At 60.5% G+C, this 227,769-nt stretch carries 206 protein-coding genes, 2 tRNA genes and 20 pseudogenes; 96 read left to right on the top strand and 132 right to left on the bottom strand.

Annotation, left to right across the window (positions count from 1 at the left end):
- The first annotated feature begins 431 nt into the window (after positions 1-431).
- The gene (locus BSK43_RS03875) at positions 432-2,372 is read left to right on the top strand and encodes a M23 family metallopeptidase (RefSeq protein WP_077471711.1); all 1,941 of its coding nucleotides are present in this window, start codon (positions 432-434) and stop codon (positions 2,370-2,372) included.
- Between the two features lie 35 nt (positions 2,373-2,407).
- On the opposite strand, the gene BSK43_RS03880 is transcribed toward BSK43_RS03875, so the two are convergent.
- The 8 genes from BSK43_RS03880 to BSK43_RS03915 all read right to left on the bottom strand — a co-directional run bounded on the left by BSK43_RS03880 (position 2,408) and on the right by BSK43_RS03915 (position 13,551).
- Positions 2,408-2,920 carry an AAA family ATPase gene (locus BSK43_RS03880; RefSeq protein WP_077471712.1) on the bottom strand — a complete coding sequence of 171 codons (513 nt, stop codon included), beginning with the start codon at positions 2,918-2,920 and terminating at the stop codon, positions 2,408-2,410.
- 136 nt (positions 2,921-3,056) lie between these two features.
- Complete coding sequence (clpB, locus tag BSK43_RS03885) at positions 3,057-5,657, bottom strand: ATP-dependent chaperone ClpB (protein ID WP_136686720.1); 2,601 nt, start codon at positions 5,655-5,657, stop codon at positions 3,057-3,059.
- Between the two features lie 363 nt (positions 5,658-6,020).
- Positions 6,021-6,719, bottom strand: coding sequence for a DUF4167 domain-containing protein (locus tag BSK43_RS03890; RefSeq protein ID WP_136686722.1), 699 nt, complete (start codon positions 6,717-6,719; stop codon positions 6,021-6,023).
- A 349-nt stretch (positions 6,720-7,068) separates the two neighbouring features.
- Complete coding sequence (gene prmC / locus BSK43_RS03895; RefSeq protein WP_077471714.1) at positions 7,069-7,944, bottom strand: peptide chain release factor N(5)-glutamine methyltransferase; 876 nt, start codon at positions 7,942-7,944, stop codon at positions 7,069-7,071.
- Positions 7,941-9,020 carry a peptide chain release factor 1 gene (gene prfA / locus BSK43_RS03900; protein WP_068396546.1) on the bottom strand — a complete coding sequence of 360 codons (1,080 nt, stop codon included), beginning with the start codon at positions 9,018-9,020 and terminating at the stop codon, positions 7,941-7,943. Before prfA ends, prmC begins: the two co-directional genes overlap by 4 nt.
- Positions 9,021-9,110: 90 nt before the next feature.
- The gene (gene ptsP / locus BSK43_RS03905) at positions 9,111-11,378 is read right to left on the bottom strand and encodes a phosphoenolpyruvate--protein phosphotransferase (RefSeq protein ID WP_077471715.1); all 2,268 of its coding nucleotides are present in this window, start codon (positions 11,376-11,378) and stop codon (positions 9,111-9,113) included.
- A 100-nt stretch (positions 11,379-11,478) separates the two neighbouring features.
- Positions 11,479-12,753, bottom strand: a complete 1,275-nt coding sequence (locus tag BSK43_RS03910) for an aspartate kinase (RefSeq protein WP_068396552.1) — start codon at positions 12,751-12,753, stop codon at positions 11,479-11,481.
- Between the two features lie 171 nt (positions 12,754-12,924).
- Complete coding sequence (locus BSK43_RS03915) at positions 12,925-13,551, bottom strand: hypothetical protein (protein ID WP_077471809.1); 627 nt, start codon at positions 13,549-13,551, stop codon at positions 12,925-12,927.
- Positions 13,552-13,812: 261 nt separating this feature from the next.
- Here BSK43_RS03915 and ubiG point away from each other — a divergent pair, with 261 nt between their 5' ends.
- Complete coding sequence (gene ubiG, locus BSK43_RS03920; RefSeq protein ID WP_077471716.1) at positions 13,813-14,559, top strand: bifunctional 2-polyprenyl-6-hydroxyphenol methylase/3-demethylubiquinol 3-O-methyltransferase UbiG; 747 nt, start codon at positions 13,813-13,815, stop codon at positions 14,557-14,559.
- 23 nt (positions 14,560-14,582) lie between these two features.
- Here the strand turns inward: ubiG and BSK43_RS03925 are convergent, their stop codons facing one another.
- From BSK43_RS03925 to BSK43_RS03945, 5 genes are read right to left on the bottom strand one after another with little or no spacing between them, the layout of a single operon-like run.
- Positions 14,583-15,170 carry a DUF3291 domain-containing protein gene (locus tag BSK43_RS03925; protein WP_077471717.1) on the bottom strand — a complete coding sequence of 196 codons (588 nt, stop codon included), beginning with the start codon at positions 15,168-15,170 and terminating at the stop codon, positions 14,583-14,585.
- Positions 15,170-15,598 carry a DUF1178 family protein gene (locus BSK43_RS03930; protein ID WP_077471718.1) on the bottom strand — a complete coding sequence of 143 codons (429 nt, stop codon included), beginning with the start codon at positions 15,596-15,598 and terminating at the stop codon, positions 15,170-15,172. The genes BSK43_RS03925 and BSK43_RS03930 overlap by 1 nt, the downstream gene beginning before the upstream one ends.
- On the bottom strand, positions 15,595-16,452 hold the full coding sequence (locus BSK43_RS03935) for a carbon-nitrogen hydrolase family protein (protein WP_077471719.1): 858 nt from the start codon (positions 16,450-16,452) through the stop codon (positions 15,595-15,597). The genes BSK43_RS03930 and BSK43_RS03935 overlap by 4 nt, the downstream gene beginning before the upstream one ends.
- A 24-nt stretch (positions 16,453-16,476) precedes the next feature.
- A complete protein-coding gene (gene grxC / locus BSK43_RS03940; protein WP_077471720.1) occupies positions 16,477-16,734 on the bottom strand; it encodes a glutaredoxin 3 in 258 nt (85 codons plus the stop codon).
- Positions 16,735-16,763: 29 nt separating this feature from the next.
- The gene (locus BSK43_RS03945; RefSeq protein WP_077471721.1) at positions 16,764-17,540 is read right to left on the bottom strand and encodes a ComF family protein; all 777 of its coding nucleotides are present in this window, start codon (positions 17,538-17,540) and stop codon (positions 16,764-16,766) included.
- Between the two features lie 94 nt (positions 17,541-17,634).
- Between BSK43_RS03945 and BSK43_RS03950 the strand changes: the two genes are divergently transcribed.
- Positions 17,635-18,519 (top strand): methyltransferase domain-containing protein, encoded by an 885-nt coding sequence (locus tag BSK43_RS03950; RefSeq protein WP_077471722.1) that lies wholly within the window; start codon positions 17,635-17,637, stop codon positions 18,517-18,519.
- A gap of 35 nt (positions 18,520-18,554) precedes the next feature.
- Here BSK43_RS03950 and BSK43_RS03955 read toward each other — a convergent pair whose 3' ends face one another.
- Both BSK43_RS03955 and BSK43_RS03960 read right to left on the bottom strand, forming a co-directional pair.
- Complete coding sequence (locus BSK43_RS03955; protein ID WP_077471723.1) at positions 18,555-18,737, bottom strand: Flp family type IVb pilin; 183 nt, start codon at positions 18,735-18,737, stop codon at positions 18,555-18,557.
- An 80-nt stretch (positions 18,738-18,817) separates the two neighbouring features.
- A complete protein-coding gene (locus tag BSK43_RS03960; protein ID WP_034481918.1) occupies positions 18,818-19,135 on the bottom strand; it encodes a hypothetical protein in 318 nt (105 codons plus the stop codon).
- Between the two features lie 384 nt (positions 19,136-19,519).
- Here BSK43_RS03960 and BSK43_RS03965 point away from each other — a divergent pair, with 384 nt between their 5' ends.
- On the top strand, positions 19,520-19,846 hold the full coding sequence (locus BSK43_RS03965; RefSeq protein ID WP_077471724.1) for a hypothetical protein: 327 nt from the start codon (positions 19,520-19,522) through the stop codon (positions 19,844-19,846).
- On the opposite strand, the gene mutT is transcribed toward BSK43_RS03965, so the two are convergent.
- From mutT to BSK43_RS03985, 4 genes are all read right to left on the bottom strand, one after another.
- The gene (gene mutT, locus BSK43_RS03970; RefSeq protein WP_077471725.1) at positions 19,843-20,256 is read right to left on the bottom strand and encodes an 8-oxo-dGTP diphosphatase MutT; all 414 of its coding nucleotides are present in this window, start codon (positions 20,254-20,256) and stop codon (positions 19,843-19,845) included. The two genes, BSK43_RS03965 and mutT, sit on opposite strands and share 4 nt — an antisense overlap.
- Complete coding sequence (locus BSK43_RS03975; protein ID WP_077471726.1) at positions 20,253-21,032, bottom strand: GNAT family N-acetyltransferase; 780 nt, start codon at positions 21,030-21,032, stop codon at positions 20,253-20,255. The genes mutT and BSK43_RS03975 overlap by 4 nt, the downstream gene beginning before the upstream one ends.
- Before the next feature lie 10 nt (positions 21,033-21,042).
- Entirely contained in the window at positions 21,043-22,284 is a 1,242-nt protein-coding gene (argJ, locus tag BSK43_RS03980) for a bifunctional glutamate N-acetyltransferase/amino-acid acetyltransferase ArgJ (RefSeq protein WP_077471810.1), read from the bottom strand.
- A gap of 174 nt (positions 22,285-22,458) precedes the next feature.
- Positions 22,459-23,382 (bottom strand): peptidylprolyl isomerase, encoded by a 924-nt coding sequence (locus BSK43_RS03985; RefSeq protein ID WP_077471727.1) that lies wholly within the window; start codon positions 23,380-23,382, stop codon positions 22,459-22,461.
- Between the two features lie 245 nt (positions 23,383-23,627).
- On the opposite strand from BSK43_RS03985, the gene secA reads away from it, so the two are divergent.
- From secA to BSK43_RS04000, 3 genes and pseudogenes are all read left to right on the top strand, one after another.
- A complete protein-coding gene (gene secA / locus BSK43_RS03990) occupies positions 23,628-26,348 on the top strand; it encodes a preprotein translocase subunit SecA (protein WP_077471728.1) in 2,721 nt (906 codons plus the stop codon).
- Positions 26,349-26,522: 174 nt separating this feature from the next.
- A pseudogene (locus tag BSK43_RS03995) lies at positions 26,523-27,940 on the top strand (lipopolysaccharide biosynthesis protein).
- Positions 27,941-27,943: 3 nt separating this feature from the next.
- Complete coding sequence (locus BSK43_RS04000) at positions 27,944-29,215, top strand: GNAT family N-acetyltransferase (RefSeq protein ID WP_077471729.1); 1,272 nt, start codon at positions 27,944-27,946, stop codon at positions 29,213-29,215.
- Here BSK43_RS04000 and BSK43_RS04005 read toward each other — a convergent pair.
- Positions 29,202-30,843: pseudogene (locus BSK43_RS04005) on the bottom strand (AMP-binding protein). The gene BSK43_RS04000 and the pseudogene BSK43_RS04005 overlap by 14 nt on opposite strands.
- A gap of 257 nt (positions 30,844-31,100) precedes the next feature.
- Here BSK43_RS04005 and BSK43_RS04010 point away from each other — a divergent pair.
- Together BSK43_RS04010 and BSK43_RS04015 are read left to right on the top strand one after the other, a co-directional pair.
- The gene (locus BSK43_RS04010) at positions 31,101-32,081 is read left to right on the top strand and encodes an aldo/keto reductase (protein WP_077471731.1); all 981 of its coding nucleotides are present in this window, start codon (positions 31,101-31,103) and stop codon (positions 32,079-32,081) included.
- 178 nt (positions 32,082-32,259) lie between these two features.
- Positions 32,260-33,054, top strand: coding sequence for a methyltransferase domain-containing protein (locus BSK43_RS04015; RefSeq protein WP_077471732.1), 795 nt, complete (start codon positions 32,260-32,262; stop codon positions 33,052-33,054).
- Between the two features lie 10 nt (positions 33,055-33,064).
- Here the strand turns inward: BSK43_RS04015 and BSK43_RS04020 are convergent, their stop codons facing one another.
- Entirely contained in the window at positions 33,065-33,652 is a 588-nt protein-coding gene (locus BSK43_RS04020) for a TetR/AcrR family transcriptional regulator (protein ID WP_077471733.1), read from the bottom strand.
- A gap of 235 nt (positions 33,653-33,887) precedes the next feature.
- Here BSK43_RS04020 and BSK43_RS04025 point away from each other — a divergent pair, with 235 nt between their 5' ends.
- Together BSK43_RS04025 and BSK43_RS04030 are read left to right on the top strand one after the other, a co-directional pair.
- The gene (locus BSK43_RS04025; protein WP_077471734.1) at positions 33,888-35,186 is read left to right on the top strand and encodes an MFS transporter; all 1,299 of its coding nucleotides are present in this window, start codon (positions 33,888-33,890) and stop codon (positions 35,184-35,186) included.
- A gap of 140 nt (positions 35,187-35,326) precedes the next feature.
- Positions 35,327-35,411 (top strand) — tRNA-Leu (locus BSK43_RS04030).
- 335 nt (positions 35,412-35,746) lie between these two features.
- Here the strand turns inward: BSK43_RS04030 and BSK43_RS35010 are convergent.
- Positions 35,747-36,184, bottom strand: coding sequence for a hypothetical protein (locus tag BSK43_RS35010; protein WP_169055363.1), 438 nt, complete (start codon positions 36,182-36,184; stop codon positions 35,747-35,749).
- Positions 36,185-36,358: 174 nt separating this feature from the next.
- Here BSK43_RS35010 and BSK43_RS04040 point away from each other — a divergent pair, with 174 nt between their 5' ends.
- From BSK43_RS04040 to BSK43_RS04050, 4 genes are all read left to right on the top strand, one after another.
- Positions 36,359-37,354, top strand: a complete 996-nt coding sequence (locus tag BSK43_RS04040; protein WP_077471735.1) for an OmpA family protein — start codon at positions 36,359-36,361, stop codon at positions 37,352-37,354.
- Between the two features lie 385 nt (positions 37,355-37,739).
- Entirely contained in the window at positions 37,740-37,907 is a 168-nt protein-coding gene (locus BSK43_RS35015) for a hypothetical protein (RefSeq protein WP_169055364.1), read from the top strand.
- 227 nt (positions 37,908-38,134) lie between these two features.
- The gene (locus tag BSK43_RS04045; protein ID WP_077471736.1) at positions 38,135-38,728 is read left to right on the top strand and encodes a YqaA family protein; all 594 of its coding nucleotides are present in this window, start codon (positions 38,135-38,137) and stop codon (positions 38,726-38,728) included.
- 17 nt (positions 38,729-38,745) lie between these two features.
- Entirely contained in the window at positions 38,746-39,258 is a 513-nt protein-coding gene (locus BSK43_RS04050; protein ID WP_077471737.1) for a disulfide bond formation protein B, read from the top strand.
- A 269-nt stretch (positions 39,259-39,527) separates the two neighbouring features.
- Here the strand turns inward: BSK43_RS04050 and BSK43_RS04055 are convergent, their stop codons facing one another.
- Both BSK43_RS04055 and BSK43_RS04060 read right to left on the bottom strand, forming a co-directional pair.
- Positions 39,528-40,085 (bottom strand): HNH endonuclease, encoded by a 558-nt coding sequence (locus BSK43_RS04055; protein WP_068389162.1) that lies wholly within the window; start codon positions 40,083-40,085, stop codon positions 39,528-39,530.
- Between the two features lie 111 nt (positions 40,086-40,196).
- Positions 40,197-40,841 carry a DNA-3-methyladenine glycosylase gene (locus BSK43_RS04060; protein WP_077471738.1) on the bottom strand — a complete coding sequence of 215 codons (645 nt, stop codon included), beginning with the start codon at positions 40,839-40,841 and terminating at the stop codon, positions 40,197-40,199.
- 43 nt (positions 40,842-40,884) lie between these two features.
- Between BSK43_RS04060 and gluQRS the strand changes: the two genes are divergently transcribed.
- Positions 40,885-41,766: a tRNA glutamyl-Q(34) synthetase GluQRS gene (gene gluQRS / locus BSK43_RS04065; protein ID WP_077471812.1), complete on the top strand. Its 882-nt coding sequence runs from the start codon at positions 40,885-40,887 to the stop codon at positions 41,764-41,766.
- On the opposite strand, the gene BSK43_RS04070 is transcribed toward gluQRS, so the two are convergent.
- Positions 41,731-42,669, bottom strand: a complete 939-nt coding sequence (locus BSK43_RS04070; RefSeq protein WP_077471739.1) for a YihY/virulence factor BrkB family protein — start codon at positions 42,667-42,669, stop codon at positions 41,731-41,733. The genes gluQRS and BSK43_RS04070 overlap by 36 nt on opposite strands.
- Before the next feature lie 97 nt (positions 42,670-42,766).
- Between BSK43_RS04070 and BSK43_RS04075 the strand changes: the two genes are divergently transcribed.
- The 7 genes and pseudogenes from BSK43_RS04075 to BSK43_RS04105 all read left to right on the top strand — a co-directional run bounded on the left by BSK43_RS04075 (position 42,767) and on the right by BSK43_RS04105 (position 48,480).
- Positions 42,767-43,600, top strand: a complete 834-nt coding sequence (locus BSK43_RS04075; RefSeq protein ID WP_077471740.1) for an SDR family oxidoreductase — start codon at positions 42,767-42,769, stop codon at positions 43,598-43,600.
- Positions 43,601-43,720: 120 nt separating this feature from the next.
- Entirely contained in the window at positions 43,721-43,924 is a 204-nt protein-coding gene (locus BSK43_RS04080) for a twin transmembrane helix small protein (RefSeq protein WP_047630776.1), read from the top strand.
- A 20-nt stretch (positions 43,925-43,944) separates the two neighbouring features.
- A pseudogene (locus BSK43_RS04085) lies at positions 43,945-44,522 on the top strand (cob(I)yrinic acid a,c-diamide adenosyltransferase).
- 195 nt (positions 44,523-44,717) lie between these two features.
- Entirely contained in the window at positions 44,718-45,467 is a 750-nt protein-coding gene (locus tag BSK43_RS04090; RefSeq protein WP_077471741.1) for an electron transfer flavoprotein subunit beta/FixA family protein, read from the top strand.
- 24 nt (positions 45,468-45,491) lie between these two features.
- Positions 45,492-46,421 (top strand): electron transfer flavoprotein subunit alpha/FixB family protein, encoded by a 930-nt coding sequence (locus tag BSK43_RS04095; RefSeq protein ID WP_077471742.1) that lies wholly within the window; start codon positions 45,492-45,494, stop codon positions 46,419-46,421.
- Between the two features lie 148 nt (positions 46,422-46,569).
- Positions 46,570-47,448, top strand: a complete 879-nt coding sequence (locus BSK43_RS04100; protein ID WP_077471743.1) for a 3-hydroxybutyryl-CoA dehydrogenase — start codon at positions 46,570-46,572, stop codon at positions 47,446-47,448.
- 117 nt (positions 47,449-47,565) lie between these two features.
- Complete coding sequence (locus BSK43_RS04105; protein WP_077471744.1) at positions 47,566-48,480, top strand: hypothetical protein; 915 nt, start codon at positions 47,566-47,568, stop codon at positions 48,478-48,480.
- 84 nt (positions 48,481-48,564) lie between these two features.
- On the opposite strand, the gene BSK43_RS04110 is transcribed toward BSK43_RS04105, so the two are convergent.
- Positions 48,565-49,230 carry a TlpA disulfide reductase family protein gene (locus BSK43_RS04110; RefSeq protein ID WP_077471745.1) on the bottom strand — a complete coding sequence of 222 codons (666 nt, stop codon included), beginning with the start codon at positions 49,228-49,230 and terminating at the stop codon, positions 48,565-48,567.
- A gap of 23 nt (positions 49,231-49,253) precedes the next feature.
- On the opposite strand from BSK43_RS04110, the pseudogene argH reads away from it, so the two are divergent.
- From argH to BSK43_RS04130, 4 genes and pseudogenes are all read left to right on the top strand, one after another.
- Positions 49,254-50,653: pseudogene (gene argH, locus BSK43_RS04115) on the top strand (argininosuccinate lyase).
- Positions 50,654-50,863: 210 nt separating this feature from the next.
- On the top strand, positions 50,864-51,058 hold the full coding sequence (locus BSK43_RS04120; RefSeq protein ID WP_077471746.1) for a lipoprotein: 195 nt from the start codon (positions 50,864-50,866) through the stop codon (positions 51,056-51,058).
- A 13-nt stretch (positions 51,059-51,071) separates the two neighbouring features.
- Positions 51,072-52,343: a diaminopimelate decarboxylase gene (gene lysA, locus BSK43_RS04125; protein ID WP_077471747.1), complete on the top strand. Its 1,272-nt coding sequence runs from the start codon at positions 51,072-51,074 to the stop codon at positions 52,341-52,343.
- Between the two features lie 247 nt (positions 52,344-52,590).
- Positions 52,591-55,308 (top strand): TIGR02302 family protein, encoded by a 2,718-nt coding sequence (locus BSK43_RS04130; protein ID WP_077471748.1) that lies wholly within the window; start codon positions 52,591-52,593, stop codon positions 55,306-55,308.
- Between the two features lie 15 nt (positions 55,309-55,323).
- Here the strand turns inward: BSK43_RS04130 and BSK43_RS04135 are convergent, their stop codons facing one another.
- The 3 genes from BSK43_RS04135 to BSK43_RS04145 all read right to left on the bottom strand — a co-directional run bounded on the left by BSK43_RS04135 (position 55,324) and on the right by BSK43_RS04145 (position 57,352).
- The gene (locus BSK43_RS04135; protein ID WP_068389128.1) at positions 55,324-55,683 is read right to left on the bottom strand and encodes a response regulator; all 360 of its coding nucleotides are present in this window, start codon (positions 55,681-55,683) and stop codon (positions 55,324-55,326) included.
- 262 nt (positions 55,684-55,945) lie between these two features.
- Complete coding sequence (gene hpt, locus BSK43_RS04140) at positions 55,946-56,491, bottom strand: hypoxanthine phosphoribosyltransferase (protein ID WP_068389122.1); 546 nt, start codon at positions 56,489-56,491, stop codon at positions 55,946-55,948.
- 201 nt (positions 56,492-56,692) lie between these two features.
- Positions 56,693-57,352, bottom strand: a complete 660-nt coding sequence (locus tag BSK43_RS04145) for an FxLYD domain-containing protein (RefSeq protein WP_077471749.1) — start codon at positions 57,350-57,352, stop codon at positions 56,693-56,695.
- 208 nt (positions 57,353-57,560) lie between these two features.
- Between BSK43_RS04145 and ftsE the strand changes: the two genes are divergently transcribed.
- The 4 genes from ftsE to BSK43_RS04165 all read left to right on the top strand — a co-directional run bounded on the left by ftsE (position 57,561) and on the right by BSK43_RS04165 (position 60,950).
- Positions 57,561-58,220, top strand: coding sequence for a cell division ATP-binding protein FtsE (gene ftsE, locus BSK43_RS04150; protein ID WP_068389118.1), 660 nt, complete (start codon positions 57,561-57,563; stop codon positions 58,218-58,220).
- A gap of 91 nt (positions 58,221-58,311) precedes the next feature.
- Entirely contained in the window at positions 58,312-59,259 is a 948-nt protein-coding gene (locus tag BSK43_RS04155; protein ID WP_136686751.1) for an ABC transporter permease, read from the top strand.
- Positions 59,260-59,328: 69 nt separating this feature from the next.
- Positions 59,329-60,051 carry a YdcF family protein gene (locus BSK43_RS04160; RefSeq protein WP_136686724.1) on the top strand — a complete coding sequence of 241 codons (723 nt, stop codon included), beginning with the start codon at positions 59,329-59,331 and terminating at the stop codon, positions 60,049-60,051.
- Between the two features lie 98 nt (positions 60,052-60,149).
- Positions 60,150-60,950 carry a 1-acyl-sn-glycerol-3-phosphate acyltransferase gene (locus BSK43_RS04165; RefSeq protein WP_077471751.1) on the top strand — a complete coding sequence of 267 codons (801 nt, stop codon included), beginning with the start codon at positions 60,150-60,152 and terminating at the stop codon, positions 60,948-60,950.
- A gap of 33 nt (positions 60,951-60,983) precedes the next feature.
- Here BSK43_RS04165 and BSK43_RS04170 read toward each other — a convergent pair whose 3' ends face one another.
- Positions 60,984-61,517, bottom strand: a complete 534-nt coding sequence (locus BSK43_RS04170) for a gamma-glutamylcyclotransferase (protein WP_077471752.1) — start codon at positions 61,515-61,517, stop codon at positions 60,984-60,986.
- 52 nt (positions 61,518-61,569) lie between these two features.
- Between BSK43_RS04170 and BSK43_RS04175 the strand changes: the two genes are divergently transcribed.
- Positions 61,570-62,583 carry a DUF2125 domain-containing protein gene (locus tag BSK43_RS04175; protein WP_077471753.1) on the top strand — a complete coding sequence of 338 codons (1,014 nt, stop codon included), beginning with the start codon at positions 61,570-61,572 and terminating at the stop codon, positions 62,581-62,583.
- 4 nt (positions 62,584-62,587) lie between these two features.
- On the opposite strand, the gene BSK43_RS04180 is transcribed toward BSK43_RS04175, so the two are convergent.
- The 4 genes and pseudogenes from BSK43_RS04180 to BSK43_RS04195 all read right to left on the bottom strand — a co-directional run bounded on the left by BSK43_RS04180 (position 62,588) and on the right by BSK43_RS04195 (position 65,926).
- The gene (locus BSK43_RS04180) at positions 62,588-63,016 is read right to left on the bottom strand and encodes a GNAT family N-acetyltransferase (protein WP_077471754.1); all 429 of its coding nucleotides are present in this window, start codon (positions 63,014-63,016) and stop codon (positions 62,588-62,590) included.
- 27 nt (positions 63,017-63,043) lie between these two features.
- The gene (locus BSK43_RS04185) at positions 63,044-63,973 is read right to left on the bottom strand and encodes a prephenate/arogenate dehydrogenase family protein (protein ID WP_077471755.1); all 930 of its coding nucleotides are present in this window, start codon (positions 63,971-63,973) and stop codon (positions 63,044-63,046) included.
- The gene (gene hisC, locus BSK43_RS04190) at positions 63,970-65,079 is read right to left on the bottom strand and encodes a histidinol-phosphate transaminase (protein WP_077471756.1); all 1,110 of its coding nucleotides are present in this window, start codon (positions 65,077-65,079) and stop codon (positions 63,970-63,972) included. The genes BSK43_RS04185 and hisC overlap by 4 nt, the downstream gene beginning before the upstream one ends.
- 102 nt (positions 65,080-65,181) lie before the next feature.
- Positions 65,182-65,926 (bottom strand): annotated as a pseudogene (locus tag BSK43_RS04195) (class I SAM-dependent methyltransferase).
- A gap of 89 nt (positions 65,927-66,015) precedes the next feature.
- Here BSK43_RS04195 and gloB point away from each other — a divergent pair.
- From gloB to BSK43_RS04210, 3 genes are all read left to right on the top strand, one after another.
- Complete coding sequence (gloB, locus tag BSK43_RS04200) at positions 66,016-66,786, top strand: hydroxyacylglutathione hydrolase (RefSeq protein WP_077471757.1); 771 nt, start codon at positions 66,016-66,018, stop codon at positions 66,784-66,786.
- Positions 66,786-67,211 (top strand): cupin domain-containing protein, encoded by a 426-nt coding sequence (locus BSK43_RS04205; RefSeq protein ID WP_077471758.1) that lies wholly within the window; start codon positions 66,786-66,788, stop codon positions 67,209-67,211. The genes gloB and BSK43_RS04205 overlap by 1 nt, the downstream gene beginning before the upstream one ends.
- 134 nt (positions 67,212-67,345) lie before the next feature.
- The gene (locus BSK43_RS04210; RefSeq protein ID WP_077471759.1) at positions 67,346-68,503 is read left to right on the top strand and encodes an alpha/beta hydrolase-fold protein; all 1,158 of its coding nucleotides are present in this window, start codon (positions 67,346-67,348) and stop codon (positions 68,501-68,503) included.
- A gap of 20 nt (positions 68,504-68,523) precedes the next feature.
- Here the strand turns inward: BSK43_RS04210 and BSK43_RS04215 are convergent, their stop codons facing one another.
- Both BSK43_RS04215 and BSK43_RS04220 read right to left on the bottom strand, forming a co-directional pair.
- The gene (locus BSK43_RS04215) at positions 68,524-69,423 is read right to left on the bottom strand and encodes an EamA family transporter (protein ID WP_077471814.1); all 900 of its coding nucleotides are present in this window, start codon (positions 69,421-69,423) and stop codon (positions 68,524-68,526) included.
- 140 nt (positions 69,424-69,563) lie between these two features.
- On the bottom strand, positions 69,564-70,340 hold the full coding sequence (locus BSK43_RS04220; RefSeq protein ID WP_077471760.1) for a DUF3108 domain-containing protein: 777 nt from the start codon (positions 70,338-70,340) through the stop codon (positions 69,564-69,566).
- 237 nt (positions 70,341-70,577) lie between these two features.
- Here BSK43_RS04220 and rpmB point away from each other — a divergent pair, with 237 nt between their 5' ends.
- Together rpmB and BSK43_RS04230 are read left to right on the top strand one after the other, a co-directional pair.
- Positions 70,578-70,880: a 50S ribosomal protein L28 gene (rpmB, locus tag BSK43_RS04225; RefSeq protein WP_077471761.1), complete on the top strand. Its 303-nt coding sequence runs from the start codon at positions 70,578-70,580 to the stop codon at positions 70,878-70,880.
- A gap of 117 nt (positions 70,881-70,997) precedes the next feature.
- Positions 70,998-71,633: a queuosine precursor transporter gene (locus tag BSK43_RS04230; protein WP_077471762.1), complete on the top strand. Its 636-nt coding sequence runs from the start codon at positions 70,998-71,000 to the stop codon at positions 71,631-71,633.
- A 132-nt stretch (positions 71,634-71,765) separates the two neighbouring features.
- On the opposite strand, the gene BSK43_RS04235 is transcribed toward BSK43_RS04230, so the two are convergent.
- The 4 genes from BSK43_RS04235 to BSK43_RS04250 form a co-directional block, all read right to left on the bottom strand.
- Positions 71,766-72,830, bottom strand: a complete 1,065-nt coding sequence (locus BSK43_RS04235; protein ID WP_077471763.1) for an esterase-like activity of phytase family protein — start codon at positions 72,828-72,830, stop codon at positions 71,766-71,768.
- A 38-nt stretch (positions 72,831-72,868) separates the two neighbouring features.
- Positions 72,869-74,770: a cobaltochelatase subunit CobT gene (cobT, locus tag BSK43_RS04240; protein WP_136686726.1), complete on the bottom strand. Its 1,902-nt coding sequence runs from the start codon at positions 74,768-74,770 to the stop codon at positions 72,869-72,871.
- 17 nt (positions 74,771-74,787) lie between these two features.
- Complete coding sequence (cobS, locus tag BSK43_RS04245) at positions 74,788-75,777, bottom strand: cobaltochelatase subunit CobS (RefSeq protein WP_068389242.1); 990 nt, start codon at positions 75,775-75,777, stop codon at positions 74,788-74,790.
- 308 nt (positions 75,778-76,085) lie between these two features.
- Entirely contained in the window at positions 76,086-76,706 is a 621-nt protein-coding gene (locus tag BSK43_RS04250; RefSeq protein WP_068389070.1) for a J domain-containing protein, read from the bottom strand.
- A gap of 106 nt (positions 76,707-76,812) precedes the next feature.
- On the opposite strand from BSK43_RS04250, the gene BSK43_RS04255 reads away from it, so the two are divergent.
- The gene (locus tag BSK43_RS04255; protein ID WP_068389069.1) at positions 76,813-77,100 is read left to right on the top strand and encodes a BolA family protein; all 288 of its coding nucleotides are present in this window, start codon (positions 76,813-76,815) and stop codon (positions 77,098-77,100) included.
- A 52-nt stretch (positions 77,101-77,152) separates the two neighbouring features.
- Here BSK43_RS04255 and BSK43_RS04260 read toward each other — a convergent pair whose 3' ends face one another.
- The 5 genes from BSK43_RS04260 to BSK43_RS04280 form a co-directional block, all read right to left on the bottom strand.
- Complete coding sequence (locus tag BSK43_RS04260; RefSeq protein WP_077471766.1) at positions 77,153-77,737, bottom strand: mobile mystery protein B; 585 nt, start codon at positions 77,735-77,737, stop codon at positions 77,153-77,155.
- Positions 77,737-78,198: a mobile mystery protein A gene (locus tag BSK43_RS04265; protein WP_077471767.1), complete on the bottom strand. Its 462-nt coding sequence runs from the start codon at positions 78,196-78,198 to the stop codon at positions 77,737-77,739. Before BSK43_RS04265 ends, BSK43_RS04260 begins: the two co-directional genes overlap by 1 nt.
- A 185-nt stretch (positions 78,199-78,383) precedes the next feature.
- Positions 78,384-79,694, bottom strand: a complete 1,311-nt coding sequence (locus BSK43_RS04270) for an HlyC/CorC family transporter (protein WP_077471768.1) — start codon at positions 79,692-79,694, stop codon at positions 78,384-78,386.
- Entirely contained in the window at positions 79,694-80,824 is a 1,131-nt protein-coding gene (aroB, locus tag BSK43_RS04275) for a 3-dehydroquinate synthase (RefSeq protein WP_077471769.1), read from the bottom strand. The genes BSK43_RS04270 and aroB overlap by 1 nt, the downstream gene beginning before the upstream one ends.
- On the bottom strand, positions 80,821-81,414 hold the full coding sequence (locus tag BSK43_RS04280) for a shikimate kinase (RefSeq protein ID WP_077471770.1): 594 nt from the start codon (positions 81,412-81,414) through the stop codon (positions 80,821-80,823). The genes aroB and BSK43_RS04280 overlap by 4 nt, the downstream gene beginning before the upstream one ends.
- 158 nt (positions 81,415-81,572) lie before the next feature.
- Here BSK43_RS04280 and BSK43_RS35020 point away from each other — a divergent pair, with 158 nt between their 5' ends.
- The 5 genes from BSK43_RS35020 to BSK43_RS04300 all read left to right on the top strand — a co-directional run bounded on the left by BSK43_RS35020 (position 81,573) and on the right by BSK43_RS04300 (position 85,480).
- Positions 81,573-81,740 carry a hypothetical protein gene (locus BSK43_RS35020; protein WP_034481806.1) on the top strand — a complete coding sequence of 56 codons (168 nt, stop codon included), beginning with the start codon at positions 81,573-81,575 and terminating at the stop codon, positions 81,738-81,740.
- 14 nt (positions 81,741-81,754) lie between these two features.
- Positions 81,755-82,711: a site-specific tyrosine recombinase XerD gene (xerD, locus tag BSK43_RS04285; RefSeq protein ID WP_077471815.1), complete on the top strand. Its 957-nt coding sequence runs from the start codon at positions 81,755-81,757 to the stop codon at positions 82,709-82,711.
- A gap of 63 nt (positions 82,712-82,774) precedes the next feature.
- Entirely contained in the window at positions 82,775-83,728 is a 954-nt protein-coding gene (locus BSK43_RS04290; protein ID WP_077471771.1) for an acetyl-CoA carboxylase carboxyltransferase subunit alpha, read from the top strand.
- A gap of 230 nt (positions 83,729-83,958) precedes the next feature.
- Positions 83,959-85,254: a L,D-transpeptidase family protein gene (locus BSK43_RS04295; protein WP_077471816.1), complete on the top strand. Its 1,296-nt coding sequence runs from the start codon at positions 83,959-83,961 to the stop codon at positions 85,252-85,254.
- Positions 85,247-85,480 carry a sulfurtransferase TusA family protein gene (locus tag BSK43_RS04300; protein ID WP_077471772.1) on the top strand — a complete coding sequence of 78 codons (234 nt, stop codon included), beginning with the start codon at positions 85,247-85,249 and terminating at the stop codon, positions 85,478-85,480. Before BSK43_RS04295 ends, BSK43_RS04300 begins: the two co-directional genes overlap by 8 nt.
- A gap of 355 nt (positions 85,481-85,835) precedes the next feature.
- On the opposite strand, the gene BSK43_RS04305 is transcribed toward BSK43_RS04300, so the two are convergent.
- Together BSK43_RS04305 and BSK43_RS04310 are read right to left on the bottom strand one after the other, a co-directional pair.
- Complete coding sequence (locus tag BSK43_RS04305) at positions 85,836-87,011, bottom strand: GTP-binding protein (protein ID WP_077471773.1); 1,176 nt, start codon at positions 87,009-87,011, stop codon at positions 85,836-85,838.
- Between the two features lie 15 nt (positions 87,012-87,026).
- Complete coding sequence (locus BSK43_RS04310) at positions 87,027-88,193, bottom strand: D-alanyl-D-alanine carboxypeptidase family protein (protein ID WP_077471774.1); 1,167 nt, start codon at positions 88,191-88,193, stop codon at positions 87,027-87,029.
- 194 nt (positions 88,194-88,387) lie between these two features.
- On the opposite strand from BSK43_RS04310, the gene BSK43_RS04315 reads away from it, so the two are divergent.
- Positions 88,388-89,548: a M20 aminoacylase family protein gene (locus BSK43_RS04315; RefSeq protein WP_077471775.1), complete on the top strand. Its 1,161-nt coding sequence runs from the start codon at positions 88,388-88,390 to the stop codon at positions 89,546-89,548.
- Between the two features lie 119 nt (positions 89,549-89,667).
- A tRNA-Arg gene (locus tag BSK43_RS04320) sits at positions 89,668-89,744 on the top strand.
- A gap of 497 nt (positions 89,745-90,241) precedes the next feature.
- Here the strand turns inward: BSK43_RS04320 and BSK43_RS04325 are convergent.
- The gene (locus BSK43_RS04325; RefSeq protein ID WP_077471776.1) at positions 90,242-90,703 is read right to left on the bottom strand and encodes an Ivy family c-type lysozyme inhibitor; all 462 of its coding nucleotides are present in this window, start codon (positions 90,701-90,703) and stop codon (positions 90,242-90,244) included.
- 72 nt (positions 90,704-90,775) lie between these two features.
- Positions 90,776-91,042 (bottom strand): BON domain-containing protein, encoded by a 267-nt coding sequence (locus BSK43_RS04330; protein WP_077471777.1) that lies wholly within the window; start codon positions 91,040-91,042, stop codon positions 90,776-90,778.
- 199 nt (positions 91,043-91,241) lie between these two features.
- Between BSK43_RS04330 and dxr the strand changes: the two genes are divergently transcribed.
- The 3 genes from dxr (at position 91,242) to BSK43_RS04345 (ending at position 94,165) form a co-directional block, all read left to right on the top strand.
- Positions 91,242-92,435 carry a 1-deoxy-D-xylulose-5-phosphate reductoisomerase gene (gene dxr / locus BSK43_RS04335; RefSeq protein ID WP_077471778.1) on the top strand — a complete coding sequence of 398 codons (1,194 nt, stop codon included), beginning with the start codon at positions 91,242-91,244 and terminating at the stop codon, positions 92,433-92,435.
- Positions 92,436-92,473: 38 nt separating this feature from the next.
- Positions 92,474-93,388, top strand: a complete 915-nt coding sequence (locus BSK43_RS04340) for a pyridoxal-phosphate dependent enzyme (RefSeq protein WP_077471779.1) — start codon at positions 92,474-92,476, stop codon at positions 93,386-93,388.
- Positions 93,389-93,532: 144 nt separating this feature from the next.
- Positions 93,533-94,165 (top strand): LysE family translocator, encoded by a 633-nt coding sequence (locus tag BSK43_RS04345; protein ID WP_077471780.1) that lies wholly within the window; start codon positions 93,533-93,535, stop codon positions 94,163-94,165.
- Between the two features lie 66 nt (positions 94,166-94,231).
- Here BSK43_RS04345 and hemA read toward each other — a convergent pair whose 3' ends face one another.
- The gene (gene hemA, locus BSK43_RS04350) at positions 94,232-95,443 is read right to left on the bottom strand and encodes a 5-aminolevulinate synthase (RefSeq protein ID WP_077471781.1); all 1,212 of its coding nucleotides are present in this window, start codon (positions 95,441-95,443) and stop codon (positions 94,232-94,234) included.
- 480 nt (positions 95,444-95,923) lie between these two features.
- On the opposite strand from hemA, the pseudogene BSK43_RS04355 reads away from it, so the two are divergent.
- The 3 genes and pseudogenes from BSK43_RS04355 to BSK43_RS04365 all read left to right on the top strand — a co-directional run.
- Positions 95,924-96,166, top strand: a pseudogene (locus BSK43_RS04355) (glycine zipper domain-containing protein); the annotation flags it as partial.
- Between the two features lie 374 nt (positions 96,167-96,540).
- Complete coding sequence (locus tag BSK43_RS04360) at positions 96,541-98,466, top strand: autotransporter assembly complex family protein (protein ID WP_077471782.1); 1,926 nt, start codon at positions 96,541-96,543, stop codon at positions 98,464-98,466.
- A gap of 65 nt (positions 98,467-98,531) precedes the next feature.
- Complete coding sequence (locus BSK43_RS04365; RefSeq protein ID WP_077471783.1) at positions 98,532-102,719, top strand: translocation/assembly module TamB domain-containing protein; 4,188 nt, start codon at positions 98,532-98,534, stop codon at positions 102,717-102,719.
- Between the two features lie 3 nt (positions 102,720-102,722).
- Here BSK43_RS04365 and BSK43_RS04370 read toward each other — a convergent pair whose 3' ends face one another.
- On the bottom strand, positions 102,723-103,151 hold the full coding sequence (locus BSK43_RS04370) for an Lrp/AsnC family transcriptional regulator (RefSeq protein WP_077471784.1): 429 nt from the start codon (positions 103,149-103,151) through the stop codon (positions 102,723-102,725).
- 136 nt (positions 103,152-103,287) lie between these two features.
- Here BSK43_RS04370 and rocF point away from each other — a divergent pair, with 136 nt between their 5' ends.
- The 4 genes and pseudogenes from rocF (at position 103,288) to BSK43_RS04390 (ending at position 107,994) form a co-directional block, all read left to right on the top strand.
- Positions 103,288-104,223 (top strand): arginase, encoded by a 936-nt coding sequence (rocF, locus tag BSK43_RS04375; RefSeq protein ID WP_068389011.1) that lies wholly within the window; start codon positions 103,288-103,290, stop codon positions 104,221-104,223.
- 280 nt (positions 104,224-104,503) lie between these two features.
- Positions 104,504-104,980 carry a chemotaxis protein CheW gene (locus BSK43_RS04380; protein ID WP_068389008.1) on the top strand — a complete coding sequence of 159 codons (477 nt, stop codon included), beginning with the start codon at positions 104,504-104,506 and terminating at the stop codon, positions 104,978-104,980.
- Positions 104,981-105,280: 300 nt separating this feature from the next.
- Positions 105,281-106,955 (top strand): annotated as a pseudogene (locus BSK43_RS04385) (PAS domain-containing methyl-accepting chemotaxis protein).
- A 159-nt stretch (positions 106,956-107,114) separates the two neighbouring features.
- A pseudogene (locus BSK43_RS04390) lies at positions 107,115-107,994 on the top strand (alanine--tRNA ligase-related protein).
- Between the two features lie 114 nt (positions 107,995-108,108).
- Here the strand turns inward: BSK43_RS04390 and BSK43_RS04395 are convergent.
- The 8 genes from BSK43_RS04395 to BSK43_RS04430 form a co-directional block, all read right to left on the bottom strand.
- Complete coding sequence (locus tag BSK43_RS04395) at positions 108,109-109,767, bottom strand: OFA family MFS transporter (protein ID WP_077471785.1); 1,659 nt, start codon at positions 109,765-109,767, stop codon at positions 108,109-108,111.
- A 109-nt stretch (positions 109,768-109,876) separates the two neighbouring features.
- Complete coding sequence (locus tag BSK43_RS04400; RefSeq protein WP_077471786.1) at positions 109,877-110,143, bottom strand: formate dehydrogenase subunit delta; 267 nt, start codon at positions 110,141-110,143, stop codon at positions 109,877-109,879.
- Entirely contained in the window at positions 110,133-110,960 is an 828-nt protein-coding gene (fdhD, locus tag BSK43_RS04405) for a formate dehydrogenase accessory sulfurtransferase FdhD (RefSeq protein WP_077471787.1), read from the bottom strand. Before fdhD ends, BSK43_RS04400 begins: the two co-directional genes overlap by 11 nt.
- A 228-nt stretch (positions 110,961-111,188) precedes the next feature.
- Positions 111,189-114,068, bottom strand: coding sequence for a formate dehydrogenase subunit alpha (gene fdhF, locus BSK43_RS04410; protein ID WP_077471788.1), 2,880 nt, complete (start codon positions 114,066-114,068; stop codon positions 111,189-111,191).
- A gap of 5 nt (positions 114,069-114,073) precedes the next feature.
- Complete coding sequence (locus tag BSK43_RS04415) at positions 114,074-115,630, bottom strand: NADH-quinone oxidoreductase subunit NuoF (protein ID WP_077471789.1); 1,557 nt, start codon at positions 115,628-115,630, stop codon at positions 114,074-114,076.
- Positions 115,627-116,106, bottom strand: a complete 480-nt coding sequence (locus BSK43_RS04420) for a formate dehydrogenase subunit gamma (RefSeq protein WP_077471790.1) — start codon at positions 116,104-116,106, stop codon at positions 115,627-115,629. Before BSK43_RS04420 ends, BSK43_RS04415 begins: the two co-directional genes overlap by 4 nt.
- A 162-nt stretch (positions 116,107-116,268) precedes the next feature.
- On the bottom strand, positions 116,269-117,162 hold the full coding sequence (locus tag BSK43_RS04425; RefSeq protein ID WP_077471791.1) for a LysR family transcriptional regulator: 894 nt from the start codon (positions 117,160-117,162) through the stop codon (positions 116,269-116,271).
- 99 nt (positions 117,163-117,261) lie between these two features.
- Positions 117,262-118,227: a zinc-binding alcohol dehydrogenase family protein gene (locus BSK43_RS04430; RefSeq protein WP_077471792.1), complete on the bottom strand. Its 966-nt coding sequence runs from the start codon at positions 118,225-118,227 to the stop codon at positions 117,262-117,264.
- 63 nt (positions 118,228-118,290) lie between these two features.
- Here BSK43_RS04430 and BSK43_RS04435 point away from each other — a divergent pair, with 63 nt between their 5' ends.
- Positions 118,291-118,776 carry a MarR family winged helix-turn-helix transcriptional regulator gene (locus BSK43_RS04435; RefSeq protein WP_077471793.1) on the top strand — a complete coding sequence of 162 codons (486 nt, stop codon included), beginning with the start codon at positions 118,291-118,293 and terminating at the stop codon, positions 118,774-118,776.
- 120 nt (positions 118,777-118,896) lie between these two features.
- Here the strand turns inward: BSK43_RS04435 and BSK43_RS04440 are convergent, their stop codons facing one another.
- The 3 genes from BSK43_RS04440 to BSK43_RS04450 all read right to left on the bottom strand — a co-directional run bounded on the left by BSK43_RS04440 (position 118,897) and on the right by BSK43_RS04450 (position 120,432).
- Positions 118,897-119,112, bottom strand: coding sequence for a hypothetical protein (locus BSK43_RS04440; RefSeq protein WP_077471794.1), 216 nt, complete (start codon positions 119,110-119,112; stop codon positions 118,897-118,899).
- A 108-nt stretch (positions 119,113-119,220) separates the two neighbouring features.
- Entirely contained in the window at positions 119,221-119,559 is a 339-nt protein-coding gene (locus tag BSK43_RS04445; protein ID WP_068388969.1) for a metalloregulator ArsR/SmtB family transcription factor, read from the bottom strand.
- Positions 119,560-119,661: 102 nt separating this feature from the next.
- Positions 119,662-120,432: an SDR family oxidoreductase gene (locus BSK43_RS04450; protein WP_077471795.1), complete on the bottom strand. Its 771-nt coding sequence runs from the start codon at positions 120,430-120,432 to the stop codon at positions 119,662-119,664.
- A gap of 96 nt (positions 120,433-120,528) precedes the next feature.
- Here BSK43_RS04450 and BSK43_RS04455 point away from each other — a divergent pair, with 96 nt between their 5' ends.
- Positions 120,529-121,302 carry a DeoR/GlpR family DNA-binding transcription regulator gene (locus BSK43_RS04455; RefSeq protein ID WP_077471796.1) on the top strand — a complete coding sequence of 258 codons (774 nt, stop codon included), beginning with the start codon at positions 120,529-120,531 and terminating at the stop codon, positions 121,300-121,302.
- A 115-nt stretch (positions 121,303-121,417) separates the two neighbouring features.
- Positions 121,418-122,929, top strand: coding sequence for a glycerol-3-phosphate dehydrogenase (glpD, locus tag BSK43_RS04460; protein WP_077471797.1), 1,512 nt, complete (start codon positions 121,418-121,420; stop codon positions 122,927-122,929).
- Between the two features lie 110 nt (positions 122,930-123,039).
- Here glpD and soxR read toward each other — a convergent pair whose 3' ends face one another.
- On the bottom strand, positions 123,040-123,504 hold the full coding sequence (gene soxR / locus BSK43_RS04465) for a redox-sensitive transcriptional activator SoxR (RefSeq protein ID WP_077471798.1): 465 nt from the start codon (positions 123,502-123,504) through the stop codon (positions 123,040-123,042).
- Between the two features lie 74 nt (positions 123,505-123,578).
- Between soxR and BSK43_RS04470 the strand changes: the two genes are divergently transcribed.
- Complete coding sequence (locus BSK43_RS04470) at positions 123,579-124,154, top strand: NAD(P)H-dependent oxidoreductase (RefSeq protein ID WP_077471799.1); 576 nt, start codon at positions 123,579-123,581, stop codon at positions 124,152-124,154.
- A 182-nt stretch (positions 124,155-124,336) separates the two neighbouring features.
- A complete protein-coding gene (locus BSK43_RS04475) occupies positions 124,337-125,548 on the top strand; it encodes an acyltransferase (RefSeq protein WP_077471800.1) in 1,212 nt (403 codons plus the stop codon).
- 40 nt (positions 125,549-125,588) lie between these two features.
- On the opposite strand, the gene BSK43_RS04480 is transcribed toward BSK43_RS04475, so the two are convergent.
- The 3 genes from BSK43_RS04480 to BSK43_RS04490 form a co-directional block, all read right to left on the bottom strand.
- The gene (locus tag BSK43_RS04480; RefSeq protein ID WP_077471801.1) at positions 125,589-126,710 is read right to left on the bottom strand and encodes a mandelate racemase/muconate lactonizing enzyme family protein; all 1,122 of its coding nucleotides are present in this window, start codon (positions 126,708-126,710) and stop codon (positions 125,589-125,591) included.
- A gap of 73 nt (positions 126,711-126,783) precedes the next feature.
- On the bottom strand, positions 126,784-128,283 hold the full coding sequence (locus tag BSK43_RS04485) for an aldehyde dehydrogenase (protein ID WP_077471802.1): 1,500 nt from the start codon (positions 128,281-128,283) through the stop codon (positions 126,784-126,786).
- A 1-nt stretch (position 128,284) separates the two neighbouring features.
- Positions 128,285-129,430, bottom strand: coding sequence for an iron-containing alcohol dehydrogenase (locus BSK43_RS04490; protein WP_077471817.1), 1,146 nt, complete (start codon positions 129,428-129,430; stop codon positions 128,285-128,287).
- A gap of 116 nt (positions 129,431-129,546) precedes the next feature.
- On the opposite strand from BSK43_RS04490, the gene BSK43_RS04495 reads away from it, so the two are divergent.
- A complete protein-coding gene (locus tag BSK43_RS04495; RefSeq protein WP_077471803.1) occupies positions 129,547-130,446 on the top strand; it encodes a LysR substrate-binding domain-containing protein in 900 nt (299 codons plus the stop codon).
- A gap of 354 nt (positions 130,447-130,800) precedes the next feature.
- Here the strand turns inward: BSK43_RS04495 and BSK43_RS04500 are convergent, their stop codons facing one another.
- From BSK43_RS04500 to BSK43_RS04530, 7 genes and pseudogenes are all read right to left on the bottom strand, one after another.
- Entirely contained in the window at positions 130,801-131,208 is a 408-nt protein-coding gene (locus BSK43_RS04500; protein WP_068388942.1) for a F0F1 ATP synthase subunit epsilon, read from the bottom strand.
- A 77-nt stretch (positions 131,209-131,285) separates the two neighbouring features.
- Positions 131,286-132,716, bottom strand: a complete 1,431-nt coding sequence (gene atpD, locus BSK43_RS04505) for a F0F1 ATP synthase subunit beta (protein WP_077471804.1) — start codon at positions 132,714-132,716, stop codon at positions 131,286-131,288.
- A gap of 23 nt (positions 132,717-132,739) precedes the next feature.
- On the bottom strand, positions 132,740-133,624 hold the full coding sequence (locus BSK43_RS04510; protein ID WP_077471805.1) for a F0F1 ATP synthase subunit gamma: 885 nt from the start codon (positions 133,622-133,624) through the stop codon (positions 132,740-132,742).
- 29 nt (positions 133,625-133,653) lie between these two features.
- Positions 133,654-135,183, bottom strand: coding sequence for a F0F1 ATP synthase subunit alpha (atpA, locus tag BSK43_RS04515; protein ID WP_077471806.1), 1,530 nt, complete (start codon positions 135,181-135,183; stop codon positions 133,654-133,656).
- Entirely contained in the window at positions 135,183-135,749 is a 567-nt protein-coding gene (locus BSK43_RS04520; protein ID WP_077471807.1) for a F0F1 ATP synthase subunit delta, read from the bottom strand. Before BSK43_RS04520 ends, atpA begins: the two co-directional genes overlap by 1 nt.
- A gap of 262 nt (positions 135,750-136,011) precedes the next feature.
- A complete protein-coding gene (locus BSK43_RS04525; RefSeq protein ID WP_077471808.1) occupies positions 136,012-136,395 on the bottom strand; it encodes a DUF4345 domain-containing protein in 384 nt (127 codons plus the stop codon).
- A 112-nt stretch (positions 136,396-136,507) separates the two neighbouring features.
- Positions 136,508-138,738 (bottom strand): annotated as a pseudogene (locus tag BSK43_RS04530) (primosomal protein N').
- 286 nt (positions 138,739-139,024) lie between these two features.
- Between BSK43_RS04530 and BSK43_RS04535 the strand changes: the two are divergent.
- Both BSK43_RS04535 and BSK43_RS04540 read left to right on the top strand, forming a co-directional pair.
- On the top strand, positions 139,025-139,489 hold the full coding sequence (locus BSK43_RS04535) for an Imm26 family immunity protein (protein ID WP_077472952.1): 465 nt from the start codon (positions 139,025-139,027) through the stop codon (positions 139,487-139,489).
- Positions 139,490-139,645: 156 nt separating this feature from the next.
- Positions 139,646-140,002: a hypothetical protein gene (locus BSK43_RS04540; RefSeq protein WP_077472953.1), complete on the top strand. Its 357-nt coding sequence runs from the start codon at positions 139,646-139,648 to the stop codon at positions 140,000-140,002.
- Positions 140,003-140,085: 83 nt separating this feature from the next.
- Here the strand turns inward: BSK43_RS04540 and BSK43_RS04545 are convergent, their stop codons facing one another.
- The 5 genes from BSK43_RS04545 to BSK43_RS04565 form a co-directional block, all read right to left on the bottom strand.
- Positions 140,086-140,583, bottom strand: a complete 498-nt coding sequence (locus BSK43_RS04545) for a hypothetical protein (RefSeq protein WP_246662492.1) — start codon at positions 140,581-140,583, stop codon at positions 140,086-140,088.
- Positions 140,580-140,885 (bottom strand): hypothetical protein, encoded by a 306-nt coding sequence (locus BSK43_RS04550; protein WP_136686728.1) that lies wholly within the window; start codon positions 140,883-140,885, stop codon positions 140,580-140,582. The genes BSK43_RS04545 and BSK43_RS04550 overlap by 4 nt, the downstream gene beginning before the upstream one ends.
- A gap of 133 nt (positions 140,886-141,018) precedes the next feature.
- Positions 141,019-141,717 (bottom strand): uridylate kinase, encoded by a 699-nt coding sequence (locus BSK43_RS04555; protein WP_077472955.1) that lies wholly within the window; start codon positions 141,715-141,717, stop codon positions 141,019-141,021.
- A gap of 26 nt (positions 141,718-141,743) precedes the next feature.
- On the bottom strand, positions 141,744-142,880 hold the full coding sequence (locus BSK43_RS04560) for an AAA family ATPase (protein WP_077472956.1): 1,137 nt from the start codon (positions 142,878-142,880) through the stop codon (positions 141,744-141,746).
- 25 nt (positions 142,881-142,905) lie between these two features.
- Entirely contained in the window at positions 142,906-143,850 is a 945-nt protein-coding gene (locus BSK43_RS04565; protein ID WP_068388907.1) for a 1-acyl-sn-glycerol-3-phosphate acyltransferase, read from the bottom strand.
- A gap of 244 nt (positions 143,851-144,094) precedes the next feature.
- On the opposite strand from BSK43_RS04565, the pseudogene BSK43_RS35950 reads away from it, so the two are divergent.
- From BSK43_RS35950 to BSK43_RS04580, 3 genes and pseudogenes are all read left to right on the top strand, one after another.
- Positions 144,095-145,032 (top strand): annotated as a pseudogene (locus BSK43_RS35950) (tyrosine recombinase XerC).
- Between the two features lie 130 nt (positions 145,033-145,162).
- Complete coding sequence (locus tag BSK43_RS04575) at positions 145,163-146,254, top strand: TraB/GumN family protein (protein ID WP_077472957.1); 1,092 nt, start codon at positions 145,163-145,165, stop codon at positions 146,252-146,254.
- A 94-nt stretch (positions 146,255-146,348) separates the two neighbouring features.
- Positions 146,349-147,392, top strand: a complete 1,044-nt coding sequence (locus BSK43_RS04580) for a TraB/GumN family protein (protein ID WP_077472958.1) — start codon at positions 146,349-146,351, stop codon at positions 147,390-147,392.
- On the opposite strand, the gene BSK43_RS04585 is transcribed toward BSK43_RS04580, so the two are convergent.
- From BSK43_RS04585 to sdhC, 21 genes and pseudogenes are all read right to left on the bottom strand, one after another.
- Entirely contained in the window at positions 147,370-147,882 is a 513-nt protein-coding gene (locus BSK43_RS04585; RefSeq protein ID WP_077472959.1) for a DUF2867 domain-containing protein, read from the bottom strand. The genes BSK43_RS04580 and BSK43_RS04585 overlap by 23 nt on opposite strands.
- Before the next feature lie 99 nt (positions 147,883-147,981).
- Positions 147,982-150,843 carry an insulinase family protein gene (locus BSK43_RS04590; protein ID WP_077472965.1) on the bottom strand — a complete coding sequence of 954 codons (2,862 nt, stop codon included), beginning with the start codon at positions 150,841-150,843 and terminating at the stop codon, positions 147,982-147,984.
- 114 nt (positions 150,844-150,957) lie between these two features.
- Positions 150,958-152,364, bottom strand: a complete 1,407-nt coding sequence (gene lpdA / locus BSK43_RS04595; RefSeq protein ID WP_068388895.1) for a dihydrolipoyl dehydrogenase — start codon at positions 152,362-152,364, stop codon at positions 150,958-150,960.
- A gap of 28 nt (positions 152,365-152,392) precedes the next feature.
- A pseudogene (locus BSK43_RS04600) lies at positions 152,393-153,030 on the bottom strand (LysE family transporter).
- Between the two features lie 18 nt (positions 153,031-153,048).
- Complete coding sequence (locus tag BSK43_RS04605; protein ID WP_077472960.1) at positions 153,049-153,804, bottom strand: SDR family oxidoreductase; 756 nt, start codon at positions 153,802-153,804, stop codon at positions 153,049-153,051.
- A complete protein-coding gene (locus BSK43_RS04610) occupies positions 153,801-154,271 on the bottom strand; it encodes a hypothetical protein (RefSeq protein WP_205910591.1) in 471 nt (156 codons plus the stop codon). The genes BSK43_RS04605 and BSK43_RS04610 overlap by 4 nt, the downstream gene beginning before the upstream one ends.
- A 53-nt stretch (positions 154,272-154,324) precedes the next feature.
- Positions 154,325-155,074: a DUF4241 domain-containing protein gene (locus BSK43_RS04615; protein WP_077472961.1), complete on the bottom strand. Its 750-nt coding sequence runs from the start codon at positions 155,072-155,074 to the stop codon at positions 154,325-154,327.
- An 11-nt stretch (positions 155,075-155,085) separates the two neighbouring features.
- A pseudogene (odhB, locus tag BSK43_RS04620) lies at positions 155,086-156,314 on the bottom strand (2-oxoglutarate dehydrogenase complex dihydrolipoyllysine-residue succinyltransferase).
- Complete coding sequence (locus BSK43_RS04625) at positions 156,304-156,477, bottom strand: hypothetical protein (protein WP_246662495.1); 174 nt, start codon at positions 156,475-156,477, stop codon at positions 156,304-156,306. Before BSK43_RS04625 ends, odhB begins: the two are co-directional and overlap by 11 nt.
- Positions 156,478-156,557: 80 nt before the next feature.
- Complete coding sequence (locus tag BSK43_RS04630; RefSeq protein ID WP_077471928.1) at positions 156,558-159,542, bottom strand: 2-oxoglutarate dehydrogenase E1 component; 2,985 nt, start codon at positions 159,540-159,542, stop codon at positions 156,558-156,560.
- Between the two features lie 176 nt (positions 159,543-159,718).
- On the bottom strand, positions 159,719-160,621 hold the full coding sequence (gene sucD / locus BSK43_RS04635) for a succinate--CoA ligase subunit alpha (RefSeq protein ID WP_077471929.1): 903 nt from the start codon (positions 160,619-160,621) through the stop codon (positions 159,719-159,721).
- A 12-nt stretch (positions 160,622-160,633) separates the two neighbouring features.
- A complete protein-coding gene (locus BSK43_RS04640) occupies positions 160,634-161,125 on the bottom strand; it encodes a DUF1579 family protein (protein WP_077471930.1) in 492 nt (163 codons plus the stop codon).
- A 5-nt stretch (positions 161,126-161,130) separates the two neighbouring features.
- A complete protein-coding gene (sucC, locus tag BSK43_RS04645; protein WP_077471931.1) occupies positions 161,131-162,324 on the bottom strand; it encodes an ADP-forming succinate--CoA ligase subunit beta in 1,194 nt (397 codons plus the stop codon).
- 27 nt (positions 162,325-162,351) lie between these two features.
- Positions 162,352-163,313: pseudogene (gene mdh, locus BSK43_RS04650) on the bottom strand (malate dehydrogenase).
- Positions 163,314-163,493: 180 nt separating this feature from the next.
- Positions 163,494-164,657: a cell division protein ZapE gene (gene zapE / locus BSK43_RS04655; protein ID WP_077471932.1), complete on the bottom strand. Its 1,164-nt coding sequence runs from the start codon at positions 164,655-164,657 to the stop codon at positions 163,494-163,496.
- A 61-nt stretch (positions 164,658-164,718) separates the two neighbouring features.
- Entirely contained in the window at positions 164,719-165,240 is a 522-nt protein-coding gene (locus BSK43_RS04660; RefSeq protein WP_077471933.1) for a protease inhibitor Inh/omp19 family protein, read from the bottom strand.
- 145 nt (positions 165,241-165,385) lie between these two features.
- A complete protein-coding gene (locus tag BSK43_RS04665; protein WP_077471934.1) occupies positions 165,386-166,192 on the bottom strand; it encodes a nucleotidyltransferase domain-containing protein in 807 nt (268 codons plus the stop codon).
- Positions 166,193-166,239: 47 nt separating this feature from the next.
- Entirely contained in the window at positions 166,240-167,019 is a 780-nt protein-coding gene (locus BSK43_RS04670; RefSeq protein ID WP_068388856.1) for a succinate dehydrogenase iron-sulfur subunit, read from the bottom strand.
- 17 nt (positions 167,020-167,036) lie between these two features.
- The gene (sdhA, locus tag BSK43_RS04675) at positions 167,037-168,878 is read right to left on the bottom strand and encodes a succinate dehydrogenase flavoprotein subunit (RefSeq protein ID WP_068388853.1); all 1,842 of its coding nucleotides are present in this window, start codon (positions 168,876-168,878) and stop codon (positions 167,037-167,039) included.
- Positions 168,879-168,885: 7 nt separating this feature from the next.
- A complete protein-coding gene (gene sdhD, locus BSK43_RS04680; RefSeq protein WP_077471935.1) occupies positions 168,886-169,266 on the bottom strand; it encodes a succinate dehydrogenase, hydrophobic membrane anchor protein in 381 nt (126 codons plus the stop codon).
- Positions 169,267-169,331: 65 nt separating this feature from the next.
- Positions 169,332-169,729, bottom strand: a pseudogene (gene sdhC, locus BSK43_RS04685) (succinate dehydrogenase, cytochrome b556 subunit).
- Between the two features lie 303 nt (positions 169,730-170,032).
- On the opposite strand from sdhC, the gene BSK43_RS04690 reads away from it, so the two are divergent.
- A complete protein-coding gene (locus BSK43_RS04690) occupies positions 170,033-170,434 on the top strand; it encodes a hypothetical protein (RefSeq protein WP_077471936.1) in 402 nt (133 codons plus the stop codon).
- Positions 170,435-170,443: 9 nt separating this feature from the next.
- On the opposite strand, the gene BSK43_RS04695 is transcribed toward BSK43_RS04690, so the two are convergent.
- The 5 genes from BSK43_RS04695 to tsaD are packed head-to-tail and all read right to left on the bottom strand — an operon-like array spanning position 170,444 to position 173,983.
- A complete protein-coding gene (locus tag BSK43_RS04695) occupies positions 170,444-171,094 on the bottom strand; it encodes a methyltransferase (RefSeq protein ID WP_077471937.1) in 651 nt (216 codons plus the stop codon).
- 48 nt (positions 171,095-171,142) lie between these two features.
- Entirely contained in the window at positions 171,143-171,574 is a 432-nt protein-coding gene (locus tag BSK43_RS04700) for an EVE domain-containing protein (RefSeq protein ID WP_077471938.1), read from the bottom strand.
- 3 nt (positions 171,575-171,577) lie between these two features.
- Positions 171,578-171,871, bottom strand: a complete 294-nt coding sequence (locus tag BSK43_RS04705; protein ID WP_077471939.1) for a YciI-like protein — start codon at positions 171,869-171,871, stop codon at positions 171,578-171,580.
- A gap of 28 nt (positions 171,872-171,899) precedes the next feature.
- Entirely contained in the window at positions 171,900-172,889 is a 990-nt protein-coding gene (locus BSK43_RS04710) for an NAD(P)H-dependent glycerol-3-phosphate dehydrogenase (protein ID WP_077471940.1), read from the bottom strand.
- A complete protein-coding gene (tsaD, locus tag BSK43_RS04715) occupies positions 172,886-173,983 on the bottom strand; it encodes a tRNA (adenosine(37)-N6)-threonylcarbamoyltransferase complex transferase subunit TsaD (RefSeq protein ID WP_077471941.1) in 1,098 nt (365 codons plus the stop codon). The genes BSK43_RS04710 and tsaD overlap by 4 nt, the downstream gene beginning before the upstream one ends.
- An 84-nt stretch (positions 173,984-174,067) precedes the next feature.
- On the opposite strand from tsaD, the gene hemC reads away from it, so the two are divergent.
- From hemC to BSK43_RS04745, 6 genes and pseudogenes are all read left to right on the top strand, one after another.
- Positions 174,068-174,997 (top strand): hydroxymethylbilane synthase, encoded by a 930-nt coding sequence (gene hemC / locus BSK43_RS04720; protein WP_077471942.1) that lies wholly within the window; start codon positions 174,068-174,070, stop codon positions 174,995-174,997.
- Positions 174,998-175,003: 6 nt separating this feature from the next.
- Positions 175,004-175,732, top strand: a complete 729-nt coding sequence (locus BSK43_RS04725; protein WP_077471943.1) for a uroporphyrinogen-III synthase — start codon at positions 175,004-175,006, stop codon at positions 175,730-175,732.
- Positions 175,733-175,812: 80 nt separating this feature from the next.
- A complete protein-coding gene (locus BSK43_RS04730; RefSeq protein WP_077471944.1) occupies positions 175,813-177,075 on the top strand; it encodes a mitofilin family membrane protein in 1,263 nt (420 codons plus the stop codon).
- A gap of 17 nt (positions 177,076-177,092) precedes the next feature.
- Positions 177,093-178,699 (top strand): annotated as a pseudogene (locus tag BSK43_RS04735) (heme biosynthesis protein HemY).
- 111 nt (positions 178,700-178,810) lie between these two features.
- The gene (locus BSK43_RS04740) at positions 178,811-179,296 is read left to right on the top strand and encodes a TerB family tellurite resistance protein (RefSeq protein ID WP_077471945.1); all 486 of its coding nucleotides are present in this window, start codon (positions 178,811-178,813) and stop codon (positions 179,294-179,296) included.
- Positions 179,289-180,014, top strand: coding sequence for a glutamine amidotransferase (locus BSK43_RS04745; protein WP_077472038.1), 726 nt, complete (start codon positions 179,289-179,291; stop codon positions 180,012-180,014). The genes BSK43_RS04740 and BSK43_RS04745 overlap by 8 nt, the downstream gene beginning before the upstream one ends.
- A 13-nt stretch (positions 180,015-180,027) precedes the next feature.
- Here the strand turns inward: BSK43_RS04745 and BSK43_RS04750 are convergent, their stop codons facing one another.
- Together BSK43_RS04750 and BSK43_RS04755 are read right to left on the bottom strand one after the other, a co-directional pair.
- A complete protein-coding gene (locus BSK43_RS04750) occupies positions 180,028-180,648 on the bottom strand; it encodes a poly-gamma-glutamate hydrolase family protein (protein WP_136686732.1) in 621 nt (206 codons plus the stop codon).
- Between the two features lie 9 nt (positions 180,649-180,657).
- Positions 180,658-181,914, bottom strand: a complete 1,257-nt coding sequence (locus tag BSK43_RS04755) for an MFS transporter (protein WP_077471946.1) — start codon at positions 181,912-181,914, stop codon at positions 180,658-180,660.
- A gap of 115 nt (positions 181,915-182,029) precedes the next feature.
- Here BSK43_RS04755 and BSK43_RS04760 point away from each other — a divergent pair, with 115 nt between their 5' ends.
- Together BSK43_RS04760 and BSK43_RS04765 are read left to right on the top strand one after the other, a co-directional pair.
- The gene (locus tag BSK43_RS04760) at positions 182,030-182,353 is read left to right on the top strand and encodes a YggT family protein (RefSeq protein ID WP_136686753.1); all 324 of its coding nucleotides are present in this window, start codon (positions 182,030-182,032) and stop codon (positions 182,351-182,353) included.
- Positions 182,350-182,664 carry a DUF167 domain-containing protein gene (locus tag BSK43_RS04765; RefSeq protein ID WP_077471948.1) on the top strand — a complete coding sequence of 105 codons (315 nt, stop codon included), beginning with the start codon at positions 182,350-182,352 and terminating at the stop codon, positions 182,662-182,664. Before BSK43_RS04760 ends, BSK43_RS04765 begins: the two co-directional genes overlap by 4 nt.
- Here BSK43_RS04765 and ppa read toward each other — a convergent pair whose 3' ends face one another.
- The 4 genes from ppa to BSK43_RS04785 form a co-directional block, all read right to left on the bottom strand.
- Complete coding sequence (gene ppa / locus BSK43_RS04770) at positions 182,665-183,201, bottom strand: inorganic diphosphatase (protein ID WP_077471949.1); 537 nt, start codon at positions 183,199-183,201, stop codon at positions 182,665-182,667.
- 96 nt (positions 183,202-183,297) lie between these two features.
- The gene (locus tag BSK43_RS04775; protein WP_077471950.1) at positions 183,298-183,804 is read right to left on the bottom strand and encodes a GNAT family N-acetyltransferase; all 507 of its coding nucleotides are present in this window, start codon (positions 183,802-183,804) and stop codon (positions 183,298-183,300) included.
- A 205-nt stretch (positions 183,805-184,009) separates the two neighbouring features.
- Entirely contained in the window at positions 184,010-185,836 is a 1,827-nt protein-coding gene (typA, locus tag BSK43_RS04780; protein ID WP_077471951.1) for a translational GTPase TypA, read from the bottom strand.
- Positions 185,837-186,073: 237 nt separating this feature from the next.
- Positions 186,074-186,757: a glutathione S-transferase family protein gene (locus BSK43_RS04785; RefSeq protein WP_077471952.1), complete on the bottom strand. Its 684-nt coding sequence runs from the start codon at positions 186,755-186,757 to the stop codon at positions 186,074-186,076.
- A 90-nt stretch (positions 186,758-186,847) separates the two neighbouring features.
- Between BSK43_RS04785 and BSK43_RS04790 the strand changes: the two are divergent.
- Positions 186,848-187,311 (top strand): annotated as a pseudogene (locus tag BSK43_RS04790) (MarR family winged helix-turn-helix transcriptional regulator).
- A gap of 109 nt (positions 187,312-187,420) precedes the next feature.
- Entirely contained in the window at positions 187,421-188,650 is a 1,230-nt protein-coding gene (gene chrA, locus BSK43_RS04795) for a chromate efflux transporter (protein WP_077471953.1), read from the top strand.
- A gap of 105 nt (positions 188,651-188,755) precedes the next feature.
- Here the strand turns inward: chrA and BSK43_RS04800 are convergent, their stop codons facing one another.
- Positions 188,756-190,819 carry a M3 family metallopeptidase gene (locus tag BSK43_RS04800; protein ID WP_077471954.1) on the bottom strand — a complete coding sequence of 688 codons (2,064 nt, stop codon included), beginning with the start codon at positions 190,817-190,819 and terminating at the stop codon, positions 188,756-188,758.
- A gap of 95 nt (positions 190,820-190,914) precedes the next feature.
- Positions 190,915-191,556, bottom strand: a complete 642-nt coding sequence (locus BSK43_RS04805; RefSeq protein WP_077471955.1) for a LysE family translocator — start codon at positions 191,554-191,556, stop codon at positions 190,915-190,917.
- 161 nt (positions 191,557-191,717) lie between these two features.
- Between BSK43_RS04805 and BSK43_RS04810 the strand changes: the two genes are divergently transcribed.
- Positions 191,718-192,200, top strand: coding sequence for a MarR family winged helix-turn-helix transcriptional regulator (locus tag BSK43_RS04810; protein ID WP_077471956.1), 483 nt, complete (start codon positions 191,718-191,720; stop codon positions 192,198-192,200).
- A 78-nt stretch (positions 192,201-192,278) separates the two neighbouring features.
- Here BSK43_RS04810 and BSK43_RS04815 read toward each other — a convergent pair whose 3' ends face one another.
- The gene (locus BSK43_RS04815) at positions 192,279-193,502 is read right to left on the bottom strand and encodes an argininosuccinate synthase (protein ID WP_077471957.1); all 1,224 of its coding nucleotides are present in this window, start codon (positions 193,500-193,502) and stop codon (positions 192,279-192,281) included.
- A 193-nt stretch (positions 193,503-193,695) separates the two neighbouring features.
- On the opposite strand from BSK43_RS04815, the gene BSK43_RS04820 reads away from it, so the two are divergent.
- Together BSK43_RS04820 and BSK43_RS04825 are read left to right on the top strand one after the other, a co-directional pair.
- Positions 193,696-194,550, top strand: a complete 855-nt coding sequence (locus BSK43_RS04820) for an SDR family NAD(P)-dependent oxidoreductase (protein ID WP_077471958.1) — start codon at positions 193,696-193,698, stop codon at positions 194,548-194,550.
- 62 nt (positions 194,551-194,612) lie between these two features.
- Positions 194,613-195,254: a LysE family translocator gene (locus BSK43_RS04825; protein ID WP_068388766.1), complete on the top strand. Its 642-nt coding sequence runs from the start codon at positions 194,613-194,615 to the stop codon at positions 195,252-195,254.
- On the opposite strand, the gene BSK43_RS04830 is transcribed toward BSK43_RS04825, so the two are convergent.
- The 5 genes from BSK43_RS04830 to BSK43_RS04850 all read right to left on the bottom strand — a co-directional run bounded on the left by BSK43_RS04830 (position 195,238) and on the right by BSK43_RS04850 (position 198,846).
- Positions 195,238-195,666 (bottom strand): hypothetical protein, encoded by a 429-nt coding sequence (locus BSK43_RS04830; RefSeq protein WP_077471959.1) that lies wholly within the window; start codon positions 195,664-195,666, stop codon positions 195,238-195,240. The genes BSK43_RS04825 and BSK43_RS04830 overlap by 17 nt on opposite strands.
- A 5-nt stretch (positions 195,667-195,671) precedes the next feature.
- The gene (gene rlmN, locus BSK43_RS04835) at positions 195,672-196,907 is read right to left on the bottom strand and encodes a 23S rRNA (adenine(2503)-C(2))-methyltransferase RlmN (RefSeq protein ID WP_077471960.1); all 1,236 of its coding nucleotides are present in this window, start codon (positions 196,905-196,907) and stop codon (positions 195,672-195,674) included.
- 285 nt (positions 196,908-197,192) lie between these two features.
- Positions 197,193-197,750: an invasion associated locus B family protein gene (locus BSK43_RS04840; protein WP_077471961.1), complete on the bottom strand. Its 558-nt coding sequence runs from the start codon at positions 197,748-197,750 to the stop codon at positions 197,193-197,195.
- A 332-nt stretch (positions 197,751-198,082) separates the two neighbouring features.
- Positions 198,083-198,472, bottom strand: a complete 390-nt coding sequence (locus BSK43_RS04845) for a YkvA family protein (RefSeq protein ID WP_068388759.1) — start codon at positions 198,470-198,472, stop codon at positions 198,083-198,085.
- 68 nt (positions 198,473-198,540) lie between these two features.
- Positions 198,541-198,846, bottom strand: a complete 306-nt coding sequence (locus tag BSK43_RS04850; RefSeq protein WP_077471962.1) for a 4a-hydroxytetrahydrobiopterin dehydratase — start codon at positions 198,844-198,846, stop codon at positions 198,541-198,543.
- A 36-nt stretch (positions 198,847-198,882) separates the two neighbouring features.
- On the opposite strand from BSK43_RS04850, the gene BSK43_RS04855 reads away from it, so the two are divergent.
- Positions 198,883-199,365 carry a low molecular weight protein-tyrosine-phosphatase gene (locus tag BSK43_RS04855; RefSeq protein ID WP_077471963.1) on the top strand — a complete coding sequence of 161 codons (483 nt, stop codon included), beginning with the start codon at positions 198,883-198,885 and terminating at the stop codon, positions 199,363-199,365.
- Here BSK43_RS04855 and thpR read toward each other — a convergent pair.
- Together thpR and BSK43_RS04865 are read right to left on the bottom strand one after the other, a co-directional pair.
- Positions 199,296-199,892, bottom strand: a complete 597-nt coding sequence (thpR, locus tag BSK43_RS04860; protein WP_077471964.1) for an RNA 2',3'-cyclic phosphodiesterase — start codon at positions 199,890-199,892, stop codon at positions 199,296-199,298. The genes BSK43_RS04855 and thpR overlap by 70 nt on opposite strands.
- A 68-nt stretch (positions 199,893-199,960) precedes the next feature.
- Entirely contained in the window at positions 199,961-200,611 is a 651-nt protein-coding gene (locus BSK43_RS04865) for an arylesterase (protein ID WP_077471965.1), read from the bottom strand.
- An 82-nt stretch (positions 200,612-200,693) separates the two neighbouring features.
- Between BSK43_RS04865 and BSK43_RS04870 the strand changes: the two are divergent.
- The 4 genes and pseudogenes from BSK43_RS04870 to BSK43_RS04885 all read left to right on the top strand — a co-directional run bounded on the left by BSK43_RS04870 (position 200,694) and on the right by BSK43_RS04885 (position 205,559).
- A pseudogene (locus BSK43_RS04870) lies at positions 200,694-201,403 on the top strand (ABC transporter ATP-binding protein).
- Positions 201,400-203,947, top strand: a pseudogene (locus BSK43_RS04875) (ABC transporter permease). The pseudogenes BSK43_RS04870 and BSK43_RS04875 overlap by 4 nt, the downstream one beginning before the upstream one ends.
- A 194-nt stretch (positions 203,948-204,141) precedes the next feature.
- Positions 204,142-204,882 carry a Bax inhibitor-1/YccA family protein gene (locus tag BSK43_RS04880; protein WP_077471966.1) on the top strand — a complete coding sequence of 247 codons (741 nt, stop codon included), beginning with the start codon at positions 204,142-204,144 and terminating at the stop codon, positions 204,880-204,882.
- A gap of 119 nt (positions 204,883-205,001) precedes the next feature.
- Entirely contained in the window at positions 205,002-205,559 is a 558-nt protein-coding gene (locus BSK43_RS04885; RefSeq protein ID WP_077471967.1) for a GNAT family N-acetyltransferase, read from the top strand.
- A 259-nt stretch (positions 205,560-205,818) separates the two neighbouring features.
- Here BSK43_RS04885 and BSK43_RS04890 read toward each other — a convergent pair whose 3' ends face one another.
- The 3 genes from BSK43_RS04890 to acnA all read right to left on the bottom strand — a co-directional run bounded on the left by BSK43_RS04890 (position 205,819) and on the right by acnA (position 210,253).
- Positions 205,819-206,223: a DUF2794 domain-containing protein gene (locus BSK43_RS04890; RefSeq protein ID WP_068388734.1), complete on the bottom strand. Its 405-nt coding sequence runs from the start codon at positions 206,221-206,223 to the stop codon at positions 205,819-205,821.
- Between the two features lie 333 nt (positions 206,224-206,556).
- Complete coding sequence (locus BSK43_RS04895; RefSeq protein WP_068388731.1) at positions 206,557-207,300, bottom strand: thioredoxin family protein; 744 nt, start codon at positions 207,298-207,300, stop codon at positions 206,557-206,559.
- 262 nt (positions 207,301-207,562) lie between these two features.
- Positions 207,563-210,253 (bottom strand): aconitate hydratase AcnA, encoded by a 2,691-nt coding sequence (gene acnA, locus BSK43_RS04900; RefSeq protein ID WP_077471968.1) that lies wholly within the window; start codon positions 210,251-210,253, stop codon positions 207,563-207,565.
- Positions 210,254-210,515: 262 nt separating this feature from the next.
- Between acnA and ccmA the strand changes: the two genes are divergently transcribed.
- The 5 genes from ccmA to BSK43_RS04925 all read left to right on the top strand — a co-directional run bounded on the left by ccmA (position 210,516) and on the right by BSK43_RS04925 (position 213,780).
- Positions 210,516-211,163, top strand: a complete 648-nt coding sequence (gene ccmA, locus BSK43_RS04905) for a heme ABC exporter ATP-binding protein CcmA (RefSeq protein WP_077471970.1) — start codon at positions 210,516-210,518, stop codon at positions 211,161-211,163.
- A gap of 330 nt (positions 211,164-211,493) precedes the next feature.
- The gene (gene ccmB / locus BSK43_RS04910; protein WP_077471971.1) at positions 211,494-212,153 is read left to right on the top strand and encodes a heme exporter protein CcmB; all 660 of its coding nucleotides are present in this window, start codon (positions 211,494-211,496) and stop codon (positions 212,151-212,153) included.
- A gap of 79 nt (positions 212,154-212,232) precedes the next feature.
- Positions 212,233-212,994, top strand: a complete 762-nt coding sequence (locus tag BSK43_RS04915; protein ID WP_077471972.1) for a heme ABC transporter permease — start codon at positions 212,233-212,235, stop codon at positions 212,992-212,994.
- A gap of 1 nt (position 212,995) precedes the next feature.
- Positions 212,996-213,169, top strand: a complete 174-nt coding sequence (gene ccmD, locus BSK43_RS04920; protein WP_077471973.1) for a heme exporter protein CcmD — start codon at positions 212,996-212,998, stop codon at positions 213,167-213,169.
- Positions 213,166-213,780, top strand: coding sequence for a DsbE family thiol:disulfide interchange protein (locus BSK43_RS04925; protein WP_077471974.1), 615 nt, complete (start codon positions 213,166-213,168; stop codon positions 213,778-213,780). Before ccmD ends, BSK43_RS04925 begins: the two co-directional genes overlap by 4 nt.
- Positions 213,781-213,820: 40 nt before the next feature.
- Here BSK43_RS04925 and BSK43_RS04930 read toward each other — a convergent pair whose 3' ends face one another.
- The 6 genes and pseudogenes from BSK43_RS04930 to dapF all read right to left on the bottom strand — a co-directional run bounded on the left by BSK43_RS04930 (position 213,821) and on the right by dapF (position 219,344).
- The gene (locus tag BSK43_RS04930) at positions 213,821-214,216 is read right to left on the bottom strand and encodes a hypothetical protein (protein ID WP_136686734.1); all 396 of its coding nucleotides are present in this window, start codon (positions 214,214-214,216) and stop codon (positions 213,821-213,823) included.
- Between the two features lie 125 nt (positions 214,217-214,341).
- Positions 214,342-214,932: a DUF2585 domain-containing protein gene (locus tag BSK43_RS04935; protein ID WP_077471976.1), complete on the bottom strand. Its 591-nt coding sequence runs from the start codon at positions 214,930-214,932 to the stop codon at positions 214,342-214,344.
- Complete coding sequence (locus tag BSK43_RS04940) at positions 214,929-215,648, bottom strand: septation protein A (protein ID WP_077471977.1); 720 nt, start codon at positions 215,646-215,648, stop codon at positions 214,929-214,931. The genes BSK43_RS04935 and BSK43_RS04940 overlap by 4 nt, the downstream gene beginning before the upstream one ends.
- Positions 215,645-217,149, bottom strand: a pseudogene (gene ftsY, locus BSK43_RS04945) (signal recognition particle-docking protein FtsY). Before ftsY ends, BSK43_RS04940 begins: the two are co-directional and overlap by 4 nt.
- 18 nt (positions 217,150-217,167) lie before the next feature.
- Positions 217,168-218,442 carry a tRNA (N(6)-L-threonylcarbamoyladenosine(37)-C(2))-methylthiotransferase MtaB gene (gene mtaB / locus BSK43_RS04950; protein ID WP_077471979.1) on the bottom strand — a complete coding sequence of 425 codons (1,275 nt, stop codon included), beginning with the start codon at positions 218,440-218,442 and terminating at the stop codon, positions 217,168-217,170.
- Complete coding sequence (gene dapF / locus BSK43_RS04955; protein WP_077471980.1) at positions 218,439-219,344, bottom strand: diaminopimelate epimerase; 906 nt, start codon at positions 219,342-219,344, stop codon at positions 218,439-218,441. Before dapF ends, mtaB begins: the two co-directional genes overlap by 4 nt.
- Positions 219,345-219,620: 276 nt before the next feature.
- Here dapF and BSK43_RS04960 point away from each other — a divergent pair, with 276 nt between their 5' ends.
- Positions 219,621-220,064: an SRPBCC family protein gene (locus BSK43_RS04960; protein ID WP_077471981.1), complete on the top strand. Its 444-nt coding sequence runs from the start codon at positions 219,621-219,623 to the stop codon at positions 220,062-220,064.
- Between the two features lie 82 nt (positions 220,065-220,146).
- Here the strand turns inward: BSK43_RS04960 and BSK43_RS04965 are convergent, their stop codons facing one another.
- Both BSK43_RS04965 and BSK43_RS04970 read right to left on the bottom strand, forming a co-directional pair.
- The gene (locus BSK43_RS04965; RefSeq protein ID WP_077471982.1) at positions 220,147-221,166 is read right to left on the bottom strand and encodes an MBL fold metallo-hydrolase; all 1,020 of its coding nucleotides are present in this window, start codon (positions 221,164-221,166) and stop codon (positions 220,147-220,149) included.
- Positions 221,163-222,155 carry a hypothetical protein gene (locus BSK43_RS04970; RefSeq protein ID WP_077471983.1) on the bottom strand — a complete coding sequence of 331 codons (993 nt, stop codon included), beginning with the start codon at positions 222,153-222,155 and terminating at the stop codon, positions 221,163-221,165. The genes BSK43_RS04965 and BSK43_RS04970 overlap by 4 nt, the downstream gene beginning before the upstream one ends.
- 375 nt (positions 222,156-222,530) lie before the next feature.
- Between BSK43_RS04970 and ffh the strand changes: the two genes are divergently transcribed.
- The 5 genes and pseudogenes from ffh to trmD all read left to right on the top strand — a co-directional run bounded on the left by ffh (position 222,531) and on the right by trmD (position 226,346).
- Positions 222,531-224,099 (top strand): signal recognition particle protein, encoded by a 1,569-nt coding sequence (ffh, locus tag BSK43_RS04975; RefSeq protein ID WP_077471984.1) that lies wholly within the window; start codon positions 222,531-222,533, stop codon positions 224,097-224,099.
- Between the two features lie 17 nt (positions 224,100-224,116).
- Complete coding sequence (locus tag BSK43_RS04980; protein ID WP_068394432.1) at positions 224,117-224,419, top strand: chorismate mutase; 303 nt, start codon at positions 224,117-224,119, stop codon at positions 224,417-224,419.
- Between the two features lie 109 nt (positions 224,420-224,528).
- Entirely contained in the window at positions 224,529-224,885 is a 357-nt protein-coding gene (gene rpsP / locus BSK43_RS04985; RefSeq protein WP_068394434.1) for a 30S ribosomal protein S16, read from the top strand.
- Between the two features lie 184 nt (positions 224,886-225,069).
- Entirely contained in the window at positions 225,070-225,642 is a 573-nt protein-coding gene (rimM, locus tag BSK43_RS04990) for a ribosome maturation factor RimM (protein ID WP_077472039.1), read from the top strand.
- Between the two features lie 24 nt (positions 225,643-225,666).
- Positions 225,667-226,346, top strand: a pseudogene (trmD, locus tag BSK43_RS04995) (tRNA (guanosine(37)-N1)-methyltransferase TrmD).
- A gap of 38 nt (positions 226,347-226,384) precedes the next feature.
- On the opposite strand, the gene BSK43_RS05000 reads toward trmD, so the two are convergent.
- On the bottom strand, positions 226,385-227,572 hold the full coding sequence (locus BSK43_RS05000; protein ID WP_077471985.1) for a GAF domain-containing sensor histidine kinase: 1,188 nt from the start codon (positions 227,570-227,572) through the stop codon (positions 226,385-226,387).
- Positions 227,573-227,769: the final 197 nt, after the last annotated feature.

The raw sequence follows: 227,769 nt of genomic DNA on the forward strand, positions 1-227,769 counted from the left end.
GGAAACACTAGAGCGAAGGACTTCGTCGCCAGCAGCGCCGCCGCCCTCGTTCAGTGATCGGGCTTATAGACCCTACCGATCGAAGTAGTCAACAGGCCTATTTTGAAAAAAATCAAAAAACATATAACTGATTGATTCTCATGATGAAATTATGAACACTCTTCATATCTGTGGGAGCGATAGGCCAGAACGGCATTATATAGCGCCTGCCGCGGCCCCGGGTTGACCCGAATGGCCGCGCCTGAAGGTGAAAAGATGTGCTGTTAGCGGCCAGACCCCACAAACCACGCATCCCGCGGCTACAGATTTCATGGGAAACAAGCCTGCGGAGGGCCTGAAGCCGACCGCTTCATTTGACACCCTTGTCATAAATATGCACATCTTCGCCCCCAGCCTGCGGCTCGCATATAAGGAAGCGGATCTCGATTGGCATGATAACGGACAAAATGATGCTCCGATCGCTCGGCAACGAGCCGCCAATCCTGGCCGATGGCAGGCGAGCTCCGGACCGGCGCGAGGTTTCCTTGCGATGGCTTTCCGGTACGTTCCTCACCGGCCTTACCTCAAGCATATTGATGGGCGTCGCCCTGTTTGCCGCACTTGACGGGCGGCAGCAGCTCGCCATTCCAGCCGAAGCCTATGCGACAACAGACAGCCACGACGCCTCCGACGACCAGGTGACGCGCGGCGGCCGGCTGATCTCCACGGCGATCGCTTCCAAACCATCCGACCGCAACATTCTCGAAGTATCGACCGTGGTGCGGGACGGCGACAAGGAAGTGGTGCGCCGCCAGCCCTTCGCCCATGTGAAGATCGCGCTCGCCACCAACCGCGTCGCCGGCGAAAGCTATCCGCCCTTCGATCCGCTGGCGATCTTTTCCGCAGACGAGAACATACCGCCGCCCGCCAACCGGACCGGGGCGATCTATGGCTCCGATGTGGAATCCGAAGTCAGCCTCAAGACCATATCCTTTCCGAGCAAGGACATCCCCTTCCCGCTCGCCGGTTCCATGTCGCTGGACGAAGTCGAGGAGAATGTGCGCTCCAACGGCTCGATCCTCGCCGACAGCAACACCCAGCTTTCAGCGCTTTACTATGTCGACCCGCGCCGCTTCGCCAACGATGACGCCGATGTCGATCTGACGGCGGGCCTTGCCGCTCGCATCGTCGAGGAGAACATGTCGGTCTCCGCCTCCGAAGCCGTGACCGCGCAGACGGAAGAATTTGCCGACGATATCATTCCCATTCGGGAAAACATGCCGATCGCCACGGCACTCACCAATGCCGGCTATCTCAAGGCCGATGCAGACGACATCACCTCAAAGATTCAGCCTGTCTTCGGCTCATCCGATGTTTCCACGGGCGATGTGCTTCGCATCGGCATCCTGCAGAAGGGCGAGCAGGCCAAGATCATCCGTGCCAGCATCTATCGTGGCACCAAGCACCTGCTGACCATCGCGCAGAACGACCATGGCGACTTCATCGCCGGCAGCGCGCCGCCGATGCTCGATGCCATCGCCACCGCCTTCGACAATGATGCTCCCGTCGTTGCCGCCGGCCGCGATCTGCCGAGCGTCTATGACGGCATCTATCGCGCGGCGCTCTCCTACGGCATGAGCAAGGAAATGGTGGCGCAGATCGTCAAGCTGCTCGCCAGCAACGTCGATTTCCAGGCGCAGCTGAAACCGACGGATTCGCTGGAAGCCTTCTTCTCGGTCGCCGACGACAAGGGCCAGGCGACAGCCGATTCCGAGCTGCTCTACGTCAACGCCAAGTTCGGCGACACGGTCACCCGCTTCTATCGCTTTGAAGACCCGACTGATCATTCGATCGATTATTTCGATGAGGCCGGCAAGAGCATCCGCCAGTTCCTGCTGCGCAACCCCGTTCCGACAGGCATTTTCAAATCGGGCTTCGGCATGCGCCGCCACCCGATCCTCGGCTTTGCCCGCATGCATACCGGCGTCGACTGGGCCGCGCCACGCGGCACGCCGATCATTTCGGCCGGCAACGGCATCGTCGAAAAGGCTGGCTGGGATTCCGGCGGTTTCGGCAACCAGACGCTGATCCGCCATGCAAATGGTTATGTCTCCTCCTACAATCACCAGAGCGCCATCGCCAAGGGCGTCGTCCCCGGCGCAAAGGTGGTTCAGGGGCAGGTCATCGGCTTTATCGGCTCGACGGGTCTCGCAACCGGACCGCATCTGCACTACGAGCTGATCGTCAACGGTACCAAGGTCGATCCGCTGCGCATCCGCCTCCCCGGCGGCAAATCGCTCGAGGGCGATGCGCTGGCCAAGTTCCAGGATGAGCGCAAGCGCATCGATACGTTGCTGAGCGACGAAAAGTCGAAACAGGTCGCGAGCAAGTAGCAATCGAGATCGAGCGGATCCCGATTATCAGGCCGCTATCTAGGCTCGGTAGCTCTCAGCCGATCGACGAGTTCGGTGACGATATCATCTACGGCCTTCAGGGCTGTATCGACGACGACCGGTCCCGGACCCCAATTGTCGTAGCTTAGGGTGACGACCTCGTTCCACGTCGGGTTCACATGACCTTCGATGTCAGTCTGGCGTGTTTCCACGCGCCGGCGGTGCTCCACTTTGTCGGAACAGATGACCTCCACTTGGATTGCGGATACGGCCGCGCGCTGCGCAACCTGGCTCCAGGCCTCGCGCGTTATCGAAATCGGATTGACGCAATCGGCAATAACAGTGTTTCCCAGTTTGAGATTATCTCCGGCGATCCCATAGGCAACCATGTAACCGGCGGGCCCGACCTCGTCTCTCAACACGCCGGAATTCCGCAGCGCCTGCTCGATCGTGTCGAGCCGGACATAAGTGGCTCCCAGCCTTTTGGCCAGTGCCCGTGCAATCGTGGTTTTGCCGCTGCCCGGCAGGCCGCCAAAGATGACAAGCATATTTCCCCCGATCCTCTGAACCCGTGCAAGCGTCACAGGCCCGGTGCAACTCCACAAGATATTTTCCGAGCGAGCCTCCGAAAGCAAAATGGCGACCCGAAGGTCGCCATCCGCTGATATCACAACATTACCGACCTTAGGCCGCTTCGTTGACGGCCTGACGCGGGCGGAACAGCAGCCTGTCCGATCCGCTGGTCACCTTGACCACAGAACCATCCGGAACCTGCCCGGAAAGGATCTGTTCGGCGAGCGGATCCTGAACAAATTTCTGGATCACCCGCTTCAGCGGTCTCGCACCATAGACGGGGTCATACCCCTTATTGGCAAGCCAGTTGCGGGCATCCTCGTCGAGTTCGAGCTTGATCTTGCGCTCCGACAGCAGCTTCAGCAGCCGCTCCAGCTGGATATCGACGATCGCGCCCATCTCATCGCGCTTCAGGCGATGGAACAGGATGATCTCGTCGATACGGTTCAGGAATTCCGGCCGGAAATGCGACCGGACGACATCCATCACCTGCTCGCGCACCACATCGCTATCATCGCCATCCTTCAGCTGGGTCAGATATTCCGCGCCCAGATTCGACGTCATGATGATCATCGTGTTGCGGAAGTCGACTGTGCGGCCCTGACCATCCGTCAGGCGCCCGTCGTCCAGAACCTGGAGCAGGACGTTGAAGACATCGGGATGCGCCTTCTCGATCTCATCGAACAGCACGACCTGATAGGGCCTGCGGCGAACGGCTTCCGTGAGCGCGCCGCCCTCTTCATAGCCGACATAGCCGGGAGGAGCACCGATCAGCCGGGCCACGGAATGCTTCTCCATGTACTCGGACATATCGATGCGCACCATGGCCGTGTCGTCGTCGAAGAGGAAGCGGGCAAGCGCCTTGGTCAACTCCGTCTTGCCGACGCCGGTCGGGCCGAGGAAGATGAACGAGCCGATCGGCCGGTTCGGATCCTGAAGCCCGGCGCGCGAACGGCGAACGGCGCGCGAGACCGCCTGAACGGCATCGCCCTGGCCGACAACCCACTTTGCCAGTTCGTCTTCCATCCGCAGCAGCTTGTCGCGTTCGCCTTCCAGCATCTTGTCGACCGGAATCCCGGTCCAGCGCGAGACGATCTGGGCGATGTTGTCGGCGGTGACCACTTCCTGCACCATGGAATCGCGGGCATTATCCTGCTCTTCCGCGGCGTGGAGTTCTGTCTCCAGCTTCGGGATCACGCCATAGGCAAGTTCGCCGGCGCGCTGGAATTCACCCTTGCGCTGGGAGATCGCCAGCTCGTTGCGGGCGTCGTCCAGCTGCTTTTTCAAATCGGCGGCCAGACCCAGCTTCTGCTTTTCAGCCTGCCAGCGCGCGGTCAGCGCATCGGCCTCCTCTTCGAGAGAGGTAAGCTCGGTCTCCAGTCGAACCAGCCGGTCAGCCGAGGCCTGGTCGGTTTCCTTCTTCAGCGCTTCGCGCTCGATCTTCAGCTGGATGATGCGGCGATCGAGTTCGTCGAGTTCTTCCGGCTTTGAATCCACCTGCATGCGCAGACGGGCCGCGGCTTCGTCCATCAGGTCGATGGCCTTGTCCGGCAGGAAGCGATCGGTGATGTAGCGGTTCGACAGGGTTGCGGCGGCGACCAAGGCGGCATCGGCGATGCGGACCTTGTGGTGCTGCTCGTACTTTTCCTTCAGGCCGCGCAGGATCGAAATCGTATCCTCGACCGTCGGCTCTTCGACCATGACCGGCTGGAAACGGCGCGCAAGGGCCGGATCCTTCTCGACATGCTTGCGATATTCATCGAGCGTGGTCGCGCCGACGCAATGCAGCTCGCCGCGGGCGAGCGCCGGCTTCAGCAGATTGGATGCATCCATGGCGCCATCGGCCTTGCCAGCCCCGACCAGCGTGTGCATTTCGTCGATGAACAGGATGATCTCGCCATTTTCCGCCTGGACTTCGTTGAGCACGGCCTTCAGCCGCTCTTCGAACTCGCCGCGGAATTTCGCACCGGCAATCAGAGCGCCCAGGTCGAGCGCCATCAGCTTCTTGTCCTTCAGCGATTCCGGAACGTCACCATTGACGATACGCAAGGCCAGGCCTTCGACGATTGCCGTCTTGCCGACGCCGGGCTCGCCGATCAGCACGGGATTGTTCTTCGTGCGGCGGGAAAGGACCTGAATGGTGCGGCGGATCTCGTCGTCGCGGCCAATGACCGGGTCGAGCTTGCCTTCGCGAGCCTCGGCGGTGAGGTCGCGAGCATATTTCTTCAGGGAATCGAACCCCTGCTCCGCATTGGCGGAATCAGCGGTGCGGCCCTTGCGGATATCATTGATGACCTGATTGAGCCCGACTGGCGTAACGCCGGCCTTCTTCAGCGTCGCTGATGTCGAGGCGGACGACTCCATCGCCAGCGCCTGCAAAAGACGCTCGACAGTCACAAAGCTGTCGCCGGCCTTCTTTGCAGCCTCTTCGGCCGTGGCGAACACCTTGGCGAGCGGCTGTGCAAGATAGACCTGACCATCACCACCGGAAACCTTCGGCAGTTTGGCAAGTGCGGCGTCATTGGCAAGACGGGCAGCCTTGGCGTCGCCGCCGGCACGTTCGATCAACGATGCAGCCATGCCCTGGTCGTCGTCCAGCAGCACTTTCAGAACATGTTCGGGGGTGAATTGCTGGTTACCCTGCGCAAGCGCATAGGTTTGGGCGGATTGCAGGAAACCGCGCACCCGCTCGGAGTATTTTTCAATATTCATAATGGACCTCCATGGATCAACCTGCCCTGAGCGGCGCAGATCGATGATTGAGATTGGGCCCCCTCAAGAGGCAGACCCCGCTCTGTCGCCGTTGAGATTTGCGGCAAAGCAACTGAGCAGAATATGGGAGGATCTTCGCGGAGTTTAAAGGGCGGAAAACCCGAAAAAATGAATGATTTTATGAGGTCGGCGGAGCGCCGCCTTCAGGCCGAAGGACCACCCCATGGCTGGGAGTCCAACGGAATTTTTGCCCCGCCCGAACCATGCCTCATGGGCAGGACCTCACAAAACAAAAACGGCAGCGCCGTCAGCACTGCCGTTTTTATTTGAATATTCGATCGTTCCCTCACGGGAGAGAGCGCATTATTCCGAAGCAGCGTCCGCCAAAGCCGGAGCTTCGCCCGACCCAGCTTCGCCCTCGCCTTCCGCATCAGCGCTGCGGCGTGGCTGGCGACGCGGTCGGCTGCCGCCGGCGTTACGGCGCGCGGCTGACGCTCCGTCGCCTGCGTCGGCAGGGGTCTCTTCCTCGATCGCAACTTCGGCCGGAATGCCTTCGATCACCGGCTGCGGGCCGGTGCCATCGATGACTTCCGGTTCGGCAGCGGGAGCTGCGGCAACAACCGGAGCAGGCCTCTGATGGCGCACCTGGGGTGGAGCCAGCTGCGGCTGGTCGTCCATCTCCTGCGCATCCATATCGTCGCCGTCGCGGTCGCCGCCGTCGCGCTCATTGTAATTGTGCTGATCGTCGCGCTGGAAGCGTTCCTGCATCTGAGCCTGGGCGCTGGCAATGATGCGATAGTAGTGCTCGGCGTGCTGAAGATAGTTTTCAGCCATGACCCGATCGCCGGAACTTTGAGCGTCACGCGCCAGAGTCGCGTATTTTTCGGCGATATGCTGTGCCGTTCCGCGAATTTTCACATCGGGACCGGAGCTGTCGTAAGTCCTGGTCAGCGGGTTAGAGCCTTTGCGGTTGAAATTGTTATTGTTGTTATTTCCACCACCGCCGCCGCCGTTGTTGTTACCACGCCCCCGACCGCGCTTATTCTGCTGTCCTGGCCTCATAGATCCTTCACCTGAATTCTCTTCGTTGGGATAAAATTCATACACGACACCTGCCGCCGAGGTTCGGACCCTTCCGAACCAAGGCCTGCGTGCCGCAAGCAAACTGCGCTTTAAGCGCCGGTCTGCCGCTCGACTACGTCAGATTAACTGATCACGCATTGGGTTATCTTCAACCTTTGACACTCTTACCAAAGAGCGGATCCCCGAGGCTGTCCAAGACAGGCGAATCGTCTCGCCTATTCCCAGCCGCCCAACGCGTGAGCGCAACCTATATCGCTTCCTCAGGAAATCCAAGCTTTTTCTTCGCGATAACAACAGAGATCCCACAAATCCGCAGCAAAATGTCGCGTTAATGATGCAATCTAAACACAAGCACCCGGTCGTTCTGGCCGTAGTCACGAACCGCTTTGACAAGGAGAAATCCTGCTCCTTCAAAGACAGAAGTCACCGTTTCACGCTGATCGTAACCGATCTCCACTCCCACCATGCCATTCGGGTGCAGAAACCGCGCCGCATCCTTTGCGATCGCTCTATATGCATCCAGCCCATCAAGGCCCCCGTCAAGGGCCGCGGGAGGATCGAAATCCTTTACTTCTGGAGCGAGAGTGGAAATGACACTGGAGGCAATATAGGGCGGATTTGAGACAATCACATGAAATCGTTCGTGGATGGCATCAAACCAGCTTCCTTGCACAGTATCGAACCGTGCCGCCAGGCCATTCCGCTCCGCATTGCCGCGTGCGGTCTCCAGCGCCTCGCCGGAGATGTCGGAACCAACGCCCGTCGCTTGCGGACATTCATGAAGCAGAGCCAGACAAATGGCCCCGGTTCCCGTTCCCAGATCAAGTAAGTGGACATTCCCGAGCTCAGATTCAAGGCGCCGCACGTGCGGAAGCATCGTATCGACCAGTATTTCCGTGTCGGGCCGAGGCTCCAGCGTTGCCGGCGATAGCCGCAAGGGCAAGCCATAGAATTCGCGTTCGCCAAGAATACGGTGGACCGGCTCATGGTTGAGACGGCGATCGATCGCCGCCCGCGCCGTGCCGACATCATCGGGCGATACCGCTTCCAAGCCCCGCGTCACAAGCTCGGTGGAAGAGAGATGGAGGAGCCCGCCGACAAGGATACGTGCCTCGGTGGCGGGGTCATCAAGATCGGCGTCGGCAAAACGGGCACGCACCTCTTGGAGGAGCCCGGCTACGGTCGACCCCTGCCCGCTGCTCACGCCTGTTCGCCAAGCTGGGCGAGCTGGCTCGCCTGGTAATCCGCCAGAAGCGCATCGACCACCTCGTCGATCTCGCCGATCATCATCCGGTCGAGCTTGTAGAGCGTCAGGTTGATGCGATGATCGGTGACGCGTCCCTGCGGGAAGTTATAGGTGCGGATACGTTCGGACCGGTCGCCGGAGCCGACTTGGCTCTTGCGGTCCGCCGAGCGTTCATTGTCCGCGCGCTGGCGCTCCATGTCGAACAAACGCGAGCGCAGCACCTGCATCGCCTTGGCGCGGTTCTGGTGCTGTGACTTCTCCGAACTCGTCACCACGATCCCCGAAGGAATATGGGTAATGCGCACAGCCGAGTCCGTGGTGTTGACGTGCTGGCCGCCGGCGCCCGAAGAGCGCATGGTGTCGATGCGGATATCCTCAGGGCGGATCTCGATATCGATCTCCTCGGCCTCCGGAAGTACGGCAACGGTTGCCGCCGAGGTATGGATGCGGCCGCCCGCTTCGGTTTCCGGTACGCGCTGCACGCGGTGCACGCCGGATTCGAACTTCAGGCGCGAGAACACACCCTTGCCGGTGATGGTGGCGATAATTTCCTTGTAGCCGCCAGCTTCGCCGTCGCTTGAGGACAGGATCTCGACCTTCCAGCCGTTATTGGCAGCGAAGCGCTCATACATGCGGAAGAGGTCGCCACCAAAAAGCGCTGCTTCCGAGCCGCCTGTGCCGGCGCGGATTTCAAGGATGGCGCTCTTCTCGTCGGCGGCATCCTTCGGCAGCAGCAGAACCTGGATTTCCTTCTCGAGGACTTCGATCCGCTCCTTGACCTCAGGCAACTCCATTTCGGCGAGATCGCGCATCTCGCGATCGACGGACTTGTCGGCGAGCATGGTGTCGAGATCGGCCGCCTCAGCAAGGACGCGCTCATAGTCGCGGATCTTGGCGACGACCGGCTGCAATTCGGAATACTCGGAAGCAAGCTTCACATAGACATCCGCGGCCGGGCCAGCGGACATGCGCGCCTCGATCTCGCCGAAGCGGCGCTCCAGTTCGCGCATTTTTTCAACGGGAAGCTTGGCCACCCTTTACTCCAATTCTTCTTATTATCTCTGCTGTGACGTGATGCGCATGATCCTGCCCGGAAACCATTTATCGTTTTCGTGGATCGCGCGCTAAAGCGGAATATTGTGGCTCTCGGCAAAGCGAACAAGGATATCACGCATCGAGGAGGTCGCGCGCGTGTCGTTCAACGCCTCCTCCATGACATCCGACAGGGCCTTGAGATCGAGCCCCAGAAGCATGGCCTTGACCGGGCCGATCGACGCCGGAGACATCGAAACCGAGCGGAAGCCAAGGCCGAGCAGCGCCATGGCCGAGATGGTCTTGCCGGCGAGTTCGCCGCAGAGCGTCACCGGTGTCTTGTTGCGCTCGCCGGCCCGCACAATATCCCGAAGGATGCGCAGGAACGGCCGCTCGAGCGGATCGAAACGATCCGACACGCGGGCATTGCCGCGATCGACAGCCATCGAGAACTGGAACAGGTCGTTCGAGCCGACCGAAACGAAATCGACCGCCGCCATCAGCTCGTCCAGCTGCCAGAGCAGCGCCGGCACTTCCAGCATGGCGCCGAATTGCAGCTTGCGCGGCAGACCATGACCGAAGCGGGACAGATGCTGAACTTCCTTCTGCAACAGCTCGCGCACCGCCTTGATCTCGGAGACTTCCGTGACCATCGGCACCATCATCTTCAGCTCGCCATCGGCGGCCGCCTTCAGCATGGCCCTCAGCTGCGTGCGCAGCAGGCCCGGGCGATCCAGCGACAGGCGAATGGCACGCCAGCCCAGCGCCGGGTTCTCTTCCTCATGCGCGCGGAAATAGGAGACGACCTTGTCGCCGCCGATATCGAGCGTCCGGAAGGTGACGACGCGCCCGTCCGCCTGCTTCAGCACGTTGCGGTAGAACGCCTCCTGCTCATCCGCCTTCGGCATGGTCGAGGCGATCATGAACTGCAGCTCGGTGCGGAACAGGCCGATGCCTTCGGCGCCGGATTCGGCAAGCTGCGGCAAATCCACAAGCAGGCCGGCATTCATCTGCAACGAGATGCGCTGGCCGTCCTTGGTGACCGGCTCGACCGCGCGCAGTGCACGGAATTGCTCCTGCCGGCGGGCGCGGAACCGCACCTTTTCCTCGTAGGAACGCTGATGGTCGGCCATCGGCCGGAGATGCACATGGCCGCCATCGCCATCGATGATGACCGAATCGCCATTCTCGGCAAGGGCGACGATGCCGGTCGCCTGACCGATGACCGGAATGCCCATTGCACGCGCGACGATGACGACATGGCTCGTGACGGCGCCTTCCTCCAGCACCAGGCCGCGAATATTGGCGCGGGGATAGTCGAGCAGTTCGGCAGCGCCCATGGCACGCGCGAAGATGATCGCATCGTTCGGGAAGCCTTCGGCGGCCGTGCGGCCCGAATAGCCGATAAGCTGCCGCAGCAGCCGGTTCGCCAGATCCTCGAAATCGTGCATGCGCTCGCGAAGATATGGGTCGGTCAGGCGCATCATCCGCGCCTTGGTATCGCTCTGCACCTTTTCGACGGCCGCTTCTGCAGTCAGGCCGTTGCGGACAGCTTCTTCCAGCTTGCGCACCCAGCCCTGGTCATGCGCGAACATGCGATAGGTTTCCAGCACCTCGCGATGCTCGCCCTCCATCGAGACGTCGCGGCGCGACAGCATGTCGTCGATGGAAATGCGCAGCGAGCCGAGCGCCTCGGCCAGGCGGCCGATTTCCTTGTCGGTGTCTTCGTTCAGCAGATTGGTGACGACGATGCGCGGCTCGTGCAGCACGACATAGCCAAGCCCGATGCCTTCATTGTAGCTGTCGCCGTCGATGGTGACCGAGCGGGTCAGATCGAGTTCCAGGCCGGGCTTGGTGATCTTCTTCAGCTCGCCGGTGGCGATCATTTCGGCCAGCACCATCGCCGTCGTCTCGAGCGCTTCCAGCTCTTCTTCGCGGTAGGTCCGGCTCGCCTTGTTCTGCACGACGAGAACCCCGAGCGAACGGCCCGTGCGCAGGATCGGCACGCCCAGGAAGGAGTGGTAGATCTCTTCGCCGGTTTCCGGCAGGTAGCGGAAGGCGGGATGCGATTGCGCGTCGGAGAGGTTGAGCGGCTGGGCGGAGGCGGCGATCGTGCCGACCAGGCCCTGTCCCATCTTCAGTTGCGAAAGGTGGACGGCTTCCTTGTTGAGGCCCTCGGTCGCGTAAAGTTCGAGGACGCCGTCTGCGCGCAGCACGTAGACGGAGCACACTTCGGCGACCATGTTGCTGGCAATCTGGCGAACGATCCGGTCAAGACGCTCCTGCGGCTCCAGCGGCTCCGCCATCAATTCGCGCAGCCGCTTGAGCAGAACGCGTGGACCGCCGGATAGGTCTCTCATTGCGTCTCTAGCTCCCGAATCAAGATATCACGCCATTCTTGCCCACGTCAGGGCCGGCCGAAACTCGCCTCCGTTACGGTCCGTCGTCAGCAGTCCTGAATCAACTCTTATCCAGACCGTAGCAGGAATGCAAAGTCCTGACTGCGAGTTCTGCATAAGGACCGTCGATCAGGATGGAAATCTTGATTTCTGACGTCGTAATAGCCTTGATGTTGATACCTTTTTCGGCAAGTGCCCGGAAAGCGGTCGCGGCCACGCCGGCATGCGAACGCATGCCGATGCCGATGACCGAAACCTTGACCAGACCTGATTCGTTTTGAATCACGTCATAGCCGATCTTTTCCTTGTTCTCGCCCAGCACGCGCAGTGCTTTGTCGACATCGCCCGAAGGAACCGTGAAGGTCATGTCGGTCTTGGAGCCGTCCTCGGAAATATTCTGGACGATCATGTCGACATTGATGTGGTTTTCAGCCAGCGGTCCGAAGATCGCGGCAGAAACGCCCGGCCGGTCGGCAAGACGACGCAGCGAGATCTGGGCCTCATCCTTGGCATAGGCGATGCCGGTGACTACTTCCTGTTCCACGATTTCTTCCTCGTCACAAATCAGCGTTCCGGGCGGGTTGAGCAGATCGCCCATGCCCGGAGCATCGGGATCTTCGAAAGAGGAGCGCACGAAGGTGCGAACCTTAAAGACCATGGCCAGCTCGACCGAGCGCACCTGCAGTACCTTGGCGCCGAGAGACGCCATTTCGAGCATTTCCTCGAAGGCGATCTTCTTCAGGCGGCGGGCCTTCGGCTCGATGCGCGGATCGGTCGTGTAGACGCCATCAACGTCGGTATAGATGTCGCAACGGTCAGCCTTGACGGCAGCGGCGATGGCCACTGCAGATGTATCGGAACCACCACGGCCGAGCGTGGAGATGCGATTGTCGGGGCCAAGCCCCTGGAATCCGGCGACGACTGCCACCTGGCCCTCGCCCATGCGGCGGATCATCTCGCTGCCGTCGATTTCAAGAATGCGCGCCGCGCCATGGGCGTTGTCGGTGCGGATCGGGATCTGCCAGCCCTGCCAGGAGCGGGCGTTGATGCCCATCGCCTGCAGCGCGATCGCCAGCAGGCCTGAAGTCACCTGCTCACCGGAAGCAACGATCGCGTCATACTCGCGCGCGTCATAGATCGAATGATCGGCACCGGCGACTTTCGGCATGTTCTGGACCCAGCCGACCAGCTCGTTGGTCTTGCCGGACATGGCGGAAACGACGACCGCGACCTCGTGGCCGGCGTCGACTTCCCGTTTCACATGGCGTGCGACATTCTTGATACGGTCCAGATCCGCGACGGAAGTTCCGCCGAATTTCATCACGATGCGTGCCATGTGCCTCTACCAGTACCCAGCGCCGGGCGGCCGAAATGCGATAAGCCCGGCATGCGAAATCACCCTTCCGGTCCATTAGCCGGAAAAGCCCATATCAATGGGGGCGTCTCTTAGCGAGTTTGGCAGGCGGGTGCAATAGCTTGGCGCGGCCGACGCCATCAATAGTTTACTTTAAAACTCTACTTTTAGGCTCGACCACATCTTGTCGAGGATCGTCCCTTCCTTGGGGATGTTTTCCTTGTTGAGGAAGGTGGCAACGAGCACGCCGCCATCCGGCCGGCCGGCCGCCACGATCTCATAATCCATGACATCATTGTCCGTGGTGGTCTCCGCCTTGACGCCCTTCAGCAGAACGCCGCCAGGAAGCATCCGCTGCGCGGCCTCCTTCTTCAGCTTGGCGCCGCCGCTGATGCTTTCCTGAATCATCTGCTGCAAGACGAAATCGGTGATGCTGGAAGGATTGAGACCTTTGTATTCCTGGACGATGATCCCCGTGCCGATCGGTGTCATCAACGCATACTGCTCCACCCCGCCGCCAAGGTCCGTTTTCGCGACCGTGAACTTGCCATCGTGATCGAAGGAAAACTTGCCGCCGCTGAACGTCACGGTTTCGCTGCGCTGCAGCTCCACTGAAACCTCGCGACCGTCCTTCATGGTGACATCGAGACTATCGCCGGGATTGATACCCACCTCAACGCCGTCGACCGTCAGACGAAATCCCTTTCCGTCTCCGGCATTCGCGTGACCGACCGTGAGACAGCCTATGGCAATCACAGTCGCGAGGCGAAATGGTCTCATGAAGAACTCCTCCGCAGGCCGGCGGATCAAACCAATCCCCGGTTTTGAAAGTCCATTTGAAAGCCAGGGCGATTGATCGGCCATGAGACGGTTCTTTGTCAACCTTCCTCCAATATCCGCCGATGCCGCCCAGATGACATGGGGACGCAGCAACGGGCGCAGCCCTTGACATCAGCCTCCGATCGTCCGACTTCACATCTGATGGAATTATGCCTCGCGACGATGCGCGCGGATTGCACGGTGCAGACCAAGGAGTGAACCATGACCGAAACGGCGAAAAGTACGATCGACCAGAGCGAAGTCGACCGTTTCTCCGCCATGGCGGCGGAATGGTGGAGCCCGACGGGCAAGTTCAAGCCGTTGCACAAGTTCAACCCGGTGCGCCTTGCCTATATCCGTGATCATGCCAGCGAAAACTTCGGCCGCGACCCGAAGAGCAGCCGGCCGCTGGAAGGCCTGCGCGTGCTCGATATCGGCTGCGGCGGCGGCTTGCTCTCCGAGCCGATGGCGCGCATGGGCGCCTCTGTCATCGGCGCCGATCCGTCCGAAAAGAATATCGGCATCGCCTCGACGCATGCCAAGGCCTCCGGCGTTCCCGTCGATTATCGCGCGGTCACCGCCGAGCAACTGGCCCAAGCCGGAGAAACCTTCGATATCGTGCTGAACATGGAAGTGGTCGAGCATGTCGCCGATGTCGAGTTCTTCATGTCCACATGCGCGAAGATGGTGCGGCCGGGCGGCCTCATGTTCGTCGCTACCATCAACCGCACGATGAAGGCGGCGGCGCTGGCCATCTTTGCCGCTGAAAATGTCTTGCGCTGGCTGCCGCGCGGCACGCATCAATATGAAAAGCTCGTTCGTCCGGAAGAGATCGAGAAGCCGCTTGCCGCCGACGGGATGGAGATCATCGCCCGGACCGGCGTGTTCTATTCGCCGCTGCAGGACCGTTGGAACCTGTCGAAAGATATGGACGTGAACTACATGCTGCTGGCGAAGCGGTCCATCTGAGGCCGCGAACAGTCTATTCCGGCCTAGATTTTCAGCGTCATGACATGCGCCAATAGATCGCCTTGACCTCCGGCATTGAGCGCTGCGATTTCTTTCACGCGATTTCGATCGATCTCCACGGCGCCACCGTCAGGTCCATAGGGGCGCTTGAACGAGAAGGCATCGGCGCTTGGGCCCTTGTCGTGAATATATTCCAGCCGTTCGACGCCGTCTTTCCACTCCGGAACGACGCTGGCATCCACCCACCAGAGAACCAGCGGCGGCCAGCTTTGCCTGACATTCCAGTGCCGGGCATGCTTCAATGCATCGGCATGCACGCCGCTATAGCTGAACGCCATCAGCGACTCGATATCGGCCCAGAGTGACAGTGATGATGGCGCGGTCGCAAAGCCGCTGCCTTCGATGAAACGCGGAAAGACCTGTTCGCCCCAACAGGGAGTACCCGGCTCGCCTGTATAGCCGGAGCGGCCGATAAAGCCATGGGCACGAGACGCAGCCTCGAAATTCGCCGCTTCCCGCAGGCGAAATCCTTCGACCGCAGCGCTTTCATAGGCTGCGACATGCAGCCCGAAATTATACATGGCCAGATGTTTGCCGACGCCTGCCGGCATCAGTTGATATCGTCTGGTAAAACGGGAATGGCGGCGATTTCGATGCCTTCGTCGACAAGGGCCTGAGCCTCGTCCGGCGTGGCCTTGCCGATGATCCCGCGCGCGTCCGCCTCGCCATAATGGATCTTGCGAGCCTCTTCCGGAAACTTCGCGCCGACATCCTCGGCATTGGCCTTGATCGCCTCGACCGCTTCCTTGAGCTTGACCATCACGTCCTTGCGGGCGGCATCCATGGCGAGCGTCTGCATCTCGTCCTTCTTGCGCGCAGTCGACACCGATGGCGCCATCAGCAGCTTCGAAATCGCCGAGGAATTGCAGACGGGACAGGTCAGAAAGCCGCTTTCGATCTGACGGTCGAAATCGGCGCTTTCCGAAAACCAGCCCTCGAACTCGTGGGCATTGTCACAGCTAAGAGAATAACGGATCAAGCAGCGACGCCTCCAGCCGCCGGCGTCGCGATCTTTTCCAGCGAAAATTCGCGCGCATTCTTCAAGTTTGGAATCTTGTCATGGGCAGATTTTACCGCCGCGACATCGATCTCGGCGACAATAACCGCTTCGCCCGTGCCGCCGGCCGACGCCAGCACCTTGCCCCAGGGATCGATGATCATCGAGTGACCGAAGGTCTCGCGGCCGTCTTCATGCTTGCCGGCTTGAGCCGCAGCGATGACGAACATGCCGTTTTCGATGGCGCGGGCGCGCAGCAGGATTTCCCAATGCGCCTCGCCGGTCTGCCGGGTAAAGGCGGCAGGCACGGTCATCACCTGGGCGCCGGCAACGGCCTGGGCGCGGAAGAGCTGCGGAAAGCGCACATCATAGCAGATGGAAAAGCCAAGTTCGGCAAAGGGCAGAGAGGCGATGCGCGCCTCCGATCCCGGCCGGTAGACGGCACTCTCACGCCAGCTCTCGCCATTGTCGAGATCGACGTCGAACATGTGGATCTTGTCGTAACGGTTGATGAGCTTGCCGTCGGGACCAAAGAGGAAGCCGCGATTGGCGATTTTGCCGTCGTCGAGCGCAATCGCCGTCGAGCCGACATGCAGGTGGATGCCGAGCTCCTTGGCCAGTTCGGATGCCGTCTTGACGATGATATCCCCCGCTTCGTCGCGCAACACGGCGCGCAGGCCCGGACGATCCTTCTGCACGGCGCCAGTCATCTCCGGCGTCTGCACATAGACAGCGCCCTGCGAGGCGGCATCACGGACCAGACGCGCCATGTCGGCCGCGTTCTTCACCGGATCGACACCGGAGCACATCTGAATAGCGGCGGCTTTGAAACTCATCGTCGTTTCCCCTGCGAAAGCGGTTCAGGCGGCCAGCATCGGATCGAGCTTGCCGGCCCGATCAAGCGCATGGAGATCATCGCAACCGCCGACATGCTCACCATTGATGAAGATCTGCGGGAAGGTCGAACGGCCGTTCGACTTCGAGATCATTTCCTGGCGCATGTCGGGCGAATAGGTGGCGTTGTGCTCGACATAGTCGACGCCCTTGGAATCGAGCAGGGATTTCGCCCGAGAGCAGAAGCCGCAAAACTCACGCGTATAAATAACCACGGATGCCATGATTCACTCCGGAAAACTTAGATTTACTGTCATATAAGATGGCCGACGACCCTTGCAAAGGTCAAAACAGTCACATCCGCCGCACCGGCTTTCTTCAGCGCGCGCGTCGCCGCAGCCACTGTCGCGCCCGTGGTATAGACGTCGTCGACCAGCACGATACGCCGGCCGAACACATCGGCAGCCCGATGCTCGGAAAGAGCAAATGCCCCACGCACATTGTCCTGTCGCGCCTTGGCGCCGAGACCGACCTGCTGGGTCGTGCGCTTGACACGCAGCAGCGTCGCGGCGAGCAGCGGTTTTCCGGAAAGGCGGGCGATATGGCGGGCAAGCTCGGCTGCCTGATTATACTTGCGCGTGAACAGCCGCGCCCGATGCAGCGGCACCGGAATGATGGCGTCGCAGGCAGCGACCGTCCCATCGCTGGCGCGCAGCATCCAGCCAGCCATCATCGGCGCGAGATCGGAACGATCACGATATTTCAGGCTGAGAACGAGATCGCGGACGATACCGTCATGGACGGCAGCGGAGCGCAACCGGTCGAAAACAGGCGGCTCGGCGATCGCCTCGGCACTGAGAATTCCCGTGCCGAGGTCATGCGAAAACGGGCTGCCCAGAACCTCGCAATAGGGTCGCTCGATGAAACGGATGCGGGACCAGCAGGCAGCGCAAAGACCGCGATGCGCCCCGACGGAAACCCCACAGCCGGGACAGGCCGGCGGGTAGACCAGATCGGCCAAAGCCAGCCAGGGCCTTGTGAGCCCGAACCGCAGCATCGACAATGTGATTTCACGCACCATCATCCCCATATGATTGACACTAGCTTTTTCCCGCAGGCTTTGCGAAGGAAAACACCAGTACCCGCCACGCCTCGCCTAACTGATGAGATTGCAGGAAACCGCCATGGAAACCGTGTTCGACCAATCGCTGCTCGCTGTCCGCAAGCGCCGGGCGCTGAGGCAGGGAGATACGAAGGCGGCGTTTCTTCTCGATATCGCGGCGCAAGAATTGGCCGAGCGACTTGGCGTCACGGAACGGCATTTCGACGAGGCCGTGGAGCTTCATGGCGCAACCGGTATCGCAGCGCGGCTGGCATTGGCGACCGGCAAGATCGGCAATCTCCGCAGGATCGAAAACGAGACCGGTTTTGCCCAGCCAGACGAGACGATCATCGAGGCACCGCTGGAGGAGTTGCCGCTGGCGACGGACTCCGTCAATCTCGTCCTGTCGCCGCTCAGCCTGCATCTGACCAACGATACTCCAGGCGTTTTCATCCAGATCCGCCGGGCATTGAAGGCCGATGGCCTCTTCCTGGCAGCCATCCCCGGCCTGGGAACCCTGCAGGAATTGCGCGACGTGCTGCTGGCAACCGAGATCGAACTGACGGGCGGCGCCAGCCCGCGCGTGATCCCTTTCGCCGATGTTCGCGATGTCGGCGGCCTGCTGCAACGGGCGGGCTTCACCCTGCCTGTCATAGATGCGGAGACCTATACGGTACGGTACGACAATCTGTTCGCCTTGATGCGCGATCTGCGCGCCATGGGCATGACCAACCCGCTTGCCGATCGCAGCCGTAAGCCGCTGACGCGCGCCTTCTTCCTGCGCGCGGCCGAACTCTATGCCGAGCGCTATTCCGATGCGGATGGCAGGATCAGGGCGACGTTCTCGATCATCTATGTATCCGGCTGGACACCGCATGAGAGCCAGCAGAAGCCGCTGCGGCCGGGCTCGGCAAAGGCGCGGCTCGCCGATGCCCTGAAGGTCGAGGAACACAAACTCAAGCAATAATCAGTCGACTGAAGCGAATGCAGCCCGCAATCGCCTCAGTTCTGGTTGGCGGTGGAATTCTGAACCGTATTGGACAATAGGCTAAACGTATTCGCGAGGCTGCCGCCAAAGGCGCCGACACCGCTGATGATCGCTGCCGACATGAGGGCAGCAATCAGCCCATATTCGATGACCGTTGCACCGGTCTTGTCATTGAAAAAACGCCGTACGGAACGCATACGCTCAAAGCTCCAGCATTGGACATCAACATCTCGTGAATCCGATGCTGTCATGGCATCTGGCAGGCTATGCTTAAGCTTTATTGGCAGCCGCTATCCGCGCCGTACCCCTGAACGATGCATACCGAACCCGGCTCATGCTGCAGCACGCTGCGGCGGATGGTATAACGCTTGCCGTTTTCAGTCTGCGGGATCGACCCGGTGGTAATATTGTCGAGATCGGGTGCACTTGCAAGCACGCGCGACTTGGATTTGTCGGAGAGCATTGGCGTCAGGATAAGCGAAAGCGCCACCGCCGCCGTACCGAACAGCAAAGCGATATTCAACGCGCCCGTCTTGCGCGACGTGGAATAGGACTGCTCTTTTTCCTGAACAGCTTTCCAGAAATCGTCGTCCATTATGTCAAGCCTTCTTTAACGCACCCAACAACCTGCTTGATTGAGAGCATTGAATGCCAGAAGGTCATAAACGATCCCTTAATATCCACATGCAAATTAATGAGACGTAAAATTCTGGGACACCGGCCGATTCGGGTTACAGGCCTGATATTAAATGGCTAATTTTCGTTAACCCTGTTTGCGATGTGCTGCCTTAAAGCACTTCAAACCGTCACCGCGTAAACCGAAAAAAATCCGCTTCGCTACGGGACGTCAAATTCAGCTCGCGCAAACACGCGCTGGCAGAAAATTTATCCGATACACCAAATAATAGAGATTGAGTTTTGCACGTTTTGATATATTGAAATTCATATAATCATTATCTTGGATTGTAGGCGCCAAAGCATGGCAGGATTACTTAGGGTGGTTGGCAGTCTGGTGATTATTGTTGGGGTCCTGTTCGGGATCGCAATGTTGTTTGCCGGAAGTACAGCTGGCACCGCAGCGGGTTTGGTCGTCGCTCTTTCAAACGCTTTTAGCGGCGCCGTGATTTTTGCCTTTGGATTGATGCTCGAACATCTCGAGGCAATCCGCCGGGATTCAGCCAGGCAATCTGACATGCTGACGGATTTGCTCCGCAGAATGCCTAAGACAGATGCGTCCCTTAGAGAGCCCGGCGTCTCCCACCTCGATCAGCTCGCCAAGTCGAATTTCAAGTTCAAGGATGTCTAGAGCAGATCCTGGAGAAACGGGATCAACGGCTCGTCGGCCGGCGGCATCGGGTAGTCGCGCAGGGCTTGCGGCCGCACCCATTTGATCGCCTGGCCTTCTCGGCCATGTGCAATGCCCTCGTAACGCCGGCAGATGTAGAGCGGCATCAGCAAATGGAAGGTTTCATAGGTGTGGCTGGCGAAAGTCAGCGGCGCCATGCAGGCGATCTTGGTCTGGATACCGAGCTCTTCCTCAAGCTCGCGCACCAATGTCTCCTCCGGCGTCTCGCCGGCCTCGACCTTGCCGCCGGGAAACTCCCAGAGACCGGCCAGCGACTTGCCTTCGGGGCGCTGCGCCAGAAGGATGCGGCCATCCGTATCGATGAGCGCGCAGGCAGCAACGAGAACGATCCTGCGGCCAACCTCGCTCATGCTTCCTCCTGGGAACGCCAGTAGCAGTAGCGATAGGCCTCGCGAAATCCAAAACGAGCATAGAGCGCCAGAGCGGGTGCGTTGTCGGCGCCGACCTGAAGCCAGGCCGTCTTGGCGCTGCGCATCCGCGCCCAGCGCAGGGCCGAGGTCAGGATCTCCGCACCCAGCCCCTTGCGCCGATGCTGCGGCGAGACCGCAACCGACATGATGCCGGCAAGATCATTGTCCTGCACGCAGAGCGTCGTCGCCACCGGCCCGGCATCATCATTCTCGATAACGAAAAGGCCGGAAGGCGGCTTGATACTGCTGACCACTTCCGCCAGCGCGGGCTTCAATGCCGGATCGGCCGCGTCGACCAACAGACTGGCATCGACGTAACGGCCGACATCGTGGCTCGGCAGATGGTCCAGCATGTCAGGCAGTTCGAGGTCGATCAGATCGGCGGTCATAACAAGCGTTTCTTCAAACCGCGTCCAGCCGCGCCCACGCAGCAGATCGATGAATTGCGGCGAGGCAAGCGGCGTTTCGCGCACAACCATCGGCCTGCCATAGGCTTCGAACTTGCGCTGCGCCTTCGTCAGCCGTATTTCGAGATCGCGATGATCGGAAGGATCGAGCGGCACCACCGAATTGAGCCGCTTGGAAGGGTGACCCGCCGTCAGCCGAACTTGCCAGCTGCCGTCATACTGCACGGACGAGGCAGGCCAGGCCCGAAAGCCAACGGCTTCGAGCCTGCGCACCAGCGGCAGCTTGTTTATCGTGGACTGCGCATGCATCAGCTAGGTATCAGCTCCGATAGTCGCCATTGATGGCAACATATTCCTTAGTGAGGTCGCAGGTCCAGACCGTCGCGCGGCCATTGCCGAGGCCGAGATCGACCTTCACGGGGATATCCTGCTGTTTCATCACGTTCGAGGCCGCTTCTTCGGAATAGGAAGCGTCGCGCTCGCCGTTGACGGCAACGCGGACATCGCCGAACCAGATGGCAAGCTTGTCGCGATCGGCCATTTCGCCGGCCTTGCCGACCGCCATGACGATGCGACCCCAGTTGGCGTCTTCGCCGGCAGCCGCGGTCTTGACCAGCGGCGAATTGGCGATCGAAAGCGCGATGCGCTTGGCGGCTCCATCATTCTCGGCACCGGTCACGGTGATCTCGAGCATTTTGGTGGCACCCTCGCCGTCACGGACGACCTGGATCGCAAGATCCTTGAGGAGTTCGTTGAGCGCTATGCGGAAAGCCGCAAGCTTCGGATCGCTGGCGCTGTCGATATGCTCCTGTCCGTCAGCCGAGGCGGCGCCGGTGGCAAACAGCATCAGGGTATCCGAGGTCGAGGTATCGCTGTCGACCGTCATGGAATTGAAGCTCGGGCCGACGCCTTCGGACAGCAGCGTTTGCAGTGCGGAAGACGAAATATCCGCATCCGTGACGACGAAGGAAAGCATCGTCGCCATATCAGGCGCGATCATGCCGGCACCCTTGGCGATGCCGTTGATGGTAACTTTGACGCCACCGATCTCGGCGCTGCGGGTCGCGACCTTCGGATAAGTATCCGTCGTCATGATCGCTTTTGCCGCTTCGAACCAGAAATCGCTGACAGCATCCTTGGCCATCGTGTCGAGCACGCCGGCAAACTTGGTCGCGTCCAGGGGCTCGCCGATCACGCCTGTCGAGGCGAGGTAGACTTCGTTTTCACCGCAGCCGACAGCGGCGGCGGCAGATTTGGCGGTCAGTTCTGTCGCCTGGCGGCCCTTCAACCCGGTAAAGGCATTGGCATTGCCGGAGTTGACGACGACGGCGCGGGCGCTGCCATGCGCCAGGTTCGTCCGGCAGAAATCGACAGGAGCCGAAGGGCATTTCGAGCGGGTGAACACGCCGGCGACGGCTGCGGGCTTATCGAAAACCATAAGCAGGACGTCGGTCCGGTTCTTGTACTTGATACCGGCAGACGCCGTGGTCATGCGAACGCCGCGAAGGGCCGGCATGGAAACGAAGCTTTTGGGAGCGAGTGGAGAAACGGAACCGGACATGAGAGCCACCTGAACGAGCATGATGCCGAAAAGTGTAGGCGGTTTTCGGACAACATCATGCTCTGCTTCTTTGATTCTGGAGCGGATTCAGATTTTAGGTCAATGCGACCTAAAATCATCCGGCTCCAGTGAAGGGCCCGGAAAACCGGGCCCTGATTGCTTGACTGCTATCAATTACTGCTGCGGCTGCGCATCGGGCGCTGCCGCACCGTCGGCAGGAGCGATGGTGTCATCCGCCGGCGCCGCATCCTGCTGCTTCTGCGCGTCTTCATAGGCCTTGCTGAGCGCCGGGTCGCTGATGGCAACCTTGCTGTCCTGCTTGGCCTTGTTCAGAAGCTCAAGATACTTGTCGCGCATGACGAGCTGACGAACCTGGTCCTTGACCTGATCGAACGGCGGTGGCGGAGCAACGCGCTTGTCTTCGACCTTGATGACGTGCCAGCCGAAATCGCTCTTGACCGGCGTCTTCGTGTAGGTACCGACCGGCAGGGCAAAGGCAGCGTCTTCGAATTCCTTGACCATGCGGCCATGGCCGAAATAGCCGAGATCGCCGCCGTCAGCCTTGTTCGGGTCGGTGGACTTTTCCTTGGCAAGTTCTGCGAAGTCCTTGCCGCCATCGAGCTCCTTGATGACTGCCTTGGCTTCATCCTCGGTCTTCACCAGGATGTGACGGGCATGCACTTCTTCCTGCTTCGGAAGTGCGGCGACTTCCTTGTCGTAGCGAGCCTTGACTTCGGCATCCGTGATGGCGTCGGCAACATGCGCCTTGAAATAGGCATTGTGCAGCTCGCGGTCACGCAGATAGGCCATGTGAGCCTGGAAATCCGGCGTCTGGTCGAGCTTCTCGGCAGCAGCCTTCTGCGAAAGCAGCTTCACATCGATCGAAGCGGAAAGCGCGGCGACCTTCTTCTGATCGTCCGGCAGCTGACCGAGCTGCGGATCGAGATTGGCGATCGCCAGATCGAGTTCGGACTGATGGATTTCGACATCGCCGACCTTGGCGACAACCGCATCCTTGGCGTCAGCCGCAAAAACCGGCCCGTGGAAGGTAAAGACTGTTGCGAAAGCAACCGCAGCAAGTTTGTTGTACTTCAACATAAAATAACCCTTCGGTGATCTCGACCGGCTCGATAGATATGATTCCGGCGTGAAAAAGCCTTCAGCAGGAGAATGTGGCCTTTGTGTATCGGCCAAATCCCGTTGACATCAATCGACCCCCCTCTTATCTGTCACGCAACCTCGCGTCCAGAACAGTTTCCGGCCGTTTTGTGCTATACTCCCGTTTTTTTGGGAATGGATAAAGCAGGGAACGGCCGGATGAAATCTCAGAAAGGACCAGTGACATGGTCAGCCTAGGTGGAATTGCCCGCAAGTTGTTCGGCTCGTCCAACGACCGTCGCGTTAAGTCGTTCCAGCCGAATGTCGTTGCCATCAACGCTCTCGAACAAGAGATGCGTGCGCTGTCCGACGAAGCTTTGGCCGCCAAGACGGTTGAGTTCCGCCAGCAGCTCGCCGATGGCAAGACCCTCGACGACCTCCTCGTGCCCGCCTTCGCGGTGGCCCGTGAGGCTTCGCGCCGCGTTCTCGGCATGCGACCATTTGACGTACAGCTCGTCGGCGGCATGATCCTTCATTCCAACGCCATCGCCGAAATGAAAACCGGTGAAGGCAAGACGCTGGTCGGAACGCTGCCGGTCTATCTGAACGCGCTTGCCGGCAAGGGCGTTCATGTCGTCACGGTCAACGACTACCTGGCGCAGCGCGACAGCGCCACCATGGGTCGTCTCTATGAATTCCTCGGCATGCGCACCGGCGTCATCGTTCACGGCCTGTCCGATGACGAACGCCGCGAAGCCTATGCCTGCGACATCACCTACGGCACCAACAACGAGCTCGGCTTCGACTATCTGCGCGACAATATGAAATATGACCGCGCCCAGATGGTTCAGCGCGGCCACAGCTTTGCCATCGTCGACGAAGTGGACTCGATCCTGGTCGACGAAGCCCGCACGCCGCTGATCATTTCCGGCCCGCTCGACGACCGCTCTGATCTCTACATCACGATCGACGCCTTCATCCCCGGCCTGACCAAGGATGACTACGAGATCGACGAAAAGCAGCGCTCGGCCAACTTCTCCGAAGAAGGCACCGAGAAGCTGGAAAACATGCTGACCGAAGCCGGCCTGTTGAAGGGTGAATCGCTTTACGACGTCGAGAACGTCGCGATCGTTCACCACATCAACAATGCGCTCAAGGCTCATAAGCTCTTCCAGCGCGACAAGGACTATATCGTCCGCAACGATGAAGTCGTCATCATCGACGAATTCACCGGCCGCATGATGCCGGGCCGCCGCTATTCGGATGGCCAGCACCAGGCTCTGGAAGCCAAGGAACGGGTACAGATCCAGCCGGAAAACCAGACGCTGGCGCAGATCACCTTCCAGAATTATTTCCGCATGTACGGCAAGCTCGCCGGCATGACCGGTACGGCGGCGACAGAAGCCGAAGAATTCGGCAACATCTACGGTCTCGACGTGATCGAAGTGCCGACCAACCTGCCGATCCAGCGTATCGACGAGGACGACGAGGTCTATCGTACGCATGAAGAGAAATTCAAGGCGATCATCGCCGAGATCCTCGATGCGCATAAGCGTGATCAGCCGGTGCTCGTCGGCACGACTTCGATCGAAAAGTCGGAGCTCCTCGCCGATCTCATGCGCAAGCAGGGCTTCAACAACTTCCAGGTTCTGAATGCCCGCTACCATGAACAGGAAGCCTATATCGTCGCCCAGGCCGGCGTTCCGGGCGCGGTAACGATCGCCACCAACATGGCAGGCCGCGGCACCGACATCCAGCTCGGCGGCAACCTCGAAATGCGCGTCGAGCGCGATCTGCACGACGTCGAGCCCGGTCCGGAACGCGATGCTGCGATCGCCCGGATTGCCGAGGAAATCAAGGTACTCAAGCAGCGGTCGATCGCCGCCGGCGGCCTCTACGTCATCGCCAGCGAACGCCATGAAAGCCGCCGTATCGACAACCAGCTGCGCGGCCGTTCTGGCCGTCAGGGCGACCCGGGCCGCTCGAAATTCTACCTTTCGCTCCAGGACGACCTGATGCGCATCTTCGGCTCCGACCGTATGGACGGCATGCTGCAGAAGCTCGGTCTCAAGGAAGGCGAAGCCATCGTCCATCCCTGGATCAACAAGGCGCTGGAACGTGCGCAGAAGAAGGTCGAAGCCCGCAACTTCGATATCCGCAAGAACGTCCTGAAGTATGACGACGTGCTGAACGACCAGCGCAAGGTCATCTTCGAGCAACGCGTCGAGCTGATGGATGCAACCGATCTCACCGAAACCGTCGGCGACATGCGCCATGACGTCATCGAGGATCTGGTTTCCAAGCACATTCCCGAGCGCGCCTATGCGGAGCAGTGGGATGCCGACGGCTTGAACGCTGGGGTCGTCAACTTCTTCGACCTCGACCTGCCGATCCACGACTGGGTCAAGGAAGAGGGCATCGGAGAGGACGACATCCGGGCTCGCCTGACGGAAGCGGCTGAAAAGGCTGCTGCCGAAAAGGCCGAGCGCTTCGGCCCCGAGATCATGACCTATGTCGAGCGGTCCATCGTATTGCAAACGCTGGATAATCTCTGGCGCGAACATATCGTCAACCTCGACCACCTGCGCTCGGTCATCGGCTTCCGCGGCTATGCCCAGCGCGATCCGCTGCAGGAATACAAGGCGGAAGCTTTCGAGCTGTTCCAGTCCCTGTTGAACAACCTGCGCCAGGCCGTCACCGGCCAGCTGTCGCGCGTCGAACTCGTACAGCAGCCGGCCGAGCCGGAGACGCCGCCGATGCAGGGTCGTCACATCGACGCCACCACGGGCGAAGACGAATTCGCCCCTCTGAATTTCGTGAGCGAGAACTTCGTGTCTCCGGAAAGTCGCGATCCGCAAAATCCGGCAACCTGGGGTCGCATCGGCCGCAACGAAGCCTGCCCATGCGGCTCCGGCAAGAAATACAAGCATTGTCACGGTGCATTCGAGAGCACGGAAGTCGTCTGAGGCTTCGTTCCTTTTGCTAAATCAATAGGATGCCGCCTTCGGGCGGCATTTTTTATTGCAGCAGCCGGCCGTCCCCTATGTTGTTTTCGAAGGTTCGCAAGAACCTATTCTTAACCCTCCTCTGCCAAAACTATCGTGAGGTTCGGATCATATTAAAAGTATTGCGTGTTGATCATGGCGGTCTTTCAAACAGCGGAGAGAATGCTGCCGTCCGCATTGCGGACCGCGCTATCGCCATATCTGCGCAAACTTGCCAGCCTCTTCACCGGCAATGACGAAAAGGCTGTGTCGCAGCGCATGGCGCTGATCGCCTTCGCCATCCGGATTGCCGGCGCAGCCCTTGCCTTCCTGTCGCAGATCATCCTTGCCCGGCTGATGGGCAGATTTGAATATGGCGTCTTCGTCTTCGTCTGGGTGCTGATGATCCTGTTCGGCAACCTCGCCTGCCTCGGTTTCCCGACAGCCATCATCCGTTTCCTGCCGCTCTACGATGCCAACGGCAATCATGATGCCGTCCGCGGCCTGAATGCCACGGCACGTCTGTTTGTCGTTGCAGTCTCCGGCACATTGGCGCTGATCGGCGCGGCCCTCGTCTATGCTTTCAGCGGCGCGATCGAGCACTATTACATCACGCCGATCTTCCTGGGCTTGATTGCCGTGCCGATGATTGCGCTTGGGGACGTGCTCGACGGTACGGCGCGCGCCCGGCATTGGCCGGTCATGGCCTTGAGCCCGACCTTCCTGATCCGCCCAACACTGATATTGCTCTTCATGATCGGCGCGTCCTTGCCGGCGCACCTCGAGATGCGGTTACCGCCATGACGGCGGCACTGGCCGGCGCCTTCACCAGCGTCCTGCTGCAATACTTGGTCGTCTCGCTGCGCCTGCGCCGCCATTACCCGAGCGGCGCGAAAACCATCGAGTTCAACGCCTGGCTCGCCGTTGCCTTTCCGATATTTCTGGTGGAAGGCGTCGGATATCTCCTCACCAACGCCGATGTCATCGTCGTCGGGATCTTCCTCGATCCGGAGGAAGTGGCCGTCTATTTCGCCGCCGCCAAGACCATGGCGCTGGTTCACTTCGTCTATTTCGCCGTCAAAGCCGCCATCGGCCCGCGCTTCGCAACCATTATCGCGGAAAACGACCGTAGCAAGCTTGCCGCCTTCGCCACCGAAGCCACACGCTGGACCTTCTTTCCAGCACTTGCCGTCGGCCTTGCGGTGCTCGCCGCCGGCGAATTCCTGCTGTCGCTTTTCGGTGCCGCCTTCACCGGTGGCCAGGTGGTGATGGCCATTCTCCTCGCCGGCATTCTCGTCAAGGCGCTGGTCGGGCCTGCCGAAGTGCTGCTGACCATGGCCGACAAGCAGATGCTCTGCGTCTATCTCTATGCCGTCACGCTCGTCGCCAATATCGGGCTGAACATCATCCTCATCCCGCATTTCGGCATCGAAGGCGCGGCCATTGCCGGCGCCAGTGCCATGGCGGTCGAGGCCTTGCTGTTGCATCTCGCCGTACGCCATGCGCTCGGCATCACGCTCTTCGCACTCATCCGCCGCCCGACGGCGCCAACAGCAACGAACGGGGCTCTCTAGACCATGACGCGCCCGCCCTACACCGAAACGACGGACAGCCAGGTGAATGCACTGACGCATACGCTCGCGGCGCTGCATTTCGACACGCCGAAGGCCGAGGCCAGGGTCGAGGTCGGCCGGGCCGGACGTGAGCTCTGCCTCTATCCCGGCAAGCTTGGTTATGAGCTGCAGGACGAACTGGATTTTCTCTCCAACCGCGCCATGGAGCCGAATGTCTTCTTTTCGGGCCGTTTCCTGGCGCCGGCCATGCCGCGCCTTGAGGATCGCCAGGTTCGTCTGGCGCTGATGCGCGACAACAACGGCACGCGAAGCCGCATGCGCCTGCTGATGCCCTTCACTGTGGACAAGCCGGGCTTTGCCATCGGTCCCTCGATCATCCGCGTCTGGTCGAACTCCTTCGGCCCGCTCGGCACGCCGCTGGTCGATGCCGAGGACGCGGGCGAAACGCTCGACAATCTCTTCGAAGGATTGGCGCACCACGACCTGCGCCTTCCCACAGCGCTGGTGCTGCCGGACGTTCGCTTGAACGGCCGCTTCGCACAGATGGCCAAGGTCGTGGCCATCGGCCGCAACCTGCCCATCACCGTGGCAAACACCTTCCAGCGCCCTATGCTTCACAGCAACGAGGATGCGATCGCCTATCTCAAGCGAACGATCTCCAATGCCCATCTGCGCGAAATGCGCCGCCAGTGGCGGCTGCTGGAAACGCAGGGCGATGTCGCCTACAACGTCGCCCGCCAACCTCGCGACATCCACCTGCGTATGGAAGAATACCTGACGCTCGAAGCGAGTGGCTGGAAAGGCAAGAAACGCAGCGCGCTGGTCACCGATCGCCACCATGCGGCCTTTGCCCGCGAGGCGATCTCCAACCTCGCTGCCGTCGACGCCGTCCGTATCCACACCATCGATCTCAACGGCAAGGCCATCGCCTCGATGATCGTGCTGATTATGGGCGGCGAGGCCTATACCTGGAAGACGGCCTATGACGAGGCCTATGCCCGCTATTCGCCGGGCAAGCTGCTGATGGGTGAGCTGACGGAATGGCATCTGGACGATGCAAACGTCGTGCGCTCCGACTCCTGCGCGGTCGCCGATCATCCGATCATGAGCCGCTTCTGGCACGAGCGCGAAGACATGGGCACGCTGATCATCGGCCTGACGCAGAACGGCGACCGCGATGTCCGGCAGATCGCCGCGCAACTGCATATGTATCGCAGCACCCGCAACATGGCGAAGCTGCTGCGCGAAAAGATCCTGTCGCTTACGAAGCGCTGATTTCGGAAGCTGCCCGCTCGCGCAGCAGGCGGCGGATCACCTTGCCTGACGTCGTCAGCGGCAGGGCATCGACGAATTCGATCTCGCGTGGATATTCATGCATGGAAAGCCGCGTCTTCACCCAGTCGCGGATGTCGGCGGCCAGCGCCTCACTCGGCTCGTGGCCGGGAACTAGGACGACATAGGCCCTGACGATTTCGGTGCGCACCGCATCCGGCTTGCCCACCGCTGCGGCAAGCTGCACGGCCGGATGGCCGCTCAGGCAATCCTCGATCTCACTCGGGCCGATACGATAGCCGGAAGACGTGATGACATCATCGTCGCGACCGACAAAGGAAATATAGCCCTCCGCATCCTGCCGCCCGATATCGCCTGTGAGCAGCCAGTCGCCGGCAAACTTTGCCTCCGTCGCCTTCTCATCCTGCCAGTAGCCGAGAAACATCACCGGATCCGGTCGCTTGATCGCGATCTGCCCGCTTTCCCCCCAGAGCTACCTCGACGCCATCGGCATCGACGACCGCGACCCGATGGCCGGGTACCGGCTTGCCAGTAGCACCGGGGCGGCTGACACCGAAGGCGGCACTGGAGGACAGCACGAAATTGCACTCCGTCTGGCCGAAGAACTCGTTGACATTGATGCCGAGCACTGCGCGCGCCCACTCAAACGTCTCGCGGCCGAGCGCCTCGCCGGCCGAACCGATGCTGCGCAGTTTCAGATCGTAATGCGCCCGGGGATTGTCGACTGCCTTCAACAGCCGCAGCGCCGTCGGCGGGATAAAGGCATTGCGCACACCCATCTCTGCCATGATGCGGAAGGCCATATGCGGATCGAACTTCTGCGCCGGGGAAGACACGACGGGCACGCCAAGCATCAGGCTCGGCAGCAAAGCGTTCAAGAGGCCACCTGCCCAGGCCCAGTCGGATGGCGTCCAAAGCCTGTCACCAGCCTGCGGAAAGCCCTCATGGGCGAACTGCATGCCGGGAATATGCCCCGGCAGGACGCGATGGCCGTGCAGAGCACCCTTCGGCGGCCCTGTCGTGCCCGAAGTGAAGATCATCAATGCCGGATCGTTGGGACCGGTATCGGCTATCTCGAAAAGCGACGGATACGCCGCCACCAGATCGGCAAAACCTGAGACCCCATCCTCGGCGCCGTCGATGCTGATCACACGCACCAGATCCGGCAACTGGTCCCGGATCGGCCGCAATCGCTCAAGGCCGAAGCGGTTGGTGACGATCACCGATGCACCCGAGACCTTCAGCCGATATTCCAGCGCCTCGGCGCCAAACAGAAGCGCCAGCGGCAGCGCGATCGCTCCCATCTTGTAGATCGCCACATGGGCGATGACCGTTTCGAAGCTCTGCGGCAGCAACAGCGCCACCCGGTCACCGGCACGCACGCCGAGCGCCGTCAGCGCATTGGCGAATGCCGCCGAGCGATCCCGCAATTCGCCATAGGTCATGGAAAGATGATTGCCGTCCGGATTGAAATGCTGCAGGCAGATCCGGTCCGGCTCACCTTCGGCCCAGGCATCGCAAACGGCATGCCCAATGTTGAATTTCGCCGGAATCTCCCAACGAAAATCACGATAGAGGGCTTCATAAGTATCACGCGGGGGCAATTTCATGCGGAATATCCAAAAATGGTGCGGTGCAGCTAACACCTCCAGCACTTTTGGTTCAAGGAAACATTTAAGATTGCTGTCTTCCCCGGCGGGCGAATCGCCTTATTTATTGAGTAATACTTTGAAGCTCTTCACGAACTGATGCATCGATCGGCAGCTGCTTGCTCCGCCGATCTATTTTTAGCGACGCATCCACTCCGTTTCCCGCACCGGCGACGGAGCGCTCTTGCGCCGGATACTCGAACGGACGGAGAAGATCGATGGAATACGTAAAGTTTGGCCGAACAGGTCTTGAAGTCTCGCGCATCTGCCTGGGCTGCATGACCTATGGCGACCCGAACAAGGGCACGCATGCGTGGTCCCTGAATGAGGAAGACAGCCGCCCGCTGCTGCGGCAGGCGATCGAGGCCGGCATCAATTTCCTCGATACGGCCAACACCTATTCCAACGGCTCGTCGGAGGAAATCGTCGGCCGCGCCATCAAGGATTTCGCCCGCCGCGACGATATCGTGCTTGCCACCAAGGTCTTCAATCGGATGCGCCCGGGCCCGAATGGCGCCGGGCTTTCGCGCAAGGCGATCTTCGACGAGATCGACAACAGCCTGCGCCGTCTCGGCACCGACTATGTCGACCTCTACCAGATCCACCGCTGGGATTACACGACACCGATCGAGGAAACGCTGGAGGCGCTCCACGATGTCGTCAAGGCCGGCAAGGCCCGCTATATCGGCGCGTCGTCCATGCATGCCTGGCAATTCGCCAAGGCGATCTACACGTCCCGCCTCAACGGCTGGACCGAATTTGTCAGCATGCAGGACCATCTGAACCTGCTCTACCGCGAGGAGGAGCGCGAGATGCTGCCCTTCTGCGAGGACCAGAAGATCGCTGTCATCCCCTGGAGCCCGCTTGCCCGCGGCCGCCTCACCCGCGATTGGGACGAAGCGACCGCACGCACGCAATCCGACGAATTCGGCAAGACGCTCTACACCCAGGCTGTCGACGCCGATCATAAGATCGTCGATGCGGTCGGCACCATCGCCAAGGCCCGCGGCATCGCCCGCGCACAGGTCGCAACCGCCTGGATCCTGCAGAAGAGCGCCGTTACCGCCCCGATCATCGGCGCCTCGAAGCCTGGCCACATCACCGATGCTGTCGCTTCCCTGGCCGTCAAACTAACGCCGGAGGAAATCGAGACGCTGGAATCGCCCTATATCCCGCATGGGGTTGCCGGCTTTAAGTGACCGAAGATTTTGGAGCGGGTCAGGCGTGCTCGTCGCTGTTGCAAGAGATGTGCCTGGCCCCTCACCCCAACCCTCCGAGGCCGATGACCCCGCGGCAAATCGCGCAAAAGTGACTTCACGAACGGGTCACAGTTGAGGCTTAACAGATCGAGGTTCCTAGCCCCGAGGATGATATCCGATGACCACAGTTCCCTTCATAGCGCGGCGCTTTCAATCGACTGCGGCCTATTACCTGCGCTACCGCATCCCCTATCCGGACAGGCTGATTGACCGCGTCGCCGAGCGCAGTGGCTTGAAAGCCGGCGATCATGTGCTCGACCTTGGCTGCGGCCCGGGCCAGCTCGGCATCGCCTTCGCCCGGCTGCAGAGCGCAACCGTCATCGCCATGGATCCGGAGCCGGAAATGCTTGCCGCCGCCGAAGCCGGCGCTCAGGATGCCGGCGTCGACATCACCGTCAAGCAGGGCTCGTCCTACGATCTCGGACCTGAAATCGGCAAGCTGCACCTCTGCGTCATGGGCCGCTCATTCCATTGGATGGACAGGCCGGCAACGCTTGAAGCACTGGACAAGCTGATCGAGCCCGGCGGCGCGGTCGTGCTTTTCCACGACAAGAGCATTTTGGCGGAGCCGGATTGGCGCGGGATCGTCGAGCCGCTGGCCGAAACCTATTCGCCGGAACGCAATGCCGACCGCCTGCTGCGCAAGAGCAAGGCCTGGGCGCCGCATGAAGCCATGCTGCTGGCCTCGCCCTTCCGCAATCTCGAACGCATCGGCGTCGTCACGGAATATACGAGGGATATCGAGGATATCGTCGGCCGCGTCTTCTCGATGTCGTCGACCTCGCCACAGGCGCTGAGCGACAAGGCCGCCGATTTCGAAGCCGCGTTACGTGCAGAGCTGCTTGCCGCCGCACCCGACGGCAAGTTCAAGGAAATCGTCGAGGCAAACGGGCTGCTCGCCTTCCGCGACTAAAAAGGATCGATCAATCCTTGTCGCTGCCCGGCGGAGGCGTCAGCTCCTGCCGGGTTGCCGACAGGAATTCGTGTGAGAGCGCCGTATCGTCCATTGCGCGCGCCAGGATGACGGCGCCAACCATTGCTGAAAGGCTGGCAAAGGCCCTGCGGCGGCGGTCCTCCGCCGTCTCGCCCGGAACGATATCCTCAAGCACTTCCACCAGCCCCATCAGGCCGCCGGTAAAGGTCGATTGCATTTCCGGGCCATGACGGCTGACCTCCTGGGTCAGCGAAGCGAAAACGCAGCCCGTCGCATGCTCCACGACGTTGCGATGCGAGAGATAATGGGCGAGCAGCGCCTCTAGCGGTTGGTCGGGTGAGCTCGCCGCCACTTCCTTCCAGCGCTCGAGCGAGCGCGATACCAGCGCCTTGCTGGCCTCGCTAGCCAGCTCGTCCTTCGATTCGAAATGGCCGTAGAAACCGCCATGCGTCAGGCCGGCCGCCTTCATGATCTCGGCGACACCGATGCCGTCAAAACCCTTTTCGCGAAAAAGCTCCCCTGCAACCGCGAGAATCTTCTCGCGGTTCTCGGCAAATTTTTCCCGGCTCACTCTCATCAAAAAACTCCATCAGAGCTTCAATAAATCTGTATTGACAATTTATATGATGACCATCATGAATATGCAACAAATATGATCGCTATCATCTAAACGCCTTTACACAAACGTTCAAGCCGGAAGAGCGGCCTGGCGCTACAAGCGAAACGGTACCCCTGGCCTTTCGCGATTAAGCGCTTTCATCGCCCCTCCGCTCCTGATGCCAAGATTAAGAAACTCTATTGGAACGCACCCCATGGTCTCGACTGCTCTTGCTTCGACGCTCGCCCGGCGCAACATCCATTACGGATGGGTCGTCGTCGGCGCCACCTTCCTCACCATGCTCGTCACCGCGGGCGCCATGGGCGCACCCGGCGTGCTCATCAAGCCGCTGGAGGACGAGTTCGGCTGGAGCACGTCGTCCATTTCCTCGGCACTCGCCGTCCGGCTGTTGCTATTCGGCCTGATGGGACCCTTCGCCGCCGCCTTCATGAATTATTTCGGCGTCCGCAAGGTCATCGTCTTCGCGCTTGCCACCATCAGTGTCGGTTTCATCGGTTCGTTGTTCATGACGCAGGTTTGGCAGTTGCTGCTGTGCTGGGGCATCATCGTCGGCTTCGGCACCGGTCTCACCGCCATGGTGCTGGCCGCGACCGTCTCGACACGCTGGTTCACCAAGCACCGCGGCCTGGTCATCGGCATGCTGTCGGCCAGCTCCGCCACCGGCCAGCTCGTCTTCCTGCCGCTGATGGCCGAGCTGACGACGCGCTACGGCTGGCGCACCACCGTCATCTTCGTCTGCGGCATGATCGTCGTTGCCGCCCTCATCGTGCTGCTTTTGATGCGCGACCGCCCTTCGGACGTCAACCTGCCGCTGGTCGGCGAAATCCACGTCACGCCACCGCCCCCGGCCACCAAGAACCTCAAGGCTGCACTCGCCTCGCCGCTGTCGATCCTGAGAGAGGTGTCCACCACCTCCACTTTCTGGATCCTGTTCGCCACCTTCTTCATCTGCGGCCTGTCGACCAACGGCCTGATCCAGACGCATTTCGTAACGCTCTGCGGCGATTTCGGCATCGTACCGGTCGCAGCCGCCAGCGTACTCGCCGTCATGGGCATCTTCGATTTCTTCGGCACGATCGGCTCCGGCTGGCTCTCCGACCGCTTCGACAATCGCTGGCTGCTCTTCTGGTATTACGGCCTGCGTGGCCTGTCGCTAGTCTACCTGCCCTTCAGCGACTTCACCTTCTATGGCCTGTCGATCTTCGCGGTCTTCTATGGCCTCGACTGGATCGCCACCGTGCCGCCGACCGTCAAGATCGCCGCCGACCGCTTCGGCCGCGAAAAGGCCGGCCTCGTCTTTGGATGGGTCTTTGCCGGCCACCAGCTGGGCGCCGCCACCGCCGCCTATGGCGCCGGCCTGACGCGTACCGAGCTCAACACCTACCTGCCAGCCTTCTTCGTCGCCGGCGCCTTCTGCCTGCTCGCCGCGATCCTGGCGATCACGCTGCAAAAGTCCGGCTCGACCACCAAGGGCCCGGCCCTGGCGCACTGAGTTCAGAAAGCAAAAGCCCATGGCGTCATCAACGCCATGGGCCAAACCGCAACCCTGCGGAAACACTCGCAATATGTGCCGAACCCGGCTTGCGCGCCCCGCCGATCACATGCTAGACAGCCGCCTCGTCATGATCCGTTGCCCCATTGGCGGAATTGGTAGACGCGCTCGACTCAAAATCGAGTTTCGAAAGAAGTGCTGGTTCGACTCCGGCATGGGGCACCATCAATCACCAGCATCATCGCCGCCGCTACCAGCATTGCTCCAACAGCAGGTGCTGCCTCGGCCGAAATCTAAAGCTCGATCTGCGCGCGTCATTTTGACGGCGGCGCGAATACCGTCGCATTGCGAAGTGTATGAAGGCGATTCTTAAACGCCATATTGGATCGCGCCTGGTTCACCTTCCATTGCACTCAACATGCCGGGATATGGTTCACCCATGCCAATCCCGAAGTAGAAAATATTTATAAATACCACTTTTACGCGATTTTCGATAATGGTATGCACCATTCCGGAATAGCGTTTTTCATTGCATTTATCGAACCTGACCTAAGCATCCGCTAGTATTTTGAAAGGTGAATAAATTGTCCGAAATCACTGTAGCCACGACTCGCATCGGCCGACTGAGATGCACATTCAGCATAATTGAAGCGATCGGCAGCGTCGTTCTCTGGATCATATTGACGATCATCACGCTCGGCCTGGCCCTGATCGTATTTCCCTATTACCTCAACCGAGCCGTCTTGAATAAAACCGAACTGCTGGATGGTTCCGGTCGCCCAATCGGTCGTTTTAACTGCACCTTCAATATTGGTCACTCGATAGGACACGTCATTCTTTGGGCCATTCTGATAATCGTGACCCTTGGCCTTGCCAGCTTCCTGTATGTCTACAGGGTGATCCGCGTCGTGCTCAATGAAACGCGCGTCGAGTATTATTGAGGCAAGCGCCTCCGGGGCTGCGTTGAAACCAAGGCGAAGCCGCCGCGGCTGATACAAGCCCCGAAACCCCCGCACCTGTCAGCCGAACGCGCCGGCAATGCCATTTCCTGTACCTCATTTCCCATATTGCGAGATGCACTTTACGACCCTATAAAGCAATCGCGACATCGGGTGTCCTGGCGCTTTTGGATCGCCGATGACGCGTCACTCTGTCATTTTTGGGGGGTAATCATGACATCGAAACTCTTAAGCGGGGTCTTCGCGGCCATCGTGTTGACGGCGGTTTCCGTCTCGTCATCGGTCTTCGCTGCCGACAAGGCGGGCTGCAAGGATTTTCCCGGCATCAAGCGCTTCGAAGGTTCATCGATCGAGCTGTGCGATGGGCGCAACTTCGCGGAATACACCTTGCCGACGGGAAAATGGGTCAAGAACGAGGATGATCCGGACAAGTCTGGTTTTGCCAGCAAGGAAGAGCTGGAAGGTCGTCTGGCGCAGAACGTCTATTCCGTTCCTGCCGGGCCTTCCTCGGCTGAGGTGTTCCGCAACTATCTGAACGATCTGCAGTCCGCAGGCTACAAGATCCTGTTTCAGGCAAAGCAGGAGGATACCAGCCGGCTGGAAGATGTCTTCGGAGAAAAGGGCCCCGGCGGCCAGCTTTTCGGCTTCAGTCCTGACGAGGCACGCTATGTGGCTGCCGTGAAGGAAGAGGGCGGCGCCAAGACCTATCTCGCGCTTTATGTGATCGAGTTTGAAGACGGCTACGTGCCGGAATTCGAGGCGGTCAAGGGCCAGGTCTATGTTCGTCTCGACACGTTGCAGGTCGGCGAGCTGAAAAACCAGATGGTTCTGGTCACGGCGTCCGAGATCAACAAGGCGCTCGATACGTCGGGCAAGGTGCTGCTCTACGGCATTCACTTCGACTTCAACAAGGCGGTGATCAAGCCGGACTCGCGTCCAAGCCTCGATGAAATCGGCAAATTCCTGAAGGATCAGCCGAACGAGAAGCTCTCCGTGGTCGGCTACACCGACAATATCGGCGGCGCCGATTTCAACCTCAAACTGTCGAAGGAACGGGCAGACGCTGTCGTCGCCGATCTGGTCAGCACCTATGGTGTTGCGCAGGATCGCCTCAAGGCAAGCGGCGAAGGCCTGCAGTCGCCCGTGGCATCGAACGACAATGAAGAGGGACGCGCAAAGAACCGCCGCGTGGAACTCCATCGGCAGTAGCATCCGCTCACTGGATACAAGACAGGCAAAGGCGGCTCACAGCCGCCTTTTTCTTTGGCCTTGCGTCCCTATCGATCCGGCGCCAACTTCATTCGAGCCGTCGCATCGATTGCGACGATCTTTGCTCGAGCTAATATGGATGCACTCACATCTGAAAAATAAAAATTCCCTATTTTTAATAATATATGAAATTTTTCTAAAACCATGTGATATGGTGGCCATCTCTTAGAAAATAATTATAACAAGGAGTTGAGATGGAAAATTCTCTTTTCATCATCAGTGGCCGCAGGTTTGCGTTGTTATTGATAGAGACGTCCGTCCTGATGGCCGGAATCGCGGCCGTCCTCATGGTTAGCCTTCCCACACTCCACCTGGGGGTGTGATCATGACCAAACATCGGAAACTGTTCATCTCTCCGATCCGCGAGAAGACCGACACGGTGTTCCGGGAGATCACCAGCGGTAACGTGGCGGCGCGACTTGAAAAGTCCGGACTTCTCAAAGCTCTCAGGATCGAGCGAGGCCGCCCCATCCGTCCGCAGACCAAACGCTGAAGCTGAGCATGGGCAACACGCTCCATCGCCGAGAATTGTGATGTATCCAGGCTGTGCGCAATGTGAGCCAGCCTGAGCAACCATCCGTCAATCCGTTAGCAAAATAGGCGTTTTGAGGCCCCACCATCACGAAAAATTTTGATTTTGTGCGGGTTCCGTCAGCCAGCGACCATTTACAGCCATAATCCTGCCCCCTAAAGGTTTGCAACGCAGCAATAGGGGGCCGTATGCTTCGAAGACTTTACGACTGGACCATGTCGCTTGCCGGCCGCAAATCGGCGGAAATCTGGTTGGCCGTTATTGCCTTCGTCGAGAGTTCCGTCTTCCTCGTCCCGGCGGACGTGCTGTTCCTGCCGATGTCGCTAGCAAGACCCGAGCGCGCCTGGCGCTATGCGCTGACGGCGACGGTCGCTTCCGTGCTCGGCGGCATTGCCGGCTGGGCACTCGGCTATTACGCCTTCGAGGCCATCGCCAAGCCGATCCTGGAATTCTACGGCAAGCTCGACGCCTTCAACCAGATGAGCGCCGGCGTTACCTATGAATGGGTTCTGTTGCTGCTGGTCACATCGGGCCTGGCGCATCTGCCGCCGATCAAGGTGGTGACGATCCTGTCCGGTGTCGCCCATATCGATCTCGGCCTCTTCATCATCTCGGCTATCGTCGCCCGCGGCGCCCGCTTCTTCCTGCTGGCCTTCCTGCTGCGCCGCTATGGCGAATCCATCCGCCACTTCATCGAAAAGCGCCTCGGCCAGATCGCCATGGCCGCCGCTGCCATACTCATTGCCCTCTACGGCATCTTCCATTTTGCCCTGGCAAGTTGACCAAGGAGCCCCCGCGCATGTCCACGACTTCGACCTCTTCCCGCGCCGGCCTCGGCTATAGCGCTCTCCTGACGATCGGCATGATCATCGTCATCGGCACGGCGCTCGGCTTCCAGCATATCGGCGGCTATATTCCCTGCGCGCTCTGCCTGGATCAGCGCCAGCCCTATTACTACGGCATCCCGGTCGCCATCATCGCCGCGCTGACGGCGGTTGCAGGCCTACCATCCTGGATCACCCGCGGACTGCTGATCATCGCTGGCCTGATGATGGTTGTCGGCGGTGGCATTGGCGTCTATCACGCCGGCGTGGAATGGCACTTCTGGGCAGGCCCGACGACCTGCTCGACAACAGCCAGCAGCATGACACAGAATGCCGGTGACCTCCTGAACGAACTCTCGACCATCAAGGGTCCCTCTTGCACGGAAGCAGCACTGCGCGTCCTTGGCCTGTCGATGGCCGGATGGAACGTCATCGCCAGCGTCATCCTGGCTGCGATCGCTTTTGTCGGTGCGAAGAAGGCTGGTTGATCTGGGCCAAACGGCGGCATCTCTCGCATGTTGCACCTCTGATACCCCCCTCTGTCCCTTTCGGGACATCTCCCCCACAAGGGGGGAGATCGTTAGGAGCATGCCGCTCGCACTCGTAAGACTGTAGGCTGCAATTTCAGCAGATCCGATGTCTGCTTGAGGCGGGAGAGCACCGCGAGTTACCCGATCTCCCCCCATGTGGGGGAGATGTCCCGAAAGGGACAGAGGGGGGGTGCTGCACTCCCCCGTGCAAGATCGCCAGAATGATCTTACGGCTGCAATTCCGAATCCCAGTAGAGATAGTCGAGCCAGCTGTCGTGCAGATAGTTCGGCGGGAAGAGCCGGCCGTTATTGTGCAGATCCTGCACCGTCGGCTGGTATGGCTTCTGCGCTGGGAACATGCCGGCCTGCTTCGGCAGCTTGCTGCCCTTGCGCAGGTTGCACGGCGAGCAGGCCGCGACCACGTTCTCCCAGGTCGTCTCGCCGCCATGGGCGCGCGGGATGACGTGGTCGAAGGTCAGGTCGTCATGCGCGCCGCAATACTGGCATTCGAACCGGTCACGCAGGAAGACGTTGAACCGGGTGAAGGCGGGATTACGGGATGGCTGCACATATGTCTTGAGGCAAACAACGCTCGGTAGCCGCATCGAGAAGCTCGGTGACGACACTGAGTGATCGTATTCCGCAATGATATTCACACGGTCAAGGAAGACCGCCTTGATCGCGTCCTGCCAGGACCAGAGCGACAAGGGATAGTAACTCAGCGGTCTGTAGTCAGCGTTCAGGACGAGCGCCGGCAAGGACTGCGGGGAGACTGCAATCGTCAAGGAACCCTCCTGATCGATTCGGCATCTGCACCTGTATATTAGGCCGGTTGTTACAGGATTGTGAAGTCGAATAAATTCAGTACGTAAAGGCGAATCCACAAGAGCTGCTGATTAAACTATAGGCAGCGCATCTCGCCGTGTTTTCGCGGCATAATAAGCCCAGAAAAGCCGGGCCGCAACGGAGCGCCAGGGCGCCCAAACCGCGGCTTCCCGGGCCAAAGCCTTGGCGAGCGGCCTTTCTGCATGGCCGAAAGCCATGCCGACCGCGGCCTGCAGCGCCACGTCGCCGACCGGAAACACATCTGCGTGACCGCAGCAAAACATCATGTAGACCTCAGCCGTCCAGGGTCCGATTCCCTTGATCGCCATCAGCTCGGACAGCGCTTTCTCAGGTGATTCGGCACTAAGCGCATGCAAATCAAGACCGCCTCCGACGACGGCATCCGCCACACGCGCCAAAGTATCGTGCTTGATTCGCGACAGGCCGAAGCTTCGCCATGCCTCCGGCTCCAGGGCGGCATAGCCCTCTGCTGTCACCTCACCCATGCCGGCGATCATCTTCCCCCAGATCGCATCGGCACTGGCGCGCGACACGACTTGCGAAACGATGATATGGGCGAGCCCCTCGAAGCCCGCTTGACGCAGACGCAGGGGTATGGCCCCCGCCTCTGCGGCAACGGGCCGCAGGCGCGGATCGAGCTCCAGCAGGGCCGCCAACCCCCGTTCGATGTCGCCCTCGTCGCGAATGATCTGCATGGTGTCTCGTAGTCCCCGGTTCAAATTCATGGCAGAAGAAAGCATGATCGAGATTCCCCGTCAAAAGCCGAAATTCCGCTTTGCCCCAAGCCCGAATGGCCCGCTGCACCTTGGTCATGCACTGTCGGCCATTCTGAATTACGACATGGCGGCGCAGACTGGCGGTGATTTCCTGCTGCGCATCGAAGACATAGATCTGGCCCGCTGCACACCCGATTTCGAAGCCGGCATTCATGCCGACCTCGCCTGGCTCGGCCTTCACTGGCAGGAGCCGGTGCGCCGGCAGTCCGAACATTTCCCGGCCTACCAGGAGGCACTGCAAACACTCATCGAGCGCCGCCTCGTCTACCCCGCCTTTCTGACACGCGGCGAGGTCAAGGCGAAAGTCGCAACCTTCGAGGCAAACGGAAGGCCATGGCCGCGCGATCCCGACGGTACGCCGCTCTACCCCTTAGACGATCGCGAGCGCAGCGATGCCGAGCGTCAGCGCTTGCTGGCGACGGGCATGAAACACGCCTGGCGTCTCGACGTGGAAAGGGCAATGACAGCCGTGGGCGGGCCGCTCCATTGGCAGGAAAGCGGCGATGGCGAGAGAGACGATATCCTGGCCGATCCCGCAGCCTGGGGCGATGTCGTGCTGTCACGCTCCGATGCGCCGTCGAGCTACCATCTGTCTGTCGTCGTCGATGATGCGGCGCAGGGCATTACCCATGTCGTGCGCGGGCTCGACCTCTTCCACGCGACCTCAATCCATCGTCTGCTGCAGACCCTGCTTAACCTGCCCGAACCGCTTTATCATCATCACCGCCTGGTGCTGGACGATAACGGCCGCAAGCTCTCCAAGAGCCTGGGCGATACCGGCATCGCCGAGTGGCGCCGGTGGGGCCTGTCACCGGCGGAGCTTCGCCGCCGCATCGGCCTCTGATTCGGCGGGCACCTCTTCCGATGGCGTCTCTTCCGCCGGGCGGCTCGCGGTCTTGCCGAACAGCAGGCGCCGCACCCGGAATTTCATCAGCGCGGCATTGATCTCGGCCCCCATGATGAAGATCACCGCCAGCATATAGAGGAAGATGAGCACGATCATCACGGACGCCAGGCCGGCATAGGTGGCGGTGTAATTGGCAAAGGTCGAGAGATAATAGGCAAAGAGCAACGCGCCGATCGACCAGAACACCAGCGTCAGTATGACGCCGGGAATGACGTCGAGCAGCCGCCGACGGCCGGCGGCCAGCCACAAATGCAGGATCAGCAACCCCGCCACCAACAAGAAAATCGTGCCGTAGATTCGCCAGCTGAAAACTATCTCGAGGATATCGGCGAGCGCTGGTAGCCATTGCCTTGTATAGTTGAGTGCCAACGGCACGGCCACCAGCAGAATGCTGAGGATTGCGAAGATCAGCACGGCGATCAACACATAGCCGAGGCTGGCGAGACGATTGAAATACCAGGGCCGCGTTTCCACCACGCGATAGGCGCGGTTCAGCGATATGCGCAGCGCCTCGACGCCATTCGAGGCGAAGTATGCTGCCGCCAGCACCGAGATGGTCAAAAGGCCGCCGCGCGGAATGGTCAACACCTGCACCACCTGATCCGCCAGAGGCTTGGCGATCGCCTCCGGCCAGGTATCGAAGATCAGATGCACGGCCGTCGACGAAAACTGGCTGGCGCCGAGAAAGCTCGCAAGCGCCGTGCCGAAGATCAGGAAAGGGAAGACCGCAAGCAGCGTCGAAAGCGCAACATGACTTGCCATGGCAAACCCGTCATCTTCGACGAAATGGTACACCGCGTCGTAAATTACCTTGTAAACCGTCCGCAGGACTGTCGGCATTCCATCTCCGCTTGACGTCGGCTTCACCCGCCGGTTGTCGATTGTATCGGGTCCCCGAATATGGGAAACGAGTTTCTGTTTGTACAGGAAACATCCCATGACGGAACAACGCATTATCCTGCTAACTGGTTGCTCGTCCGGAATCGGCGCCCACTGCGCCCGGGCGTTGAAGACCGACGGATGGCGCGTTTTCGCAACCGTGCGCAAAGGGGACGACCTCACAGCGCTTGAAGCCGACGGCATCGAAGCGTTGCTGTTGGATTACACGCGGCCCGAGACGATTTCCGCTGTCGTGGCCACCCTGCGCGAGCGCACTGGCGATCGTATCGACGCCCTGTTCAACAACGGCGCCTATGGCCAGCCGGGCGCTGTCGAGGATCTCACAACCGATGTGCTACGCGAGCAGTTCGAGACGAATTTCTTCGGCTGGCACGAGCTGACGCGCCAGGTCATTCCGCTGATGCGCAAGCAGGGACATGGCCGCATCGTCAATTGCTCGTCGATCCTCGGGCTGGTCCCCTATCGCTTTCGCGGCGCCTACACGGCCTCGAAATTCGCGCTGGAAGGCCTGACGATCACGCTCAGGATGGAGCTGCAGGATAGCGGCATCCATGTGAGCCTCATCGAACCCGGCCCGATCGCCACGCGCTTCACCGCCAATGCGCTCGCCAAGATCAACGAGCATATCGACCTGGAAGGCTCGGCGCATGCGGTGGAATACCGCAGGCAGCTCAGGCGGCTGGACGGATCGGGCCCGATCAGTAAACATAAATTGGGACCCGAAGCTGTTTATGATGTGCTAAAATCGGCGTTGAACGTGAAAAATCCGCGCCCGCATTATCTTGTTACCACCCCTGCCAAGCAGGGTGTTCTCTTGAAAAGGCTATTGCCGGCTAACCTTTTCTATCGTCTGATGCGCCGGCTGGACTAAAGCAATCCCGGGAAAGATGCCCAGCATTTTCCGCCCGGAATTGCGCGGAAACAATGAAATGGAGCAGCTTCGAGCTTTCCTGAGAAGCTTAGCTGCTCTGAAGACAAGGGTGGAGGAACCATGTCGACCGTTACTTATGTTGCCGCCATCATTGTCATGGGCCTCGTCGCGATCGTTCTCGTTCGTGGCCTGCTGAACATGATGAAGGGCGACAATCCGAACCTTTCGAACCGGCTGATGCAGCTGCGCGTCCTGCTGCAGGCGGTCGCGGTCATCCTGATCATGCTGACGCTCTGGCTGACGGGCGGCGGCCGCCCGGCCTAGAGCCTGACGACGGGAAGACGATGGTCAAACTCAACAAGATCTACACCAAGACCGGCGATGACGGCACGACAGGCCTTGCCGCCGGGCCGAGGCGGCTGAAACACGATCTGCGTGTCGAAAGCTACGGCACCATCGATGAGACCAATTCCGCCATCGGCGTCGCCAGGCTGCATACGGCCGACATGCCCGATCTCGATGCCATGCTGATGCGCATCCAGAACGATCTCTTCGATCTCGGCGCCGATCTTTCGACGCCGGAAACCGATGAGCCACTGGCCTACGAGCCGCTGCGCATCATGACCATCAGGTCGAACGCATCGAACGCGACATAGATGCCCTCAACGCCGATCTTGAGCCGTTGAGGTCCTTCGTCCTGCCTGCCGGCACCCCAGCCTCCGCTCATCTGCATCTCGCCCGCACCATCGCCCGGCGTGCCGAGCGGCTGATGGTGGCGCTCTCGCGCAGCGACGGCGAACATGTCAGCCCGGCAGCGCTGAAATACATCAACCGCCTGTCCGATCTCCTGTTCGTCGCGGCACGCCATGCCAATGACCGCGGACGCGCCGACGTACTCTGGGTTCCCGGCAAGAATCGGTAGCGCCGCGTTTCACTCATCGAAGCAAATATATTGACGTTGACGTAAACGTTATTTAAGCCTTGAAGGCAATTCGTCGCTCTACGACTTTGGAGCGTTGTAATTGGGGGAAAAACGCGTATCCATGTCGCCATTCGACAAATGGAATGGCGCTAAACAGCGCATGTTCTCGGGCGGTCATGTTGAAGGAAGGATTCCATGAAGATTCTCGTGCCAGTAAAGCGGGTGGTTGATTACAACGTGAAGATCCGGGTGAAATCGGATGGATCTGGCGTTGAGCTATCGAATGTGAAGATGTCGATGAACCCGTTCGACGAGATATCGGTTGAGGAAGCGCTGCGGCTGAAGGAAGCCGGCAAGGCCGAGGAAGTGGTGGTCGTATCGATCGGGCCCGCCAAGGCTGAGGAGACGCTGAGGACGGCGCTGGCCATGGGTGCGGATCGCGCCATCCTGGTCGAGACTGATGACGCCGTCGAGCCCCTGGCGGTCGCCAAGATCCTGAAGGGCGTTGCCGATGCAGAACAGCCCGGCCTGATCATCGTCGGCAAGCAGGCGATCGACGACGACAGCAACCAGACCGGCCAGATGCTGGCAGCCTTGCTCGGCACGGCACAGGCAACCTTCGCCTCGAAGATCGAGATCGGCGACGGCAAGGCCCAGGTCACCCGCGAAGTCGATGGCGGCCTGCAGACGATCGAAGTCAAGCTTCCAGCAGTTGTCACCACCGACCTGCGCTTGAACGAGCCGCGCTATGCATCGCTGCCGAACATCATGAAGGCGAAAAAGAAGCCGCTCGACAAGAAGTCGCCAGCCGATTTCGGCGTCTCCACTGAGCCGCGCCTGAAGGTCTTGAAGACCGAAGAACCGTCCGGCCGCAAGGCAGGCGTCAAGGTCAAGTCCGTCGCCGAGCTTGTCGACAAGCTGAAAAACGAAGCCGGCGTCCTCTAAGGTCCAGGAAAAGGAGACTTCATCATGGCCATTCTTCTTCTGGCTGATCACGACAATGCCCACCTCTCCGACCAGACCGCCAAGGCGCTGACGGCAGCAACGAAGATCGGCGGCGATGTGCATGTGCTCGTCGCGGGTGCTGGTGCAAAGGCTGCTGGCGAACAGGCTGCAAAGCTTTCAGGCGTCTCCAAGGTACTGGTTGCCGAGGATGCAAGCCTTGCCAACAATCTCGCAGAGCCCTTGGCAGCACTGATCGTATCGCTGGCCGGTTCCTACGACACCATCATCGGTGCGGCCACGTCTGTCGGCAAGAACGTGCTGCCGCGCGTTGCCGCTCTGCTCGACGTCGCCCAGATCTCGGAAATTATCGAAGTGGTTTCCGCCGATACCTTCAAGCGGCCGATCTATGCCGGCAATGCCATCCAGACGGTGCAGTCGACCGACGCCAAGAAGGTCATCACCGTGCGCACGGCCTCGTTTGCCGCCGCCGACGCAAGCGGCAACGCCGCGATCGAGAACGTCTCTGCTGCTGCAAACCCCGGCCTCTCGACCTTCGTCGGCGATGCGCTGTCGTCGTCCGATCGTCCGGAGCTGACATCGGCCAAGATCATCATCTCGGGCGGCCGCGCACTTGGTTCTGCCGAGAAATTCCGCGAGGTCATCCTTCCCGTCGCCGACAAGCTTGGTGCGGCCGTTGGTGCATCGCGCGCCGCCGTCGATGCCGGCTATGCGCCGAACGACTGGCAGGTAGGCCAGACCGGCAAGGTGGTGGCGCCGCAACTCTACATCGCCTGCGGCATCTCCGGCGCTATCCAGCATCTGGCCGGCATGAAGGACTCGAAGGTCATCGTTGCCATCAACAAGGATGAGGAAGCCCCGATCTTCCAGATCGCCGACTATGGCCTCGTTGCCGACCTCTTCGAAGCACTGCCGGAACTGCAAAAGGCGCTTTGATCGTACCTATTGACCTTCTCGCAGTTGCGAGAGACTGGAAAATCGTCTCTTATAGGTCTATCAATCTTTGCCGGGCTAGAAGTGGCCCGGCAAATTTGTGATCTAAAATATAACGCACCGCCAAGGGCGCGCCGCCGGGGAGTTGGCAATGAGTTCGCTGAAGACGATCGGTATTATCGGCGCTGGCCAGATGGGCTGCGGTATCGCTCACGTATCCGCGATGGCCGGCTACAAGGTCCATATCTACGATCTCTCGCAGGACCGCATCGAAAGCGGGCTTGCAACCATCAACGGCAACCTTGCCCGTCAGGTCAGCTCCGGCAAGACCAGTGACGAGGATCGCAAGGCAGCACTCGCCCGCATCACCGGATCGAACGATCTCAACGACCTCGCCCAGGTCGATCTCGCCATCGAGGCCGCGACCGAGGACGAAAGCGTCAAGCGCAAGATCTACGCGCAGATTTGCCCGATCCTGAAGCCCGAGGCGATGCTCGCTACCAATACCTCGTCGCTGTCGATCACCCGCCTCGCCTCCGCCACCGACCGGCCGGAGCGCTTCATGGGCATCCACTTCATGAACCCGGTTCCGGTGATGAAGTTGGTGGAGCTGGTGCGCGGCATCGCCACCGGCGAACCGACCTTCTCCGCCGCCAAGGAATATGTGTCCTCGCTGGATAAGACGATCACCGTCGCCGAGGATTTTCCCGCCTTCATCGTCAACCGTATCCTGCTGCCGATGATCAACGAGGCGATCTACACGCTTTACGAAGGCGTCGGCACCGTCGATGCCATCGACACCGCCATGAAGCTCGGCGCCAACCATCCCATGGGCCCGCTGCAGCTTGCCGACTTCATCGGCCTCGACACTTGCCTGTCGATCATGCAGGTCCTCCATGATGGCTTGGCCGACTCGAAATATCGCCCCTGCCCGCTCCTGGTAAAATATGTCGAAGCCGGCTGGCTCGGCCGCAAATCCGGTCGTGGCTTCTACGATTATCGCGGCGAAGTACCGATTCCGACGCGCTGAGGGTGACGCGATAGAAAAGCCATGCTCTCTATGAAAGATTTGGGCCTTTCACAGAGAGCATGGCTTTTTGCTTCAAGCTGAGAATATATAGCGCTAGAAGAATGTCGGAGATTCGATATGCGCGGTATATTTTATTTCCTTTTTACGTGTGTACTTCTTACAAGCAGCTCATATGCCGGAAACCTACTCCCAGACCGTGGGATTTATTGGGATTATAGTTGGAACTACGGCCTGGACGGCACGTCTCTCGACAATCCTGACGCAGCCCTCGCCGACCTGAAGGCCATGGGCGTCAAACGGGTTCACATATGGCTAAATGACCAACCCAGGACGCAACGCGACATCCAATGCGACCAGACATTCGCTTACAGCAGTGACTGGAATCGGGAAAGAGCGGGCAAATTCGTAGCGGCGCTACAGTCCTCCGGGTTTAATGTCGCACTGACGATCAGCCCTTGGGTTACGACGAAAACCTATCTTGATTCCCTCGCTCATGGCCCACTTCTGATAGCCCGAGACGCAAAGAAACCCGTCGATATCGAATATGATATGGAAGCGAATTGGACCGATGGCTTTCAGAAGGCGCTCGGCAAATCTTGTAAATCGCTTATCACTCCGCAGCAGGCGGAAGCAAAGCTCGTTGCGATGACAAGGGAGATATCTCCTCGCAGCCAGCTCGGATTAAGCGTTGCAGAAACCTATCTCAATAGCCACAGTGCATTGTTGAAGGGCAGCGATTGGATTTCGCCTCAGGCGTATCGTGCCGGTTCGGTAAACGGCATCTGGTCGGCTCTGGAAGCACACCGTTATGATCGTCCCGTTTGGTTTGCGATATCAGCGCAAACCAAGGGTTTCGACAAAGGTGAAGGCCCGGGATTGACGCGAACGCAATTTGCCACGGAGATCACAGCAGTGGCCAATTTGCAGCGCAAGCATGCACGCCAAATTCCCGGCTATCTCGTCTGGGGCCGGCGCGAAATAAACAGTCAGTTTAGCGACTATGGAAGCGACTACCTACACGGCAATCAGTAGTCGCCACCGATCGCCAACAGCATTCCCGAACGGTACGGATCGCTTTTCGAGGAGCGAGATGAGTCGACATCGGAGGTTCGGATATCAGATCCCCGCAGCCGCCTTTACCAGCTTCTTGGCATCGTCGCTGTCCCATACGGCCGGCCCGTTCATCGCCGAGAGCAGGCAGCCCTTGTCGTCGATGAGCAGCGTCACCGGCAGGCCAAAGGCCAGCCCCTGCTTCTTCAGCACATTGAACACGCCCATGGTGTTGTCGCGATAGTAGCCGAGCTTGTCGATGGCATATTCCGTGCGGAACGATTTCGTCTTTTCCTCGTCGCCCGTATCGATGTTGACGGCGACAACCTCGAATTTGTCATTGCCGACGCTCTTTTCCAGCGCGTTCAGCGCCGGCATTTCCTCTCGGCACGGCACGCACCAGGTCGCCCAGATGTTAAGCAGCACGGTCTTGCCGGCAAAGCTGTTGATCGACAGCGGCTGTCCCTCAGCACCCTTGAAGGAAATGTCCCGCAGCGAGATCGGCGCCGGCGGCAGGCTCATGGCCGCAACCTGACCCTTGGTGAAGGGCGTCAGGGCGGCGGCACGATCTTTGGCCGACCCGCATTGATCAGCCGCAGCCGTTTCACCGATGCCATTGCCATACCCTGCCTCCTTCACGTATACCGCTGCCGCGCCGGCAATAATCCCAGCGACGGCGGCAAGCATAACGAGTTTCATGGACGGCAGACCGAACGGCTTCTTTGCTGTCATTTCATTCTCCAGGTGGGCATCTCATGACTGACGGCACGGACACCAAATCCTCCAACCAGATGTGGGGCGGGCGTTTCGCTTCCGGCCCCGCGGCGATCATGGAGGAGATAAATGCATCGATCGGTTTCGACAAGAAGCTGTTTGCACAGGACATCCGCGGCTCAATCGCGCATGCCGGCATGCTTGCGCATCAAGGCATCATTTCAACCGAGGATAAAGACAAGATCGTTCACGGGTTGAACACGATCCTGTCAGAGATCGAAAGCGGCAATTTCGAATTCTCCCGCCGCCTCGAAGACATCCACATGAACATCGAGGCGCGGCTTGCCACGCTGATCGGCCCGGCTGCCGGCCGGCTGCACACGGCCCGCTCGCGCAACGACCAGGTGGCGCTCGATTTCCGCCTCTGGGTGAAGGAAGAGTTGCAGAGGTGCGAACAGGCACTGACCAACCTGATCGCAGCCTTCCTCGACCGTGCCGAAGAACATGCCGATAGCGTCATGCCCGGCTTTACCCATCTGCAGACGGCACAGCCCGTCACCTTCGGCCACCATTGCATGGCCTATGTCGAGATGTTCGGCCGCGACCGTTCGCGCGTTCGTCACGCCATCGAACACATGGACGAATCGCCGATCGGCGCTGCCGCCCTTGCCGGCACCGGCTTCCCGATCGACCGCCACATGACCGCCAAGCGCTCGGCTTCCGCGAACCGACCCGCAATTCGATCGACACAGTCTCCGACCGCGATTTCGCCATCGAATTTCTGTCGATCGCTGCGATCGCCGGCATGCACCTGTCGCGCCTTGCCGAAGAGATCGTCATCTGGTCGACGCCGCAATTCGGCTTCGTGCGCCTGTCCGACGCCTTCTCCACCGGCTCGTCCATCATGCCGCAGAAGAAGAACCCGGATGCAGCCGAGCTCGTGCGCGCCAAGACCGGCCGCATCAACGGCTCGCTGGTGGCGTTGCTCACCATCATGAAGGGTCTGCCGCTCGCCTATTCCAAGGACATGCAGGAAGACAAGGAACAGGTCTTCGACGCTGCCGAAAGCCTGGAACTGGCGATTGCCGCCATGACCGGCATGGTGCGCGACCTGACGATCAACACCGCGCGCATGAAGGCCGCCGCCGGTTCCGGTTACTCCACCGCGACTGACCTTGCCGACTGGCTGGTGCGCGAGGCAGGCCTGCCCTTCCGCGATGCCCATCATGTGACGGGACGTGCCGTGGCGCTTGCCGAAAGCAAGTCCTGCGACCTCGCCCAGCTGTCTCTCGAGGAATTGCAGGCGATCAACCCCGCCATCACCGACAAGATCTTCGACGTGCTCACGGTCGAGGCCTCGGTTGCCAGCCGCAAGAGCTTCGGCGGCACGGCGCCTTCGGAGGTGCGCAAGCAGATCGCCTTCTGGCGCGCCCGCAACTGAAAAGACTGACGAAAACGCAAGCAAACAATCAGGGTGCACAAGACGCGGAAACTTCGCTAAGAAGAGTAACTTCAGCGCGTGAGCTGGATGATTTTCGGTCGCTTCGACCGAAAATCATCCAGCTCTACAATCAAAGACGTAGAGCATGATGTTATCCGAAAACCGCTCACACTTTTCGGCATCGTGCTCTAATCGCCCAAGAGGATTTCGATGCAGATCAACATGCCGCATATCATCCGCCTGACCGTCGTGCTTTCGGTCATCGGCCTTGCCGTCGTCGGATGTGGCCGCAAAGGCGATCTCGACCCGCCGAGTGCTCACGCGACCAAGGGCGGTGACGTTTCCAAGCCGACGAAGCAGCCGGGTGACCAGGACAAGAAGTTCTTCCTCGATCCGCTTCTCTGATTAGGCGACGGCCGTGAACCATTTTCAATATCGTGACGGCATCCTCTACGCGGAGGATGTGCCGATTGTCGAGATCGCCAAGACGGTCGGCACCCCGTTCTACGTCTATTCGACGGCAACGCTGGAGCGCCACTACCGCGTCTTCTCCGAGGCCTTTAGCGACGTAGACGCCATGGTTTGTTACGCCATGAAGGCCAATTCCAACCAGGCGGTATTGAAGACGCTCGGCCGCCTCGGCGCTGGTGTCGACGTCGTTTCCGTCGGCGAACTGCGCCGCGCATTGGCAGCCGGAATTCCGGCAAGCCGCATCATGTTCTCCGGCGTCGGCAAGACCGCGCAGGAAATGGATGTGGCGCTCGAAGCCGGCATCTATTGCTTCAACGTCGAATCCGAGCCCGAACTGGAAGTGCTGAACCAGCGCGCCGTCCGCGCCGGCAAGGTTGCGCCCGTTTCCTTCCGCATCAACCCGGATGTCGATGCCCGCACCCACGCGAAGATTTCGACCGGCAAGAAGGAAAACAAGTTCGGCATTTCCTGGCAGCGCGCCCGCGCCGTCTATGATCGGGCCGCCAGCCTGCCCGGTATCAACGCCACCGGCATCGATATGCATATCGGCAGCCAGATCACCGAGCTGCAGCCTTTCGACGATGCCTTCAAGCTGCTGCGCGATCTTGTGGAAACGCTGCGCGGCGACGGCCACCATATCCATCATGTCGATATCGGCGGCGGCCTCGGCATCCCCTATCGGGACGATAACAACCCGCCGCCCTTGCCCGATGCCTATGCTGAGATCGTCAAGAACCAGCTGCGCGGTCTCAATTGCAAGATCGTCACCGAGCCGGGCCGTCTGATCGTCGGCAATGCCGGCCTTCTGGTGACGGAAGTGATCTATGTGAAGGATGGCGGCGACAAGAGCTTCGTGATCGTCGACGGCGCCATGAACGACCTGATCCGCCCGACGCTGTATGAAGCCTATCATGAGATCCGTCCGGTCGTCGTTGCCGCCGCCGATGCTCCACGCATCAAGGCCGACGTCGTCGGCCCTGTCTGCGAGACGGGTGACTATCTGGCGCTCGACCGCGACATGGCGATGCCGAAGCCCGGTGATCTTCTCGCCGTAAGCTCCGGCGGGGCCTATGGCGCGGTGCAGGCCGGCACCTACAACAGCCGGTTGCTGGTTCCCGAAGTGCTGGTCAAGGGCGGCGAATTCCATGTCATCCGCCCGCGCGGCACCTATGAGGAGCTGATCGCGCTGGATTCGCTTCCCGCCTGGCTCGAAGGATAGTCGGCTTCGCGCTCGAATCTGCGCGCGGAAGGACAATCCTGTCCACCGCTGCCAAGCGATCACGTTTCAGCGAAGTCCGATGAAAAAACAGGCTTTGGCGTGGCTTGCCCTCGTCTTCGCCACAAAGAATGTTATCTTTGCTGAATTGGTGTCTCGCCGGGCGCCGCGAGCTTGGATGTGTGGGACATCCGGCCAATTTCCAACGGGCAAATAGCCATCAACGTCAGATCGGGAGAAAACCGGACCGATGACCAGCCCCAGCAACCCCAAGAAGGGCGCTTTCGCCACCCGTCCGGCGCTGGCGCGCATGGTTGCGGTCAAGCGTCTCTTTGCACGGTTCGTGCTGGTTTCCGAACAGCTTCTGCCCCGGCTGCTGTTGCCGGCATCCATTCTCGCCCTGTTCCTGTCTGCTGCATGGTTCGGCATTTTCCGCGTCGCACCGGATATCCTGCGCCTCTTGATGCTCGCCGTCTTCGTCGTCGGTTTTGCCGTCTCCCTCTATCCGCTGCGCCGTCTGCGCTGGCCCGATATCAGCGAGGCGGATCGGCTGCTGGAAGAGCGCAATGGCCTCGCCCACCAGCCAGTCACGGTGCAGGAAGATGAGCCGGCGCTCGAGACGCCCTTTGCCCGTGCACTCTGGCGCGAGCACCAGACCCGCATGGCGGAACGTATTGCCGCGCTGGATGCGGGCCTCCCGCGGCCGGATATCGCACGTTACGACCGTTTCGCCCTGCGTGCTATTCCGGCATTGCTGCTGGTAACGGCCTTCAGTTTCTCGATGTCGAATGGCGGCGGCTCTCTGAGCGATGTCTTCACCGCATCCGCATCCGGCTCGAGCAATCCGGATGTCCGCGTCGACGCCTGGGTCACACCGCCCTACTATACCGGCGAGCCACCGGTCTATCTCACCGGCAATGTCGCCAATGCCAGCGATAATCTCAACGTACCGCAATTCTCCGAGCTTACCGTGCGCGTCACCGGCGCCTCGGCCGATGAGAAGGTGCTGTTCCAAGTAGCTGGCGCCGACAAGGGCGTCGAAGTTCCCGAACAAGTCGCCGATGCCGATCAGCAGGCCACACCGGCCGGCGGCAAGCCTGCTGCAGCGCCGCCGGTGGCACCAGGCAACGCCACCCCACCTGCAGCCGATGGCATGATAGCCCGCACGCATGTGATGAAGCTCGAAAAGGGCGGAGCGCTCACCGTCAACGGCAAGTCCTGGTCCTTCAATGTCGTGGTCGACAAGCCGCCGGAAATCAGCTTTGACGGCATTCCACATGCCAATGCCAGCGGCGCACTGGAGCTCGGCTTCAGGGTCAAGGATGATTACGGCGTCGAGGAAGCCCACGCCGACATCGTGCCCGTCGATTCCGATCCGGCCGCGACGCCGCTCTACGGCCTGCCGGAATACAAGCTGGACATTCCGCGCCGCGACCGCCGCAATGGCAAGGGTCTCGGAAGCCATGACCTGACCCAGGATCCGCTTGCCGGCAAGCGGGTGCGCATCACCCTGGTCGCCAAGGACGGAGCCGGGCAGACCGGGCGCAGCGCGCCCTATGAGATGGTTCTGCCGCCCCGTAATTTCAGCCAGCCGCTGGCAGCCGCCGTCGCCGAGGAGCGCCAGGTCTTCGCGCTCGATACGCGCAAGATGCCGGAGGCGATCGAGCTCAACAAATCGCTGACCATCCGGCCGGAAGAAACCATTCCCGATCTCGGCAACTATCTGGCGATCAAATCAGCACTCACACGTATGAAACTTGCCAGCAGCAATGCCGCATTGAAGGACACCGCCGACTATCTCTGGCAGATCGCGCTCGGCATGGAAGATGCCCAGCTGACCGACGCCGAGAAGGCCCTGAAGGATGCACAGCAAAAGCTTTCCGACGCCCTGCAGCGCAACGCCTCGGATGAGGAAATCAAGAAGCTGACGGCCGAGCTGCGCAAGGCGATGGATGCCTATATGAAAGAGCTGGCCGAACGCATGCGCAACATGCCGGCCCAGCCCAACCAGCGCTCCGCCAATATTCTGCGTCAGCAAGACTTGCAGCGGATGATGGACCAGATCGAAAACCTAGCGCGCTCCGGCAATCGACAGGCGGCGCAGCAGATGCTTTCCCAGTTGCAGGATCTGATGAACAGCCTTCAGGCCGGCAAGCCCCAACCCGGCCAGCAGCAGAACCAGGCAAATGACAAGATGCGCGAGCAGATGGACAAGCTCGGCCGCATCATGCGCGATCAGCAGAAGCTCATGGACCAGACCTTCAAGTTCGACCAGGCCATGCGTGATCGCATGCAGCGCGGCGATTCCAACGAGGATGGCGACGGCCTGATGGATCAGCCGCTGCCCAACCTCGGCGACCAGAACCGACCCGACATGGGCCAGAAAAATCAGGGCCAGAACCAGCAGGGCAAGAAGGATAGCGACCCCACCGATGGCATGACCGCCGATCAGCTGCGCGACGCATTGAAGCAGTTACGCCAGCAGCAGGACGACCTAGCCAAGCAGCTCGGCGAGCTCCAGAAAAACCTCGGCTCGATGGGCATGAAGCCGAACCAGAATTACGGCAAGGCCCAGCAGGAAATGAAGGGTGCCGCAGGCCAGCTGACCGAAGGCAACGGCGAAGGCGCCGTACAGGGCCAGGGCCGCGCGCTTGACGCCTTGCGCAAGGGCACACGCGACATGATGAACCAGCTCATGGCGCAGATGCAGCAGCAGGGACAAGGCCAGGGCCAGGGGCAAATGCCGGGACAAATGGGTCCGGGTGGTCAGGGTGGCCGCGATCCACTCGGCCGGCCGCGTAATGACAACGGTCCCTTGGATAATCCCGATAGCGATATGATACCCAAGATCATTGACGCTCAGCGCGCTCGCGAAATTCTCGATGCCATTCGCGAGCGGTTGAGCAATAATCCTTCATTGTCTGAGGAACGGCGCTATCTGGAACGTCTGCTGAATCTGGGCCAGTAGCGCCGACGAGACGGTTCAGGCAGCCAAGGCGCGGGCGACGGCCTTGCGGATATCAGGCAGAGCAAAAGGCTTGGCAACGACATCGACGATCTTTTCCATCAGATCGTCTGCCCGCTCGCGCTGCTCGGCATAGCCGGTCATCAGCAGGATTTTCATTCCCGGGCAGGTCGAATGAGCCTGATGCGCAAGCTCGATGCCGTCCATGACGGGCATGCGAATATCCGACAGCAGCAGATCGTAGCTGCCCAATTTCAGCTTTTCCAAACCTTCGGCGCCATCAGCTGCCTCTTCGGTCTCGTGGCCGTCCAGGCGCAACGCGCGGGCGACGAAGGTGCGAAGCGAATCTTCGTCTTCCGTGATGAGAATTTTTGCCATGGCCTATGCTCCTGGTCCGTCATGTTCCGCGACCGAAATCACCAGAATTCCGTTTGCGATAGGTAAACGAGGAGGGTCGATCAGGCTCCGTGGTTAATGAGTCGTCATCACTGGAGCAGAATGGGACAGCCAGGACGGCTGCCCGCGTTAACTCAGATTCACCGGAGCGGTCGCGCGTTTCAAGGCATCGCTTGACCGCTCCGGATTATTGTCTTTGCGCAATTACGGGCGGGAGACCGCCACGCATTTTCCTGAAATTGCGTCAGGTAGCATCGCCCGTGACTACGCCCACGAAGGGCAGCTCGCGGAAGGCATAGGCGACGTCCATGCCATAGCCGACCACGAAATAATCGGGGCATTCGAAGCCGACATAATCGGCCTCCAGCTCTTCCTGACGTTTGACGCTCTTGTCGAGCAACACCGCGAGCGAGACGTTGCGGGCGCCGCGCTCATAGAGCAATTCCTTGGCGAAACGCAGGGTACGGCCGGATTCGAGAATATCGTCGACCAGCAGCACGTCGCGGTCTCTCACATCGCTGTCGATGTCCTTGACGATGCGAACACCCTGGGACGTCGTGCCGGCGCCATAACTCGACAAGGTGATGAATTCGACTTCCGGCGCAAGCCCGGTGTCATGCAGCGCGCGCAGCAAGTCGGCCGCAAAAATGAACGAGCCCTTGAGAATGGCAATGACGAGGAGATCCTTCGTCGGGCCGCTGGCAATCTGCTGCGCCAGAGCCTTGTTACGCTCGGCAATCTGCTCGGCAGTGAAAAGCGGCTCGATATTTTTCCCGCGTACGACAGGCATTGATTGGCATGCTCCATGGCTGTGCTGCGGCACTTGTCCGCTGATCAAGCTCTAGCCCCTAGCACAATCAGCACAGCCGACACACCCCCCAGAGTCGGATGATTTTAGGCCCAATCCACCTAAAATCTGAATCTGCGCTAGAATCAAATAGCTGGAGTGTGGTGCCGCCCGAAGGCCACCTACACCTTTCGGCATTACCGTTTAGGGCATGAAGGTCAGGCGAACATCCGGTGTTTTTCCGCCGGGATGCTGCAATCGCGTCGAAAACCCTCGGCTCTCATGCGGTGCGAGACGATCGATCGGCACATTCACGACAACGCTTCTGACCAGCTGATCACCGGCAAAAAGATTGGCGCGTATCGGGGGAACTGAGAGCGTCGCGCCGCTGACATTCTCGATGATGCCATTCAATGTCAGCACACGCAGCCCGTTCTCGTCGCGCGGCGTCAGCGTTACATGCGCGAATTGCAGCGGCTCGCCAGCCATCTCGCCCGTCGTATCCGACAGGCCGGAAAAACCGCCGGAAAGACCGAAGATCAGCACCGCAAGCGAAACGATGAGCGCCACGAAACTGCGGCGCGAGGCCTGCTGCAAGATCTCTTCGATAAAGCGCAGCGAAGCCAATGTGTGCGAGAGCACGGTCCTGCGAGCCGGCTGCGGCCGCAATTTTGCTCGCGCGGGACCGCCATGGCGCATGTTGGCGCCCGAGACGCTCCTGCCGGAAACGGTCACGAACTCCGCATCGACGATGTCAGACTTCGGCGTGAAATGGTGCACCTGGCCCGAACCCGATCCGCGCTCGGGCGGAATGAGGTCATAAACCAGCCCCGCCTGTTGCGGACGGTGGCGAAAAGCGCCCATGATGACCTCCCGTTTCGGTGATCCACATGGTTTCGACGCCCATTGCGAATGAGGGCATTGAAACGAATCCTGCCCAGTCGTAAATTTTAATGGTTAATGCTTCGCAAAGATCGCCATGAATGGGGCGCCTTTCCAGAAAATTTACCGGCTGTTAACGCCGCTGGTTAACAAGTCGCCTGATTGAACCCCGCGGAAGACTGGATGCCCGTTGATTCATTTTGAGAACGTCGGTTTGCGTTACGGCATGGGCCCGGAAATCCTCCGCGACCTCAGCTTCGACATTCCGCGAAAATCGTTCCAGTTCCTCACCGGTCCCTCCGGCGCCGGCAAGACGACGCTGCTGCGGCTGCTGTTCATGTCGCTGCAGCCGACCCGTGGGCTGATCCGCATGTTCGATCGGGAGATTTCCTCGATCCCGCGCAACGAGCTGCCTCTGCTGCGACGCCGCGTCGGCATCGTCTTCCAGGATTTTCGGCTGCTCGACCACCTCACCACCTATGAAAATGTCGCCCTTCCGCTGCGCGTGCGCGGCAAGGACGAAACCTCGTATCGCACCGATGTGCTTGAGCTGCTGAAATGGGTCGGCCTGGGTGAGCGCATCAACGTGCTGCCGCCGGTGCTCTCGGGTGGCGAAAAGCAGCGCGCCGCCATTGCGCGCGCGCTCATCGACCGCCCGGAAATCCTGCTTGCAGACGAGCCGACGGGCAATGTCGATCCGCCAATGGCACGCCGGCTGCTCAATCTGTTCCTCGAGCTCAATCGCCTCGGCACCGCCGTCGTCATCGCTACGCACGACCTTGCCCTGATGGACCAGATCGAAGCCAGGCGCATGATCCTGTCGGGAGGGCATCTCGATATCTATGACTAAGCCCGCCCCTCGCAGCAACGCACAGAACGCCAAAGCCCCGCAAGCGCGGCAGGCACCCACGGCACCACCGCCGGAGCGCAAGCGGCCGGAAATGCGCGTGCGCCCGACCGGTCCGATTGTGCCCTCCTCGAATATTCAGGGCAATGCGCTGATCGTCGTCATCGCCATCATGGCTTTTCTCGCCTGCCTCACGCTCGGCGCGGTCAGCATGGTCCGCTCGACGGCAGCAAGCTGGGAAGGCCAGATTTCCCGCGAGATCACCATCCAGATCAAGCCGGATGATAATCTGGACATGGAGAAAGCGCTCACCAGCGCCCGTGATATCGCACTCAGCTTCGTCGGCACCAAGTCCGGCCAGATCCTCGATGAGGCGGCAACGGCACGTCTGCTCGAACCATGGCTCGGCGCCGGTCTCGATATCAAGGAATTGCCGGTGCCGCGCCTCGTCATCATCACCATCGATGAGACGCATCCACCGGATTTCGAGGCCATACGCAGCCTGATCAAGGCGCAGATCCCGCAGGCGACGCTGGACGACCATCGCACCTGGGTCGACCGGCTCGTTTCGATGGCGCACACTACCGTGCTTATCGGCACGGGAATTCTGCTGCTGGTGTTCACGGCGATGGTGCTGACCGTAGTCTTCGCTACACGCGGCGCACTGTCGGGCAATCGGCACATCGTCGAGGTGCTGCATTTCGTCGGTGCCGAAAGCACCTTCGTCGCCACCGAGTTTCAGAAGCATTTCCTGAAGATCAGCCTGAAGGGATCGGGGGCCGGCAGCGCGCTTGCCGCCCTGTTCTTCGCCAGTGCCGGCCTCCTGCAGAGCCGCACGATCGCCACGCCGCAGACCGACCAGGCGACCGCCCTCTTCGGCACGTTTTCCGTCGGCGCGCTCGGCTATCTCGGCATTCTCGCGACCATGATCATCATCGCGCTGCTGACCACGCTTACCGCGCGTTTTACCGTCATGCGCACGATCTACGAGATCGATTTGATCCGTTCCGACCCCGGCAGGTCGGACAGTGTGCAGAATTGACACTGTGGTGATGATTTTTTGCCGTTGGGCAGCCCGTAGCTTGCCGCAATTGTCGTATAATAGCGAATCATGAGCATGGATCTGACGACTCGCAAGACCGTGAGTTCGCAGCGGCTGGAAGAACAATCCAGCAGCGATAGACCCGTGCGGCGTAGCCTGTTCCGGCGCCTCCTGCGCTGGGGCGGCTTTGGCTTCATATTCCTCGTCGCCATCATTTTCGGCGGCTTCCTGCATTTTGCCGATTCGATCACCACGCTGAAACCGCCACTGGCTCCGAAGGCGGATGGCATCGTCGTGCTGACGGGCGGCTATCAGCGGATCGATCAGGCAGTGGAATTGCTGCGCTCCGGCGCCGGCAACCGGCTGCTAATCTCGGGCGTGCATCCAACCACCACCCCATCGCAGATCCGCAGGCTGACGCAAAGCTCGGTCAATCTCTTCAATTGCTGCGTCGATATCGGCTATGACGCCATCGACACGATCGGCAATGCCCGCGAAGCCGCGAAGTGGATCCATGCCCGGGGCTACAAGAGCGTGCTGGTAGTGACCAACAACTACCATATGCCCCGCAGCCTGGCGGAATTGAAATATGTCGACCCGTCCACCGACTTCATTCCCTACCCCGTGGTCAATTCCGACCTGAAGACCAAGAACTGGTTCTCCGATCCGAATGCACTGCGCACGATGATTGCTGAATATGCCAAGGTTCTTCTCGCCGGTGCCCGCAATATCACCGGCCTGGGGCGCCCGGTCGGCCTGCGCTCGCAAGAACAGAGCGACGATCCGGACTGAGATGCTGGACCGCACGCGGACCGACTTTTTATTGACAGCGTAATCGTGTAGGCAAGGCTTCTGATGCTGGCGAAAGCCCGCGTGTTGGGAAAGCCTTGATGATCACCTTGCGTTCCATCCTGTTCAATATCGTCTTCTACGCCAATCTCATTATTCGCATGATCGTGCTCTCGCCGATCTATTTCCTGATGCCGCGCAAGGCGGCCTATGCGATCCCCAAGGCGTGGGCCAAATCCAGCACTTGGCTGATGGAGAAGATCGTCGGCACCACCTTCGAGATCGAAGGCCTGGAGAATATTCCGAAGGGCAGCTACATCTTCGCGCCCAAGCATCAATCCTTCTGGGACACCTTTGCGCTGCTGCCCTACCTTGACGATCCCGTCTACATCCTGAAGCGCGAGCTGATGTGGATTCCGCTGTTCGGCTGGTATGCGGGAAAGCAGCGCATGATCCCGGTGGACCGCGGCGCACGTGGCAAGGTGATGTTCGACGTGCTGAAACGCACCCAGGAAGAGCTCGCCACCGGCCGCCAGCTCATCATCTATCCCGAGGGTACCCGCAGACCTCCGGGCGCCGAACCGGTCTATAAATACGGCATCGCCCGCATGTATCGCGACCTCGACATCCCCGTCGTTGCCGTTGCCATGCATCCCGGCCTGTTCTGGCCACGACGCACCTTCCGCAAATATCCAGGCCACCTCAAGGTCCGTATCCTGCCGCCGATTGAGCCGGGCTTGGATCCGGATGTCTTCTTCGCCCGCCTCCTCGAGGAAACGGAAAGAGCGAGCGACGAACTGCTGGTCGAGACCATCGCCAACAACCCGCACCTCCCCATCCCGCCGACGGCAGCCAAGCGCCTGGCCGAAATCAGGGACGCAAAGGTAGCCGCCGCAGTCTGATCTGCCTGCGGCAATATCATGGGAGGCGCCGGCTCAGGATGCCTCCCGCATCCTGTCGATCTCGCCGGCAACCTGCTCCAGCCAATGATCGCGAATGCCCATCTCGCGCAGATGCGCCAGCGTATTGAAGACATAGGCATCGTTCGGGCCGGATTGGCCACTGGCGGACTCGACGATATGGGCGGCCTCCATGGCATCCAACGCGCCGGCATATTGCCTGTGCGCACGATCGACGACATAGGCAACCGCCGTCACCCGACGCCCATCGGCGAGCCGGATGGCCGTCGTCCTCTCCAGATAGACATTGGTTACAAGCTCGCGCTCGCGCAGATAGGACAGGACCTCATCCCACGCCGCAGCCGAGACGCGAAACGCCATGCCGCGGCAGGAGCCGCCGCGATCGAGGCCAAGGACCAGACCGGGGCTCGCCTCGCTGCCGCGATGGACCCAGGAATGCACACAAAGCGAACGGCGGTAGCCGAAAACAAGCGCCTCGGCCTTTTCCTCATACTCGAAGCCGGGATTCCACATGAGCGATCCGTAGCCAAACACCCAAAATTCGTCCATATCCAACGCCAAATCAGTGTGAGAACTTTCAGTCCAACCATTGGAGAACAACATGGCAGCGTCAAGCCAGAGCGTAGCGACCGGCCGAGGCAAACGTCTTTGGATCGTCGTGCTAGGTCTGTTGATAGTCCTTGCCGCGCTCTATACCGGAGGATGGTATTACGCGACCGGCTTCGTCAGAGCCAACGTATTGAAGGCGCTCGGCCAGCAAAATAGCGCCGGCATTGCCGGCAAATGCGAGAACATGGCCTTCAGCGGCTTCCCCTTCTCCATCGGATTGACCTGCGACACGGTGACGGTCGATAACCAGACCCGGGGCGTCTCGGCCAACTTCGACACGCTGAGCGCCTCTGCGCCGGTCTTCCAGCCCAACCACGTCGCCTGGAACCTGAAATCACCGGCCGAGCTGCGGACGACCGAAGGCCTGACGATCTCGGCCGAATGGACGGACCTGCAATCCAACTTGGTCGCCCACGGTCGCGGCGTCGCGCAAAGCCAGACTGTCATCGACGGTCTGAAGGCAGGCATTGTCTCCTCCTTCACTGGCCAGAGCGCCAACGTGACAGCCGCCCATACCGAAATGCACGCCAATCAGAATGGCAGCGATCTCGATTTCGCAATCGGCATCGAGAACGCCAACGCCGTGATCAAGGATTTCCCGCAAACGCTGCCGACCGCCTCGACGAGCGCCAGCGTCACGCTGACGGGCAAGGCCGGCCTGCTCGACGGCAGCGATCGTGAAGGTCTTCGCGGAGCCGCAGGCGTGCTGCACCAGGCCGTCATCGATATCGGCGACGGTCGTGTCATGACGCTCTCCGGTCCTTTCAACTTCGACAGTGATGGATTTTTGTCCGGCCAGTTCAAGCTGGAGATAAACCAGATCGGACCCTGGGGCGATAGCTTGACGGCGACGCTCCCGGCTGCCAAGAGCATCATCAAGACAGCCACCAAGATGCTGAAGGCTCTTGCAAGCGGTGCCGACAAGGTCTCCGTCGACCTCACAGCCGATCGCGGCCGTCTCTCGCTCAGCGGTTTCATTCCGCTCGGAAAAATCCCGCCGATCTGATGCGCTACGGCTTATCCTCTCCGGAGATATCCTTCAGAAAGAATATCTCCGGGCTCGGCTGAACCGCGCGGAAATCGATGCTGCCGGCGGCGCGAAAGCCGTTGCGGCGATGCCAGGCCTGCGGTTCGGCTTCGGCCCACTCGCTGGAGGTCATCAGGACCTCAGCGCCTTGCGCGATCATCGCGCTCTCCCATACCCGGAACAATGCCGTCCCGACACCGGAATGGCGGTGTGACGGCAGCACGCGGATCATGTCCATATAGGGTATCTTGCCCCAGAAGCGGCTGAAGCGCAGAAAGCCGACCGGCAAATCATCCTGCTCGGCAAGCAGATATTCTGCGGACTGGATACAGCGCGTGATCCAGTCCTCACTCACATCATCATGCTCGGAGAGCCAGGCAATGTCTTGTGGGCGACCGTCTCTGATGATCATGGGCAACCCTCCCTTCGAGCGGAGCGCCTACTTCTTCGTGTCCAGCGCGTGGCGGCCGAAATCCGGCACGTCGACGTCCTGGCCCGCCTCGACGATCGAGCGACGAATGGCGCGGGTGCGGGTGAAGAGTTCGAAGATCTTGTCGCCATCTCCCCAGCGGATGGCGCGCTGCAGCGACGCCAAATCCTCGGAGAAGCGCGACAGCATCTCAAGGATGGCATCGCGATTGTGCAGGCAGACATCGCGCCACATAGTCGGGTCGGATGCGGCAAGACGGGTGAAATCGCGGAAGCCGGAGGCCGAATATTTGATGACTTCCGACTCGGTCACCGTCTCCAGATCATCGGCGGTGCCGACGATATTGTAGGCGATGAGATGCGGCAGATGCGAAACGATCGCCAGCACCTTGTCGTGATGCTCGGGATCCATCTCATCGACGCGGGAGCCCAGCGTTTGCCAGAATTCGCGAAGTTTCCTGATCGCAACCTCATCGGTGCCGGGAACGGGCGTGAAGATGCACCAGCGCCCTTCGAACAGCCCAGCAAAGCCGGCGTCCGGTCCGGATTTCTCCGTACCCGCAAGCGGATGGCCCGGAATGAAATGCACGTTGGCCGGCATATGCGGCTGCATCTGCGCGATGACGGACGCCTTGGTGGAGCCGACGTCGGTGACGATGGCTCCCGGCTTCAGATGGGCCGAAATCTCCTTGGCAACGCTTTCGGAGGCTCCCACGGGCACGGAGACGATGACGAGATCAGCATCCTTGACCGCTTCGGCCGAGGAGGGTGTGTAGCGGTCGCCAAGCTTCAGCTCCTCGGCGCGCTTCAGCGTCTCGCTGCTGCGGGTCGAGACCACCACTTCCTTGGCAAGGCCGAGGCGCTTGATATCGTGAGCGATGGAAGAGCCGATCAGGCCGATGCCGATCAGCGCGATACGGTCGAACTGGATCGTGCTCATGCCTTGCGTCCCATAAATTCGGTCAGGGTGTCGATGAGGCCGAGATTGGCCTCTTCGGTGCCGATGCTCATGCGCAGCGAATTCGGGAAGCCATAGGCGCGCACGGCCCGGACGATGTAGCCGCGGCTGGTAAGAAAATCATCGGCTTCTGTCGCGCGCTTGCCATCGCTGTCGGGGAAATGAACGAGAACAAAATTCGCAACCGACGGCGTCACCTTGAGGCCGATGGCCTCAAGCGCAGAGGTTACCTTTTCGATCCAGAGCGTGTTGTAGGCAACGGCCTTCTCGGTGAAAGCCTGGTCGCGGATGGCAGCAGCACCCGCAGCGATGGCGGCGCCGCTCAGGTTGAACGGCATGCGCACGCGGTTGAGAGCATCGACAATATCGACCGGTCCGTACATCCAGCCGATGCGAAGCGCCGCCAGGCCGTAGATCTTTGAAAAGGTGCGCGTCATCACGACATTCTGGTTACCGGAGACGAGCTCGAGACCGGCCTCGTAATCGTTGCGGCGAACATATTCGGCATAGGCTGCGTCGAGCACGAGGATAACATGCTTCGGCAGGCTCGCCTGGAGGCGGCGAATCTCGCTCACCGGAACATAGGTGCCGGTCGGGTTAGCCGGATTGGCGATGAAGACCATCTTCGTCTTTTCGGTCACGGCCGCGAGGATCGCATCGACATCGACGGTGCAATCCTTCTCCTTCACGGTAACCGGCGTCGCGCCCGCAGCCATCATCTGGATCTTGTAGACGAGGAAGCCATGCTCGGTGATGATGCCCTCATCACCAGTATCGAGATAGGTGTGGCAAAGCAGGCCGAGCAGCTCGTCCGAGCCGTTGCCGCAGAGGATGTTGGCGACGTTCAATCCATGCACGTCGGCGATCGCCTGGCGCAATTCCTTGGCCTGCCCGTCCGGATAACGCTCCAGATGCCCGGCAGCGCTGTGGAATGCCTCAAGGGCACTCGGGCTGGCGCCAAGCGGCGTCTCGTTCGACGAGAGCTTGAACACGCGCGCAACGCCCGGTGCATGCTCCTTGCCCGGCACATAGGCTGAGATATCGAGAATACCGGGACGCGGGGCGGGCTTGCTCATTTCCATGCTCATGGGATCGACCTTGGGAAGGGCCGGAAACTTCCGGCTTGAAACACCCCGTCGCATTAATGCGGATTGACAAATTTGTCGAGTGTCAGCGCCTTGCCGACCGCATCAAGGCCCGTCGCGCGTCGTCGGTATGCCGCGCGGCGCCAGCACCGGCACGAAGACGCGGCGTGAAGCGCGGACGGCAACCGGCAGGCCCTGATAGAGCCGCTTCTGTGCCTCGACGATGATCACACCGGAAAAGGCAGGCCATAGGGTACGGCCGACCCTTTCGAAGGCGCGGCGCAGGCTGAGCACGGTACGCAGCTTGGAGGGCGGAAAGAACAACGCCTCGGCCGTTGCGCCCGGCGTGAAATTTGTTTCCCGTCAGCAGCGACGTCAGCGGGCCGCGCGAATAGGGCCGGCCGGAGCCGAAAGGCGTGTGTTCCATGCGCGCCCAGACGCCACGGCGGTTCGGCACGGCGATGACAAGCCGCCCACCCGGCGCCAGCACCCGCCATAGTTCCTTCAGCGTCTCGCGCGGGCTTTCGGCGAACTCGAGCGAATGCACCATCAGCACCCGGTCGATCGAACTGTCTGGCAGGGGCAATTCTTCATCGAAAATCAACGCCGTTGACGATGCCGAGCCCAGCGGCCAGTTCACCGCGCCCTGCCCTGCCGGCATGAAGGCGAAGGTGCGTTCGGTATCGGCGCGGAAGCGGTCGAGATAGGGAACGGCATAGCCGAGGCCGACAAGGCGCTCCTCCGGCATGCGTGCCCAAATGGAGGAAAGCGCCATGGCAATGGACTGCTCCGCCAAGCGACCAAGCTCGGAATGATAGAACTGACGGAGATCGACAATATCGGCGTGCATCGAAACAAATGTTATCAGCCGAGCGTTGGACTTCAAGGCCGAACGGCTTACATTCTGTAGCAACCCAAAAGACGAGGACGATTTCGATCATGAAACCATTGGAATTAGAGATTTTTATCTGCCGTTCCGACAATTACGGCGTCTTGGTCCATGATCCGGAAACCGGATCGACTGCATCGATAGACGCCCCCGAGGCGGATGCCATCCTGAAGGCGGCCAATCGCCGCGGCTGGACGATCAGCCATATCCTGACGACCCATCACCACAACGACCATGTCGAGGGCAACCTGGCGCTGAAGGAACAGTTCGGCTGCCAGATCATCGGCCCGATCAATGAAGCCGTCGCCATTCCCGGCCTCGACAAGGCCGTCGGCGACGGGGATACCTTCGAGTTCGCCGGTCACACCATCAACGTGATCGAGACGCCCGGCCACACGGCGGGCCATGTCTGCTATCATTTCGTGGATGACAAGCTGCTCTTTGCCGCCGACACGCTGTTTGCGCTAGGCTGCGGCCGGCTGTTCGAGCGCACGCCTGCCGACATGTGGGCCTCGCTGCAGAAGCTTGCCGTGCTGCCGGATGAGACAGCCGTCTATTTCGGCCACGAATATACGCTCTCCAATGCCCGTTTCGCGCTGACGATCGACCCCGACAACGAGCGGCTGAAGGCGCGCGCCGCCGATATCGAGGCGCTGAGGGCGGAGGGCAAGTTCACCATCCCGACGACGCTGGCGCTGGAGAAGGAAACCAACCCCTTCCTGCGTGCCGCCGATCCCTCGATCCGACGCCACTTGCTGATGGAAAGCCGCAGCAACGAAGAGGTTTTCGCAGAAATCCGCAAGCGCAAGGACAATTTCTGATGCAGGTGAAAGAGATCATCGAAACGCTTTCCATGCAGCGACATCCGGAAGGCGGCTGGTACGTGCAGACCTTCCGTGACGAGCAGGGCGGCGCTCGCGGCCACTCCACGGCGATCTATTATCTGCTTGAAGCAGGCGATCGCTCGCATTGGCACAAGGTCCGCGACGCCGCCGAGGTCTGGCATTACTATGCCGGCGCTCCCCTCGCGTTGCATCGCTCCGCCGATGGCAAGGTGAGCGAGCGGCTGGTGCTTGGCCTTGATCTCGCAAAGGGCGAGCGTCCGCAGGCGATCATTCCAGCCGACTGGTGGCAATCGGCCGAGAGCCTCGGCGAATTCACGCTCGTCGGCTGCACGGTATCCCCGGGCTTTGAATTTTCGAGCTTCGAGATGGCCGCACCGGACTGGAAACCCACCTCCAGTTGAACCTTTTCCACCTTTCATCGGCATCACGCAGGATGCGGCCAGACAACACTGAGTAGCAGCCTTGAAAAAGTTCGGGGCTGTCTCAGCTTTACACGAGGAGAGAGAAGATTGGTCCACCTGGAGGAGGTTTCTTCGTGCGTTTGTTGTTTCCTTTGCTCGTCGCGGCAGGCTGTGTCATGAGCGCACCTGTCCTTGCCCTTGATGCACCGGCCTCGCCGCCGGCCGAACAGCCTCTGAAAAACTTCGTCACATCTGTCGAAAAAGACGGCTCCATCACCTTCCGGCTCTATGCGCCGTCAGCAAAGGCGGTTTCGGTCGCCCTTGGGTCGCGCGATCCGCTAGCCATGCAGAAGGGTGACGATGGCACCTGGAGTGTGAAGACCGAGATCCTGAAACCCGATCTCTACGAATACTACTTCAACATCGACGGCTTCCGCAGCATCGACACCGGCACCAATGCGCCCAAGCCGCAGCGGCAGGTCAATACCAGCCTCATCCTCGTGCCGGGCAGCATTCTCGATATCCGCAACGTGCCGCATGGCGACCTCAGGCTGGTAACCCTGCATTCCAAGGCACTGAAATCGGAGCGGCAGATGTATGTCTACACGCCGCCCGGCTATACCGATGCCTCCAAGCCATTGCCCGTGCTTTACCTCTATCACGGCTTCGGTGACACCGTCGGATCCTGGGTGGCGCAGGGCCGCGCGCCGCAGATCCTCGACAATCTCCTTGCCGAAAAGAAGATCGAGCCGATGATTGTGGTCATTCCGGACACGGAGACCGATATACCGGAAGCCATCGCCGAGAACTTCCCCGGCGCCGACCGTCGCAAGGATTTCTATCCCGCCAATGCGGAGGCGGCCGATCGCGAACTGATCGAAGATCTCATTCCCTACATGAAAGCCCATTACCGGGTGCGCAACGATGCCGACGGTCGCGCCGTCGTGGGTCTGTCACAGGGCGGATACCAGGCGCTCGTCTCCGGCCTGTCGCATCTCGGTACCTTCGGTTGGGTTGCGACCTTCAGCGGCGTCAGCACGACCACGGTGCCGAACAAGGCGGTCGATGCCGCGCTCAACGAGCCGGCCAAGATCAACAAGACGCTACGCAACTTCACGGTGACTGTGGGAAGCAAGGATCAGGTCGTCGGCAAGGATGTGGCCGGCCTCAAGGCGGTGCTCGAGGAAAAGAAGATCACCCACGAATACCACGAGTATCCGGATCTCCAGCACGAGATGGACGTCTGGCGTCCGTCGCTTGCCGCCTTCCTGGAAAAGGTCTTCAGGAAATAGCCGGAATGGCTGCGGCGGAGCTATTCCGCCGCTTCCGCCTGCGCCGAGCCGGCACTATCCCGGCGCAGGATCATGCGATGCGCTGCCAGCACCGCCCCACCGGTGACCAGCAGGCAGGCAAGCGCAATACCCCAGCTCGGTTCGGCAAAGCCAAACAAGGTCAGGATCAGCGTTGACAGCAGTGGCGCGGCATAGCTTGCCGCACCGAGAATCTGGATATCGCCGTTCTTGATGCCGAAATCCCAGGCGTAAAATGCCGCGCCCACGGGGAAGAGGCCAAGACCGAGCACGGCAACCCACTGCGTCGGGCTCTCGGGCCAGATCGTCTCCTCCAGGCCGAGATGGCAGACGAAGGAGAGGATTGACGTCACAAGGCAGAAGATGGTGACGACATCGGTCGACACCGCCTCGAAACGGCGCGTGATCAACGAATAGCCGGACCAGGTAAAGGCGCAGAGCAAGGCCGCGCCATAGCCAACGGCATAGGCGCCCTCGAAATGGAAACCGTTGCGGCCGACGATCAGAACCGTGCCCGCCAGGCCCATCAGCGCGCCGATGATGTGATACCAGCGCAGCCGCTCGCCCGGCAGCAACGCCGAGCCGACGACGATCAGCAGTGGCCAGAGATAGGCGATCAGTCCCGCCTCGACCGCCGGCGCGTGGCGCAGCGCCGTAAAATAGAGGAAGTGATAGCCGAACAGACCGACAATGCCTGTCATCCAGACCTTTGCCCGCTGACGGAGCAGCCGCAGACGCTCCGGCCTCAAAGCCAGGACGACAATGCCGGGAATGCTGCCGATGGCAAAGCAGATGGCCAGCAGCTGAAACGGCTGCATCTTGCCGGATGCTACCGTCAAAAGCGCCAGAAACGACCACATCACGATGGCCGAGAAACCCGTCAATGTCGCACGAAACTTCAATTCCGCCCCCAAGACAAACGCCACGGGCATCCCCGGCCCGCTAGAGCAATTCCGGGAAAAATGCGCAGTCGTGCTCTATCCGGAATTGCGTGGAAACAACGGTAGGGCGGTCAGGCGATTCTGTGAAGCTCTTTGCGACCCTAGCTGCCGTATTTCACGGCGGTAATCGTCACCGTTCCGTATTGCGTGGGTATGCGGACATAGACCGGAGCATATACATTCATGGCGTCGGCCTTGGCAAACCAGATCTCCATGCCGTCGCTCTTGGCGAGGTAGAGATAGTCCTTGCGCGTACCCTTGTAGCCGCCCTTCGGCGTAAAGCGGACGCCGCAGGCGATGGTCTTGCCCTTGAAACCCTCGGTCGAAAACGGGTGCGATCCCTTCGGCGACAATTTCAGATCCATACGCATCTCGCCGTCAAAAACAGCAAGCGTCTGATTGCAGAGATTGAGGCCGGGCGTGATCGGAAAGATCATGCCGGAAATCGGATCGAGCACCGATTTCAGATCGCTCGCACCGAGCGGAACCCAGGTGTCCGGCCGCTTGGGCTCCGGCGTGATCGTGTTCGACGTCACATTGCCGTTGGTATAGGCGACATCATAGGTACGCTCTCTCTTGCCGCTTTTGTAGAACAGCGAATAATGCGTTGCCTGAAGCTTGTTCTCGTTGACGACGCCCGTCACATCGGTTTTCGCATCGATCGACGTCACCAGATCCGCAAGGCCGGCGGAGGTTATATCACCACGGATCGTGAACTGCTTGCCCGTGACTTCGGTCTTGAAATCCGCTCTCGCAATCGGCAGGCCGGCGAGCGAGACGCGATACCGGGTCTCGTGCCGCAGCACATCGGCCAAGGCCAGGGATGGCATTGACGCGATGACGGCCGAAATAACAAGCCACTTCCGAATTTGAAACATGTTCAAGGCCTTCAACGAGGATCAGGCAAGATATATAGACACTATACTCGCCGGCTGCGAGTTCCACAGAACAGCAGCTTTTTGACGGAATTGCGGGAAAACACAAGGTTTGGCTTGACGCGGCCGGCCGCTCTGACTATAGAACCGCAACTTTCCAATTATGGCCCGTTGGATTGCGTGCCCGGTTTTGCCGGAAATGCTTATCCGATAGCCGAGAAAAACAAAAGTAGGTGTATCATGTCCCGCATGTGCGAATTGACCGGCAAGGCCGTCCTCGTGGGCAACAATGTCAGCCACGCCAACAACAAGACCAAGCGTCGGTTCCTGCCGAACCTCTGCCAGGTCACGTTGATCTCTGACGTTCTTGGCCAGCGTTACCGTCTGCGCGTTTCCGCTGCAGGCCTGCGCTCGGTCGAGCATCGTGGCGGCCTTGACGCTTTCCTTCTGAAGGCAAGCGAAAACGAACTCAGCATGCGCGCTCGCCTGCTGCGTCGTCAGATCATCAAGAAGACCGCTGAAGCTGCCGTCGCTGCTGCATAAGCAGCTCCAGCGCTTCGCGATATCATACCGGTTAAGAGGCTTGCACGGTTTATATCCGGACAAGCCTTTTTCCATGTCCGGTTTCCTCCAACTGGTGGCATCTCCCAGGATAAAAAAATGCTGACAGCGCGTCATACCCTTATCTACGTACTGCTGATGACGCTGGTCGTCGTCGCCTCCAACATCCTTGTGCAGTATCCGCTGCAGGCCCAGCTTGCTGGCATCAATCTCGCGGATATCCTGACCTGGGGCGCCTTCACCTATCCCGTCGCCTTCCTCATCACCGATCTGACCAACCGCCAGTTCGGCCCGAAGGCTGCGCGCAAGGTGGTGTTTGCCGGCTTCGTCGTCGGCGTCGCCCTGTCGTTCTATACCGCCCAGCCGCGAATCGCGATTGCATCCGGCTCGGCCTATCTGGCCGGCCAGCTGCTCGATATTTCGGTCTTCAACCGCCTGCGCCGCATGGCCTGGTGGCGCGCTCCTCTGTTCGGCTCGCTGATCGGCTCGATGCTGGACACGCTGATCTTCTTCTCCTTCGCCTTCGCGCCGTTCTTCGTATTCTTCGGACCGAATGATCCCTTCGCGATCGAATCGGCATCCATCCTCGGCGTTTTTGCGACGTCGGCACCGCGCTGGATTTCCTGGGCAATCGGCGATTTCTCGGTCAAGGTAACCGTCGGCCTCGTCATGCTTCTGCCCTACGGCGCTCTGATGAACATGCTGAAGCCGGTGCCACAGGCGCCCACGGCTTGATCAAGCGATAATTCCGGTAAGCCGCACAACCCAGAGCAATTTCGCTTTTCTTCGAATCGCGAAAGCGCTCTGTCTTTTTGCTTTTTACGCATTCCGGACGGAAAACCGCTGCGCACTTTTCCTGGAAATGCGCTAGTTCCGGTTGACGGCGTTTTCGTCATGCAGCCGGAATTCCAGCATCAGGCTGCGCTGCAGGATCGAGTGATTGTCGTCCGAGACGAGGATGAGGTGGAGGGAGCCATCCGCCGCGCGGAACACGTCGATCCCTTCCATATTGTCGATCTGCTCGCTGGTATCGGCCTTGAAGATCACCTTGCCGTCCACGACCGCATCCGGCTTGATGTCCGCGCCGGCAATGCGGCGGATACGCACGCCGAGCCCACGCGCCAGCCCGAAACGGCGCTCCAGCAGCAAGAGATCCCCATCGGGCAGAAAGACCCCGTCGCTGACATCAAAACCGCCGTAATGGCGCACGGTGAAGCGGCCATGCAGCGGCCCGTCGAGAATGGCCGCAATCATGTTGCCCTTGTCGTCCAGGCTGTCTTCCGTGACGATGACGGCGGCGCCGGCAAGCGGGCTCGACTGCGGCGCGATCATGAGCGCCTCGAGGCTGCGGTTGGAGCGCAGCTGCCATCTGGGAATGGGGATCGGCAGACTATCGTCCGGCGGCGAGATCTCGAATCCAGGATCCGGATAGACGTCGACGCGATGGTTCTGCTCGTAGCCGACGAGCACATGATTGCCACGCAAGGCTAGCCCCTCGGCATCCATCGCCCCCTTGCCGGCATCCGTGCCGCCGTAACGGTCGATCATAGGCATGATCCGTGCCTCGGCGATGCCCTTCAACCGGCCCTTGTCGTCGCGCTCTATCGTCCCCGTCAGCCAGTGGCCGGTATCCAGCACCGAAACGAATTGCCGTTGATCGGGACGAAGGCGGATGGCCGAAATGGCGCCGAGCAATGCATTGTCAGAGCTAAGCTCAAGACCGCCGAGAAATTCCAGCGCGCCGAACTGCGTTTCCTGCGAGCCGGGTCTGAAGCTGGAAATAGCGGTGGCGCGAATATCGGCCGGACCGCCGTCGTCGGCCTTGTCGCTGGGGTTACAGCCGCCGAGTATCACCAACATGGCGATGAGGCCGACGCATTTCATCGCGACGGACCGGCATCTGGAATCGGTATTGCCGATGGGAAAATGCATCGGCCGGCAGGCCGATGCGGAGAGAAACCCGAACGGGCTCAGCTTGCACGGCGCATGCGCGAACGCGGCATGCTTGCCTGATCCTCGAACAGCGAGGCCAGTTGTTCCGTCATGGCGCCAGCCAGTTCGTCGGCATCGACGATGGTCACGGCCCGGCGATAGTAGCGCGTCACATCGTGACCGATACCGATCGCCAGCAGCTCGACGGGGGACCGGGTTTCGATCTGATCGATAACCGCCCTCAGGTGCCGCTCCAGATAATTGCCGGGGTTGACCGACAGCGTCGAATCGTCGACCGGCGCGCCATCCGAAATCATCATCAGGATACGACGCTGCTCACGGCGACCGAGAAGACGATTATGCGCCCAGATCAGCGCCTCGCCGTCGATATTCTCCTTGAGCAGGCCTTCGCGCATCATCAGGCCAAGATTGGCGCGAGACCGCCTGTAGGGCTCGTCGGCCGACTTGTAGATGATGTGGCGCAGGTCGTTCAACCGGCCCGGCGTCTGCGGCTTGCCGCTGGCAAGCCATTTCTCGCGCGCCTGCCCGCCCTTCCAGGCCTTGGTGGTGAAGCCGAGGATCTCGACCTTCACGCCGCAGCGCTCCAGCGTGCGCGCCAGAATATCGGCACAGGAAGCGGCAACCGTGATCGGCCGGCCACGCATCGAGCCGGAATTGTCGATCAGCAGCGTCACCACGGTATCGCGGAACTGTGTATCGCGCTCCATCTTGAAGGACAGCGCCTGCGTCGGATCGATGATCAGGCGCGGCAGACGGGCCGGATCGAGATACCCTTCTTCGAGATCGAAGTCCCAGGAGCGGTTCTGCTGCGCCATCAGGCGGCGCTGCAGGCGGTTGGCGAGCCGCCCCACCGCACCCTGCAGATGCGCGAGCTGCTTGTCGAGGAAGGCCCTCAGCCGTTCGAGTTCAACCATGTCGCAGAGCTCCTGCGCAGTCGTGGTCTCGTCAAACTCTTCGGTATAGACGTGATAGTCGACCTTCTCGTTGAAGTCGGAGAAGGGCGTGTTCGGACGGCGGGTCTCGCCGGGCGTTTCCGAATCCTCCTCGCCTTCCTCGCTCATGTCGTCGTCGGAAATCTCGCCGCCGTCTTCCGTCGCGCCGTCGTCCATCTGCTCGTCGGAGGTTTCGCTGTCCTCGGCGGGTGCCGCGTCGGAGCCTTCGTCCTCATTGACGTCGTCGCTGCTCTGGTCTTCGCCGTTCGGCTTGTCCTCTTCGCTCTGCTGGTCTTCGCTGTCCGGGTCTGACTGTTCGTCGCCATATTCCTCGGCCATTTCCATGGCCGTCAGAATGTTGCGGATCGCGCGGGCAAAGCCCTGCTGATCGTTGATGGTCGAAATCAGCTTGTCGAGCTCGCCGCCGGTCTTGTCCTCGATGAAGGACCGCCAGAGGTCGAGCACCTTGCCGGCGCTTTCCGGCGGCTTCTGACCGGTCAGCTTCTCGCGCACGATCATCGCCATGGCCTCGCCGAGCGGCGCGTCCTCCTGGCGCTCGATGCCGGAGAAATTCGCCTTGGCGTATTTCTCCGAATTCATCGAGTTGATATTGGCGGCAACGCCGCTCATGCGCAGCGAACCGATGGACTCGACGCGGGCCTGCTCGACGGCATCGAAGATCCCGCGCGCATCGGCACCCTGCGGCGCCATGACGGCATGGACGCGCGCGCCGTGACAGGCAAGCCGCAGCGCCATCGAATCGCCAAGCCCGCGTGTCACCGCCAGCTCATGCGCCGTCGGCCGCTTCGAAAGCTCCGGCAGGCGGATGCGTTCAGCGGTCATTCCCGGGCGTTCGTTGGCGAATGCCACCTCGACCTCGGCATCGCCGGCGATCGAGCGCACACAGCCCGTGATCGCCCGGCGCAACGGCTCCATGTCCACCGGGGCGCCCGGCTTCGCTTTGGAATTGTCTCCGCGACCTGACATGATGTGTGGGTTCTTCCCTATGCTTCGAGCACGATGTTGGCGGCACTTTCCTTCAGCTCGATGCCGAAGGCGCGCTGATAGTGCTCGGCGACCAGCGGCCGCTCCAGCTCATCGCACTTGTTGAGGAAGGTGACGCGGAAGGCAAAGGCGATATCGCCGAAGATCTCCGCATTTTCAGCCCAGGTGATGACGGTACGCGGGCTCATGACGGTCGACAGATCGCCGTTCATGAAGGCCGCACGCGTCAGGTCGGCGACGCGCACCATCTTGGAGATCGCATCACGACCCTTGTCGTTCCGGAAGGATTTCACCTTCGCCAGCACGATATCGACTTCGACATTGTGCGGCAGATAATTCAGCGTCGACACGATCGACCAACGGTCCATCTGGGCCTGGTTAATCTGCTGCGTGCCGTGATAGAGGCCCGTGGTATCGCCGAGACCGATAGTGTTGGCGGTCGCGAACAGACGGAAAGCCGGGTGGGGACGGATGACGCGGCTCTGGTCGAGCAGCGTCAGGCGGCCCGACGATTCCAGCACGCGCTGAATGACGAACATCACGTCCGGGCGGCCGGCATCATATTCGTCGAAGACGAGCGCGACATTGTGCTGGTAGGCCCAGGGCAGGATGCCGTCCTTGAACTCGGTGATCTGCAGACCGTCCTTGACGACGATCGCATCTTTGCCGACGAGATCGATACGGCTGACATGGCTGTCGAGGTTGATACGCACGCAAGGCCAGTTGAGCCGCGCGGCAACCTGCTCGATATGCGAGGATTTACCGGTGCCGTGATAGCCCGAAATCATCACGCGGCGGTTATGGGCAAAACCTGCGAGGATCGCGAGCGTGGTCTCGCGGTCGAAAAGATAGTCCGGATCCAGATCGGGTACGTAGGCGCCGCCCTTGCTGTAGGCCGGAACGCGAATGTCGGAATCAATGCCGAAAACTTCACGAACCGAAACGGTGGTGTCGGGAACTTCGGAAATATCAAGGTCAATCTTGCTCATCATGTCTCCAGGGCGGGTGGCTCTCACCCAGCCATATCAATCTCAGCCGTTTGATCCGAAACGCCACGGCTTATTGCCCGCATCCGTTCGGTCGGAACAGCGGCGATACTTCTCCGGGACTAAAGCAAAATCTCGGCGCGATGAAATGATCGCTTGCGAGCATCCTTGAACAGAGCCCCGGACAAGAAACGCCGCGTCCGGAAAGTTGGCCGAGGTGCAGACAGCCAAATGCGCACCCTGCCGCGGTTGCCCACGGCTTCAGCCGATTTGGACCATACCTGATTGAAGGCGGAGAGCAAGGACAGGAATTAACAAAAACCGTTCTGTTTCAATAATTGATAGGCCTGTATGACCGCGCGGAAACGCTCCTCGGAGCCGCGGTCGCCGCCATTGGCATCCGGGTGATGCATTTTCACCAGTTCCTTGTAGCGACGCTTGATCTCCGGTGCTGCGGCGGTCGCGTTTAGCCCCATCGTATCGAATGCCTTCGCCTCCAGCGTCTTCAGCTTGCGCTGTTCCGGGAAACGCGGCCCGCGCCCCTGCCCCTGCCCTTCCTTGACGAAGCCGAAGGGATCGCGAACGCGGGAATAAGAGCCGGAGCGGATATCGGAGTGGAGCGGGCTGTTCTTGGCAGCCTTGTTGACACCCACCGTCCAGGTCGGACGATGGCCGGTGATGGCTTCCTTCTGATAGCGCGCGATTTCCCCGTCCGAGAGGCCGGAGAAATAATTGTAGCCCTTGTTGTAGTCCTTGACATGCTCGAAGCAGAACAAAAAGAACTGCCCTTCCGCATTGCGCCCGACCGGGGCGCGATGCGTACCGTGCTTTTCGCAGCCATCCCACTGACACGTCGGGGGGCCCGCCTCGGGCTCCTGCGGGCGTTTGCGGCGCGTGCGAATGCGATCGAAGTATTTTGAATCAAGTCCCATAGCGCCCTAATTATGGGGCCTCGATTGGCCCACAACAAGAATTGACAAACAGGAATGTTGCAGGCTTTGTGGGAACCTTTTTCGCCAGGGAGCTCGATGCGTGAATATGGAAACGACACTGCAATCACGCATTGAGACGAAGCTCAATGACGCTTTCGCCCCTGAGCGCCTCTCTGTCATCAACGAGAGCCACCTGCACGCCGGCCATCAGCCCGACATGACCGGAACCGGCGAAACCCATATAAGAATTCGCATCGTCTCCGCCAAGTTCGCGGGCATGCCGCGCCTTGCGCGCCACAGGGCGATCAACGAGCTTCTGAAACCGGAACTAGATGCGGGCCTTCATGCCCTGGCCGTGGAACCCGCCGCACCGGGCGAAGCTGTGCGCTGGTAATCCGATCGCTGCCGACATCGGAAAGCGCGGCCAAGCCGGTGTCAACGACGCACTATGCTCCGACAAAATTGAAAAGCGGCGCCATATTGCCAGCGTCTGCTGCTCGGAGAGCAAGGATATAGGCTTTTCGCCGCTCGCTGTCCGCCTGCATATCCACGCCGCTTGCCCATTCGATCGGCGGATGCCCGAAATAGTCCTTAAGGAAAATATCTGCGGCAATCCGAGCATGGCGGCCATTTCCATTCGGAAATGGATGGATCTGCACCATCCTGTGATGAAAGCGGGTGGCCGCCTCCTTTGGCGGAAAAACCGAATGCTCGGCCCAATAGCGCGCATCGTCCAGGAGAATCCGAACCTGGACGGCAATCTGAAGAGGGTCGATGCCGATATTTTTCTCAGTCAGACGATAAGTTCCCGCCCACGTCCAGACGTCGCCAAATAGTCTCTTATGTAGTGCCCTTACGAACTCGTCCGACAATATATTACCCGTTCGCCGCCTCTCGATCCATCGGAGACCGGCCGTAATATTGGCACTTTCAAGCTCATCGAGTTGAAGACGAGTCGTGATATGCTTGAATTTCAGTCCTTCGATGTCGTCAGCGCCAAGCGGCGTCGCTCCCTCCGGCTCCTGAAACATCAATCAGCCGCCCAGAGATCCGATGATCTTTTTTGCGCGAGCTCCTTGGCCAGGCTCTCGATCTCCTCATCGAGGATATCCGACGGCAGCGCCTGTTTCTCCAAAGCCATATGTGCGTTTGTCCGGCGAAGTATCGATCGTGCCTTCAGCCGCGCCTGATCCATGATCATCTCGTCAACCGAGCCCTTCGGCACGAAGCCATAGACGAAGCGCGCACCCATTGCTTCGGCGATTCTTTCCATCTGCCCGATGGAAATCGTTTTCGAGCGCTCGTTTTGTTCTGCCTGATAAATCGCACCTCGGCTTACCGCCAACCGTTCGGCGAGCTGCAACACGGACATCCCCAGCGCTTTTCTTGCAGTGGCTATCCAACCTTCCGGCGGCACGCTGCTCAAGAGCTGGCTCGCAGCCTTGTCGACCAATCGAATATATTGCTTCGCAACGGTTTTCTTGATGCTCATTGGCCAGCCGCCGATTGCTGTTTGCTTATCTAAAACTAGACAAATCTTTCAATTTTGTCTATCTATAATAGTACAAATTGTGAGAAAATGCGTAGCTGCAGATGAACAAACGCGGCGTGGATAAGGGGGGCGTGGCTTAGATCGAGTATTTTACGTGTGGAGACAATCGAGTCTAGTCGTCGAATCTACGCCGGCTTTATCTCTTCCGTTTCGGCGGGGCGAATGCGCAGCTTGGTGATGCGGTTCTTTTCCCGCTTCATGACGATGAAACGCTTTCCGTAGAAGGTGAAAGCCTGACGCTCTTCCGGGATGGTCATCGATTCATGGATGACGAGACCGGCGATCGTCGTCGCCTCCTGGTCAGGCAGGTTCCAGTCGAGCGCCCGGTTGAGATCGCGGATCGGCACGACGCCGTCGACCACGATCGAGCCGTCGGCCTCCTGCCGCACGCCCTGGATGTCGATGTCGTGCTCGTCGGCGATATCCCCGACGATCTCCTCCAGAATATCCTCAAGCGTCACGATGCCCTGCACCTCGCCATATTCGTCGACGACGACGGCGAAATGCTGCTTGCGGCGCAGGAAGGCGTTGAGCTGATCCTCGAGATTGGTGCTGTCGGGCACGAACCAGGGCTTCTGCGCGATCTTGACGATGTCGAGGTTTTCCGGCTCGACATTCGGCTCGGCCAGTGCCCTCAGCAAGTCCTTGGCATGCACCACGCCGATAATGTTGTCGATCGTGCCTCGCCAGAGCGGCATCCGCGTATAGGGACTGTCGAGAATGGCGCGCACGACCACCTCGGGCTGGTCGTCGGCATTGATGGCGCGCATCGCCGTGCGATGCACCATGATATCAGACAGTTCCAGCTCACCGAGATCGAGCACGCCGCCCAACCGGTCACGGTCGGCCTTGACCACCGACCCTTCCCGATGCAGCAGATCCACCGCACCGCGCAACTCGTCATGCGCCGAAAGCATCGACACCTCTTTCGAGAGGTTGACGCCGAAAACGCCGAGGATCCATCGGACGATGGCATTGACGAAGCTCGATACCGGACCGACGACGGCGACGAACAGCCGCACGGTACCGGCGACATTGAGCGCGAACCGGTCCGGCGTCGAAATGGCCCAGCTCTTCGGCAGGACTTCCGCGAAGATCACGAGAATGACGGTCATGGCGACGGTCGCGAGCGCGACGCCGGAGTTGCCAAACAGACCGAGGAACACACTGGTCGCCAGCGAGGACGACAGGATGTTGGCAAGGTTGTTACCGATCAGCAGAGCGCCAATCAGCCGGTCCCGGCGCTCGATCAGGCGACGGACGATGCCGGCATCCTGGTCACCATTGGCTTCCAGCGTATGGATACGGCTGCGCGACACAGCGGTAAGCGCCGTCTCCGAACCGGAGAAGAAAGCCGACAGCAATACAAGCACGACGATCGAGAGGATCTCGGGCCAATATTCGAACAATACAGCCAGCGTGCCCTCGACCGTCATCAGGGATGCTTTTCCTTCAGAAAACTCAGGACTTCGGAGGACGGCACATCATCGGCGACAAAGGACTGGCCGATGCCGTGGGTAAGGATGAAGGTGAGCTTGCCGCTCTTGACTTTCTTGTCCTGCGCAATCGCGTCCATCAGCGTCTCGGCGGGCGGCAGCTCGCCCGGTATATCACCCATGCGTGTCGGCAGGCCCACGGTCTTCAGATGGGCCTCGACGCGCTTTGCATCATCCGGGCTTGCCAGATTGAGGCGGGCGGAAAACTCATGCGCAAGCACCATGCCGATGGCAACGCCCTCACCATGCACCAGCCGGCGGCTGTCATAGGCGGTGGCGGCTTCGAGCGCGTGACCAAAGGTGTGACCGAGATTGAGCAGTGCGCGCGGCCCGTTTTCGCGCTCGTCGGCAACGACGACATCGGATTTCGCCTGGCAGCTCGCCGCAATCGCCTCGATGCGGGCGGCACCACCGGCAAACACATCTTTCCAGTTGGCTTCGAGCCAGGCGAAGAAATCCGGCTTGTCGATCAGACCATACTTGGCGACTTCGGCATAACCCGCGCGGAACTCGCGTTCGCTGAGCGTATTCAGCACTTCGATATCGGCAAGTACCAGATCCGGCTGATGGAACACACCGACGAGGTTTTTGCCGTGATGGGTGTTGATGCCGGTCTTGCCGCCGACCGAGGAATCGACCTGCGCCAGAAGCGAGGTCGGAATCTGCACGAAGCGGACGCCACGGCGCACGATGCCGGCCGCAAAGCCCGCGAGATCGCCGATGACGCCACCGCCCAATGCGATGACCGCATCGTTACGCTCGACGCGCGCTGTCAGCACGGCATCGCAGACCGTCATCAGATGCTCGAAGCTCTTGGTCTTCTCGCCGGCCGGCAGTACGAGGCTGGATGCCTCGATGCCTGCTGCCGTCAGGCTGGCGACCAGGGCATTAAGATAGTGCGGCGCAACGTTTTCATCCGTGATGACAGCGGCCTTGCGGCCCTTCAGTCGCGCGGCAATCTCGCGCCCTGCCCGGGCGATCAGGCCAGGGCCGATGAGGATATCATAGGCGCGCTCGCCGAGAGGCACGCGCACGAGGCGTTCTGCGGAGGCCGCCGTAATCGCATTCATGGTGCTTTGCTTTCTGCTGTCTTTCCCTCGGCAACGGCAACAAGGACTTCCTTGGCCATGACTTCCTTGCTCACATCGCGGGACAGAACCGTGAGATCGGCTTCCGCATAGATCGGATAGCGCACGTTCATCAGGTCCTCGAGGGTCTGTTTTGGATTGTCGGTCTTGAGGAGGGGGCGCGTGTCCCGCTTGTTGACCCGATCCCAGAGAACCTCGAGATCGGCCTTCAGCCAGACGGAAAGGCTGCTGCGCTTGACATGAAACCGCGTGCCCTCGTTGATGAAGGCGCCGCCGCCGGTTGACACGACGCGTGGCCCGCCCTTGAGCAACCGCTTGATGACACGCGTTTCCAGCGCCCGGAACTCCAGTTCGCCATAGGCGGCAAAAAGCTCCGGGATCGTCATGCGCGACACGCGCTCGATCTCGGCGTCGGTGTCGACGAAGGGGATGCCCAGTTGCTGCGCGACCAGCCGGCCGACCGAGGATTTGCCTGCCCCCATCAATCCCACGAGGACAAGATTGCGCTGACCCAGCGCGGCGCGCGCCCTGTCTTTTAGGCTCTCTGCAAGGGTCAGGACTTGTTCACTCATCGGCCCATTCACAATTTCTTTGGAAACGGTATCGTCAAATGCGCCTGTAGCGTCAAGACGCCGCTCGCGTAAACATGTCTGCAATATCCTTCCGCTAACGCTTGTTGGGTATAATTAGTGCGTCGCCGGACCCATGCTGGGACGAGGAGAGTTTTCGAATGCCGACCCTGTTTCGCTTCCTTGTCATCTGCGCGGTGATCGGCGGATCGATATATGGGGCAATGTGGGCGCTCGCGCTCTTCGTCGATCCGCAGCCGCGCGAAATAACGATCCGCATTCCGCCGGAGCGCATCAATCCGCCGACGACCGGCTCGCTGAAGCCATGAACGCGAGGGCTGGCGTGAGAGATCTGAGCCGCGCGCATCTGGAGTCTTTCCTGGAAATGATGAGCGCCGAACGCGGCGCGGCCGTGAACACGCTGCAATCCTACGAGCGCGACCTTGAAGACCTCCATGGCTTCCTTTCCGAGCGCAGCGTCCGCATGACCGATGCCGGGCCGAGCGACCTCGGCGCCTATCTCTCCGGCCTCGCGACCCAAGGTTTCAAACCCTCTTCCCAGGCGCGGCGGCTCTCGGCCATGCGCCAATTCTATAAATTCCTCTACGCGGAAGGCCTGCGCACCGACGATCCCACGGGAATTCTCGATGCACCGAAAAAGGGCCGCCCCCTGCCGAAGACCATGGGCGTCGACGACGTGACGCGTCTTTTGACCCAGGCGGAACAGGAAGCAGCTGCGGATGGACCCGACCAGCTTCAGCGCCTGCGCATGCTCGTGCTGCTGGAACTGCTTTACGCCACCGGCATGCGCGTGAGCGAGCTCGTGTCATTGCCTGCGAAAGTGTTGGATCACGAAGGACGCTTTCTCATCATTCGCGGCAAGGGAAACAAGGAACGGCTGGTGCCGCTGTCACAGTCGGCCATATCGGCGCTGAAGGCCTATGGACGGCTGCAAACCGAACTCGCAGCGAATGCCAAGCAGTCCGCACCTGAAAGCCCTTGGCTCTTCCCTTCGGCCTCGCAGCAGGGCTATCTGGCGCGCCAGGTCTTCGCGCGCGATCTGAAAGATCTTGCCATCCGCGCCGGGCTGACGCCCTCGCTAATCTCGCCGCACGTCATGCGCCATGCCTTTGCAAGCCACCTGCTTGCCAACGGCGCGGACCTGCGCGTGGTGCAGGAACTTCTGGGGCATTCGGACATTTCGACGACACAAATCTATACGCATGTACTGGAAGAACGCCTTCATCAGCTCGTCCAAACGCATCACCCCCTTGCCAAACAGGCCAAAAAACAGGATTAGGACCGGCATAAGGGTTAAACCTGCCGTCTCTCGTTACGCGCAAAAGGATCGGAAACGCACCTCATGCACAATTATCTCGACTTCGAAAAACCCATCTCGGATCTCGAAGGCAAGATTCACGAGCTCAAGAAACTGGCGAGCGAAGACGAAAGCATCGACACTTCGGACGAAGTCGGTCGGCTTGAAATCCGCGTTCGCGAAGCGACGGCGGATATCTATTCCAAGCTCAACGCTTGGCAGAAGACGCAGGTGGCCCGCCATCCGCAGCGGCCGCATTTCGTCGACTACGCCAGTGCACTGCTCACCGAGTTCACGCCGCTGGCCGGCGATCGCAAATTTTCGGAAGATGCCGCCATCCAGGCGGGCTTTGCCCGTTTCCGCGGTCAGCCCGTGGCCATCATCGGCCAGGAAAAGGGCAACGACACCAAGACGCGCCTGAAGCACAATTTCGGCAGCGCCCGTCCCGAAGGCTACCGCAAGGCAATCCGCGTCCTGGAAATGGCCGACCGCTTCCAGCTGCCTGTTATCACGCTTGTCGACACGGCAGGTGCCTATCCCGGCGTTGGCGCCGAAGAACGCGGTCAGGCTGAAGCCATCGCCCGCTCGACCGAGATGTGTCTTGGCGTCAAGGTGCCGATCATCTCCGTCGTCATCGGCGAAGGCGGCTCCGGCGGCGCCATCGCTATTGCCACCGGCAACCGCGTCTACATGCTCGAACATTCGATCTACAGCGTGATTTCGCCCGAAGGTGCAGCCTCGATCCTCTGGCGCGATTCCACCCGCGCCAAGGAAGCGGCCACCAACATGAAAATCACCGCCGAGGACCTGAAAGGCCTCGGTGTGATCGACGGCATCATCCCGGAGCCGCTCGGCGGCGCGCATCGCGATCCGCAGAGCGTGATCGCCGCAACCGGCGACATTATTTCCAACGCGCTTGGCGAGCTTTCCAGCCGTACGGGCGAGCAGCTGCGCAGCGACCGTCGCCAGAAATTCCTCAACATCGGTCGTAATCTCTAAATGGCTTTGTGAAAATCCAATTGCGAAAAATAGGAATGAGGCCAAATCTTGGCCACATTCCTGTTATCGAAGCTTCTATGGCAAAGAAAAGCTTGCCGATACGACGCGAGAGCGTCATAGGCTGGTAAGGAATTTTCAAGTATAAGCCGTTTATGATTCCGTTTCATGCTTCGAGGGGAGTGGCGAAACAGATCGAGCTGCCGCTCTTCGCATTTATGGGCCAAGTCAGAATGCGCATCCGTAACCTTGCCTATGTTTCCTTGATGGCGCTGGCTCTTGCCGGCTGTAACGACGCGCTCGATACCGCGTCGATCGATCTGTCGAAGGTGACGAACAAGGTCGAGCAGCCGCTGCCGAGCCGTATCCTGGCGGATATGGCCAAGAAGGGCATGGACCGCAATTCGCCGATCATGATCCGTATCTTCAAGGAAGAAGGTGCGATGGAGATCCTGAAGGCGAACCAGAGCAACCGTTTCGAAGTCATCGCAAGCTACAGCATCTGCGCCTGGTCCGGCCGCCTCGGCCCGAAGGTCAAGGAAGGCGACCGGCAAGCGCCGGAAGGCTTCTACATGCTGACGCCAGCCAACCTCAATCCGAACTCGAAATACTACCTCGCCATCAATACAGGCTTTCCGAACCGGTATGACGCCGCCAACGGCCGCACCGGCGCCAATCTGATGATCCACGGCGCCTGCTCGTCGTCAGGCTGCTATTCAATGACCGACCAGCAGGTGCTGGAAATCTACGCTTTCGCGCGCGACGCCTTCAAGGGCGGCCAGAAGGCCATTCAACTTGAGGCATTCCCCTTCCGCATGACGGCGGAAAACATGTGGAAGCACCGTCTCAGCCCGAATATCGATTTCTGGAAGATGCTGAAGGTTGGCTACGACAATTTCGAAGTGACCAAGCGGCCGCCGGAAGTCGAAGTCTGCGAAAAGAAATATGTCTTCAACCAGCAGGCCAGCGGCCAGTTCAACGCCGGCGGCAAATGCCCGGTCATGACGACACCGCCTGCCCTGCAGGTCGCGCTTGCCAATTACGACAAGCAGTATCAGACCGATTACGCGGCGGCGACGAAGAAATTTAGCGATATGGCCTGGTACGATCCGACCGAGGCCGAGCGCAAGGCTGTTGTCGCCAAGCAGCGTAAGGGCCATGATCTTGCCTATGCTCCCACGGGAACTGCGCTAGCCGCCGGCAAAATGATGAAGGTTGCCGATCTCGAGTCGATGATGTCCAACCAATCGGCGCAGCAGATCGCGCGCGGTGGCACCGTCGCCAGCCCGACGACGACGGCAAGCATCCGCTTGGCAACCGCCGCTCCAGACGCAACGGCGCAGCAGACCGGCGGCCCGCTGGTCGCCGCCAACATTCCGGCGAATGTTCCGATCCCGACGGCAAACCCGATGGTTCCGGGTCCAGCAGTCAACCCGCTCGCCTATGCGCAAAATCCGGCTGTCGAGACGGCACAGACCGAGCAGACAAAGAAGCCGCCATTCTGGAAGTTCTGGGCCAAGAGTGAATAGTCCGGACGGCGAGATCTACGATCTGCGCGGACTGAAGTGCCCCTATCCGGCGATCAAGACGGAAAAGCGCCTGCGCGGCATGGCGAGCGGCGCCATGCTCACGGTCGAAACGACCGATCCGCTCGCGGTGATCGACATTCCGCATCTCTGCAATGAAAAGGGCCATACGCTCGTCGCCAGCGAGAAGACGGACAACGGCCATCGTTTCATCATCCGCAAGGGATGATCTCTTACAGCCGGTGGCCATCCCAATGGTTCGAGGGTCGCTTCGCTCCCACCTCACCATGAGGATGGAGCGAACTCGCCACGCTCGGACACCATCTATCTCCTTGTTTTCACACAAGTCTGGATGGAAAACCTCGGCATACTTTTCCCTGCATTGCTCCGATTACGACGAACCAGGTGGCAATGCACAAAGATCAGCCTCACCCTGAGGTGGCGCGCAGCGCCCTCGAAGGACGAGGCGGATTGCCGGATGGCTAAAGCATTTTCGCTTTTCTTCGAAGCGCGAAAACGCTCTATCTTCTTGTTTTTACGCATTTCCGGACGGAAAACCGCTGTGCACTTTTCCTGGAAATGCTCTAGAAACGCATCCCCGGCACCGCCAATGGATTGTCCTGCAGCGCTGCCCGATCCGGCGTGTCGACGCGCGGCTTGCTGAGGAAGGCGTCGAACAGGCCCTTCACGAAATCCTCGGGCAGATCCTTGGTGATGATCACCATGCGCGTGCGCCGGTCCTCGGGGTCGGGCCAAGCCGGCAGGCGCACCGGCGGATGGAAGATGTTCTGCACGCCATGCAGCACGACCGGGCGCTCCGGCCTGTCCGACACGGCAACGATCGCTTTCATGCGCAAAAGCTTTTCACCATGGGCCGAACGCAAGAGATCGATGAACATCTCCAGCGCCGCCGGGTCGATCGGCTGTGTCTCGATGATCGAGAAGGATCGGATCGATTCGTCGTGGCGGGTCACGTCATGGCCGTGCTGGTGGCGATGGTCGTGGTGGTGGCCATGATGGTGATGGCCGTGACCGCCATGATGGTGGTGGTGATGGTGATCATGGTGGTGATCCTCGTCCGCCTTCAGCTCGTCCTGCAGCCAGCGGCCGACATCGGCGATCTTCGACATCGGATCGTAGAGACCGTTGATGAGAATGGCGGCGCGGCCGGCCTCCTCGCTATCGGCGCTCAAGATTTGCGCACGCGGATTGAGCGCTCTCAGCCGACCGATCAGCAAGTCTTCAGGCACCGCACCAGAAATGCCGCTCTTTGAGACGATCAGCCGGTCGGCGACGGCCACCTGCTTACGCGCCTCTTCATGATTGTCGAGCGTCTGCAGCCCGTTGACCGCATCGACGACGGTGACGACGCCATCGAGATCGAAATTGGCGGCGATGATCGGGTTGCCCATGATCGACTGCATGACAGGCGCGGGATCGGCAAGGCCGGTGGTTTCGATGACGATGCGCTTCAGCGGCCGGATGCGGCCGGTCTGCATGGCATCCATCAGGTTCGCCAGCGTATCCACCAGCTCGCCGCGCACCGTGCAGCACAGGCAGCCGTCCGACAGCTCGATGATGGCATCGCCGGAGCTCTCCACCAGCAGATGGTCGATGCCGACATCGCCGAATTCGTTGATGATCACGGCCGCATCGCGCATAGCCTCATCCTTGAGGATGCGGTTGAGCAGGGTCGATTTGCCCGCACCGAGGAAACCGGTCAGGATTGCGACCGGCACTCTTTGCTGCGAAACGCTCATGGCTAAAATCCGATATTAGAAAGTTGGACGTGGCATCGGGATCGGCACATTGTCCGCCCCGCCGGAGATGGCGATCTTGTTGCCCTTGGTGGCTTTGTCACCTTTCGCAGTGGCATCGTCCTTGTCGCCCTTCGCGGCGGTGGCGATGTCCTGGCCGCCGATCAGGCCGGCATAGATGAAATTGGGCTCATGATCCATTTCGTGGATATAGGGCGACTGCACCTTGGTGCGACCGAAGGGATCGCGCGTTTCGCTGCGCGCCTGCGCGCCTTTGGTGCTGCAGATATCGGCAGTGACGTCGGCAACGTCGGCCGACTGCGGCGTGTCGGGTCGCAGGCTTGCGAGCGTATCCTTGCCCGCGAGCTGGTTCTGGAAACCCTTTTCCAGCAGATTGGCGGAATCATCGGCCCGCGCCGCCAGGCTGTCGGTGCCGAGCACGACGGAGATCAACGTGCGGCCATTGCGGGTCGCCGATGCAATCTGGTTGAAACCGGCGGCGCAGATGAAGCCGGTCTTCATGCCGTCGGCGCCGTCGAAACGGCCGATCAGCATGTTGATGTTTGGCACCTGCTTCACGCCGTTGGTAAAGCCTTCCAGCGAGAAATAACCGGCATATTGCGGAAATTCGCGGCGCAGCGCGACGCTGAGAATGGCAAGGTCACGCGCCGTCGTATATTGCCCCTTGCCCGGAAGGCCGTTCGGATTGATGAAATGCGTGTCGCGCATGCCAAGGCGAGCCGCCTCCGCATTCATTCGCGCCACGAATGCCGGCTGCGAACCGCCCACGGTTTCGCTGACCGCCATGGCAAGATCGTTTGCCGATTTGACCAGCATCATCTTCAGGGCATTGTCGAGCGTCATCTTCTGCCCGGGCTTGAAGTACATCTTCGCCGGCGGCTGCGCGGCCGCGAGCTTCGACATGACGACGGGCGTATCGAGTTTGATCTGGCCGGATTGCAGGGCACGGAAGGTGACGTAGCTGGTCATCAGCTTGGTGAGCGAAGCCGGATACCAGCGGCGAAACGCTTCCTGCTGGTCGAGCACGCGGCCGGTGCTGACATCGACGAGAATATGCGGATTGGCTCCGGCCGTCTGCGCGGTCGACAGGAAAAGCATGGATGCAGCTGCGGCTACGGGAACAAGCCGCAGGGCGGCATACAAACGATTCTGCTTCGTCGGCACGATCTATCCTTCAGAGTTCCGGAATTTTCTCGAAAGCTTCGTCTATTTAACCTATATGGCTAGGAGAAGGCAAAGGCGATTGACGACTTTATTTGCCCCCGAGCAGGCCACGCTAGACGCGAAGAGCCGGCAGGGGCGGAACGAAGAACCGAAGAGTTGAACCACAACCGATAGTGAGCAGCAGGAAAATCAGCATGCCGATCTTGAACAGAGCCGCCGAACTCCAGGGCGAAGTGACCGAATGGCGCCGCTATATCCACACGCGGCCCGAACTTCTCTATGCGGTGGAAAACACCGCCGCCTTCGTCGCTGAAAAACTTCGCTCCTTCGGCGTCGACGAGGTGGTGACCGGCATCGGCCGCACCGGCGTCGTCGGTCTGATCCGCGGCAAAGGCGAGGGTCGCACAGTCGGCCTGCGCGCCGACATGGATGCCCTGCCGCTCACCGAAATCACCGGCAAGCCCTGGGCTTCCGAGACACCCGGCAAAATGCATGCCTGCGGCCATGACGGTCACACCGCGATGCTCTTGGGCGCTGCGAAATACCTCGCCGAAAACCGCAATTTCAACGGCAATGTCGCCGTCATCTTCCAGCCGGCCGAAGAGGGTGGCGCCGGCGGCGACGCCATGGTCAAGGACGGCATGATGGAGCGCTTCGCCATCGCCGAAGTCTACGGCATGCACAATATGCCAGGCCTGCCCGTGGGACATTTCGCCATCCGCAAGGGCGCGATCATGGCGGCGACAGATGAGTTTACGGTCTCGATCAAGGGCGTCGGCGGCCATGCCGCCATGCCGCACAAGACCATCGACCCGATCGCCATCGGCGCGCAGATCGTCTCCAACCTGCAGCTCATCGCCTCGCGTAGCGCCAATCCGCTGAAATCGGTTGTTGTCTCCGTCACCAAGTTCAATGCCGGCAATGCCCACAACGTCATTCCGAGCGAGGCAAGCTTTGCCGGCACGGTGCGCACGCTCGATCCCGAGATGCGCGATCTCGCCGAACAGCGCTTCAGGCAGATCGTCTCCGGCATTGCCGCAAGCCACGGCGCCGAGGTGGAGATCGAGTTCCAGCGCAACTACCCGGTCACCTTCAACCATGCCGACGAGACCGATCATGCGATCGCCATCGCCGAGGAAATCGCCGGTGCGAACAATGTCATTCCGGATATCGACCCGATGATGGGCGGCGAGGATTTCTCCTACATGCTGCTCGCCCGTCCCGGCGCCTTCATCTTCGTCGGCAACGGCGATACCGCCGGCCTGCACAACCCGGCCTACGACTTCAACGACGAAGCCATTGCCCACGGCATTTCCTACTGGGTGCGCCTGGCCGAACAGCGCCTCAACGCCTGAGACACCACCGCCACTATCCGTGCGCCTTATGAGGCGCACGGTATCGCAAAAGCGAATTGTCCCTGGGACGTAAAAGGGCTTGGCTTCGTGCCTTTGCTTTTGTATGGATCATCCCGAGTGGTCTCGTAGCTCAGCAGGATAGAGCACCAGATTCCTAATCTGGGGGTCACGCGTTCGAATCGCGTCGAGATCACCAACATTTCCCAATTAAAACAATATGTTAGCCTATCCATCAGATCTATAAGGGTCCACCGGCGTTCCTGCACGCCTGTCCCCGATGCATTCGCACGCTCACGATATGTGTCGGAGTTCGCCGTTTGGCGAACTCGACACACAAAAGAAATTACCAGCAGTGCCAGCACCGGTGATAAAATCCGCCGTCATAATAATGATAATAGGGATGATAATAATACGGGTGGTAGTAGTAAGGATGGTAGTAATAGGGGCCGGTTACAACACAGCCCGCCAGCATTGTGGCGAGGATGATCGCCGAGCCCAGCTTCAACACAAATCGCAGCATAATTACCTCTCAAACCCGCCCCGATAGAGCTTAAACGGCACGGAAAGGCTATTCCGTCGCTGGAGAGCAATTAGATTATGGAATGGTGGGCGTCTTCAAAAAGGCCGCAAGCTCCCAATTTCAGCAAATGGGAGCTAGGGGTCGGTTCCCCGAGAGGCATTGCCCATTACCGCTTACTTGTAATCAAACGCCCCCGGATGGTTTTCCAAACTGCCCGTCAGCGCCGCATAGAGTATGGTTCTGCCGTCGATCGCTTCATTGCCCGGCCCGATGTTCAGCCATGTCAGCTTCTCGGTCACGGTCTTCTGGTCGGCTGAGAGCAGCAGGCCGTACATGATCTTCTTGCCGGGATCGTACATCACGGCGATGCGCTCCGAGCCGCAGTCATGCTGCTTGCAGGCGCTCATGACATAGACCTTGTCTCCGCCAAACGTCACCTCGTTGCCGGGGGATTCGACGGTCTTGCCGTTGATCCAGTCCGGCAACGTGTGGCCTTTGGCCATCGCCTTGAAGGCGGCGGTAGCAGCCGGATCGGAGGCGATTTCGCGAAATGTGGCGGGATGATTTTGTGCGAATGCAGGCGGAGTGCCTGCGAGGATTGTCAGCAACGCGACTGATGCCACGATCTTTCTCATGCGTTTGCCCTCAAAAGAATAGGGAGCATAAAGGGCTCATGTCCAGCGCTGGGCAAGAGCTTGAACATGACATCACCCCACCGCAATCCTGTTCCTCACCAGCCTCACACCGTGGATCGATTCGGCGACCGCGGTTGCCCGCATCACTTCCTGCTGAGTGGCGACGGTGCCATCGAGGCGGATCTCCTGGCCGGCGGCCGTCACCTTCACCTCGGAGGCATCGATCCCGCCGGCAACGGCCAGTGCGTTGGCAACTGTTGACTCCAGTTCCGAACGCCTGGAATGCTCGCTTTCCAGATAAAGCTCCATGCCGTGAAATGTCGCCGCTTTGAAAACCATTCATCGCCCTCCGCATTCGAGTGGACGAAAAACGCAGCACTTGGCAATTGGTTCAATAATGATCGAAAAATATCATTAAATCAGTGATTTCGCCTTAAACGCGCATCGCAGTCGCAGGGGGTTGTAAGCCGGCGCACTTGCCGCTTCCCGCGATCCCCTGTAGAGCCTTGGAGACTTTCAGCAATATGCGGATACATGAATGACCACCGGTAGCAAGGCGCGACGCCGCCTGACGATATTGGGTTCGACCGGCTCCATCGGCCAGAATACGCTTGATGTCATCACCCAGCTGGGCGGACGCGAAGCCTTCGACATCGCCGCCATCACCGGCCACGACAATATCGAGCTTTTGGCCGAACAGGCAAAGGCCTGCGGTGCTGCCTTCGCCGTTACCGCCAATGAGGAGCGTTATCAGGCACTGAAGGACGCGCTGGCTGGCACCGGTATTGCAGTCGGCGCTGGCAAGAACGCCCTGATCGAAGCCGCCTCCCTGCCATCGGATTGGGTGATGGCCGCCATCATCGGCACGGCCGGCCTTGCACCGACGCTTGCAGCCGCCCGCCGTGGCGCCGATATTGCGCTTGCCAACAAGGAATGCCTCGTTTCCGCCGGCGATCTTTTCGTGCGCGCCGTTTCAGAAGGCGGCGGACGGCTGATCCCGGTCGATAGCGAGCACAGCGCCATTTTCCAGGCGCTGGAGGATGACCAGCAGCACGCGGTGGAGCGCATCATCATCACTGCCTCCGGCGGCCCCTTCCGCACATGGACGCGCGAGCAGATGGCCAATGTCACCCCGGCAATCGCCCGTGCGCATCCCAACTGGTCGATGGGCTTCAAGATTTCCGTCGGCAGCGCCTCGATGTTCAACAAGGCGCTGGAGATGATCGAGGCCAAGCACCTGTTCAATGTGCGCCCCGATCAGATCGAAGTGGTGGTCCACCCGCAATCGGTCATCCATTCCATGGTCGGCTACAGCGATGGCTCGGTGCTGGCGCAGCTCGGCTGTCCCGACATGCGCACGGCCATCGGCTATGCGCTGACTTACCCGGCCCGCACCAAGCTCAGCGTCGACCGGCTGGATTTCGCCAAGCTGGCGCGGCTCGATTTCGAGGCGCCGGATGAGGTTCGCTTCCCGGCGCTGCGGCTTGCCCGCACCGCGCTCGAGCGCGGCGGCCTGCAGGGCGCCATCATGAACGCCGCCGAAGAAATAGCCTTCCATGCCTTCGTGGATGGCCGCATCGGCTTCCTGGAAATGGCGGATATCGCCGAAGCCGTCATGGACGAGATGATCACGACCGGCAGCGCCGAAACCATGGATGCCGTCTTTGCCGCCGACGAGGAAGCGCGCGGCCGGGCAGCCGCGCTGATCGCCCAGCGGGAAAAAGCAGCCTAACCCGCCTCGCCAACAGCGCCCTCCGGACAGATCATCCCATGACACTTCATCTTGAAACGCCGCTCCTCGAATCCCATCCGCTCAGTGAAGCTTCCGGACGTTCCGTCTGGTTGAAAATGGACGCGCTCCAGCCGCCCGGCTCCTTCAAGATCCGGGGCATCGGTGCTGCCTGCGAGCGCCATGCCGCAAACGGAAAGCGCCGTTTCGTCTCCTCCTCCGGCGGCAATGCCGGCATCGCCGTAGCTTATGCCGGTCGTCGGCTTTCGATCCCGGTATCGGTCTTCGTTCCCGAGACGACGACGGAGCGGGCGAAGGCGCTAATCCGCCAGGAAGGCGCCGAGGTCTTCGTGCATGGCGCATCCTGGCAGGAGGCAAACGAACGCGCGCTCCGGGCGGTCGATGCCGATACCGCCTTCATCCACCCCTTCGATGATCCGCTGCTCTGGACGGGCCACGCGACGATGATCGATGAAGTCGTCAGGGCTGGTGTCCGGTTCGATGCCGTCGTTCTTTCAGTTGGCGGCGGTGGGCTGCTTGCCGGCGTCTCGGAAGGGCTTGACCGCAATGGTCTTCAGGATATTCCGATCATCGCCGCCGAAACGGAAGGTGCCGCCTCGCTGGCAGCTTCCGTGAAAGCCGGCAAGCTGGTGGAACTGCCCGCCATCACCAGCATCGCGACGTCGCTTGGCGCCCGAAGGGTCTGCCAGCGCGCTTTTGAGATTACCCGGAACAGACCAGTCGATTGCGTCGTCGTCGATGACCGCGCGGCCGTCAACGCATGCATGCGCTTCCTCGACGATCACCGCACTCTCGTGGAGCCTGCCTGCGGCGCCGCACTGGCCGTCGCCTACGCCCATACCGATCGGCTGGCGCGCTTCGAGCGGGTACTAATGATCGTCTGTGGTGGCGCGACCGCCACCCTCGCCCAGTTGCAGGCTTGGCAAGCATCCTGATTGCACGGCATGCCTTCAGCAGGATTGCCGTCGGCTCCTGAGACCAATAGGTAAGCAGAATCTTACCGATTGATTTCTGCTGTTGCCATTCCCTATATCGATCGCTAGAGAGGAATTCCGGCCTCACTTTCAAAGGAATCAAGGATGCCGGATTTTTCCACCCTCATTCTATTCGCCGCCGCGTCGTTGGTGCTCACCGCCACACCCGGTCCCGATATGCTGCTCATTGCCTCGCGCAGCATCAGCCAGGGCCGTTCGGCCGGCTTCCTCACCTATGCCGGCATTGCGCTCGGAACCTATTGCCACGCCATGGCCGCCGCACTCGGCCTCTCCAGGCTGTTTCTCACCGTGCCTGTTGCCTATGAGATCGTACGCTGGGCAGGCTGCGCCTATCTGCTCTATCTCGCTTTCAAGACCATCCGTTCGCAAGGCTCGGCTTTCGCGCCGTCCGCGGCCCTCAAGCGTCTCTCTGGAAAACGCATATTCACCGAGGGGCTGGCGACCAATCTACTCAACCCGAAGATGGCGCTGTTCGTATTGGCGCTGTTCCCGCAATTCGTCGACCCGCATGGCGGCTCGATGATTGTGCAGATGGCGCTGCTGGCCACCATTTTGAATGGGATAGGCTTCCTCGTAAACGGTTCCGTCATCCTGCTCGGCAGCCATATCCGAGGGCGACTCTCGGCGATCAAGCGCGTGCCGAAATTGCCGCAATATCTTCTGGCGACGGTCTTTGCCGGACTGGCATGCCGCCTGGCCTTGGCAAGCCGCAACTAACCCAGCTTGTAAAAAATATCGCGAAATGCCCATGCATTTCCGCGATACTGGATGCAAACAGTAGTTTTACGCGACGGCGCGGGCCAGCGCACAGCGCGACCAGAGTGCATGCAGCGCGCCAACCAGATGCTCGATATCGCCATCGGAATGCAGCGGCGTCGGCGTGATGCGCAGCCGCTCGGTCTTCTTCGGCACTGTGGGATAGTTGATCGGCTGGACATAGACGCCGGCGTCGAGCAGCAGATCCGAAATCCACTTGCACTTGGCAGCATCACCGACCAGCACCGGCACGACATGGCTCGGGTTTGGCATATGCGGAATGCCTGCGGCATCGAGCTGCGCGCGCAGCCGGCGGACACGATCCTGATGGCGGGCGCGTTCGAACTGGCTGACCTTCAGATGCTGGATCGAAGCGACCGCACCCGCGGCAAGTGCCGGCGGCAGCGACGTCGTGAAGATGAAGCCGGACGCAAACGAGCGGATGAAATCGCAAAGCGCCGTCGAAGCGGCGATATAGCCGCCCATGACGCCGAATGCCTTGCCAAGCGTGCCTTCGATGACGGTCAGACGATCCATCAAGCCTTCGCGCTCGGCAATGCCGCCGCCGCGCGGGCCGTACATGCCGACGGCATGCACTTCATCGAGATAGGTCATCGCGCCATACTTGTCGGCGAGATCGCAGATTTCCTTGATGGGGGCGATATCGCCATCCATGGAATAGACGGATTCGAAAGCGATCAGCTTCGGCGCCTTCGGATCGGCGGCCTTCAGCTTGGCTTCGAGATCGTGCAGGTCGTTATGCTTCCAGATGACCTTGTCACACTTCGCATAGCGAATGCCTTCGATCATCGATGCATGGTTCAACGCATCCGAGAAGATGATGAGGCCGGGAATGCGCGCGCCAAGCGTGCCGAGCGTCGCCCAGTTGGAGATGTAGCCGGAGGTGAAGATCAGCGCGGATTCCTTGCCGTGCAGATCGGCGAGCTCCTGCTCGAGCAGAACATGATAGTGGTTGGTGCCAGAAATATTCCGGGTGCCTCCCGCACCCGCGCCACAGTGATCTATGGCTTGCTTCATCGCCTCGATCACTTTTGGATGCTGGCCCATGCCGAGATAGTCGTTGGAACACCAGACCGTCACTTCCTGCGGGCCGTTGGGCGTATAGCGCGTCGCGCGCGGAAAATTGCCCCGGCGGCGTTCCAGATCGGCGAACACGCGGTAACGGCCTTCATCATGCAGGCCGTCCAGCTCGCCCTTAAAAAATGCTTCGAAATCCATCATCTGCTCCAGTAGCGTGCAACCGTTTTCAAGAATGGCGGTTCACACGTCAACCCCTCCCAACTGCTTTCGGGCTCCTCTGCGGCAAATGGCCCCTAATTTTGAACAGTTCCAGACAAGAATAACCAATCGCATCAAATTGACAATCGAAACCATGCCCGAAACGAAGGAACCGAACAGGAGCCCCAGGTCGCTGCAACGCTAAAACCATGCGGGCGGCGATGACGCAAGTTAGATCGGCGTTGCCACGGAGTCTGTGGAGAAAGACGGCAGATTTTCTACCCTCTGCCAATCGTTTATTGTCCGAATAAGAACGTGCCTTTGTTCAGCAACAAAAAAACTATTCGCGCCCAATGGACAATCATATTTTGCACGATATTTTTTCGTAGTTGCAGGACTGAAAAAACAGCCCATCGTGTTGGAGCTGAAGAATTGGGACGACGTTGCCGGGTTCGGCTTAACTAACGTTGGAGAGAGTAAATGAAAAAAGTTCTCATGCTCGCATTGATCGGCTTGTCCATCGCAAGCTGCACGCCGACTGAACAGGGCGCCGGCATCGGCGCGGCAGGCGGCGCCATCATCGGCGGCGCAGTCACCGGCAACGTCCGCGGCGCCGCCGTCGGCGCGGCTATCGGCGGTCTTTCCGGCGCTGTCATCGGCAGCGTCCAGGAACAGCCCGGCCAGTGCTACTATCGCGACCGCTACGGTCGTCGCTACATCGACGATTGCCGCGCGGCGGCTATCGAGGTGGCTACGGCGGCGGTTACGGCGGCTACTGATCGCTATCAGATCGAGATATCGAAGTCCCGGACCTGTGGTCCGGGACTTTTTGATTCCAGCCAGACAAGTACCCTCTCAAGGCGCCGACGTCATGCATTGGCACAGCGACGACAACCCCTGCGCGTCGCCTCAGAGCCCGCCTCGAAACGCGGCCGCTCCATCGGAAATCCCGGCGTTTCTGTCCATTTTGGTCATCTTTTCCAGGTTTTTGACTCCAAACTGGTACACCTGAGCGACTTTTGCCTCTATGGTGGCCGCGCGTTAACCCCGGGGAAACGTCAAACTGAGTAAGTTCTCATGTAACCGTAAAGCGGCGTATGCATAAAAGAACTGAACCGAGGAAGAGTATTGCGTATCGGCAGGCAGGAACCGTTGCAGCGGTTGCGGCAGCGCTCGCGCTCGGGCCTTTTTGCGTTGAAAACGCCTTCGCTTTCAAGATCTTCGGCATAAAGCTCTGGGGTAAGGACGACACGACGGATCAGGTTTCCGATCCCGTCCACTATTCGGTCGATTTCAAGGCCGACAATCTCGACAAGGATCTGAAGGAAGCCCTGAACGACAGCTCTATGCTGGTCGCCGACAAGGACAAGGCTGTCTCCGGCGACCTCGGCGTCGTCGTCAAAGCGCGTGACGACCGCGACCGCCTGATCGCCACCCTTTACGAGAAGGCCCGCTATGGCGGCGTGGTCACCATCACCATCAACGGCACCCCGCTCGATGCCTTGCCGCCGACGCCGGCCTTTGGTCGCTCCAAGCCCGTTGCAGTTGTCATCAGCGTCGACCCCGGTGCGGTCTTCAAGCTCGGCAAGATCAATCTCCTTGGCGATGCCGCGAGACTGGACGCCTCACGTTACGGCCTGGTGCGCGGCGGGGATGCCGGTTCGCTGACTATCCTGAAGGCGGGCGACAAAATGGTCGCCGATTTCAAGAATGAAGGGCATCCGCTCGCCAGGCTCGACAAGCGCGATGTCCTCGCCGACCACTCCACCAATACCGTCGACGTCTCCCTGAAGGTCGACAGCGGCCCCGTCGCACCCTTCGGCAATGTCGGCGTCACCGGCCAGAAGTCGGTCGATCCGGACTTCATCAAGCGCTATGCCCGCATCAACGAAGGCAAGCCCTATTCGCCTGATGATCTGAAAAAGGCCTCGGACCGTCTCAGAAAGCTCGGCGTCTTTTCCAGTGTTACCATTCGCGAGGCGGACAAGCTGGCGCCGGATGGCAGCATTCCCACCACCATCGAGGTGTCGGAAGGCAAGCAGCGCTATTTCGGCGTCGGCGCGCAATATTCCACCATCGACGGCTTCGGTCTGCAGGGCTATTGGGGACACCGCAATCTGACGGGACGCGCGGATTCGTTGCGCATCGAAGGATCGGTCTCTCGCCTCGGCGAAACCACGGATGTCGGCCAGCTCGATTACACAGCCGGCATCACCTATGTCAGGCCCGCGACCTTCTATCCTTCGGCGACCTTCACCGCCGCGCTGAAGATGCAGAGCCTGCATCCGGATGCCTATGACGCCAATACCGTGACGGGAAGCGGCAGTCTTGCCTACGAAATCAACGATCAGGATACGGTCACGGCCGGCGGCGAAGTCAGCTATGAGTCCGACACGACAGACGCCTTCGGCAAGCGCAACTATCTGACCGTGGCCATCCCGCTCGAATATATAAGAGACACGCGCGACAACAAACTGGATCCGACGGAAGGCTATCGCGCCGCGATCAGCGCCAAGCCAAGCTACGAGGCGATGGGCGGCACGGTGTTCAGCTCTTTCGAGGGCTCGGTCACCGGCTATCAGGGTGTCGGCGCCAACAACAACGTCGTCTTCGCCGGCAAGCTTGCCCTCGGCTCGCTGATCGGTGCCAACAGCATCGAGGATATCCCCGCGACCAGGCGCTTTTATGCCGGCGGCGGCGGTTCGGTCCGCGGCTACGGCTATCAGGAAATCTCACCCTATAACTCCAAGGGCGATGCGCTTGGCGGCCGTTCCTATGCGACAGCCTCGTTCGAAGCGCGCGTGAAGATCACCGACACGATCGGCGTCGTGCCTTTCGTCGACATGGGTAGCGTCACCGACACCATCGCTCCGGACTTTTCCGATCTGCGCATTGGCGCAGGCGTCGGCCTGCGCTACGCTACGCCATTCGGTCCGATCAGGCTCGATGTCGCCGTTCCGTTGAAGAAATACAACGATGGCACGGCCTATGGCATCTATGCCGGTATCGGTCAGGCCTTCTGACGGAACGTACGGTTGTTGCGGACGTTTCAGCACACGGTTACAAAATTGAGGTTACTGTCGCTTTCATGAGCATATTGATTCGAATCCTCAGGAAACTGGTACGCTGGATTGCCTATGCGATCGTGGCGGTCCTGTTGCTCGTGGTCGCAGCTGTGCTCGTTATCGGCCTGGTACCCTCCGCAACCAACTATGCCGTCGACCAGGCGGCAAAACTCGCTTCGACACCCGACCACACCATCACCATAACAGCACCGTCGGGGCTGCTCAGCGGTAATTTGAAAGTCGGCTCGATCACCGTCGCCGACACCAAGGGCGTTTTCGCCAAGGTGCAAAATCTTGCTGTCGACTGGTCGCCGCTATCGCTCGTGACCGGCACCTTCCATGCCGATCGCGTCTCGGCTGATGTGGTCGACTTCCAGCGTCTGCCGGTCTCAACGGCGACACCCGTGCAAGAGCCTCAGACATCCAGTAGCAGCAGCGGCTTCTCCCTGCCCATCGCCGTCAATATCGGCGCCATCGCCCTGCCGGACTTTCGCATCGGACAGGCCGTGGCCGGACAGGACTTCGTTCTCGCCGCCGACGGTAGCGTCAAGGCCAACAGCAGCAGCATGGGCCTTACGCTCAATGCCACCAGGCATGATGTGCCCGACGCCAAGCTATCCGCCGACATCGCCTTCGCTCCGGCCGAAAACCAGCTGAAACTGAAGACGCAGATTTCCGAACCGCGCGACGGCATGCTGGCCGGCATGCTGCACCTGCCGGGCGGCCCGGCCATCAACATCGACCTCTCGGGCGACGGTCCGCTTTCGAATTGGGCCGGCAAGCTGCAGGCAGCACTCGACGGCAAGCCGACGGTCGCGATCAACGGCCATCACAGCCTTTCCGCCGATGGGCTGCACCATATCGACGTCAAGGGTGGCGGCGACGTGGATTCGCTGCTGCCGCCGACGATGCGGCCGCTCTTTACCGGCCAGACGACCATCGATCTCTCGGCAACCTTCGACGGCAAGGGCAAGATCGACATCCAGACCGGCAATCTCGCCACCGGCAGCGTCGTCATAGCCGCATCCGGCACGCTCGATCCCGCCGGCAACAACAGCCTCAACGCCAACCTGATCGGCACTTCCGGCCCCGTCGACTTCCGCTGGCCGATGGAAGACGGCGAGCTTCGCGCCATGATTTCGCGCGTCGACGTCGCACTGACCGGTGCAGCGCAATCGGTGAAGATCGACGCCAAGGCGGCGGTTGACAGTGCCAGCGCGCCACAGGGCCAGATCGGCCAGGTAAACCTCAGCGCCAGGAGCGATGCCTTCAATCTGGCAACCATGTCCGGACCGGTGCAGTTGCGTCTGGTCGTCGGCCAGACCGCTTTCGTCGGCGCCGATCTCAACCGGCTGATCCGCGCGCCTATCTCGCTGACCGCGCCGCTGCAGCTTTCGCCGGATACGATCGGTTTCAACAACACAACGCTCGAAAGTGCCAGCATCGGCGGCACCGTCAATGGCAAGTACACGCTGTCATCGAAGGCGCTTACGGGCAATTTCAAGCTGTTCGCCTTACCCGGCGTGCTGCCGGACGGTGTGTCGAACAAATTCGAGGGAACGATTTCGCTGGAGGGCCAGGTTGGCGGCACGGTGCCGACCAAGATGACGCTCTCCAATCTGGCGGTAAAATCCAACATCGCCGAGATCAACGGCAATCTGGCGCTCAATGACCAGTCGCTGACATCTAATCTCACCGGCAAGCTGCTCGATCTTTCCAAGCTCGTCCCCAATGCGCAGGGGCAGGCCGATATCGGCCTCAAGGCCAAGGGGCCGCTCACCGCACTCGGCATCGATGCGACCTTGAAAGCGGTCAACGTCAAGCTGGCCGGACGGCTTCTCGATACGCTCGATATCGACGTCATCGGAACCGCCGATCCCAAGGCTCCGCAGGCAAATATCCAGGCAAACGGCGCGATCGACGGAAAGCCGATCCGCATCGCCGCCGACGCCATTTCCAAGGATGGCCGCACCAGCATTCCATCGCTATCGGCGGAAATCGGCACGAACAAATTGCAGGGCAAGCTGGATCTGTCGCCGAGTTTCGAGCCGAACGGCGCGTTGACATTCGATCTGCCTGATCTCAGCCTGCTGGCAGCCCTTGCCGGACAGAAGGCAGAGGGCGACCTCAAGGGGTCGCTCGATATCGCCAGCACCAACGGCAAGATCGGGTTGAAGGTCAATGCCAACGGTAACGGCATCCGCCGCGACGATCTGGTCATCAGCAAGCCCGCAGTCGCCCTCAGTGTCGACGATCTCAAGGCATTCTCGGCCAATGGCAGCATCCGCGCCGATACCATCGCCTCCGGTGCCAACCGCATCGCCGATCTCGCGCTGACCTTTACCCAGCAGGGCAGCCGCACGGATTTCGATCTGAAGTCGAGCTATGACAATGCCCCCCTGACCGCCCGCGGCAATGTCGAAACATCAGGCGGCCAGACGACCGTGAGCCTGGATTCCTTTGCCGGTTCACCGAAGACGGTCCCGGTCAAGCTGGCATCGCCGACCAAGATCGTCGTCAAGGACGGCGTCGCCACGCTGAGCGGATTGACCATTCAGACTGGCGGCGGCTCCGTCACGGTCGACGGCACTGCCGGCCAGGCCCTCAACATCAACGCCAAGATCGCCAACCTGCCGGCAAGCCTTGCCAATGTCTTCGCGCCGACGCTGGCAGCCGAAGGCGTCATCTCCGGCACTGTGGCTGTGACCGGTAAGGCCACATCCCCCGTCGTCGCGTTCCAGACCAATTGGACAGGTGCTGCCACCAGCCAGACGAAATCCGCCGGCCTGACGCCGCTCGGCATCAAGGCTGACGGCAAGTTTGCCGACAATGTCGTCACGATCAACACCAACCTGACAGGCCAGAGCGGCCTGGCGCTCAATGGCGGCGGCACGGTCGCGGTTGCCGGCAACAAGGCGATGGCGCTGAAGTTTTCCGGCAATCTGCCATTCGACGCCCTCGCCGGCCAGCTTGCCGCCCAGGGTCTGGTGATGACAGGCGCCGCCAAGGTCGACATGCAGATCGGCGGCACGACGGCAGCACCCGCGGTTACGGGCACGATTACCACCGATGGCGCCAAACTCGTCGATGTCCGCCGCAACCTGACCCTGAGTGGCCTTGCCGTCACCGTGAGCCTCGACGGCAAGCAGGCCGTCATCTCGCGACTTAGCGGCAACCTGACGAGCGGCGGCAGCATCGCCGGCAGCGGCACGGTCGGCATCACTCCGGACAGCGGCCTCCCGGCCGATATCCAGATGAAGTTCAACAACGCGACCTATGTGGACGGAACGCTGGTGACCGCCACCGTCAACGGCACGCTCGGCATCAAGGGCCCGTTGCTGACCGCACCGATGCTGACGGGCAATCTCAGGATTAACAAGGCATCGATTACAGTGCCTGAAAAGCTGCCGGCTTCATTGTCTGAAATCAATGTGAAGCACAAGAATGCGCCAGCCGCGGTGACTGCCCAATTCAAGGATCAGAAGCCGGAGGGACCGCGAGACAAATCGACGACCCTCGGCCTCGATCTGCAGCTGGAAGCGCCCTCGCAAATGTTCGTGCGCGGCCGCGGCATCGATGCCGAGCTCGGCGGCAATATCACCGTTCGTGGCACGGCGGCGGCACCTGTGGTATCAGGCGGCTTCACCATGCGGCGCGGACGCCTGACCATCCTCAGCCGCCGGCTGGATTTCACCGACACCAGCAAGATCACCTTCGGCGGCGACCTGACGCCGGCTCTCAACATGGAAGCCACATCTTCCGTAAGTTCCACCACGATCACCGTCGATGTTACCGGCCTCGCCACCGACCCGCAGATCGGGTTCTCCTCCTCCCCTGCCTTGCCGCAGGACGAAGTGATGGCGCAGCTGATCTTCGGCCAGTCCATGTCGAAACTCTCCGCCATGCAGATTGCCCAGCTCGCCGATGCCGCAAGCCAGCTGGCCGGCGGCCGCTCCACATCGCTGTTCGAGGGCCTGCGCAGCCATCTCGGCGTCGACGATCTCGACATCTCGACGGATGCCAACGGCCAGGCGCAGGTCGGCGCCGGCAAATACATCAACAAGCGCACCTATATCGAACTGCAGCAAGGCGCTTCCAACAATACCAAGGCGATCATCAATCTCGATGTCGGCCGTGGCGTGAAGCTGCGCGGTGCGGCCGGCTCGGATGGTGCAGGCGAAGCCGGCATCGTCTACGAACACGAATACTAGGTTTTAAAACCCCATCTTGCTGGTCTTCAGCAATATATTGGATTCCGTCGTGTTGATGCCGTTGATCAGCCTGATCTGGCGCAGCGTCTCGTCGAAGGAGGCAAGATCGCGATCCTCGAGTTCGGCGATGAAATCCCATTTGCCGTTGGTGCTGTGCAAGGCCCTCACCTGCGGTAGGCCGCGGAGCTGGTCGGCGACCTTGTCCGCCAGCTTGCCGAGCACTTCGATCAGCACGATGGCCCTGACGCCGGTGGCGCGGGTTTCATGGCCGGTGCGGATGGTGAAGGCAGCGATGGTGCCGCTCTCCACCAGCCGCTCTATGCGGGCAGCGACGGTGGCGCGCGAAGCGCCCGTTCTCGCCGCCAGAGATGAAACGGAGATGCGCGCATTGTTGCGCAGCGCACTGAGGAGGTCGCGGTCGAGGTCATCCATAGGCTTATCATTCTGCTAAATCGTATTGAGCAATCTGTCGATACCTAATCAATTTTCGACAATTTTCCATCTTTTTGCTGTCATGCAGAAAATCAATAATGCGACTCGACTGCCTCTAACCCTCGGAGCAATGCCGATGAATACGCAATCCACTCCCATCACCTTGATCGGCGTTCCCCTGGAGGAAGGCTCCGGCCGCCGCGGCGCCGGCATGGGCCCGACGGCGCTCCGCATCGCCGGCATCGAAACGACGCTCATCGAACTCGGCCACCGCGTTACCGACAGCGGCGATCTGCACCCCGCCCCGGCCGCGGATCTGCCTGACGATCCGCAGGCCCATAATCTGAAGATCGTCGGCGCCTTCACACGAGCGCTGGAGGCAAAAGTCTACGACGTCGTATCGTCCGGGAGCTTTCCGCTGATCCTCGGCGGCGACCACAGCCTGTCCATGGGCAGCGTCTCCGGGATGGCGCGTCATGCCGCTGAAGTGGGTCGCCCGCTCTTCGTCCTCTGGCTGGACGCGCATTCGGATTTCAATTCGCCCGCCACCTCGCCATCGGGCAATATCCACGGCATGCCTGTCGCCTATTATTGCGGCGAGGCCGAGATCGCCAATGTTTTGCCGGCCGGCCGGCCGCTGGTCGATCCGACGAAAGTCTTCCAGGTCGGCATCCGATCTGTCGACGCACGCGAGCGCGAGGAAATCCGCGAGCACGGCGTCAATGTCTTCGACATGCGCTCGCTCGATGAGCAGGGTGTGGCCGCCATCATGCGCAGGGTGCTCGACACGGTCAGCGCCGCCAATGGCTTGCTGCATGTCAGCTTCGACGTCGATTTCCTCGATCCCGATATCGCCCCGGGCGTGGGGACGACGGTGCCGGGCGGTGCCACCTATCGCGAGGCGCATCTCATCATGGAAATGCTGTCCGACAGCAGCCTGGTCTCATCGCTTGATCTGGTCGAACTCAACCCCTTCCTCGACGATCGCGGCAAGAGCGCCCGTGTTTTGGTGGAGATGGCCGCCAGCCTCTTCGGCCGCCGCATCTTCGACCGCCCGACAAGAGCCGCCTGACAGCACTTCCTCCATCGTGGCCATGCTCGCCCTTCGACAAGCTCAGGGTGAGGACGGAGGAGCAACCTCGCCGTAGACACCGCTGCCTCTTTGAGCAGCGGAGCGAGAAGATCGGTCCTCATGGTGAGGTGGCGCGCAAGCGCCCTCGAACCACGAGGACGGGTGGCCAGCCTCCCCTGCTCGAAACCTTGTCGACAGATTTAGGTTTGAGCAACATTCTTGCTCTATCGTGCCATCAACACGCCGCATTTGGCGTCACGCTTCAATGGGAAGAACGTTCATGGCCACGATCAATTCCACCAGCTTCAGCGGCGATACTCTGGAAATCATTGCTTTCCGGCTTCATGAGCAGGAATTCTGCGTCAAGACCACCACCATCCGCGAAATCCGCGGCTGGGCGCCATCGACGCCGATCCCGCATGCACCGGCCGATGTCATCGGCGTCATGAACCTGCGCGGCTCGGTCATCCCGATCATCGATCTCGCCTACAAGCTCGGCATGCAGAGCACGGTTGCCAACGAACGCAGCGCCATCGTCGTCGCCGAAGTCCATAACATGGTCATCGGCATGCTGGTCGATCGCGTCTCCGATATCCTCACGATCGCCTCCAGCCAGGTCCAGCCTGTTCCGGAAGTGACGGCCTCCTTCGATCGCGCCTATTGCGAAGGCATCATCGCGACGGAGAATGGCATGATCTGCTTCCTGAACCTCGCCAAGATGTTCAAGGAAAGCGAAACGGAAGAACTCGCCGCTTAACTTCGCTGAACAACCCCTTTTAAAGAACCGCCACTCCACAGTGGCGGTTTTTTATTGTCGACTAATTTTAGTTAGTTATATTTTATTTAAATTATAATTTCTAATAAGCTAATTTTTACTCAAAATTAATGGGCTCCACTCCATCATCGATTGTGAAGTGAGGTAAGAAAATACAATCAAAACATTCCGACCATCCCGTGCGGAGCGCTGTCCTGTCGGCGCTCTGACGAGCGCGGCCGCCCGCTTCGTTGCCATCAAGTCGACGCCCGGCAAGCGTCAGCTCTCGGAGAGGGAAAAGGAATGTTCAGCCTATCATCGGATGCCAGCCGCATCCTGTCTGCCGTTTCCAAGTCACAGGCCATCATCGAATTCGACCTTCAGGGCAAGGTCCTGACTGCAAACGAGAATTTCTGCCGCGCGCTCGGTTACGAACTGAAGGAGATCGTCGGCAATCATCACCGCATGTTCTGCGAACCGGCCTATGTCGCCACTCCCGCCTATCATGACTTTTGGGCGCGCCTCGGCCGCGGCGAATATGATGCCGGCACCTACAAGCGGCTCGCCAAGGGCAATCGCGAGATCTGGATCCAGGCGTCCTACAACCCGGTTTTCCGCAACGGCAAACCGGTGAAGGTTGTAAAGTTCGCCGCTGACGTTACCGAGACCAAGAAGAAGGCGATCGACGATGCCGGCAAGCTCGAAGCGCTCTCGCGCTCGCAGGCCGTCATCGAATTCCTTCCCACAGGCGAGATCCTGACCGCCAACGAAAACTTCTGCGGCGCCATGGGCTATGCGCTCAGCGAAATCGTCGGCAAGCACCACAGCATCTTCTGCGAGCCGACCTATGCCCGCACGGAGGAATACCAGCGTTTCTGGCAACGCCTGGCGCAGGGCGAATTCATCGCCAACGAATTTGTCCGCTATGGCAAAGGCGGCAAGGAAATCTGGATCCAGGCGGCCTATAACCCGATCACCGACGCCGACGGCAAGGTCTACAAGGTGGTGAAATTCGCAACCGACGTGACCTCCCGCATGAGCGCCATCAGCGAACTTGGCGGCGCGCTGCGCAACCTGTCGGAGGGCGACCTGACCAAGACGCTTGACCGATCCTTCGTGCCGTCCATGGAGCAGCTCCGCCACGATTTCAACGCGACGGTGCGCAAGCTGTCCGACACGTTGACCACGGTCGGCGACAATGCCAGCGCCATCGCCGCCGCGCTCGCGCGAGCTCGGCGACTCGGCAGAATCCTTCTCGCGACGGACGGAGCAGCAGGCCGCCTCGGTGGAAGAGACGGCAGCCGCATTGGAGGAAATCACCACCACGGTCGCGGATTCCAGCCAGCGTGCAGAGGAAGCCGGACGCCTCGTCGCCGAGACCAAGCATGGCGCCGAGCAATCCGGCACGGTGGTGCGCAGCGCCGTTGCCGCCATGGATCAGATCGAGAAATCCTCCCGCGAGATCACCAATATCATCGGTGTCATCGACGACATCGCCTTCCAGACCAATCTGCTGGCGCTGAATGCCGGTGTCGAGGCAGCCCGTGCCGGCGAGGCGGGCAAGGGCTTCGCAGTCGTTGCCCAGGAGGTGCGCGAGCTGGCGCAACGCTCCGCCAGTGCGGCCAAGGAGATCAAGGCGTTGATCACGGCTTCAAGCGAGCATGTGAAGAATGGCGTCGGCCTTGTCGGCCAGACGGGCACCGCGCTGGAACAGATCGTCACCCAGGTCGCAGACATCAACACCAACGTCGCCGCCATCGTCAAAGCCTCGAAGGAACAGACGATCGGCCTCAGGGAAATCAACTCGGCCATCAATTCGCTGGATCAGACGACACAGCAGAATGCCGCCATGGTCGAGGAAAGCACGGCCGCAAGCCTCAGACTTGCCAGCGAAGCGGACGCGCTGCATACGCTGCTGGCGCAATTCCGCCTTGCCGACGCGAAGGTCAGAGACATGGTTTTGCGCCGGGTGGCATAATTTCCTCCCGTCCATGATTGCAATGCCAAGACGCCCCGATCACTCGGGGCGTTGCTTTATCGGAGCCTCGGCCGCAATCGCCGAGAGGTGTCGCTCCCACCTTGCCGAAGGGTTCGCCTTGCAATCCTGGCGAGGGCTCTCTATTTTTCGCTTGGGCATATGAACCAAAAGGAGGTTGCCTATGACATCGCGGGACGCCTGATACACGACTACCGTGACTACTGCCTTCGAAGGCATCGACTACGCATGCTTTCAATCCGTACGGCCGCACGACGATACCACGCTCTTCTGCAGCGCTGGCATGCAGCAGTACAAGCCGTTCTTCTCCAATCCCTCCCATAAGGGTACCGTCTCCAACAGTCAGGCTTGCCTGCGCATGGGGGACCTCGACGAGATTGGCGACGGCACGCATTTCCTCTCCTTCACCATGCTTGGGCTGTTCTCCTTCCGGGAGATGACGCTTTCCGATGCGATCGAATTCTGGCTTGAATTCCTCGATCTGATCGGCGTCAGGCCGGATCACGTCACCATCCATCCCGACAAAATCGACGAATGGACGCCGCTCTATCGCGGCCGCGTCCCGATCGTCGCCGATCCCGAATGCACATGGAGCGACGGCAGCATCAGCGGATACTGTACGGAGTTCTATAGGGATGGAGTGGAGATCGGCAATATTGTCAATCCACTCGGCACTTGCATCGACGCCGGCTTTGGCGCCGAGCGCCTCGATATGCTGTCGAACGGGACTTTGCCGGAGAATGCTCTTGAGACACTCTGCAGCACGGCTCTGAAGATCATCGAAAGCGGCTATCTTCCGGGCAATAAGGAGCAGGGCTACGTGCTTCGCAAGCTGTTGCGCCGGATTCACTCTCTTGGCGGCACGTTAGACCACCCGTTCTTCCGGCAAGAGGTGGACCGTCAAAGCCGACTTGTACGAAAATACGAGCGGCTCCGTCACAAGCACCCCGGCAAGTCCTCGGAGTGGTGGTTCGATACCCACGGCATCGATCCGGAGACGATTTCCTCTTACGAGACCTGATGCAAAAATTTGGGTGCCCCGTAAGTCACGTCGACGAACGGGACACCCATCAATTCCAAACTTCTATCTCCGCGGTTTCACACTGCTCGATTGGCCCTTTATGCGGACCAACTCTCACCCGAACAGCGCGTAGGTGCTCTTGATCGTCACCCAGACGCCCCAGAGCAGCGGAATGCCGACGATGGCCCAGGCGATCAGCGCCTTGCCGTCGAAGCCGCCCGTGCCGATGCCGAAGGAGCCGGTGGGACCGGCATTGGCGGCGGTCTTCGCCTGGAGTGCCGCCACTTCCTCATCCGACATGAACCACTTGTCCGCAAGCGGCCTAACCAGCGAATTGGCGATGAGGCCAAGCGCCAGCATGCCGGCGAGGATATACATGGTGAAGGTGTAGAGCTGCGCTCCTTCGACGCCGGCCGCCTTCTGCGCCTCGCGGATATAGTTGACCACGACCGGCCCGATGATGCCGGCCGTTGCCCATGCCGTCAGCAGCCGGCCATGGATCGCGCCGACGAACTGCGTGCCGAATATATCGGCGAGATAGGCCGGAACAGTCGCAAAGCCGCCGCCATACATCGACAGGATGATGCAGATGGCACCGACGAACAGCACCTTGCTATGAATGCCTGCCGCCCAAGGGGCCAAAATATAAAGCGCGATACCGATGACGAAAAAGCAGTAATAGGTATTCTTGCGGCCGATTTTGTCGGAGAGCGAGGCCCAGAAGAAGCGTCCGCCGATATTGAAAAGCGAAATCAACCCGGCAAAGCCGGCGGCGATCGCCGCGACCAAAGCCACCTGATCTTTGCTGAGATCCGTGAACTTCAGGTCCGGCAGGCCGATCAACGCGCCGCCGAAGATTTCCTGCAGCATCGGCGAAGCCATGCCGATGACGCCGATGCCGGCGGAGACGTTGAGGCAGAGCACGGCCCAGATGAGCCAGAACTGCTTGGTCTTGTGCGCATCGCGCAGATGCACATGCTTCGTCGTGATCATCGTGCTCTTGGCAACGGGCGGCGTCCAGCCTTCCGGACGCCAGCCGGCAGGCGGCAGGCGATAACCGAAGGCGCCACCCATCATGAAGACGAAGTAGATCGCGGCCATGACGATGAAGGTTTGCCAGACGCCGACCGAACCATCGGTGCGGAAGTGGTTCATCAGTAGGCTTGCAAGCGGCGCCCCGATCATGGCGCCTCCGCCGAAGCCCATGATCGCCATCCCGGTCGCCATGCCGCGCCGGTCGGGAAACCATTTGATCAGCGTCGACACGGGCGAGATATAGCCGAGGCCAAGACCGACGCCGCCGATGACGCCAGCGCCGATCCACATCACCCAAAGCTGATGGAAGATGACACCTACGGCGGCAATCAGGATACCGCCGCACCAGCAGCAGGCGGAGACGACACCCGCCTTGCGCGGTCCGACCTTTTCCAGCCAGCCGCCCCACATGGCGGCGGCGGAGCCGAGCACCACGAAGAAGAGGGTATACATCCAGCCGAGATCGGCAACACGCCAGTCGCAGCTTGTCGTGAACAGGGCAGTCAGAAGATTGAGGCTCGCGCATTCTGCCGGAGCCGGAGTGGGGGTGCCAAGCGCCTTGGACAAGGGCAGCCAGAAGACGCTGAAACCATAGGCCATGCCGATGCAGAGATGGATCGCAAGAGCGGCCGGCGGCACGAGCCATCGGTTGAAGCCCGGCCTGGCGATGATGCGCTCACGATCGAGCAGACCCGCCGTTGCCGTGCCTCTGGAAATATTCGTATCCGCAGCCGTCATGAACTACTCCTCCTCGTTTCAGAGACCGGTATTCACATGCCTTTGGCAAGAATCACAATCCAGGATGGATTCTCCTCCTCCATCCAATAGCACTAGCAGGCTTGCGATACTAAGCCGGCGCAGTTTTCTCCACAGGTGCCGGCCGATGGATCAAGGGAGCGGCCTCCAGCACGAGAGGGCTCAAGCCGTTATCGCCGTGATCGATGATTTCGAACAACTGACGCCGCATGCGCGGCTCCCAGAATTTGTTGATGTGGGTGGCGACACCCTGAACCGCTTCGCTCGCTGGCTGCGTCTTGAAAAAAGTCGCGATCTGGTTTGCCATATAGATGAGCTTCGTTTCGGTCTTGCCGTGATGTGTTTCGTCAGGCGACATCGGCAATGCTCCCCGTGATAATGCGATGCGGATGGGTGAAAATTTCAAAATCGTCGCCGCGCACCAGCGCCACCAGCGTCATGCCGGCCTCGTCAGCGGTGCGGATGGCAAGCGCGGTCGGCGCGGAGATGGCGACCAGCACGGAACTACCCAATATGGCAGCCTTCTGCACCATCTCGACGGATAACCGGCTGGTGACGGCCACCACGCCCTCCCCTCCCTTGCGGCCGGAGCGGATGACCGCGCCGCAGAGCTTGTCGAGCGCATTGTGCCTGCCGACATCCTCGCGTACCGCAAGCAGCCCTTCGGACGGAATATAGAATCCCGCACCATGCACGGCGCGCGTTTCGCGATGCAGCGGCTGGGCATCATTGAGTAACGCGATAGCGCGGACGATATCCTTCTGCGTCAGCGTCAACGCCACCTTCGAAACATCAGGAACCTTGCGCACCGCCTGTTCTATCGATTCGATGCCGCAAAGGCCGCAGCCGACAGGACCTGCCATGTGTCGACGCCGCAGCCGCAGCGCGTCGGCTGCATTATCGACGAGGGTAATCTGCACATCGATCCCCTGCTCGTCCTCGAGCGGTTCGACGGCAGCGATCTCGCCGATATCGGTGATGATACCCTCGCTCAGGCTGAAGCCGAAGGCAAAATCCTCGAGATCATCAGGCGTTCCCATCATGACGGCATGCGAGGAGCCACCATAGGAAAAGGCGATCGGCACTTCCTCGGGGACAATGCGGGAACCGGAGCGAACCAAGCCATTGCGGCGGGCGGTTTCGGGAACGGTGGTGGTGGGGGTGAATTTGGTCATTGCGTGATGGGGCGTGGAATACCCCCCTCTGTCACTTCGTGACATCTCCCCCACAAGGGGGGAGATTGGTAACCCGCAGCACTCTCTTGCCTCAAGCAAACATCGAGTCTGCTGAAATCACAGTCTATTGTCTTGCGAGTGACGAGCGGCAAACTCCCAACAATCTCCCCCCAGTGGGGGAGATGTCACGATAGTGACAGAGGGGGGTATCTTTCCCCACGTTCAAATTCACTCCGCGGCCTCCATCTTCCCGGCGATACGCCGAGACTGCCGAGCCTGTTCGTCGTAATCGACCTGCCATTGCGAGGGACCGTTGGACGGCGAGACCTGCACTGCCGTCACCTTGTATTCCGGGCAATTCGTCGCCCAGTCGGAATAGTCCGTGGTGATGACGTTTGCCTGCGTGTCCGGGTGGTGGAAGGTCGTGTAAACGACGCCGGGAGCAACGCGATCGGTGATCAGTGCTCTAAGCGTCGTATCGCCGGAGCGGCTGGTCAGCTTGATCCAGTCGCCTTCGCGAATGCCGCGCTGCTCGGCATCATGCGGATGCATCTCCAGACGATCCTCGGCATGCCAGACGACATTCTCCGTTCGCCGCGTCTGCGCGCCGACATTGTACTGGCTGAGGATGCGCCCCGTCGTCAACAGTAGCGGGAAGCGCGGACCGGTGCGTTCGTCGGTCGCGACATATTCGGTGCGGATGAACTTACCCTTGCCGCGCACGAAGCCATCGACATGCATGATCGGCGAACCGAGCGGCGTCTTCTCGTTGCAGGGCCACTGCACCGAGCCCATCTTCTCCAGATAGTCGTAGGAGACGAGCGCGAAGCTCGGGGTCGTTGCGGCAATTTCATCCATGATCTCGGACGGATGCGTATAGTTCCAGCCCAGCCCCATGGCCTGCGCCATCTTCTGCGTCACTTCCCAGTCGGCATAGCCGTTGCGCGGGGTCATGACCTTGCGCACGCGGTTGATGCGGCGCTCGGCATTGGTGAAGGTGCCGTCCTTTTCGAGGAAGGTCGAACCCGGCAGGAAGACATGGGCGTAGTTGGCGGTCTCGTTCAGGAAGAGATCGTGGACGACGACGCATTCCATCGCGGCAAGACCGGCGGCAACATGCTTGGTATCCGGGTCGGACTGGAGGATGTCTTCGCCCTGGATGTAGAGGCCCTTGAAGCTGCCGTCGACGGCGGCATCGAGCATGTTGGGAATGCGCAGACCCGGTTCGTTGTTGAGCTTCACGCCCCAGAGCTTTTCGAAGATATCACGCGTCGCATCATCGGAGATATGGCGATAGCCCGGCAGCTCGTGCGGGAAAGAGCCCATGTCACAGGAGCCCTGCACATTGTTCTGCCCACGTAGCGGGTTCACGCCGACGCCCGGACGGCCGATATTGCCCGTCACCATGGCAAGGTTGGCGATCGCCATGACCGTGGTCGAGCCCTGGCTGTGCTCAGTGACACCCAGGCCATAATAGATTGCGCCATTGCCGCCCGTGGCAAAGAGACGAGCCGCACCGCGTACGAGATCCGGGGAAACACCGGTATATTTTTCCGTTTCCTCCGGGCTGTGCTGTGGTTCGGCGACGAAGGCTGCCCAATCTTCGAACTCCGACCAGTCGCAGCGTTCGCGGATGAACTTTTCGTCGAACAGGCCTTCGGTGACGATGACATGAGCAAGCGCCGTCATCATCGCGACATTGGTGCCCGGCTGCAGCGGCAGGTGGAAGCTCGCCTCGACATGCGGGGTGCGCACCAGATCGATGCGGCGCGGATCGATGACGATGAGCTTGGCGCCCTGGCGCAACCGCTTCTTCAGGCGCGAACCGAAGACCGGATGGCCGTCCGTCGGGTTGGCGCCGATGACGAGGACGACATCGGAATGCTCGACGCTGTCGAAATTCTGTGTGCCGGCAGACGTGCCGAAAGCCTGACCCAGGCCATAGCCTGTGGGAGAGTGGCAGACGCGGGCGCAGGTATCGACATTGTTGTTGCCGAAGCCGGCGCGGACCAGCTTCTGCACGAGGAAGGTTTCCTCATTCGTGCAGCGCGACGAGGTGATGCCGCCAACGGATTCGCGGCCATACTGATATTGCAGACGCTTGAACTCGGTGGCGATATGAGCAAAGGCCTCATCCCAAGTGACTTCGCGCCAGGGATCGGTGATCTTTTCGCGCACCATCGGGTTAAGGATGCGGTCCTTGTGGGTCGAGTAGCCATAGGCGAAGCGGCCCTTGACGCAGGAATGGCCGCGATTGGCCTGGCCATCCTTCCAGGGCACCATGCGCACCAGTTCCTCGCCGCGCATTTCCGCCTTGAAGGAGCAGCCGACGCCGCAATAGGCGCAGGTGGTGACGAGCGAATGCTCCGGCTGGCCGATTTCTATCACCGACTTCTCGGTCAGCGTCGCCGTCGGGCAGGCCTGCACGCAGGCGCCGCAGGAAACGCATTCCGAGTCGATGAAATGTTCGTGCATGCCGGGAGAGACGCGCGAGCCGAAGCCGCGGCCCTCAATGGTCAGCGCAAACGTGCCCTGCACCTCTTCGCAGGCGCGCACGCAGCGCGAGCAGACGATGCACTTCGAAGGATCATAGGTGAAATAAGGGTTGGATTCGTCCTTCGGCATCCATTTCAGATTGATGTCGCCGCTGTTGCGCGCCTTGACGTGATTGTCGCCCTCATAGCCGTAGCGAACATCGCGCAGACCGACGGCGCCGGCCATGTCCTGCAGCTCGCAATCGCCGTTGGCGGCGCAAGTCAGACAGTCGAGCGGGTGGTCGGAGATATAAAGCTCCATAACCCCGCGGCGAATATCCTTGAGCCGACCGGTCTGCGTGTGGACGACGATACCAGGTGCGACCGGCGTCGTGCAGGAGGCCGGGGTGCCGTTGCGGCCCTCGACCTCGACGAGACAGAGGCGGCAGGAACCGAAAGCATCGACCATGTCGGTGGCGCAGAGCTTCGGCACCTGAATGCCTGCTTCCATCGAGGCCCGCATGATCGACGTGCCCTCGGGCACAGTAATCTGGCGCCCGTCAATGGTCAGCGTCACCATGGTTTCGGAAAGGGATGCGGGCGTGCCGTAGTCGATTTCTGGAACGAGAGACATGGGTCTTACTCCGCCGCTTCAATCAAAGGAACCGGAGAGAAATCTTCCGGAAAATGGGTCATCGCGCTGGTGACGGGATAGGGCGTGAAACCGCCGAGCGCACAGAGCGAGCCGAACTTCATCGTGTTGCAGAGATCGGCAAGCAGCGCCCTGTTCTTCTCGGGCTCGATGCCGCGAGCAATCTTGTCCGCCGTCTCGACACCGCGGGTCGAGCCGATGCGGCAGGGCGTGCACTTGCCGCAGCTTTCCACCGCGCAGAATTCCATGGCAAAGCGCGCCTGCTTCAGCATGTCGGCCGTGTCATCGAAGACGACGATGCCGGCATGGCCGATCAAACCGTCCTTGGCCGCAAAAGATTCGTAGTCGAACGGGGTGTCGAACAGCGCGCGCGGGAAGTAGGCGCCGAGCGGGCCGCCGACCTGCACGGCCTTCACCGGCCGTCCCGTCGCCGTGCCGCCGCCGATCTTGTCGATGATATCGCCCAGCGAGAGGCCGAAAGCCGTCTCATAAAGGCCGCCATATTTGACATTGCCGGCGATCTGCAGCGGGATCGTGCCGCGCGAGCGGCCCATGCCGAAATCACGATAGAAGGCAGCCCCCTTGTCCATGATGACAGGGACGGAAGCGAGCGAGATCACATTGTTGATGACTGTCGGACAGTTGAACAGGCCCTTGTGTGCGGGCAGCGGCGGCTTGGCGCGCACGATGCCGCGCTTGCCCTCGAGGCTATTCAAGAGTGCCGTTTCCTCGCCACAGACATAGGCGCCCGCACCGGTGCGGATCTCCATGTCGAACGCCTTGCCGGAACCCAAAACCGAGCTCCCCAGAATGCCGGCCTTGCGGGCGATCTCGACAGCTGAGGTCATCGCGGCGATCGCATGCGGATATTCCGAGCGCGTATAGACGAAGCCCTTGGTCGCGCCTGTCGCAAGACCCGCGATCGCCATGCCCTCGATCAGCACGAAGGGGTCGCCCTCCATGATCATCCGGTCGGCAAAAGTGCCGCTATCGCCCTCGTCGGCATTGCAGACGATATATTTACGGTCGCCCGGCGCATCGAGCACCGTCTTCCATTTGATGCCGGTCGGGAACCCTGCACCGCCACGGCCACGGAGACCGGAATCGGTGACGTCCTTGACGATATCTCCTGCCGCCATGCCGATGGCGCGGCGCAACCCCTTGAGGCCACCATGGGCCTCATAATCTGTAAGCGAAAGAGGATCGGTGATGCCGCAGCGGGCAAAGGTCAGTCGTGTCTGCTCCTTGAGGAATGGGAGGTTTTCGACCTCCCCAAGACAGAGCGGATGCTCGCCCCCTTCCGCGAGCCCGGCATCGAAAAGGGCTGGCACATCCTTGGCCTTCACCGGCCCGTAGCCGATGCGCTTCCCGTCGATCTCGACTTCGACCAATGGCTCCAGCCAGAACATGCCGCGCGAGCCATTGCGCACGATGCGCGCATCGAGGCCGCGTTTGGCAACTTCTTGTGCAACGGCTTTCGCCACCTTCTCCGCACCAAGCGAAAGGGCAGCAGCATCGCGAGGGATATAGATGGTGAGGGTCATTGACGCGCCTCCTTCACGAGGTCGTCGGTGCTCTCATCGTCGAGCCGACCATAAAGCTCGCCATCCAGCATGGCCGCCGGCGCGCAGGCGCAGAGCCCGAGACAGTAGACCGGCTCCAGCGTGACGCTGCCATCCAGCGTCGTCTGATGAAAATCGATGCCGAGCAGGCGCTTGATGCGCTCTGCGACTTCATCGCCACCCATCGACTGACAGGCTTCGGCACGACAGAGCTTCAGGACATGGCGACCCGTGGGATGGTCGCGATAGTCGTGATAGAAGGTCATCACGCCGTGCACTTCGGCGCGCGAAAGGTTCAATGCCTTGGCGATCAGCGGCAGCGTATCCTGCGGCACATAGCCAAACTCCTCCTGAATCCCATGCAGGATCGGCAAAAGCGGCCCTTCCATCGATTTCATGCTATCGATGATGGTGCCGGCACGGGTCGCAATCTCGCCCGCACCCAGGTTCAAGCTCATAAACAAACCTCCCACGCATAATCCGAAAACCGCCGCGGCAATTTCAGAAAGACTTATGCGGCATTTCCTCCGAGGCGCGCGATCGACACGCCTGCGAGTAAGGTCGCAGGGAGAAGGCAAAGGATCAATAAGGCAGTCCCGTCATTCGATAGAAAATTTCTATCAAGACCTATCAGCTTCCGCGAGCAATCTTGCTTCATGCAACAAAGCGGAGACGAGCGGCGTGAAGGGCTCACGATGCGTGGCGACCAGCCCGACGAGATGCTCCGCATCCGGCTCCGTGATCGGGATTTTGCGGATATCGACCGGAAAACCGAAGGAATCGGCGATATTCTTCGGCATGATGCTCGCCCAACGTCCGGTCTGGACGTGCGAAAACAACACGATCATCGAATTCGATTCGAGCGTCGGCTTGGCCGTGGCGCCGGCTTCAGCAAGATGTCGGTTGATAATCCGGCGGTTTTGCATGTCGGCAGTCAATAGACAAAGCCGAAGATCGCCGATCTCCTTCCAGGTGACGCTTGCACGCTCGGAAAACGGGCTGCCGGCGGCCGTAATCAAATGATAGCGCTCGGCATAAAGCGGCACGCTGGTGACACGCCCAAGTGGTTCGTTCTCCAGATAGGTGATACCGGCATCGATCTCGAGATTTTCGAGCAGGCTCAGTACCTGAAGCGAGTTGCGCGATAAGATGGAGAAGGTCACGTCGGGGTGCCTCTCCTGGAAAGGCGTGGTGATTTTCTGCACCGTGGCAAGTGCCGTTGGAATGGCCGCGATCCGGATATGACCGGCAAGACCTTTGCGCGCCGCGCGCATTTCCTCGCGCATGGTGCGGCTGTCGCCGACAATGCGACGCGCCCATTCCAGCACGCGCTGCCCCTCCGGCGTCAGCGCCTGAAAGCGCGAGCCGCGGCTGACGAGCATGACGCCGAGCTGATCTTCCAATTGCCGGATCGCCGCCGACAAGGTCGGCTGCGTCACACCGCATTCCTCGGCCGCACGGCCAAAATGCTTCTGGTTGGCAAGCGCGATGAAGAATTCCAGCTTTTCGATCATTTAGCTCTCCCGAATGAGACAGTTAAATGGGCTGGATCGTCAGCGCAACATCGGAAAGCGGAGTGCGGCTCACGGTGGATCACCACACTCCGTTGGCAATCAGACGCCGCCGTCGATTCTAAAGACGGTGCGCCGATTGCTGTCATCAAGAGGCCAGGCATTTCCAACCTCGGAAAGTGGAACCGTCTTGGAGGCAATCTTGAAATTCCCCGGCACCGTTGCGCGGAGCAACTCCCCGGTCGCGTTGACGAAGCGGTCGAGAGAGATGCTTCCGATACCGCTGCCCATAAGCGTGATAGCCGACGACCGCAGCACGGCGCTCGGCAGGCCTATATCCCCACCGCTGATCGCGCCGACCTGGACATAACGGATCGGCACCGCATCCTTGCCGGCCTTGGCGGCGGCAATGAGAAGGCTTTCAGCGCTTTCACCCCAGAGATAATCGATGACGACATCGACACCTGCAGCGAACTGCTCCTTGAAGGCCTCTTCCAGCGTCGCCTTATCCTGGACCAGCGGAATAATCACATCCGCGCCCAGCCCTTCCAGCGCCTTGAGGCTGTCGGGATTGCGGCCAGTTGCAATGACCTTGCCCGCTCCCAGATACTTGGCGATCTGAACAGCCAGCCGCCCCGAGGTTCCGGTTGCGCCGTTGACCAGAACGGTCTCGCCGGATCTGAGCTTTGCCCGCTCATGATAGGCTGCCCATGATGACACGCCGGGATTGGCGATAGCTGCCGCCGTGACATCGTCCAGGTCTTCGGGCAATTCAATAAGGTGTCCGGACCGCGCCGCGGCAATTTCGGCCATGCTGCCATAAGGCGCTTTCGGCAGGACGAAATAGACGCGTTGGCCATCATCAAGCCGTCCCACACCATCGATACCGACGATGAAGGGAAATTGATTGCCGGAGCTGTAGTGCTTTCCCGATGCCCGGCTCTTGACGACTTGGCTGACGGCGGCGGCGGCGACGGAGACAAGCCTCTCGTCGCCGACTGCGACCGGCGTCTCGAAATCACCAAAGACGGGTACGCGCCCCGCATCGAATACGATTGCAGCTTTCATCGCATATTTTCCTTTTTGATCATCCAAATTATGTGCATAATGCACTCATATGGGAGATCGACGATGACGTCAAGAAATAATGTGCAAAATACACATATACGGCTGCAATTTCGGAAACTGCATGCGTCAGTGCTGGATATTGTCAGCGTGATAAACCGGCCGCAGCGCGACGAAATCCTGATCAAGGAAGCCGGAATTCCGCTGGAGCGGGCGCTTTTTCCGCTGTTGGTCTCGATCGAGCGCTTCGGTCCGATTGGCGTCGTCGAGCTCGCGGATCGCATTGGCCGCGACTATACGACCGTCAGCCGTCAGGTCGCAAAGCTCGAAAGCCTCGAGCTCGTGGCGCGGCAGGCCGGCGCCACCGACCGTCGGGTGCGTGAGGCAGTTATCGCGCCGAAGGGAAAGCTGATGACGGACGCAGTGGACGCGGCCCGTGACAGGATCGCCAGCTCCATCTTCGGAGCTTGGGACGTCAATGACATCGACGAGCTTGTGAGGCTCATGCGAAAATTTGCCGATGCGCTGAACGAGGAACCGCCGGCTACATAGCCGCAAGGCGCTTGGAAGCACGAACTAAAATGGCCAAGACCATTTCACACAATCCTGGCCGGCTCGCATCTCCGCCGCTACCGCAATCATTTCGCCTGCGGTAGCGCCACTGGGTGGGTTTTAGTAGCCGATCTCGCGGCCGGCACATGGGCCTTCAACGAACACGCGCGGCGCAAGTGCTATTGCATCCCGTTCGCCAATCGCCGCATGTCTTGCACGCGCGGTCTTTTCCAGAAGCTTGGCAAAATCGCTCAACGATACGCGATCGGCACGAAGCATTTGGCGGATCATCGGATCTCGCAGAGCTTCCGACATCGTCATTTCATTGTTCTGCATAGCTATCCTCCTTCGACGAACAAAGGTGAATTAGCGCTGCCGCATAACACTGTCATGTCAGGCAGTTGACCATTCGATGATGAATTGAAGGCCAAAACGGGGCAGCGATCAGCAATCGCGCTGGCCGAAGGCTTCCTGCAGCGAATCAACCACGGCACAGAGCTCAGAGCGCGCGACGGCGTAGTGAATGAGTCGTCCCTCACGACGCGTATCGACGAGCTTGTCGAGACGGAGACGTGCCAGATGTTGCGAAACCACTGCCTGCGGCAGATCGAGAAGCGCTTCAAGCTCCATCACGGTTTTTTCGCGCTTGGCGAGCATGAACAAAATAGCCAGCCGGGTTTCATGCGAAAGCGCCTTCAGCAAAGCGCTTGCCTTTCGCGCCTTCTCTGTAACTTCCCCGATATTATGTTCAGCGGCACCGCCCTGCGGTGGAGACGACGACATATTACAGCCTCTGGTGAGAATTCGTATAGAGGTATGCTTATAATATTATCTAACCATAAGCTGATTCAAAAAAGACATGCGAACCAAAAAAGGTCCGATTTTTCAGCAGATAAGCTGACCGCCATTGATCTCGATCACCTGGCCGGTGACGTAACCGGAGAGTGCGGGCGCGGCGAGGAAAAGATAGGCCGGAGCACAATCTTCCGGTGTACCCAAGCGCTGGAGCGGAATGGATTTGCGCGTCTGCTCCAGCTTCTCCCTGGAGGAATAACGCTCATGGAAATCAGTTGATATTGTGCCCGGCGAGACGCAGTTCACCCGAATCCCTTCAGGCGCAAGCTCGCGGGCCAATGCTTTCGAATAGGTTGCAACAAAGGCCTTGGATGCCGAATAAATGGCGGATCCCGGGCTGCCGCCGGTCAGGGCGGAGATCGACACGGTGTTGATGACAGCTGCCTGCCCTGCCGCCCGCAGTAGCGGCAGCAACCCCCTGGTCACCTCCATGACGGAGGTCTGGTTGAGATGAACGATGCTTTCATATTGCTCGTCCGTCAGTTCGCCAGCGGGAAAGCGGCCGACCATGGTGCCGGCATTGTTGACCAGGACATCGACGCGATCGAAACGCTCGCTGGCGGCGCCGACGAAATCCCGCGTGCCGTGACCGCTGGAAAAATCACCGGCAATGAGAAAAGCACGACGATCTGATTCCGCTTCCATCAGGAAATCCGGCAGTTCCCGGTCCGCGCCGCGGCCGACATGGACGAGGACGCGGGCACCGCAATCAAGAAATTGCCTGGCCACTTCCAGTCCGATGCCACGACCGGCGCCGGTGACCACGACATTGCGATTTTCGAATAGCTTCGGATGAAACATCTTGATCTCCCAACAATACAATCCGCGCGCCGGTAATTGCGGAATTTTCACTTTACCATATGATGACGAAAAAACGAAAGAAAGGGAGCGAAAACCATGTTCCTATCCGGACGCCAGACCGAGATTCTCGAAATCGCCAAGGCGGAGGGGCGCGTGCTGGTGGAGGAGCTGGCGCAGCGCTTTTCGGTCACGCCGCAAACCATCCGCAAGGATCTCAATGATCTCTGCGACGGGCGCGTACTGTCCCGCGTGCATGGCGGCGCGATCTTTCCTGGCGGAACCGAGAACGTCAAATATGAAGCACGCCGCTCGATCGCCGCGCTCGAAAAGCAGGCGATCGGCCGTGCAGCCGCTGGCCTTATTCCCAGCAACAGCTCGCTTTTCATCAATATCGGCACAACGACGGAGGCTGTCGGCGAGGCGCTTCTCGGCCACCACGAGCTGATGGTAATCACCAACAATATCAACGTTGCCAATAAGTTGCGTATCTTCCCCACGATCGAGGTCGTCATTGCCGGCGGCGTCGTGCGCGGTTCCGATGGCGGCATCGTCGGTGAGGCGGCCGTCGATTTCATCAGGCAGTTCAAGGTCGATTATGCCGTCATCGGCGCATCTGCGATCGATGCCGATGGCGCGCTTCTCGATTTCGATTTTCGTGAAGTGAAAGTGGCGCAGGCCATCATCGCCAACGCCCGGCACGTCATTCTCGTGGCCGACAGCACCAAGTTCGAACGCACTGCGCCGGTAAGGATCGGCCACCTGTCGCAGGTTCATACCTTTGTCACCGATGAATGCAGTATTGAATCCGTGCGCACCATTGCGTCGGAGCATGCCGTTCGCCTGGTGGAAACGTCCCGCCGATCAGCCTGATCGGCAGGCTTTCTGCCTGGAAACGTTCGTTTGACATTCGTATCTATTTCACTTTAGATAGGTTGATTTTCGATTTTTCGTCTTCACGAGATTGCGTACCTTTGCGGAGAAGCGGGTGAGCGAGCAGATCTACGACATTTTCGTTATCGGTGGCGGTATCAACGGATGCGGCATCGCCCGGGATGCGACAGGGCGCGGCTATAAGGTCGCCCTTGCCGAGATGAATGATTTTGCCTCCGGCACATCGTCCGGCGCCACGAAGCTCATTCACGGCGGGCTGCGCTATCTCGAACACTATGAATTTCGTCTGGTACGCGAATCCCTGATGGAGCGCGAAGTGCTCTGGGCAATGGCGCCGCACATCATCTGGCCAATGCGCTTCGTCCTGCCCTATCACAAGGGCGGCATTCGCCCCGCCTGGCTCATTCGCCTCGGGCTTTTCCTTTACGATCATCTCGGCGGACGCAAGCTGCTGCCGCCGACGGCAACGCTCGACATGAAGAAAGACCCGGCCGGCAAGCCACTGAAGGCGCTCTTCACCAAGGCCTTCGAATATTCGGACGGATGGGTCGATGATGCCCGCATGGTGGTGCTGAATGCCCGCGACGCGGCCGATCGCGGCGCGACGATCATGCCGCGTACGAAGGTGATCTCCGCGCGGCGGGAAGGCGCGGTCTGGTCAATTGAAACGGAAAACACTATCACCCGTGAGAAGCGTCAGTTTCAGTCGCGCATGCTGGTCAACGCTGCGGGGCCGTGGGTCGATCATGTTCTCTCAGACGCCTTTGGCAAGAACCAGGTGCACAATGTCCGCCTCGTCCAGGGCAGCCACATCATCGTGCGCAAGAAGTTCGACGACCCCCGCGCCTATTTCTTCCAGAATCCGGACAACCGCATTATCTTCGCCATTCCCTACGAGCAGGATTTCACCCTGATCGGCACGACGGACCGCGACTACAACAACGATCCGAAGGATGTGAAGATCAGCGAAGAGGAAACAGCCTATCTCTGCAATGCGGCCAGCGAATATTTCAAGGAGCCGGTGCGGCCGGAGGATATCGTCTGGACCTATTCCGCGGTGCGTCCGCTTTACGACGACGGCGCCTCGAAGGCACAGGAAGCAACACGCGACTATGTTCTGAAGGTCGAAGGCGAGGAAGGCCAGGCGCCGCTGCTCAACGTCTTCGGTGGCAAACTGACCACCTATCGCCGCCTTGGCGAGCATGCCTTGGAGAAGATCGGCGAGGCCATTGGTCTCAAGGGCACGCCCTGGACGGCCAAAAGCTCGCTGCCGGGCGGTGACTTCCCCGCTCGCGGCTACGAGGCCGAAGTCACCAAGTTGAAGTCACGCTACCCCTTCCTTGCCGACGTGCATGCCCGCCGGCTGGTGCGCCGCTACGGCACCCGCGCTAGCATGATCCTCGCCGACGCAAAGACGATCGCCGATCTCGGCCGCTGCTTCGGCAGCGATCTCTACGAGGCGGAAGTTCGTTACCTGATGGAACATGAATGGGCCTATACGGCCGCCGACATTCTCTGGCGTCGTTCCAAGAAAGGCCTTTACCTTTCGAAGGAAGAAGCAACGGCGCTTGACGGTTACATCGTCGAAAGCCACGTCCACGCATAAAGCAATTCCAGGAAAAGTGTGCAGCGGTTTTCCGTCCGGAATTGCGTAAGGCAATGGCATAGGGGGGCTCAGCGCTTCTGTGAAACACCAAGCCGTTCCATGCTCTCGCCTCAATCCTCGGGGTCGAGTAGCCGCGCCCCCGCTCCTTCCTCGGCAAGCCTGTCCCAGGGATTTCGCAGCGGACAGCTCTTCATCGAGAGACAGCCGCAACCGATGCAGCCATCGAGCTGATCGCGCAGCCCCTGCAGCCGCCTGATCCGGGCATCGAGATCATCCTTCCAGCCTGCGGAAAGCACTTTCCAGTCGGCCGCCGTCGGCGTGCGTCCCTGCGGCAAGGCATCGAGCGCCGCTTGAACTTCGGCAAGCGGTATGCCGACCCTTTGCGCGATCTTGATGACCGCGACCCGGCGCAGCACCTCGCGGGGATAGCGCCGCTGGTTACCGCGGCTGCGATGGCTCTCGATCAGCCCTTTCGCCTCGTAGAAATGCAGTGCGGATACCGCCACGCCGCTTCGCGCCGCCACCTCGCCGACCGTCAGCAGCTTGGAAAATTGGCTGGGCTCGATTTTTTCCATTTTACTCTATTGACCTCAACTTTACTTGAGGTTTTATAACCCGAGCTCCAAACCGCGTAAAGCAGGAGCAAGACATGACTGAACCAACCCGGCTGGCGATCATCTACGGCAGCACCCGCCCGGGCCGGCTGTGCGATCGGGTGGTCAACTGGGTCGCACGGGAACTGGTGCACTACCCCCTCATCGAGATCGACGTGATCGATCCCCTCGAATTCGATCTGCCGTTCCAGCATGACCGCGAACACGCCGGCGTCGCCGCTCTTTCCGCCCGGCTTTCAGAGGCGGATGCCTTCATTGTCGTTACGCCGGAATACAATCACAGCTTCACGGCCTCGCTGAAATTCGTGCTCGATCTCGTCTACGAACCCTGGCACGGCAAACCGGTCGCCTTCGTCTCCTATGGCGGCATCTCCGGCGGCCTGCGTGCCGTCGAGCAATTGCGCGTGGTGTTTTCCGAACTCCATACCGTGACCGTGCGCGACACGGTGAGCTTCGCCAATCCCTGGGGGAGGTTCGCCGAAGACGGCACGCTCGAAAACCCGCTCGAGGCCCGTCAATCGCTGGTCCGCATGATCGCACGGCTGAACTGGTGGAGCACCGCCCTCAAGCCAGCCCGCGACACGCGCCCCTATCGCTCCGTCGCCGCCTGATCACCGCCCTAACATTGGGAATCCGGCCTTTCGTTTCTGGCAGGTGCGAAAGACTGGCTTGACGTCCGGGCCCTCCTCCACCACGGACCCGGACGTCTATCACTCGGCTGCAGCAACCGATGCTTGCCGATGACGCGTCCATGGCTTAACCCGCTACCAAGGAGATTTTGGCGGGGATACGGATGGACAAGACAGCACGCCTTGGAGGAGCGGATTTCATGCGCGCCGTCGCATGCCTGATGGTGCTTGCCCACCATCTCGTGCTGCGAATGGATTTCAGCCGGATTCCCGAGGCCCTGAATCTGCCCTTTATCCTGGCGCGCTTCGGCAATTACGGTGTCTCGGTTTTCTTCGTTCTCAGTGGCTTTCTTCTTTCGCGCCCGTTCTGGCAGGCTCTGGATGGAGCCCAGCCGCTGCCATCATTGAAGATCTACACTATGCGCCGCGCCGCCCGTGTCCTGCCGGGCTTCTGGTTTGCCCTGACGATCGGCTTCCTTCTGAGCTTCACCATTTATGCATTTCCGCTCGATGGCGCGCTGGCCGGCCGCTACATCGCCGGCTTCTTCCTGATGAGCCAATGGCATTGGACCACCTTTTTTCCGGTACAAGGCGACGGCCCGCTTTGGTCGATCCCGTTCGAGACAACCTGTTATGCCCTTCTGCCGATCGGCTTCCTGTTGTTGTTCCATCCCGGGCTGAGATCGCGCTCCGCCCTTCTCAGCCGCATCCTCTGGGTCGCCGTCATCGCAGCAGTGCTGGTCGGCCATTGGCTTGTCGTCACTTCCCTCCCGACAGACAGCGCCGGCCGGGGATGGCAATATGGTATGCAAGGCGGCGCCAAGGAATGGATGCCGCGCTACAATCCCATCGGCTTCTTTGCCATATTTGCCATCGGTGCACTGGCGGCAGGTATCCAGACCATGATCCCGCCGAGACGCTCGCCGGTCTATGATGTCATGGCCATCATCACGATCGTCATCGGTGTATTGCGGCTTTACCTCTCCATCGGCGGCGATTGGGAAGGCTATGGCTGGCTCGGCATTCCCTATGGCTTCCCGGTCTTCCCGCTTGCCGTTGCCGGCGCACTCATCACATTGCCGCAATCTGCATTTCTCGGAAACTTGCTCGACAATGGCCTCAGCCGCTACATCGCCACGGTCTCCTTCGGTGTCTATATCTGGCAGGATATCGTGCTGACGCTGATACAGAAGCTGTTGCCTTCGTCGTTTGGCTCAGGCTCGGACGACGTGCTCCCCGGTTGGATAGTCTCAAGCCTGATCGCAACCGCGATCATCCTCGCCATCGGCACACTGAGCTTTGGTCTTCTGGAGCGTCCCGTCATGCGCTGGGCGCGCACCCAGGAGCAAAGTGCAAAACGTCCCGCCACAGCGTGACGGGACGAAAAATCAGCGAGAGCATAGATCGGCAGCGATCTCAGATACGCGTCGCCTTCAACCGCTCTTCGTCGAGAACGATGCCGAGGCCGGGCGCAGACCCAAGATCCAGCCAGCCCGCTTCATGCTTCAGCGGCGATGCCATCGGATAGTCGCGCCGGGCTTCGCTCCACTCCGGATTGTCATAGGGATATTCGAGCCAGGAGGCATCGGCGACGCCGGCGGTCAGGTGCGCATTGGCGAGAACCCCGATACCATTCGTCCAGGAATGCGGCGTGAACTGCACGCCCGCCTCGCGCGCCTGATAGGCCAGACGCCGGCACCCGGTGATGCCGCCGACCAGCGCCACGTCGGGCTGGATAACGTCGAAAGCACGTTCTTCGATGATGTCACGGAACTCGTATAGTTCGCGCGTCATCTCGCCGCCGACGATCCGGACGGAGGTTGCCTGCTTCAATTCCTTCATGCCCTTGCGGTCGGAACGATGCAGCGGCTCTTCCATCCAGTAGACGCCGAGCCGTTCCAGCTCTCTCGCCACCGTCAGCGCATCCTTGAAAGTCCAGGAGAGCGTCGTGTCCCAGGGCATGCGCCAACCCTGGTTGCAGTCGACCATCAACTCCAGCCGGTCGCCGACGCGAGCGCGGATCGCTTCCAGCGCCTTGACGTCTTCGCGCCAGCCGCCACGGCCGCCCGATGACGAGGAGAAGCGCACCTTCATCGCCGGAAAGCCTTCTTCGATATAGCGCTCCGCCTGAGCCGCCATCGCGGCGGGTTCCCGCAGCACGCCGGAAGACGCATAGAGCCGCACGCGGCTGGCGCGGCCGCCGAGCATCCGCCAGACCGGCTCGCCGGTGATCTTGCCCGAGAGGTCCCAGAGCGCCAGATCCATCGGCCAGCAGCGGCCATAGTGGAAGTTGATATGCGAGAGCACTTCGTAGTGGCGCTCAAGGTGGCGGGGATCCTGCCCGATGAACAGATCCTCATGGCCCTCGAAGCCCTTCATCAGATCACCGGAGCCGATGCCTTCGCGGCCCTCGTCATCTCTGACGCGCACGATGGTCGCATCGAAATGCTTGCGCGGACGACCGTCCCAGCTTGCCTTGAACGCCGGATCGAGCGGCAGGCGATGATGGGTAATCTCAATGGAAACGATCTTGCTCATGGTGGCTCCCTCTCCCCAAGCATGATCCCGAAAAGCGTGACGCCGCTTTCGGGATCATGTTGATTTTTATGTCTTAGCCGAATTGCTGCCAGATAGTCTTGTAGTCGCAATATTTATCGATCGCATGCACCGAACGGTCGCGGCCGAAACCGGATTGCTTGAAGCCGCCGAAGGGCGTCGCGAAGTTCGACATATCATAAGTGTTGATCCACACCGTGCCCGCATGGATCGATTCGGACAGCCGATGCGCCCGATCCATATCCTTTGTGAAGACGGCGCCGGCAAGCCCGTAAATCGTGTCGTTGGCGATCCTGAGCGCTTCCTCCTCCGTATCGAAGGGAATGGCGGCAAGCACGGGGCCGAAGATTTCCTGCCGCGCCAGGCTCATGTCGTTTGTCATGTCGACGAACACACCCGGCGAAACATAATAGCCGCCGGTTTCGCTGAGCACACGTTCGGCTCCGAAAGCACGGCGTGCACCTTCCTTCTCGCCGGCGGCGATCATCGCCAGTACCTTATTCATATGCTCTTCCTCGATCAGCGCGCCGATCTGCGCCGAAGGGTCGAGCGGATGCTTGAGCGCAATATCCGAGCGGGTCACCGCCTCGATCTTCTCGATCAACTTGTCCTGGACGGAGCGTTGCACGATCAGCCGTGTCGAGGCATGGCAGGTCTCGCCGGAATTGTAGAAGCAGCCCCAGGCAGCACACACAGCGGCCGCATCGAGATCCGCATCTTCGAACACGACGAGCGGCGACTTGCCGCCAAGCTCCAGCGCCACGCGCTTGACGTTCGATTGTGCCGCATAGCCCATGATCAGCTTGCCGACCTCGGTCGAGCCGGTAAAGGCGATCATGTCGACATCCATGTGCAGCGCAAGCGGCTTGCCGGTCTCTTCGCCATAGCCCGTCACGACGTTAAAGACGCCGGCGGGCAGACCAGCTTCGAAACCCAGTTCGGCAAGACGGATCGCCGAAAGCGAGGATTGCTCGGCCGGCTTCAGCACGACGGAATTGCCCGCAGCGATAGACGGCCCGAGCTTCCAGGCATCGATGATCATCGGATAGTTCCAGGGCGTGATCGCACCGATGACGCCAATCGGCACCTTGCGCACCAAGGCGCGGGCGTTCGGGCCTGTAGGTGCGACCTCGTCATACATCTTATCGATCATCTCGGCATAAAACTGGATACCGTCGGCGCAAAGGCGCACATCGACACCAAGCGACGCCATGACCGGTTTGCCGACGTCGATGGTCTCAAGCATTGCAAGCTCATCGCCATGGGCGCGGATCAGCTCGGCCCATTTCAGCATGATCTTCTTCTTTTCCAGCGGCTCCTTCTTGCGCCAGACACCGTTCTCAAAGGCGGCGCGAGCGGAAGCAACGGCGGCGTCGATATCAGCGGCATTGCCGCGCGCGAGCTGTGCGCCCGGCTTGCCATCCATCGGGCGGATGCGGGTGAAGGTCTCGCCGGAAGAAGCGGCGCGATGAGCGCCATCGATGAAATGACGTCCCTCAGGCTTCAAGCCGGAAAGAACGTTCTCCCAATAGTCGCGCGTATATTCCTTGGTCATCTCAAATTCCTTTCGGCAGCGCCATGACGGCGGCCGCAAAGCGGTCGATATCGGCATCCGTGACATCGCGGATGGTCGAGCGCCGCATGGGCTGGTTTTCGGTGGCGCGCATTTCGCGGGCAAGGTCACTGGCATCGAATGGCTTGAAGGCAGCGGGCAGCGAACGCGTGATGCCGCATCGATCCATCCAGCCGGAGACGAAGGCGGGAAGCTCCGCAGCGCTCTCGACGCCGCATGCCTTGGCTGCGGCATTGAGATCAGCCGTATCCGCTTCGACCAGCCAGGCAAGCGTTGCCTCGAAGCCGAGCGCCGTCGCTAGACCATGATGGACCGGGCCGAGGCCCGCGAGAGCATGGCTGACATTGTGCGCGATCGCCGTGCCGCAGTTGTCGATGGCAATGCCGCCGAAGCAGGAGCCGAGCAGCACGTCGCCACGAGCAGCGATATTATCCGGCTGCTTGACCGCGGTCTCCAGCGAGCCCGTCAGCAGCCGCAGCGCCTGGTGCGCATAGAACTGCGCGCCACGATGGGTGTTGCGGTTCGTTGCCGCTTCAAAAGCATGGATGAAGGCATCGAGACCACACCATGCCGTGAGATTGGCGGGCAAGGTCTTCGTCAGTGCCGGATCGAGAATGACGAGATCGGCCTTCGTTTCCGGTCCCCAGATCCAGAGCTTCTTGCCCTCCGGCCCGGCGAAGATATTCGTCGCCGAAGTTTCGGAACCCGTACCGGCCGTTGTCGGTATCATGATCTTCTTGAGCGGATTTTTCGGCAGCGGATTGGCCGCCAGCGCATAATGCATCGGATCCTCACCGGAGGCGATGCAGCAGGCGACGATCTTGCCGATGTCCAGCGCCGAACCACCGCCGACGCCGATCACCATATTCGCGCCCTGCCCCACGGCAATGGCAGCATGCAGGTGCGCAAGCTTCGGCTCACCGGCGAAATCCGAAAAGACCTGCGTCTTGACACCGGCTTCCGCGAGCTCGGCGCTGATCTTGGCGGCAAGACCCGACTGCGCCAGGAAGGCGTCGATGACGAGCAGGGCGGAGCCAACGCCATCGAACGACTTGACCGCAGCGGGGAGACCGGAAAGGGCGCCGTCGCCGAAACGAATGTCTGGGATGGCGGAAATGGAAAAGGACACGAGGGATCCCCTGATAAATGCTGATGATATGATGCCGTGATCCTGCATCACAATTTCAGATCTTCAAATCCGGGCAATTATCGGGAATATTGATGATCTGAAGTTATGGAGAGCCCATGCTCGAGAAAATACCCCTGGAAGCCTTTCGCGTGTTCGACGCCGCGGCACGCGCGATGAACTTTTCCCGCGCCGGTCGCGAGCTGAACATCACACAGGCGGCCGTCAGTCGCCGCATCAAGGGGCTTGAGGATCATCTCGGCGCGGCGCTCTTCACCCGCCGCGGCCGAAACCTGGCGCTGACGCCGGAGGGCGAACGGCTGTTCCAGCGCGTGCGCGCCACGTTGGAATATCTCGAAGAGAGCCTCGAGCCATTCCGCGCCGGCACGGGTGAGATCATCTCGATTGCGGCCAGCGGTTCGATCTCGCATCTCTGGCTCGGGCAGCGGCTGAGGGACTTCGGCAAGGAAAGCCCGGGGATCTCCGTGCGCCTGCTGACGACAGACGTCCACTCCGAGCTCGCTTCCGAGAACCACGACCTCATCATCATCTATTCCACCGGCGAGCATCCGCGCTGGAGCCTGACACCGCTGCTGAAGGAGGTGCTGGTGCCTGTTGCCTCGCCGGACTACCTGGCAATCCGCGGCCTCGATCCGCAATCCTTGACGGCGGTCGATATCGCTGCGCTCGACCTGATCGATTACGAACGCGCCAACGCCCATTGGATCAGCCTGCGTCAATGGTTTGGCCGCATCGGCGATCCGTTGAAGGGCAAGTTGCCGAGGCCGCGCCTTTCCTTTTCAACCTACATCATGGCGGTGGAGGCGGCGCTGAGAGGCGAAGGTATAGCGCTCGGCAGTCTCGGCCTCATCGAAGAGTATCTGCAAACCGGCGCGCTCGTCACCGTCGGCAATGACAGCGTCGAGAGCGGCTTCGGATATTATCTCGGCGCGCCGCGCTTTCGTTCGCTCTCTCCGGAAGCGTTGCAGCTGCACCGGTTTCTGCTGCAGGGGCAATAGGCCTGATACGATTTTGGGGCGGAGTATCCGCCCTGCCTCCCTCGCAAGAAGTCGGAGACTCGAAGGGGTTACGGTCGCCCACCGTCCGCCCTCGTGGTTCGAGGCTTCGGCCCTTCGACAAGCTCAGGAGCCTGCGCACCTCACCATGAGGGCTACGTTCGCGCAAGACCGCCCATCGAACCGACCTCATGCGATAACCACTGGCCCCATGCTAAGGCGCGCGCCCCATCCTCACCCTGAGGTGCGAGGCTGCAAGCCGAAGCCTCAAAGGGCGAGGATGGCCCGGACGTTCCAACAAAACAAAAAAGCGGCCCATAGGACCGCTTTCGTCTCAATCACTGCATCCAGACTGGATCAATCCTGCGGGATAGAGCCGCGCAGATGCGAGAGTTCCATGATGAAATGCTCGAGACGCGACTTGTGCTCGTGATGTTCGGCATCCTCAAGCTCGGCCTTCGCGGCATTGATGCGGCGCTCCAGCTCGTCGCGGCTCATGTCTTCCACCGGAACGGCCGATTCAGCAAGCAGAGTGCAGCCAGTCGGCAGGATATCGGCAAAGCCGCCGAATACGACATAATCCTGCTTCTTGCCGGAAGCGGAATGCACCCGCACGACGCCCGGCTTGATCGTCGTCATGGTCGGCGCATGATGCGCCATGACGGTCATTTCGCCTTCGGTGGCGGGAATGACGACATCGATAACTTGCTCCGAGAGGAGCAAGCGCTCCGGAGAAACCAGTTCGAAATTGAAATTGTCAGCCATGAACGGTCACTTCTCGATTGTCTTATTCGCAAGGCAAAGGCGCGCGGGCAATGCCGCGCGCCGATGGATTGGCCTTATCAGGCAGCCAGCTTCTTGGCCTTTTCGATCGCTTCGTCGATCGAGCCGACCATGTAGAAAGCAGCTTCCGGCAGGTGATCGTACTCGCCGTTGACCAGGCCCTTGAAGCCCTTGATCGTGTCTTCGAGAGCAACCAGCTTGCCCGGCGAACCGGTGAAGGCTTCAGCAACGAAGAACGGCTGCGATAGGAAGCGCTCGATCTTGCGGGCACGGGCAACGGCCAGCTTGTCCTCTTCGGACAGTTCGTCCATGCCGAGGATGGCGATGATGTCCTGGAGAGCCTTGTAGCGCTGCAGGGTCGACTGGACCTTACGAGCGATTTCATAGTGCTCTTCGCCGACGACCATCGGGTCGAGCATGCGCGAGGTGGAGTCGAGCGGGTCGACAGCCGGGTAGATGCCCTTTTCAGCAATCGAACGCGACAGAACCGTCGTTGCGTCCAAGTGGGCGAACGAGGTCGCCGGTGCCGGGTCGGTCAAGTCGTCGGCCGGAACGTAAATGGCCTGAACAGAGGTGATCGAGCCCTTGGTCGTCGTGGTGATGCGTTCCTGCATCTGGCCCATGTCGGTGGCGAGCGTCGGCTGATAGCCCACGGCCGAAGGAATACGGCCGAGCAGAGCCGACACTTCCGAACCTGCCTGGGTGAAGCGGAAGATGTTGTCGACGAAGAACAGAACGTCCTGACCTTCATCGCGGAAGTTTTCAGCAACGGTCAGACCGGTCAGAGCGACGCGAGCACGGGCGCCCGGCGGTTCGTTCATCTGGCCATAGACGAGCGCAGCCTTGGAGCCTTCGCCGCCGCCATGCTTGTTGACGCCGGATTCGATCATTTCGTGGTAAAGGTCGTTGCCTTCGCGGGTACGCTCACCCACGCCTGCGAACACCGAGTAGCCACCGTGCGCCTTGGCGACGTTGTTGATCAGTTCCATGATGAGAACGGTCTTGCCGACGCCGGCGCCGCCGAACAGGCCGATCTTGCCGCCCTTTGCGTAAGGGGCGAGCAGGTCGACGACCTTGATGCCGGTGACCAGGATCTGGCCTTCGGTGGACTGCTCGACGTAGGACGGAGCGTCCTGGTGGATGGCGCGCTTGTGAGCGGTTACCAGCGGGCCGGCTTCGTCCACGGGCTCGCCGATGACGTTCATGATACGACCGAGCGTTTCATGACCGACCGGAACCGAGATCGGTGCGCCGGTATCGGAAACGGGCTGGCCACGAACCAGACCTTCGGTGGAGTCCATGGCGATCGTGCGGACCGAGTTTTCGCCGAGGTGCTGCGCGACTTCCAGAACAAGGCGGCTGCCATTGTTGCTGGTTTCGAGAGCATTCAGGATCTTCGGCAGATCGCCATCGAAATGAACGTCGACGACGGCACCGATAACCTGCGTAACCTTGCCGACCGAACCTGCGGCCTGAGCTGCGTCAGCCATAATCTTACCCTCTTTTTCTAGCCTCAGAGCGCTTCCGCGCCCGAAATGATTTCAATCAATTCCTTGGTGATCTGCGCCTGACGCTGACGGTTGTAGTTCAGCGTCAGCTTGTTGATCATCTCACCAGCATTGCGCGTCGCATTGTCCATCGCGCTCATCTTGGCGCCCATTTCACCAGCGACATTCTCAAGGAGTGCGCGGAAAATCTGGACGGAGATGTTGCGCGGGATCAGATCCTCGAGGATCGAAGCCGCATCCGGCTCGTATTCGTAGACGGCGCCCTTGTGAGCGGCGTCTTCTTCGACAACGGCGGGAGCCGAAGCCGGGATCAGCTGCAATCCGGTCGGCACCTGGCTGATGACCGACTTGAATTCGGAATAGAACAGCGTGCAGACGTCAAACTCGCCGGCTTCGAACATCTCGATGATGCGCTTGCCGATGGCATCGGCGTTTTCATAGCCGATACGCTTGACGTCGCGCAGTTCCTTGCGCTCGACGATCAGAGAAGCATACTCACGACGGAGAATGTCGTAGCCCTTCTTGCCAACCGTGAAGATCTTCACGGTCTTGCCTTCGGCCAGCAGCTTGCGAACGTGATCGCGGGCAAAGCGCGCGATCTGCGAGTTGAAACCGCCGCAAAGGCCGCGTTCGGCTGTGCAGACGACGAGCAGATGCACATCGCTCTTGCCGGTGCCGGTCATCAGCAGAGGCGCGCCGTCAGCTTCGCTGACAGCAGCCGTGATGTTGGCAAGAACGGCGCCCATGCGCTGCGAATAAGGCCGCGCGGCCTCGGCCGCCTCCTGGGCACGCCGAAGCTTCGCCGCGGCGACCATTTTCATCGCCTTGGTGATCTTCTGCGTCGCCTTGACGGAGGCGATCCGGTTTTTCAGATCCTTAAGTGAAGGCATCCGGTATCCGTCCTAGAAGTGAGGTCCGATCAGGCGAAAGACTTGGCGTAGCTGTCGAGAGCAGCGGTGAGCTTGCTCTTGGTCGCGTCGCTGATAGCCTTTTCGGTACGGATCGTGTCGAGGATCTCCTTGCCTTCCGAACGGAGGTAGGACAGCAGACCCTGCTCGAACTTGCCGACCTGCGGAACGGCGATCTTGTCGAGGTAGCCGTTGACGCCGGCGAAGATCACCGCAACCTGCTCTTCCGTCTTCAGCGGCGAGAACTGCGGCTGCTTCAGGAGCTCGGTCAGGCGGGCGCCGCGGTTCAGCAGGCGCTGCGTTGCAGCGTCGAGGTCCGAGCCGAACTGAGCGAAGGCGGCCATTTCGCGATACTGCGAAAGTTCGCCCTTGATCGAGCCGGCAACCTGCTTCATCGCCTTGATCTGCGCCGACGAACCGACGCGCGAAACCGACAGACCGACGTTAACGGCCGGACGAATGCCCTGGTAGAACAGGTCGGTTTCGAGGAAGATCTGGCCATCGGTGATCGAGATCACGTTGGTCGGAATGAAGGCCGAAACGTCGTTGCCCTGCGTTTCGATGACCGGAAGAGCGGTCAGCGAACCGGCGCCCAATTCGTCGTTCATCTTCGCAGCACGCTCGAGGAGACGCGAATGCAGGTAGAAAACGTCGCCCGGATAAGCTTCGCGGCCCGGCGGACGGCGCAGCAGCAGCGACATCTGACGGTAGGAAACGGCCTGCTTCGACAGGTCGTCATAACCGATCAGCGCGTGCTGAGCGTTGTCGCGGAAATATTCGCCCATGGCGCAACCGGCAAACGGAGCCAGGAACTGCATCGGGGCCGGATCGGACGCCGTAGCGGCGACGATGATCGAGTACTTCAGCGCACCGCGCTCTTCGAGCACCTTGACGAACTGGGCAACGGTCGAACGCTTCTGGCCGACGGCGACGTAGACGCAGTACAGCTTTTCGCTGTCCGGGCCAGATTCGTGGATGGCCTTCTGGTTCAGGATCGTGTCGAGAAGAATGGCGGTCTTGCCGGTCTGGCGGTCGCCGATGACGAGCTCGCGCTGGCCGCGGCCAACCGGGATCAGGGCGTCGATGGCCTTGAGGCCGGTTGACATTGGCTCATGGACCGACTTGCGCGGAATGATGCCCGGAGCCTTCACGTCGACGCGCGAACGGCGGGTCGCGTTGATCGGGCCCTTGCCGTCGATCGGGTTGCCCAGAGCATCGACAACGCGGCCGAGAAGTTCCGGACCAACCGGAACGTCAACGATCGCGCCGGTGCGCTTGACGGTGTCGCCTTCCTTGATGTCGCGGTCGGATCCGAAGATGACCACGCCGACATTGTCGGCTTCAAGGTTCAGCGCCATGCCGCGAATGCCGCCTGGGAACTCGACCATTTCGCCGGCCTGGACGTTATCCAGACCGTAGACGCGGGCGATACCGTCACCGACGGAAAGAACCTGGCCAACTTCGGAGACTTCAGCTTCCTTGCCGAAGTTTTTGATCTGATCTTTCAGAATTGCGGAAATTTCCGCGGCGCGGATATCCATCAGCCGACCTCTTTCAATGCAAGCTTAAGAGTGGAGAGTTTGGTGCGAAGGGACGTATCGATCTGACGCGAACCGACCTTGACGATCAGGCCGCCGAGGATCGACGGATCGACGGTAACGGCAATCGTTACGTCTTTTCCGGTGACGCCCTTCAGCGCCGCCTTCAGTTCATCTTCCTGCGCCTTAGTCAGCGCATGCGCCGAGGTAATCTCGGCGGAAATTTCGCCACGATGCTGCGCGGCGATAATGCGGAAAGCCTTGATCATGCCCGGCAGCGCAAAAAGGCGCCGGTTCTTGGCAACAAGCTTCAGAAAATTGGTAACGAACGCGCCGAAGCCTGCCTTTTCAGCCAGCGACTGAATAGCGCCGACCTGCTCCTCGGCCGAAAAGACCGGGCTGAGGACGAAACGCTTCAGATCTTCGCTGTCGTCAAGCATGGCTTGGAACCGATCGAGATCGGCGGTCACTGCCGGGACTGCACCCTCCTCAAGGGCCAACTCGAACAATGACGAGGCATATCGTTCTGAAACACCAGAAATATGCTGGGATGTGTCTGCCACGGGCACAAATTTCCCTGATTTCAACCCAAGAACTCGACTTCCGGGTGACGGAAGCCATATACCCTTGAATTCGTTTTGATTTCCCCCAGAAATCAGCAGGAGTGCGTTCCTGCCTCATCCGAAATTCGGGGTTCGTCTAACATAGGATATTGAGACTCGCAACACGCGTATCCACGGAATACGCCATTCGGGTGAAATTATGATGGCAAAAATCGAAAAGCGTGGGGATAGCGTGGACGAATATGGGCCGGACGCGCCGCTTTTCAGCTCAAATATAGCCCAATCCATAAAGAAGAGGTAGCGCCGCCAGAATCGCCTGCACAACCAGAAGGAGAAGACTGAGGAGCACGCCTCCCCGATCTGACATGAGCGCCAGGATGCGGCCAAAGGCCGAAACGCCGAAGGAGGCGCCAAGCGCCAGATAGATCATCGGCTGGGCGAGCAGGATCGCCACAAGTCCGAAGCCCACAAGGAAGCCGCCCGCCGAACGCGCCTCGCCATAGGCCTCCGGCCGTCCCTCGCGTACCTGGAGTTTGAGGAAGCGATAGGTGTAGCCCGGCGCGAACATCATGAAGAGGCCGATCAGCGCCGTAAACGCCGCCGAGCAAAAGGCAAGCTGCTCGCCGAATTCGGTTGGAAAATAGAACTCCATAGGTCGTCCCCAAAAGATCGGTCGGTGCGCAAATCAGGTCAATGAGACGGCCGACTTATGGCATGATCCGGCCAATCAGGGAAAGGCGTCGCCACAATATCAGTGGGGTCAATCACAGAAAGCTCTGTGGATCGATGTCGAGCTGCACCTGCACCGAGCCACGCTCTCTGGGCGATTGCGCCAACATGGCCCGAAGAAACCCCTGCATGTCCGAATTACGCCGGCCGTGCACCAGCAGTCGGAACCGATGGCGGCCGCGCACCAGGGCAAGCGGCGCTTCAGCCGGCCCGAGCACCGAGATGCCCGTGACCTGCGGCGCGGCGTTGCGCATGCCGCGCGCATGGGTCTCGGCATCCTGACGAGTTTCGGCCGAAACGATGATCGAGGCGAGCCGGCCAAAGGGCGGCAGCACCGCCCTCTCCCGCTCGGTAATCTCGCGATCGTAGAAGGCGGCCGCGTCACCGGAGACAATCGCCTGCATGACGGGATGCTGCGGCTGATAGGTCTGTAGCAATCCATGGCTCTTCAGCCCGGTTCGCCCGGCGCGTCCCGTCACCTGCGATAAAAGCTGGAACGTCCGCTCGGCGCGCGCGGATCGCCATTGGCAAGGCCGAGATCGGCATCGACGATGCCGACCAGCGTCATCAGCGGGAAATTGTGGCCCTTGGCAACCAGCTGCGTGCCGATGACGATATCCGCTTCGCCCTTGGCGATGGCCTCAAGCTCCAGCCGCAACCGCTTGACGCCACCCATGATGTCGGACGAGAGCATGATCGTCCGCGCCTCGGGGAAGTGGCGCTCCACCTCTTCAGCGATGCGCTCGACGCCCGGCCCGCAGGCGACGAGATGGTCAAGCGTGCCGCATTCGGGGCAGGCTTCCGGCGTGCGCTCCGCATAGCCGCATTGATGGCACTGAATCTGGCCGCGAAACCGGTGCTCCACCAGCCAGCTCGAGCATTGCGGGCACTGGAAGCGATGGCCGCAGACCCGGCACAGCGTCAGCGGCGCGTAGCCGCGCCTGTTGAGGAACAGCAACGCCTGCTCGCCCTTGGCAACCGTCTTGCCGATGGCGCGGAGCAGGACAGGCGAGAGGAAACCGCCGCGCTCCGGCGCGTGGCGGCGCATGTCGACCAGATGCAGATCGGGAAGAGCGGCATCGCCGAAGCGGGTCGGCAAATGAATCGTGGTGTAACGTCCGCTCTGGCCGTTGACCTGGCTTTCGACCGAGGGCGTGGCGGAAACCAGCACCACGGGGAAATCGCCGATGCGGCCGCGCACGACAGCCATGTCGCGCGCGTTGTAATAGACGCGGTCTTCTTGCTTGTAGGCCGGATCATGCTCTTCATCGACAATGATGAGGCCAAGATCCTCGAAGGGCAGGAACAGGGCCGAGCGCGCGCCGGCCACGACCCTGACTTCACCCGTCACGGCCTGCCGCCAGACTTTTTCGCGCATCTTCGGCGCGAGATCGGAATGCCATTCCGCCGGCTTGGCACCGAAGCGATCCTGAAAACGCTCCAGGAAACTTGCCGTCAGTGCGATCTCCGGCAGCAGGATCAGCACCTGCTTACCGCGCCGGAGCGTTTCGGCAATCGCCTCGAAATAGACCTCCGTCTTGCCGGAGCCGGTGACGCCGTCGATAAGCGAAACTGCGAACTCGCCCTTGCGCACATCCACCAATATCTCGTCGGCCGCATCCTTTTGCGGACCTTCCAGCCGGGACGGAATGAATTCTGGATCGGGCTTGGCGACGACGGCCGGCGGCGGCAGAAAAATGGTCTCGAAAATGCCTTGCGAGATCAGCCCATCGACGACGCTTGTGGAAACGCCGGCCGCATGCGCCAGGCCGATGCGTGTCCATGACAGCCCGTCGGCTGCAGTCTCCATCACCCTCGTGCGCGCCGGCGTCAGCCGCTCCGGCTGCCCGCCGATGAAACGCAATCCCTCGACCATAGGTTCGGGATCGAAGGCCGCCGGCGCCCGCAAGGCCATGCGCGCCACCAGCCCCGGCGGCGACAGCGTGTAGGTCGCGACCCAGTCGATGAAATCGCGCATATGCTTGCCGAGCGGCGGGCAATCGAAGACGCGCGTGATCGGCCGAAGCTTCTTCGGATCGACGCCATCATCATCCTCGCCATCCCAGACGACGCCGATGACCTGCCTTGGCCCGAGCGGCACCTGCACGACAGAGCCGGGCTCGACCGCCATCCCCTCAGGCACCGCATAGGAATAGGCCCTCGGCGCCGGCAGCGGCACCAAGACAGAAACAGTGCGGCTCATCACAGGTTTCGCAGGCGCCGCCTCGAAAAGCGCACCGAACAGATCGGAAGAATCTTTACTCATTGCGCCAGACCATGCCCCGGACGGGCGGAAAAGAAAACCCGGGAATAGCAAACCGCTGCCAGCAAAAATGGGGACGGCCTGTAAGCTGTTGTGAATATCTAGGTTTTATGTAGCAATGCTACCCATGACCATTATCGGCCCAAAGCGGACGATTCTGAACGATCCATGAGGCAACTGCTTCAAGACACCCCAATTGGCACCAAGCCGCCTAGACGTTCGTCCGCCACTGGCCCATTGCAGACTCCTCGGAACGCGCTAAACGTGTCGCTGGAATAGCGAGGTCGAGATGGTTAGAGGCAGGAAGCAGAAACGAGGCGATGTCGTTAGGATCGACATTGGAAACGGAAAGTACTTTCATGCAGTCGCCCTAACAAATCCGCTCTTCGCTTTTCTCGACGGCGTTTTCGAACGTGAAGAACCGGTCGAAGATGTGCGGGATCGAGCTGTTATCTTCAAGCTATGGGTGATGGACAGCGCTGCGAAGTCCGGGCGATGGCCCGTTGTCGGCAAAGTTGACCTACCCACAGTGTCCGCGTTGGATCGCGCGGTATTTTTCAAGCAGGACCGGATTTCAGGCAAAATATCAGCGTATGATGCCATCACGAATTCCGAGTCCTCGCTAAGCTTTGAAGGGGCAGACCTCCTGGAATGCGCTGCTGTTTGGAGTCCCGAGCATGTCGAAGACAGGCTTCGTGATCATCTGAACGGCAACCCGAACAAGTGGTGGGCATCAATGCGGCCCCGAAAATAGCGACGAGGAACGTCCGGTGCTGGCGCGAAGCCGCCGAGACGTTCGTCCGCCCTCGACCCAGAGGGGACGAAGGACATATTCCAGACCATTGAGGTGGTGGAGCTTTTTGTCCCCCTTAGCTAACCTGTACTTACGTTGTCGGCTTAGGAAACTCGAATGAAAGACCTAGACCTATCTAATGATTTTTATATCGAATGGTTCAACAACGAGGACTTCACTTCCGGCCGCATCTACCATATCGAGCGAAACAAGCATGGGGGCTCATTATCGAAGGGGGTTGCCCGCTTTTTCATCACGCAGGCGAGAATTCCAGCCGAAGGATATTTTCCTCACCGCAGGCTTGATTGCTTCGTAAGCGACAGCAAGCTCGTTCCTAAACCCGAGCAACTAGCGCGAGATTTGTTTCGCGCTTTGATAGGTCGCGGTTTGATAGACGAACCGACATGGTTGGGTTGGCATGTTGCCGAAGAGCGAGGTGGAGCCCCTTTTGGCGAGGTTTACGACTGGAATTAAGAGGCGCTCCTCGATGGCCGCTATTGGCGCATTTACGACGTCATCTCCGCCGCAGTCGGCCCGAAGCCGACATGCTTCGCAAGCTAACGGCCGGGATATTCGCCAGCAAACGGCCCGCTCGTCCAAGGGCCAACGTCGTAGCCAGTATCGACGAGATTGAGCGGCGTTTGAACCGCGTCCTCCAGTCCTGACTGAAGGGATTGATAGTAATCGATAATACCGAATTGAGACCACGGCGACCGGTTGAACCCATGCTCAAAGTGATTGTAGTAAATCACCGTTTCGCCAATCAGTGCGACAACCCAACAAGGCCCATAACCCTTTAAGGTCCATTCCTCTGGCGTCCGTTTGATGACTTCCCAGAGATTACGCTGCTTGAAGGACATCCGGCTCCAGCCGTCATTAATCTCGTCCCAAAGTTTCTCTTCTGGAAATGACATGTAGCCTCCAGGGCAAGGGCTGATGCTATTCAAGCGATTTTGATAGATCGCTAAAGATGCATTTTCAATGGCCGCAATTGGCGTGAAGCCGCTTAGACGTTCGTCCGCCATCAGCCCGAAGCTGACCACACTATTGATCAAGCTGTCGCCGCAATGGCCTGTAAGTCTGCAAGAGTCAACGGACGGAATCTCATAACCAGCTTGGGGCCGTCGTAGAGATCAATTTCTCCGGCCGCTTCTTCAAACTGGACTATCCGAGGAAAGTGTAGTTCAGCTGATTGAGGCGTTTTCGTTATCAAGCCATTTGGCTCAGGTAACACCACTTCGCAGGTCGCGAAACCTCCGAGTCCAAAGGCTAACGGTCGTACATTGTTCTGGTAATCCCAAGGGGTCCCCTCAAGCCGGAACACAGTGCCAACAATTTTCATAACGACAAGATGCATCGACCCCAATCCGTAAAAGATCATTCAGTGGCTATCGGAATGTCACGAATGGCAGCAATTTGCGCAAAGTCGCCGTAAACACGCTATCTCAAATGGCGGTATCCGCTACCCAATTCCGTGAATATCAGAGATCTCACGATACCCCAAAAAGCCTGCCATCCTCACGAATCCGCAGAACAGGCTGATCAAAACTATCATTATTGAAAATCGCATCGGCGGCAGAAGCAGGCGCGCACGAGCGCTGGTATAGATCAAAGGCCGGCCGGTATCGGTTGGCATAGAGCTCGCGGATTGCCTCTGCGCCTCCCAGAAGCTGAGTGTCGCGCTCTATGCCGCGTTGTTCGGACACATGCTCCGAGGTCTCGACGAAGACCGCAATATCCCAGCCACCGCGCAGCTCGGGCCGCTGGAGAAACGTTCCGTCGACAATGAGGATGGCGTCGGCGGGTGCGAATTGCGGCTCCTGCTCGATCGGCACGTCATTGTGCAGATCGAAGGAGGCCGTGCGATACCAGCCGTCGCCGCCCGGACCCAAGGGATCGAGAAGGAGCGCATTGATGGCGGGAAGATCGCGGGCATCATGGTAATAGCCCTCAGCGGAATGCCGCCCGCGCGCATAGCGCTCCACCTTCGGCCTGTGGAAACCATCGATCGAGGTGCGAATGACCTCCCGGCCCTTGGCCCTGAGGCAATCGGCCAATTCGTTGGCCAGCGTCGTCTTGCCGGATGCCGTCCTCCCGTCGATCGCAATGCGGATAGGCGTTGTCGACTCCAGCTTTGCGATCATGACGGCTAGGTCGTTCAACACAGCGGCTCTACGCGAAGACGTCATATCGTCAATCCTGTTTCAGCAGATATCTATTCGTCGTCATCGTCGATCACGCCGGTCAGCCGCATGCCGTCGATCCAGGTGGCGCCGTCTTCGCGGATCACCCGGCGCGGCCGCGCGCCGCAGCGCTCGCGCACGGCGGCGGCCAGCACCTCGGAATGGGTGACGATCCAGATCTGGCTGGTCTTAGCAGCCTGCGCGATCATCTCGGCAAGCGGCACCAGCATGTCGGGATGCAGGCTCGCCTCCGGCTCGTTGAGCGCGATCAGCGGCGGCAGGCGATAGGACATCAAGGCGGCGGCAAGCCCGAGGAAGCGGATCTGGCCGTCGGACAATTCGCGAGGCTGGAAGACGCGCTTGGGGAATTCCGGCAGCATCAGGCCGAAATCCGCCGTCTCCTGTGGTTCGGGCACGACGAGACGCGCGCCGCCAAGGGCGGCAGCCAGAACCCTATCGAGTTCGACGGTATCCTCGCGGGTGTGGACGAGCGTCGCAAAAACTGCGGCGATATTGGCGCCGTCCTCGTCCAGCATCGGAGATGTCACGGCAAGGCATGGCGCGCGTAGAGGCGAGCCGCGATCGGTGCGAAAGCCATGATAGAACCGCCAGGCGTCGACGGCTCGGCGGAAAGTACCGATTTCGGGATAGTATCCGGCATCGCCGAGCAGCGCGATCGCTGTTTCCGATGTCAGCGCCTGCTCTGGATGGGCCTGCATGCGGCCATTCTCGCCGCGAACCGAAATGCCCGGCCCGTCACGCTTCATCATCGTCACCGGCCGCCGGCCCGTCTCGATCAATAATTCCTCGGCCTTGACCTGAGGCTCCAGCGGAAAGCCGGTGGAGGCAAGCGGCGGGCGCATACCGGCTTCGATCCAATAGCGGAAGGTCGCCGCCCGCTCCATGTCGAGCAGTTCGACATCGAAGCGGATACGGGCGGATTCGTGTGAACGCCGCTTGCCCGACCACATGGCCGAAAACATGCCGCCCTCGCTGGAAATCTCATGCGCCAGCCGGCCGCGAACCGCCGCCTGCACGAGCTGCAGCGAACGATAGAGATTGGACTTGCCGACCCCGTTCTCGCCGATGAACAGGTTGACGTCGGCCAGATCCATGCGGATCGAGCGCAAAGAGCGGTAATTCTGGGCGAACATGGAGCGAAGTTGCATAGGCCCGCTCTAACCGATTCCCGATTTAAAGAGAATGCGCGGCCAGCGCCTCGTCCTGCCTTGGGGACAGGAGCGGCGAAAATCGCGCATTGCCGTCGGCTGCGAGATCGACGACCGTGTGCTTCTCCAGCGCCTTCGTCACCTCGTTGACGTCGCCGTCCAGATGCTCGACAGGAATGAGATTGCCGACGAGAAAATCGAACCGGTCGCCGCGCTTGTTCAGAAGCTCGTGAAAGACCGTCATGTCGCGCAGCTCGGTCGACCATTTGGCAAACCAATAGAACAGGCCGGAATTGCGCGCCGTCAGATTAACGGGCAGGATCGGCAGATTATATTTGCGCGCCAGACCCACGGCCGATGTCTTCCACGGCCGCTCGTTCAGCTTGCCATTCGCCCAATAGGCAATGCGGCCGGATGGAAACAGCACGGTGACCTTTCCCTCGGCGACCGCCCGGTTGGTGAGCTGCAGCGTCTCGCGCGTCTTCAGCTTGCTCTTATATTCATCGCGCCATTCCACCGGAATAATCATCTCGGCAAAACGCGGATTGACGCGCACCGCATCTCGATTGGCAAAAACCATCATGTCGGGGCGGCGCGATTTCAGCAGGTCGAACACGGCAACGCCGTCGGCAATGCCGGTGGGATGATTGCTGACAAGGATGAAGCCGCCCGACGCCGGAATGCGATCGGCATGCGTCACGCCGATATCCAGCCGCAGCAGATCGCTCATATATTCGAAGCACTGAAAGCCGGAAAGCTTGGCGACATCATTGGCGAATTCGATCGCCCTGTTATAGCGCAGCAGCGTATAGAGGAAGGGACGCATGACCGGCCAGAGCGGATTACGGACGATCTTCTGGCCACGTTCGGCGATCAGCGTGTCGACGATATGTCCCGGCTGGCCCTGGGACACCAAAGCGATCGCCTCTGCAAGTTGTCCCAATGCAGTTATCGAACCCCGGCGTGCCATGAAGTGTCCTGAATGGTTGGGATATATTCTATCGCAATCGAATATGATCGAAGCATGACAAGCGCCTCGCATATAGCCGCTGAACCATCGGAGATTGGCGAGCAGGGCCTATATGCAGTTTCTAAAGTACCGCTGCCCCCGCAATGCACCGGAAATGCAGGTGGAGCAACCGGAAAGTTAGTGATTCCATAACCTTCCCTCATTCAAAGTGGCAGAAGGAATCCGAATTTCAAGGGGTTTTCCACTGAACGAATTGCTTGTTATCGCCGACTCCGGGTTGATGGCGGAACGCAGCCGCTGGCTTGAGACGCTCGGCCAGGAGCGCCGGCTTGCGGCCCACACGCTGAATGCCTATGAGCGGGACACGCGGCAGTTCCTGACCTTTCTTACCGGTCACCTCGGCGGCCCGGCAACGATCGCGGACATTCACGCGCTGCGCCCCGCCGATTTTCGCGGCTTTCTCGCCGCGCGGCGAAAGGAAGGCGCCGGCGCCCGCTCGCTCGGGCGCAATCTCGCCGGCCTTCGCTCGCTGCTGCGCTATCTCGAAAAGAAGGGGCTGGTGAACGCCGCCGGTGCAGCCGCAGTGCGCTCGCCGAAACAGCCGAAATCGCTTCCCAAGCCGCTTTCCGAGACCCGCAGGCGATCACCGTCGTCAGCGACGAAGCACAGTTGAACGAGGAACCATGGATCGCCGCGCGCGATGCGGCCGTTCTGACCCTGCTTTACGGCTGCGGCCTGCGCATTTCCGAAGCGCTTGACCTGAAGCCGCAGGATTTTTCTCCGGGCGCAACCTCGCTGCGCATCACCGGCAAGGGCAACAAGACGCGGCTGGTACCGCTGCTGCCTGTTGTCGTCGAGGCAGTCAGCCACTATCGCGCACTCTGCCCCTATCATCTCGACACAGATGGCCCCCTTTTCCGCGGCGCCCGCGGCGGCAAGCTGCAGCCTGGCATCATCCAGCACGGCATGCAGAAACTGCGGGGCGCCTTCGGCCTGCCCGACACGGCGACGCCGCATGCCCTGCGCCATTCCTTTGCCACCCATCTGCTGGCGGGCGGCGGCGATCTGCGCACTATCCAGGAACTGCTCGGCCACGCCAGCCTCTCGACGACGCAGGTCTATACGGGCGTCGATTCCTCAAGGCTGCTTGAGGTCTACGACCGCGCTCATCCGCGCGCGTAAGGAAGCATTAACCCCTCGTGTTAAGGGAATATCCGTCTCCTGGAGGTAGAGCAGGAGCATATGCCGCCATGTCTCCGGAATGTCGCTTTCGCGCTTTAGGAGTCATGGCCTCTGCCAGCGGAAGGTTTCAATGATTTCTGCCCTTGGATCCAAGACGATGCGGTCGACGAAGCCGGCACTCGGCGATATCCTCTTTTGGCTTGCAACCAGCTTGCCGCTGATGCTGGCCGTCGTCCTGATCGCAACCATGCTCGCGCTGCAGCCGGCGCACGCCGACGAAATCGCATCCGACAGCTGCGGCGGCAAAGATCTGATGGCCGAACTTCAAAAGAGCGATCCGGCCAAATACGCCTCGATCATCGAGGCCGGCGACAAGGTGGAGAATGGCAAGGGCATCTTCTGGAAGATCGAGAAGCAGGGCCTAAAGCCCTCTTGGCTGCTCGGCACCATGCATGTCTCGGATTCGCGCGTGCTCACCATGCCCAAGGGCGCACCGGAAGCAGTCGCCGCCGCCGATACGATCGTCGTCGAATCCGACGAAATCCTCGACGACAAGAAGGCCGCTGCCGCTCTCTTCGCCAATCCGTCCCTGATGATGCTCAACGATGGTTCGACCATCAGCGAGCATCTGTCGCCCGAAGATAACGCCAAGCTGGAGGCCGGACTGAAGGAGCGCGGCATTGCGCTCGCCGCCGTCTCCCGCATGCAGCCTTGGCTGATCGCAAGCTCCTTCGAGATGACCGGTTGCGAGGTTCGCCGAAAGACCGCCGGCGCGAAGTTCCTCGACCAGAAGCTGGCAACCGACGCCGCAGCGGAAGGCAAGCAAGTGAAGGGTCTGGAAACGCTGGCGGAGCAGGCCAAGGCAATGAGCGACCTGCCCGTGGCGCTGCATCTGAAATCGCTGATCCAGACGCTCAGCCTCGGCGACAAGATCAACGACGTCAACGAAACGATGACCGACCTCTATCTTGCCGGTAATATCGGCGCGATGATCCCGATGCTGAAGGTGATCGAGCCAGACCAGAATATTTCGGATAACGACACCGCCGCCTTCGAGCAGCGCATCATCCTCGACCGCAACAAGGTCATGGCCGAACGCTCCGCGCCGATCCTAGACAAGGGGAATGTCTTCATCGCCGTCGGCGCGCTGCATCTGGCGGGAGATCAGGGCCTGGTGGCGCTGTTTCGCAAGCAGGGCTTCACCGTTACCGCAGCAAACTAAACCGGTCATTCGCGCACCGGCAACTAGCGCTTGAGTTGGGCAGATCGCTCAGCCATACTCGTGCGATGTTGGTCAAACCCGCATCCGGATTGTTATGAGAAACAGCTTTCCTGCAAATTTGGGAGGCTGCTTCAAAGGCATCGCATCCCGCATCGCCGCTACGCTTCTTCTGGCCGCTTTCCTGTCCGCACTAGCCGGCACGCCGGCACTGGCGGATGGCTTCGGAAACTGCGCCGGCAGCAATATTCTCCTGGAGTTACGGAAAAAAGACCCGTCACGCTACCAGACGATGATGGACGATGCAGCGAATGTCAGAAACGGCCACAGCATCTTCTGGAAGATCGAAAAGCCCGGCGTGAAGCCTTCGTGGCTTTTCGGCACTATCCATTCCAGCGACGAGCGCGTGCTGAAATTGCCGGCTGAATTTCGTAATGCCTTCGACCATATCAACACTCTGGTGCTGGAGTTGAAGGAAATCTCCAAGCCCAACACCATCGCGATAGAGCTTCTGAAACATCCGGAACTGACGATGTTGCCGGCTGAAAAGCCTCTGGATCATATCCTGCCGACTGACGAGACGGCGCAGATCGCAGCCGCGCTTGAGAAAAAAGGCATACCGATCACCTCGGTTCTCCGCATGCGCCCCTGGTTTCTTTACACCTCGCTTCTGATGTGCGCCCCCGAACGGAATTCCAACGGCGGCTTTGTTCTGGACAGGCAATTGGCCGTGCAGGCCGAGAACAAGGGCGTGGATGTCGAAGGGCTAGAAACACCGCTCGAGCAATTCCAGGCGATGGCGGATCTGCCTGATGATCTGACGATGAAGGGCCTCCTGCAGGCTTTCCAATTGCCCTACAACATGAATGACGTCACGGAGACTCTGATCGCGCTTTATTTGACCGGGAACAGCGGTTTGATGAAGGCCTTCGCCGACGATCTCTCCGATGAGAAGACCATCGAGGCCGTATTCAACCAGCGCATCATCACCGACCGCAATGAAGTGATGGCGAAGCGTATCGTGCCCTATCTGGAAAAAGGCAATGTGATGATGGCCGTCGGCGCCCTCCACCTTCCCGGTGATCAGGGCGTGGTCCAGTTGCTGCGCAAGCAAGGCTTTACGGTGACGTCGGTAAACTGACCGCACTCATGCGCCTGCCGAAGTTGGCGAGCATCGTTGCAACGATCAGCCGGTGGAATGGCGTGATCAGCGCGATATAGATCCGCCCAAGCAATATCTTTCGCCTGACAAGCGTCGTGGCATCAACCAGCCGGCGTCCCTGTTCGTCGGACCGAACGTCGATGACGACACGAAAGTCGAGATGGCGATCATCAAATCCGAGAACGACTTGACTGTCCGATTTGCTGACAACCGGAAAGAAACCGATTGTTTCCAGATTATCCACCTTGGTGTCGCGGGAGGATTTCAATCCGAGCAGCCCGGTCACAATGTCGCGCAGCCTCACCAATAGCCGAACCCAGAGCGGAAAACGGCTAAGCATCGCATGCGCAGCCGCAATTGCCGTAAAATCCGATTTCGAAACCTGTAGCTCGTAACAATCCGCCCAGTCCGCGCTCGGCAGCGCAGGATGTGGCATGAGCGGCCTCACCATCATGGGTCTTGAAGACATCTTATCGTCCTTTGCCTTGACGGCTGCAAGCTACCACATGCAGCATATCAACCCCAACGAGAAATGCCGACTGCAACAATTTACCAGACGTGTAATCGGCTAGCGTACCGCCGATCCGTTAGCCGGCAATATCTTCAGCCGCCAGGCCGTATCCGACTTCAGATATGTGGTCGCAGTCGCGCGGACATCCTGTGCCGTAATCGACTGATAGCCGGCGATGCTGCCGCGAATACGCTCGAGACGGCGCGGGTCAGTCTGGGCGTTGCGAAGGCCCTCCAGCCAATAATTATTGCTCTGTTGCGAGCGCTTTATCTCCTCGACGATCGGAGCCCTCGCCCGCGTCAGCTCATCCGGAGAAACGTCCTTATCCCGCAAGTCCGCGGCGATCTTGTCCACGAGATCGAAGAAGTGATCCACCTTGGCGGGCGTCGTCTCCAGATAGACATAGGCAAAGCCATAGCCCGGTATCGACCGCGACAGATCGACATCTCCCTGTGGGCTGTAAGTCGCGCCCTCTGCAATGCGGAACTGATCGATCAGACGATTGCGGAGGATCGCACCTGTGACATTGGCAGCAGCTGCGCGCGGCAGATCGGAGAAGAAGTCGCCGATCGGCATGGCGACGAGCGCACCGGCATTGTCGCTCCGCCCATCATGAAGCAGCACGACGGGTTGTGGCGTTGGTGCCGGGAAATGCACATCGGTGTCCTCGGCCTGCTCCTGCGTATCGGGACGAGCCGGCAGCGCGCCGAAGGTCTGTGCGGTCATGCGGATGGCATCATCAACCTGAACATCGCCGGCGACGATGACTTCGATCTGTCCCTTGGCAATGGCCGGCCGCAAGACCGCCTCGAAATCTTCCGGCTTGGCATCGAGCAATTGCGTCCTCTCCGGGAAAGCCCAACGCGGATCGCCGGAATGCAGAAGGCCGGGAAGATCGCGGCCGACCACGGTGCCCGGCGCGGCCTGAAGCTGCGGCAGGCTGTTGAGATAGGCCTGCTGCACCCGCTTGAAGACATCGGGTCGATAGGCCGGATCGGAGACATAGGCCGTCAGAAGCTGCAACTGCGTGGCCAGATCGCTCGGCCGCGTGGCTCCCTCGAACTTGAAGGCGCCGTCTTGGATGGAGAAATCGCTGCCGAGGACATTGCTGGCGAACGCCTTCTGCATGTCGTCATAGCTGATCGCGTTCAGACCGGACAGCGGCACCGCCGGCGCTGCCCAGAGCGGCAGCGACCGATCATGCGGCAGATCGAGCCGGCCGCGGCCGACATTGACACGGACCAGAACTTCATCGGCGCGAAGCTTGGTCGGCTTGACGGTCAGGCGCACACCATTGGCAAAGCGTACCATCGTCACGCCGAGATCATCGATCACACGCCGTTCAGCAACATCGCCCGATGGTCCGAAATTGGTGTAAGGCCATGCGACCGCTGCCGTATGCTCGGGCGCGGTAACCGGCGTCGCACGCGAACCGGCATAGGCCTTTTCGACGGCTGCGACACCGCCCTCGGGCATTTGCGGAATTTGCAGCACCAGTTGCGGACCATTGCCCGCAAAGGCAGCCTGGAGGCTCTGGTTCACCTCGGCAGCAGTGAGCCCCTTCATCGCGGCATCGAACAGCGAGAGATCATCCGCAGGCGAGGTGAAGACCGCGCCTTCACCGACACTCCAGGCAAGCGATGCGGCGATGTCCGGGCTCGTGCGGGTTGCCGCGCCGCCCGCCGCTGCCTGCAATGTCGAGCGGTATTCCGCAATCTCGCGGTCGACCTCGCTTTGCGCGGCACCGAACTCAGCGATGCGGCGCTGCTCCTGATCGATGGCGTTGAGCGCCGTCTGCCATTTGTCTGGATCGCTGTCAGCGGCAATCATCGTGACATGAGCGGACTTCAACAGATCCTGTGATCCGGCCTGCACGCTGACGAAGGGCGGGTTGGGCTGCTGCGCCAGCAGGGATATGCGGCGGTTGAGAACAGCCAGGCCAATCCCTTCCACCAACTGCTGACGGCGCTTGGCAACCGTGTCCTGCGAGGCATCGTAAGGGCGGGTCCAGGCGATCTGCACGCGGGTGGCACCGCCCGGCACGATCACCGTCCCGACACGCTCTCCATGCTTCTTCAGCGCACCAAGATCGATATCTGCCGGCGCCGGCGTCTTCGCCGTCCAATTGCCGAACCGGTTGCGGATATCGGCTTCAAGAGCAGCCGGATCGATGTCGCCGACCACGATCAGCGTCGCACGCTCGGGCCGGTAATTGGTGCGATAATAGTCGCGTACCAGATCGACCGGGGCGTTGCTGATAATGTCTGTCTTGCCGATAGGCGGCCGCTGCGGCACGCGCTGGCCGGGCAGCAGCAGGTTCACGAAGCCGATCCCGCCCCGATATTGCGGCGTGTCGCGCAGCTTCTCTTCCGAAAGGATGACACCGCGCTCGCGATCGAAGGCGCCGGCATCGAGCGTCAGTTCGCTCGCCGTCTCGCGCATCAGCATCAGGCCGGTGGATACTGTCTCCTTGTCGGCCTCCGGCAGATCGAGCGCATAGACGGTCTCGTTGTAGCTGGTGGACGCATTGGTATCGGCACCGAAGGCCAGACCAAGGCGCTGGAGCGTGCGGATCATCTCGCCTTCGGCAACATGGGTCGAGCCCTTGAAGGCCATATGCTCTAGAAAATGCGCCAGGCCCTGCTGATCATCATTTTCCTGGAGCGAGCCGGTGCCGATGCGAAACCGGATCGCCACCTGCCCCGCAGGCGTCGCATTGTGCATGATGGCGAAGCGCATTCCATTCGGCAACGTGCCAAAACGGATACCGGATTCCACGGGCAAATCGCTGGTGGCCTGCGGCCAGGCGACGGCTTGCGTTTCCGCAAGGGCCGGCAACGCAGCCGGCACAAGGACCGTGAGCAGAGTTGCAAGGAAAAGCTTCAGGGAGATGGCAATGACTGGGATTTTGCGTGACATGCTTGCTTCGCTGGATGGGAGCGGATCGCTGATGCGATGAACGAGTGTCCCGTTCATCGCATCATCGTTTGTGCATTGCAATCCCAGTATTCGACCGAGCTTAAATGCCCGATCTTACATGTGGATCGGCTTGAAGAAGGTCGCGAGCGCTGCTTCCTTCACCGCTTCCGACATTGTGGGATGCGCATGGCAGGTGCGTCCGAGATCCTCGGACGAGCCGCCGAACTCCATCAGAACGGTAATTTCGTGGATCATCTCGCCGGCGCCAAAGCCGACGATATGGCCGCCGAGAACCCGATCGGTTTCCTTGTCGGCCAGGATCTTGACGAAACCATCCGTCGCCAGCATGGCGCGGGCACGACCGTTGGCGGAGAACGGGAACTTGCCGACCTTGTAGGCAATACCCGCAGCCTTCAGCTCTTCCTCGGTCTTCCCGACGGAAGCAACTTCCGGCTGGGTGTAGACGACGCTCGGAATGACATCGTAGTTCACGTGACCGGCCTGGCCGGCGAGGATTTCGGCCAGCGCCACGCCTTCGTCTTCGGCCTTATGCGCCAGCATCGGGCCCTTCACGACGTCACCGATGGCATAGATGCCGGCGACATTGGTCTTGAAGTGGCCGTCGATTTCGACACGGCCACGGTTGTCGAGCACGACACCAGCTTCTTCGAGGCCAAGGCCAGCCGTATACGGCTTGCGGCCGGTGGCAACCAGCACGACATCGGCGTCGAGCACGACCTTGTCGCCGCCCTTGACCGGCTCGAAGGTGACCTTCGCGCCATTGCCAGACTTCTCAACGCCAACAACCTTGGCGCCGAGGTGGAATTCCAGGCCCTGCTTGGCGAGCATGCGCTGGAACTGCTTGGAGACTTCGCCATCCATGCCACCGAGGATGCTGTCGAGATATTCGACAACGGTGACCTTGGCGCCGAGGCGCGACCAGACCGAGCCGAGCTCAAGGCCGATGACACCGCCGCCAACCACGATCATCTTGCCCGGCACCTTGTCGAGCGCGATGCCGCCGGTCGACGAGATAATGACCTTCTCATCGATCTCGAGCGGCACGCCGGGAATGCCGGCAACGTCGGAACCGGTGGCGATGACGATGTTCTTGCCCTCGATCTCGGTGACCTTGCCGTCGTCGGCCGTCACGGCAACCTTGCCGGCGGCAACGATCTTGCCGGTACCCTGGAAGGCATCGATCTTGTTCTTCTTGAAGAGGAAGGCGACGCCCTCGACGTTCGACTTTACGGTCGCATCCTTGTGCGCCAGCATCTTGCCCAGGTTCAGCTTCGGCGCGGCAACTTCCACACCGAGTGCATCCAGGCCATGGCCCGCTTGGTGGAACATTTCGGAAGCATGCAGCAGCGCCTTGGAAGGGATGCAGCCGATGTTGAGGCAGGTGCCGCCATAGGTCGCACGCTTTTCGACGACCGCCACCTTCAGGCCGAGCTGCGCTGCCTTGACTGCGCAGACATAGCCGCCGGGACCGGTTCCGATAATGATCACATCGTAGGACATGGTTTAATTTCCTTGTTTTATATCTCTGTTAGTCGGCCGCCCGCACCAGGGCGAGGCGGATGCCGAAGCCGACGAGCGCCGCTCCGGTGATGCGGTTGAACCATTTGCCTGACGCGATGAAGCGATCGCGGATCGGCTTGACGGTGAAGAAGATGGAAACGCCGGCAAACCAGGCGACGAGCGCCGTAGCCATGCCGATGCCATAGCTGAACTGGATCAAGGCCGGGGTGTCGTGGTGCACGAGCGTCGAAAACAGCGACAGGAAAAACAGCACCGGCTTCGGATTGAGCGCATTGGTGATGAAGCCCGTCGCCAGGCAACGCCAGACGGAGACCGGCTTGCGGTCCGCATCGGTGATCTCGATTTCGGCCACCTTGAAACCCGGCTCGCGGAAGGACTTGATGCCCAGATAGACCAGGTAGAGAACGCCGGCCCATTTAATCATGCTGAACAGCATCAATGATTGCGATACGATCAGGCCGAGGCGAGAATGGTGTAGCTGATGTGAAAGAGCAGCGAGAAGCCCATGCCGAGCCCGGTCATCATGGCAGCACGGCGGCCATGCACGATGCTCTGGCGCAGGATCACGGCAAAATCGGCGCCGGGAACGACGATGAAGATCGAGAACACAGCCATCAGGCCGAGAAATTCGAGAATATATTGCATATCATCCACCCATTCTGATCAGCGGCCACCGCTCACGTCGAGCAGCGCACCCGTTATATAGGATGCATGCGGGCTCAAGAGATAGAGGATGGAGTCGGCGACTTCATCGGCCGTTCCCGCCCGCTTCATCGGCAGTTGCGGCGCGATGTCGCGAGCCCGGTCCGGCAGGCCGGCGGCTGCGTGAATATCGGTATCGATGATGCCGGGACGGACGGCATTGACGCGGATGCCTTCGGCCGCCACTTCGCGTGCCAGACCGACAGTGAAGGTATCGATCGCTCCCTTGGAGGCAGCATAATCGACATATTGGCCGCCGCCACCCAAGGTCGCGGCCAGCGAAGAAACGTTGACGATCACGCCACCCTTACCGCCGTGGCGGGTGGACATGCGGCGCACGGCCTCGGCGGCGGCCAGCATCGAGCCGGTGATATTGACGCGGAACATGCGGTCCAGCCGCTCCGGCGTCATTTCGTCGAGCCGCTGGATAACCCCGACAATACCGGCATTGTTGACCAGGCCGTCGATGCGGCCGAAATGCGCGTCGATCTGGGCAAAGATGGATTTGATGTCTTCGACCTTGCCGACGTCGCCGGCCATCGCGATGGCTTCGCCGCCGGCTTCGCGGATAGTCTCTACCACGGCCTCGGCCGCATCCTTGTTGGATGCGTAGTTGACCGCAACCGCCCAGCCATGCTGCGCGGCGGCAATGCAAACCGCGGCGCCGATGCCGCGGCTGCCGCCGGTGACGAGAAGAACGGGTGCATCGTCAGTCATTGGCCGCATCCTTTCAGGCTAAGAACATCCCAGGGCGCAACGGTTGCCTTGCCTTTGCCCCAGAGTGACGACTTCTGGATCGAGGGGCCGAGCGCTGGCAGGAAGAGCCGATCCGCCGCGCTTTCGCCTTCGGCCGGCAATGCGCGAATATGCCCTTTGAGATCGGAGGCGTAGACCATGCCTTGCCAAACGGTGCAGGCTCGGAGATCAGCCCCAGTCACGTCGCCTTCCGGACATGCAAACATGATCCGGCCATCGGCGCGCAATTGATCGTCGGTGCGCATGACAATGCCATCGGCGACGACGGTAGTATTGCGCACGGTAAGCTTGAACCTGTTGCTGAGCGCCGATTCCGAGCCCATGGGCTCGAAACGCAGCTCGTAGGCATTGTCCATATCAACGTAAACGGCTTTTTCCTGCATGCATTCGTCCGCAAATGCAGGCAGTGAAGCCACGGCAAAAGCCATCGCCGCGCAGCATGAAGCCGCCAATCGTGTCATCATGCGGTCAGCCGGCATGATCATTGACCTCCCGGCTCGCGTCGACCGTCGGCATTCTCGGTCACGCCGAAATCGGTAAACAGAACCAGCGGCCTTCCGCCGGCATCGAGACCCCAGAAGACCGGATAGAAACCATCACCCCAGCCGCTGGAGAAGATGGCGACATTGCCGCGCTTTCCCGATATCGGCCGGTGCATGGCATAATCGTCTTTGTTCGCCTCCAGCTCCGGCGCCAGGACATCGTCGTAATAATTGATATCGGATGTCGATTTCTCCGCCTGAACCTGCTTTTCCCGCTCCTGGATGAGAGCATAGGTATCGGCATCCATATAGCAACCGAGACCGGCATCGACCGGATAGCCGAAGAACTCGTCGCCTTTCAGCGAATTGATATCCTGACCCGGAATCACGGCCAGCTCCCAGCGCACCGGTCTGCCCTCGGCAAATCGCATGCTGGCAGCCGCGACACGGCCGAAGGCTTCATAGAGCGTCACCGGATATTCGCCCGGAGTCACAGCCCTCACGAGCGCCGGACGGTCCGGCCCGACCAGCGGGTCACTGGCAACGATGCGGCCGGAGGTCAGTTCGACATTGCCGATGCGAAGGATGGTGATCGACCGGGCGGCAAGATCGGCGTCGCTGAGCGACGCCAGATCGAGATTGCTGCTGAGCTTCGAAATATCGAGATCACCCGCGCTGGCGGATGACGGCATCCACGCGGCAACGGCGCACATCAATCCGCGCAGCGTCCGCATGGGCCATGTCGACATGATCCAGCTCCTTAGAGATCGAGAACCAGACGTTCCGGATCTTCCAGGCTTTCCTTGACGCGCACGAGGAAGGTCACCGCTTCCTTGCCGTCGACCATGCGGTGGTCATAGGAGAGCGCCAGATACATCATCGGACGGATCACGACCTGACCGCCGATGGCGACCGGACGTTCCTGGATCTTGTGCATGCCGAGAATGCCCGACTGCGGCGCATTCAGGATCGGCGAAGACATCAGCGAACCATAGACGCCACCATTGGTGATGGTGAAGGTGCCGCCCTGCATGTCGGCCATCGACAGCGTGCCGTCACGGGCAGCCTTTGCCAGACGACCAAGTTCCTTCTCCACTTCAGCGATCGACATCTGGTCGGCATCGCGGATGACCGGAACGACCAGTCCCTTGTCGGTGCCGACAGCCATGCCGATGTGGCAGTAGTTCTTGTAGATGATGTCGGTGCCGTCGATCTCGGCGTTGACAGCCGGCAGTTCCTTCAGCGCGTGGGTGACGGCCTTGGTGAAGAAGCCCATGAAGCCGAGCTTCACACCATGCTTCTTCTCGAAGATGTCCTTGTACTTGTTGCGCAGGTCCATGACGGCCTTCATGTCCACCTCGTTATAGGTGGTGAGCATGGCGGCGGTGTTCTGCGCATCCTTGAGACGGCGGGCGATCGTCTGGCGCAGGCGGGTCATCTTGACACGCTCTTCGCGGTTGACGTCCTCGACGGCGGTCGGTGCACGTGCTGCGACCGGAGCAGCCGGTGCGGCGGCAGGCGCCGAGGCGGCCTTGGCAACGGCGGCGATCGCATCACCCTTCAGCACCTGGCCGCGCTTGCCGCTGCCATCGACCTGATCGGCGGAGATGTTGTTTCGGCCAGCTTGGCAGCTGCCGGAGCCGCCGGCATGGCGGAGGCCGGAGCGAAACGGTAGGCGCTGCAACCGTGCGGCGGCAGCAGGTGCCGGAGCGGCGGCGCAGCAGCCTGAGCCGGTGCGGCAGCGGCGGCGTTGCCGGCTGCGATCTGGCCGAGCAGCGCGCCGAGGCCTACGGTTTCGCCGGCCTGGGCAACGATTTCGGACAGGGTGCCGGCCGCAGGTGCCGGAACTTCGATCGTTACCTTGTCGGTTTCGAGCTCGAGAAGCGGCTCATCGGCCTTGATGGCGTCGCCGACCTTCTTGAACCAGGTACCGACGGTCGCTTCGCTGACGGATTCGCCGAGGGTAGGAACGCGGATTTCAGTGGCCATTGTTCAGATCCTGATTTTCGTCATTATGAGTTTGGATGGAATTCCGGCGACAGATGGCCGGGGAACGAATAGCGCCATGCGCAACAATTGCCCAACCGGCGGCGGCCGATCGGGCATCTGCTTCGTGCAGGCGATAGGTGGCGTATTGCTGCATGGCTGCCATCTTCTCCCCCGTCGCATCCTGCGGAAGGCTGGAGCGCGACGACGCGATTTTCAAACGAAAACGTGTCATCGCGCAACCCCTCAACCGCCGAGCGCGTCCTCGAGGAACGCCGCAAGCTGCGACAGATGCTTGGACATCAGGCCCGTCGCCGGCGAGGCGGCGGCCGGACGGCCGGTGTAGCGAACGCGCTGGTACTTGGCATCGATATGGGCAAGTACCCATTCCAGATAAGGATCGATGAAGGACCATGCGCCCATGTTCTTCGGCTCTTCCTGGCACCAGACCATCTCCGCATTGCGGAAGCGGCTGAGCTCGTTGATGAGCGCCTTGGCCGGGAACGGGTAGAGCTGTTCGATGCGCAGCAGGTAGATATCGTCGATGCCGCGCTTCTCGCGCTCTTCCAGCAGATCGTAATAGACCTTGCCCGAGCAGATGACGACGCGACGGATCTTGTTGTCCTTCTGCAGCTTGATCGGGCCATCCTTGATCACTTCCGCATCGTCCCAGAGCAGGCGATGGAAGGAGGTTTCCCCCGCCATCTCCGCCAGGCTCGACACGGCACGCTTATGGCGCAGCAGCGACTTTGGCGTCATCAGGATCAGCGGCTTGCGGAAATCGCGCTTCAGCTGACGGCGCAGGATGTGGAAGTAGTTCGCCGGCGTCGTGACGTTGGCGACCTGCATGTTGTCTTCGGCGCAGAGCTGCAGATAGCGTTCCAGGCGGGCGGAAGAGTGTTCCGGACCCTGGCCTTCATAGCCATGCGGCAGCAGGCAGACGAGACCGGACATGCGCAGCCACTTGCGTTCGCCCGAGGAGATGAACTGGTCGAAGACGACCTGCGCACCGTTGGCGAAATCGCCGAACTGGGCTTCCCAGAGCGTCAGCGCATTCGGGCGGGCCAGCGAATAGCCGTATTCGAAGCCGAGGACAGCCTCTTCCGAAAGCATCGAGTTGATGACTTCGTAGCGAGCCTGGGTCGGCGACAGGTTGGCGAGCGGAATGTAGCGCTCTTCGGTTTCCTGATCATAGAGAACCGAATGACGCTGCGAGAAGGTGCCGCGTTCGCAATCCTGGCCGGAGAGCCGGATCTTGTGGCCTTCGACGACAAGCGCGCCGAATGCCAGGGCTTCCGCCATGGCCCAGTCGATGCCTTCACCCGTCTGCACCATGTTGGCGCGATTTTCCATGAAGCGCTGGATGGTGCGGTGCGCGTGGAAGCCGGCCGGAATTTCCGACAGCTTGCGGCCGATCTCCTTCAGCGTCTTCATCGGCACAGCGGTCTTGCCGCGGCGCTGCTCGTCGGCATTGTCGGCCGTGTGCAGGCCCGACCACTCGCCGTCAAGCCAGTCGGCCTTGTTCGGCTTGTAATGCTGGCCGGCCTCGAACTCTTCCTCGAGATGAGCGCGCCAGTCGGCCTTCATCTTTTCGACTTCGCCCTCGGTCAGCACGCCTTCGCTGATCAGGCGCTGCGAATAGAGCTGCAGCACCGTCTTGTGGGCACGGATGACCTTGTACATGTTCGGCTGCGTGAAGGACGGTTCATCGCCTTCATTATGGCCGTAGCGGCGATAGCAGAACAGATCGATCACGACCGGCTTGTGGAACTTCATGCGGAATTCGGTCGCAACCTTGGCCGCATAGACGACGGCTTCCGGATCGTCGCCATTCACATGGAAGATCGGCGCTTCGATCATCTTGGCGACGTCGGACGGATAGGGCGACGAGCGCGAGAAGGCCGGATTGGTGGTGAAACCGATCTGGTTGTTGATGATGACGTGCATGGTGCCGGCAACGCGATGACCGCGCAGACCCGACAGGCCGAGGATTTCGGCAACCACGCCCTGGCCGGCAAAAGCCGCGTCGCCATGGATCAGCAACGGCACGACCTTGGCGCGTTCGGACAACGGAATGATATCGCCGTCCCAGAGGGTGGCGCCCATGTCCTGCTTGGCGCGGGCCTTGCCCATGACGACCGGGTTGACGATTTCCAGATGCGACGGGTTGGCCGTCAGCGAAACGTGGACCTTGGTGCCGTCGAAATCGCGATCCGAGGAGGCGCCGAGATGGTACTTGACGTCGCCCGAGCCTTCGACTTCGTCCGGTGCGTAGGAGCCGCCCTTGAACTCGTGGAAGATGGCGCGATGCGGCTTGCCCATGACCTGCGAAAGCACGTTCAGGCGGCCGCGATGGGCCATGCCGAACAGAGCTTCCCGGAGGCCGAGCTGGCTGCCGCTCTTCAGGATCTGTTCCAGCGCCGGGATCAGCGATTCACCGCCGTCGAGGCCGAAACGCTTGGTGCCCTTGAACTTGACGTCGAGGAACTGTTCGTAGCCTTCGGCTTCGATGACCTTCTGCAGGATCGCCTTCTTGCGCTCGGGATTGAAAGCAATCCCTTTGTCGACGCCTTCGATGCGCTCCTGAATCCACGCTTTCTCTTCCGGATTGGAGATGTGCATGAATTCGACGCCGAGCGTCGAGCAGTAGGTGCGCTCGAGAATCTCGATCATTTCGCGCACGCTCGCATATTCGAGGCCGAGCACGTTATCGATGAAGATCTTGCGGTCGAGGTCGGCCTCGGTGAAGCCATAGGCTTCCGGCGACAGTTCCTTGTAGTCTTCGACCGGAGCGGCGATGCCGAGCGGGTCGAGCTTGGCATGCAGGTGGCCACGCATGCGATAGGCGCGGATCATCATGATGGCGCGGACGGAATCGCGCGTCGCCTGCAGGATGTCTGCGGTATCGGTCGGCTTGCCCTGGGCTTCTGCCTTGGCCTTGACCTTGGTTTCGATCGCCTTTTCGACGATGCCCCAGTTGCCGTCGAGCGCGGAGATCAGCTCGCCATTTGCCGGGATCGGCCAGTTCTTACGCTGCCACGAAGCGCCCTTGGCCGCCCGCTTCACATCGCCGGGGCTGTCTTCCAGCGCCTTGAAGAATGACCGCCACTCGTCGGATACCGACGATGCGTCGTCCTCGTAGCGCGCGTAGAGCTGCTCGATATAAGCAGCGTTCGCGCCGTCCAGGAACGAAGTGATCTGAAATTGCTCGTTGGCTTCTTGCCTTGCCATGGTGATATGCGGACGCCTTCGTCCGCCTCCCGACTTGTTTGCATTGCCGGCTTATGGACGTCCGGCGACCTTATTTCGTCAGCGGCCTTTTGGACCGCACATCTAAACTTGCGAATTGGAAGGCCGGACGGGATGGGCGCTTGCCGCTCCCCGTCCGGGTCTTGCTATAGGTAGGTTCAGCCCTTCAGGACTTCCACCAGCGTCTTGCCGAGACGCGCCGGCGACGGCGACACGCGAATGCCTGCCGCTTCCATCGCCGCAATCTTGTCTTCCGCGCCGCCCTTGCCGCCGGAAATCACGGCGCCAGCATGGCCCATGGTGCGGCCGGGAGGTGCCGTGCGGCCGGCGATGAAGCCGACCATCGGCTTCTTGCGGCCCTTCTTGGCTTCGTCCTTGAGGAACTGCGCGGCTTCTTCTTCAGCCGAACCGCCGATTTCGCCGATCATGATGATCGACTTGGTTTCGTCGTCCGCAAGGAACATCTCGAGAATGTCGATGAACTCCGTGCCCTTGACCGGGTCGCCGCCGATGCCGACAGCCGTCGTCTGGCCGAGGCCTTCATTGGTGGTCTGGAACACGGCTTCATAGGTGAGCGTGCCGGAACGCGAGAGAACGCCGACCGAGCCCTTCTTGAAGATGGAGCCCGGCATGATGCCGATCTTGCATTCGTTCGGGGTCAGAACGCCGGGGCAGTTCGGTCCGATCAAGCGCGACTTCGACTTGATCAGGCGATCCTTCACCTTGACCATGTCGGCAACCGGAATGCCTTCCGTGATGCAGACGATGAGCGGGATTTCCGCATCGATCGCTTCGAGGATCGCAGCCGCGGCACCTGCCGGCGGCACGTAGATGACCGAGGCGTTGGCGCCCGTGGCATCCTTGCCTTCAGCAACGGACTTGAAGATCGGCAGCTTTTCGCCGTCCTTGCCGGTCCAGGTTTCGCCACCCTTGGAGGGATGGATACCGCCGACCATCTTCGTGCCGTGATAGGCAAGCGCCTGTTCAGTGTGGAAGGTGCCGGTCTTGCCGGTCAGGCCCTGAACCAGAACCTTGGTGTCTTTGTTGATGAGAATAGACATGCGAGGCCTTTGTTACGAGAGGTTGGAAGACGCAGAGGCAACGCGACGATATAAGCCGCTGACAACCTCCTGCCATGTATCGCTGCCGGCGGGCGCAAAAGTGACGCCCATGCGGTAGCAGTCTTCATTTTCGAACTGGAAGAGAGTGCGCTGCGCACCGCGCGGCGAGACCTTGGTCAGAACCAGCCTGTCGTCGATCCATTCGCCGGAGGCCGGCGCTGCGGGCACAAAACCCACCGTATCGAACTGATAGAGCTTGTAGGCCTGATCCGTTCCGTCGAAGCCGAAAATATTCCGCGCTTCGAAGGAGGTTTCGCCATCACGCGTCTGCACGTAGCGCTGCTCGACGAAGAATCCGTCGAACAGACACTCGGCCGTGAGCCGCGCGGTTGCCGTACCTTCCTTCGTCCAGGCCGAAGCCGCGACATGCTCTTCCCCTTCCCAGGTGCCGGCAAAGGCACCGAGGCGAAGATGAGCAGCCGTTGGAGTGAAGGAAGCAGCCATCCCGATCAGCCCTTGACTGCCTTGACGATCTTCTGGGCGGCATCGTCCAGGTCATCTGCGGAGATGACGTTGAGACCGGATTCGTTGATGATCTTCTTGCCGAGCTCGACATTGGTGCCTTCGAGGCGAACGACGAGCGGAACCTTCAGACCGACTTCCTTGACGGCTGCGAGCACGCCTTCGGCAATCACGTCGCACTTCATGATGCCGCCGAAGATGTTGACCAGAATGCCCTGGACAGCCGGATCGGCAGTGATGATCTTGAAAGCGGCCGTAACCTTTTCCTTGGTGGCGCCACCGCCAACATCGAGGAAGTTCGCCGGCTCAGCACCGTAGAGCTTGATGATGTCCATGGTTGCCATGGCGAGACCTGCGCCGTTGACCATGCAGCCGATGTTGCCGTCGAGGGCGACATAGGCGAGGTCGTATTCGTGTGCCTGGATTTCCTTCTCGTCTTCTTCCGACGTGTCGCGCAGGGCGCGGACGTCTTCATGACGGAAGAGCGCGTTGCCGTCGAAGGACACCTTGGCGTCGAGAACGCGCAGACGGCCATTGGTCATGACGATCAGCGGGTTGACTTCGAGCAGAGCCATGTCCTTCTCGACGAAGGCCTTGTAGAGGATCGGGAAGAGCTTGGCGGCGTCTTCGCGGGCAGCACCCTCGAGCTTCAGCGCATCGGAAAGAGCAGCCGAGTTGGCAGCCGTGACGCCTGTCGAAGGCTCGATGGCGACGGTGATGATCTTTTCCGGCGTGTCATGCGCGACGGTTTCGATGTCCATGCCGCCTTCGGTCGAAACGACGAAAGCAACCTGGCCGACCGAACGGTCAACCAGGATGGAGAGGTAGAGTTCGCGGTCGATGTCGGCGCCGTCTTCGATGTAGAGGCGGTTGACCTGCTTGCCGGCCGGGCCGGTCTGCTTGGTGACGAGCGTGTTGCCGAGCATGTCCTTGGCGTTGGCGACAACATCGTCAACGGACTTGGCGAGGCGAACGCCACCCTTGGCGTCCGGGCCGAGTTCCTTGAACTTGCCCTTGCCGCGGCCGCCGGCGTGGATCTGGCTCTTGACGACGTAAAGCGGGCCCGGAAGCTGCTTGGCAGCGGCGGCAGCTTCGTCGGCAGAGAAGATGGCAACGCCGTCCGCGACGGGTGCGCCATAGGTCTTCAGCAGAGCCTTGGCCTGATATTCATGAATGTTCATGGATTTATCCCTGTTATAACGCAGAAATTACTTCAGCGACGGCGCGATGGCGATGCAGGCTTCGCAAAGACCGGCGACGGATGCGACCGACTTGTCGAAGGCCTCCTTCTCGGCCTTGTTCAGGTCGATCTCGATGATGCGCTCGACGCCGCCGCGCCAATGACCGTGGGAACGCCGACATACATGTCCTTGACGCCATACTGACCATCGAGATGGGCAGCGCTCGGCAGAACGCGCTTCTTGTCCTTGAGGTAGGATTCAGCCATTGCGATGGCGGAGGCGGCCGGAGCGTAATAGGCCGAGCCGGTCTTCAGCAGGCCGACGATCTCGGCGCCGCCATCACGGGTGCGCTGGATGATTTCTTCGAGGCGCTCGGCGGTGAGCCAGCCCATGGTGACGAGGTCCGTCAGCGGAATGCCGGCAACCGTGGAGTAGCGAGCAAGCGGAACCATCGAGTCGCCGTGGCCGCCGAGAACGAAAGCGGTGACGTCTTCAACGGAGACGTTGAATTCCTTGGCGAGGAACAGGCGGAAGCGCGACGAGTCGAGCACACCGGCCATGCCGACGACCTTATTGGCCGGGAGGCCGGAAAACTTCTGCAGTGCCCAGACCATGGCGTCGAGCGGGTTGGTGATGCAGATCACGAAGGCGTTCGGGGCATACTTCTTGATGCCGGCACCGACCTGCTCCATGACCTTGAGGTTGATGCCGAGAAGATCGTCGCGGCTCATGCCCGGCTTGCGGGCAACGCCGGCGGTGACGATGCAGACGTCAGCGCCTTCGATCGCCGAATAGTCGCTGGCGCCGGTCAGATTGGCGTCGAAGCCTTCGACGGGAGAAGACTGGGCGATGTCGAGACCCTTGCCCTGAGGAATGCCGTCCGCGATGTCGAACAGGACGATGTCGCCCAGTTCCTTCAGGCCGGCGAGATGCGCCAGCGTGCCACCAATCATGCCAGAACCAATAAGTGCGATCTTGTTGCGCGCCATTTCGGTGTATCCTTTGCGATCAAAATCCGTGGCGGGACGCCATGTAAGGCATCCACAATAGCCGCCAATCGCATAGACCCAAAGGCGGAAATTGGCAATTGATTATTTTGAGAGCAGCAATTTCAATCGGTTAGATCGATAATTTCTTACGTAAACGTAAGAAATTCTGTCACCGAATTGTTACTCGGCGGCTCGCTTTGCCGGAGTCTGGGCAAGATACTCGGCACTGCGCATCTCGAAAAGCCGGGAAGTCGTGCGGTCGAATTCGAAGCCTTCGGTTCCACGCCGCTCGACCAGCAATTCCTCCGGCATGGCCGCTGCAGAAACATAAAGGCGAATATTATGATCGTAAAGCGTGTCGATGAGAATGATGAAACGCTTGGTCTGGTTGCGCTTTTCCGGCCCGAGCTTTGGCACGCGATCCAGAAAGATCGTATCGAAACGCTCGGCTATGGCGAGGAAATCGGCAGGCCCAAGCGGCGCCTCGCAAAGATCGGTAAAGGAAAAGCGCGCCATGCGATCGACCGCCAGCGGCACATGAATGGAGCGCCCCTTTCTCGGAATCTCCATCGGCTGCGCCCTGCGTCCGTGCAGTGCCTGCATCCAGGATGCATCCATCGCCATATCGGCGCGCTGGTCGAGCGGCGTGAGATAGACGGGTTGGCTATTCAGCTTCTCCATGCGGTAATCGGTCGGCGAATCCAGCGTCACCACATCGACATAACGTTTCAAGAGATCGATGAAGGGCAGAAACAGGCCGCGATTGAGCCCGTCGCGATAGAGATTGTCGGGCTCCACGTTCGAGGTGGCGACCAGCACGCAGCCAAGCGAAAACAATTCGGAAAACAGCCGCGACAGGATCATCGCATCGGCGATATCGGTGACGGTGAATTCATCGAAGCAGAGCAGTTCCGCCTCGCCATAAAGATCGGCTGCAATCGGCGGCAGCGGATCGGCCTGCTTGGTCTCGCCATTCTTGTACTTCAACCGCTGCGCAGCAATGCGGTTGTGAACATCGGTCATGAATTCATGGAAATGCGCGCGGCGCTTCTTCTGGCAGGGCGCCATGGCGAAAAACATATCCATCAGCATCGTCTTGCCGCGTCCGACACTGCCGTGGATATAGAGGCCCTTGATGGTTTCGACCGGCTTCCTGCGCGCGGCAAACATCCAGCCGAGTGCGCTCGACTTGCTGGCCGGGCGCTTCCGCTTGAGATCGGCAAGCACGCGATCGAGCAGTCTCGCCACGTTCATCTGCGCCGAATCCACCTGAAGCGATCCGGAAGCCGTCAGCGCCTTCAGCTGCTCGCTGACGCTGAGGGAATAGTCGGGCATGGGCTGCATGGGGAAATATCCGCCTGTGCAAAAAGGGGCGCGCCGAAGGACGCTGCCCCGTCAGATAAGCTTATCGGCTGAGGCCGATTGGCTGGCCGGAAGCGGTCGAGCCGTCAAACCGCGAATCGGCCGTCTTGTAGAGCGTGCCGATCGTGCTGCCGTCGCGATTCTTCAAAAGAATCTGCTTGCCGGAAACCTCCCAGGACCCCATTGCGGTAAGCTCGCCCGAGCAACCGCGCGTGCCGCCGCGAGAGCCGCTGCCGAGATTGGTGAGCGTCAGGAACATATCGCAGCTCGATCCGCCGTTGCTGACCTTCCAGCTGCCGACCATCGACTCCTTGGTGACGTCCATGGCGGAAGCGGCCATTGCCTGCTGCTGTTGCGGGTTACCCGCATTCGGCGCATTCGACGGCGCCGCCGGAAACTGAGAGGGGTCGCCGCCGTTCGCAGGAGGAAGCTGGCTTGACTGAACGGAGGGAACAGGCGCTGCCTGCAGCGGCGGAGCCGAATAATTGTCGTTGTATGCTGTGCGCTGGCAACCGGCAAGCGACAGGCCTATCACCGCAGCCGTCACCGCATATCTGAACTGCATCATCACACTCCTAATTAATTGTCCACCGCTGACATTTGCAAAGTGATGCTCAATGACGTGGGAATTATCGTATTTCACTTTGGTTAATCAAGTCGATACCGCCATAATTTGCCGTAGGCCATAGCTGGACAAGAATCGGGTGGTTTCAAGGCCTAACGCGACGAACCTCATTCAGATAGAAGCGATCGGCAAATTCCTGCATGCTTTTGTCCCGCCCATGGTCTTCGCTAAACTTGACGGAGAAATCGGAATAGCGTCCGAGCGAGACCGATAGAAACTCCATGAGCGGTGCTGGCGGTACGCCCTCTCCCATTTCGCGCGTCTCCTTCTTGACCGCCACCAACTGCAGAATGGTTGCCCGAATGTCCTTGTCCAAATCGATATCAGCAAGACATTCGAGCATGTTCATTGGCGGCAGCCTGGCAAAATCCGTTTGTCGCATCCATTCGAGCGCTATTGCGGGGCGGATGGAATAAAGCAGCTTCTTTAAACGAACAGGTTCAGCGCCCCCATCGGGCCGATGCTGTTTCATCAAGCCGATATAGTGCTGAGCGACCTTCTCCGGCACCATGATTTCCTGCAGCAACGTGCCGAGTCGATCACGAAAACCGATTTCCTCTTCATAAACGATGGGCGATTTCAGCCACTCGACAAGAACAGCATTGCCCTTCAGCGCCAGAAGCAGCGCCTTGCGCAGATCCCATCCACCGGTATCGATATCACCGACGATTGGAAACTCGATGACATCGCGATGAGGGAACAAGGTCAGATGATCCTGCTCCGATCTGACATAGACGAAGCGGCAATCGTAGTCGCTATCAGGCGAAGGGAAACCCCAGGCACGGCTCCCGCTTTCGATGGCAAAACCGATGCGGATGCCCTCGGCCTTGACCGAAGCAAGCCGCAGCCGGATTTCGGCCACGGCCTCCGGGGCAAAGCCTTCGATGGTCATGCGAGCATCTTCCTCATCGCCACTTGGCTTGGGTAGTCGCCGGCGGGTTAGACCCGCCGCTCGACCATCATCTTCTTGATTTCGGCGATCGCCTTGGCCGGGTTCAGACCCTTCGGGCAAGTCTGCGCGCAGTTCATGATCGTGTGGCAACGATAGAGGCGGAACGGATCCTCGAGATTGTCAAGGCGCTCGCCCTTGGCTTCGTCTCTGGAGTCGATCAGCCAGCGATAGGCCTGCAGCAGCACGGCCGGGCCGAGATAACGGTCGCCGTTCCACCAGTAGCTCGGACAGGAGGTCGAGCAGCAGGCGCACAGGATGCATTCGTAGAGGCCGTCGAGCTTCAGGCGGTCCTCATGGCTCTGCTTCCATTCCTTGGCCGGCGGCGGAGAAACCGTCTTCAGCCAGGGTTCGATCGAGCGATGCTGGGCGTAGAAGTTCGTCAGGTCAGGCACAAGGTCCTTGACGACGGGCATATGCGGCAGCGGATAGATCTTCACCGTGCCCTTGATCTCGTCCAGACCCTTGGTGCAGGCGAGCGTGTTGGTGCCGTCGATATTCATCGCGCAGGAACCGCAAATGCCTTCACGACAGGAGCGGCGCAGCGTCAGCGTCGGATCGATCTTGTTCTTGATGTAGAGCAGACCGTCGAGCACCATCGGGCCGCAATCGTCGATATCGATGTAGTAAGTATCGATGCTCGGGTTCAGGCCGTCATCCGGGCTCCAGCGATAGACGCGAAATTCGCGCGTATTCTTGGCGCCGACCGGCTTCGGCCAGACCTTGCCTTCGCGCATCTGAGAGTTCTTAGGGAGAGCGAGTTCAACCATGGTCAGTTCCTCTCAGATCAATACACGCGTGCCTTCGGCTCGATCTTGTGCGGATCGATGCCTTCGGCGATCAGGTCGGTGTGGACGGGACGATAGTCGAGCTTCACATCGCCGGCTTCGTTGATCCAGGCAAGCGTGTGCTTGCGCCAGTTCTCGTCGTCGCGGCCGGCGAACTTGCCCTCGGTATAATCCTCGCGTGCATGCGAGCCGCGGCTTTCCTTGCGGGCCTCGGCGCCGTAGATCGTCGTGATGGCGTTGGCCATCAGATTATGCAGTTCCAGGGTCTCGACCAGATCGGAATTCCAGATCAGCGAGCGGTCGGTGACCTTGATGTCGGCCATTTCCTTCCAGATCTCGGAAATGCGGCGGCAGCCGGATTCCAGCGATTCCTGCGTGCGGAACACGGCGGCATCTTCCTGCATGGCGCGCTGCATCTTTTCACGCAGCGCTGCCGTCGGCGTCGAGCCGCTGGCATGGCGCAGGCGATCGAAGCGATCCATGATCTTGTCGCAAGCGGCAACGTTAACCGGCGGAACCGGGCCTTCGCGGTCGATGACCTGGCCGGCGCGGATGGCGGCGGCACGGCCGAAGACCACGAGGTCGATCAGCGAGTTGGAGCCGAGGCGATTGGCGCCGTGGACCGAGGCGCAGCCGGCTTCGCCAACGGCCATCAGGCCCGGCAGGATGCGCTCGGGATTTTCGCTGTCGGCATTCAGCACTTCACCCCAGTAATTGGTGGGAATGCCGCCCATGTTGTAGTGAACCGTCGGCAGAACCGGGATCGGCTCGCGGGTCACGTCGACGCCGGCGAAAATACGGGCGCTTTCGGAAATGCCGGGCAGACGTTCATGCAGCACGGCCGGATCGAGGTGGTCGAGATGCAGGAAGATGTGGTCTTTGTTCTTGCCGACGCCGCGGCCCTCGCGGATTTCCAGCGTCATGCAGCGCGAAACCACGTCGCGCGAGGCAAGGTCCTTGGCGGAGGGAGCATAGCGCTCCATGAAGCGCTCGCCTTCGGAATTGACCAGATAGCCGCCTTCGCCGCGTGCCCCTTCGGTGATCAGACATCCTGAACCGTAAATCCCCGTGGGATGGAACTGCACGAATTCCATGTCCTGTAGCGGCAGGCCAGCGCGGGCAACCATGCCGCCGCCGTCGCCGGTGCAGGTATGGGCCGAGGTCGCGGAGAAATAGGCGCGGCCGTAGCCGCCGGTCGCCAGCACCACCATCTTGGCGGCGAAGCGATGGATCGTGCCGTCATCGAGGCACCAGGCGACAACGCCGGTGCAACGGCTGCCATCGTCGGACATGATGAGATCGAGCGCAAAATACTCGATGAAGAATTCGGCATTGTTGCGCAGCGACTGGCCGTAGAGCGTGTGCAGGATGGCGTGGCCGGTACGGTCGGCGGCAGCGCAGGTGCGCTGCACCGGCGGTCCGTCGCCGAAATTCTGCATGTGGCCGCCGAACGGGCGCTGATAGATCTTGCCTTCCTCGTTACGCGAGAACGGCACGCCGTAATGCTCGAGCTCATAGACCGCTTTCGGCGCTTCCATGACCATGTACTGCATGGCATCGACGTCACCGAGCCAGTCGGAGCCCTTGACGGTATCGTAAAGATGCCACTGCCAGCTGTCCGGCGTCATGTTCTGCAGCGAGGCGGCAATGCCGCCCTGGGCAGCGACCGTATGCGAACGGGTCGGGAAGACCTTCGTGATGCAGGCGGTGCGGAAGCCCTGTTCGGCCATGCCGAGCGTGGCACGCAGACCGGCGCCACCGGCGCCGACGACGATCACGTCATAGGAGTGATCGACATATTTATAGGCTGAGCCATTCTGAGCGGATGAGTTCGGTGCCATGATGCATTTATCCTACGAACGCGATCTTCAGAATGGCGAAAAGACAGAGCCCCGCCAGAATGACCGCGAAAAACGTGTTGAGCATGAGAAGGACGATCTTGCCGAATTCGCCGTGGACATAGTCCTCGATGATGACTTGCATGCCGAGCTTCATGTGGATGATGCCGGAGATCACCATCAGGGCCATGATGACGGCGACGAGCGGATTCGACAGCGCATGCACGACTTCCGTATAGGGCGCGCCGGCATAGATCAGCAGGAAGATGACGAAGAAAATGAAGAGCGGAACATTGGCGACGGCGGTCAGGCGCTGACGCCAGAAATGATCGGTGCCTTCCTTGGCGGAGCCGAGGCCGCGGACTTTACCCAAAGGGGTGCGCATATCCATGATATATATCCTCTAGAGCATGATCCCGAAAATCACCGAGTGGTTTTCGGAAACGATCACACCAATCAACCCAGCCTGATGACGATGCCGACGATCCAGACCAGCACGGTCAGACAGATCGACGCGACGAGCATGAGCTTGGCCACCCTGGTCGACACGGCAGGGTCGAAACCATAGCCGAGATCCCAGAAGAAGTGGCGAAAGCCGCCGAGCATGTGATGCAGCAGCGCCCATGTGTAGCCGAACAGGATGATCCGGCCGACGATGTCCCCAGGATCCAGTTGACCAGATCGAAATAGCCCTGGCCGGTCGCAGCGGCGATCAGCCACCAGGCAACCAGCACCGTGCCAAAGTAGAGCGCGCCACCGGTGATGCGGTGGACGATCGACATGACCATGGTGGGAATGGGTTTGTAAATTTGCAGATGCGGCGACAAGGGCCGGTTTTGTGTGACGTTCGCCATCAGAACCTCGCGGCGTTACGGTACGCTTAAAACCCGGATATCCGGGGCAACGCGCGCACAGGGACGTGCAGTGTGCGTTGCATCATTGCGACCATTAATCGCCCAAATGCCTATCGACAAGCACAATTGATGCCTGCACCGAATTTAATCGATTGGGATCGCTTTGCACTTTAGCGAGTATGCAAGGACGCGCTCCCCATTCGGCCCCATTTACCATTTCCTCAACCCTGACGTGGACTTCGCGCCGGTCTTCGGGCAATCTGCCGTTAAGATTTCATTAACCGACCCAAACGGGGGCGAATCATGAGCTTGCATCTTTTCAGGGCATCAGCGCTCGTTTTGGCGGCAGTAGCCGCATTTTCGTCAAGCGCTGTGCTGGCAGGCGATTACCGTCACTGGCATCACCGCGACCATTCGGGCCTCGTGCGCCTGAACCAGATATCGGCACCGCAGGGTTTCGGGCAGCAGCAGCCAGCCAGAATCATCCTCATGGAACCGCGTGAAGCGGCAAACGCCGGCACCTATGCCGGCTCGGCCGATGTCTATCAGGCCAATGGCGGCACCTATGTCGTCGGCTATGGCGGCTACAATCCCTATGCCCGTCCTGTTGCAGTGCAGCCGAGGCCGCGCGCCAAGGTCATCAATGTCCGCTATGCCGGCAATCCCTGCTCATACGAAGCCGGCGTCTGCGTAATCCGGCCCTGAGGAAAAGCCTTAGCCGGCGATAAATCGCCACACGGTGGTCTTCTTGATTTCGCTGTCCTCGAGCGCTCGCGTCACCGGCACCTGATAGGTCGCCTGCGCTTCCAGCCGATCCTTCGGCAGATAAGCTCTGCCTGGATCTCCGACCAGAACCAGCTTCCCCTCACCCGCCAATTGCCGCAGCCAGGGAACCAGGTTCGCTGCAAAATCCTGATCGTAGAAGACATCGCCGGCGAGAACGACGTCAGCCTCCACCGAGCGGCCGATGATATCGTCGTTGGCAAATTCGAGAGCGACGCCATTTTCAACTGCATTCAGCCGGACTGCCGTACCGGCCCAAGGGTCGATATCGACGGCAAGCACATGGCTGGCGCCCGCGCGCTTGGCTGCAATCGCCACAAGCCCGGAGCCGCTGGCGAAATCCAGCACTTTTCTGCCGGCAACCGTCGCCGGATGATCGAGGATGTAGCGCGCCAAGCCCTGGCCACCCGCCCAGGCAAAAGCCCAGAAGGGCGGCGGCAGGCCGATCTTCTCCAGCTCCTCTTCCGTCTTCAACCAGAGTTCATGCGCTTCGCTTGCCAGATGCAGCCGGATCTCCGGCACATGCGGCGGCGCCATGAGGCTGGTGTTGGCGCAGATGAAACTTTCCGGATCGGTTTTCAAAAATTCTCCAGCATCGGACGGCGGCCAGAATTAGACGGGTGGCCGGGGTCAAACAGGAGGACTATCCAGTTCGCCCATGCGGCAAACTTCGAGCCATTCCTCATCCGTCACCGGCTGCACCGAAAGCCGCATCGAGGTGACGAGCGCCATCTGCGAAAGCTTCGGGTTTGCCTTGATGTCCTTCAGGGAGACAAATTTCGGCATGTCGCGCACGGCGCGGATATCGACGCACTCCCAGCGCAGATCGTCCTTGGCTGTGGAATCGTGATGTGCCAGCGCACAAACCTCGACGATGCCGACGATCTCCAGCCCGTCATTGGAGTGATAGAAGAAGCCCTTGTCGCCGATCTGCATCGCCCGCATGTTGTTGCGGGCGAGATAGTTGCGCACGCCGGTCCATTCGGTTCCCTTTTCGCCGGCATCCTTCTGCTGCTGCCAGGACCAGGAAGACGGTTCGGATTTATAAAGCCAGTGCGCCATGCCTCATGCCTCCGGATTGTTGAAGACCCAGTTGAACGGCTTGATCTCGACGCTCTCGAACAGGCCGGCCTTCGTATAGGGATCCGCATCCGCAATCGCTTTTGCCGACTCGATGGTCTCGGCGCTGACGATGACCAGGCTGCCATTCGGCTTGCCATCGGCATCGAGGAAAGGCCCCGCCATCTTCAGCGTTCCCTCGGCATTCAACTTGTTGAGATGCTCCACATGCGCCGGACGCGTCTCCATGCGAACATTCAGGTGACCGGGCTTGTCCTTGCAGACAAAGGTGAACAGCATTGTTGGGCTCCTTCAGATATCGAGAAAATCATTCCGTCGTAATCGGCCGCGTCATCAATTGCCCGATGGCCGTGGCTATGTCGAGCTTGCCGTCGATGATGGCGGAAACCGCTTCGGTAATCGGCATGTCGACGCCGAGTTCGCCGGCCAGCCGCGCGGCAATGGAGGCGGCATAGGCGCCTTCGACCAGCGTGCCATGTGTCGGGTCGGCCGTTTCTCCATGGCCGAGCGCAATACCGAATCGCAAATTGCGGGATTGATGGCTGGTCGCCGTCAGCACGAGGTCGCCGAGGCCGGAAAGCCCGCGCGCCGTTTCCGCCTTGCCGCCCTTGGCCGCAACAAAGCGCGACATTTCGGCGAGCCCACGGCTGATCAGGGCAGCACGGGCGGAATCGCCGATGCCGCGCCCTTCGACGATGCCGCAGGCGATGGCGAGAACATTCTTCAGCGCGCCACCAAGCTGCACGCCGATGCGATCGTCCGATGCATAAAGGCGGAACGTCGGGCCGGAAATCGCCTGCGCAAGCCTCTCGGCCACCGTCATGTTGGCAGCCGCGATCGCCATGGCCGTTGGCAGGCCCTTGGCAATATCGGCGGCAAAGCCCGGCCCGGAGAGCACGGCAATGGCGTGCTGCGGCAATTCCCGCTCCAGCATCTCGGTCAAGAGATCGCCGGAGGTCTTGTCGATGCCCTTGGCGCAGGTGACGACGATTGCATCCTTGGCAAGATAAGGCCCATAGAGCCTGGCGGCATCGGCCTGGGCCTGCGACGGCATGGCGAAAAGGACGATCCCGGCATCGGAAACGGCATCCGGCCCGGCCGAAAATTTCAGGGAATCCGGAAGCTCGATACCGGGCAACACGGCATCATGCATCCGGTCGACGGCGAGATCGGCCATTAGCGCCGCCTTGCGTCCGACAAGCGTCACGTCGCTGCGGCCGGTCAGCGCAATCACGGCTGCAAGCGCCGTGCCGAAGGCGCCTGCGCCGATGACTGCAATCCGTTCCTTGCCGCTCATGCTTTGGCTCCGCGTTTGCCATGACCCAGGAGCGTTTCCGCCTTCTGATCCAGTGGCCAGCGCGAACGCGGCTGCACATCGAGATCATCAGGGGCAAAGCCTGTCGCCATGCGCTCGAGTCCGGCCCAGGCGATCATGACGGCATTATCCGTACACAATCTCAATGGCGGCGCGATGAAGCGGAAACCGTTGGCGTCGCAAAGGTCCTGCAGGGTCCGGCGCAGCTCGAGATTGGCGGCAACGCCGCCGGCAACCACGAGCGCCGGCTTTTCATCCGTCTTCGGAAATTCCGTCTTGAAGCGCTGCAGGCCGCGACCGATGCGATCCTTCAAGGTGCGCGAGACCGCCTTCTGGAAGGAGGCGCAGATATCGGCGATATCCTGCTCCGTGACAGGCGCGATGGCCGTTGCCGCCTGCCGCACCGCCGTCTTCAGGCCGGAAAAGGAAAAATCAAGGCGCGTCTCGCCGACCAGCGGCCGCGGAAGATCGAAGCGATCCGCATTGCCGTTTCTGGCCGCGGCCTCCACGGCCGGGCCGCCGGGATAGGGCAGGCCCAAGAGCTTGGCCGTCTTGTCGAAGGCTTCTCCCAGCGCATCGTCGATGGTGGTGCCCCAGCGCTCGTACTGGCCGACGCCACGCACGAGGATGAGCTGCGTGTGGCCGCCGGAAACCAGCAGCATCAGATAGGGAAAGGCAAGCCCGTCGGTGAGCCTCGCCGTCAGGGCATGGCCTTCCAGATGGTTGATGGCGTATAATGGCTTGCCTGTGGCGCGCGAGATCGCCTTGCCGGTCATCAGGCCGACGAGCAGCCCGCCGATGAGGCCGGGACCTGAGGTCGCGGCAATGGCATCGACGTCCAAGAGCGACACATTGGCGCGTTTCAATGCTTCGTCGATCAGCGTATCCAGCGCCTCGACATGCGCCCGCGCGGCAATTTCCGGCACAACGCCGCCATAGGCGCTATGCTCGTCCAGCTGGCTCAGCACGACATCGGAGCAAACCGTGGACGTACCGTCATCCCGGCGTTCGACAATGGCCGCGGCGGTTTCGTCGCAGCTTGTTTCGATGCCGAGAATACGAAGAATGGACGCCATGGAGAAAGTTCGTTGCCTACAGGTCGATTGCGATAAAGCGGAAATATGGTTACGGGAACTGTCGGTAACAACGGATCAAAGCGGATGCAAACAAAACCTTTCCGGATCGGCACGCGCGGCAGCCCGCTGGCGCTCGCCCAGGCGCACGAGGCCCGCGATCGCCTGATGGCGGCGCATGGCCTTCCGGAAGAGATGTTCGAAATCGTCGTTCTCACCACCAAGGGCGACCGTATCACCGACCGCTCGCTGGCGGCGATCGGCGGCAAGGGCCTGTTCACGGAAGAGCTGGAAGAGAAGCTGATCTCCGGCGAGCTCGACTTCGCGGTGCACTCCGCCAAGGACATGGCGACGAAAATTCCGCAGGGCCTGGCGCTGACGGCCTACCTGCCGCGCGAGGACATCCGCGATTCCGTCATCGGCCGCACGGCACCGAGATTGATCGAACTGCCGCATGGCGCGACGGTCGGCTCCGCCTCGCTGCGCCGTCAGGCGCTGATCCGCCGCCTGCGCCCCGATATCAATGTCATCACTTTCCGTGGCTCGGTCCAGACCCGGCTGCGCAAGCTGGAAGAGGGCCAGGCGGACGCAACGCTGCTTGCCGTTGCCGGCCTGAAGCGGCTCGGCAAGGTCGAGGTCATCACGGATATCCTCGATCCCGACGAATTCCCGCCGGCACCGGCGCAGGGCGCAATCGCCATCGAAAGCCGGATCGCCGACAGCCGGATGAACGACCTGCTCGCCGCCATCAACGACGGCCCCACCTTCGACACCGTCTCCTGCGAACGTGCCTTCCTGGCAGCGCTTGACGGCTCCTGTCGGACGCCGATTGCCGGTTATGCGGTCTGCGAGGGAGATCATCTGCGCTTCTTCGGCATGATTCTGACGCCTGATGGACAGCAGGTGCACACGACCACCATCGAGGGCAATCGTCGCGATGCCGAGGCGCTCGGCACCAATGCCGGCCAGGCCATACGCGCCGAGGCGGGCAGCACCTTCTTCGAAGACTGGATCTGATATCCGATGCGCGTCGTCGTCACCCGCCCCCAGCATTCGGGTGAACGCACCATCAGGCGGTTGGCGCAGATGGGTCACGAAGCCCTGTCGTTGCCCTTGGCTGAACCGGTCCATCATGTCGACGAGGCGAGGCGCGCGCTCCTGGATACACATGGCGCCATAGCCACCACCAGCGCCGAAGCGATTCGGGTTCTTGCGACGTTGGGGTCCGATCTCGCCGAGCATCTCAATCGCCCCCTCTTTGCCGTCGGCAAGGCCACGGCGAAAGAAGCCACCGATCTCGGCTTTACCGATATTGCCATATCCGAGGGCGGCGGCACCGAGCTGGCGGCGCTGATTTCCGCCCATCCCGCCAGCCTTGCGAACGCTCCCCTCCTCTATCTCGCAGGCCATCCCCGCGCTGCCGGCTTCGAGGCAAGATTGACCGAGCTGCAGCTGCCGTTCCACACGGTCGAATGCTACCGGATGCGAGATATCCTTCCCCGCGAGGATATCCTGCGTCGATTTTTCAAAGATGCGCGCACGGATGCCCTGCTGCTCTATTCCCAGCAGACGGCGCAGCGCTTTTTCAGCCTGCCGTTCGTTCAACAAAATCCCGCGCTTTTTGCTGAAACACGCTTCCTCTGCCTGAGTGAGGCCATTGCAGCGGCGATCCCGCCCGCCATGCGTTTACATGTCGATATTGCCGACATGCCGGATGAGGACAGACTTCTGGCGCTGCTTGTCTCAGAGTAAGGCCGCAATTTTGATCTAAGGTCTTTCCATAATGGCCTTGTCTGTCTAACTTCGTTGCAGCGCATGAAAAGAGGACCTCCATGGTACCGGGAAAACCGCCTAACCATTCGAAGCCCAATGACGAGCCGGTCACGATTGATCTGGAAGCAGAAAAAACTGCGCAGGACGCAGCCCCTGAAAATATGACAGAGCGGAGCCATGGCGAATTCGCCTCGTCCTCCGCCAATGAAGTGGAAATGCCGCTGGAGGCGGAGAAGGAACCGCTGCGCGAGGAAACTCAAGCCAGCAGCTATGATCCGGACCCGGAAGAGCCGCAGGCCACAGCGGCGCGACAGCCTGATCCCACCCCTTCCTATTCCGGACAGCCGCCGCGACGGGAGGGCGCGACTTCGGGTCTGATCGCCGCCGGTATCGTTGGCGGACTGATTGCGCTCATTGGCGCCGGCGCCATTCAATATGCCGGCCTGTTGCCGGGCCAAGGTGCGGCCAAGGATAATTCCGCCGAGATCGCAGCGCTCAACTCTGAAATCGACGGATTGAAGCAAAGCGTTGCCAAACTCGCCTCCGCTCCCGCGCCAAAGCCCGACAATGCGCTTGCGGCCCGTGTCGCAGCGCTCGAGACCACGGCTGCCAGCAACACCTCCGCGGGCGGCTCCGCGGGTGTGACCAGCGGCGATGCCGATCAGAAGGTCGCTTCGCTCAGCGCAGAGGTCGAGCAGCTGAAGGCGGATCTCGGCAAGGCGACCCAAAGTCAGGCGACTTCCGACGCCGAAGTCGGCAAGCGTCTCGATGATGCCGAGAAGAAGCTCAACCAGCCGAGCCAGGAAAGCGCGGTCGCCCGCGCCATTGCCGCTGCCGCGCTGAAGGCGGCGATTGATCGCGGCGGCCCCTTCCGACCCGAGCTCGATACCTTTGCCAATGTCGCGCCGGACGATCCGGCCGTGACCGATCTCAAGAATTTCGCCCAGACCGGCGTTCCCTCGCGCGCCGATCTGATCCGTCAGGTGACGGATGTTACCACCGCCATTGTCGCCACCACGCAGAGTGACGATTCCAACCAGAGCTGGAGCGATCGCCTGATGTCGGGCGCCAAGTCGCTGGTGCAGGTGCGCCCCGTTGGCAACGTTCCCGGCGACAGCGTCGATGCGGTCGCCGCGCGTTTCGAAGACAAGGTGAAGAATGGCGATCTGCCGGGCGCGGTGACCGAGTGGAACAGCCTGCCCGACGCCGCCAAGTCGACCTCCGCCGCCTTCAAGCAATCGCTGGAAGCCCGCATCCGCGTCGAAGATCTGGTGAGCGATGCGCTGTCGAAGGCCATCGCCAATACCGGGAAACAGAATTAAGGACGGAGCGCGCAGCAATGATCAGACTGCTTATCTTCGCCATTCTCGTCCTGGCTCTCGGCTATGGCTTTTCGTGGCTTGCGGATCGCCCAGGCGATCTCTCCCTGGTCTGGGAAGGCCAGCTTTACCAGACCAGGCTGATCGTGGCCGCCGGCATATTGATAGCGCTCATCGCCGCCGTCATGATTGCATGGTGGTTCTTGCGATTGATCTGGACCTCGCCGCATTCCGTCACCCGCTATTTCCGCGCCCGCAAGCGCGACCGTGGCTATCAGGCGCTTTCCACCGGCCTGATTGCTGCCGGTGCCGGCAACGCCCTGCTTGCCCGGAAGATGGCGGCGCGTACCCGTGGCCTGATCCGCGCCGACCAGGAACCGCTCATCAATCTGCTCGAGGCGCAGGCGGCGCTGATCGAAGGCAAGCACGACGAGGCGCGCCAGAAATTCGAGCTGATGGCCAACGACCCGGAAACGCGCGAGCTCGGCTTGCGCGGGCTCTACCTCGAAGCCAAGCGCCTCGGGGCGCATGAGGCCGCGCGGCAATATGCCGAAAAGGCTGCCGATCAGGCTCCTTACCTGCCATGGGCGGCGCAGGCGACGCTCGAATATCGCAGCCAGTCCGGCCGCTGGGATGATGCCATCAAGCTGCTCGATCAGCAGAAGGTCGCCCACGTCGTCGACAAGACGACAGCCAACCGCCAGCGCGCCGTGCTGCTGACCGCGCGCGCAGCGACAGGCTGGAGAGCGATCCGGCCGGAGCCCGCGACGATGCGCTTGCGGCCCTGAAACTGGTGGACGATTTCGTACCTGCGGCGCTCATAGCCTCCAAAGCCCTGTTTCGCGAGGACAAGGTGCGCAAGGCCGCGTCCATGCTGGAGCAGGTCTGGAAAACCCAGCCGCATCCCGAGATCGGCAAGGCCTATGTGCGTGCCCGCAGCGGCGATTCCGTCGTCGATCGGCTGAAGCGTGCCGAACGGCTGGAGGCCATCCGGCCGAACAATGTTGAGGCATTGCTGCTCACCGCCAAGGCGGCGCTCGATGCGGGCGATTTCAACAAGGCCCGCGCCAAGGCCGAAGCCGCCGCGCGGATCGATGCCCGCGAGGGTGCCTTCCTGCTTTTGGCCGATATCGAGGAAGCCGAGACCAATGACCAGGGCCGCGTGCGGCACTGGATGGCACAGGCGCTGCGCGCCCCGCGCGACCCTGCCTGGGTTGCCGACGGTTTCGTATCCGACAAATGGCTGCCGCTATCGCCGGTCACGGGCCGCCTCGACGCCTTTGAATGGAAGGCACCCTTCGGCCAGGTCGAGGGACCGGTGGAGGAAGGGGCGGTCGTATCTGTCGATGCCGCGCTGAAATCGCTGCCGCCGGTGCGCGAGGCCGCTCCCGCAACCACGGCGGAGACCCCAAGCGCACCGAAAGTTGTATCGCCAGCCGCCAATACCTATGTCATGGAATTGGAGCCGACGGTGGCAAAACCGACGCCGAGCGCATCCGTTGCCGCGCCACAGCCGGCGCAAAAAGAGCCGGAACCACGGCCTTTTTTCGGCGGCGCGCCGGATGATCCGGGTGTGAAAGACCAAAAGCTTGAACCGGAACCCAAGACACGGCTCAAGTTGTTCTAGAGCAATTCCAGTAAAGGCACGCAGCGCTTTTGCCGGAATTGCGGAAAAACAAAAAGATCGAGCATGGTGCCCCCAAGAACCCTGCTCCACCTGCTTTAAGAATGGAAACGGATGTTCGAACGCTTTCAGGAATTTCTCCATAACCTGACCCAGGATCACCCCAAATCCGGCTTTGCACCCGACGATCCGCGCGTTGCGGTGGCGGCACTCTGCATCCAGGTCATGGAAGCGGACGGCAAGATCGAGAACAGCGAGAAGAAGCGGCTGCGCAAGCTCTTGAAGGAGCAATACGGTCTTGACGGCCGCGAGCTCGATCGACTGATCGCAGCCGGCGAGGAAGCCGAAAGCGAGGCGGTCGACTACTATCGCTTCACCTCGGATCTGAAACGCCATCTCGATAGTGCCCAGCGGCTGGAACTGCTCGGCATTCTCTGGGATATCGTCTATGCCGATGGTGAGCGTAGCGAGATGGAAGACCACGCGATCTGGCGCATCGCCGATCTCATGGGCATTTCCGACCGCGAGCGCATCATGAAGCGCCAGGAAGCAGCTGCCCGCGCACCCGGTTCCAAGGTGGAGACGGGCAATGATGATTGAAGCGCCGAAGAGCGCAGGCCGACCCATATTGATCGTGCTCCATCAGGAGCGTTCCAGCCCCGGCCGCGTCGGCCAGATGCTGCTGGAGAAAGGCTACGATCTCGATATCCGCCGCCCGGTCCTTGGTGAAAGCCTGCCCTCGACGCTTGCGGCCCATGCCGGCGCCGTCATTTTCGGCGGTCCGATGAGCGCCAACGACCCGGATGATTTCGTCAAGGCGGAGATCGACTGGCTCAAGGTCCCCCTCAAGGAAAACCGCCCCTATCTCGGCATATGCCTCGGCGCGCAGATGCTCGCCCGTCAGCTCGGTGCCAAGGTGGGCGCGCGCGACGACGGCAAGACCGAGATCGGCTGGTATGCGCTGAACCCGACGGAACGGGGCCGGCTGCTGATGCGCTGGCCGCAGATGGTGTATCATTTCCACCGTGAAGGCTTCGAGCTGCCGCATGGCGCCGATCTCCTCGCCACCGCCGAGACCTACCCCAACCAGGCCTATCGCTACGGCGCCAACGCCTGGGGCCTGCAGTTCCACGCCGAACTCACGCGCGCCATGATGCAGCGCTGGGTCGTGCATGGCGAGCACCGCTTCTGCATGCCGAACGCCCAGCAGGGCCGCGAGCATCTGGAAGGCCGCATGATCTTTGACGCCGCGCTGAAAGCCTGGCTGTCGGAATTCCTCGATCTGGTCTTCGAGGGCAAGCAGGCGATGGCTGCCTGAGGCGACCGATATCTCAGTTCGCCGCGAGAATTCGATCATATTGCTGGATCGCCCGGCGGATCGATCCGGCATATAGTCTCATCTTTTCAGTATCTGTTATCAGCACATCCCTGACATATCTCGGGATCTCCAGCTGCACGCCGGCATTCCGCCTGCCGCGATTGCATATGTTGCCTGTCCCGGTACCCGCCAGAGCCTCGCCTCTCGTCCTCGCAATCACAGCAAAGCCATTCTCCCGTAACGACTGAACGATCAAATCGCGAAGCGCCGTATCGAGGCCGCCGACCCAGCTTGTTTCCGGATCGTCCCTGTCCAATCGGCCATGAATGGCGACGACGACCTGTGATCCGGACACGAGGCCAAGCCCCATCGGCTCGTCGAAATGCGCGGAAGTGATGTGCAGATCGTGATGCGACCTGTCTGCGGCCAGCCCTTCGAAACAATAGAAGGAGAATCTCTCCGCCGCTATCTCCGCCGTGATTTCCGAGGTGCTCGGCTCGATGAAGCCGCCATGTGGAGCAATAATGGCAACGGGCGAGGACCGATCTTCCATGCGGATGCGGTAGTCGACGCCCTCATCCTCATGCTCCTGCAGTGCTGAGAATGAAGCATATCGATCCGGCTGCCTTGTCATGCCGCAGCCTCACGCCGGCTGCGGTTCGCCATCGCGATCGGGCGCGTTCAGGCTGTCGATCCGGCGAAGCTGCGGGAAGCCGGTTGCCCAGAGCACGGCAACGGCGAGCGTGCCAATGCCGCCAATGACGACGGCGGGGATGGCGCCGAAATAATGAGCCATGGTGCCGGCACGGAACTCGCCAAGCTCGTTGGACGCCCCGACGAAGACCATGTTAACGGCATTGACCCGGCCACGCACATGATCCGGCGTCCAGAGCGTGATCAGCGTCTCGCGGACATAGACCGAGATCAGGTCGGAGGCGCCCATGATCGCAAGAGCCGCAATCGACAGCCAGGCCGTGTGCGAAATGCCGAAGATCAGCGTCCCCAGGCCAAACATGGCGACGCCGATGAACATGCAGATCCCGGCACGATTGCGGATGGGATAGGTCGCCAGAAACAGGCCCATCGCGATGGCGCCGAAGCTTGGCGCGGCGCGCAGCAGCCCGAGGCCCCAGGGGCCAAGCGTCAGGATATCGCGCGCATAGATGGGCATCAGCGCGACGGCACCGCCCAACAGCACGGCAAAGAGATCGAGCGAGACGGCACCGAGAACGACCTTTTCCGACCAGATGAACCGGAAACCGGCAAGCATCTCGTTCAGGCTTCGCGCCTCATGGGCGACGCGCTGCTGCGGCTTCGGAATCAGGAAAGTCAGCACCGAACCGGCGGCAAAGAAAAGCACCGCCACCGTATAGGCGACGCCGGCGCCGACGCCATAGAGCAAGCCGCCTGCGACCGGCCCGAGAATCGCCGCAGCGTCCCACGACATCGAATTCCAGGTGATGGCATTCGTCAGGTCTTCGGGCGGTATGAGGTTTGGCGCCAGAGACTGCATCGCTGGCGTCATGAAGGCGCGCTCGATGCCGAAGACGGTAAGGATCAGGAAGACCGGCAGCGGCGCAAAGGTGCCCGACACGGTCAGGAACAGCAGAGCCGCCGCGCAGAGGGTACCAACAAAGATGCAGATCGCAGCAATCATGCGCCTGTTGTAGCGATCGGCCACCGTGCCCGTCACCAGGATCAGCAGCAGTGACGGCAGGAACTGCACCAGGCCGATCAGACCGAGATAGATCGGCTTGCCCGTGTGTTCATACATCTGCCAGCCGACGGAGACGCTGACCACCTGCGTCGCAAAGGCCGTGAGAAACCGCGCGAAGAAGAAATAACTGTAGGCGATGTGCCTGAAGGCGGCAAACCGGTCTCCGCTTGCAGCGAACGACATGGGGCGAGACTTTCCGGCGCGGCGGCCGATGCAAAACGCACGCTCGACGGCCTTTTAAACATGATTCAACATGCTTCAAAGCATGGGACTTGCCCGTTTAGTCGCCAATGTCTACATGTCTGTCAACCGCGAAATGGAGACTGACATGCTCGCCTTATTTCAAACCATTGATCTGGCTTTGAATCTTTATACTTGGGTGCTGATCGCCAGCGCCATCTTTTCTTGGCTCTATGCTTTCAACGTCATCAATTCGAGCAATCAGTTCGTCGGCTCTGTCGGCAACTTCCTTTATGCGGTCACCGAACCGGCGCTTCGCCCGATCCGCCGCATCCTGCCCGATCTCGGCGGCATCGATATCTCGCCCGTCATCCTGCTGCTGCTCATCTTCTTCATCCGCTCGCTGATGTGGAATTCGCTCGTTCCGCTTTTCCTGCGGTGAACCAGCCGTGGCAGGCATCTTCGGATCACCTGCGGCTTTGCGTGCGTCTCACGCCCAATGGCGGGCGTGACTCGATCGACGGCATCGAGACCGGCAGCGACGGCCAATCCTATCTGAAGGCGCGCGTCTCGGTCGCGCCCGAAAAGGGCAAGGCCAATAAGGCGCTGATCGCGCTGCTTGCCAGAAGCATGGGCATTCCCAAATCCTCGCTTGAACTGGTCAGCGGCGATACCGAGCGTAAAAAAATCCTCCGGATCGAGGGCGAGCCGAAGGATTTGATGCAAAGATTAAACGCTATCGTGAAGGCCTGATCAGGCCTTTTCCCTCTTGGCGCGCTCGATAGCTTCGAGAATAAGCTCGCCGGCTTCCTTGGAGCCACCCCAGCCAAAGATCTTCACCCACTTACCGGGCTCAAGGTCCTTGTAGTGCTCGAAGAAATGCTCGATCTGCTTCAGTGTGATCTCGGGCAGGTCGGTATGTTCCTTGACCTTCTCGTAACGCAGCGTCAGCTTCGGCGAGGGAACGGCAATGATCTTCTCGTCCTTGCCGGAATTGTCTTCCATCTTCAGCACGCCGATCGGGCGGACATTGATGACGCAGCCCGGAACCAGCGGGCGGGTGCTGGCGATCAGCACGTCGATCGGGTCGCCATCTTCGGAGAGCGTGTGAGGGACGAAGCCGTAATTGCCCGGATAGGTCATCGGCGTATAGAGGAAACGGTCGACGACCAGCGTGCCGGCCTCCTTGTCCATTTCGTACTTGATCGGATGACCGCCGACCGGCACTTCAACGATGACGTTGATGTCTTCGGGCGGGTTCTTGCCAATGGAAATCGCGTCGATGCGCATGCGTGTCCCCTAATAAGGATGGTTGCCGCCAGCCAAATAATCGGAATCATGACGCAACGCAACAATCCATCGATAGAGCGGAGGATTTAGTTGCCATCAGGGCCAGACGAAACCGATCTTCTTCAGCTGCCGGTGATCGAAAGTTTCGATGCCTTCGCAGAAATCCGCGCCATCCTGTCCGCGATAGAAGCGATAGGCATTTTCGTTTTCTTCGAGGCACCAGACCACCAGGCCCTTGCAGCCGAGCGACTTCAGCAGCCGGCGCGCCTCGCCGAAAAGCATGCGCCCCAAGCCCAGGCCCTGATATTGCGGACGCAGATACAGCTCGTAGATCTCGCCTTCCTGCGGAAGGGCGCGGGCACGGTTGAGCCCGAGCGTCGCATAGCCGGCAATCTCGCCGGCAACGTCCAGCACCAGCAGCGTCGCCGGTCCGCTGGTTGCCTTGCGCCACCAGGACTCGCCACGACGCTCGATCATCTGGCCAAGCGCGCGATGCGGAATGATGCCGGCATAGGTGTACTGCCAGGACTGGCGGTGCACCTCCGAAATGGCCCGGGCATCGTCGGGTTCTGCCCGCCGAACATCAATCGACAACGTCTTCATAACGGCTACTCTGGTCTTGCAGGCCCGAATTAACCATCCTCATTCATAAAGACGGCAAACTTGCCCACAGGCTTTATCCGTGGATCATCCACAAAAATTAACGACTTTTTAACCTTTGCCACAAGGGCTCAAAAATCGAACACACAAAATAAAACCCCGGCACAATGGCCGGGGTCAGATGCTTTGAAACGATACAGATTGCCTGTTACGCGGTGCGCGCCTTTTCGAATCGCTTACGCTCGTTCGGGTCGAGGTACATCTTGCGAAGGCGAATCGACTTCGGCGTGACTTCCATCAGCTCGTCGTCCTGGATCCAGGAAAGCGCGCGGTCGAGCGTCATGCGGATCGGCGGCGTCAGCTTCACGGCTTCATCCTTGCCGGCGGCACGGATGTTGGTCAGCTGTTTGCCCTTGAGCACGTTGACTTCGAGGTCGTTGTCGCGGGAGTGAATGCCGATGATCATGCCGGCATAGACCTTTTCACCCGGCTCGATGATCATCGGACCACGATCTTCCAGGTTGAACATCGCGTAGGCGACGGCTTCGCCGGAGGCGTTGGAGAGCAGCACGCCGTTGGTGCGGCCGCCGATCGCGCCCTTGAAGGGCTGATAGTCATGGAACAGACGGTTCATGATGGCGGTGCCGCGCGTATCCGTCAGCAGTTCCGACTGATAGCCGATGAGACCGCGGGTCGGTGCGAAGAACTTCAGGCGCAGGCGGTTGCCGCCGGACGGACGAAGCTCGACCATTTCGGCCTTGCGCTCGGACATCTTCTGGACAACGACACCGGAATGCTCTTCATCGACGTCGATCACGACTTCTTCGATCGGCTCCAGCATCTGGTCGGTTGCTTCGTCCTTGTGCATGACGACGCGCGGACGCGACACGGCAAGCTCGAAGCCTTCACGGCGCATGGTTTCGATCAGAACGGCGAGCTGCAATTCGCCGCGGCCGGAGACGTAGAACGAATCCTTGCCTTCGGCTTCTTCGATCTTCAGCGCGACGTTACCTTCAGCTTCCTTGAACAGGCGGTCGCGAATGACGCGCGAGGTAACCTTGTCGCCTTCGGTACCGGCCAGCGGGCTGTCGTTAACGATGAAGGACATGGTAACGGTCGGCGGGTCGATCGGCTGGGCGTGCAGCGCCTCGGTCACCGACGGATCGCAGAAGGTGTCGGCAACCGTGCCCTTCGACAGGCCGGCGATGGCGACGATATCGCCCGCATGGGCTTCTTCGATCGGTGTGCGCTCGATGCCGCGGAAGGCGAGAATCTTGGAAATGCGGCCGGTTTCGATCAGCTTGCCATCCTGGCCCAGAACCTTGACGGCCTGGTTCGGCTTGATCGAGCCCGAATGAATGCGGCCAGTGATGACGCGGCCGAGGAAGGGGTTGGATTCGAGCAGCGTGCCGATCATGCGGAACGCGCCGTCTTCTTCGCCGATACTCGGCTCCGGCACATGCTTCAGCACGAGATCGAGAAGCGGGCCAAGGCCATCTTCAACCGGGCCTTCCGGCGAATAGTTCATCCAGCCGGCGCGGCCAGAGCCGTAAAGGATCGGGAAGTCGAGCTGCTCGTCGGTGGCGTCGAGCGCTGCGAAGAGATCGAAGACTTCGTTGATGACTTCTTCGTGGCGGGCATCCGGGCGGTCGATCTTGTTGATCGCGACGATCGGGCGGAGACCGACCTTCAGCGCCTTGCCGACGACGAACTTCGTCTGCGGCATCGGACCTTCCGAGGAGTCGACCAGCACGATGGCGCCATCGACCATCGACAGGATGCGCTCGACTTCACCGCCGAAGTCGGCGTGGCCGGGCGTGTCGACGATGTTGATGCGCGTGCCCTTCCAGACAACCGACGTCGCCTTGGCGAGAATGGTAATACCGCGCTCTTTTTCCAGATCGTTGGAATCCATCATGCGCTCAACAGTGCGCTGGTTCTCACGGAAGGATCCGGACTGCTTCAGAAGCTCGTCGACGAGGGTGGTTTTCCCATGGTCAACGTGCGCGATGATCGCGATGTTGCGAAGTGCCATTTGTCTTAATCTCTGAGGCTGGGGCGCTGTATAAAACAAACAGGCCAATTTCATTTGGCGCGCTCATAGCCTTTTTTTCGCGATTGCGAAAGGGGGGAGGCGCGAAAGGGGCTGAAAGCTTGCCGCCACGCCTCACGAATACATCAATCCACCGCTGGCGGATAGGAGAAGTCTCCCCGCCGCCAAACCGCAAATATCGGCAATATGCAGCGCCTTGGCGGGATTTTTGCTGATACGTCAGGCGGCGCGTTTCAGCAGCCAGGCATCATGATTGATGAGGAAGCCCCTGAGCCGATCGGGATAATCCGGCGTGACCGCATCCCGCACGCTTTGCCGCAAAGCCAGCTCCCCGCACCATGCCGTCACACGCGGCAGCGCATCGAATAGGCCCGTCGGTGCGATGGCATCGAATACCTCGAAGTAACGAAAGATTGGTGCGAAGACCGCGTCGACCAGGCTGAACGCCTCGCCGGCGAAAAACGGCCCGCCATTCAGCTCCGCCTCGACACGGCTGAATTTCTCGATCAGTGCCTTGCGCTTGGTCTCATAGGTCCCTTCTTCCTTGGCGGTCTCAAACCCCCAGAGGTCCGACAGGATGGAAGAGCCGAACTCCATCCAGCCGCGATGGCGGGCGCGCGCCAACGGATCGGCGGGATGTAGCCTGACGCCGGGTTGGGTTTCCTCGAGATATTCACAGATTACGGCGCTTTCGAACAACACCGTTTCTGATCCGCCGCCCTGCTGGACGATCAGGAGGGGCACCTTGCCGAGCGGCGAGATGGCCAGAAACCAGTCGGGCTTTGCCGCCAGATCGACATAGCGGATCTCGAACGGCACGGCCTTTTCGGCAAGCGTGATGGCCGCCCGCTGGACATAGGGGCAAAGGTAGTGGCTGACGAGGGTCAATGCTGCGTCGGACATGGTCGAATCTCCGGAGTGTTCACCATAGTAGATGTAATTGCATCTATATGCGCACTTGCCAGTTTGGTCAATATAGATGTAATTGCATCCATGTCCGATTGTTCAGATGCAGCCTCCGCAAAGCCCTCCGCCGCCATCACGCGGGCATGGGTGCGCCTCATGCGCGCTCAGCAAATCACACTTGCGGCCATCGAGCAGGATTTGAAGGCCGCCGGCCTGCCGCCGCTTGGCTGGTACGACGTGCTGCTGGAGCTAGCGCGGGCCGCGGACGCAAGCTGCGGCCCTATGAAATCGAAGAACGCACGCTGCTTGCCCAACATAACCTGTCCCGCCTCCTCGACCGGATGGAGAAAGCCGGCCTCGTTCACCGCGAGATCTTTTCCGAGGACGGTAGAGGTCGCTGGGTGATTATCACCGAGGCGGGGAATGCGATGCGAACCCGCATCTGGACCGTCTATGCCGCCGCGCTCCAACGCCACCTGGGCGACAGACTGGATGACACCCAGGCCGATCAATTGGCCGATCTGTTGACTGTGCTTTCGCGCAAAGCCTGATCGGCGCGGCGAAGGCTATCCGCCCCGCGCACAGCGCAGAATTTACAATGCAGGCTCCTTAGGGAATAACAGCCTTGGAACTGACCTGAAAAAGCCGGGGAATTGATTGGTGAAGCCGTCAACAGCAACAAGCCCCGATGCCGCGATCGGTCAGCCCCGAGGCACCGCTGGCGAAGTCTTCCTTGCCTTTCTCAAGCTTGGCCTCACCTCGTTTGGCGGTCCGATCGCTCACCTGGGATATTTCCGCGATGAGCTGATCATTCGCCGGAAATGGACAAGCGAGGAAGGCTATGCGGATCTGGTCGCCCTCTGTCAGTTTCTGCCGGGACCGGCTTCAAGTCAGGTCGGGTTTGCCCTCGGCCTCCTGCGCGGCGGTATTGGCGGCGCGTTTGCCGCCTGGACAGCCTTTACGCTGCCTTCGGCGATCCTTCTGGTTGCCTTTGCGATGGCGGCAACCGCATTTGGCGGGCCGGTGGGAGCTGGCTTGCTCCATGGCCTCAAGATTGTCGCAGTCGCCGTGGTCGCACAAGCCGTCTGGGGCATGGCGCGCACCCTGACGCCCGATAAGGAGCGAGCCAGCATTGCGCTGGCGGCAGTCCTGATCATCGTCTTTGTTCCGAGTGCGGTGGGGCAGATCGCGGCAATCGCCACAGGTGCTTTCGCCGGATTGCTGTTCTGCCGTAGTGAGCTTGCGTCCATCGCGCACCACGTCTCATTCCGCATTCCAAGGCGTGTCGGACTTTTGTGCCTCATCTGCTTTTTTGGGCTGCTCGGCCTACTGCCAATCCTCGCCAGCCTCAGCGGGTCGCAAGGGGTGGCGTTGTTTGGCGCATTCTATCGCTCCGGATCGCTCGTTTTTGGAGGCGGCCATGTTGTGCTGCCGCTCTTGCAGGCAGAGGTGGTCAATACCGGCTGGGTCAGTGCCGATGCGTTCGTGGCGGGATATGGCGCCGCACAGGCCGTACCGGGACCGCTGTTCAGTTTCGCGGCCTATCTCGGCGCAATGACAGGGCCTGGACCACACGGCTTGGCAGGAGCGGCAATTGCACTTGTTGCAATTTTCCTGCCCGGCCTGCTGCTATTGATCGGCACTTTGCCATTCTGGGATGACGTCCGCCGCTACCCGCTCGCACAGGCCGCCATGCGCGGTGCCAGCGCGGCAGTCGTCGGTATCCTCGCCGCCGCGCTCTATAACCCGGTCTGGACGAGCGCAATCCTGCAGCCGTATGATTTCGCAGCTGCGCTGGCCGGCTTCGTATTGCTTGTTGCCTGGAAGACCCCGCCCTGGGTTGTCGTGGTCTCGATGGGCTTGGCGGGAATAGGCCTCGCCTTCATCTGAAAATCGACAAACAAGGCTTGCCCTATAAATGGTTGCGGCAACGGGTGGCGATTGCCCTGGATCATGGGCAATCTCGCCATCCCGACGCTTGCATGGGCGGCTAAATCAAGCCGCCAGCCCCTTCTTCCTCAGCATCGCATCCGGGCTCGGCAGCTTGCCGCGGAACGCCTTGTAGGCGTCTTCCGGATCGATAGAGCCGCCGACGGAATAGATGTTGGCCTTCAGTTTTCCGGCCATATCGGCATTGAAGGCATCGCCGGTTTCCTCGAAGGCGGCGAAGGCGTCGGCATCGAGCACTTCCGACCACATGTAGGAATAGTAGCCGGCAGAATAACCATCACCGGCGAACACATGCTGGAAATGCGGCGTTGCGTGGCGCATGACGATCGACTTCGGCATGCCGATTTCAGCAAGCACCTCCGCCTGAACCGCCATCGGGTCTTCGACCGCGCCGCGAGTGTGGAACGCCATGTCCACCAGCGCCGAAGAGGTGAATTCCACCGTGTTGAAGCCGGCATTGAAAGTGCGGGCTGCCAGCACCTTGTCCAGCAGCGCCTGCGGTATCGGCGCGCCGGTCTCATAGTGAACCGCATATTCCTTGAGGATGGCGGGCACGGTCAGCCAGTGCTCGTAAAGCTGCGACGGCAGTTCGACGAAGTCGCGGGAAACGCCGGTGCCCGACACCGAGGGATAGGTGACGTTGGAGAGCATGCCGTGCAGCGCATGGCCGAATTCATGGAATAGTGTGCGCGCGTCGTCGAGCGACAGCAGCGCCGGCTTGCCTTCCGCCGGCTTGGCGAAATTGCAGACATTGTAGATGATCGGCAGTTCGCCGACCGTGCCATTCTCAAGCGGCAGCTTGTGCTGCGATTGGAACGAACTCATCCAGGCGCCGGAGCGCTTGGAGCCGCGGGCAAAGTAATCGCCGAGGAACAGCGCGACGAGCTTGTCGGAACGGTCGCGGATCTCGAAGACGCGCACGTCGGGATGATAGGCAGGCACGCCCTTCTGCTCGACGGCATGAATGCCGAACAGGCGGCCGGCGACATCGAAGCAGGCGGCAATGATCTTTTCGAGCTGCAGATAAGGCTTCAGTTCGGTCTCCGAGAAATCGAACTTTTGCGTGCGGATCTTCTCGGCATAGTGCCGCCAGTCCCAGGGCATGACCTCGTGATTGCGGCCTTCCTCGGCGATCAGCCCGGCAATATCCTTTTCCTCCTCGGCGGCGCGTGCCGCCGCCTTCGACCATACGGTCATGAGCAGTTCGTTCACCGCGCCAGGTGTCTTCGCCATGGTGTTGTCGAGCTTCAGCTCGGCGAAATTGGCATAGCCGAGCAGCTTGGCTTTCTCGGCCCTCAGCACCAATGTCTCGCGGATGATCTCGCGATTGTCGGTCTTGTCGCCATTGGCGCCGCGCGCCACCCATGCATTGAAGGCCTGCTCGCGCAGATCGCGGCGCTCGGACGAGGTCAGGAATGGCTCGATGATCGAGCGCGACAGCGTGACGGCATATTTGCCCTCTTCGCCGCGCTCGCGGGCTGCGGCAGCCATCGCATCGCGCAGATAGTCGGGAAGCCCGGCAAGGTCGGCCTCGTCGGAGAGCAGAAGCACCCAGCCCTTTTCATCGGCAAGGACGTTCTGGCCGAACTGCGCGCCAAGACCGGCAAGCTTCTCATTGATCGCGGAAAGACGGTCCTGCTCCGCCTTCGGCAGCTTGGCACCCGACTTGACGAAACCCTTCCAATGCCGTTCCAGCACGCGGGTCTCTTCCAGGGTCAGGCCGAGTTCGGCCCGCTTTTCCCAAAGAGCATCAAGGCGGGCAAACAGCGCGGCATTCGTGCCGATCTTCGAATAGTGCCGGGACACCTTCGGGGCGATCTCGCGCTCCAGCGCCTGGATCGTTTCGTTGGTGTGAGCACCGGCCTTGTTCCAGAACAGCGCCGATATGCGCGACAGCGCATCGCCGGCGATCTCGAGCGTCGTCACCGTATTGGCGAAGGTCGGCGCTTCACTGTTGTTGGCAATCGCGTCGATCTCAGTCTCATGCGATGCGAAAGCAGCATCGAAGGCAGGCGCGAAATCCGTGTCCTTGACGGCGTCGAAGCGCGGCAGCCCCTGATGTCCGGTCCATTCGACGAGCGCGGGATTGACGGCGGCGTTTGAAGACATGCAGGGCATCCTTTCGACTGACATCTGATCGAAGCACGATATAAGGCCCGCCCCGCCAAATTGGTATGGCGAGCCGAACAAATTCATTGGAGGGATCAGGCCTTGCGCCAGCCGAGCAGGCCTGGCGTTGCGTGCCAGAGCGCCTGTGCCGCAAAGCCCATGAACAGCACGCCGGAGCAACGCACGATCAGCCGCTCATGGGCGCGATAGAAGCGCCGTACGGCGCCCGCACCGATGATGCTGATCAGAATGAGATCGGCCGTCACGAAACCGGCAAAGGAAACGGCAAGCAGCAGGGGCAACGCGCTGAAGGTGAGCGCACCGGCGGAACCGGCCACCAATGCGGTGAACGTTGCCAGCGCAACCGGATACCCCTTGGGATTGGTGACGCCGAAGATGAGGCCGCGACGGAAGGGTCGGTCGACATTGACAAGCGATTTGCCATCTCCTGTCGGCTTGGCCGTGACGGCACTCCAGCCGATCCAGGCGAGATAGAAGCCGCACAGCAACCCCAGAAGATCGAAAACGAACGTGCCGACGGTCTTGGCGCCGACGATGGCGACCAGTGCGAGCGAAGACCAGACGAGATCACCGAGCAGATGGCCGCTGACAAAAAAAGCACCCGCCTTGCGTCCCTGCCCCGCACCGATGCCGAGCAGCGCCAGAAAGGCAGGTCCGGGAATGAGCACATAGAAAAGCGCCGCCAGAAAGGCGCCGACAACAAGGGATTGCGTCATGATGGGTATTCCTACTGATGATGGCGCAAAAGTAGCAATCTGCCGAATCCGGTCAAGCCATCCTTCGTTTTATGGCCGAAGAAGGCGTTGTGTTCACGGGTTTAAACCAATAAGAACGTTGTGGGGCCCCAGAACTGAAAAGCGTAGGTAGGGAAACGCTTATGACCAGCAGGATTAATACGGATTCGCTCGCCTTTCTTGTGAGCGATTGCGCCCGATTGATCAGGACGGCCTTCGAGAGACGTATTCTCGTCGCAGGTCTCGGACTGACGGCGGGCGAAGCACGGACGCTGATGCAGGTTGCCGCCATCAATGGCAGCCGCCAATTGGACATCGCCTCCCGGATGGGACTGGAGCCGATGACGGTCAGCGCATTTCTGGACAAATTGCAGGCCAGAGGCCTGATCGAACGCCAACCAGACCCGCTCGACCGCCGCGCCAAGCGGATCGTGCTGTCGGAAGCAGCGGACGCCAAGCTGAAGCAGATCGATCGCGAAATCTACGAAGTCGAGCGCAATGCGACGCAGGGCTTCGATCAAGGGCTGCAGACGCAGCTGCATGACGCGCTCTGCTCGTTTCGCAGCAATCTGCAGAAGGTGGAATTGCCCGCCGAGATCGAACGCGAACTAAGGCCGGTGGATTAATCCCAGCCGCGCCGTCATGCCAAAAAAAGAACCCGCCTCCGGCAACCGGAAGCGGGCTATTTTGCGTTTTGATGCCGGTTACTTCGACAAATTGCGCTTGGCGAGCGTGCGCAGGCGGAGCGCATTGAGCTTGATGAAGCCGGCCGCGTCCTTCTGGTCGTAGGCGCCCTGGTCGTCCTCGAAGGTGACCAGCTTGTCGGAATAGAGCGACTTCGGGCTTTCGCGGCCGATTGTCATGACGTTGCCCTTATAGAGCTTCAGCGTCACTTCGCCTTCGACATGTTCCTGGCTCTTGTCGATGAGGGCCTGCAGCATTTCGCGCTCCGGCGAGAACCAGAAGCCGTAATAGATGAGTTCGGCATAGCGCGGCATCAACTCGTCCTTGAGGTGCGCGGCACCGCGGTCAAGCGTGATGGATTCAATGGCGCGATGCGCTGCGAGCAGGATCGTGCCGCCGGGCGTTTCATAGACGCCGCGCGATTTCATGCCGACAAAACGGTTCTCGACGAGGTCGAGGCGGCCGATGCCATTGTCGCGGCCGTAATCGTTGAGCTTTGCCAGCAGTGTGGCCGGGCTCAGGCGCTGACCGTTGATCGAAACGGCATCGCCCTTTTCGAAGCCGATCTTGATAACCGTGGCCTTGTCGGGAGCCGCTTCCGGGGAAATCGTGCGCATATGCACATATTCCGGGGCTTCCTGCGACGGATCTTCCAGAACCTTGCCCTCGGACGAGGAGTGCAGCAGGTTGGCGTCGACCGAGAACGGCGCTTCGCCCTTCTTGTCCTTGGCAACCGGGATCTGGTGCTTTTCGGCAAATTCGAGCAGGTCGGTGCGGCTCTTGAACGACCAGTCGCGCCACGGAGCGATGATCTTGATATCCGGATTCAAAGCATAGGCCGACAGTTCGAAGCGAACCTGGTCGTTGCCCTTGCCGGTCGCGCCATGCGCGATGGCGTCAGCGCCGGTCTTCCTGGCAATCTCGATCAGATGCTTGGAGATCAGCGGGCGGGCAATGGACGTGCCGAGCAGATAGACGCCTTCGTAGACGGCATTGGCGCGGAACATCGGGAAGACGAAATCACGCACGAATTCCTCGCGCACGTCCTCGATATAGATTTCCTTGATGCCGAGCAGTTCGGCCTTCTTGCGCGCCGGCTCCAGCTCTTCGCCCTGGCCGAGATCGGCGGTGAACGTGACGACTTCGGCGCCCAGCTCCGTCTGCAGCCATTTCAGGATAATCGAGGTATCGAGCCCGCCGGAATAGGCGAGAACGACTTTCTTCACGTCTTTATGTGATGCCATTGTGAGTTCCGCTTCAAGGCGAGCCAGGGGAAAGGCCCGCAAACCTGTGTCGCGGAACTTTTAGCGAGATTATCGTGAGGCGCAAGGGGAAGTGCGGCACAGCACTTCGTGCACCTTCGACACCGGTTTGACTCGTTCCCGGAAAGCACCATATTCGGCGACGACCGAACAATGCCTGAGGAGGGCGCCGCTCGTGACTGATATTCAAGCCATTTTCAAGAAATCCAATGTTGCCGTCATCACCGGCGGCGCGTCCGGCATCGGCCTTGCCGCCGCCAAATATTTCGCTTCACACGGGATGAGCGTCGTCATCGCCGATCTCGGTGGCGACCGGCTGGCGCAAGCAAGCGCCGAGCTCAAGACGATCACGGGCGAAGAGCATGTCATGGCCATCGAGACCGATGTTGCCAGCAAGGACTCGCTGGAAGCACTGGAACGCGCCGTCCTGCAGCGTTTCGGCCGGGTCCATGTGCTGATGAACAATGCCGGCATCGGCCCGGAGACTTCAATTTTCAGCGCACAGGCCGGCTGGGACGCCATCCTCGGCGTCAACCTGCTCGGCGTCGTCAACGGTACACGGACCTTCGGACCGGGCATGCTCGCCCATGGCGAACCGGGTGTCATCATCAACACCGGCTCGAAGCAGGGCATCACCACGCCTCCAGGCAATCCGGCCTACAATGTCTCGAAGGCCGGCGTGAAGGTCTTCACCGAGGCGCTGCAGCACGAGCTGCGCAACACGGCGGGCGCGAAGATATCGGCCCATCTCCTCATTCCCGGCTTCGTCTTCACCGGTCTTACCAAGGGCGAGCGCAAGGAAAAGCCGGCCGCGGCCTGGACGCCGGAGCAGACGGTCGATTTCATGGTGGAGAGCCTGGAGCGCGGCGACTTTTACATCCTGTGCCCCGACAATGACGTGGCTCGCCCGGTCGATGAGCGCCGTATGCTGTGGGCGGCCGGCGATATCGTCGAGAACCGCCCGCCGCTGTCGCGCTGGCACCCCGATTATGCCGATCAATTCAAGGCATTCCTCGACAAGAAGGATTGATTTGCAATCCCCCGAAAGCCGGATAGAAACACGCATCCCCCTATCCGCTTTCGGAGCATCTCATGGATTTCATACCCAGCCTGCCGACCCTTCTTGCCTTTTCGGCGGCAAGCCTGTTGCTGGCGATGACGCCTGGCCCTGACATGACGCTGTCGATCAGCCGTGCGCTGGCGCAAGGCAAGAAGGCGGCGCTCTTCGTCGTGCTCGGCACCACGCTCGGCGTCGTCGTTCACACCTGCCTGGTGGCTTTCGGCATTTCTGCGTTGATCACAGCCTCGCCTGTCGCCTTCACCGTGTTGAAGACCGGCGGCGCTGCCTATCTCCTCTGGCTGGCGATCCAGGCGATCCGCTTCGGCTCCAGCCTGTCGGTCAAGAAGGTCGACGCCACCAGCGGCACAGCGCTTGCCAATATTTCGAACGGTTTCTGGGTCAATCTGCTGAACCCCAAGGTCATCATCTTCTTCATGACCTTCCTGCCGCAGTTCGTCACGGCTGGTGATCCCACGGTCACGCACAAGCTGCTGTTTCTGGGCTTCTTCTTCATCGTTATCGGAATGCCGGTGAACACGCTCGTCGTACTCGCCGCCGATGGCCTGTCGTCCTGGCTGCAGAGAAACCGCGGCGTCATGCGCGGCCTCGACTACGCCTTTGCCGGCGTCTTCTCGATCTTTGCGGTGAAGATCTTCTTCACTCAGGCCCGCTGACAACGGGGCGACGTCCGGCGAACCGGCCGGCGATCCACCAATAGACGATGCCGCTGGCGGCGCCCAGGAAGGCGAAGCAGACCACGATCGTAATCACGTTGAGGGTATGCGGCCGCTCGACGCTACCCGAAATCAGCACGGAGGCCACCGCCGACAACAGGGCGCCATAAACGGCATAGCCGTACCAGCGGCGGATGCCGCGCCATTCCAGAACCGGGATAACCACGAGGGATGGCAGGATGCTGACGATCATCACCAGTTTGGTGAGCGCGATTGTCAGGGCGAAAAGCTCTGGGGTAGCGGCATCGGGCACCGTCCATGCGGCAACGCAGGCCAGCACGAAGCCCATCAACGCGCAAGCGGCGATATAGCCCCACAGGAGCCGTATCGGCTTGCGCAATGCAACGAGCATCAGGCTCAATCCTCGCCGTGATTGGCGATCATCATCGCTTCGAAAGCCAGGCGCTCGGTCTTGCGCATGCGCTCCGATTCCGACTTCAGCTGGCCGCAGGCGGCAAGAATGTCACGCCCGCGCGGTGTGCGGATCGGCGAGGCATAGCCGGCCGAATTGATGAAATCGGCGAACTTCTCGATGTGTTCCCAGTCCGAGCACTGATAGTTGGTGCCGGGCCAGGGGTTGAAGGGGATGAGGTTGATCTTGGCCGGGACGCCCTTCAGGAGCTGGATCAGCCCCTTGGCATCCTCGAGGCTGTCGTTGACGCCCTTCAGCATCACATATTCGAAGGTGATGCGCCGCGCGTTCGAAAGGCCGGGATAGGCGCGACAGGCGTCCATCAGCTCCTTCAGCGGATACTTCTTGTTGATCGGCACCAGCATGTCGCGCAGGTCGTCGCGCACGGCATGCAGCGAGATCGCCAGCATGACACCGATCTCCTCGCCGGTGCGGTAGATCTCAGGCACGACGCCCGAGGTCGAAAGCGTGATGCGCCGCTTCGAAAGCGACAGGCCGTCACCATCGGAGGCAATCAGCAGCGCCGTCTTGACGCTGTCGAAATTGTAGAGCGGCTCGCCCATGCCCATCATGACGATATTGCTGACCTTGCGTCCTTCCGCCGGCATGATCGTGCCCTGCGGCGCTTCACGATCCGGAAAATCGCCGAGGCGGTCGCGCGCCAGAAGCAGCTGCGACAGGATTTCTTCCGCCGTCAGGTTGCGCACCAGGCGCTGCGTGCCGGTATGACAGAAGGAACAGGTGAGAGAACAGCCGACCTGGCTGGAAATGCAAAGCGTTCCGCGCCCTTCTTCCGGAATATAGACGGCCTCGATCTCGACGGGACGACCGGCGCCGCGCGGCGGGAAGCGCAGCAGCCATTTGCGGGTGCCGTCGTTGGAGACCTGTTCTTCGACGATCTCGGGACGCGCGATGGTGAAATGCGTCTTCAGCATTTCACGCATGTCCTTCGAGACATTCACCATGGCATCGAAATCGGAGACGCCGCGCACATAGATCCAGTTCCAGAGCTGGCTGACGCGCATCTTGATCTGCTTGTCGGCAACGCCCTTTTCCTTGAGCGCTGCCCCCATTTCCTCACGGGTCAAGCCAATGAGCGAAGGCTTGGGCGAAAGCTCCACAGGCTGCGACAAGGGCATCGGCTTCAGCTTGGAGGGTGTCATGACATCGGTGGCGGACATAGGATCATTCCAACGGTTCACATCGGCGATGCCGCAAAAGCTGACGAAAGCTGCGGATGCGGGCAAGGCACGGAAATCTGAAGATTCATGCGGTGGCGGGACCAACTGTCTGCCGCACACCTGCTGTTGGCGCGGCCTTTAGCATTAATTTCCGCCCGCGTCATCCCTTTCCCTCAAAAGCAAAGCCTGGCCCTTAAAAGCAAAAGGCCGGCATGCTGGCCGGCCTCGTCATTACGGTCGCGGCGGCAGGACGATCACATTGACGTGATCCCTTGGCCTTCGATCTTACTTGCAGTTCTCGATCTGCTTCAGGGCAGCGGTAACGCCCTTCAGCGAATAGGTATAGGACGTCGCGGTGCCCTTTTTCGACGTCGCCGTCACTTTCAGCGAATGGCCGGATTTCAGAGCCGCCACCAGCGCAGGCTCCTGCGCGGCATTCTCGACCCAGGCGGCCTTGTCCTTGGTGAACATCACGAAGGTCTTGTTGTCGATGAGCACGTCGACCTTGGAATTCTCCTTGAGAGGATAGCCCATCATCGCCTGCGGTTCGTAGGAGATGTTCTGGCCCGGGCGCTGCGACACGATGAAGAAGTTGTCGCCATGGTCGATACCCGACGCCGGCGTCTTGGCGGTCGGCACCGAAAGAACGTAGCAGACCTTGCCCGCCGCCGACTGGTAGGAGTAAGCGCCCCAGGCATCGAATTGCTGAATGCGCGACGGAGCCGCTGGCGCTGCTGGCGCCGCGGCTGGCGCTGCCTGCGTATGCTTCTTGGTCTGCGCGGACGCGATGCCGGTGCCGGCGAGAACGAGCGAGAGAGCGATTGCGAAGCTTTTTACAAACATGGTTTCCTGCCGATTTCTTGCGGTCCAGAGCTCATGGCGAATCGATATACGCACGCCTATGCTCGTGAGCTGCCCTATTTTGACTTTATTCAGGTTACCAAACCGTCAACGGAGCGCTGACCGCCCTCAGCTCCGTGCCATTTCAATCCAAGCATCACGCAGAGTTTGAACGCATCAGAAGGAGTTGGAAAACCCGGATGATGAAGTACCATCCTACGGGATCGATTTAAGACAGAAAGATTCAGGCAAGAATTTGACATCGCTAAAATCAGGGTCTGCCATAAAGGTCTGGAAACCCGAAAGGATTCAGAACAGACCCCGTTGAGCGAGCCTCAAGCCGTTTTCATCGCTTCGGGCTCGTTCTCAAGCGCCCTGTCCGCCGCATCGTAATGCTCCTGGCGGATATGGCCCCTGATCATGCTGAGAGCCAGCGTCAGCACCGCAATATCGTCGGTAAAGCCGATAACGGCGAAAAAATCGGGGATAATGTCGAACGGCATGACGAAATAGCCGAGTGCGGCGAGCAGGATGCCGCGGACGCGGGTCGGCGTCTGCGGATCGAGCGCGCAATAGAAGGCGGCAACGACGTCGCGCGAAAACGGGATATGGCGAGCCGCCTTGCGCAAGGTCGGCCAGAACTTGCTGCGCACGGATTTCTCCTGCTTTTTCTGGGTCTCTTCGTCACCAGGCATCAGGATTTCCCCGTACTTGATGTCATCCATTCCATTTACCTCTATTCGCACCCACTTTTTCCGGGCCGCGTCAACATATGGTGATCATCCCGGACGATTCAATCAACGCGCCGGGCGGCGGCCTTCTCCATCGCCTTTGCCAGCTTGACGTCATGATCGGTCAGACCGCCGACATCATGGGTCGTCAGCTTCACATCAACGCGGGAATAGACGTTGAACCATTCCGGATGGTGATTGAATTTCTCCGCCGCGAGTGCCGCCTCCGTCATGAAGCCGAAGGCCTCGATGAAATTGCGGAATTTGAACGTCTTCGAAATCGAAAGTCGATCGGCCGCAAGTGTCCAGCCACCGAGCTCGTCCAGGATTTGATCGATTGCAGCCGGCTCCAGCTTCTCGTATTTCATGGCAAGGTCACTCCTCTCAAACGATTGAACGATAGCATGGATCGTCACAGGGTTCTTTTCGTCTGCGCCGGCAACATCTGCCGGTCACCCCTCGCCGAAGGCATTTTCAGGCATCTGGTGACGGAGGCCGATCGCTCCCCCGAATTCGAGATCGCTTCGGCCGGCACCGGCGGCTGGCATCAGGGCGAGAAGCCAGATCGCAGATCGATCACCGTGGCTGCCAGCCATGGGGTCGATATTTCCGGTCAGCGTGCCCGCCGCGTTGAGCCATCGGATTTCGGCCGGTTCGATCTGATCCTGGCAATGGATCAAGACAATTTGAAGAACTTGCGCAAGACGGCGCCTGCCGATGCTCTCAGCAGGCTGCACCTCTTCAACGCCTTCGCGCTCGGCAGCAACAAGGATATTCCCGACCCCTATTATGGCGGCCGGGAAGATTTTGAAGCGGTTTATACCATGCTCTTGGCTGGTTGCAGCGCGCTGTTGCCCAAGGTCGGGAAAGCACTCCGCGCTTCGTGAAGCGGGAAGATCTCCTCGGTGAGATAGGGACCACCACCGACCGATTCGCGCGAGGACAGAAGCACGAAGCGCCCCACCGTGAACGGCTGGGTGTAGAAATTGCCGCGGCCGGAGAGGTAGTGCACGACATCGTCGACCCGCGAGGATTTCAACCTGGCGAGCGTGACATGCGGCGTGAACTTGCGGGGGTCGGGCTGCAGGCCGATGCGCTGGCAGATGCGCTCGATCTCGCCTTGCAGCGCATGCATATCCGGTGTCGGCGAAACGCCGGCCCAGACCGAATGCGGTTTCTTGGAACCGAAGGAACCTATGCCCTCCAGCCGAAGCTGGAATTCAGGACGATCTATCCGGTCAAGGCGGTCGACGATCTCATCAGCCGTGCGGCCATCGACGTCGCCGATGAAGCGCAGAGTGATGTGATAATTTTCAACGTCGATCCACCTGGCTCCGGGGAGACCACCGCGCAACAACGAAAGGCTCATGGCCGCGTTGCGCGGAATTTCGAGGGCGGTAAAAAGTCTCGGCATCACGAGCACTCCCCGAATCTCTTGCAGGTACAAGCAGGGAATCACGCATTTGCAGTCGGTGCAAGCATCTATTTCGCACCTGCGTCAATCATCCCTACAAACTTGATAACGGCCGGTAAGATACGCTCGACCATGACATCGACACCCTTGGGGTTCGGATGCATGCCGTCGTCGAGCTGAAGATTGGCCTGCGCGGCGACGCCATCAAGGAAGAACGGATAGAGCGTGAGCTGGTATTTGTCGGCCAGACGCTTGTAGATCGGGTTGAATTTCTCGGCATAATCCGGCCCCATGTTCGGCGGCGCCAGCATGCCGGCGAGGAAGACCGGGATCTTCCGCTCCTTCAACCTTTCGATCATCGTCTCCAGGTTCTTTTCCGTCTGTTCCGGCGGAATGCCGCGGAGAGCGTCGTTGGCGCCAAGCTCCAGAACCACACCGTCGGTGCCGTCGGGCACGGACCAGTCTATGCGGGAAAGCCCGCCGGATGTCGTATCGCCGGAAACACCTGCATCGGCGACGGCCACATCCAGCCCCTTGGCTTTCAGCGCCGCCTCGAGCTTGGCCGGAAAGCCATCGCCCGGCGGCAGCTGATAGCCGGCCATCAGGCTATCGCCGAACCCGACGAGCTGGATGGTCCGCGCCTCCGCTGCACTCACGGCGCCAAACAAAAGACCGAAAGTGATGACAGCGAATTGAAACGCAGCAACTTTAAATCTCATGATCCATTCCCTAAATTCGCTGCTCGGGCCAAATCGCGCCCGCCATTAGCTTTGATGTTCTCTGATATATAGGGCGTTCGCATTGGCAAAAACCATCATCGAGCTGAAGAAGGCGGATTTGACGCTCGGCAATGCCGCCGCATCGGTCCATGTGCTGAAGGGCATCGACCTCACGATCATGGAGGGCGAGGCCGTCGGTATCGTCGGCCCCTCCGGTTCCGGCAAGTCGACCTTGCTCATGGTGCTGGCCGGCCTCGAAAAGCTCGATAGCGGCGAACTTGTGATCCGTGACACGCCTTTGCACAGCCTCAGCGAAGACCGCATCGCCGACTTCCGCGGCCGAAATATCGGCATCGTCTTCCAGTCCTTCCATCTCATCGCCAATATGACGGCGCTGGAAAATGTCGCCGTGCCGCTGGAACTTGCCAATAACAGGGACGCCTTCGACATCGCCCGGCGCGAGTTGGAAGCGGTGGGGCTCGGCGAACGGCTCAATCACTATCCCGGCCAGCTTTCCGGCGGTGAGCAGCAGCGCGTGGCGATTGCCCGCGCCCTTGCGCCGTCGCCTGCCGTGCTGATCGCCGATGAACCGACAGGCAATCTCGATACCGATACCGGACGCAGATCGCCGACCTGCTTTTCGCCCAGCAAGCCGAGCGCGGCACCACCATGCTGCTCGTCACCCACGACCCGGCGCTCGCCGCCCGCTGCTCGCGCCAGATCCGCGTACGCTCCGGCGAGATCGAGAATGACAGTGCCCGCACACGCGTCAATCAGGCGGCCATAGCATGACGGGTGCGGCGGGAATGCGCCTGCCTCTCGCCTTCCGCCTTGCCCTGCGCGAGCTGCGCGGCGGCCTTGGCGGCTTCTACATCTTCCTCGCCTGCATAGCGCTTGGCACCGGCGCGATAGCCGCCGTCAATTCCGTATCGCGCTCGATCACCGACGCCATATCGACGCAAGGCCAGTCGCTGCTGGCCGGCGACGTTCGTTTCGAGCTGCGCAATCGCGAGGTGACACCGGAGGAACTGGCCTATCTGCAGGGCCTCGGCAAGCTCTCCCGCTCCACCAACTTGCGTTCCATGTCCCGCCTGCCCGATGGCTCCGATCAAGCGCTGGTCGAGGTCAAGGCGGTTGATGACGCCTATCCGCTCTACGGTGCCTTCCAGGCCGATCCCGATCAGCCGCTATCGACCTTGCTCGCCACCAGGGATGGTGCCTATGGCGCCGTCGTCGCGCCGCTGCTGCTCGAACGACTGAACCTCAAGGTCGGCGGCGATCTGCTGCTGGGCAATACCAGGCTGCGCATCACCGGCACCATCGCCAATGAACCGGACGCCGTCTCCGAAGGTTTCGGCTTCGCGCCTCGTCTGCTGACCAGCCGCGACTTGGCCGCCTCAGGCCTGATCACGACAGGCAGCCTTGTCGAGCAGGCCTACAGGATCCGCATGGACGACCCCGCGACCGGGCTGCGCAATATCGGCGATCGTGCCAACGCCGCCTTCCCGCAGGCCGGCTGGTCGATCCGCACCAGTAGTCGCGCAGCACCTGAGCTTGCCGACAATATCACCCGCTTCTCGCAGTTCCTGACATTGGTGGGACTGGCGGCTCTCATCGTCGGCGGCGTCGGCGTCGCCAATGCCGTGCGTGCCTTCCTCGATTCGAAACGCACCACCATCGCCACCTTCAAATGCCTGGGCGCGCCCGCTTTCGTCGTGGTGTTGATCTACCTCATCCAGATCGCGATCATCGCGCTCGCCGGCGTTACCATCGGCCTTGTGCTCGGCGCTATCGCCCCGGTGATAGCCTCGCAGTTCATGGCGGAATTCCTGCCTATATCGACGGTGCCGCGGCTCTATCCCGGCCCGCTGATGCTGGCTGCCGTTCTTCGGCCTGCTGACGACGCTTGCCTTTGCCATTCCGCCGCTCGGCCATGCCCGTGAAGTGCCGGCGACGGCCCTTTTCCGCGAACAAGGCTTCGAGGCGCGCCGCCTGCCCGGCTGGCCCTATCTGCTTGCTGCCGGCGTCCTGATGGCGGCGCTCGCAGCCCTGGCAATCCTCACTGCCTATGATCGCTTCATCGCCATCGTCTTCGTTGTCTCGATCGCCGCCGCCTTCGTCGTGCTGCGCCTGGTTGCCGCCGGGCTTTCCTGGCTTGCCCGCCGCAGTCCGCGCGTGCGTTCGCCGGCATTGCGGCTGGCGATCGGCAATATCCACCGCCCCGGCGCATTGACGGGCTCCGTCGTGCTCTCCCTCGGCCTTGGCCTCGCACTGCTGGTGACCCTGACGCTGATCGACGGCAACATGCGCCACGAACTCACCGGACGCATGAGCGAAAAAGCGCCGAACTTCTTCTTCGTCGATATCCAGGGACCGGAACTCGAGGGCTTCCGCAAGATCGTCCTCGCCGAGGATCCCAAGGGTAAACTCGTCGAAGCGCCGATGCTGCGCGGCCGCATCGTCGCCTTTAACGGCGAGGATGTCACCAAGATGAAGGTGCCGACCGCCGGACAATGGGTCCTGCGCGGCGACCGCGGCATCACCTATGCCGAAACCCTGCCCGAGAATGCCGCGCTCACCGAAGGGCAATGGTGGGACAAGGATTATAGCGGCGAACCGCTGGTCTCCTTCTCCGGCGAAGAAGGCAAGGCGCTCGGCTTGAAGCTCGGCGACAAGGTCACCGTCAACGTCCTCGGCCGCAACATCACCGCCAAGATCGCCAGCTTCCGCAAGGTGCAATGGCAGTCTCTGTCGATCAACTTCGTGATGATCTTCTCGCCGAATACCTTCAAGGGAGCGCCGCACGCCTGGCTCGCGACCCTAACCGACACTTCCGCAACTTCCGAGCAGGAAGCGGCGATCCTGCGGAAGGTCACCAATGCCTATCCCACGATCACCAGCGTCCGCGTCAAGGATGCGCTCGACGTCGTCAATACGCTTGTCGGCCAGCTCGCCACCGCCATCCGCGCCGCCGCATCCGTCGCGCTTATCGCTTCCGTGCTGGTGCTTGCCGGCGCGCTTGCTGCCGGCAATCGTGCCCGCACCCATGATGCCGTCATCCTCAAGACGCTCGGCGCGACCCGGGCCATGCTGATCCGAGCCTTCAGCTACGAATATCTGATCCTGGGTGCGGCGACGGCGGTCTTCGCGCTGATCGCCGGCTCGGCCTCCGCCTGGTACATCGTCAGCCGCATCATGCGACTGCCCTCGACCTTCATGCCTGACGTCGCCTTCTCCACCCTCATCATCGCGCTGGTGCTGACTGTTGGTATCGGATTGATCGGTACGTGGCGCATCCTCGGCCAGAAGGCAGCCCCGGTACTGCGCGAGCTTTAACCCCTTCCGACCATTGACAGAACAATACGAATCGACCCGATATTACATCGATTTAACGCGGCGCCGTCCCCTTGACCCTTGTGTATAAGGCTTGAAAGCCTCATATTCTGTGCAGGCATGCTGGAGCTCCGCAGCGGCGCCTGGGCCCGAGAGGCCCGACACCGTACCCACATTGGAGCTTGAAAGAGGAAAACATGGCTGACTTTCGCAATTACCAAAACCGGGCGCAGAGCGGCGCGCAATCCGGTGCGATGATAGACGCAGGCCTTCGAGCCTATATGCTCAAGGTCTATAACCTGATGGCGCTGGGTCTGGCGATCACGGGTGTTGCTGCCTATCTTTCGTTCTCGCTCGCTTTCTCCAACGGACAGATCACGGCCTTCGGCCAGGCGATCTATCTGAGCCCGTTGAAGTGGGTGGTCATTCTGGCTCCGCTGGCAATGGTCTTCTTCCTGAGCTTCAGGATTAACCGCATGAGCGTAGCCGCCGCGACGACGACCTTCTGGGTCTATGCCGCGCTGGTAGGCCTGTCGCTGTCGTCGATCTTCATCATCTACACCGGCCAGAGCGTCGTGCAGACCTTCTTCGTGACCGCCGCCTCCTTCGGCGCGCTGTCGCTCTATGGCTATACGACCAAGCGTGACCTGTCGGCGATGGGTTCGTTCCTGATGATGGGTCTCTTCGGCCTGATCATCGCGTCGCTGGTCAACATCTTCCTGGCTTCGTCCGCCCTGCAGTTCGCCATCTCGGTGATCGGCGTGCTGATCTTCGCAGGCCTCACCGCCTACGATACGCAGCGGATCAAGGAAATGTACTACGCTGCTGACGATGCCACCGTGGCTGGCCGCAAGGCCATCATGGGCGCCCTGTCGCTCTACCTGGACTTCATCAACCTGTTCATGTTCCTGCTGCAGTTTATGGGCAATCGCCGCTAATCGCACGGCTTGAACAAGACATTCGGAAAGGCGGCTTCGGCCGCCTTTTTATTTGCCTGGAGGATAGTCCTGCGATTTGATATCGACCGTCACATCGAGCAGATCAGGCAAGAAAAGCAATGTCCGTCAGCCTTCGCAGCGCAACCGTAAACGACCTTCCCCACATCACCGCCATCTACCGCGATTCCGTGCTGAACGGCACGGCCAGCTACGAGATCACGCCCCCAAGTGAAGAGGAGATGGCGGGCCGCTTCCTGGCGATCCAGGACAAAGCCTACCCCTACATCGTCGCGGAAGACAGAGGCGGCACGTTCCTCGGCTATGCCTATGCCTCGGCATTCCGCACCCGCCCAGCCTATCGTTGGATGGTGGAGGATTCGATCTATCTCGCGCCGGAAGCTCGCGGCCGCGGCGTCGGCGGGCTGCTGTTGAAGGCCTTGGTCGAGAGCTGCGAGACGCTCGGCTTCCGCCAGATGATCGCCGTCATCGGTGGCGCCCACCCGGCCTCTGTCGCCGTACACCGCTCAGCGGGCTTCACCGAGGTCGGGCTGCTGAAAGGCACGGGCTACAAGCATGGCCGGTGGCTGGACACGATGCTGATGCAGAAGGCGCTCGGCGACGGCAACGACAGCGATCCGGACCCATCGGTTTATCCGGGGACGTTGTTTGGGGAGTAGCGCAGGTTTCGCATATGCCGCACGTTTGATACCCCCCTCTGTCGCTGTCGTGACATCTCCCCCACAAGGGGGGAGATTATTGGGAGCATGACGCTCGTCTCTCAAAAACAACAAGCCGCATTTCAGCAGGCACGATGTTGGTTGGTGGTGCAGGGAGCGCTCCAAGTTGCCAATCTCCCCCCTTGTGGGGGAGATGTCCCGAAGGGGACAGAGGGGGGTGCGGCACTATCAGCCAGCACACAGCAAATGGCGATAAGAGCTACTTATCCACCAGCTTCAGCTGCTTGTCGAAAACCTTCAGGACCTGTTGCAGGTCATGGCCGCGTTTCAGGATCATGCCGTTGGTGTTGACCACGGAGAAGGCCCCCTGCTTGGCAGCCAGCTTCGGGTTCTTTTCGATGCGGAAGAGCGGCAATTCGCCTGAGCGCTTGAAGACGGAGAAAACCGCCATGTCCTTGAGGTGGTCAATGGCATAGTCCCGCCACTCGCCCTCCCCGACCATGCGACCGTAGATCCAGAGAATGGCATCAAGCTCGCGGCGGTGGAATGTCACCGGCAGCGGGTCCTTGCTCTGTTTGTATTCCCTGAGATCGACGACGACGGAGGTGGTGTTGGTGTCGACGGAACGGCTTTCGCTATGGCGCAAATCCGGCTGATCAGTCATCAATCCCCCAGGGGCTATCTCATGACAAGAGAATGACAGTTTGCCTCAGCCACACCAAATTGCAAGACACCTGGCGGCTCACAATTTCTTTCCTGCCCCCGAAAGCGTCTCGGCGGCGCCGCATTTCAGTCAAAACGCCGCCCGATTTGCAGGAAGTATAGGCAACCGCTTGGCGCCGCCGCGTCAAGCGGCCCGGCCGGGGGCGTATCGATAAACCCCAGCCCCGAATGCGTCCTCGCCGGGCACCTCCCCTTTTTGGCATCAGCCAAAATAGGGACCCTTTTCGGCGCCAGCCGAAATAGAAGGCTTAGGGGTCAGCTTGAAAAAAGCCGCTCAGCCGTCCGAGCCGATGGTCAATACCGTCGCACCGATGATGGCTGCGGGATCGCCCGTGGGTGTCGAAGACTGCAGGAGAACCGCAAGCCCTCTCCGGCCGGCCTTATCAAGTACATTGGCGGGCAGGACGATATTCATCGCCTTGCCGTCCCACATACCAACGGTTTCGACATCTGAAACCGCATGCATGTAGGCGATCTGCTGACCGTTGTTTTCGCCGCCCTTCGGAGCCACCATCTGCTCCTTGTCGAAATAGACGACGACAACATTGGCCTTGCCTTGGCCAGCGCCGATCTTGATCGACAGCTCGTCGTCCTTCATGGCGGCATTCACTGGAATAGTCAGACCTTCACCGCTGCGCTGGAAGCTATCGAGCTTGACGTTGATCGCATTGAGATCCGCGCCGTTCATATGGTCGCGGCCATTGACGACGGCCTGGGGCGTGTAGACGCCGCTGCGGCCGAGCGCGCGCGCATAGGCATATTGGCGCGCCGTGTTGTCCTTGGACGCCATCGTGTCGCTCCAGCCGAGATAGTTCCAGTAGTCGACATGATAAGCAAGCGCCACCACGTCGCCCTGGCGGATCAGCTTGCGGAAGGCGGCATCGGCGGGTGGACAGGAAGCGCAGCCCTGTGCGGTGAAGAGCTCGACCACGCCCTTGATCTTCGCAGCCTCCTGCGCATGCAGCGAACTTGCCAGCGCGATGCCTGCCAGAAGTAGAATCGAAAGTCGAAGGCGCATTTCCCTTGTACCTCATTGTCAAATTTCAAAGGTCGTCTGCCTACGCAGGCCCTGAAACCGCTCACGCTCCTTCGGGCAACCATGCCCGTATCAAGCCCGAAAAATCTGAAACAAGAGATAATAGTTTAGCGTGATGACGCAAAGTCACGATGGGGTGAGACCGGCGTGCAGCACCGGACGTGCCGTACACATCGGCGTGAAAAACAAGACGCCGCCAGGAAACTTTCCCCGGCGGCGCGTAATTTGCGGCTTTTAGAGCCTATCAGGCAGCGAGATCGCGCAGAACGGTCTGCAGGATGCCGCCATTGTTGACGTAGATGACCTCATCCAGCGTATCGATACGGCAGATGATCGGGATATCGCGAACCGTGCCGTCGCCATAGGTAACCTTGGCGATCTTGCGCTCGCGCGGCTTGATATCAGCCAGGCCTTCGATGGTGACGAGTTCGTCACCCTTCAGCTCAAGGGTGGCCCAGGTGGTGCCGTCCTCGAAGACGAAGGGGATGACGCCCATGCCAACCAGGTTCGAGCGGTGGATACGCTCGAAGGACTGGGCGATCACGGCGCGTACGCCGAGCAGGTTGGTGCCCTTGGCAGCCCAGTCACGCGACGAGCCGTTGCCGTATTCGACACCGGCGAAGATGACGAGCGGAACGCCCTCGGCCTTGTACTGCATGGCCGCATCGTAGATCGACGTCTCTTCCTTGGACGGATAGTGGATGGTGTAGCCACCTTCCTTGCCGTTCGGGCCGAGCATGTGGTTGCGGATGCGGATGTTGGCGAAGGTGCCGCGCATCATCACTTCATGATTGCCGCGGCGCGTGCCGTACTGGTTGAAGTCGGCAACGCCGACACCATGGCCGATGAGGTAAGCGCCGGCCGGCGAGGCAGCCTTGATCGAACCGGCCGGGGAAATGTGGTCGGTGGTGATCTTGTCGCCGAAAAGGCCGAGAACGCGGGCGCCCTTGATGTCGGAAATGCCGGCGCCCTTCTTGCCCATGCCCACGAAGTAAGGCGGGTTCTGCACGTAGGTCGAATTGTCGTCCCAGGCATAGGTCTGGCCTGGAGGAACCTGTACGGCCTGCCAATTGGCATCGCCCTTGAACACGTCGGCGTACTTGCTCTCGTAGAGTTCGCGGGTGACGTATTTCAGGATGAATTCCTGGATCTCATGCGAGGTCGGCCAGATATCCTTGAGGAAGACCGGCTTGCCATTCTGGTCTTCGCCGATCGGCTCCTTGGTCAGGTCCATCTGTACCGAGCCGGCAAGCGCATAGGCGACGACGAGCGGTGGCGAGGCCAGGTAGTTGGCCTGGACGTCAGGCGAAATACGGCCTTCGAAGTTGCGGTTGCCCGAAAGCACGCCTGATACGATCAGGCCCTTGTCGTTGATCGTCTTCGAGATCGGCGCCGGCAGCGGGCCGGAATTGCCGATGCAGGTGGTGCAGCCGAAGCCGACCAGGTTGAAGCCGAGCTTGTCGAGGTCGGCCTGCAGGCCGGACTTGGCGAGATATTCGCCGACGACCTGCGATCCTGGCGCCAGCGAGGTCTTGACCCACGGCTTGCTCTTCAGGCCCTTGGCAACGGCGTTGCGGGCGAGCAGGCCGGCAGCGATCAGCACCGACGGGTTAGAAGTGTTGGTGCACGACGTGATCGCGGCGATCGCAACGTCGCCATGGCCGAGATCGAAGTCCGTGCCTTCGACCGCATAGCGGTTGGAGAGCTGGCCAGGCTTCTTGTATTCGGTTTCCAGCGAACCGGCGAAACCGGAAGCGATGTTTTCCAGAGGAATGCGGCCTTCCGGACGCTTCGGGCCTGCCATGGCCGGTACGACGTCGCCAAGATCGAGTTCGAGCGTATCGGTGAAGACGAGGTCGGAACCGTCATTGTCGCGCCACATCCCTTGAGCCTTGGAATAGGCTTCGACGAGCGCGATGCGATCCTTCGCGCGGCCGGACATGTTGAGGTAGTTCAACGTTTCCTTGTCGACCGGGAAGAAGCCGCAGGTCGCGCCGTATTCCGGACCCATGTTGCCGATGGTGGCGCGGTCGGCGAGCGGCAGCGCGTCGAGGCCGGGGCCGAAGAATTCGACGAACTTGGAAACGACGCCCTTCTTGCGCAGCATCTGCACGACGGTCAGCACGAGGTCGGTCGCGGTGACGCCTTCCTTGAGCTTGCCAGTCAGCTTGAAGCCGATGACTTCCGGAAGCAGCATGGAAACCGGCTGGCCGAGCATGGCAGCTTCAGCTTCGATACCGCCGACGCCCCAGCCGAGAACGCCGAGACCGTTGATCATTGTCGTGTGCGAATCGGTGCCGACGCAGGTGTCCGGATAGGCGATCGTCTCGCCGTCCTCTTCCTTCGTCCAGACGGTCTGGCCGAGATATTCGAGGTTGACCTGATGACAGATGCCGGTGCCGGGAGGAACGACGCGGAAGTTCTTGAACGCCTGCTGGCCCCACTTCAGGAAGCGGTAACGCTCGCCATTGCGCTGATACTCGAGCTCGACGTTGCGGGCGAAAGCCTGCGGCGTACCGAATTCATCAACGATGACGGAGTGGTCGATGACGAGATCGACGGGAACCAGCGGGTTGATCTTTTCAGGATCGCCGCCGAGGGAGACCATGGCGTCGCGCATAGCGGCAAGGTCGACCACGGCCGGAACGCCGGTGAAGTCCTGCATCAGCACGCGCGCCGGGCGATAGGCGATTTCGTTCTCGACGGTACCCTTGTTGGTCAGCCATTCGGCGACGGCGAGGATATGGTCCTTGGTGACCGACTGCCCGTCTTCAAAACGCAGCAGGTTTTCCAGAAGCACCTTCATGGAGTAAGGCAGCTTGGAAACATCGGGCAGACCATTCGCTTCAGCCTTGGGCAGGCTGAAATAGACATAGTCTTTTCCGTCCACGGTCAGCGTGGAACGACAATTGAAACTGTCAAGAGATTTAGACACGAGATACCCCGTTTCTGATAGCCAACACAGTCGTGCGAACGCCTATGCACTTTATGCACATCAGGATGCGGGTACGGCCATTTCCGCTGTCCGCACGTAAGGCAGAAAACCTTATGTTCGGCGCAAGGATGAAATTCACGCCGACCGCTGGCGTGGTTGCAGGTCTTATAGATAATTTCGTAAAGACTTGCCAGAGTGACAAGATGCAAATTTGGACAATTTTTTGCGCATTGCGGTAAAGAAAATAGGAAAGCCTGAGCGAATGCATCTAAGCGCTGAAAATCTGGCGGCGAGGCGGGGCGAAGACCTGATTTTCTCGAACGTTTCCTTTGGCTTGGAGGGTGGTGACGCGCTCGTTCTCACCGGCCGCAACGGCTCTGGAAAGTCGACGCTTCTGCGTGTTGTGGCCGGTCTTCTGAGGCAGGAAAAGGGTCGCGTCACATTGTCAGGTATCGATGGCGATTCGGAGCGCACGCCCGGCGAAGCCAGCCACTATCTCGGCCACCGCAATGCGATGAAATCCGAGCTGACCGTCGCCGAAAACCTGACATTCTGGAAAACCTTCCTTGGCGATATGCCGGGGGGCGCCGGTCTCGGTATCGAGGCGGCGGCGGATGCCGTCGGGCTTGCCGATATCGCCCATCTCCCATTCGGCTACCTCTCCGCCGGCCAGCAGCGCCGAATCGCTTTCGCCAAACTCCTGGTCGCCCATCGCCCGATCTGGATCCTCGACGAGCCGACGGCGGCGGTCGACACGTCTGCAGACCAGCTCTTCACCGGCCTGATCTCCGCGCATCAGAGGAAGGGCGGCATTGTCCTTGCCGCGACGCATCAGCCACTGGGATTGGAGAATGTGCAGGAAATGCGGATGACCGGGTTTGCCGGGGTGAGTGAAGGGGTTTGGGGATGACGGTTACGTTTGTGAGAAGACGTTCCCTTTCGCTCAGCTCAAGGCGCTTATTGCTAAGCAATAAGCTACCCCCCTCTGTCACTATCGTGACATCTCCCCCACAAGGGGGGAGATTGTGGGCGGCAACCCCTCACCATATTCAACTACAAAATGCTCTGCAAATTCAGCACATGGTTGTTTGGAAGAAGCTGAGCCACGGGCTAACAATCTCCCCCCCTTGTGGGGGAGATGTCCCGAAAGGGACAGAGGGGGGTGGCGAGAAGCACCTGCTTCTCGCGCCGTGAGCCAAACGAGCGGCAACCTCGCGGCAAACTCCGAAAGCCACTACTCATGACCGCCCTCTTCCTCCGCGACCTCAAGCTCTCGGTCCGCGCCGGCGGTGGCGCTCTCATTGGCATCCTCTTCTTCCTCACCGTCGTCGCCGTCATCCCCTTCGGCGTCGGCCCCGATCTAAAATTGCTCTCCCGAATCGGCCCGGCCATCGTCTGGATCGGCGCGCTGCTCGCCTGCCTGCTTGGATTGGACCGTCTGTTCCAGGCGGAGCGCGACGACGGCTCGCTCGATGTGCTCGTCATGCAGGAAACGCCGCTGGTGCTGACCGTTCTGGTCAAATGCGCCGCGCATTGGGTGGCGACCGGCCTGCCGCTGGTCATCGCCTCGCCGCTGCTCGGTCTCTTTATGAATATGAGCGAGACCGCGATCGCGGCGACGGCGCTCACCTTGCTTGTCGGCTCGCCGGCACTCACCTTTATCGGCGCGGTCGGGGCGGCAGTGGCGGTGGCGCTGCCGCGCGGCGGCCTGCTGGTGTCGATCCTGGTGCTGCCGCTGGCGATCCCGGTGCTGATCTTCGGCGTCAGCGCCACCTATGCCGCGGTCGAAGGACCGCAACCCTTCCTGTCGCCCGTCCTGATCCTTATCGCGCTCACCCTGTTCTTCGCCGTGCTCGGCCCGGCGGCGGCAGCCTTGGCATTGCGGAACACGACTGATTGATCGCGATGAGATACTGTTTCGCTCATCTGAGACAATGCTGTCGATTGCCGGAAAAGCCATATCGGGTTAAACAAGCCGCATGAGCGATATCAGCCCTGCGATCAGCCGATTTTCCGACCTCGCCAACCCCACGCGGTTCCTGGCTTTCTCGGCACGTCTGATCCCCTGGCTCGCGGTCATCTCGGCCGTGCTTTTCGCGATCGGTCTCTATCTCTCCTTTACGACCGAGGGCGATTACCAGCAGGGCGATACCGTCCGCATCATGTATATTCACGTTCCCGCCGCCTGGCTTTCGATGATGTGCTACACGATCATGAGCATGTCGGCGATCGGCACGCTGGTCTGGCGCCATCCGTTGGCCGACGTCGCCGGCAAGACTGCCGCCCCGCTCGGCGCCGCCTTCACGCTGATTGCACTCGTTACCGGCTCGCTCTGGGGCAAGCCGATGTGGGGCACCTATTGGGTCTGGGATGCACGCCTGACCTCGGTCTTCATCTTGTTCCTGATGTATCTCGGCCTGATCGCGCTCAACCGCGCCATGGACGATCCGTCCAAGGCCGCCCGCGTCGCCGCCGTGTTGACGCTGGTCGGCTTCATCAACATTCCGATCATCAAGTTCTCGGTCGACTGGTGGAACACGCTGCATCAGTCGGAAAGCATCATGCGCATGGATGGCCCGGCCATCGACGCGGAATTCCTCTGGCCGCTCTTTATCATGGCGCTGGCCTTCACGCTGCTGTTCTTCACGCTGCATCTGATGGCGATCCGCAACGAGATCTGGCGCCGCCGCATCGCCGCGCAGCGCCGCATCGCCGCGCGCATGGCAAGCCGGGAGGAATAGCATGACCCATCCCTTCTACGTCTTCGGCTCCTACGGCTTTGCCGCCGTCATGATCCTGGCCATCATCGCCTGGACATGGATCGACGGACGCCTGCGCCGCCGCGAACTGGCGGCTCTCGAAGCATCGGGCATTCGCCGCCGTTCGCAGCGCCCGCCCGAAGGCGATGCAAAATGACCACCGATGCCGATAACAAGGACCAGCCGAAATCCGGCAGCAGCACCGCGCGCTATTTGCTGGCGCTGATCCCGCTGATCGTCTTTGCCTGCATCGCGCTTGCTGTCGGCAAGGTCATGTATGACCAGGAAGTTCACGGCACCGACATCTCCGCCATCCCCTCGGCACTGATCGGCACGAAGGCGCCGAAACTTGCCTTGCCGCCGCTCGAAGGCTCCAATCTGCCGTCACTGACCGACGACGCCATCAGGGGCAAGCTCACCCTCGTCAACGTCTTCGCCTCCTGGTGCATCCCCTGCCGGGACGAGCATCCTGTGCTGAAAGAGCTTGCCAAGGACGGCCGGCTCAACATCGTCGCGATCAATTACAAGGATACGAGCGAGAACGCCCTGCGCTTCCTCGGCGAACTCGGCAATCCCTATAACGCCATCGGCATCGACCCCAACGGCACCGCCGCCATCGACTGGGGCGTCTACGGCATCCCGGAGAGCTACCTTGTCTCGCCTGACGGAACGATCCTCTACAAGCAGGTCGGCCCGTTTACGGCCACCAGCCTGAAGGAAGGGCTCTATCCGGCGATTGAGAAGGCTCTGGGGAAGCCAGCATCCTGAAGTCCGACACACATTCTGCTTTGAGCCGAAACAACGGCAATTATTTCTTGTCACAGAGGAAATTGCCGCGCGTGAACGTGTTCATGACGTCTTCTGCCGGCGCATCCTTCAGTGTTGGATTGTGGGTAAGGAAATCGCAGAACATGCCGGTGATTTTTGCTGGATCAATCTGCGGCGGAATGCAGATATCAACGCCGACGGACTCGCCGAAATAGCCCCAGTTCGTCATCGCCCGGACATTGGGGATCGATTGGGCAATGCCGCGACGCGCGAGAAAATCGTCTCGATTCCATTTGTCCAGCCAGCCGATGACATAGCCGGAAACAAGTTGCCGAGAGCTGCTGCAATCGGCAATCAGAGTTCCGGCATCGGTGAAACCTGCCGGCGATTTGGATGTGATTACGGCCAATAACACTGCGACTGCGATGCTCGACATCTGCTCCCCCGCAAGATCGTACACCAGCAACGACTTTGCCGTGACGCGACATTACGTGAGTAAATGCAATTTTATGGCGATTTTTGGCAATGGCGAACGCTGCCATCGCCAAATTCAAAAATCGGCTAAATCCCACCCTGCCAGGTCTTGATCGCCTCGACCGGCCAAACCAGCATCAGCACATTGAGCGTGAGATTATCGCGGATCAGGTAGCCCGTCAGCAGCTCGAAGAAGATGGCGATGGCGATCGTCACAACCACCGGCGCGCGCCAGGCAAAGAAAAAGCCGACCACCATGAACACCGCGTCCATCGCCGAGTTCAGAATACTGTCGCCGACATAATCGAGCGAGATCGTCGCCGCCCGGTAACGGTTGATGATGATGGGCGAGTTTTCCAAAAGCTCCCAGCCGGATTCGATCAGCATGGCAACGAACAGGCGCATCGACAGTGGCTTGCGGCGCATGATCAGATGGGTGAGGCCGAAGAAGAGGAAGCCGTGGATGATGTGCGATGGCGTGTACCAGTCGGCGATATGCTGCGAATTGCCGCTGGATTTCACCACAGGCTCGAAAAGCTTCACGTAGCCGCAGGTGCAGATCGGCACGCGGCCCATCATATATTCCGCCACGATCTGCACGAGCAGAACGAGAGCGCAGGCGATGAACCAGAAGTTTTGCTGCCGGTAGCGGTTTTGCGCGTCGACGGCTTCGGTCATTTGCCCGATTCCGCCGGCTGCTCGATCGTATGCTTCATGATCAACGGCATTTGCGACAGGGTGAAGAGGATGGTGATCGGCATCGTTCCCCAGACCTTGAAGTTGACCCAGAGATTGTCGGCAGCCTTGGTGTCGGGCAGGTAGTACCAGTTCGACAGCCGCCAGACGACCTCATTGAGCACGGCCAGAACCAGGAAAAACAGGCCCCACCGCAGCGTCAGCTTGCGCCAGCCTTCGCTATCCAGCTGAAAGGCGGCATTGAAGACATAGCCAAGCAGCGACTTGCCAAAGGCAAGGCCGCCGAGCAGCACCACGCCGAACAGGGCGTTGACGATGGTCGGCTTCATCTTAATGAAGGTTTCGTTCTGCAGGTAGATGCCGAGCGCGCCGAAGACGAGGACGACGATGCCCGATACGAAAGGCATCAGCGGCAGATGGCCGAGCATGACCTTCGAGACGACGAGCGAGAGCACCGTTGCCGCCATGAACAGGCCGGTGGCGACGAAGAGAGGCCCGCCAAGCGCCGCCAGCTGCGGAAATTGCTGCGCCAGCCACTCTCCACGCAGATTGCCGAAGAAGAATACCAGCAAGGGCCCGAGTTCCAGCACCAGCTTCAGCATCGGATGATGCTTGTCGGCGGCACTTGGGGTGAGTTCGTTGTCGCTGGTCGTCATTGCGGCACTTTCGCTATCGTCGAATTTGTTCTTGTCGTTCATTGGCTGCTTCCGCCGCCTGTCCCTGCGATGGCATTGGCGAAATCCTCCGCCTCGAACGGCTCGAGATCGTCTACACCTTCGCCGACCCCTATGAAATAGACCGGCAGCTTATGCTTGGCCGAGATGGCGACAAGAATGCCGCCGCGCGCCGTGCCATCAAGCTTGGTCATGATCAGCCCGTTGACGCCGGCGACATTGCGGAAGATTTCCACCTGGTTCAAGGCATTCTGGCCCGTGGTGGCATCAAGCGTCTGCAACACGGTATGCGGCGCATCCGGATCGAGCTTGCCGAGCACACGGACGATCTTCTCAAGCTCGGCCATCAGCTCCGCCTTGTTCTGCAGGCGGCCGGCGGTGTCGATGATCAGCACGTCGCTCTTGTTGGCCTTGGCCTGCTGAAAAGCATCGAAGGCAAGGCCGGCGGCGTCCGCGCCAAGCTTGGTGCCGATGAACTCCGACTTGGTGCGGTCGGCCCAGATCTTCAACTGCTCGATGGCGGCAGCACGGAACGTGTCGCCGGCAGCGACCATGACCTTGAGACCTGCGCCGGACAGTTTGGACGCCAGCTTGCCGATGGTCGTCGTCTTGCCGGTGCCGTTGACGCCGACGACGAGGATGACATGCGGCTTGTGGCTGAGATCGAGCTGCAACGGCTTGGCGACCGGCTTCAGCACCTTGGCGATTTCCTGCGCCATGATGCGGCCAACGTCCTCGCTCGTGACGTCCTTGCCATAGCGCTCGGAGGCCAGCGTATCGGTGACCCGCATCGCCGTCTCGACGCCAAGATCGGCCTGGATCAACAGATCCTCCAGATCCTGCAACGTCTGATCATCGAGTTTGCGCTTGGTGAAGAGCGCTGCGATCTGGCCGGTGAGCTGCGACGAGGTGCGCGCAAGCCCGGCGCGCAGGCGCTGGAACCAGGAAAGTTTTTGTTTGGGTGCTTCCGGGGTGGGCTCGGGAACGGTGGTGACGGTGGCGAAGCCCTTGGGGAGGACGGGGGCGGTGTTGGCGTCTTTCGACGCTGGGGCCGCGTCTGCCGCGCCTTCGTCACCCCCCTCTGTCCTCGTGACATCTCCCCCACAAGGGGGGAGATCATATCGATGGGGTGCTCTTCCGACGTCACATCAGCTTCGGTGCTTTCGGCCTGTTGGAGTTCAGCAACCACATTACCTAAGGCGGGCTCGGAATCTACTGCTAGCTCGGACGCCAAAGCCTCCACTTGAGGCGAAACAGCTGCCTCTTCAGGCTTTTCAATCTGTTGCGCCTGCTGAACAGGCGCGGCATCCTCCAAACGATCTCCCCCCATGTGGGGGAGATGTCCCGAAGGGACAGAGGCGGGTAACGCGGGTTCGGCAAACTCAGGCGTAGCGGAAGGCTCAACGACAACCGCCTCCGTCTCCGGCGCAGCTACATCCGGCGTAACTACCTCCGCAGGCGCCGGCTCTTCAACCGGCTTTTCACGGCCGAAGGTGAAGACTTTTTTGATGAAACCGAGCGCCATGAAGTATCCGTTGAAGCATTAGGCCGCGTTGGCGGCTAGAAGTTGCATGTCGAGGTGCTTGCCATTGTGGCCGGTGATTGCGACCTGCACAAGGTCGCGCGGGCGAAGGCCGGGGGCGGCGGCAAGCGTGAAGTTTTCGGTATGGGCAAGCCCATTATTCTCAATGAGCAGCCATTGCCGCGTTCCGACCATATTGTCGAGATGGGTCAGATGCAGTCTTTGTCCAGCCGCGCGCAAACGGGCGGCGCGTTCCTTGATAAGGGCGCGTTCGAGCTGCGGCATGCGGGCGGCCGGCGTGCCGGGGCGTGGGCTATACGGAAAAACATGCAGATGCGCGATGCCGGCCTCTTCGGCAAGACCAACGGCATTGGCAAACATCTCTTCCGTCTCAGTGGGAAAGCCGGCGATCATATCGGCGCCGAAGCTCGTTTCGGGTCGCAGGCGGCGCACATCCTCGATAAAACGAAAAGCATCGGCGCGCGAGTGCCGCCGCTTCATGCGCTTGAGCATCATGTCGTCGCCATGCTGCAGCGATAGATGCAGATGCGGCATGAAGCGCGGCTCGTCAGCAATGAGATCCATCAGATGCTGATCAGCTTCGATACTGTCGATCGAGGAGAGCCGCAGCCGGCGGATTTCGGGGATCTGCTTCAAAAGCGTCTTGGCGAGCAGACCAAGCGTCGGCGTTCCCGGCAGGTCGGCGCCATAGCTCGTGGCATCGACGCCGGTCAGCACGAGCTCGCGATAACCGCTTTCGACCAAGTTACGAGCCTGATCGACCACCGCGCCCATCGGCACCGAGCGCGAATTGCCGCGGCCATAGGGAATGATGCAGAAGGTGCAGCGGTGGTCGCAACCGTTCTGCACCTGGATGAAGGCGCGCACATGGCCGTCGATATGGCGGATCATCTGAGGGGCGGTCGCCCGCACGCTCATGATGTCGTTGACGCGCAGCTTCTCTTCCGCCGACACGCCGAAATCCGGCAGGGCGCGATAGGAGGCGCTCTTCAGCTTCTCCTCGTTGCCGAGCACGGCATCCACTTCGGCCATTTCGGCAAAGGTCTGCTTTTCGGTCTGCGCGGCACAGCCTGTGACGATGATGCGGGCATGCGGATTGTCACGGCGCGCGCGGCGGATCGCCTGGCGTGCCTGGCGCACAGCCTCTCCCGTCACGGCACAGGTATTGACCAGAATGGCATTGTTGAGCCCGGCTTTTTCCGCCTCAGCCCTCATCACTTCGGATTCATAGGTGTTGAGACGACAGCCGAAGGTAATGACCTCGACCCCGCTCACCGCGCCTGAGCCCCTTGCTCCGGATCGCGCGAAAAGCTTCCCGTCACGGGATCGACTGTGCCGGACCATTCCCACTCGGCCGGGCCGGTCATGACCACGTGGTCGTCCGTCTCCCGCCATTCGATGGTCAACTGGCTCGGAGCAGGCGCAGAGGCAACGTCGATGGTCACCTTGCGGCCGGTGCGGCCCGTGCGGGCGGCACTGACGGCGGCGGAACAGGCGGCGGAACCGCAGGCAAGCGTGAGACCGGCACCGCGCTCCCAGGTGCGGGTGCGTACCGTCGTCGAAGAGAGAACCTGCGCCAGCGTGATATTGGCACGCTCGGGAAACATCGGATGGTTTTCCAGCAGCGGCCCGAAACGGGCGAGATCGAAGGACATCGGGTCCTTGTCGACCCAGAAGATCGCATGCGGGTTGCCCATCGACATGACGGAAGGCGAATGCAGGATGGGATTGTCGATCGGCCCGATCTGCAGCTCGATACGGCTGGTGTCGATGAATTCTTCGGCAACCGGGATCTTGTCCCAAGCGAACACCGGCTTACCCATATCGACGGAGATCGTCCCGTCCTCATGCTCGACGGCATTCAGAATGCCGGCGACGGTCTGGAAGGTGAAAACCTTCTTTCCCGTCTCGGCCGCCAGCGCCTGCACGACACAGCGCGTACCGTTGCCGCAGGCCTGCGCCTTGGTCCCATCGCAATTGAGGATATCGATCCAGGCGTCGGTTCCCTGAGCCTTCGGATCGTGGATCGCCATGATCTGATCGAACTGGGTGGCTGGATCGGCATTGAGCGCAATCGCCGCCTCAGCCGTCACCGCATCCTTGCGGCCACGCATGTCGACGACCAGGATCTTGTTGCCAAGCCCGTTCATCCTCGCGAATTCGACCGTATTGCTCATGGTGGTATGTCCGTCTGTGTTTCGAGCTGTATATGGCGGAAATGCGGGGGAATTACCAGTGGGACGTGAAGGGCGAGATTATTCAGGATTGAGTGAACTTTCCGGGGCCGTCTCGAACCACGAGGGCGAATGGCCCGTCCTTTGACCACGGCGAAAACCTCAACCAGAAGCCTTGACGGAATTCATTTTGAGAAAAAATCATCCATCAATGTCGGATTGTCAAAAGCTGCCACGTCCTAGGCTCGTCCACTCCGTCAAACCAGAAGGAACATAGCCATGCCGAATACCATCCGCCTGCACCGCGTCCTGGCCACGAGCCCGGAGAAGGTCTATCGCGCATTCATCGAAGCGGATGCGCTTGCCAAGTGGCTGCCGCCGAATGGCTTCGCCTGCAGCGTGCATCATTTCGAAGGCACCGTCGGCGGTACTTTCAAGATGTCATTCCGCAATTTTACGACGAGCGAAATCCACAGCTTCGGCGGCGAATTTCGCGAACTCGTTCCCGGCGAGCTGGTGCGCTACACCGATAAATTCGACGACCCCAACCTGCCGGGCGAAATGGAAGTGACCGTGACCTTGAAGAAGGTTCTCGTCGGAACCGAGGTGAACATCACCCAGGCAGGCATACCGGACGTTATTCCCCCGGAAGCCTGCTATCTCGGCTGGCAGGAATCCCTGATCAATCTGGCAAAGCTCGCCGAGCCGGAGATCACGCAGTAAAGCGCAGCAGCCAGAAGGCCTCTGCAAACAACCCCTTCTCCTCCGGGGAGGAGGGGTTTTCGGTTCGCACCGGCGCCATTCGTCAAACCACCGGCACGTCGAACACTTCCCCTGCCCTGAGCGGACGAAAGCGATCCGGCTCCATGCCCTCCGCCTTCAACGCCACGTCCAGCGCCTGCACCGGCGCATCGATCCCCTCGTCCGTCAGCTGGAACGTCGCGAAATGATGCCCGGCGACATAGGCGGCGTTGCAGAGCTTCATGCCCTTCACTGCCTCTTCCGGGTTCTGGTGCTGCCCCTTCATGAACCAGCGCGGCTCGTAGGCGCCAAAAGGCAGGATCGCGAGCCGGAAGCCGCCATGCTTCTGCCTGACGGCCTCATAATTGATACCATCGTGAAAGCCGGTATCGCCCACATGGTAGATCTTGCCAGCCGGCGTCGTCAGCACGAAAGCCGCCCAAAGCGCCATGCGCCGGTCGCCCATGCCGCGCGCCGACCAGTGGTGGCAGGGCTCGACGTCAATGGTCACCCCGCCCTTGACGGCAATGCGATCGCCCCAATCGACAACGGCGATATCGGCATCGGCAACGGCGCGGCGGATGATCGTATCGTTGCCGAGCGGGGTGACGATCTTCGGCCGGTGTGCCGCCTGCAGCCGCGCGAGCGTCGCAACATCCAAATGGTCGTAATGATTATGCGTGACGAGGACGAGGTCGACGGGCGGCAGGTCCTCGAAGCGGATGCCGGGCGGCACCACGCGCTTCGGCCCGACCGAGCGGAACGGGCTGACCCGCTCCGACCAGACCGGATCCGTCAGGATGTTCAGGCCGGCAATCTGCACCAACATCGAGGCATGCCCGACCATCGTCACCCGCATCTGCTGACCAAACACATGCCGGTCGGGCTTGGCGGGCGGAAACATGCTGATGACCGGATTGGGCCAGCGCACCCGGCCGCCGGCGAGCTGCCATTTCAGCAGATCAAGCGAATTGCCCGGCCCGACCCCGCCCGGATTGAAGAAGCGCAGGCCATCGAAATGGTCTGATGTCGGGCCTTGATAATAGGGATTCCGCTTTCGGCCGGGACCTGATGCTGTCGTCATTCTCCGTCCGCCTTTCGCTCATCCGTCGCTTCAGGTTTCGCTGGTAGACCAACCTTTGCCAGCCACTCTTCGGTCTCGCGTGCCGTGAGCGTTTCCTCGATCACGACATTCGCAGGCATGGCAAAAAGCTGCGGCGTGAAGAAGCTCGTGTCCCAGAACGCCGCTCCTTCGACGGAAGGCGACAACAAAATGACCTGCATGCCTTCGATCCGCGCAATCGTGTCGACGGAGGCCTCGCCTGATATCTCCGCAACACCCGGAAGGCCGGGCTGTACCGTTTCATACCGCCACCAGGGCTCGTCATTGCCCTCTTCCGCCACGGTGACGCAGCGCGCCATATCGACAATGAACCTGTTGGGCGCGCGGCCGCCCGGCAGTGTCTCACCGAAGGCGGCCTGGATCAGCGTGAACAGATGAAAACAGTTGACGATATTCTCGTACCGCAGACGAAAGCCGCGTCCACTCGGCCCATGCAGGACGAGCAAGCGGTCGCTGCGGCTTAGAAGCATATGGCGCACCCAGGCAGCCCCTGGAGTATAGTCCTGCAGCTGGGCCAGCTGCGCCATCAGATTGGCGTCACCGGCGGCAAGCGCGCGCTCTTTCGGCATCGCGGCGAGATGCGTGACGGCGGACTGGCCAAGCAGCTGAAAGGCCTCGAGCAGCTGCCGCTGCTTGGGGCTCAATTCCTTGCGGCTGGCAAAGCCACGATGGATCTGCGGCAGCCAAGCCGTAAAAAGCTCCCACACGGCTGGGCCGCTGCGCTCGGCCGAACCGCCAGTCTCGGCGATGGTGCCGAGCATATTGGCCAGGATCGCCGCTCCCGGCGGCGGCAGTCCGCGCAGCTCTCGTGCCGCCCTCGTTACGATTTTCGGCTGCACCTTGGCGTCGGCATAAAAGGCCTGCGCCGCCGCGTTGAACCGCGCATCGACCCGGCCGCCGGCATAGATGCGACAGGCGGCAAGAAGATTGGTCAGGGCTGCATCATTCATTCTGATCTGTCTCGGGAAATCATCTTTAGGCGGGGGTCGATAGGATAGTGGGAGGCTTGTATTGGTGGCAAAGCGACGTTCATATAGTGATATTGGGCATGCATCCCAGGCATTTCCGCCGCTTTGGGTTGACTTTGATGACCTTTTCCTGTTTATCGCCCGCAATCTGCGACGAGCACAAGCCTCCGAGCCACCGACCGGGACCCATAAAGGTATAAAGAGATCCCGGAGGTCAACACCCGACAGCGCGATGCGCCCTCGGGTGGTTTTTGGCTTTGCGTCTTGTTTTCGTCATGGAAAAGCACGACGTTTTCGGGCAAAGACCCGCGCATATGCGCAAATCCAAAGCTCCAGGCGATCGATAAGGAAGAACTGATGTTTGAAAACCTCCAGGACCGTCTTGGTTCCATTCTGAATGGACTGACAGGCCGCGGCGCGCTTTCGGAAGCCGATGTTTCCGCAGCACTGCGCGAGGTTCGCCGTGCGCTTCTCGAAGCCGACGTGGCGCTTGACGTTGTTCGCTCCTTTACCGACCGCGTCCGTGAAAAGGCCGTCGGCGCCGAGATCCTGAAGTCGATCAAGCCGGGCCAGATGGTCGTCAAGATCGTCCATGACGAGCTGATCGAAATGCTCGGCGGCGACGGTGTGGGCATCGACCTCAACGCGCCGGCCCCGGTCGTCGTCATGATGGTCGGCCTCCAGGGCTCGGGCAAGACCACCACTTCTGCCAAGATCGCCCATCGCCTGACGAGCCGCGACCGCAAGAAGGTCCTGATGGCCTCGCTCGACACGCGCCGTCCGGCAGCGCAGGAGCAGCTGCGCCAGCTCGGCGTCCAGGCCAACATCGACACGCTTCCCGTTATCGCCGGCCAGTCGCCGACCGATATCGCCGCCCGCGCCGTGCAGGCCGCCAAGCTCGGCGGCCATGACGTCGTCATTCTCGATACCGCCGGCCGCACGCATATCGACGAGCCGCTCATGGTCGAGATGGCCGACATCAAGAAGCGGTCCAACCCGCACGAAATCCTTCTGGTCGCGGATTCGCTGACCGGTCAAGACGCGGTCAATCTCGCCCGCAATTTCGATGAGCGCGTCGGCATTACCGGCCTCGTGCTGACCCGCATGGACGGCGATGGCCGCGGCGGTGCGGCCCTTTCGATGCGCGCCGTGACAGGCAAGCCGATCAAGCTGATCGGTGTCGGCGAAAAGATGGGCGAGTTGGAAGAATTCCATCCCCGCCGTATCGCCGACCGTATCCTCGGCATGGGCGACATCGTTTCGCTGGTCGAGAGAGCAGCCGAGAATATCGACGCCGAAAAGGCGGCCGCCATGGCCGCCAAGATGGCCAAGGGCAAGTTCGACCTGAACGACCTCGCAGACCAGCTGCGCCAGATGCAGAACATGGGCGGCATGGGCGGCATCATGGGAATGATGCCCGGCATGTCCGGCATGAAGGACAAGATGGCCGCCGCCGGTCTGAACGACAAGCTTTTCGGCCGCCAGCTCGCCATCATCTCCTCGATGACCAAGGCAGAGCGCGCCAACCCGGACATCCTGAAACATTCCCGTAAGAAGCGCATCGCCGCCGGCTCCGGCACCGACGCCTCCGACATCAACAAGCTTCTGAAGATGCACCGCCAGATGGCGGACATGATGAAGATGATGGGCGGCAAGGGCAAAGGCGGCATGATGAAGCAGCTAATGGGCGGCCTTGCCGGCAAGATGGGTCTTGGCGGCGGAATGGGCGGAATGCCCGACCTGTCGAACATGGACCCAAAACAGCTCGAAGCCCTGCAAAAGCAGGCCGAAGCAGCCGGCCTCGGCCGTCCAGGCGGCCTGCCGGGCCTCGGTAACGGTGGCGGATTGCCAGGTCTGGGCGGCGCCAAGCTGCCGGGCCTCGGTGGTGGTTTCCCGGGACTTCCCGGTTTGCCGAAGAAGAAGTGAAAGGATCGTTGACCCCCATGATTGATCCAGAAGTAAAGGCCCAATTGGGCAACTACCGCCAGTCCATCGACAATATCGATGCCGCGCTGGTGCATATGCTGGCTGAACGCTTCCGCTGTACCAAAGAGGTCGGCGTGCTGAAGGCCAAGTACGAGCTGCCGCCGGCTGACCCGGCGCGCGAAGAATACCAGATCGAACGCCTGCGCCGTCTGGCAAAGGACGCCAATCTGGACCCGGATTTCGCCGAGAAGTTCCTGAACTTCGTCATCAAGGAAGTCATCCGGCATCACGAGCAGATCGCAGCCGATCTGAAGGCGTGATCCCGAATTGCGTCAAGCGGCTTATCGAGAGAACGCCTGCGACACGCATAACAGAAACGAACATACCGCCTCAACGAAGCGGTCAAGAAAAGCCTAAGGAGTAGAAATTATGGCACTGAAAATTCGTCTCGCCCGCGGTGGCTCCAAGAAGCGCCCGTACTACCACGTCGTTATCGCCGATGCCCGTTCGCCGCGCGATGGCCGTTTCCTGGAGAAGGTCGGTTCCTGGAACCCGATGCTCGCCAAGGACGACGCCAAGCGCGTTGAGCTCGATGCCGAGCGCATCAAGCATTGGCTCGACCACGGCGCTCAGCCGACCGACCGCGTTCTGCGCTTCCTCGCTGAAGCAGGCGTCGCTACCCGCGAAGCCAAGAACAACCCGGAAAAGGCAAAGCCGGGCAAGCGCGCTCAGGAACGCGCTGCTGAAAAGGCACAGAAGGCCGCTGACGCCGCTGCTGCTGAATAATCGGCCTTTGCAATCATCAAAAACGGGCGGCATGGCGACATGTCGCCCGTTTTTTATTTCCCATCGGCTGATGTTCATCCTATGAGAGAACGCAACGACAGCGCCTCAGATCTGCTGCATAATTCATAAAGTCGATTCCGATTTGAGGAATTATGCGATGATCGCGGCAATCGGCGAAGAGACCATGACGAAACTGCAAAACCCGGTATTGATGGCGACTATTGGCGCGGCACAGGGCCTCAGGGGCGAGGTGCGGGCTCGCGCCTATACCTCCGACCCCACGGCACTCGGCGACTATGGCCATCTGCACAGCATGGACGGCCGCAGCTTCGAGGTGCTGGAAATCCGCGAAGCCAAGAACGTGGTCGTGGTGCGGCTGCGCGGCGTCAACGATCGCAACGCCGCCGAGGCCTTGAACGGGCTGGAGCTCTACATCGAGCGCGACAACCTGCCGGATGACGAGCTCGACGACGACGAATTCTTCTACGCCGATCTCGAAGGACTGGAAGCGGTCGACGACAAGGGTACCGGCTACGGCACGGTCAGCGGCGTCTATGATTTCGGCGCCGGTGATCTCCTGGAGCTGAAGGGCCCGGGCAAGCGCCCGGTATTGATCCCTTTTTCCGAAGCAGCCGTGCTCGAAATCGATCTGGAAGGCGGCAAGATCCTGATCGATCCTCTGGCAGCCGGGCTTGTCGACAACCCCGACGACCTCATCGGCAAGCCGCAGAAGCCGGAAGGCAAGACGAAGAAGTAATCCTCATTGGGAAGTGACCGCGCCATGAGTTTCCGGGCGACCATACTCACGCTTTATCCGGAGATGTTTCCCGGCCATCTCGGCACGTCCCTTGCCGGCAAGGCGATCGAGCGCGGCCAATGGGCATTCGACACCGTGCAGATCCGAGATTTCACCACCGACAAGCATCGCACCGTCGATGACACGCCCGCCGGCGGCGCGCCGGCATGGTGCTGAAACCGGATGTGCTTGCCCGCGCCATCGACCATGCGAGCAAAAACGACAGCCGGCCGCGCCTGCTGATGAGCCCGCGCGGCAAGCCGCTGACCCAGAAGCGGGTGCGCGAACTTGCCGCTGGCGATGGCGTCATCATCATCTGCGGCCGCTTCGAAGGCGTCGACCAACGGGTGATCGACGGGCGCGATCTGGAGGAAGTCTCGATCGGCGACTACATCCTCTCCGGCGGCGAGCCGGCAGCGCTGATCCTGCTCGATGCCATCGTCCGCATCCTGCCCGGCGTCATGGGCAACGACCTTTCGGGCCTGCACGAAAGCTTCGAGGGCGGCCTGCTGGAGCACCCGCACTATACTCGTCCGCAGATCTGGGAGGATCGCGAGATCCCTGCCGTGCTGACCTCGGGCAACCACGCCGCCATCGCGAAATGGCAGAAAGAACAGGCCGAAGAACTGACGCGGGCACGCCGGCCGGATCTCTTGAAAAAGTAACAGGGTTTAGCCAACTCGCCAGTCCGGCGACGATCAGATCATGGCCGGGTCGGCTCTATCGGCATCGTGAAGGTGAATTTCGTTTCACGTTCATCCGAGCTGACTTCCAGGCGTCCGCCATGAGCCTCGGCGATCTGGGAAGCGATATAGAGCCCCAATCCCAACCCTTGCTGGCTCGTTCCCGCTTCGCCTCGGCTGAACGGTTGGAACAATAGCACTTTTGCAGCATCCGGAATGGGATTGCCCCCATTCGCAACCGATATGTAAAGAGTGCTGTCCTTGACGAAGGCTGAGACGCGAACCGGCGCATCGGCGGATCCGTGCGTGACCGCATTGCCCAGGATATTCGACAGCATCTGGCCGATGCGGCCATGATCGACGCGCACGTCATCCTGCACATCTATATCGGTTTCGAAGCTGCGTTCAGGATGAGCCGATGTAATTTCCGCCACAACCTGCTCAAGCGTGGAATTGAGCGATATCCCGGAAATCCTCTCGAGTCCTATACCGCCGCCCAATCGCCCGCGCGCAAAGTCCATCACGTTGTCGATCAACCGGGACATGCGAAGCACACTGCCGCGCATCAATGTCAAAATCGTCTGCGCGGTCTGGCTCTGGGGCTCCTTGAGCAGCATGCGGGTGCCGCCATCAATCGAGGCCAGCGGATTGCGCAGGTCATGGCCGAGCACGGCAATGAACTGCTCGCGCAATTCCGATGCCGCCTGCGCATCCAGCAGATCCGTGCGTGCGGCACTCAGCTTGGAGCCGGCGTCGAGATGATAGGCTATCAACTCGGCGAAGAGCTTGAAGGTTGCAAGCGTCTGCGGGTTGCTGAGCTTATGCGGCTTGGGATCGATGGCGCATAATGTCCCGAAGAACGTGCCGTCAGGCAGAACGATCGGCACGGAAATATAGCTCTGCAGGCCATATATCCGCGGGGTATGATGATCGGCATAGATCGGGTCTTCGGCGACATTATCGATGACGATGACCTCGTGATGCTGGCGCACCTCGTGGCAAAGCGTCGTCTCGACCTTGAGCTCTCCCCCGGCAGGCAGACCGAAGTGGACATTGTCCAGCACCTGACAGGCGATCCACCGGTCCTCGGTAACGCGCGCAACAGCCGCAAAACCCATGCCGGTCGTGCTGCACACAACGTCGAGAATCGTCGGTACGGCGGCTATCCGTTGAACCGCCTGAATGTCGCTCTGAAAATCTTGTGCCATTCGCCCATTAAGCAGGGTGTAATATCAATTTGTATGCCGGACGATAACGTCCACCATCTGTGGACGCAATAACTTTTGACATACCGCAACAACCCGTTTGCGCGGCATATCTGAATGGGTCAATCGACACTGACGGCGGCCATGTGCTTTTGGAAGTGCCGCACTATCTTTCGGGAATTGCTGCCAAAAGTCGTAGG

Origin of the sequence: Rhizobium sp. P44RR-XXIV, from assembly GCF_001999485.2 — a bacterium.
Lineage (GTDB): Bacteria > Pseudomonadota > Alphaproteobacteria > Rhizobiales > Rhizobiaceae > Rhizobium.

What these genes read in the sequence shown, in the direction of transcription:
- BSK43_RS03875 (WP_077471711.1), top strand. Translation starts at nt 432, where the DNA reads ATGATAACGGACAAAATGATGCTCCGATCGCTCGGCAACGAGCCGCCA.
- BSK43_RS03880 (WP_077471712.1), bottom strand. Translation starts at nt 2,920, where the DNA reads ATGCTTGTCATCTTTGGCGGCCTGCCGGGCAGCGGCAAAACCACGATT.
- clpB (WP_136686720.1), bottom strand. Translation starts at nt 5,657, where the DNA reads ATGAATATTGAAAAATACTCCGAGCGGGTGCGCGGTTTCCTGCAATCC.
- BSK43_RS03890 (WP_136686722.1), bottom strand. Translation starts at nt 6,719, where the DNA reads ATGAGGCCAGGACAGCAGAATAAGCGCGGTCGGGGGCGTGGTAACAAC.
- ptsP (WP_077471715.1), bottom strand. Translation starts at nt 11,378, where the DNA reads ATGAGAGACCTATCCGGCGGTCCACGCGTTCTGCTCAAGCGGCTGCGC.
- BSK43_RS03910 (WP_068396552.1), bottom strand. Translation starts at nt 12,753, where the DNA reads ATGGCACGCATCGTGATGAAATTCGGCGGAACTTCCGTCGCGGATCTG.
- BSK43_RS03915 (WP_077471809.1), bottom strand. Translation starts at nt 13,551, where the DNA reads ATGAGACCATTTCGCCTCGCGACTGTGATTGCCATAGGCTGTCTCACG.
- ubiG (WP_077471716.1), top strand. Translation starts at nt 13,813, where the DNA reads ATGACCGAAACGGCGAAAAGTACGATCGACCAGAGCGAAGTCGACCGT.
- BSK43_RS03925 (WP_077471717.1), bottom strand. Translation starts at nt 15,170, where the DNA reads ATGCCGGCAGGCGTCGGCAAACATCTGGCCATGTATAATTTCGGGCTG.
- BSK43_RS03935 (WP_077471719.1), bottom strand. Translation starts at nt 16,452, where the DNA reads ATGAGTTTCAAAGCCGCCGCTATTCAGATGTGCTCCGGTGTCGATCCG.
- grxC (WP_077471720.1), bottom strand. Translation starts at nt 16,734, where the DNA reads ATGGCATCCGTGGTTATTTATACGCGTGAGTTTTGCGGCTTCTGCTCT.
- BSK43_RS03945 (WP_077471721.1), bottom strand. Translation starts at nt 17,540, where the DNA reads ATGGGGATGATGGTGCGTGAAATCACATTGTCGATGCTGCGGTTCGGG.
- BSK43_RS03950 (WP_077471722.1), top strand. Translation starts at nt 17,635, where the DNA reads ATGGAAACCGTGTTCGACCAATCGCTGCTCGCTGTCCGCAAGCGCCGG.
- BSK43_RS03955 (WP_077471723.1), bottom strand. Translation starts at nt 18,737, where the DNA reads ATGCGTTCCGTACGGCGTTTTTTCAATGACAAGACCGGTGCAACGGTC.
- BSK43_RS03960 (WP_034481918.1), bottom strand. Translation starts at nt 19,135, where the DNA reads ATGGACGACGATTTCTGGAAAGCTGTTCAGGAAAAAGAGCAGTCCTAT.
- BSK43_RS03965 (WP_077471724.1), top strand. Translation starts at nt 19,520, where the DNA reads ATGGCAGGATTACTTAGGGTGGTTGGCAGTCTGGTGATTATTGTTGGG.
- mutT (WP_077471725.1), bottom strand. Translation starts at nt 20,256, where the DNA reads ATGAGCGAGGTTGGCCGCAGGATCGTTCTCGTTGCTGCCTGCGCGCTC.
- BSK43_RS03975 (WP_077471726.1), bottom strand. Translation starts at nt 21,032, where the DNA reads ATGCATGCGCAGTCCACGATAAACAAGCTGCCGCTGGTGCGCAGGCTC.
- argJ (WP_077471810.1), bottom strand. Translation starts at nt 22,284, where the DNA reads ATGTCCGGTTCCGTTTCTCCACTCGCTCCCAAAAGCTTCGTTTCCATG.
- BSK43_RS03985 (WP_077471727.1), bottom strand. Translation starts at nt 23,382, where the DNA reads ATGTTGAAGTACAACAAACTTGCTGCGGTTGCTTTCGCAACAGTCTTT.
- secA (WP_077471728.1), top strand. Translation starts at nt 23,628, where the DNA reads ATGGTCAGCCTAGGTGGAATTGCCCGCAAGTTGTTCGGCTCGTCCAAC.
- BSK43_RS04000 (WP_077471729.1), top strand. Translation starts at nt 27,944, where the DNA reads ATGACGCGCCCGCCCTACACCGAAACGACGGACAGCCAGGTGAATGCA.
- BSK43_RS04010 (WP_077471731.1), top strand. Translation starts at nt 31,101, where the DNA reads ATGGAATACGTAAAGTTTGGCCGAACAGGTCTTGAAGTCTCGCGCATC.
- BSK43_RS04015 (WP_077471732.1), top strand. Translation starts at nt 32,260, where the DNA reads ATGACCACAGTTCCCTTCATAGCGCGGCGCTTTCAATCGACTGCGGCC.
- BSK43_RS04020 (WP_077471733.1), bottom strand. Translation starts at nt 33,652, where the DNA reads ATGAGAGTGAGCCGGGAAAAATTTGCCGAGAACCGCGAGAAGATTCTC.
- BSK43_RS04025 (WP_077471734.1), top strand. Translation starts at nt 33,888, where the DNA reads ATGGTCTCGACTGCTCTTGCTTCGACGCTCGCCCGGCGCAACATCCAT.
- BSK43_RS04040 (WP_077471735.1), top strand. Translation starts at nt 36,359, where the DNA reads ATGACATCGAAACTCTTAAGCGGGGTCTTCGCGGCCATCGTGTTGACG.
- BSK43_RS35015 (WP_169055364.1), top strand. Translation starts at nt 37,740, where the DNA reads ATGACCAAACATCGGAAACTGTTCATCTCTCCGATCCGCGAGAAGACC.
- BSK43_RS04045 (WP_077471736.1), top strand. Translation starts at nt 38,135, where the DNA reads ATGCTTCGAAGACTTTACGACTGGACCATGTCGCTTGCCGGCCGCAAA.
- BSK43_RS04050 (WP_077471737.1), top strand. Translation starts at nt 38,746, where the DNA reads ATGTCCACGACTTCGACCTCTTCCCGCGCCGGCCTCGGCTATAGCGCT.
- BSK43_RS04060 (WP_077471738.1), bottom strand. Translation starts at nt 40,841, where the DNA reads ATGCAGATCATTCGCGACGAGGGCGACATCGAACGGGGGTTGGCGGCC.
- gluQRS (WP_077471812.1), top strand. Translation starts at nt 40,885, where the DNA reads ATGATCGAGATTCCCCGTCAAAAGCCGAAATTCCGCTTTGCCCCAAGC.
- BSK43_RS04070 (WP_077471739.1), bottom strand. Translation starts at nt 42,669, where the DNA reads ATGCCGACAGTCCTGCGGACGGTTTACAAGGTAATTTACGACGCGGTG.
- BSK43_RS04075 (WP_077471740.1), top strand. Translation starts at nt 42,767, where the DNA reads ATGACGGAACAACGCATTATCCTGCTAACTGGTTGCTCGTCCGGAATC.
- BSK43_RS04080 (WP_047630776.1), top strand. Translation starts at nt 43,721, where the DNA reads ATGTCGACCGTTACTTATGTTGCCGCCATCATTGTCATGGGCCTCGTC.
- BSK43_RS04090 (WP_077471741.1), top strand. Translation starts at nt 44,718, where the DNA reads ATGAAGATTCTCGTGCCAGTAAAGCGGGTGGTTGATTACAACGTGAAG.
- BSK43_RS04095 (WP_077471742.1), top strand. Translation starts at nt 45,492, where the DNA reads ATGGCCATTCTTCTTCTGGCTGATCACGACAATGCCCACCTCTCCGAC.
- BSK43_RS04100 (WP_077471743.1), top strand. Translation starts at nt 46,570, where the DNA reads ATGAGTTCGCTGAAGACGATCGGTATTATCGGCGCTGGCCAGATGGGC.
- BSK43_RS04105 (WP_077471744.1), top strand. Translation starts at nt 47,566, where the DNA reads ATGCGCGGTATATTTTATTTCCTTTTTACGTGTGTACTTCTTACAAGC.
- BSK43_RS04110 (WP_077471745.1), bottom strand. Translation starts at nt 49,230, where the DNA reads ATGACAGCAAAGAAGCCGTTCGGTCTGCCGTCCATGAAACTCGTTATG.
- BSK43_RS04120 (WP_077471746.1), top strand. Translation starts at nt 50,864, where the DNA reads ATGCAGATCAACATGCCGCATATCATCCGCCTGACCGTCGTGCTTTCG.
- BSK43_RS04130 (WP_077471748.1), top strand. Translation starts at nt 52,591, where the DNA reads ATGACCAGCCCCAGCAACCCCAAGAAGGGCGCTTTCGCCACCCGTCCG.
- BSK43_RS04135 (WP_068389128.1), bottom strand. Translation starts at nt 55,683, where the DNA reads ATGGCAAAAATTCTCATCACGGAAGACGAAGATTCGCTTCGCACCTTC.
- hpt (WP_068389122.1), bottom strand. Translation starts at nt 56,491, where the DNA reads ATGCCTGTCGTACGCGGGAAAAATATCGAGCCGCTTTTCACTGCCGAG.
- BSK43_RS04145 (WP_077471749.1), bottom strand. Translation starts at nt 57,352, where the DNA reads ATGGGCGCTTTTCGCCACCGTCCGCAACAGGCGGGGCTGGTTTATGAC.
- BSK43_RS04155 (WP_136686751.1), top strand. Translation starts at nt 58,312, where the DNA reads ATGCGCGTGCGCCCGACCGGTCCGATTGTGCCCTCCTCGAATATTCAG.
- BSK43_RS04160 (WP_136686724.1), top strand. Translation starts at nt 59,329, where the DNA reads ATGAGCATGGATCTGACGACTCGCAAGACCGTGAGTTCGCAGCGGCTG.
- BSK43_RS04165 (WP_077471751.1), top strand. Translation starts at nt 60,150, where the DNA reads ATGATCACCTTGCGTTCCATCCTGTTCAATATCGTCTTCTACGCCAAT.
- BSK43_RS04170 (WP_077471752.1), bottom strand. Translation starts at nt 61,517, where the DNA reads ATGGACGAATTTTGGGTGTTTGGCTACGGATCGCTCATGTGGAATCCC.
- BSK43_RS04175 (WP_077471753.1), top strand. Translation starts at nt 61,570, where the DNA reads ATGGCAGCGTCAAGCCAGAGCGTAGCGACCGGCCGAGGCAAACGTCTT.
- BSK43_RS04180 (WP_077471754.1), bottom strand. Translation starts at nt 63,016, where the DNA reads ATGATCATCAGAGACGGTCGCCCACAAGACATTGCCTGGCTCTCCGAG.
- BSK43_RS04185 (WP_077471755.1), bottom strand. Translation starts at nt 63,973, where the DNA reads ATGAGCACGATCCAGTTCGACCGTATCGCGCTGATCGGCATCGGCCTG.
- hisC (WP_077471756.1), bottom strand. Translation starts at nt 65,079, where the DNA reads ATGAGCATGGAAATGAGCAAGCCCGCCCCGCGTCCCGGTATTCTCGAT.
- gloB (WP_077471757.1), top strand. Translation starts at nt 66,016, where the DNA reads ATGAAACCATTGGAATTAGAGATTTTTATCTGCCGTTCCGACAATTAC.
- BSK43_RS04205 (WP_077471758.1), top strand. Translation starts at nt 66,786, where the DNA reads ATGCAGGTGAAAGAGATCATCGAAACGCTTTCCATGCAGCGACATCCG.
- BSK43_RS04220 (WP_077471760.1), bottom strand. Translation starts at nt 70,340, where the DNA reads ATGTTTCAAATTCGGAAGTGGCTTGTTATTTCGGCCGTCATCGCGTCA.
- rpmB (WP_077471761.1), top strand. Translation starts at nt 70,578, where the DNA reads ATGTCCCGCATGTGCGAATTGACCGGCAAGGCCGTCCTCGTGGGCAAC.
- BSK43_RS04230 (WP_077471762.1), top strand. Translation starts at nt 70,998, where the DNA reads ATGCTGACAGCGCGTCATACCCTTATCTACGTACTGCTGATGACGCTG.
- BSK43_RS04235 (WP_077471763.1), bottom strand. Translation starts at nt 72,830, where the DNA reads ATGCATTTTCCCATCGGCAATACCGATTCCAGATGCCGGTCCGTCGCG.
- cobT (WP_136686726.1), bottom strand. Translation starts at nt 74,770, where the DNA reads ATGTCAGGTCGCGGAGACAATTCCAAAGCGAAGCCGGGCGCCCCGGTG.
- cobS (WP_068389242.1), bottom strand. Translation starts at nt 75,777, where the DNA reads ATGAGCAAGATTGACCTTGATATTTCCGAAGTTCCCGACACCACCGTT.
- BSK43_RS04250 (WP_068389070.1), bottom strand. Translation starts at nt 76,706, where the DNA reads ATGGGACTTGATTCAAAATACTTCGATCGCATTCGCACGCGCCGCAAA.
- BSK43_RS04255 (WP_068389069.1), top strand. Translation starts at nt 76,813, where the DNA reads ATGGAAACGACACTGCAATCACGCATTGAGACGAAGCTCAATGACGCT.
- BSK43_RS04260 (WP_077471766.1), bottom strand. Translation starts at nt 77,737, where the DNA reads ATGTTTCAGGAGCCGGAGGGAGCGACGCCGCTTGGCGCTGACGACATC.
- BSK43_RS04265 (WP_077471767.1), bottom strand. Translation starts at nt 78,198, where the DNA reads ATGAGCATCAAGAAAACCGTTGCGAAGCAATATATTCGATTGGTCGAC.
- BSK43_RS04270 (WP_077471768.1), bottom strand. Translation starts at nt 79,694, where the DNA reads ATGACGGTCGAGGGCACGCTGGCTGTATTGTTCGAATATTGGCCCGAG.
- aroB (WP_077471769.1), bottom strand. Translation starts at nt 80,824, where the DNA reads ATGAATGCGATTACGGCGGCCTCCGCAGAACGCCTCGTGCGCGTGCCT.
- BSK43_RS04280 (WP_077471770.1), bottom strand. Translation starts at nt 81,414, where the DNA reads ATGAGTGAACAAGTCCTGACCCTTGCAGAGAGCCTAAAAGACAGGGCG.
- BSK43_RS35020 (WP_034481806.1), top strand. Translation starts at nt 81,573, where the DNA reads ATGCCGACCCTGTTTCGCTTCCTTGTCATCTGCGCGGTGATCGGCGGA.
- BSK43_RS04290 (WP_077471771.1), top strand. Translation starts at nt 82,775, where the DNA reads ATGCACAATTATCTCGACTTCGAAAAACCCATCTCGGATCTCGAAGGC.
- BSK43_RS04295 (WP_077471816.1), top strand. Translation starts at nt 83,959, where the DNA reads ATGCGCATCCGTAACCTTGCCTATGTTTCCTTGATGGCGCTGGCTCTT.
- BSK43_RS04305 (WP_077471773.1), bottom strand. Translation starts at nt 87,011, where the DNA reads ATGAGCGTTTCGCAGCAAAGAGTGCCGGTCGCAATCCTGACCGGTTTC.
- BSK43_RS04315 (WP_077471775.1), top strand. Translation starts at nt 88,388, where the DNA reads ATGCCGATCTTGAACAGAGCCGCCGAACTCCAGGGCGAAGTGACCGAA.
- BSK43_RS04325 (WP_077471776.1), bottom strand. Translation starts at nt 90,703, where the DNA reads ATGAGAAAGATCGTGGCATCAGTCGCGTTGCTGACAATCCTCGCAGGC.
- BSK43_RS04330 (WP_077471777.1), bottom strand. Translation starts at nt 91,042, where the DNA reads ATGGTTTTCAAAGCGGCGACATTTCACGGCATGGAGCTTTATCTGGAA.
- dxr (WP_077471778.1), top strand. Translation starts at nt 91,242, where the DNA reads ATGACCACCGGTAGCAAGGCGCGACGCCGCCTGACGATATTGGGTTCG.
- BSK43_RS04340 (WP_077471779.1), top strand. Translation starts at nt 92,474, where the DNA reads ATGACACTTCATCTTGAAACGCCGCTCCTCGAATCCCATCCGCTCAGT.
- BSK43_RS04345 (WP_077471780.1), top strand. Translation starts at nt 93,533, where the DNA reads ATGCCGGATTTTTCCACCCTCATTCTATTCGCCGCCGCGTCGTTGGTG.
- hemA (WP_077471781.1), bottom strand. Translation starts at nt 95,443, where the DNA reads ATGGATTTCGAAGCATTTTTTAAGGGCGAGCTGGACGGCCTGCATGAT.
- BSK43_RS04360 (WP_077471782.1), top strand. Translation starts at nt 96,541, where the DNA reads ATGCATAAAAGAACTGAACCGAGGAAGAGTATTGCGTATCGGCAGGCA.
- BSK43_RS04365 (WP_077471783.1), top strand. Translation starts at nt 98,532, where the DNA reads ATGAGCATATTGATTCGAATCCTCAGGAAACTGGTACGCTGGATTGCC.
- BSK43_RS04370 (WP_077471784.1), bottom strand. Translation starts at nt 103,151, where the DNA reads ATGGATGACCTCGACCGCGACCTCCTCAGTGCGCTGCGCAACAATGCG.
- rocF (WP_068389011.1), top strand. Translation starts at nt 103,288, where the DNA reads ATGAATACGCAATCCACTCCCATCACCTTGATCGGCGTTCCCCTGGAG.
- BSK43_RS04380 (WP_068389008.1), top strand. Translation starts at nt 104,504, where the DNA reads ATGGCCACGATCAATTCCACCAGCTTCAGCGGCGATACTCTGGAAATC.
- BSK43_RS04395 (WP_077471785.1), bottom strand. Translation starts at nt 109,767, where the DNA reads ATGACGGCTGCGGATACGAATATTTCCAGAGGCACGGCAACGGCGGGT.
- BSK43_RS04400 (WP_077471786.1), bottom strand. Translation starts at nt 110,143, where the DNA reads ATGTCGCCTGACGAAACACATCACGGCAAGACCGAAACGAAGCTCATC.
- fdhD (WP_077471787.1), bottom strand. Translation starts at nt 110,960, where the DNA reads ATGACCAAATTCACCCCCACCACCACCGTTCCCGAAACCGCCCGCCGC.
- fdhF (WP_077471788.1), bottom strand. Translation starts at nt 114,068, where the DNA reads ATGTCTCTCGTTCCAGAAATCGACTACGGCACGCCCGCATCCCTTTCC.
- BSK43_RS04415 (WP_077471789.1), bottom strand. Translation starts at nt 115,630, where the DNA reads ATGACCCTCACCATCTATATCCCTCGCGATGCTGCTGCCCTTTCGCTT.
- BSK43_RS04420 (WP_077471790.1), bottom strand. Translation starts at nt 116,106, where the DNA reads ATGAGCTTGAACCTGGGTGCGGGCGAGATTGCGACCCGTGCCGGCACC.
- BSK43_RS04425 (WP_077471791.1), bottom strand. Translation starts at nt 117,162, where the DNA reads ATGATCGAAAAGCTGGAATTCTTCATCGCGCTTGCCAACCAGAAGCAT.
- BSK43_RS04430 (WP_077471792.1), bottom strand. Translation starts at nt 118,227, where the DNA reads ATGAAAGCTGCAATCGTATTCGATGCGGGGCGCGTACCCGTCTTTGGT.
- BSK43_RS04435 (WP_077471793.1), top strand. Translation starts at nt 118,291, where the DNA reads ATGACGTCAAGAAATAATGTGCAAAATACACATATACGGCTGCAATTT.
- BSK43_RS04440 (WP_077471794.1), bottom strand. Translation starts at nt 119,112, where the DNA reads ATGCAGAACAATGAAATGACGATGTCGGAAGCTCTGCGAGATCCGATG.
- BSK43_RS04445 (WP_068388969.1), bottom strand. Translation starts at nt 119,559, where the DNA reads ATGTCGTCGTCTCCACCGCAGGGCGGTGCCGCTGAACATAATATCGGG.
- BSK43_RS04450 (WP_077471795.1), bottom strand. Translation starts at nt 120,432, where the DNA reads ATGTTTCATCCGAAGCTATTCGAAAATCGCAATGTCGTGGTCACCGGC.
- BSK43_RS04455 (WP_077471796.1), top strand. Translation starts at nt 120,529, where the DNA reads ATGTTCCTATCCGGACGCCAGACCGAGATTCTCGAAATCGCCAAGGCG.
- soxR (WP_077471798.1), bottom strand. Translation starts at nt 123,504, where the DNA reads ATGGAAAAAATCGAGCCCAGCCAATTTTCCAAGCTGCTGACGGTCGGC.
- BSK43_RS04470 (WP_077471799.1), top strand. Translation starts at nt 123,579, where the DNA reads ATGACTGAACCAACCCGGCTGGCGATCATCTACGGCAGCACCCGCCCG.
- BSK43_RS04475 (WP_077471800.1), top strand. Translation starts at nt 124,337, where the DNA reads ATGGACAAGACAGCACGCCTTGGAGGAGCGGATTTCATGCGCGCCGTC.
- BSK43_RS04480 (WP_077471801.1), bottom strand. Translation starts at nt 126,710, where the DNA reads ATGAGCAAGATCGTTTCCATTGAGATTACCCATCATCGCCTGCCGCTC.
- BSK43_RS04485 (WP_077471802.1), bottom strand. Translation starts at nt 128,283, where the DNA reads ATGACCAAGGAATATACGCGCGACTATTGGGAGAACGTTCTTTCCGGC.
- BSK43_RS04495 (WP_077471803.1), top strand. Translation starts at nt 129,547, where the DNA reads ATGCTCGAGAAAATACCCCTGGAAGCCTTTCGCGTGTTCGACGCCGCG.
- BSK43_RS04500 (WP_068388942.1), bottom strand. Translation starts at nt 131,208, where the DNA reads ATGGCTGACAATTTCAATTTCGAACTGGTTTCTCCGGAGCGCTTGCTC.
- atpD (WP_077471804.1), bottom strand. Translation starts at nt 132,716, where the DNA reads ATGGCTGACGCAGCTCAGGCCGCAGGTTCGGTCGGCAAGGTTACGCAG.
- BSK43_RS04510 (WP_077471805.1), bottom strand. Translation starts at nt 133,624, where the DNA reads ATGCCTTCACTTAAGGATCTGAAAAACCGGATCGCCTCCGTCAAGGCG.
- atpA (WP_077471806.1), bottom strand. Translation starts at nt 135,183, where the DNA reads ATGGATATCCGCGCCGCGGAAATTTCCGCAATTCTGAAAGATCAGATC.
- BSK43_RS04525 (WP_077471808.1), bottom strand. Translation starts at nt 136,395, where the DNA reads ATGGAGTTCTATTTTCCAACCGAATTCGGCGAGCAGCTTGCCTTTTGC.
- BSK43_RS04535 (WP_077472952.1), top strand. Translation starts at nt 139,025, where the DNA reads ATGGTTAGAGGCAGGAAGCAGAAACGAGGCGATGTCGTTAGGATCGAC.
- BSK43_RS04540 (WP_077472953.1), top strand. Translation starts at nt 139,646, where the DNA reads ATGAAAGACCTAGACCTATCTAATGATTTTTATATCGAATGGTTCAAC.
- BSK43_RS04550 (WP_136686728.1), bottom strand. Translation starts at nt 140,885, where the DNA reads ATGCATCTTGTCGTTATGAAAATTGTTGGCACTGTGTTCCGGCTTGAG.
- BSK43_RS04555 (WP_077472955.1), bottom strand. Translation starts at nt 141,717, where the DNA reads ATGACGTCTTCGCGTAGAGCCGCTGTGTTGAACGACCTAGCCGTCATG.
- BSK43_RS04560 (WP_077472956.1), bottom strand. Translation starts at nt 142,880, where the DNA reads ATGCAACTTCGCTCCATGTTCGCCCAGAATTACCGCTCTTTGCGCTCG.
- BSK43_RS04565 (WP_068388907.1), bottom strand. Translation starts at nt 143,850, where the DNA reads ATGGCACGCCGGGGTTCGATAACTGCATTGGGACAACTTGCAGAGGCG.
- BSK43_RS04575 (WP_077472957.1), top strand. Translation starts at nt 145,163, where the DNA reads ATGATTTCTGCCCTTGGATCCAAGACGATGCGGTCGACGAAGCCGGCA.
- BSK43_RS04580 (WP_077472958.1), top strand. Translation starts at nt 146,349, where the DNA reads ATGAGAAACAGCTTTCCTGCAAATTTGGGAGGCTGCTTCAAAGGCATC.
- BSK43_RS04585 (WP_077472959.1), bottom strand. Translation starts at nt 147,882, where the DNA reads ATGTCTTCAAGACCCATGATGGTGAGGCCGCTCATGCCACATCCTGCG.
- BSK43_RS04590 (WP_077472965.1), bottom strand. Translation starts at nt 150,843, where the DNA reads ATGTCACGCAAAATCCCAGTCATTGCCATCTCCCTGAAGCTTTTCCTT.
- lpdA (WP_068388895.1), bottom strand. Translation starts at nt 152,364, where the DNA reads ATGTCCTACGATGTGATCATTATCGGAACCGGTCCCGGCGGCTATGTC.
- BSK43_RS04605 (WP_077472960.1), bottom strand. Translation starts at nt 153,804, where the DNA reads ATGACTGACGATGCACCCGTTCTTCTCGTCACCGGCGGCAGCCGCGGC.
- BSK43_RS04610 (WP_205910591.1), bottom strand. Translation starts at nt 154,271, where the DNA reads ATGGCTTTTGCCGTGGCTTCACTGCCTGCATTTGCGGACGAATGCATG.
- BSK43_RS04615 (WP_077472961.1), bottom strand. Translation starts at nt 155,074, where the DNA reads ATGTCGACATGGCCCATGCGGACGCTGCGCGGATTGATGTGCGCCGTT.
- BSK43_RS04625 (WP_246662495.1), bottom strand. Translation starts at nt 156,477, where the DNA reads ATGGCAGCCATGCAGCAATACGCCACCTATCGCCTGCACGAAGCAGAT.
- BSK43_RS04630 (WP_077471928.1), bottom strand. Translation starts at nt 159,542, where the DNA reads ATGGCAAGGCAAGAAGCCAACGAGCAATTTCAGATCACTTCGTTCCTG.
- sucD (WP_077471929.1), bottom strand. Translation starts at nt 160,621, where the DNA reads ATGTCTATTCTCATCAACAAAGACACCAAGGTTCTGGTTCAGGGCCTG.
- BSK43_RS04640 (WP_077471930.1), bottom strand. Translation starts at nt 161,125, where the DNA reads ATGGCTGCTTCCTTCACTCCAACGGCTGCTCATCTTCGCCTCGGTGCC.
- sucC (WP_077471931.1), bottom strand. Translation starts at nt 162,324, where the DNA reads ATGAACATTCATGAATATCAGGCCAAGGCTCTGCTGAAGACCTATGGC.
- zapE (WP_077471932.1), bottom strand. Translation starts at nt 164,657, where the DNA reads ATGCAGCCCATGCCCGACTATTCCCTCAGCGTCAGCGAGCAGCTGAAG.
- BSK43_RS04660 (WP_077471933.1), bottom strand. Translation starts at nt 165,240, where the DNA reads ATGCAGTTCAGATATGCGGTGACGGCTGCGGTGATAGGCCTGTCGCTT.
- BSK43_RS04665 (WP_077471934.1), bottom strand. Translation starts at nt 166,192, where the DNA reads ATGACCATCGAAGGCTTTGCCCCGGAGGCCGTGGCCGAAATCCGGCTG.
- BSK43_RS04670 (WP_068388856.1), bottom strand. Translation starts at nt 167,019, where the DNA reads ATGGTTGAACTCGCTCTCCCTAAGAACTCTCAGATGCGCGAAGGCAAG.
- sdhA (WP_068388853.1), bottom strand. Translation starts at nt 168,878, where the DNA reads ATGGCACCGAACTCATCCGCTCAGAATGGCTCAGCCTATAAATATGTC.
- sdhD (WP_077471935.1), bottom strand. Translation starts at nt 169,266, where the DNA reads ATGGATATGCGCACCCCTTTGGGTAAAGTCCGCGGCCTCGGCTCCGCC.
- BSK43_RS04690 (WP_077471936.1), top strand. Translation starts at nt 170,033, where the DNA reads ATGAGCTTGCATCTTTTCAGGGCATCAGCGCTCGTTTTGGCGGCAGTA.
- BSK43_RS04700 (WP_077471938.1), bottom strand. Translation starts at nt 171,574, where the DNA reads ATGGCGCACTGGCTTTATAAATCCGAACCGTCTTCCTGGTCCTGGCAG.
- BSK43_RS04705 (WP_077471939.1), bottom strand. Translation starts at nt 171,871, where the DNA reads ATGCTGTTCACCTTTGTCTGCAAGGACAAGCCCGGTCACCTGAATGTT.
- BSK43_RS04710 (WP_077471940.1), bottom strand. Translation starts at nt 172,889, where the DNA reads ATGAGCGGCAAGGAACGGATTGCAGTCATCGGCGCAGGCGCCTTCGGC.
- tsaD (WP_077471941.1), bottom strand. Translation starts at nt 173,983, where the DNA reads ATGGCGTCCATTCTTCGTATTCTCGGCATCGAAACAAGCTGCGACGAA.
- hemC (WP_077471942.1), top strand. Translation starts at nt 174,068, where the DNA reads ATGCAAACAAAACCTTTCCGGATCGGCACGCGCGGCAGCCCGCTGGCG.
- BSK43_RS04725 (WP_077471943.1), top strand. Translation starts at nt 175,004, where the DNA reads ATGCGCGTCGTCGTCACCCGCCCCCAGCATTCGGGTGAACGCACCATC.
- BSK43_RS04730 (WP_077471944.1), top strand. Translation starts at nt 175,813, where the DNA reads ATGGTACCGGGAAAACCGCCTAACCATTCGAAGCCCAATGACGAGCCG.
- BSK43_RS04740 (WP_077471945.1), top strand. Translation starts at nt 178,811, where the DNA reads ATGTTCGAACGCTTTCAGGAATTTCTCCATAACCTGACCCAGGATCAC.
- BSK43_RS04745 (WP_077472038.1), top strand. Translation starts at nt 179,289, where the DNA reads ATGATTGAAGCGCCGAAGAGCGCAGGCCGACCCATATTGATCGTGCTC.
- BSK43_RS04750 (WP_136686732.1), bottom strand. Translation starts at nt 180,648, where the DNA reads ATGACAAGGCAGCCGGATCGATATGCTTCATTCTCAGCACTGCAGGAG.
- BSK43_RS04755 (WP_077471946.1), bottom strand. Translation starts at nt 181,914, where the DNA reads ATGTCGTTCGCTGCAAGCGGAGACCGGTTTGCCGCCTTCAGGCACATC.
- BSK43_RS04760 (WP_136686753.1), top strand. Translation starts at nt 182,030, where the DNA reads ATGTCTGTCAACCGCGAAATGGAGACTGACATGCTCGCCTTATTTCAA.
- ppa (WP_077471949.1), bottom strand. Translation starts at nt 183,201, where the DNA reads ATGCGCATCGACGCGATTTCCATTGGCAAGAACCCGCCCGAAGACATC.
- BSK43_RS04775 (WP_077471950.1), bottom strand. Translation starts at nt 183,804, where the DNA reads ATGAAGACGTTGTCGATTGATGTTCGGCGGGCAGAACCCGACGATGCC.
- typA (WP_077471951.1), bottom strand. Translation starts at nt 185,836, where the DNA reads ATGGCACTTCGCAACATCGCGATCATCGCGCACGTTGACCATGGGAAA.
- BSK43_RS04785 (WP_077471952.1), bottom strand. Translation starts at nt 186,757, where the DNA reads ATGTCCGACGCAGCATTGACCCTCGTCAGCCACTACCTTTGCCCCTAT.
- BSK43_RS04800 (WP_077471954.1), bottom strand. Translation starts at nt 190,819, where the DNA reads ATGTCTTCAAACGCCGCCGTCAATCCCGCGCTCGTCGAATGGACCGGA.
- BSK43_RS04805 (WP_077471955.1), bottom strand. Translation starts at nt 191,556, where the DNA reads ATGACGCAATCCCTTGTTGTCGGCGCCTTTCTGGCGGCGCTTTTCTAT.
- BSK43_RS04810 (WP_077471956.1), top strand. Translation starts at nt 191,718, where the DNA reads ATGACCAGCAGGATTAATACGGATTCGCTCGCCTTTCTTGTGAGCGAT.
- BSK43_RS04815 (WP_077471957.1), bottom strand. Translation starts at nt 193,502, where the DNA reads ATGGCATCACATAAAGACGTGAAGAAAGTCGTTCTCGCCTATTCCGGC.
- BSK43_RS04825 (WP_068388766.1), top strand. Translation starts at nt 194,613, where the DNA reads ATGGATTTCATACCCAGCCTGCCGACCCTTCTTGCCTTTTCGGCGGCA.
- BSK43_RS04830 (WP_077471959.1), bottom strand. Translation starts at nt 195,666, where the DNA reads ATGCTCGTTGCATTGCGCAAGCCGATACGGCTCCTGTGGGGCTATATC.
- rlmN (WP_077471960.1), bottom strand. Translation starts at nt 196,907, where the DNA reads ATGTCCGCCACCGATGTCATGACACCCTCCAAGCTGAAGCCGATGCCC.
- BSK43_RS04840 (WP_077471961.1), bottom strand. Translation starts at nt 197,750, where the DNA reads ATGTTTGTAAAAAGCTTCGCAATCGCTCTCTCGCTCGTTCTCGCCGGC.
- BSK43_RS04845 (WP_068388759.1), bottom strand. Translation starts at nt 198,472, where the DNA reads ATGGATGACATCAAGTACGGGGAAATCCTGATGCCTGGTGACGAAGAG.
- BSK43_RS04850 (WP_077471962.1), bottom strand. Translation starts at nt 198,846, where the DNA reads ATGAAATACGAGAAGCTGGAGCCGGCTGCAATCGATCAAATCCTGGAC.
- BSK43_RS04855 (WP_077471963.1), top strand. Translation starts at nt 198,883, where the DNA reads ATGGATCGTCACAGGGTTCTTTTCGTCTGCGCCGGCAACATCTGCCGG.
- thpR (WP_077471964.1), bottom strand. Translation starts at nt 199,892, where the DNA reads ATGCCGAGACTTTTTACCGCCCTCGAAATTCCGCGCAACGCGGCCATG.
- BSK43_RS04865 (WP_077471965.1), bottom strand. Translation starts at nt 200,611, where the DNA reads ATGAGATTTAAAGTTGCTGCGTTTCAATTCGCTGTCATCACTTTCGGT.
- BSK43_RS04880 (WP_077471966.1), top strand. Translation starts at nt 204,142, where the DNA reads ATGGCTGACTTTCGCAATTACCAAAACCGGGCGCAGAGCGGCGCGCAA.
- BSK43_RS04885 (WP_077471967.1), top strand. Translation starts at nt 205,002, where the DNA reads ATGTCCGTCAGCCTTCGCAGCGCAACCGTAAACGACCTTCCCCACATC.
- BSK43_RS04890 (WP_068388734.1), bottom strand. Translation starts at nt 206,223, where the DNA reads ATGACTGATCAGCCGGATTTGCGCCATAGCGAAAGCCGTTCCGTCGAC.
- BSK43_RS04895 (WP_068388731.1), bottom strand. Translation starts at nt 207,300, where the DNA reads ATGCGCCTTCGACTTTCGATTCTACTTCTGGCAGGCATCGCGCTGGCA.
- ccmA (WP_077471970.1), top strand. Translation starts at nt 210,516, where the DNA reads ATGCATCTAAGCGCTGAAAATCTGGCGGCGAGGCGGGGCGAAGACCTG.
- ccmB (WP_077471971.1), top strand. Translation starts at nt 211,494, where the DNA reads ATGACCGCCCTCTTCCTCCGCGACCTCAAGCTCTCGGTCCGCGCCGGC.
- BSK43_RS04915 (WP_077471972.1), top strand. Translation starts at nt 212,233, where the DNA reads ATGAGCGATATCAGCCCTGCGATCAGCCGATTTTCCGACCTCGCCAAC.
- ccmD (WP_077471973.1), top strand. Translation starts at nt 212,996, where the DNA reads ATGACCCATCCCTTCTACGTCTTCGGCTCCTACGGCTTTGCCGCCGTC.
- BSK43_RS04925 (WP_077471974.1), top strand. Translation starts at nt 213,166, where the DNA reads ATGACCACCGATGCCGATAACAAGGACCAGCCGAAATCCGGCAGCAGC.
- BSK43_RS04930 (WP_136686734.1), bottom strand. Translation starts at nt 214,216, where the DNA reads ATGTCGAGCATCGCAGTCGCAGTGTTATTGGCCGTAATCACATCCAAA.
- BSK43_RS04935 (WP_077471976.1), bottom strand. Translation starts at nt 214,932, where the DNA reads ATGACCGAAGCCGTCGACGCGCAAAACCGCTACCGGCAGCAAAACTTC.
- BSK43_RS04940 (WP_077471977.1), bottom strand. Translation starts at nt 215,648, where the DNA reads ATGAACGACAAGAACAAATTCGACGATAGCGAAAGTGCCGCAATGACG.
- dapF (WP_077471980.1), bottom strand. Translation starts at nt 219,344, where the DNA reads ATGAGCAATACGGTCGAATTCGCGAGGATGAACGGGCTTGGCAACAAG.
- BSK43_RS04960 (WP_077471981.1), top strand. Translation starts at nt 219,621, where the DNA reads ATGCCGAATACCATCCGCCTGCACCGCGTCCTGGCCACGAGCCCGGAG.
- BSK43_RS04965 (WP_077471982.1), bottom strand. Translation starts at nt 221,166, where the DNA reads ATGACGACAGCATCAGGTCCCGGCCGAAAGCGGAATCCCTATTATCAA.
- BSK43_RS04970 (WP_077471983.1), bottom strand. Translation starts at nt 222,155, where the DNA reads ATGAATGATGCAGCCCTGACCAATCTTCTTGCCGCCTGTCGCATCTAT.
- ffh (WP_077471984.1), top strand. Translation starts at nt 222,531, where the DNA reads ATGTTTGAAAACCTCCAGGACCGTCTTGGTTCCATTCTGAATGGACTG.
- BSK43_RS04980 (WP_068394432.1), top strand. Translation starts at nt 224,117, where the DNA reads ATGATTGATCCAGAAGTAAAGGCCCAATTGGGCAACTACCGCCAGTCC.
- rpsP (WP_068394434.1), top strand. Translation starts at nt 224,529, where the DNA reads ATGGCACTGAAAATTCGTCTCGCCCGCGGTGGCTCCAAGAAGCGCCCG.
- rimM (WP_077472039.1), top strand. Translation starts at nt 225,070, where the DNA reads ATGACGAAACTGCAAAACCCGGTATTGATGGCGACTATTGGCGCGGCA.
- BSK43_RS05000 (WP_077471985.1), bottom strand. Translation starts at nt 227,572, where the DNA reads ATGGCACAAGATTTTCAGAGCGACATTCAGGCGGTTCAACGGATAGCC.